This window comes from Bradyrhizobium sp. SZCCHNR3119 (assembly GCF_032487775.1).
GTDB lineage: Bacteria > Pseudomonadota > Alphaproteobacteria > Rhizobiales > Xanthobacteraceae > Bradyrhizobium.
In genome coordinates, this window is sequence record NZ_JAUEUV010000001.1 from 1,743,187 (window position 1) to 1,969,491 (window position 226,305).

The 226,305-nt window shown below is 63.5% G+C and carries 212 protein-coding genes and 1 pseudogene (1 of these 213 only partly in view); 86 read left to right on the top strand and 127 right to left on the bottom strand.

Annotated elements, in window-relative coordinates:
- The first annotated feature begins 275 nt into the window (after window positions 1–275).
- Genes QX034_RS08300 through QX034_RS08310 form a run of 3 tightly spaced genes read left to right on the top strand, consistent with a single transcriptional unit; the run spans window position 276 to window position 5,053 of the window.
- The gene (locus tag QX034_RS08300) at window positions 276–2,204 is read left to right on the top strand and encodes a toll/interleukin-1 receptor domain-containing protein (RefSeq protein ID WP_316195288.1); all 1,929 of its coding nucleotides are present in this window, start codon (window positions 276–278) and stop codon (window positions 2,202–2,204) included.
- Window positions 2,201–3,757 (top strand): hypothetical protein, encoded by a 1,557-nt coding sequence (locus QX034_RS08305; RefSeq protein WP_316195290.1) that lies wholly within the window; start codon window positions 2,201–2,203, stop codon window positions 3,755–3,757. Before QX034_RS08300 ends, QX034_RS08305 begins: the two co-directional genes overlap by 4 nt.
- A 57-nt stretch (window positions 3,758–3,814) precedes the next feature.
- Complete coding sequence (locus QX034_RS08310) at window positions 3,815–5,053, top strand: Shedu immune nuclease family protein (RefSeq protein WP_316195292.1); 1,239 nt, start codon at window positions 3,815–3,817, stop codon at window positions 5,051–5,053.
- A gap of 337 nt (window positions 5,054–5,390) precedes the next feature.
- Here the strand turns inward: QX034_RS08310 and QX034_RS08315 are convergent, their stop codons facing one another.
- Window positions 5,391–5,864, bottom strand: a complete 474-nt coding sequence (locus tag QX034_RS08315) for a hypothetical protein (RefSeq protein WP_316195293.1) — start codon at window positions 5,862–5,864, stop codon at window positions 5,391–5,393.
- 473 nt (window positions 5,865–6,337) lie between these two features.
- Between QX034_RS08315 and QX034_RS08320 the strand changes: the two genes are divergently transcribed.
- Window positions 6,338–7,102: a hypothetical protein gene (locus QX034_RS08320; protein WP_316195294.1), complete on the top strand. Its 765-nt coding sequence runs from the start codon at window positions 6,338–6,340 to the stop codon at window positions 7,100–7,102.
- Window positions 7,103–7,289: 187 nt separating this feature from the next.
- On the opposite strand, the gene QX034_RS08325 is transcribed toward QX034_RS08320, so the two are convergent.
- Entirely contained in the window at window positions 7,290–7,463 is a 174-nt protein-coding gene (locus QX034_RS08325) for a hypothetical protein (RefSeq protein ID WP_316195295.1), read from the bottom strand.
- Window positions 7,464–7,653: 190 nt separating this feature from the next.
- Here QX034_RS08325 and QX034_RS08330 point away from each other — a divergent pair, with 190 nt between their 5' ends.
- Entirely contained in the window at window positions 7,654–7,863 is a 210-nt protein-coding gene (locus tag QX034_RS08330; protein WP_316195296.1) for a hypothetical protein, read from the top strand.
- A 220-nt stretch (window positions 7,864–8,083) separates the two neighbouring features.
- Here the strand turns inward: QX034_RS08330 and QX034_RS08335 are convergent, their stop codons facing one another.
- Window positions 8,084–8,485 carry a hypothetical protein gene (locus QX034_RS08335; RefSeq protein WP_316195298.1) on the bottom strand — a complete coding sequence of 134 codons (402 nt, stop codon included), beginning with the start codon at window positions 8,483–8,485 and terminating at the stop codon, window positions 8,084–8,086.
- Between the two features lie 643 nt (window positions 8,486–9,128).
- On the bottom strand, window positions 9,129–10,058 hold the full coding sequence (locus QX034_RS08340; RefSeq protein WP_315703028.1) for a GlxA family transcriptional regulator: 930 nt from the start codon (window positions 10,056–10,058) through the stop codon (window positions 9,129–9,131).
- Window positions 10,059–10,219: 161 nt separating this feature from the next.
- Here QX034_RS08340 and QX034_RS08345 point away from each other — a divergent pair, with 161 nt between their 5' ends.
- On the top strand, window positions 10,220–11,056 hold the full coding sequence (locus QX034_RS08345; RefSeq protein WP_315703027.1) for a dienelactone hydrolase family protein: 837 nt from the start codon (window positions 10,220–10,222) through the stop codon (window positions 11,054–11,056).
- 308 nt (window positions 11,057–11,364) lie between these two features.
- Here the strand turns inward: QX034_RS08345 and QX034_RS08350 are convergent, their stop codons facing one another.
- The 3 genes from QX034_RS08350 to QX034_RS08360 all read right to left on the bottom strand — a co-directional run bounded on the left by QX034_RS08350 (window position 11,365) and on the right by QX034_RS08360 (window position 14,496).
- Window positions 11,365–12,459: an amidohydrolase family protein gene (locus QX034_RS08350; RefSeq protein WP_315703026.1), complete on the bottom strand. Its 1,095-nt coding sequence runs from the start codon at window positions 12,457–12,459 to the stop codon at window positions 11,365–11,367.
- Between the two features lie 219 nt (window positions 12,460–12,678).
- Window positions 12,679–13,455: a cyclase family protein gene (locus tag QX034_RS08355; RefSeq protein ID WP_315703025.1), complete on the bottom strand. Its 777-nt coding sequence runs from the start codon at window positions 13,453–13,455 to the stop codon at window positions 12,679–12,681.
- 51 nt (window positions 13,456–13,506) lie between these two features.
- A complete protein-coding gene (locus QX034_RS08360) occupies window positions 13,507–14,496 on the bottom strand; it encodes a fumarylacetoacetate hydrolase family protein (protein WP_315703024.1) in 990 nt (329 codons plus the stop codon).
- 118 nt (window positions 14,497–14,614) lie between these two features.
- Between QX034_RS08360 and QX034_RS08365 the strand changes: the two genes are divergently transcribed.
- Genes QX034_RS08365 through QX034_RS08385 form a run of 5 tightly spaced genes read left to right on the top strand, consistent with a single transcriptional unit; the run spans window position 14,615 to window position 18,591 of the window.
- On the top strand, window positions 14,615–15,547 hold the full coding sequence (locus QX034_RS08365; protein ID WP_315730244.1) for an ABC transporter substrate-binding protein: 933 nt from the start codon (window positions 14,615–14,617) through the stop codon (window positions 15,545–15,547).
- 11 nt (window positions 15,548–15,558) lie between these two features.
- Window positions 15,559–16,263: a GntR family transcriptional regulator gene (locus tag QX034_RS08370; protein ID WP_315703022.1), complete on the top strand. Its 705-nt coding sequence runs from the start codon at window positions 15,559–15,561 to the stop codon at window positions 16,261–16,263.
- Window positions 16,260–17,066 (top strand): ABC transporter ATP-binding protein, encoded by an 807-nt coding sequence (locus QX034_RS08375; protein ID WP_316195300.1) that lies wholly within the window; start codon window positions 16,260–16,262, stop codon window positions 17,064–17,066. Before QX034_RS08370 ends, QX034_RS08375 begins: the two co-directional genes overlap by 4 nt.
- Window positions 17,063–17,827, top strand: coding sequence for an ABC transporter permease (locus QX034_RS08380; protein WP_315768823.1), 765 nt, complete (start codon window positions 17,063–17,065; stop codon window positions 17,825–17,827). Before QX034_RS08375 ends, QX034_RS08380 begins: the two co-directional genes overlap by 4 nt.
- The gene (locus QX034_RS08385) at window positions 17,824–18,591 is read left to right on the top strand and encodes an ABC transporter permease (protein ID WP_315703019.1); all 768 of its coding nucleotides are present in this window, start codon (window positions 17,824–17,826) and stop codon (window positions 18,589–18,591) included. The genes QX034_RS08380 and QX034_RS08385 overlap by 4 nt, the downstream gene beginning before the upstream one ends.
- A gap of 12 nt (window positions 18,592–18,603) precedes the next feature.
- Here the strand turns inward: QX034_RS08385 and QX034_RS08390 are convergent, their stop codons facing one another.
- The 10 genes from QX034_RS08390 to QX034_RS08435 form a co-directional block, all read right to left on the bottom strand.
- Window positions 18,604–19,344, bottom strand: coding sequence for a metallophosphoesterase family protein (locus tag QX034_RS08390; protein ID WP_315743963.1), 741 nt, complete (start codon window positions 19,342–19,344; stop codon window positions 18,604–18,606).
- An 81-nt stretch (window positions 19,345–19,425) separates the two neighbouring features.
- On the bottom strand, window positions 19,426–19,998 hold the full coding sequence (locus QX034_RS08395; RefSeq protein ID WP_316168122.1) for an N-acetyltransferase family protein: 573 nt from the start codon (window positions 19,996–19,998) through the stop codon (window positions 19,426–19,428).
- A 181-nt stretch (window positions 19,999–20,179) separates the two neighbouring features.
- Complete coding sequence (locus tag QX034_RS08400; RefSeq protein WP_316196059.1) at window positions 20,180–20,914, bottom strand: extracellular solute-binding protein; 735 nt, start codon at window positions 20,912–20,914, stop codon at window positions 20,180–20,182.
- 31 nt (window positions 20,915–20,945) lie between these two features.
- A complete protein-coding gene (locus tag QX034_RS08405) occupies window positions 20,946–22,298 on the bottom strand; it encodes an IS1182 family transposase (RefSeq protein ID WP_315764670.1) in 1,353 nt (450 codons plus the stop codon).
- 18 nt (window positions 22,299–22,316) lie between these two features.
- Window positions 22,317–22,949: an ABC transporter substrate-binding protein gene (locus QX034_RS08410; protein WP_316195303.1), complete on the bottom strand. Its 633-nt coding sequence runs from the start codon at window positions 22,947–22,949 to the stop codon at window positions 22,317–22,319.
- Window positions 22,950–22,988: 39 nt separating this feature from the next.
- Complete coding sequence (locus QX034_RS08415) at window positions 22,989–23,819, bottom strand: carbohydrate ABC transporter permease (RefSeq protein ID WP_315743900.1); 831 nt, start codon at window positions 23,817–23,819, stop codon at window positions 22,989–22,991.
- The gene (locus QX034_RS08420; protein WP_315807291.1) at window positions 23,816–24,706 is read right to left on the bottom strand and encodes a sugar ABC transporter permease; all 891 of its coding nucleotides are present in this window, start codon (window positions 24,704–24,706) and stop codon (window positions 23,816–23,818) included. Before QX034_RS08420 ends, QX034_RS08415 begins: the two co-directional genes overlap by 4 nt.
- Window positions 24,693–25,847 carry an ABC transporter ATP-binding protein gene (locus tag QX034_RS08425; RefSeq protein WP_315703013.1) on the bottom strand — a complete coding sequence of 385 codons (1,155 nt, stop codon included), beginning with the start codon at window positions 25,845–25,847 and terminating at the stop codon, window positions 24,693–24,695. Before QX034_RS08425 ends, QX034_RS08420 begins: the two co-directional genes overlap by 14 nt.
- A gap of 69 nt (window positions 25,848–25,916) precedes the next feature.
- The gene (locus QX034_RS08430) at window positions 25,917–27,017 is read right to left on the bottom strand and encodes a TauD/TfdA family dioxygenase (protein WP_315703012.1); all 1,101 of its coding nucleotides are present in this window, start codon (window positions 27,015–27,017) and stop codon (window positions 25,917–25,919) included.
- Window positions 27,018–27,152: 135 nt separating this feature from the next.
- Window positions 27,153–28,076, bottom strand: coding sequence for a LysR family transcriptional regulator (locus QX034_RS08435; protein ID WP_315703011.1), 924 nt, complete (start codon window positions 28,074–28,076; stop codon window positions 27,153–27,155).
- A 256-nt stretch (window positions 28,077–28,332) separates the two neighbouring features.
- On the opposite strand from QX034_RS08435, the gene QX034_RS08440 reads away from it, so the two are divergent.
- Window positions 28,333–28,662, top strand: a complete 330-nt coding sequence (locus tag QX034_RS08440) for a hypothetical protein (protein WP_315730245.1) — start codon at window positions 28,333–28,335, stop codon at window positions 28,660–28,662.
- Window positions 28,663–28,681: 19 nt separating this feature from the next.
- Here the strand turns inward: QX034_RS08440 and QX034_RS08445 are convergent, their stop codons facing one another.
- On the bottom strand, window positions 28,682–28,948 hold the full coding sequence (locus tag QX034_RS08445) for a hypothetical protein (RefSeq protein WP_315743904.1): 267 nt from the start codon (window positions 28,946–28,948) through the stop codon (window positions 28,682–28,684).
- Complete coding sequence (locus tag QX034_RS08450) at window positions 28,945–29,529, bottom strand: sigma-70 family RNA polymerase sigma factor (protein ID WP_316195305.1); 585 nt, start codon at window positions 29,527–29,529, stop codon at window positions 28,945–28,947. Before QX034_RS08450 ends, QX034_RS08445 begins: the two co-directional genes overlap by 4 nt.
- A gap of 123 nt (window positions 29,530–29,652) precedes the next feature.
- On the opposite strand from QX034_RS08450, the gene QX034_RS08455 reads away from it, so the two are divergent.
- Window positions 29,653–30,516, top strand: coding sequence for a protein-L-isoaspartate O-methyltransferase family protein (locus tag QX034_RS08455; RefSeq protein WP_315703007.1), 864 nt, complete (start codon window positions 29,653–29,655; stop codon window positions 30,514–30,516).
- A gap of 8 nt (window positions 30,517–30,524) precedes the next feature.
- Here the strand turns inward: QX034_RS08455 and QX034_RS08460 are convergent, their stop codons facing one another.
- The 5 genes from QX034_RS08460 to QX034_RS08480 form a co-directional block, all read right to left on the bottom strand.
- Entirely contained in the window at window positions 30,525–31,751 is a 1,227-nt protein-coding gene (locus tag QX034_RS08460; RefSeq protein ID WP_315743908.1) for an MFS transporter, read from the bottom strand.
- An 87-nt stretch (window positions 31,752–31,838) separates the two neighbouring features.
- Window positions 31,839–32,465, bottom strand: a complete 627-nt coding sequence (locus QX034_RS08465; RefSeq protein WP_316195307.1) for a cell envelope biogenesis protein TolA — start codon at window positions 32,463–32,465, stop codon at window positions 31,839–31,841.
- Between the two features lie 215 nt (window positions 32,466–32,680).
- Window positions 32,681–32,902: a hypothetical protein gene (locus QX034_RS08470; protein ID WP_315703004.1), complete on the bottom strand. Its 222-nt coding sequence runs from the start codon at window positions 32,900–32,902 to the stop codon at window positions 32,681–32,683.
- A 255-nt stretch (window positions 32,903–33,157) separates the two neighbouring features.
- On the bottom strand, window positions 33,158–33,838 hold the full coding sequence (locus tag QX034_RS08475; protein WP_316195309.1) for a substrate-binding domain-containing protein: 681 nt from the start codon (window positions 33,836–33,838) through the stop codon (window positions 33,158–33,160).
- Window positions 33,839–33,874: 36 nt separating this feature from the next.
- Entirely contained in the window at window positions 33,875–35,929 is a 2,055-nt protein-coding gene (locus tag QX034_RS08480; protein WP_315703002.1) for an NAD(+) synthase, read from the bottom strand.
- A gap of 96 nt (window positions 35,930–36,025) precedes the next feature.
- Between QX034_RS08480 and QX034_RS08485 the strand changes: the two genes are divergently transcribed.
- Entirely contained in the window at window positions 36,026–36,880 is an 855-nt protein-coding gene (locus QX034_RS08485; RefSeq protein WP_316195310.1) for an NAD-dependent epimerase/dehydratase family protein, read from the top strand.
- Between the two features lie 21 nt (window positions 36,881–36,901).
- On the opposite strand, the gene QX034_RS08490 is transcribed toward QX034_RS08485, so the two are convergent.
- The gene (locus QX034_RS08490; protein WP_316190232.1) at window positions 36,902–37,582 is read right to left on the bottom strand and encodes a TetR/AcrR family transcriptional regulator; all 681 of its coding nucleotides are present in this window, start codon (window positions 37,580–37,582) and stop codon (window positions 36,902–36,904) included.
- 96 nt (window positions 37,583–37,678) lie between these two features.
- Here QX034_RS08490 and QX034_RS08495 point away from each other — a divergent pair, with 96 nt between their 5' ends.
- Window positions 37,679–38,608 (top strand): SDR family NAD(P)-dependent oxidoreductase, encoded by a 930-nt coding sequence (locus tag QX034_RS08495; protein ID WP_315702999.1) that lies wholly within the window; start codon window positions 37,679–37,681, stop codon window positions 38,606–38,608.
- An 87-nt stretch (window positions 38,609–38,695) separates the two neighbouring features.
- Here the strand turns inward: QX034_RS08495 and galU are convergent, their stop codons facing one another.
- The gene (galU, locus tag QX034_RS08500; RefSeq protein WP_315702998.1) at window positions 38,696–39,571 is read right to left on the bottom strand and encodes a UTP--glucose-1-phosphate uridylyltransferase GalU; all 876 of its coding nucleotides are present in this window, start codon (window positions 39,569–39,571) and stop codon (window positions 38,696–38,698) included.
- Window positions 39,572–39,789: 218 nt separating this feature from the next.
- Here galU and QX034_RS08505 point away from each other — a divergent pair, with 218 nt between their 5' ends.
- The 3 genes from QX034_RS08505 (at window position 39,790) to QX034_RS08515 (ending at window position 45,421) form a co-directional block, all read left to right on the top strand.
- Window positions 39,790–41,184, top strand: coding sequence for a lytic murein transglycosylase (locus QX034_RS08505; RefSeq protein ID WP_315702997.1), 1,395 nt, complete (start codon window positions 39,790–39,792; stop codon window positions 41,182–41,184).
- 158 nt (window positions 41,185–41,342) lie between these two features.
- Window positions 41,343–43,478 carry a copper-containing nitrite reductase gene (nirK, locus tag QX034_RS08510; protein WP_315763853.1) on the top strand — a complete coding sequence of 712 codons (2,136 nt, stop codon included), beginning with the start codon at window positions 41,343–41,345 and terminating at the stop codon, window positions 43,476–43,478.
- Window positions 43,479–43,705: 227 nt separating this feature from the next.
- Entirely contained in the window at window positions 43,706–45,421 is a 1,716-nt protein-coding gene (locus QX034_RS08515; protein WP_315702995.1) for a DUF459 domain-containing protein, read from the top strand.
- Window positions 45,422–45,518: 97 nt separating this feature from the next.
- On the opposite strand, the gene QX034_RS08520 is transcribed toward QX034_RS08515, so the two are convergent.
- Together QX034_RS08520 and QX034_RS08525 are read right to left on the bottom strand one after the other, a co-directional pair.
- Window positions 45,519–45,887 (bottom strand): CsbD family protein, encoded by a 369-nt coding sequence (locus QX034_RS08520; RefSeq protein WP_315702994.1) that lies wholly within the window; start codon window positions 45,885–45,887, stop codon window positions 45,519–45,521.
- A 185-nt stretch (window positions 45,888–46,072) separates the two neighbouring features.
- Entirely contained in the window at window positions 46,073–46,723 is a 651-nt protein-coding gene (locus QX034_RS08525; RefSeq protein WP_315702993.1) for a YqgE/AlgH family protein, read from the bottom strand.
- A 136-nt stretch (window positions 46,724–46,859) separates the two neighbouring features.
- Here QX034_RS08525 and QX034_RS08530 point away from each other — a divergent pair, with 136 nt between their 5' ends.
- Together QX034_RS08530 and QX034_RS08535 are read left to right on the top strand one after the other, a co-directional pair.
- Window positions 46,860–47,699 (top strand): protein-disulfide reductase DsbD domain-containing protein, encoded by an 840-nt coding sequence (locus QX034_RS08530; RefSeq protein WP_315702992.1) that lies wholly within the window; start codon window positions 46,860–46,862, stop codon window positions 47,697–47,699.
- Window positions 47,700–47,945: 246 nt separating this feature from the next.
- Window positions 47,946–49,322, top strand: a complete 1,377-nt coding sequence (locus tag QX034_RS08535; protein ID WP_315702991.1) for a lipopolysaccharide biosynthesis protein — start codon at window positions 47,946–47,948, stop codon at window positions 49,320–49,322.
- 9 nt (window positions 49,323–49,331) lie between these two features.
- Here the strand turns inward: QX034_RS08535 and QX034_RS08540 are convergent, their stop codons facing one another.
- The gene (locus QX034_RS08540; protein ID WP_315702990.1) at window positions 49,332–51,569 is read right to left on the bottom strand and encodes a lytic transglycosylase domain-containing protein; all 2,238 of its coding nucleotides are present in this window, start codon (window positions 51,567–51,569) and stop codon (window positions 49,332–49,334) included.
- Window positions 51,570–51,834: 265 nt separating this feature from the next.
- On the opposite strand from QX034_RS08540, the gene QX034_RS08545 reads away from it, so the two are divergent.
- Window positions 51,835–52,488, top strand: coding sequence for a L,D-transpeptidase (locus QX034_RS08545; protein ID WP_315702988.1), 654 nt, complete (start codon window positions 51,835–51,837; stop codon window positions 52,486–52,488).
- Between the two features lie 42 nt (window positions 52,489–52,530).
- On the opposite strand, the gene QX034_RS08550 is transcribed toward QX034_RS08545, so the two are convergent.
- From QX034_RS08550 to cysG, 13 genes are all read right to left on the bottom strand, one after another.
- Window positions 52,531–52,785 (bottom strand): SemiSWEET transporter, encoded by a 255-nt coding sequence (locus QX034_RS08550; protein ID WP_315702987.1) that lies wholly within the window; start codon window positions 52,783–52,785, stop codon window positions 52,531–52,533.
- Window positions 52,786–53,050: 265 nt separating this feature from the next.
- Entirely contained in the window at window positions 53,051–53,842 is a 792-nt protein-coding gene (locus QX034_RS08555) for a 3-hydroxybutyrate dehydrogenase (RefSeq protein ID WP_315702986.1), read from the bottom strand.
- Window positions 53,843–53,848: 6 nt separating this feature from the next.
- Complete coding sequence (locus tag QX034_RS08560) at window positions 53,849–55,027, bottom strand: patatin-like phospholipase family protein (RefSeq protein WP_315702985.1); 1,179 nt, start codon at window positions 55,025–55,027, stop codon at window positions 53,849–53,851.
- A 115-nt stretch (window positions 55,028–55,142) separates the two neighbouring features.
- Window positions 55,143–55,655, bottom strand: a complete 513-nt coding sequence (locus QX034_RS08565) for a CAP domain-containing protein (RefSeq protein WP_315702984.1) — start codon at window positions 55,653–55,655, stop codon at window positions 55,143–55,145.
- Window positions 55,656–56,049: 394 nt separating this feature from the next.
- On the bottom strand, window positions 56,050–57,084 hold the full coding sequence (locus tag QX034_RS08570) for a sulfate ABC transporter ATP-binding protein (RefSeq protein WP_315702983.1): 1,035 nt from the start codon (window positions 57,082–57,084) through the stop codon (window positions 56,050–56,052).
- On the bottom strand, window positions 57,074–57,982 hold the full coding sequence (gene cysW / locus QX034_RS08575) for a sulfate ABC transporter permease subunit CysW (RefSeq protein WP_315702982.1): 909 nt from the start codon (window positions 57,980–57,982) through the stop codon (window positions 57,074–57,076). Before cysW ends, QX034_RS08570 begins: the two co-directional genes overlap by 11 nt.
- A gap of 9 nt (window positions 57,983–57,991) precedes the next feature.
- A complete protein-coding gene (gene cysT / locus QX034_RS08580) occupies window positions 57,992–58,828 on the bottom strand; it encodes a sulfate ABC transporter permease subunit CysT (protein ID WP_315702981.1) in 837 nt (278 codons plus the stop codon).
- A gap of 34 nt (window positions 58,829–58,862) precedes the next feature.
- Window positions 58,863–59,852, bottom strand: coding sequence for a sulfate ABC transporter substrate-binding protein (locus QX034_RS08585; protein ID WP_316195312.1), 990 nt, complete (start codon window positions 59,850–59,852; stop codon window positions 58,863–58,865).
- 139 nt (window positions 59,853–59,991) lie between these two features.
- On the bottom strand, window positions 59,992–60,717 hold the full coding sequence (locus QX034_RS08590; RefSeq protein WP_315702979.1) for a phosphoadenylyl-sulfate reductase: 726 nt from the start codon (window positions 60,715–60,717) through the stop codon (window positions 59,992–59,994).
- Complete coding sequence (locus QX034_RS08595) at window positions 60,714–61,232, bottom strand: DUF934 domain-containing protein (protein WP_315702978.1); 519 nt, start codon at window positions 61,230–61,232, stop codon at window positions 60,714–60,716. The genes QX034_RS08590 and QX034_RS08595 overlap by 4 nt, the downstream gene beginning before the upstream one ends.
- Window positions 61,219–62,874 (bottom strand): nitrite/sulfite reductase, encoded by a 1,656-nt coding sequence (locus QX034_RS08600; protein ID WP_315702977.1) that lies wholly within the window; start codon window positions 62,872–62,874, stop codon window positions 61,219–61,221. Before QX034_RS08600 ends, QX034_RS08595 begins: the two co-directional genes overlap by 14 nt.
- A gap of 14 nt (window positions 62,875–62,888) precedes the next feature.
- Window positions 62,889–63,212, bottom strand: coding sequence for a DUF2849 domain-containing protein (locus QX034_RS08605; RefSeq protein ID WP_315702976.1), 324 nt, complete (start codon window positions 63,210–63,212; stop codon window positions 62,889–62,891).
- Window positions 63,213–64,643 (bottom strand): siroheme synthase CysG, encoded by a 1,431-nt coding sequence (gene cysG / locus QX034_RS08610; protein WP_315728248.1) that lies wholly within the window; start codon window positions 64,641–64,643, stop codon window positions 63,213–63,215.
- Window positions 64,644–64,857: 214 nt separating this feature from the next.
- On the opposite strand from cysG, the gene cysD reads away from it, so the two are divergent.
- Window positions 64,858–65,682: a sulfate adenylyltransferase subunit CysD gene (cysD, locus tag QX034_RS08615; protein WP_315728344.1), complete on the top strand. Its 825-nt coding sequence runs from the start codon at window positions 64,858–64,860 to the stop codon at window positions 65,680–65,682.
- Between the two features lie 15 nt (window positions 65,683–65,697).
- Entirely contained in the window at window positions 65,698–67,602 is a 1,905-nt protein-coding gene (cysC, locus tag QX034_RS08620) for an adenylyl-sulfate kinase (protein ID WP_315743916.1), read from the top strand.
- 165 nt (window positions 67,603–67,767) lie between these two features.
- On the opposite strand, the gene QX034_RS08625 is transcribed toward cysC, so the two are convergent.
- Complete coding sequence (locus QX034_RS08625) at window positions 67,768–69,051, bottom strand: cupin domain-containing protein (RefSeq protein WP_315730247.1); 1,284 nt, start codon at window positions 69,049–69,051, stop codon at window positions 67,768–67,770.
- A gap of 239 nt (window positions 69,052–69,290) precedes the next feature.
- Between QX034_RS08625 and QX034_RS08630 the strand changes: the two genes are divergently transcribed.
- Together QX034_RS08630 and QX034_RS08635 are read left to right on the top strand one after the other, a co-directional pair.
- Complete coding sequence (locus QX034_RS08630; RefSeq protein ID WP_315763672.1) at window positions 69,291–69,686, top strand: TfoX/Sxy family protein; 396 nt, start codon at window positions 69,291–69,293, stop codon at window positions 69,684–69,686.
- Window positions 69,687–69,900: 214 nt separating this feature from the next.
- Window positions 69,901–70,281: a nuclear transport factor 2 family protein gene (locus QX034_RS08635; protein WP_315763825.1), complete on the top strand. Its 381-nt coding sequence runs from the start codon at window positions 69,901–69,903 to the stop codon at window positions 70,279–70,281.
- Window positions 70,282–70,349: 68 nt separating this feature from the next.
- Here the strand turns inward: QX034_RS08635 and QX034_RS08640 are convergent, their stop codons facing one another.
- Window positions 70,350–70,748 carry a hypothetical protein gene (locus QX034_RS08640; RefSeq protein WP_315702970.1) on the bottom strand — a complete coding sequence of 133 codons (399 nt, stop codon included), beginning with the start codon at window positions 70,746–70,748 and terminating at the stop codon, window positions 70,350–70,352.
- Window positions 70,749–70,941: 193 nt separating this feature from the next.
- Here QX034_RS08640 and QX034_RS08645 point away from each other — a divergent pair, with 193 nt between their 5' ends.
- Window positions 70,942–71,406: a hypothetical protein gene (locus QX034_RS08645; protein ID WP_315702969.1), complete on the top strand. Its 465-nt coding sequence runs from the start codon at window positions 70,942–70,944 to the stop codon at window positions 71,404–71,406.
- Between the two features lie 781 nt (window positions 71,407–72,187).
- Here QX034_RS08645 and QX034_RS08650 read toward each other — a convergent pair.
- Window positions 72,188–73,288, bottom strand: a complete 1,101-nt coding sequence (locus tag QX034_RS08650) for an IS4 family transposase (RefSeq protein WP_315701243.1) — start codon at window positions 73,286–73,288, stop codon at window positions 72,188–72,190.
- A 770-nt stretch (window positions 73,289–74,058) separates the two neighbouring features.
- On the opposite strand from QX034_RS08650, the gene QX034_RS08655 reads away from it, so the two are divergent.
- Window positions 74,059–76,221, top strand: coding sequence for a malate synthase G (locus QX034_RS08655; RefSeq protein WP_315703195.1), 2,163 nt, complete (start codon window positions 74,059–74,061; stop codon window positions 76,219–76,221).
- A gap of 61 nt (window positions 76,222–76,282) precedes the next feature.
- Here the strand turns inward: QX034_RS08655 and QX034_RS08660 are convergent, their stop codons facing one another.
- The 3 genes from QX034_RS08660 to QX034_RS08670 form a co-directional block, all read right to left on the bottom strand.
- Window positions 76,283–76,438, bottom strand: coding sequence for a Thivi_2564 family membrane protein (locus QX034_RS08660; RefSeq protein WP_315702968.1), 156 nt, complete (start codon window positions 76,436–76,438; stop codon window positions 76,283–76,285).
- Window positions 76,439–76,663: 225 nt separating this feature from the next.
- Window positions 76,664–77,317 (bottom strand): DUF2865 domain-containing protein, encoded by a 654-nt coding sequence (locus QX034_RS08665; RefSeq protein ID WP_315702967.1) that lies wholly within the window; start codon window positions 77,315–77,317, stop codon window positions 76,664–76,666.
- A gap of 14 nt (window positions 77,318–77,331) precedes the next feature.
- A complete protein-coding gene (locus QX034_RS08670) occupies window positions 77,332–78,102 on the bottom strand; it encodes a L,D-transpeptidase (protein ID WP_315730248.1) in 771 nt (256 codons plus the stop codon).
- Between the two features lie 249 nt (window positions 78,103–78,351).
- Between QX034_RS08670 and QX034_RS08675 the strand changes: the two genes are divergently transcribed.
- Together QX034_RS08675 and QX034_RS08680 are read left to right on the top strand one after the other, a co-directional pair.
- On the top strand, window positions 78,352–79,470 hold the full coding sequence (locus tag QX034_RS08675) for an AI-2E family transporter (protein WP_315703194.1): 1,119 nt from the start codon (window positions 78,352–78,354) through the stop codon (window positions 79,468–79,470).
- An 82-nt stretch (window positions 79,471–79,552) separates the two neighbouring features.
- Entirely contained in the window at window positions 79,553–79,924 is a 372-nt protein-coding gene (locus QX034_RS08680; RefSeq protein WP_315702965.1) for a YqjD family protein, read from the top strand.
- A 168-nt stretch (window positions 79,925–80,092) separates the two neighbouring features.
- On the opposite strand, the gene QX034_RS08685 is transcribed toward QX034_RS08680, so the two are convergent.
- Together QX034_RS08685 and QX034_RS08690 are read right to left on the bottom strand one after the other, a co-directional pair.
- Window positions 80,093–80,467 (bottom strand): hypothetical protein, encoded by a 375-nt coding sequence (locus tag QX034_RS08685; protein WP_315729475.1) that lies wholly within the window; start codon window positions 80,465–80,467, stop codon window positions 80,093–80,095.
- A 565-nt stretch (window positions 80,468–81,032) separates the two neighbouring features.
- A complete protein-coding gene (locus QX034_RS08690) occupies window positions 81,033–81,836 on the bottom strand; it encodes a response regulator (RefSeq protein WP_315702963.1) in 804 nt (267 codons plus the stop codon).
- Window positions 81,837–82,045: 209 nt separating this feature from the next.
- Here QX034_RS08690 and QX034_RS08695 point away from each other — a divergent pair, with 209 nt between their 5' ends.
- Window positions 82,046–82,282, top strand: a complete 237-nt coding sequence (locus tag QX034_RS08695; RefSeq protein ID WP_315702962.1) for a NepR family anti-sigma factor — start codon at window positions 82,046–82,048, stop codon at window positions 82,280–82,282.
- Window positions 82,282–82,830 (top strand): sigma-70 family RNA polymerase sigma factor, encoded by a 549-nt coding sequence (locus QX034_RS08700; protein WP_315702961.1) that lies wholly within the window; start codon window positions 82,282–82,284, stop codon window positions 82,828–82,830. The genes QX034_RS08695 and QX034_RS08700 overlap by 1 nt, the downstream gene beginning before the upstream one ends.
- 164 nt (window positions 82,831–82,994) lie before the next feature.
- Here the strand turns inward: QX034_RS08700 and QX034_RS08705 are convergent, their stop codons facing one another.
- From QX034_RS08705 to urtA, 15 genes and pseudogenes are all read right to left on the bottom strand, one after another.
- Window positions 82,995–84,653, bottom strand: a complete 1,659-nt coding sequence (locus QX034_RS08705; RefSeq protein ID WP_315730249.1) for an HWE histidine kinase domain-containing protein — start codon at window positions 84,651–84,653, stop codon at window positions 82,995–82,997.
- 274 nt (window positions 84,654–84,927) lie between these two features.
- Window positions 84,928–85,569, bottom strand: a complete 642-nt coding sequence (gene ureG, locus QX034_RS08710; RefSeq protein WP_315730250.1) for an urease accessory protein UreG — start codon at window positions 85,567–85,569, stop codon at window positions 84,928–84,930.
- 159 nt (window positions 85,570–85,728) lie between these two features.
- Window positions 85,729–86,451 carry an urease accessory protein UreF gene (locus tag QX034_RS08715; protein WP_315703193.1) on the bottom strand — a complete coding sequence of 241 codons (723 nt, stop codon included), beginning with the start codon at window positions 86,449–86,451 and terminating at the stop codon, window positions 85,729–85,731.
- Window positions 86,438–87,070 carry an urease accessory protein UreE gene (locus QX034_RS08720; protein ID WP_315702958.1) on the bottom strand — a complete coding sequence of 211 codons (633 nt, stop codon included), beginning with the start codon at window positions 87,068–87,070 and terminating at the stop codon, window positions 86,438–86,440. Before QX034_RS08720 ends, QX034_RS08715 begins: the two co-directional genes overlap by 14 nt.
- A gap of 29 nt (window positions 87,071–87,099) precedes the next feature.
- A complete protein-coding gene (locus tag QX034_RS08725) occupies window positions 87,100–87,399 on the bottom strand; it encodes a putative quinol monooxygenase (protein WP_315702957.1) in 300 nt (99 codons plus the stop codon).
- Between the two features lie 44 nt (window positions 87,400–87,443).
- Window positions 87,444–89,159, bottom strand: coding sequence for an urease subunit alpha (gene ureC / locus QX034_RS08730; protein ID WP_315702956.1), 1,716 nt, complete (start codon window positions 89,157–89,159; stop codon window positions 87,444–87,446).
- 178 nt (window positions 89,160–89,337) lie between these two features.
- Window positions 89,338–89,481 (bottom strand): annotated as a pseudogene (locus QX034_RS08735) (phosphohydrolase); the annotation flags it as partial.
- Between the two features lie 4 nt (window positions 89,482–89,485).
- Entirely contained in the window at window positions 89,486–89,791 is a 306-nt protein-coding gene (locus tag QX034_RS08740; RefSeq protein WP_315743930.1) for an urease subunit beta, read from the bottom strand.
- 130 nt (window positions 89,792–89,921) lie between these two features.
- Complete coding sequence (locus tag QX034_RS08745; RefSeq protein WP_315702953.1) at window positions 89,922–90,224, bottom strand: urease subunit gamma; 303 nt, start codon at window positions 90,222–90,224, stop codon at window positions 89,922–89,924.
- Between the two features lie 20 nt (window positions 90,225–90,244).
- Window positions 90,245–91,078: an urease accessory protein UreD gene (locus QX034_RS08750; RefSeq protein ID WP_316196061.1), complete on the bottom strand. Its 834-nt coding sequence runs from the start codon at window positions 91,076–91,078 to the stop codon at window positions 90,245–90,247.
- 37 nt (window positions 91,079–91,115) lie between these two features.
- Window positions 91,116–91,811, bottom strand: a complete 696-nt coding sequence (urtE, locus tag QX034_RS08755) for an urea ABC transporter ATP-binding subunit UrtE (RefSeq protein ID WP_315702952.1) — start codon at window positions 91,809–91,811, stop codon at window positions 91,116–91,118.
- 101 nt (window positions 91,812–91,912) lie between these two features.
- Window positions 91,913–92,674, bottom strand: coding sequence for an urea ABC transporter ATP-binding protein UrtD (gene urtD / locus QX034_RS08760; protein WP_316195315.1), 762 nt, complete (start codon window positions 92,672–92,674; stop codon window positions 91,913–91,915).
- A 5-nt stretch (window positions 92,675–92,679) separates the two neighbouring features.
- Complete coding sequence (gene urtC / locus QX034_RS08765; protein WP_316195317.1) at window positions 92,680–93,849, bottom strand: urea ABC transporter permease subunit UrtC; 1,170 nt, start codon at window positions 93,847–93,849, stop codon at window positions 92,680–92,682.
- The gene (gene urtB, locus QX034_RS08770; RefSeq protein ID WP_315702949.1) at window positions 93,846–95,459 is read right to left on the bottom strand and encodes an urea ABC transporter permease subunit UrtB; all 1,614 of its coding nucleotides are present in this window, start codon (window positions 95,457–95,459) and stop codon (window positions 93,846–93,848) included. The genes urtC and urtB overlap by 4 nt, the downstream gene beginning before the upstream one ends.
- 127 nt (window positions 95,460–95,586) lie before the next feature.
- Window positions 95,587–96,909 carry an urea ABC transporter substrate-binding protein gene (urtA, locus tag QX034_RS08775; RefSeq protein ID WP_315702948.1) on the bottom strand — a complete coding sequence of 441 codons (1,323 nt, stop codon included), beginning with the start codon at window positions 96,907–96,909 and terminating at the stop codon, window positions 95,587–95,589.
- Between the two features lie 510 nt (window positions 96,910–97,419).
- Here urtA and QX034_RS08780 point away from each other — a divergent pair.
- The 3 genes from QX034_RS08780 to QX034_RS08790 all read left to right on the top strand — a co-directional run bounded on the left by QX034_RS08780 (window position 97,420) and on the right by QX034_RS08790 (window position 99,648).
- Window positions 97,420–98,829, top strand: coding sequence for a DEAD/DEAH box helicase (locus QX034_RS08780; RefSeq protein ID WP_315703191.1), 1,410 nt, complete (start codon window positions 97,420–97,422; stop codon window positions 98,827–98,829).
- A 24-nt stretch (window positions 98,830–98,853) separates the two neighbouring features.
- Window positions 98,854–99,144 carry a translation initiation factor IF-1 gene (gene infA, locus QX034_RS08785; RefSeq protein ID WP_315702947.1) on the top strand — a complete coding sequence of 97 codons (291 nt, stop codon included), beginning with the start codon at window positions 98,854–98,856 and terminating at the stop codon, window positions 99,142–99,144.
- Between the two features lie 291 nt (window positions 99,145–99,435).
- Entirely contained in the window at window positions 99,436–99,648 is a 213-nt protein-coding gene (locus QX034_RS08790; protein ID WP_006612155.1) for a cold-shock protein, read from the top strand.
- Between the two features lie 137 nt (window positions 99,649–99,785).
- Here the strand turns inward: QX034_RS08790 and QX034_RS08795 are convergent, their stop codons facing one another.
- The 4 genes from QX034_RS08795 to QX034_RS08810 form a co-directional block, all read right to left on the bottom strand.
- Window positions 99,786–100,385 (bottom strand): TadE/TadG family type IV pilus assembly protein, encoded by a 600-nt coding sequence (locus QX034_RS08795; RefSeq protein WP_315702946.1) that lies wholly within the window; start codon window positions 100,383–100,385, stop codon window positions 99,786–99,788.
- Between the two features lie 23 nt (window positions 100,386–100,408).
- Window positions 100,409–100,957, bottom strand: coding sequence for a TadE/TadG family type IV pilus assembly protein (locus tag QX034_RS08800; protein ID WP_315702945.1), 549 nt, complete (start codon window positions 100,955–100,957; stop codon window positions 100,409–100,411).
- A 170-nt stretch (window positions 100,958–101,127) separates the two neighbouring features.
- Window positions 101,128–101,637, bottom strand: coding sequence for a pilus assembly protein N-terminal domain-containing protein (locus QX034_RS08805; protein WP_315702944.1), 510 nt, complete (start codon window positions 101,635–101,637; stop codon window positions 101,128–101,130).
- Window positions 101,638–101,781: 144 nt separating this feature from the next.
- Entirely contained in the window at window positions 101,782–102,609 is an 828-nt protein-coding gene (locus QX034_RS08810; protein WP_315702943.1) for a sterol desaturase family protein, read from the bottom strand.
- A 344-nt stretch (window positions 102,610–102,953) separates the two neighbouring features.
- Between QX034_RS08810 and QX034_RS08815 the strand changes: the two genes are divergently transcribed.
- The 9 genes from QX034_RS08815 (at window position 102,954) to QX034_RS08855 (ending at window position 112,040) form a co-directional block, all read left to right on the top strand.
- Window positions 102,954–103,118 (top strand): Flp family type IVb pilin, encoded by a 165-nt coding sequence (locus QX034_RS08815; protein ID WP_315702942.1) that lies wholly within the window; start codon window positions 102,954–102,956, stop codon window positions 103,116–103,118.
- A 324-nt stretch (window positions 103,119–103,442) separates the two neighbouring features.
- Complete coding sequence (locus QX034_RS08820; RefSeq protein ID WP_315702941.1) at window positions 103,443–103,967, top strand: prepilin peptidase; 525 nt, start codon at window positions 103,443–103,445, stop codon at window positions 103,965–103,967.
- Between the two features lie 283 nt (window positions 103,968–104,250).
- The gene (gene cpaB, locus QX034_RS08825; protein WP_315702940.1) at window positions 104,251–105,048 is read left to right on the top strand and encodes a Flp pilus assembly protein CpaB; all 798 of its coding nucleotides are present in this window, start codon (window positions 104,251–104,253) and stop codon (window positions 105,046–105,048) included.
- A gap of 17 nt (window positions 105,049–105,065) precedes the next feature.
- The gene (locus QX034_RS08830) at window positions 105,066–106,541 is read left to right on the top strand and encodes a type II and III secretion system protein family protein (protein ID WP_315702939.1); all 1,476 of its coding nucleotides are present in this window, start codon (window positions 105,066–105,068) and stop codon (window positions 106,539–106,541) included.
- A 22-nt stretch (window positions 106,542–106,563) separates the two neighbouring features.
- Window positions 106,564–107,304 (top strand): CpaD family pilus assembly protein, encoded by a 741-nt coding sequence (locus tag QX034_RS08835; RefSeq protein WP_315702938.1) that lies wholly within the window; start codon window positions 106,564–106,566, stop codon window positions 107,302–107,304.
- Window positions 107,301–108,569 carry a CpaE family protein gene (locus tag QX034_RS08840; RefSeq protein WP_315702937.1) on the top strand — a complete coding sequence of 423 codons (1,269 nt, stop codon included), beginning with the start codon at window positions 107,301–107,303 and terminating at the stop codon, window positions 108,567–108,569. The genes QX034_RS08835 and QX034_RS08840 overlap by 4 nt, the downstream gene beginning before the upstream one ends.
- A 25-nt stretch (window positions 108,570–108,594) precedes the next feature.
- Entirely contained in the window at window positions 108,595–110,070 is a 1,476-nt protein-coding gene (locus QX034_RS08845; protein ID WP_315702936.1) for a CpaF family protein, read from the top strand.
- A gap of 11 nt (window positions 110,071–110,081) precedes the next feature.
- Window positions 110,082–111,056, top strand: a complete 975-nt coding sequence (locus tag QX034_RS08850; protein WP_315702935.1) for a type II secretion system F family protein — start codon at window positions 110,082–110,084, stop codon at window positions 111,054–111,056.
- 9 nt (window positions 111,057–111,065) lie between these two features.
- Window positions 111,066–112,040, top strand: coding sequence for a type II secretion system F family protein (locus QX034_RS08855; RefSeq protein WP_315702934.1), 975 nt, complete (start codon window positions 111,066–111,068; stop codon window positions 112,038–112,040).
- 81 nt (window positions 112,041–112,121) lie between these two features.
- Here the strand turns inward: QX034_RS08855 and QX034_RS08860 are convergent, their stop codons facing one another.
- Together QX034_RS08860 and QX034_RS08865 are read right to left on the bottom strand one after the other, a co-directional pair.
- Window positions 112,122–112,922, bottom strand: coding sequence for a tetratricopeptide repeat protein (locus tag QX034_RS08860; RefSeq protein ID WP_316195319.1), 801 nt, complete (start codon window positions 112,920–112,922; stop codon window positions 112,122–112,124).
- A 126-nt stretch (window positions 112,923–113,048) separates the two neighbouring features.
- Window positions 113,049–113,420, bottom strand: coding sequence for a VOC family protein (locus QX034_RS08865; protein WP_316195320.1), 372 nt, complete (start codon window positions 113,418–113,420; stop codon window positions 113,049–113,051).
- A gap of 129 nt (window positions 113,421–113,549) precedes the next feature.
- Between QX034_RS08865 and QX034_RS08870 the strand changes: the two genes are divergently transcribed.
- The gene (locus QX034_RS08870; protein ID WP_316195322.1) at window positions 113,550–114,932 is read left to right on the top strand and encodes a leucyl aminopeptidase family protein; all 1,383 of its coding nucleotides are present in this window, start codon (window positions 113,550–113,552) and stop codon (window positions 114,930–114,932) included.
- Window positions 114,925–115,767, top strand: a complete 843-nt coding sequence (locus QX034_RS08875; RefSeq protein ID WP_315728235.1) for a C40 family peptidase — start codon at window positions 114,925–114,927, stop codon at window positions 115,765–115,767. The genes QX034_RS08870 and QX034_RS08875 overlap by 8 nt, the downstream gene beginning before the upstream one ends.
- A 126-nt stretch (window positions 115,768–115,893) precedes the next feature.
- Here QX034_RS08875 and QX034_RS08880 read toward each other — a convergent pair whose 3' ends face one another.
- Together QX034_RS08880 and QX034_RS08885 are read right to left on the bottom strand one after the other, a co-directional pair.
- The gene (locus QX034_RS08880; protein WP_315730785.1) at window positions 115,894–116,859 is read right to left on the bottom strand and encodes a hypothetical protein; all 966 of its coding nucleotides are present in this window, start codon (window positions 116,857–116,859) and stop codon (window positions 115,894–115,896) included.
- Window positions 116,860–117,026: 167 nt separating this feature from the next.
- Window positions 117,027–117,356, bottom strand: a complete 330-nt coding sequence (locus QX034_RS08885; protein WP_315702928.1) for a helix-turn-helix transcriptional regulator — start codon at window positions 117,354–117,356, stop codon at window positions 117,027–117,029.
- 683 nt (window positions 117,357–118,039) lie between these two features.
- Here QX034_RS08885 and QX034_RS08890 point away from each other — a divergent pair.
- Window positions 118,040–119,140, top strand: coding sequence for an IS4 family transposase (locus QX034_RS08890; protein ID WP_315701243.1), 1,101 nt, complete (start codon window positions 118,040–118,042; stop codon window positions 119,138–119,140).
- A 648-nt stretch (window positions 119,141–119,788) separates the two neighbouring features.
- On the opposite strand, the gene QX034_RS08895 is transcribed toward QX034_RS08890, so the two are convergent.
- From QX034_RS08895 to QX034_RS08940, 10 genes are all read right to left on the bottom strand, one after another.
- Window positions 119,789–120,238, bottom strand: a complete 450-nt coding sequence (locus QX034_RS08895) for a cytochrome c (protein WP_315702927.1) — start codon at window positions 120,236–120,238, stop codon at window positions 119,789–119,791.
- Between the two features lie 94 nt (window positions 120,239–120,332).
- Window positions 120,333–121,616 carry a serine hydrolase domain-containing protein gene (locus tag QX034_RS08900; protein ID WP_315728233.1) on the bottom strand — a complete coding sequence of 428 codons (1,284 nt, stop codon included), beginning with the start codon at window positions 121,614–121,616 and terminating at the stop codon, window positions 120,333–120,335.
- 308 nt (window positions 121,617–121,924) lie between these two features.
- The gene (locus QX034_RS08905) at window positions 121,925–122,173 is read right to left on the bottom strand and encodes a hypothetical protein (protein WP_315702925.1); all 249 of its coding nucleotides are present in this window, start codon (window positions 122,171–122,173) and stop codon (window positions 121,925–121,927) included.
- Window positions 122,174–122,208: 35 nt separating this feature from the next.
- On the bottom strand, window positions 122,209–123,048 hold the full coding sequence (locus tag QX034_RS08910) for a hypothetical protein (protein ID WP_315702924.1): 840 nt from the start codon (window positions 123,046–123,048) through the stop codon (window positions 122,209–122,211).
- Between the two features lie 162 nt (window positions 123,049–123,210).
- The gene (locus QX034_RS08915; protein ID WP_315728231.1) at window positions 123,211–124,848 is read right to left on the bottom strand and encodes an ABC transporter ATP-binding protein; all 1,638 of its coding nucleotides are present in this window, start codon (window positions 124,846–124,848) and stop codon (window positions 123,211–123,213) included.
- Window positions 124,849–124,852: 4 nt separating this feature from the next.
- Window positions 124,853–126,031, bottom strand: coding sequence for an ABC transporter permease (locus QX034_RS08920; protein ID WP_315763633.1), 1,179 nt, complete (start codon window positions 126,029–126,031; stop codon window positions 124,853–124,855).
- Window positions 126,031–127,143, bottom strand: a complete 1,113-nt coding sequence (locus QX034_RS08925) for a microcin C ABC transporter permease YejB (RefSeq protein WP_315702921.1) — start codon at window positions 127,141–127,143, stop codon at window positions 126,031–126,033. The genes QX034_RS08920 and QX034_RS08925 overlap by 1 nt, the downstream gene beginning before the upstream one ends.
- A gap of 3 nt (window positions 127,144–127,146) precedes the next feature.
- On the bottom strand, window positions 127,147–129,033 hold the full coding sequence (locus QX034_RS08930; protein ID WP_315702920.1) for an extracellular solute-binding protein: 1,887 nt from the start codon (window positions 129,031–129,033) through the stop codon (window positions 127,147–127,149).
- Window positions 129,030–130,940 carry an extracellular solute-binding protein gene (locus tag QX034_RS08935; RefSeq protein ID WP_315750822.1) on the bottom strand — a complete coding sequence of 637 codons (1,911 nt, stop codon included), beginning with the start codon at window positions 130,938–130,940 and terminating at the stop codon, window positions 129,030–129,032. Before QX034_RS08935 ends, QX034_RS08930 begins: the two co-directional genes overlap by 4 nt.
- A 325-nt stretch (window positions 130,941–131,265) precedes the next feature.
- Entirely contained in the window at window positions 131,266–131,817 is a 552-nt protein-coding gene (locus QX034_RS08940; RefSeq protein ID WP_315768784.1) for a c-type cytochrome, read from the bottom strand.
- 212 nt (window positions 131,818–132,029) lie between these two features.
- Here QX034_RS08940 and QX034_RS08945 point away from each other — a divergent pair, with 212 nt between their 5' ends.
- Entirely contained in the window at window positions 132,030–132,770 is a 741-nt protein-coding gene (locus tag QX034_RS08945) for a 3-deoxy-manno-octulosonate cytidylyltransferase (RefSeq protein WP_315703190.1), read from the top strand.
- A gap of 17 nt (window positions 132,771–132,787) precedes the next feature.
- Window positions 132,788–133,648, top strand: a complete 861-nt coding sequence (locus tag QX034_RS08950) for a prephenate dehydratase (RefSeq protein ID WP_315743958.1) — start codon at window positions 132,788–132,790, stop codon at window positions 133,646–133,648.
- 152 nt (window positions 133,649–133,800) lie between these two features.
- On the opposite strand, the gene QX034_RS08955 is transcribed toward QX034_RS08950, so the two are convergent.
- Window positions 133,801–134,817 (bottom strand): LLM class flavin-dependent oxidoreductase, encoded by a 1,017-nt coding sequence (locus QX034_RS08955; RefSeq protein WP_315745411.1) that lies wholly within the window; start codon window positions 134,815–134,817, stop codon window positions 133,801–133,803.
- Window positions 134,818–135,240: 423 nt separating this feature from the next.
- On the opposite strand from QX034_RS08955, the gene metF reads away from it, so the two are divergent.
- The 3 genes from metF to maiA all read left to right on the top strand — a co-directional run bounded on the left by metF (window position 135,241) and on the right by maiA (window position 140,949).
- Window positions 135,241–136,158 (top strand): methylenetetrahydrofolate reductase [NAD(P)H], encoded by a 918-nt coding sequence (gene metF, locus QX034_RS08960; protein ID WP_315702915.1) that lies wholly within the window; start codon window positions 135,241–135,243, stop codon window positions 136,156–136,158.
- Window positions 136,158–140,060, top strand: coding sequence for a methionine synthase (gene metH / locus QX034_RS08965; protein ID WP_316195325.1), 3,903 nt, complete (start codon window positions 136,158–136,160; stop codon window positions 140,058–140,060). The genes metF and metH overlap by 1 nt, the downstream gene beginning before the upstream one ends.
- Before the next feature lie 226 nt (window positions 140,061–140,286).
- On the top strand, window positions 140,287–140,949 hold the full coding sequence (maiA, locus tag QX034_RS08970) for a maleylacetoacetate isomerase (protein ID WP_316168423.1): 663 nt from the start codon (window positions 140,287–140,289) through the stop codon (window positions 140,947–140,949).
- 89 nt (window positions 140,950–141,038) lie between these two features.
- Here the strand turns inward: maiA and QX034_RS08975 are convergent, their stop codons facing one another.
- Complete coding sequence (locus tag QX034_RS08975) at window positions 141,039–141,671, bottom strand: glutathione S-transferase family protein (protein WP_315745415.1); 633 nt, start codon at window positions 141,669–141,671, stop codon at window positions 141,039–141,041.
- 404 nt (window positions 141,672–142,075) lie between these two features.
- On the opposite strand from QX034_RS08975, the gene QX034_RS08980 reads away from it, so the two are divergent.
- From QX034_RS08980 to QX034_RS08990, 3 genes are read left to right on the top strand one after another with little or no spacing between them, the layout of a single operon-like run.
- On the top strand, window positions 142,076–143,209 hold the full coding sequence (locus QX034_RS08980) for an ABC transporter permease (protein ID WP_316168420.1): 1,134 nt from the start codon (window positions 142,076–142,078) through the stop codon (window positions 143,207–143,209).
- The gene (locus QX034_RS08985; RefSeq protein ID WP_315763607.1) at window positions 143,206–143,922 is read left to right on the top strand and encodes an ABC transporter ATP-binding protein; all 717 of its coding nucleotides are present in this window, start codon (window positions 143,206–143,208) and stop codon (window positions 143,920–143,922) included. Before QX034_RS08980 ends, QX034_RS08985 begins: the two co-directional genes overlap by 4 nt.
- Entirely contained in the window at window positions 143,919–144,974 is a 1,056-nt protein-coding gene (locus QX034_RS08990) for an HlyD family secretion protein (RefSeq protein ID WP_315702909.1), read from the top strand. The genes QX034_RS08985 and QX034_RS08990 overlap by 4 nt, the downstream gene beginning before the upstream one ends.
- Before the next feature lie 42 nt (window positions 144,975–145,016).
- On the opposite strand, the gene glpK is transcribed toward QX034_RS08990, so the two are convergent.
- From glpK to QX034_RS09025, 7 genes are all read right to left on the bottom strand, one after another.
- Window positions 145,017–146,519, bottom strand: a complete 1,503-nt coding sequence (glpK, locus tag QX034_RS08995) for a glycerol kinase GlpK (protein WP_315702908.1) — start codon at window positions 146,517–146,519, stop codon at window positions 145,017–145,019.
- Between the two features lie 394 nt (window positions 146,520–146,913).
- Window positions 146,914–147,687 carry an SDR family oxidoreductase gene (locus tag QX034_RS09000; protein WP_316195327.1) on the bottom strand — a complete coding sequence of 258 codons (774 nt, stop codon included), beginning with the start codon at window positions 147,685–147,687 and terminating at the stop codon, window positions 146,914–146,916.
- 106 nt (window positions 147,688–147,793) lie between these two features.
- A complete protein-coding gene (gene pimD / locus QX034_RS09005; protein WP_315702906.1) occupies window positions 147,794–148,936 on the bottom strand; it encodes a pimeloyl-CoA dehydrogenase small subunit in 1,143 nt (380 codons plus the stop codon).
- Window positions 148,937–149,080: 144 nt separating this feature from the next.
- Complete coding sequence (gene pimC, locus QX034_RS09010) at window positions 149,081–150,271, bottom strand: pimeloyl-CoA dehydrogenase large subunit (RefSeq protein WP_315728224.1); 1,191 nt, start codon at window positions 150,269–150,271, stop codon at window positions 149,081–149,083.
- Between the two features lie 204 nt (window positions 150,272–150,475).
- Window positions 150,476–151,663, bottom strand: a complete 1,188-nt coding sequence (locus QX034_RS09015; protein WP_315702904.1) for an acetyl-CoA C-acyltransferase — start codon at window positions 151,661–151,663, stop codon at window positions 150,476–150,478.
- A gap of 12 nt (window positions 151,664–151,675) precedes the next feature.
- Window positions 151,676–153,352 (bottom strand): dicarboxylate--CoA ligase PimA, encoded by a 1,677-nt coding sequence (pimA, locus tag QX034_RS09020; protein WP_315745418.1) that lies wholly within the window; start codon window positions 153,350–153,352, stop codon window positions 151,676–151,678.
- A 92-nt stretch (window positions 153,353–153,444) separates the two neighbouring features.
- Window positions 153,445–155,541 (bottom strand): 3-hydroxyacyl-CoA dehydrogenase NAD-binding domain-containing protein, encoded by a 2,097-nt coding sequence (locus QX034_RS09025; protein ID WP_315763598.1) that lies wholly within the window; start codon window positions 155,539–155,541, stop codon window positions 153,445–153,447.
- 196 nt (window positions 155,542–155,737) lie between these two features.
- On the opposite strand from QX034_RS09025, the gene QX034_RS09030 reads away from it, so the two are divergent.
- The 9 genes from QX034_RS09030 (at window position 155,738) to QX034_RS09070 (ending at window position 165,640) form a co-directional block, all read left to right on the top strand.
- Window positions 155,738–156,610 carry an IclR family transcriptional regulator gene (locus QX034_RS09030; protein ID WP_315702901.1) on the top strand — a complete coding sequence of 291 codons (873 nt, stop codon included), beginning with the start codon at window positions 155,738–155,740 and terminating at the stop codon, window positions 156,608–156,610.
- 63 nt (window positions 156,611–156,673) lie between these two features.
- A complete protein-coding gene (locus QX034_RS09035) occupies window positions 156,674–157,471 on the top strand; it encodes an ABC transporter ATP-binding protein (protein WP_315702900.1) in 798 nt (265 codons plus the stop codon).
- Window positions 157,468–158,181: an ABC transporter ATP-binding protein gene (locus tag QX034_RS09040; protein WP_315702899.1), complete on the top strand. Its 714-nt coding sequence runs from the start codon at window positions 157,468–157,470 to the stop codon at window positions 158,179–158,181. The genes QX034_RS09035 and QX034_RS09040 overlap by 4 nt, the downstream gene beginning before the upstream one ends.
- 11 nt (window positions 158,182–158,192) lie before the next feature.
- On the top strand, window positions 158,193–159,071 hold the full coding sequence (locus QX034_RS09045; protein WP_315702898.1) for a branched-chain amino acid ABC transporter permease: 879 nt from the start codon (window positions 158,193–158,195) through the stop codon (window positions 159,069–159,071).
- Window positions 159,072–159,074: 3 nt separating this feature from the next.
- On the top strand, window positions 159,075–160,091 hold the full coding sequence (locus tag QX034_RS09050; RefSeq protein WP_315702897.1) for a branched-chain amino acid ABC transporter permease: 1,017 nt from the start codon (window positions 159,075–159,077) through the stop codon (window positions 160,089–160,091).
- A 42-nt stretch (window positions 160,092–160,133) separates the two neighbouring features.
- The gene (locus QX034_RS09055) at window positions 160,134–161,360 is read left to right on the top strand and encodes an ABC transporter substrate-binding protein (RefSeq protein ID WP_315702896.1); all 1,227 of its coding nucleotides are present in this window, start codon (window positions 160,134–160,136) and stop codon (window positions 161,358–161,360) included.
- Window positions 161,361–161,651: 291 nt separating this feature from the next.
- Window positions 161,652–162,875, top strand: a complete 1,224-nt coding sequence (locus QX034_RS09060) for an ABC transporter substrate-binding protein (protein ID WP_315763594.1) — start codon at window positions 161,652–161,654, stop codon at window positions 162,873–162,875.
- Window positions 162,876–163,104: 229 nt separating this feature from the next.
- Window positions 163,105–164,331: an ABC transporter substrate-binding protein gene (locus tag QX034_RS09065; RefSeq protein ID WP_316195329.1), complete on the top strand. Its 1,227-nt coding sequence runs from the start codon at window positions 163,105–163,107 to the stop codon at window positions 164,329–164,331.
- 28 nt (window positions 164,332–164,359) lie between these two features.
- Window positions 164,360–165,640: a glycerate kinase gene (locus QX034_RS09070; protein WP_316195332.1), complete on the top strand. Its 1,281-nt coding sequence runs from the start codon at window positions 164,360–164,362 to the stop codon at window positions 165,638–165,640.
- A gap of 75 nt (window positions 165,641–165,715) precedes the next feature.
- Here the strand turns inward: QX034_RS09070 and QX034_RS09075 are convergent, their stop codons facing one another.
- Entirely contained in the window at window positions 165,716–166,270 is a 555-nt protein-coding gene (locus tag QX034_RS09075; RefSeq protein WP_315763588.1) for a MarR family winged helix-turn-helix transcriptional regulator, read from the bottom strand.
- A 186-nt stretch (window positions 166,271–166,456) separates the two neighbouring features.
- On the opposite strand from QX034_RS09075, the gene QX034_RS09080 reads away from it, so the two are divergent.
- From QX034_RS09080 to QX034_RS09090, 3 genes are read left to right on the top strand one after another with little or no spacing between them, the layout of a single operon-like run.
- Window positions 166,457–167,497 (top strand): branched-chain amino acid ABC transporter permease, encoded by a 1,041-nt coding sequence (locus tag QX034_RS09080; RefSeq protein WP_315702891.1) that lies wholly within the window; start codon window positions 166,457–166,459, stop codon window positions 167,495–167,497.
- A 4-nt stretch (window positions 167,498–167,501) separates the two neighbouring features.
- On the top strand, window positions 167,502–169,271 hold the full coding sequence (locus QX034_RS09085; RefSeq protein ID WP_315702890.1) for a branched-chain amino acid ABC transporter ATP-binding protein/permease: 1,770 nt from the start codon (window positions 167,502–167,504) through the stop codon (window positions 169,269–169,271).
- Complete coding sequence (locus QX034_RS09090) at window positions 169,268–169,993, top strand: ABC transporter ATP-binding protein (RefSeq protein WP_315768776.1); 726 nt, start codon at window positions 169,268–169,270, stop codon at window positions 169,991–169,993. The genes QX034_RS09085 and QX034_RS09090 overlap by 4 nt, the downstream gene beginning before the upstream one ends.
- A gap of 84 nt (window positions 169,994–170,077) precedes the next feature.
- Here QX034_RS09090 and QX034_RS09095 read toward each other — a convergent pair whose 3' ends face one another.
- The 11 genes from QX034_RS09095 to QX034_RS09145 all read right to left on the bottom strand — a co-directional run bounded on the left by QX034_RS09095 (window position 170,078) and on the right by QX034_RS09145 (window position 183,692).
- Window positions 170,078–171,223 (bottom strand): ABC transporter substrate-binding protein, encoded by a 1,146-nt coding sequence (locus tag QX034_RS09095; RefSeq protein ID WP_316184422.1) that lies wholly within the window; start codon window positions 171,221–171,223, stop codon window positions 170,078–170,080.
- 86 nt (window positions 171,224–171,309) lie between these two features.
- On the bottom strand, window positions 171,310–171,729 hold the full coding sequence (locus QX034_RS09100; protein ID WP_315702887.1) for a thioesterase family protein: 420 nt from the start codon (window positions 171,727–171,729) through the stop codon (window positions 171,310–171,312).
- A 156-nt stretch (window positions 171,730–171,885) separates the two neighbouring features.
- On the bottom strand, window positions 171,886–172,647 hold the full coding sequence (locus QX034_RS09105; RefSeq protein ID WP_316184423.1) for an SDR family NAD(P)-dependent oxidoreductase: 762 nt from the start codon (window positions 172,645–172,647) through the stop codon (window positions 171,886–171,888).
- A 25-nt stretch (window positions 172,648–172,672) separates the two neighbouring features.
- On the bottom strand, window positions 172,673–174,541 hold the full coding sequence (locus QX034_RS09110; protein WP_315702885.1) for a feruloyl-CoA synthase: 1,869 nt from the start codon (window positions 174,539–174,541) through the stop codon (window positions 172,673–172,675).
- A 37-nt stretch (window positions 174,542–174,578) separates the two neighbouring features.
- On the bottom strand, window positions 174,579–175,379 hold the full coding sequence (locus QX034_RS09115; RefSeq protein WP_315702884.1) for a crotonase/enoyl-CoA hydratase family protein: 801 nt from the start codon (window positions 175,377–175,379) through the stop codon (window positions 174,579–174,581).
- Window positions 175,380–176,272: 893 nt separating this feature from the next.
- On the bottom strand, window positions 176,273–178,030 hold the full coding sequence (gene arsA, locus QX034_RS09120) for an arsenical pump-driving ATPase (protein WP_316195333.1): 1,758 nt from the start codon (window positions 178,028–178,030) through the stop codon (window positions 176,273–176,275).
- 1,108 nt (window positions 178,031–179,138) lie between these two features.
- Window positions 179,139–179,891, bottom strand: coding sequence for a hypothetical protein (locus QX034_RS09125; protein ID WP_315745296.1), 753 nt, complete (start codon window positions 179,889–179,891; stop codon window positions 179,139–179,141).
- Between the two features lie 185 nt (window positions 179,892–180,076).
- Window positions 180,077–180,553 carry a DUF3237 domain-containing protein gene (locus tag QX034_RS09130; protein ID WP_315745298.1) on the bottom strand — a complete coding sequence of 159 codons (477 nt, stop codon included), beginning with the start codon at window positions 180,551–180,553 and terminating at the stop codon, window positions 180,077–180,079.
- Window positions 180,553–181,872 carry a TRAP transporter permease gene (locus QX034_RS09135; protein WP_315768774.1) on the bottom strand — a complete coding sequence of 440 codons (1,320 nt, stop codon included), beginning with the start codon at window positions 181,870–181,872 and terminating at the stop codon, window positions 180,553–180,555. The genes QX034_RS09130 and QX034_RS09135 overlap by 1 nt, the downstream gene beginning before the upstream one ends.
- A gap of 6 nt (window positions 181,873–181,878) precedes the next feature.
- Window positions 181,879–182,388: a TRAP transporter small permease gene (locus tag QX034_RS09140; protein WP_315702879.1), complete on the bottom strand. Its 510-nt coding sequence runs from the start codon at window positions 182,386–182,388 to the stop codon at window positions 181,879–181,881.
- 287 nt (window positions 182,389–182,675) lie between these two features.
- Window positions 182,676–183,692, bottom strand: a complete 1,017-nt coding sequence (locus QX034_RS09145) for a TRAP transporter substrate-binding protein (RefSeq protein WP_315768772.1) — start codon at window positions 183,690–183,692, stop codon at window positions 182,676–182,678.
- Window positions 183,693–184,006: 314 nt separating this feature from the next.
- Between QX034_RS09145 and QX034_RS09150 the strand changes: the two genes are divergently transcribed.
- Window positions 184,007–184,426 (top strand): PaaI family thioesterase, encoded by a 420-nt coding sequence (locus tag QX034_RS09150; protein WP_315702877.1) that lies wholly within the window; start codon window positions 184,007–184,009, stop codon window positions 184,424–184,426.
- A 5-nt stretch (window positions 184,427–184,431) separates the two neighbouring features.
- Here the strand turns inward: QX034_RS09150 and QX034_RS09155 are convergent, their stop codons facing one another.
- Window positions 184,432–185,316 carry a LysR family transcriptional regulator gene (locus QX034_RS09155; protein ID WP_315702876.1) on the bottom strand — a complete coding sequence of 295 codons (885 nt, stop codon included), beginning with the start codon at window positions 185,314–185,316 and terminating at the stop codon, window positions 184,432–184,434.
- A gap of 123 nt (window positions 185,317–185,439) precedes the next feature.
- Between QX034_RS09155 and QX034_RS09160 the strand changes: the two genes are divergently transcribed.
- Window positions 185,440–186,069: a pyridoxamine 5'-phosphate oxidase family protein gene (locus QX034_RS09160; RefSeq protein ID WP_315702875.1), complete on the top strand. Its 630-nt coding sequence runs from the start codon at window positions 185,440–185,442 to the stop codon at window positions 186,067–186,069.
- On the opposite strand, the gene QX034_RS09165 is transcribed toward QX034_RS09160, so the two are convergent.
- A complete protein-coding gene (locus QX034_RS09165) occupies window positions 186,070–186,798 on the bottom strand; it encodes a glutathione S-transferase family protein (protein ID WP_315702874.1) in 729 nt (242 codons plus the stop codon).
- 210 nt (window positions 186,799–187,008) lie between these two features.
- On the opposite strand from QX034_RS09165, the gene QX034_RS09170 reads away from it, so the two are divergent.
- The gene (locus QX034_RS09170; RefSeq protein WP_315702873.1) at window positions 187,009–187,707 is read left to right on the top strand and encodes a YafY family protein; all 699 of its coding nucleotides are present in this window, start codon (window positions 187,009–187,011) and stop codon (window positions 187,705–187,707) included.
- On the top strand, window positions 187,700–188,011 hold the full coding sequence (locus tag QX034_RS09175; RefSeq protein WP_315702872.1) for a YkgJ family cysteine cluster protein: 312 nt from the start codon (window positions 187,700–187,702) through the stop codon (window positions 188,009–188,011). Before QX034_RS09170 ends, QX034_RS09175 begins: the two co-directional genes overlap by 8 nt.
- Window positions 188,012–188,089: 78 nt before the next feature.
- Here QX034_RS09175 and QX034_RS09180 read toward each other — a convergent pair whose 3' ends face one another.
- The 4 genes from QX034_RS09180 to QX034_RS09195 form a co-directional block, all read right to left on the bottom strand.
- Window positions 188,090–188,482 (bottom strand): hypothetical protein, encoded by a 393-nt coding sequence (locus tag QX034_RS09180; protein ID WP_315702871.1) that lies wholly within the window; start codon window positions 188,480–188,482, stop codon window positions 188,090–188,092.
- 128 nt (window positions 188,483–188,610) lie between these two features.
- The gene (locus QX034_RS09185; RefSeq protein ID WP_315703189.1) at window positions 188,611–188,961 is read right to left on the bottom strand and encodes a DUF3307 domain-containing protein; all 351 of its coding nucleotides are present in this window, start codon (window positions 188,959–188,961) and stop codon (window positions 188,611–188,613) included.
- A 366-nt stretch (window positions 188,962–189,327) separates the two neighbouring features.
- Window positions 189,328–190,212 (bottom strand): DUF6537 domain-containing protein, encoded by an 885-nt coding sequence (locus tag QX034_RS09190; RefSeq protein ID WP_315702870.1) that lies wholly within the window; start codon window positions 190,210–190,212, stop codon window positions 189,328–189,330.
- A 19-nt stretch (window positions 190,213–190,231) separates the two neighbouring features.
- Entirely contained in the window at window positions 190,232–190,900 is a 669-nt protein-coding gene (locus QX034_RS09195; RefSeq protein WP_315702869.1) for a cyclic nucleotide-binding domain-containing protein, read from the bottom strand.
- 277 nt (window positions 190,901–191,177) lie between these two features.
- On the opposite strand from QX034_RS09195, the gene QX034_RS09200 reads away from it, so the two are divergent.
- From QX034_RS09200 to QX034_RS09215, 4 genes are all read left to right on the top strand, one after another.
- The gene (locus QX034_RS09200; protein WP_315702868.1) at window positions 191,178–192,293 is read left to right on the top strand and encodes a cyclic nucleotide-gated ion channel; all 1,116 of its coding nucleotides are present in this window, start codon (window positions 191,178–191,180) and stop codon (window positions 192,291–192,293) included.
- Window positions 192,290–193,090, top strand: coding sequence for an enoyl-CoA hydratase/isomerase family protein (locus tag QX034_RS09205; RefSeq protein ID WP_315702867.1), 801 nt, complete (start codon window positions 192,290–192,292; stop codon window positions 193,088–193,090). Before QX034_RS09200 ends, QX034_RS09205 begins: the two co-directional genes overlap by 4 nt.
- A 179-nt stretch (window positions 193,091–193,269) precedes the next feature.
- A complete protein-coding gene (locus QX034_RS09210; protein WP_315702866.1) occupies window positions 193,270–194,004 on the top strand; it encodes a LuxR family transcriptional regulator in 735 nt (244 codons plus the stop codon).
- A 101-nt stretch (window positions 194,005–194,105) separates the two neighbouring features.
- Window positions 194,106–194,789: an acyl-homoserine-lactone synthase gene (locus tag QX034_RS09215; protein ID WP_315702865.1), complete on the top strand. Its 684-nt coding sequence runs from the start codon at window positions 194,106–194,108 to the stop codon at window positions 194,787–194,789.
- Here the strand turns inward: QX034_RS09215 and QX034_RS09220 are convergent.
- The 8 genes from QX034_RS09220 to QX034_RS09255 form a co-directional block, all read right to left on the bottom strand.
- Window positions 194,725–194,964 carry a hypothetical protein gene (locus QX034_RS09220; protein WP_315702864.1) on the bottom strand — a complete coding sequence of 80 codons (240 nt, stop codon included), beginning with the start codon at window positions 194,962–194,964 and terminating at the stop codon, window positions 194,725–194,727. The genes QX034_RS09215 and QX034_RS09220 overlap by 65 nt on opposite strands.
- A gap of 379 nt (window positions 194,965–195,343) precedes the next feature.
- Window positions 195,344–195,991 (bottom strand): nitroreductase, encoded by a 648-nt coding sequence (locus QX034_RS09225; protein WP_315703188.1) that lies wholly within the window; start codon window positions 195,989–195,991, stop codon window positions 195,344–195,346.
- Window positions 195,992–196,158: 167 nt separating this feature from the next.
- Window positions 196,159–197,406 (bottom strand): acyl-CoA dehydrogenase, encoded by a 1,248-nt coding sequence (locus QX034_RS09230; protein WP_315702863.1) that lies wholly within the window; start codon window positions 197,404–197,406, stop codon window positions 196,159–196,161.
- Between the two features lie 120 nt (window positions 197,407–197,526).
- Window positions 197,527–198,771, bottom strand: coding sequence for an acyl-CoA dehydrogenase (locus QX034_RS09235; protein ID WP_315702862.1), 1,245 nt, complete (start codon window positions 198,769–198,771; stop codon window positions 197,527–197,529).
- 123 nt (window positions 198,772–198,894) lie between these two features.
- Window positions 198,895–200,022, bottom strand: coding sequence for an acyl-CoA dehydrogenase family protein (locus QX034_RS09240; RefSeq protein ID WP_315745313.1), 1,128 nt, complete (start codon window positions 200,020–200,022; stop codon window positions 198,895–198,897).
- 131 nt (window positions 200,023–200,153) lie between these two features.
- A complete protein-coding gene (locus tag QX034_RS09245) occupies window positions 200,154–202,028 on the bottom strand; it encodes an AMP-binding protein (protein WP_315702860.1) in 1,875 nt (624 codons plus the stop codon).
- Window positions 202,029–202,246: 218 nt separating this feature from the next.
- Complete coding sequence (locus QX034_RS09250; protein WP_315702859.1) at window positions 202,247–203,005, bottom strand: SDR family NAD(P)-dependent oxidoreductase; 759 nt, start codon at window positions 203,003–203,005, stop codon at window positions 202,247–202,249.
- A gap of 94 nt (window positions 203,006–203,099) precedes the next feature.
- On the bottom strand, window positions 203,100–203,759 hold the full coding sequence (locus tag QX034_RS09255; protein WP_315702858.1) for a TetR family transcriptional regulator: 660 nt from the start codon (window positions 203,757–203,759) through the stop codon (window positions 203,100–203,102).
- 138 nt (window positions 203,760–203,897) lie between these two features.
- Between QX034_RS09255 and QX034_RS09260 the strand changes: the two genes are divergently transcribed.
- The 4 genes from QX034_RS09260 (at window position 203,898) to QX034_RS09275 (ending at window position 208,573) form a co-directional block, all read left to right on the top strand.
- Entirely contained in the window at window positions 203,898–205,070 is a 1,173-nt protein-coding gene (locus QX034_RS09260; protein WP_315702857.1) for an acetyl-CoA C-acetyltransferase, read from the top strand.
- Window positions 205,071–205,241: 171 nt separating this feature from the next.
- Entirely contained in the window at window positions 205,242–206,783 is a 1,542-nt protein-coding gene (locus tag QX034_RS09265; RefSeq protein ID WP_315702856.1) for an acyl-CoA synthetase, read from the top strand.
- Between the two features lie 216 nt (window positions 206,784–206,999).
- The gene (locus QX034_RS09270; protein ID WP_315703187.1) at window positions 207,000–208,073 is read left to right on the top strand and encodes an alpha/beta hydrolase; all 1,074 of its coding nucleotides are present in this window, start codon (window positions 207,000–207,002) and stop codon (window positions 208,071–208,073) included.
- Between the two features lie 113 nt (window positions 208,074–208,186).
- Window positions 208,187–208,573 carry a hypothetical protein gene (locus tag QX034_RS09275; RefSeq protein ID WP_315702855.1) on the top strand — a complete coding sequence of 129 codons (387 nt, stop codon included), beginning with the start codon at window positions 208,187–208,189 and terminating at the stop codon, window positions 208,571–208,573.
- Window positions 208,574–208,647: 74 nt separating this feature from the next.
- Here the strand turns inward: QX034_RS09275 and QX034_RS09280 are convergent, their stop codons facing one another.
- Window positions 208,648–209,370, bottom strand: a complete 723-nt coding sequence (locus QX034_RS09280; RefSeq protein ID WP_315702854.1) for a hypothetical protein — start codon at window positions 209,368–209,370, stop codon at window positions 208,648–208,650.
- Window positions 209,371–209,571: 201 nt separating this feature from the next.
- Here QX034_RS09280 and mbfA point away from each other — a divergent pair, with 201 nt between their 5' ends.
- The 4 genes from mbfA (at window position 209,572) to QX034_RS09300 (ending at window position 213,551) form a co-directional block, all read left to right on the top strand.
- Window positions 209,572–210,543 carry an iron exporter MbfA gene (gene mbfA, locus QX034_RS09285; protein ID WP_315702853.1) on the top strand — a complete coding sequence of 324 codons (972 nt, stop codon included), beginning with the start codon at window positions 209,572–209,574 and terminating at the stop codon, window positions 210,541–210,543.
- A 12-nt stretch (window positions 210,544–210,555) separates the two neighbouring features.
- Entirely contained in the window at window positions 210,556–211,428 is an 873-nt protein-coding gene (locus QX034_RS09290) for a hypothetical protein (protein WP_315702852.1), read from the top strand.
- A gap of 30 nt (window positions 211,429–211,458) precedes the next feature.
- Window positions 211,459–212,001, top strand: coding sequence for a cytochrome b (locus tag QX034_RS09295; RefSeq protein WP_315702851.1), 543 nt, complete (start codon window positions 211,459–211,461; stop codon window positions 211,999–212,001).
- 80 nt (window positions 212,002–212,081) lie between these two features.
- The gene (locus QX034_RS09300) at window positions 212,082–213,551 is read left to right on the top strand and encodes an amidase (protein WP_315702850.1); all 1,470 of its coding nucleotides are present in this window, start codon (window positions 212,082–212,084) and stop codon (window positions 213,549–213,551) included.
- Window positions 213,552–214,616: 1,065 nt separating this feature from the next.
- On the opposite strand, the gene QX034_RS09305 is transcribed toward QX034_RS09300, so the two are convergent.
- Window positions 214,617–216,401 carry an acyl-CoA dehydrogenase family protein gene (locus QX034_RS09305; protein WP_315702849.1) on the bottom strand — a complete coding sequence of 595 codons (1,785 nt, stop codon included), beginning with the start codon at window positions 216,399–216,401 and terminating at the stop codon, window positions 214,617–214,619.
- 236 nt (window positions 216,402–216,637) lie between these two features.
- On the opposite strand from QX034_RS09305, the gene QX034_RS09310 reads away from it, so the two are divergent.
- Window positions 216,638–217,339, top strand: a complete 702-nt coding sequence (locus QX034_RS09310; RefSeq protein ID WP_315702848.1) for an SDR family NAD(P)-dependent oxidoreductase — start codon at window positions 216,638–216,640, stop codon at window positions 217,337–217,339.
- Window positions 217,340–217,438: 99 nt separating this feature from the next.
- Here the strand turns inward: QX034_RS09310 and QX034_RS09315 are convergent, their stop codons facing one another.
- Both QX034_RS09315 and QX034_RS09320 read right to left on the bottom strand, forming a co-directional pair.
- On the bottom strand, window positions 217,439–218,062 hold the full coding sequence (locus QX034_RS09315; protein WP_315702847.1) for a GNAT family N-acetyltransferase: 624 nt from the start codon (window positions 218,060–218,062) through the stop codon (window positions 217,439–217,441).
- A 25-nt stretch (window positions 218,063–218,087) separates the two neighbouring features.
- Window positions 218,088–218,267 carry a DUF1127 domain-containing protein gene (locus QX034_RS09320; RefSeq protein WP_409977457.1) on the bottom strand — a complete coding sequence of 60 codons (180 nt, stop codon included), beginning with the start codon at window positions 218,265–218,267 and terminating at the stop codon, window positions 218,088–218,090.
- A 117-nt stretch (window positions 218,268–218,384) separates the two neighbouring features.
- Between QX034_RS09320 and QX034_RS09325 the strand changes: the two genes are divergently transcribed.
- The 3 genes from QX034_RS09325 to QX034_RS09335 all read left to right on the top strand — a co-directional run bounded on the left by QX034_RS09325 (window position 218,385) and on the right by QX034_RS09335 (window position 221,310).
- A complete protein-coding gene (locus tag QX034_RS09325; RefSeq protein WP_315702845.1) occupies window positions 218,385–219,296 on the top strand; it encodes a transcriptional regulator GcvA in 912 nt (303 codons plus the stop codon).
- 147 nt (window positions 219,297–219,443) lie between these two features.
- Window positions 219,444–220,757 carry an MFS transporter gene (locus tag QX034_RS09330; RefSeq protein WP_315702844.1) on the top strand — a complete coding sequence of 438 codons (1,314 nt, stop codon included), beginning with the start codon at window positions 219,444–219,446 and terminating at the stop codon, window positions 220,755–220,757.
- Window positions 220,758–220,827: 70 nt separating this feature from the next.
- Entirely contained in the window at window positions 220,828–221,310 is a 483-nt protein-coding gene (locus QX034_RS09335; RefSeq protein WP_315703186.1) for a CinA family protein, read from the top strand.
- A gap of 19 nt (window positions 221,311–221,329) precedes the next feature.
- On the opposite strand, the gene QX034_RS09340 is transcribed toward QX034_RS09335, so the two are convergent.
- The 5 genes from QX034_RS09340 to QX034_RS09360 form a co-directional block, all read right to left on the bottom strand.
- Complete coding sequence (locus QX034_RS09340; RefSeq protein WP_315703185.1) at window positions 221,330–222,667, bottom strand: HlyD family type I secretion periplasmic adaptor subunit; 1,338 nt, start codon at window positions 222,665–222,667, stop codon at window positions 221,330–221,332.
- Between the two features lie 22 nt (window positions 222,668–222,689).
- Complete coding sequence (locus QX034_RS09345) at window positions 222,690–224,420, bottom strand: type I secretion system permease/ATPase (RefSeq protein WP_315702843.1); 1,731 nt, start codon at window positions 224,418–224,420, stop codon at window positions 222,690–222,692.
- 180 nt (window positions 224,421–224,600) lie between these two features.
- Window positions 224,601–224,870 carry a GlsB/YeaQ/YmgE family stress response membrane protein gene (locus tag QX034_RS09350; protein ID WP_315702842.1) on the bottom strand — a complete coding sequence of 90 codons (270 nt, stop codon included), beginning with the start codon at window positions 224,868–224,870 and terminating at the stop codon, window positions 224,601–224,603.
- A 119-nt stretch (window positions 224,871–224,989) separates the two neighbouring features.
- Window positions 224,990–225,973, bottom strand: coding sequence for an ABC transporter ATP-binding protein (locus QX034_RS09355; RefSeq protein WP_315747589.1), 984 nt, complete (start codon window positions 225,971–225,973; stop codon window positions 224,990–224,992).
- A gap of 253 nt (window positions 225,974–226,226) precedes the next feature.
- Window positions 226,227–226,305 carry the 3' end of an amidase gene (locus QX034_RS09360; RefSeq protein WP_315702840.1) on the bottom strand. 1,334 nt of this gene lie beyond the right edge of the window, so only the last 79 of its 1,413 coding nucleotides appear in the window; the start codon falls outside the window, past its right edge — the gene reads right to left on this strand; it ends in the stop codon at window positions 226,227–226,229.

The window sequence follows — 226,305 nt, forward strand, 5'->3', positions numbered from 1 at the left end:
GATGAGGTCCAACCCGCTGCTCAGTTTCGGCAAACGCATCGTCCTTGGCGACACCGCCCTCGCGCAGCGAAGCGGTGGGAAGCTGTCCTCGGATATGAGCGGTTGTTGCATCGCGGAGATTCGCGGGCTTAACGTTCCGAGACCGAAGGCCAGTTCTTGCTGCCTGGGCACATTCGCAAAAGGCGGTTTATCTTGTTGTTGGTAAGACTTAGGGACCAAGCAATACCGCGACCCCTCGCTTGACTGCCTTGGAAACGAGCACTCATTCTGGACGCATGAATTATGATTTTTCAAGTCTGTCCCACAGCGAATTTGAAGATCTGGCCCGCGACCTCATCGGGCGCGAGATAGAGCTGCGCTTCGAGGCCTTTCCCGAGGGCCCGGACGACGGGATGGACGGCCGCCACGCCCGAGCCGACGGATCAATCGTGATGCAAGCGAAGCATTACCACGGGTCCGGCTTTGCAGCGCTGAAGTCAAAGATGGCGAAGGAGCGGCAGTCGATCGATCGGCTGGCGGCGACGCGCTACATCCTCGTGACATCCGCGCCGCTCACCCCGAAAAACAAGAACACGTTGGCGCAGATCATCGGTCCGTCGCTGCAAACACCGGGCGACATTTTTGGACCGGGCGATCTCAACGCCCTGCTTCGCAAATATCCAGACATCGAGAAAGCTCATCAAAAGCTTTGGGCGCAGAGCACGTCGGTTTTGGAAACGGTTGTTACGGAAGCGGTCGGAAGGGCTTTGTCAAAGCCTGGAGCGATTCCCACGGTTCTTGCCAATCTCCTGCCGCCTGCGGAAGTGGGCGGGAGCGCAGCGGCTGTCAAGGAAGCAGCGCGAGACACCATATTTCTGATCAAGGCGTCGCCGATCGACGACGAATTTGCACTTTGGCTGGCGCCCAAGCTTGAGGCCGAAGGGTACCGCGTTTTCGCCGACATTCTGACACTTCAGCCCGGTGACCGATGGCGCCGGCATATCAATCAAGCGCTGCAATACCGCGCGGTGAAGGTTCTGCTCATCTGCCGCGATGCTACGCTCTCCGATCCACATGTCCAGGATGACCTCGACATCGCGCTGGAGGTCGCCAAGGAGTTGAACGATAGCCGGTTCATCATTCCCCTGCGCCTTGAAGCAGGCAAGAAGGTCAAGGGCGTCGGGGATACGGTGACCGTCGATTTTGTGCGCGGTTGGGGAGAAGGCGTCAGCCTTCTGCTTGATGCCCTGCGGCGCCAGAAGGTGCCACGCCAAGCCGGCCAGGCCGCGATCGATCCGAATTGGGAGTTATTCCGGCGGCGCGGCGCGATCCCGCTTGTCGAGGAAGCCGAGCGATTGACCTCGAACTGGCTGCGCGCCGCCGAAGCGCCCGACGTCATTCGATACTTCGAGAGCACCGGCGCGACCGAAGACCGATTGCTCGATCGCGCGCTCGAGGATTTCTCCTATCCGTGCGCGAAACAGGGCTCCGGGATCATCACTTTTGCGGAGCAATCCGAAGTCGACAGCGCGTTCGCATCTGCCGGGCGGTTCAAGCTGAAGCACGAAATCCCGTTGCTGGAATTTGTCGACAACGGCTTTTCTGCGCTCGGGATCGAGCGTCAGATCGCGTCCAACCTGGTTATTGCGATGATCAAGAAAGCATGGCTGTCGTTCTGCAGGGAGAAGGGCTTCGTCGAGTATCAATATTCCAATGCTGTGGGCTTCCACGCTTCGGCCGCTCAGGCACCAACCGGACATCGCATCCCCTGGGGCAAGCAAGGCGACCGGCGATCATCGATGCTTCGTAATGTCGCGAGGGGACACATCTGGCAGTTTGGCGTTACCGCGATGCCCTATTTCTGGCCGTTCTGGCATCTGAAACTCAAGTCGAGAGTATTATTCTCGGTCGACAACAACACGGCCGAGGGACTCGGTATCAATGATGTAAGGAAGCTGCACCGGTTGCGCCGAAGCATTTGCAAGGGTTGGCGCAACAAGCAGTGGCATGGCCGCATGCTTGCATTCCTCGAGCTGCTTTCGGGTGAATCGGCCTATATCAGGCTCGCGCTGGCGGCGAACACCGGACTCCTGATCGAAGCCGCGCCGATGTTGTTCACTTCGCCGGTGAGCACGACGCTTCCCAACGTTCTCGATGCCGACGAGGAAGAGACCGATAGCAGCACGCTTGGTCGGCCGGACAATGATGACGAGGTCGAGGAATGAGGTTTCCGGAGAAGTCTCTTCAGGTCGAACATTTCGACGAACCGCCGCTGGAGTTTGCATTCTCGCAGCGCAGTCCACACCCCAAGGACGGGTTGTTCCTTTATGGACCGCATGCGAAAGCGAAGAAAAGCCGCGAGATTCGGGTCGGGGTCGTCGGCACCACCGATGGGATCGGTCACTTTCGGGCATGGGGCCGAAAGCTCAAATCGGTCGTGCGGGTCCCGCCGCCCGGAAAGGGCGAAAAGGCCGACCGGCTGCACCTGGCGAACTTCCCTGGCCTGGACGAGGCGTTCGGGATTTCATTCGAGCCGGATGAATGCAGTGCCCTGTCGATTCCGTGGAAGGACATCGATCGTGCAACGCGCCTCATCAATCTTAACGAGGCTGTCGACAAGGTCGCGCGCCTTTACATCGATCGCGTCAAGCAGCACTTGCGCAACGACGAGCGATCTGTCGACGTCTGGATCCTGGTCCTTCCGGAAATCGTCTACGAACGATGCAGGCCTCAGTCCAAGCGAACGGGCCTGCCGATGGAAAAGGGGGAGTTCACCAAGCGGCAGAAGGCGAAGGAGAGCCTCCCGCTGCTCGCCGCGATGGGCGCGGTCGATCAGACCGAAGAGGCGATTTTCGAGGACGTTCCGGATTTCCATCGCAGGATCAAGGCCGAATTCCTGGCCATCGCGCCGACGCAGCTGGTTCGTGAGACGACAATCGCGCCCGACGCTTTCCTCAACAAGGCCGGTTACCCGTCGCGCAAGACGCAGGACGCCGCGACGGTCGCGTGGAATCTCGCGACCGGGCTCTACTACAAGACGCAACCCAAGCCGCCGTGGCGGTTAGCTGCCGTTCGACCCGGGGTATGTTATATTGGCATGGTCTACAAGAGCCTGCCGAACGACCCCGACGGGCATGCCTGCTGCGCAGCGCAGATGTTTCTCAATGAGGGGGACGGTGTCGTATTCCGCGGGGCCAATGGACCATGGAAGACCGGCGATTACGAGTTTCATCTCAAGGCACCCGCGGCGAAGACTCTGCTTGGTCTGGTGCTGAATACCTACGCCGAGACGCACGGCGGCCCTCCCAAGGAGCTGTTTATCCATGGGCAGACCTATTTCAACGACGAAGAGTGGAACGCCTTTGTCGAAGCGGCGCCGAAGGAGACCAACGTCATTGGCGTGCGGATTCGATCGACGGGCGGCGAGACCAAGCTTTTCCGCGATGGTGACTATCCCGTGCTGCGCGGGACCGCGCTCCTGCTCGATGATCAGACGGCCTATCTTTGGACGACGGGTTATGTGCCACAGCTCGACACTTACATTGGGCCAGAGACCCCTAATCCGTTGCACATCACCGTGATGAAAAGCAAGAACGCAAAGCCCGACATCCGCACGGTGCTCGCAGACATCATGGGTCTCACCAAGATCAACTACAATTCCTGCAACTTCAATGATGGCCTGCCCGTCACTGTCCGGTTTGCGCGGATGGTCGGAGACGTCCTCACCATGGGGTCGGCGAAAGGAGAGGAACGTCAGCCATTCAAGTTCTATGTTTGAGCGCGCGTCAGCTTCCTTGCGACCAGCGACATGGGCAGAGTGCATCGGTAGTCCGGCATGATCAGCTTTGAAGAAGACGACCGAGGGTTGGTCCTGTTATACGAAGTCGAGAACAACGATCCGGACTGGGCCTCCGAACGGCTGAAGGATGATGGCCGGGTCACCGTAAGCAATGGCTTCACCTTTGAACCCGGCGACCTGCTGAAGGCCCCTAAGCGCGGCGGCCAGGATGCGGCTTACGAATTCCGCTTCGCGGAGAAGCAAGCCGACTATTATCGGATTGCGGGCCGGGTTCTGGGATGCGACCACGATGTGCTGATTGCGGTCAAAGGCATCCGCCTCGAGCGCAAGACCTTCGTCGCGGAACGGAACATCCGGATCTTCCCGCGCATCGAGAAGGTGATGTCATCCCCCGGCGAGGTCGTTGTGGGAGGTTCGCGACAGGACAGGATACCGGTCGAGATTTTTCGCAAGCTTCTGGCGAAGTTCCCGAACTCGACCGAACTCGATCGCTATGCCAGCGCGCGCGTTGAGGCGATTGTTAACGAGGTTCTCGACGACAACTCGGCCGCGCGAGAGAAATACGAAGCCTATCTCAACCGGCGAGGCTCCACCGTATCGTCCGCCCCCTTGGACCAGCCGGAGCTGATCCAGGCCGAAATCGACAAGTATGTGCTATTGCGCGACACCATCTCGGCCTGGCTCGTCAGCGCAACCGCTTACACCGAAAATGACTGGCAACGGCTGATCATCAAGGTAATCCTCCTGCTGTTTCCTAAGTACATTGCCGTGCTCGAAGGCGTCGCAGTCGCTGATTTTTGTTCCAAGCCCGGAACCAGAAAGAACAGGTTCATCGACATCTGCCTCATTGACGCTGGAGGAAGTATCGATGTCATCGAGATCAAAAAGCCCTTCGATGACGTGCTGTTGAGCCGGGGTCTTTATCGGGGCAACAACGTGCCGACCAAAGAGCTATCCGGAACGATCATGCAGGCCGAGAAATATCTCTTTCACCTTTCGAAATGGGGCGTCGAAGGCGAGCGGCAGCTCACCAAGAAATATGCCAACCTGCTTCCGAATGGCATGCAGATCCGAGTGACCAGTCCAAAGGCCATGATCTTGTTGGGACGCGACAAACGAGCTGACGGAACATCCGCGCTTGCTGACGATCAATTGTTCGATCTTGAGGTGATCAAACGCAAGTATTCCAACATGATGGACATCCTTACCTATGATGATCTACTGCGCCGGCTCGATAACGTCATAGCGGCCTTGTCCCAACGCCGAGTCGCGTAATCGTGGGGTGTCCAACGTCGGATGTCACGATCCGTCAGCACCGTTGTTCGCCCGGCCGAGTCTGCTGAGGTACACTGAACAGCTAGCGTAACGGATTGTCACCCAAAGGACCGAGACTTCGGCTCGGTGACACCCCGAACGGGTGGAGTAAAACCCGGTCCGCGAAAGCGGGCGCACTATTGGTAGAGCTTCGTAGAGAGATACCCATCCTGCCGCGATGGATACGAACGAAATGAAATCGCTCGATCTTGCAGCTTCTCAAACTGCCTCAACTTACTAGCTGCAGACTACCCTCGCCTCGGTGGTTTTCATCTTTCGGTCCATCTCCGGCAGGCAGCTACGCGGCCAGAATGCGGAGGACCACATTTGGGAAGTGGCGGATCACCGTGGGGCTAGCCTCGGGGATTTGAAGATAACCCCATTTCGCCATCATTTCACTAGCGGCGATGATTTCATTTGCCCGAATTATGGGGAGATTGTCCTTGGCTTCTTCGTAAGTTTTGCCGTCGAGGAAATTCCAATCTAGTTTTTCCTGAATAGCGACGAGGTCGGCTCGCGACCCCGGTAAAATCCGCAACGCCAATCCGAGCATGATGTCGCGCTCGATCTTGGTCAGGCGCGCTTCCCTGAATCGAGCCTCCGCATCGGAATGTAGAGCATCGAACAGCGCTTCGCCGAGGTTCACTTGTGCCAGGTACACCACGCGGTCAAAAGCCTTTCGTATGGCAGCCGGTGCAATCGGAATAACGGCGGAACACTGCTCGAAGCGGTCATCCGCCTTTAGCGCCGCCGCGAGCTCTTCGAGATACATGCGTACTCGGATTGATAGGACGATTGTCCGGGCCTCATGCTCCTCCGGACAGCGCGGCTTTGGAACCTCCATGCGGCGCTTGTCCAGCGAAACCTGCTCTCATTTTACAGCGCATAACTCCTCGATCCGCAATCCCGTCTCGGCCATAAGAAAGATAACGAGCAGGATATAGCGATCGAGACCGGTCAATTGACTGCAAGCCTTGTCAAGTTTCTCGAACAGGTCCTCGTCGAGATGGCGACCTCGCCTTGGCAGTGTCCAGATGAATGGCTCCCTCGGTACGCGCCTGTTATCGCGGGAGCTAGGCCAAACCACGGGCGTGAACCGCCCGCAATAGATTGCGCCGTTCTCCAACTGGCGATTCGAGATATCGTAGTCGAGCGATACTCCTGTCACGAGGAATCCCTCGGTTGGGCGCCAACGAGACCTAGCAAGTCAGTCAGAACTAGTCATGGCCGAGACGGGTTCAAGGTTTGGCGCTGTACGAATCGCATATCGGCCCGGTTCTGGGCAAGCGTGAGGCATTATCCCCCGAAGGGGCCAAGACTAAGGCTCGGCAGCGCAGCAAATTAAGCCTGGCCCATAGAGCCGGCGCATCAACGCGGGCATTACTTGGTGATCTGCCGCTCGATTGTCTTCCAATCCGGAAAGTTCTCCAACGGAAAGGACTTCAACTCTGGAATCTTCGGCAAGAAATCGATTTTGTGCAGAAGCCGCAGGCCCATGAATACGGGTACGAAGGCCGCGTTGAATACACACTCGTTGGTCTCCTTCCAACGAGTCAGGAATTTCTCGATCAGCACGCGCGACTCGGTTTCCGTCCGCCGCCAAACGACCTCATCTTGATGATGGCCGTGGATCGCGCGGGCAGCCGGACGAAGAATGCGTTTGCGGCACTGCTCGCCTTCAAGGGAAGCCTAGAATTCAAGATGATGGCCCGCATCCGCAACAATCTCACCTTCCATTATGACCCCAGCACGATCGAGCTTGCCCTCGCCTCGCTCGTCGCAAAGTATCCGGACGCAACGGGGGCGGCTTCGCTCGGGGATGAGCCGCATAACTGGTTTTTCGAGCCGGGCGAGATGGTCGGAAACCGCGCGGCCGTGCGGGAGATTTTCAAAGTGCCGGAAGGTGCCGACGTTGGCGCGGAAACCGACAAGATCGTCATGCGCCTTCATGATATTGTGCAAATGTTCGGCGGCGTCACGGCAAGCCTGATCTGGCAGAACTCGCGCTAAAGCTATCGAAGGCGGCGCTTGAAAAGGTTCGGAGGCGGCAATTTGACGACCGCATCGATGATGCTGGCAAGCGTAACATCACCGGCGCCCAGTGACCCGTGCTGGCCGATAAAATCACTCAGGAAGGTGCTCACTTTGGCGTCGACGTCACGGTCAATCGATTTCTGCTCAAGGATGACCGAGCGTCTTAGGCAAGGTAGTCGGCCTTCCTGCGGCCCGGAATATTGTCGTTCACCGTGAGGGCATCGATGCTCTCGGCGAAATCGGCAGACGACATGAAGCGCTCGAAGCGCTCCTTCAAAGACAACGGGCCGCTCGTGTTTCGCGCCGCTTGGCCAAGCGTGGTCGGTTTGTCTGCCATGCGACAGCTTGCAGGTGGCGCGCCTCCAGCACAGTCCAAGTCAACCCAGCTCCGGTCCGTCCCATTTGCACTCTACGGCGCGCTGGGGCTAGCGGAGGCGTCAGAGGGCCTTTTGTTCAAGCTTTAGGCGATATAGACCAACGCATCCCAGGCCATTGGGTAACGCGCAGATGAAGCACATGCAGGAACCATGGTTGACAATGATAACCACAACCGGCGCCGGCTCGTCGAGTTCAAGGACGGTTGCCGCTATGGCAAATTCGGAAAGACTAAAGCTTATGAGCTGATCGCCCACGAGAGGATCAGGGCCTACAAGATGGGAGGCAAGACCCTCATCGACCTCGACAGCGTTGATGAATATCACGCTTCGCTGCCGAGGGTCGAAGCGAGAGCAAGTTAAACCCCCAATCTGCGCGGCGAGACGGCCCGCGCACCGTTGAGGCGAAGTTCTTCGAATGGTTGGCGTCTGGGGGCCCCAAGCGCGCGTCCGGTAGGCCCCTCACGGCTATGATTTGCTGAATGCGCCTTCCTCTCGATGGCGCGATCGAAGAGGCATTTGAGCAGTCACACTATCAATCGGCGGCCACGGCTTCTCGTGAGGATCGTTGCAAGCTGTCCGATCACAGAAGCAGCTTTTTCCTCGCGGCCAAAAGCATTTCCGGCGGAATCTTGTGGACGTTGACGATGCGTGCTTTCTCACACTGTAAAGCGGTCCCTGGCGCGTCAGGATCATCTTCGACCACGCACTTGACTTCAACTTCATAAATGCGCGGATATTCGTGGTGAGCTGCCCAAATTGCAGCTTGGTCAAATAGCTTCACCATGTAGATGCGATCGTTCCGACGGATATCTGGCGAAACATCGCCATTTTGCGGTACGTCGGTCACCGACGGCGGCAAAATATATTCGCCTATCTGTAGGCCGAAGTTGCCGCCATGGAAGTAGCGTGGTGGCTGCTTACAAGGAAGCAATCCCTTGGCGGCGAGACGCCTGCGTTTCCTTTTCCCCATTCTTTCGTTCATGGCCCCGCCGACCGGCTTTCTTCTTCCTCGGTTCGAAACACACAGCACTGGCGAGAACGCCGACTACGGCACGTTGCTGACCGTGGTACGAAAATCAGCGTCGCGCGATCGGCGCTTTCGGCGTCGGTCCCGCACCGAGCGGCAATCGAGTCGTCCCAAGGTCGTCCAGTACGAATTTGGTCTCTCCTTCGGCATCGTGAAGGACAATGGATGGGGCACGCATGACAAGAGCCTACCCTTAACCTCGCGGTAGATCTCTCCGGGATTTCGGGTCAGAGCCGGGTTCGATTCCGATCAGGGCGATTGTGGAGTCCGGAATGGAATAGGCGTGCCCGCTGCGGGAAGCCCGCCGTTTTATTTTTGTCGGCGAATACCGCGCGTCATCCTGCTGGTATTTGTGCTGGTATCGACAGCAATCGACGATAAAAGTGTGTTCAAATTCAAATGGTTATGGCTCTAGGCAATTATCGGCCAGGGGCACCATCATCGCTAAAGCCCCTCATTCGTTGGGAATGACTTGATAGCTCAATAGCCTGGTCCCGCTGTGGTAGTATCGCTGCATGGGATAAACCATGCGGGCGATGACGGGTCCGCTGCGCCGCTGATGCCTCCTGGACAAGGCGTCGCGAGCGATGGGAGACACTCAGGCTGCGGGACGGAAATGTCCGGGCGAATGTTTCGTATCACGCCGGATCAGCCGCCGAAGTGTCGAGGGCTCCGCATATCCTATCTGCTGCGCGATCTGTTCGACCGACAGGCGCGTGGTCTCAAGCAGTAGTCGCGCGGTCTCAAGCCTGATGCGCTGCACGAACTGAATCGGTGAAACGCCGCAGATCGCCGCAATTCGCCGGGCAAATGTCCGTGGCGCCAGCGCGACGGCTTCGGCGAGCTCCTCGATTGCAAAGTCACGTGCGATGTTGTCGCGCACCCATTTCTCGGCCTTGGCGATCCTTGGGTCCTGGCCCGCGAGATAGGTGATCGCCATGAACGGCGCCTGGGAGCGCCGCTCATCCAGCAGGAGATAGTTGGCGCAGGCTTTCGCCAGGCTTGGTCCGGCGAACCGACCGACGATCGCAAGCATCAGGTCCATCTGCGCCATGGCCGCGCCACCGGTTGCGATCGGCCAATCGGCGACGACCATCTGCTCCGTCAGTAGTTCGACTCCCGGATAGCGCTGCCGGAATACCGGCGCGAGCCACCATGTCGTGGTGGCCCGCCGGCCGTCGAGCAAGCCAGCTTCCGCCAGCAGGAACGTGCTCGCGCAGGACGCGGCGAGCACGGCTCCGATCCCGAACGCTCGGGTAAGCATGTCGCTCGCGCGCCGGCACGTCGGGCTCTTCAACTTTCTGTCCAGTTCGTCGGCCGACGCAGCTCCAAGACCGGGGACGATGACGAGTTCGATGCCGCGCAGATCGACGTCGCTTTTGCGGGATGCGCAACGCACCGTCGTAACCTCGAATGGCAGAGCGCGCTTCGCAGCGCTGATCCGGTTGGCGGTCGCCATGACGTCGTGGGTGATGGCCGCGCTCGAGGCCATGCACCCCTCGATCTCGACAACCGCGACTTTGGTCATGTCAAAAAAACCTCGATAAATGTCATTTTTGACACTAGCGCGCTGGCCGCGCAATCGCAACGATATCGGTGAAAACGCCGCCCCCTTGCGGCGGCTTGTCTGCAGACATCTTCGGTCCCCGGCTTCTGTCTGGTATCCATCGATCGACAAGGAATTGCGCCATGCCCAAACGGTCCATGAAGCGGGACGATCCTCTCGAGGATTTCACGCGCCGCGCCATCACGCTCGACGGCGCCACCAAGGTCGTTTACGTGGTCGGCGTAGGGCCTGCCGTCATCGTGATGACCGAGATGCCGGGCATCAGCCCCTATGTCGCGCGGTTTGCGCGCTGGGTCCGCGACGCAGGCTTCACCGTCTACATGCCGTCGTTGTTCGGCCGCGATGGCGTCGTTCCAGGCGCGGAGGAGGGCGCCGCGATCTTTCAGCGCGCCTGTGTGAGCGCCGAGTTTCGCGCCTTGGCCTCAAACGAATCCAGTCCCGCGACAAAGTGGCTCCGGTCGCTGGCGCGATTTGCGCATGGCGAGTGCGGCGGTCCCGGCGTCGGTGCCATCGGGATGTGCTTCACCGGAAACTTCGCGCTGACCATGATGCTTGAACCGTCGATGCTGGCGCCGGTGCTCTCGCAGCCGTCGCTGCCGCTGAACAATCCGGCCGGCATTGAAATCGCACCGGACGAAGTCAAAGCGATCCGCGAGCGGCTCGAGCGGGAAGATTTGACGGTGATCGCCTATCGCTTCGAGGGCGATAAGTTCTGCACGGCTCAACGTTTTTCGGCCTATGCTGAGGCGCTTGGCGATCGGTTCATCGGGCGGGTGCTTCCGGACAGCGCGGCGAATACCGATCTTGCGCCGTTCTTCGAGCGTCACGTTACGACCCCGCATAGCGTTGTCACCGCGCACCTGATCGACGCGGCAGGCCAGCCGACGATCGCGGCACGCGACGAGATCCTGGCGTTCTTCAGGTACAGGCTGGCATCTCCTCGAAGCGATCTCACTTGAGATTATATTGCTATCTCAATCACATAAGAGTTCGCAGTTTTGCTCGGAGTGGCGCACCATTCGAGCATTCGCCCTCATCCGCCGGCATCCGTTTCCTCTCAAACGCGCCGACAACGTTAAAGCAACGTTGCGCTATCGCACAATTGCCAGGCGCCTGCGTCCGACCGATGTCGTGACGAGATGGCCAGATCCTATCAACTGGTAGGGTTTTCTAGCTGCCCAGCAGGCTGGGCATAGGATCGATCCAGGCGGCTCCCCGATACTTCGTATCGCGAGCGCTGCCGTAGTTGCTAGAGCGCCATCGAGCCCTAGGCACGCAACCGCGGAATGAGACGCGTCGCATTCTCATGGCCGATGGCATCGAGGTCCTTTGCCGACAGACCGCGCTTCTGCAGTTCGGCGAACTGACCAAAGCCGAAATACGGATAGTCGGAGCCATAAGTGACCTGGGAGACCGGCACGAGCTTGAGCAGCGCCGCGATGGACGGCGCGAAGGTCGCGTTCGCGGTGTCGTAATGAAGCCGGCGCAGTTCGCCTTCGATGCCTTCCGGCGCGAATTCCTTGAGGTCGGGGCGCGCCCCATAGAACGCATTGATACGGCCGGCCATCATCGGGATCGTACCGCCGGCGTGCGAAAACAACCATTTGATGTCGCGATGGCGGGCAAACGAGCCGCTGAGCAGCAGGCTCGTCACCGTGCGCGTGGTGTCGTGCGGGACTTCGATCAGCGCAGGGAACGTACCGACGCTCAGCGCACTGCAGCAGCTCGCGACCAGCGGATGCACATAGACGACCGCCTTGCGACGGTTCAACTCCTCAAGCACGGGCTTGTAGGCCGGATTGCCCAGCCATTTGTCGCCGTAGTTGCTTTGCAGGCCGATCCCGTCAGCCTTCAGCGTGTCGAACGCATATTCGATCTCCTTGAGCGTGGCATCGATGTCCAGCATCGACAGGGTCGCGAACAGGCCGAAACGACCCGGATGGTCGCGCATCATGTCCGCCGCATATTCGTTGCAGACGCGCGCGAGCCGGCCCGCTTCCGCCGGCCCGAGGTCGAACCACACGCCAGGAGTGGAGGAGATCGACAGGACGCCTGCGCGGATGCCGTTGCGGTCCATGTCCTCGACCAGCTTCTCGCGGGTCCAGGCAACCTGACCGGGAAAGTGCGGCTGCTTGTGCGTGTCTTCGTAACCGAGCCACAGCTTCTGATATTCAGGAGGATAGAAATGAACATGGGTATCGATCAGCACCGGGCTGGTCTGTCCCTGCGTCGGAGCCGTCGGGATGGTCGAGGCGAGGCCGAGTGCTCCCAGTCCTGCGAGAAAGCCCCGTCTCGACCAGGACGGGCCGGAACAGGCCGGGCAGGAGTGAAGCCCGCGCAATGTCAGATCGCTCGTGTTCATCTTGCGTTTCTCCCGTGCTGAATTGGCAAAGGGCCGGCCGGGGCACTTGCAGAGATCATCGGTTCGATCAGCTGCAGCCCTCTAGTCAGCTCCAAGGCGGATTGTGATGGCGGAGGCCATAATGCCCTCGTCTTCTTACGGCTGGGCGACGTCGGCCGGCCCCTCACCGAGTCGTTGCAAGCGGATCGGCGCCGGAGTCCCGCGACAAGGAAAGGACTGTCAGCCTTCCATGATCGCGACAGCGCGAGTCCAACCCGCCGAAGCCCGTTCGATCTTCACCGGGAAGCACGACACCGTGAAGCCGGTCGACGGCAGCAGCTCCAGATTGTGCAGCTTCTCGAGATGGCAATAGCCGATATGGCGGCCGGCCTTGTGACCTTCCCAAATCAGGCTGGCGTCCCTGGTCTCGGCGTATTTCTTTGCGGTGTAGACAAAGGGCGCGTCCCAGCTCCAGCCGTCGGTGCCGGTCAGCCGCACGCCGCGCTCGAGCAGATACATGGTCGCCTCATAGCCCATGCCGCAGCCCGAGGTGACGTAATCCTGCCGTCCGTATTTCGCGCCGGCACTGGTATTGACGACGACAATCTCCAGCGGCTTCAGCTCATGGCCGATGCGCTTGAGTTCGGCCTCGACATCCTGCGCCGTGGCGACATAGCCGTCCGGAAAGTGACGGAAGTCGAGCTTCACGCCAGGCTGCAGACACCAGTCCAGCGGGACCTCGTCGATGGTCCAGGCGCGCTCGCCACGGTTCATCGTGGGGTGGAAGTGCCAGGGCGCATCGAGATGCGTGCCGTTGTGGGTCGAGAGGCTCACCTGTTCGACCGCCCAACCCTGCCCGTCCGGCAGATCCTGCGCCTTCAGACCATCGAAGAACTGCAACATGCGAGGCAGGCCCTGCTGATGATCGATGTAGTGAATGGTCGGGTGGCCACCGGGGGGATCGGCCGGCACGTCGTTTTGCAGGGGGACGGAGATATCGATCAGTTTGCGCGCCATGGCATTTCCTCATGTTGTCTTATTATTAGTATTTGTTCGTATTGGGCAGATCTAGACGTCCTGCCGCTCGACCCTGTTCTTCAGGATGCCGATCTTCTCGACCTCGAGCTCGATCGTATCGCCGTGTTCGAGATACCATCCGAGCTCGAGCCCGCAGCCATTGCCGACGGTGCCGGAGCCGATGAACTCGCCCGGCATCAGCGTCTCGTCCTCCGTGACGTGGGCAATGATCTCCTCGAATGAGAACAGCATGCCATCGGTCACGCCTTTGGAGCGGATCTCGCCGTTGACCCGGGCTTCCATCTTGAGCCTGTAAGGATCGCCGATCTCGTCGGGCGTCACGATCCACGGTCCGATCACGTTGCCACCATCGAAGCTCTTGCCCTTGGCCGGGCCGAGCCTTCCCTCCATCTCGATCCGCTGCGCGTCGCGCGCGGAGAAATCGTTGAAGATGGTGTAGCCGAAGATGTGGTCCTTGGCCTTCGCCGCGGAAATGTTCGCCCCCTTGTTCTTGGTAACGATCCCGAACTCGAGCTCGTAGTCCATCACCTTGCTGTAGCGCGGCCATTTCACCGTCGTGTTGGTCCCACGCACGCTGAAGCGGTTCGTGATGTAGAAGATCGGCTGTTTGCGATAGATCTCAGGCAATTCGCCGAGCGGCTCCGCATCAATACGGGCCAGTTCGGTCATGTCTCCCCTCGCGCGCGCCGCCAGCTTGCGCTGCCCACGTGGCGCCTGGAGGATGTGCAGCGGAAATGACATGCCATCGCGCATCTGCCGCGGCTCCGGCAACGGCGCGAGAATATCCACTGCACCAACCGCCACCGAGAGCGTCGCGTCCGCGCCGTGCTTTTCAAACAGCGCCGCGGCCTGGTCAAGCGCGTGCGGACCAGCGTCGATCAACGCCAGCATCGAGGCGAAAGCGGGATCGCCCGGACCTTCCCTAAGGGCGGCTTCGGCGAGATCGAACACCTGACTGTCACGCGCATGGACGAGACCGACCTTGTCCTGGCCGGCCGATCGGTACGTTGCGAGCTTCACCCTCGGCACCCCTTGTTCTCTACGCAAATATATGATCAAAGAAAATATCGATAAACAAGACTTAAAAATATGAAATCGGGAGAGCGCGGTGAGGCGGATGCTGTTGAGGCAGACTTTGATGAGGGTCGCGCTCGGTCACGGCGTTTTTATTGCGGCTTTTGGTGCCTTGACCGGGGCAGCCCTGGCTCAGGCAAAGATTCAAATCGGCTGTACGGCCACGTCTGATTGCGCGTCCGCCATGGTTGCCGTCGACGAGGGCATTTTCAAAAAGCACGGGCTGGACGTCGAGATGACACCGATTGCGATCAACTCGAACATTCCGGCGGCGATCCTGTCCGACTCGATCCAGGTCGGCGGGCCGACCTCCACCGTCTTCCTGCAGGCTGTCGATGGCGGCCTCGACCTCATCGCAATCGCGGGCGCCTCGGTCATGAGTCCGACATCGAACGCCGCCATCACCGCCTTCGTCCGTAACGGCATCACCATCAATGAGCCGAAGGATTTCGTCGGCAAGAAGGTTGGGGCGCCCGGCCTCAACGCCTTCCTGCACGTCCTGTTCGTGAAATGGCTCGTGGAGAAAGGCGTTGATCCGAAGAGCGTCAACTTCGTCGAGGTGACCTTTCCGACCATGGCCGACATCATCAAGTCCGGCGGCGTCGACGCGGTGCTCACGGCCGAGCCTTTCGTCACCCGCATGACCAACGCCGGACTCGGCTCGATCGGCGCGCGCTATGCGGTCGATCTCGCCCGCGCCGATCCGATCATCTTCTATGCGGCATCGCGCGAATGGGCCGAGAAGAATGCGGCAACGGTTGCTAAGTTCCGCGAAGCGATTGCGGAAGCCGCGGCGATCGTCAACGGCGACCGTGAGAAGGCCTCCGCCTCGATCGCCAAATTTACCAAACAACCGCTCGATCTCGTCAGGGCGACACCGCCGAACCACTCCGAGCCGAAACTGAAGCCGGAAGATCTCGCCTGGTGGATCGAAGTCATGGCGTCGCAAAAGATGCTGCAATCCAAACTTGATGTCAGAAAGCTGGTGCTGAACTGAAGGCTCCCTCGATGCCGGTTTCCGAACGCGCGCTCAACCGTCCTGTGGCCGAAGGCGGCACGCTGAGCGAGCGCGCAGCCTCTCTCATCGAACAGGACATCCTCGCGGGACATCTCCCGCCAGGGTCGCGCCTCGGCATCGTCGAGCTGGTGCAGCGCTACGAGATCGGCGCCACGCCGCTGCGCGAAGGCCTCTCGCGGCTGATGTCACGCGGGTTGATCGTCGGCATCGGCCAGCGTGGGTTTCGCGTCGCCGAGATCAGCCGCGAAGATCTCGCCGACATCACCTGCATGCGTACGGCGATCGAGATCGCCGCGGTTCGGCTTGCCATCAAGCGCGGCGACGACGCCTGGGAGGCCGGCATCCTGAGTGCGCTGCATCAGATGCGCCGCCATATCGAGCGAACCGGAAACGAATTCCGCGAAGGCGCCGCCGACTTCGACCGGCTGCACAAGGGCTTTCACACCTCCCTGCTGGCGGCCTGCGGCTCGCAGCGGATGCTCGCCGCCCATTCCGACCTCTACGACCAAGCCTACCGCTACCGCCGCGTGATGATGCGCGCGATCGCGAGCGGCGAAGATTTCATCCATAGTCACCAGATGCTCGCCGATCGCGTGCTCGCGCGCGACGTTGCCGCCGCGCAAATGATGCTGGAGGCGCATCTGCGCTCGACCATCGACTTCGTGTATCCGTCAAGCGACGAGGGGCAATCATGAGCGTCCTTGCAAGCCTGGACGAGGCGCGCGCGTGGCGGCGCCAGAAGCCCCTGATCGCGTTCGATGGCGCGACGCTCCGGCTCGGCGGCAAGACCATTATCGAGAAGCTGCACCTTGAGGTCCGCCCAGGCGAATTCCTGTGCATCGTCGGGGCCTCCGGCTGCGGGAAGACCACGGCCCTGCGGCTCGCCGCAGGCCTCTACCGGCCGAGCGAAGGCGCCGTGATCTTCGAGGGTGAGCCGATAACCGAGCCGCGCCGCGAGGTCGCAATCGTCTTCCAGGATTACGGCAAGGCGCTACTGCCATGGCGAACGGCTTCAGGCAATGTTTCGCTAGCGCTGGAAGCAGGCCGCGTGCCCGCCCGCGAGCGCGCCGCGCGTGTCGAAGCGCTGCTGCGCAAGGTCGGCCTGCCTGACCAAGGCTCCAAATATCCGTCCGAGATGTCGGGCGGCATGCAACAGCGGCTTCAGATCGCCCGCTGCCTCGCGCAGGAGCCAATGACGCTGTTGATGGACGAGCCGTTCGGCGCGTTGGACGCCATGACGCGCCAAGCCCTGCAGGACGAGGTCCTCTCGCTGACGCAGGCGAGCAAGACCACCGTGATCTTCGTGACCCACGATCTCGACGAAGCGATCTATCTCGGCGACCGCGTCATCGGTCTGCTGCCGCATTCGGGACGGATCGGCATAGAACTCGACGTCACCCTGCCCCGCCCGCGCGACCAGCTCGCCACCCGCGAGCATCCGGAATTCCTGCGGCTGCGGCGGCAATTGTTCGACTTCATCAAGGCGACCGAGGCATGAGTTTTGCGCGTGCCAAGCCTTTGCTGTTGCCGCTGGCGATACTACTGGCGCTCGAAGTTTGGGCACGCTTCACCCACCTGCAGAGCGACAGCCTCGCACCGCCGAGCGCTGTCGTCGTGGCGTTAGCCGGGGCGCTTGCCGATCTCTCGATCCCGGCCGCGACACGCGACACGCTGTTCGCGACCTTCGCGGGGCTTGCAATCGGGAGCACCATCGGGCTCGCGCTCGGCATTGCCTTCGGCATGTCACGGCCGCTCGACCGGCTGATGGAGGTAACTATCGAGGCAATCCGACCGATCCCTTCGGTCGCCCTGCTGCCGATTGCGCTGATCGCGCTCGGCTTCGGCTACCGGATGGAGATCGTGATCGTGGCTTTCGCGTGCGTCTGGCCGATGCTGATCCTGACGCGGAGCGCGGTTCGCGGCGTCGAGCCACGCCTGGTCGAGGTGTCGCGCGCCCTGCGGCTGACGGCGCTCCAGCGGATCACCAAGATCGTCATCCCGTCCGCGTTACCGCAGATCTTCGTCGCTTTCCGACTCTCGGCCGGCATCGCGCTGATCGTCGCCGTCACGGTCGAGATCGCGATCAATCCGATCGGGCTTGGTGCCGGCATCATGCTGGCCCAACAGGCGCTGCGAGCGGATCTGATGCTCGCCTATCTCGTCTGGATCGGGGTGATCGGCTACGGGCTCAACGCATTGTTGGTCACGGCCCAACTTCGTCTGTTCGGCCGTGCCGCGCTCGCCGGAGCAAACCAATGACCCCCGTCTCGATCCTCTGGCGCATCGCGAGTATTGGCGTCGCTGCTGGCTTCGTCGCGCTGTGGCAGCTCGCCGCCGATCTAAGGCTGGTCTCGCCGGTGTTCCTCCCCGGCCCCGACCGCGCCTGGGCCGCTCTGGTACGCGGCTTCACGAACGGGGATCTCGCGGGCAAGCTGGCCGGAACGCTCGAGCACATGGCCTATGGCTGGCTTGCCGCCTCGGTCGCCGGCGTTGCACTGGGCGCGCTGATCGGATCCTCGCGGTTGATGCGCACCTACGTCGCGCCGTCCCTGGAATTCTTGCGCCCCCTGCCGGTCTCGGCAGTCATTCCGATCGCGATCGCTTTGCTGGGCCTGACGCAAGGCATGGCCCTGTTTGTGATCGCCTTCGGAGCAATCTGGCCAATCATGCTCGCGACCATCCACGGTTTCGCAGCGGTCGAACCTCGCCTGTACGAGGTCGCCAGCGCGCTGCAGATGTCGCGTAGTGCGATCATTTGCAAGATCGCGCTGCCTTCGGCGCTTCCCGACATCGTTGCGGGCATGCGACTGAGCCTCACCGTCGCGCTGATCCTCTCGGTCGTGTGCGAGATCCTCGCTGGTCTCGACGGGCTGGGCCATTGGGTGCTGCTGTCAGCCCGCGCATTCCGATCCCCCGACCTATTCGCCGGCGTAATCCTGCTCGGCGCCACCGGGTATTTCACCTCGATTGCGATGTCGCTGCTCGAGCAACGCCTGCTCGTGTGGCAGGTTGCGGCGCGATGATCCTCCGCGGCTTCATCCAACGCATCCCGACGACAGCGCCTGCGCCCATTCGGGACGACCATTGGCGAGGGCGCGCGTAGATGCGGACGCCCAGTCGTAGTCCAAGGCAAGCAGTTCAACTTGCCACCTCTTGTCCCTCTTGGTGAGGAGGGCATAGCGGGCGTGCGGCGACCGATATTCGAGGTTCGCGGCAAAAGGAATGTCGGCAAATACCGGGCACCCCACGCTGCCGGGATTTAGAATAAGGCATTCGCCCGGTCCGTGAACGACGGCTTGCCGGTGGCTGTGACCGCACAAGACGACGCGCGCCGACGCCGCACCTCCCAAACGCGTTCGTACAACTTCACGACGTGCCGGCACGAGCCGGCCGTCGTCGAGCGCCTCCTCCAACAGAAACGTGCAATCGTCATCGGGCGTGCCATGGCAGGCCAGGATCCCGTCACCCAGATCGAGACGAGATGGCAGATTGTATAGCGCCTGTCGCTGCTCGGCACTCAACGCGCTCCGCGCAAACCTTCCTGTCCGCGAAAGTTTGTCCTCGGGATATTCCTCGATCCAGCGGTCATGGTTTCCGCGCACGGTGGGCAAAGCGAGCGCTTCGAGGGCTTCAAAGGTCTCCTTCGGCCAGAGAGGGCTGGTGACGCAATCGCCGAGATTGACCGTCACATCGACCGCACGTTGCTTGATGTCGGCGAGCACGGCCTCCAAAGCGGCAAGGTTTCCGTGGATGTCCGAAATGACTGCCAGGCGCATCGCTTCTGCTCCGTCGATCACGATAGCCTTAGTTTAGCATCCCCGGGCTTTGCTGCCGGCGATGGATCGAGAACGCGGCAACTATGTCGCCGCGTGCGAGCTGCCCCCGGGGAGCGAGGCTGATCCAGGTCCGAGCGCTCTTTGCATCAGCACGGTGTCGACCCAGCGTCCGAGCTTGAAGCCGACGGCCGACAACGTCCCGACCGGCTGGAAGTCCAGCTTCGTATGCAGGGCGATCGACCCTGCATTGCCGCTGTTGCCGATCACGGCGATCATCTGCCGCCAAGGCCCCGCCTCGCAGCGTGCGATGAGCGCCGTCAGGAGGGCCGTTCCGACGCCGCGCCCGTGCAGGCCATCGGCGACATAGACCGAGTTCTCGACCGTATGACGATAGGCAGGACGCGGCCGGTACGAGGTCGCGTAGCTGTATCCCGCGATTCGCCCGTCGGCCTCCGCAACGAGATAAGGCAGGCCGGCCGCCAGCACCGATGCGCGGCGCGATATCATCTCTTCGGCGCTCGGCTCGACCTCTTCGAACGTGGCGAGGCCGTTGAGGACATAGTGGGAATAGATCGCCTGGACCTGCGCCATATCCCTTTCCTCGGCATCTCGAACAGCAACGATGTTCGCGCGCGGCGGGTCGACGATGGTCATGACAGCTCCGGGATTTTTCATTTCGTCTGGTGTTGCGGTCATGTTCGATCCCGGCGGAAGCGCCCCGCCGAGATGTCATCGAATCATGCAGCAACACGCCATCGAATAGAACGCGATTGTTCTAATGCCGCTCATAAGCCGGACTTGAACAGCCGGATTTGGACGCGACAGGCTCACCGCACTATTTCGGAAGCAACGCTTGGATCTGCGTCGCCGAACGATCGAGTGCTTCCTTGGGCGCGACGCGTCCGGCGACCACGCTCTCCATGCCGTCGTAAATCACCTGAATTGCCTTCAGGCTGTTCGAACCGGGAAAGCCGAGCCAGCGCGTCGCGCGCGGCAGCTGCGTGATCGCGGTGCGCATGTTGGGATTGTCCCGGTAGAAATTCCCGAGCATCTCGGGCGTATCGATCGCGATCCGGTTCGAGGGCATATAGCCGATGTGGCGGACCATGATGGTCTGACCGACCGGCCCGGCCGCGAACTTGATGAACTCCCAGGCCGCCGCCTGCTTCTCCGCATCCTTGGCGAAGATCATCATCGTCGCGCCGCCGGACACGACCTTGGAGTCCGGCGTCGGACTCGGGAACGGCGCCGTGCGCAACTCGAACCGGTTGCCGATCTGCTTGGTGAAGTTGTTGACGCGGGCGGACGAGCAGAAGAACAGTCCGATCCGCCCAGCGATGAAGGCCTGCGTCGCCTGCTCGTCCGTCAGGTTCTCCATGCCGCCTTGCGTGACGAGGTCGTGCAGAACCTCGAAGGTCTTCAGGCCCGCCGGCGTATCGAAGCCGACCGACTTGCCGTCGGATGACAACATCTCGCCGCCATGGGTGAACAGCAGTTCCTGCCAAAGATAATTTCCGGTCGTGGTCGATTCCGTTGAAAAAGTCGGCAGTAGTTTCGTCGTGAACGCCAGCTGTTTCGAGGACGAATTGGCGCGGTGTGGTTCACGCGGGCGTCGGTGTGGACATCGGGATCAGCTTGGCCATCTTACGAAGATTTTGAGCGGCTGCAGCCAGGGTGAACTCGTCGCGTGCGCCGTTCGGCCCTCTTAGTCGCAGCCGATCCAGCTTGAGGATGCGCTTGAGATGCGCGAACAGCATCTCAATCTTCTTGCGGAGCCGGCGTGAAGTGCGGCCTTCCCATGAGCTTGCGATCTCGCGTGCCATGTCGCGAGCGCCCTCGTAGATCGAGCGCGGCACTTTTCGGGCCGGGGTGTTGGGGCAACACCTGCTTCTTAGAGAGCATGCTTGACAATCGTGCTTGCTCGCACGGTAGAGGACCGTCGTATCGTTGTTCACCAGCGTCCCTGTAGTGGTGAGGGGTTTGCCAGCGGGGCAGCGATAGACGTCCCTGGTATGGTCGTAGGTGAAGGCCTCACGCGAGAAGGTCCCGTCGGTGCGGGCCGACTTGTCGAAGACGGTCACGTGCGGCTCGATCCCCTGCTCGTAGACTAGCCAGCCAAGCATCTCAGCTGAGCCATAGGCGCTGTCGCCGAGAAGCCGGCTTGGATAAAGATCGAACCTTTCGATTGAACGCTCAATCATGCGCTTGGCGGCCAATACTTCTGCCTGGCGGATCGCCGTGGTCGCTTCGACATCGACGATGATCGCATTCTCGACGTCGACCAGATAGTTCGTCGAGTAGGCGAAGAAGGCTTGGCCGCCGTGCGCTCCCGTCCAGCGCGCCGCCGGGTCGGAGGGCGACACAAACTTGGGCGTGACCTCCGTCGCGGCACCGAACGCGGCATCATCAAGAACGGCAAGGTACTCGTCGATCGCTCGACCCGCAGCCTCCGGCGGAAGCCCCTTATCGCCTTCGATTCCCTTCTGCCGATTGGCATCCGCCTTGATCAGGCTCGCGTCGACTGCGAACCCTTCGCCGCCGACCAGGCGCTCCCGGATGCAGCGGCGCAAGACGGTCTCGAACACGCGACGGAAGAGATCGCTCTCACGGAAGCGGCCGTGCCTGTTCTTCGAGAACGTCGAGTGATCGGGGACAGTTCCATCCAGACCCAACCGGCAAAACCAGCGGTATGCCAGATTGAGGTGGACTTCATCACAGAGGCGCCGTTCCGATCGTATGCCGAAGCAATAGCCGATCAGGAGCATCCTGATCATCAGCTCCGGATCGATCGAGGGCCGCCCGATGTTGCTGTAGAACGGCGCCAGCTCCCGCCGTAAGTCCTCAAGGTCGACGAACCTATCGATCGACCGCAGGAGGTGGTCGGCGGGGATGTGCCTTTCCAGCGAGAACTCATAGAACAACGCAGCCTGTTCGACTTGCCGATGCCCCATCATGACCTTCAGTCCTGCCCACTAGACAGACTGAATCACCGATATCTCTGCGTCGCAACCGCTGACTTTTTCAACGAAATCGGTCCACAGCAGATAGCTGCCGTCGGTACCGGCTTCCTTGTTGGTGATCTTCTGCGCCAGATCCAGGACCGCGGGCCAGGTCTGAGGCAAGGCATCCGGACTGCCGCCGGCACGTTTGAGCAGATCGACATTGACATACATGATCGGGGTCGAGAGCGCGAAGGGAAGGCCATAGAGCTGGCCGTTGACGACGCCCGTCGAGACCATACCGGGGACATAGCCCTGCTTGTTCCATTCCTTCTCCGCCCCGACGAAACCATCGAGGCTGACCGCCAGCTTGCGGTCGACGAACAGGTGCATCAGGTTCGTGCCATTGAAGACGACATCGGGCATCCCGCCGGCGATCGCGCTGCGCAGCACCGCGCTCGCCGCTTCCTCGTAGTTCTTGGTCGGCGCCAGCAGCTTGATCTGGATATCGGGCCGCTTCTCGGCGAACTTCTTGACGATCTCCTCGATCGGCGCCTGGTAGAGATAAGGCTGCGGATACAATACCGAGATCTCGACCGCGGCAGCCGCCTTGACCGTCGCGACGATCGACGTCAGGGCCAGCAGGATGGACCGCATTCGTTTCATATCAAGCTCCTGTTCGGGGGTGTCGTTCGCCGGCCATGTTCATTTCGAATCGGTCCAGGTGAGACCGTCGAGAACGGTGCGCTGCGTGAGAAGAAAGGCCAGAAGCAGCGGCGCTGCGATCAGGATCGCGCCAGCCATCAGTGGACCGTTATCCGAGCCGAGCTCCTGGACCTGAAACAGCATCACGCCGAACGGCGGCGTGGCCTTGGCGCCCGACGTGATCGCGATCGACGGCCAAAGCAGGTCGTTCCAATGCGCGACGAGCGAGAGCATCACCAGCGCGCCGATCGCGGGCGCGATCATGGGAACGAGCACACGCAACAGGATCTCGAACTCGGCGAGGCCGTCGAGCCGCGCGGCTTCGATCACCTCGTCCGGAACCTGCCGGAAAGCCTGTCGAAGCAGGAAAATGCCGAGCGCCGAGATCGTCCATGGCAGCACGAGGCTCGTATACGTATCGACAAGGCCGGTTTCCGCCGCCATCACGAACAGCGGCAGCACCAGCGCCGCCGGTGGGACGACGAGCCCGACAATGACCATTCCGAAGATCAGGCCGCGGCCGCGGAAGTCGAACTTCGCCAGCGCATAGGCACAGGGGATCGCGACCGCAAGCTGGCAGATGACGATCGCAGCGCAGACGATCGCACCGTTCTCGAGGTAGTGCAGCAGCGGCGTGGCCGAGAGCGCCCGCCGATAGTTCTCGAAACCGATCCAACGGCTGGGCAGCAGATGAAAGTCTCGGGAGAACAGCTCCCCAGCCGGGAAGAACGAGATCCGTATGGCCCAGAGCATCGGCACGAGCGTCAACGCCGATGCGATGAGCAGGATACAATGGCACAGGACGGCCAGGATGCGGCGAGAGCCGATCATCGCTTGCCCCCGGCGGTCCGGCCAAGCAGCTGCACAGCGCTAAGCAGGATAACGGCGACAACGAACAGCACCGAGGCGCCGGCCGCCAGATTGGTCCGGAACAGCTGAAAGCCCTGCTGATAGATGTAGTAGAGGATCACCAGCGTCGACTTCTCCGGTCCGCCACGGGTGATGATCGCGACCGTGTCGAAGACGCGCAGCGCGCGCAACGCCGTGAACGCCAGCACGAACACCGAGATCGGAGCAAGATGCGGCAGGACCACGTGAAACAGCCGCTCGGCCATGCCGCCATTATCTAGCGCCATCGCCTCGTGCAGTTCGCGCGGAACGGATTTCAACCCCGCGAGGAAGAACAGCATCGCAAAGCCGGCTTCGCTCCAGACCCCGATCAGCGCCAGAATCGGCAGCGCCGTCGTCCGGTCCTGCAGCCAATTGCCCGGCACATAGCCCAGCGCGCGCACGAGCTGCGGGATGCCGCCGACGGCCGGGCTGAACAGCATTTGCCAGGCGACCGCCATCGCCGCCAAGGTCGCGACCGAAGGCACGAACAGGATGAGGCGGTATACGGCCGCGCCGCGGCCGCAGGATGAGATCAACAAGGCTGCGAGCAACCCGAGCGCTGTGGTCGTCGGCACCGCCATCAGGCCGTACTGAACCGTATTGGCAACCGCTTCGCGGAAGTCCGGATCGGCCAGCAACTCCCTGTAGGTGTCGAGGCCGGCGAAGTTCGGCCAGCCCGCGCCGATCTGCCAATCGGTCAAGGAAGTACCTGCCACCAGCAACAGCGGAAACAGGATCATCACGACGAGCAGCACGACGGCTGGGCCGACCAGCATGTAAGGCACGAGGTCGAGGCGTGACCGCGTCACGACATCAGGCGCGCGCATAATGCGACACCCCGAAAGGCTCGGCATCGAGACGTTCACCGGCTTCCGAAAAGAGATGAATGTCGCGCTCGGACACCGAGACCGTCACATGATCGCCGATGCCGATACGGACCGGCGCGGAGATTCGGCCGATCAGCGTCGTGCTGTCGTCCACGCTGCGGAGATGAACCAGCCCCTCGTGACCGTAGTCCTCCGTGCGGGCGATCTGATAGCCGGGCAACGCCGCCTGCGCACCCGACTTGATCTGCACATGCTCGGGCCGGAACGCCACCGTCAATCGGGTGCCCGCCGCAAGCGGACGAGGCGCGGTGAAGGTGTGAAGCCCCGCCCGCACCAGCCCATGTCCGTCGGCGACGCCCTCGATGCAATTGATGGCGGGCGAGCCGACGAACCGGGCGACATCGAGGGTCGCGGGACTGCGATAGATCGCGGCGGGTGGCGCAAACTGGGTGATGCGCCCGTTCAGCATCACGGCAACGCGATCGGAAATGGCCAGTGCTTCACCTTGGTCGTGCGTGACGAAGATGCAGGTCAGGCCGAAATTGCGCCGCAGCTCGAGAATTTCCTCGCGCGCCTGAACGCGAAGCTTCGCATCCAGGCTCGACAGCGGTTCATCCAACAGCAGCAGGCGACTCTCGCGGATGATCGCCCGGCCGATCGCCACCCGCTGCCGCTGCCCGCCGGACAGTCGCGCCGGGATCTTATCCAACTGGGTGTCGATGGCCAGCTTCTCGGCGAGGTTCGCGACCTGCCGATCGATCTCACGCTCGATCGCGCGAACGTGCCGCGACAGCCGCAGCGGACTCAACAGCCGCTGCAGCCGGGACAGGCGCCTGATCCGCAACGGAAGCGCGATGTTCTGCCGTGCCGTCAGATGCGGATAAAGCGCGAGATTCTGAAATACCATCGCGATGCCGCGCGGCCCCGGTGCGGTCGTCGTGACATCGCGTCCGTCGAGCTGGATCACGCCGCGATCCGGCTGCTCCAGCCCGGCGATGATGCGCAGCAGCGTGGACTTGCCGGACCCCGACGGCCCGAGCAGGCTGATGATCTCGCCATCCTTTACGTCGAGTGCAATATCGGAAAGGATCGTTGCGCGGCCGAACGACTTCGATACGTCGCGCACGCTCAATAGATTCATCGCACTCCTCACGGCAGCCTTCGTCCTCCGGGAGAAGCCGCGAGACGCTTGTCCCGCGGCTTCCGATCGTTACGCAAATGCCGGCGTCATCGGCTCCATGGGAATCGAGAGCGCCTTCCGGTTGGGGATGTTGACGCCGCCGCGCACGGTGCCGCGGGCGATGTTGACCCAGCGCTCCGCAATGGCCGGATGAAGCTCACGGCCGTCCGGGAAAGAGAGCCAAATGCGCATCAGATGGCGTTTCTCGGCCTGATCGGGCCAGTCCTCGAACGAGGTGCGCGAATGCAGGACGACATGGTTCTGCACGAACTGGAAATCGCCGGGCTCGAACGGGACCTTGATCGAGAAGGTCGGATCGTTGCAGATCGAGAAGAACAGCTTCGTCGCTTCCCATTGCTGGTCCGTCATCTTCGGCGCATCCTCGAATCGGCGAGCCGAATTGAGATATTCTTCCAGCGGCGCGTAGGCATTGAGTTGTCCGCCCTGCCACATGAATACGGGAATGCGCATCCAGGGCTGCTTGCCTTCAGGCACCTCGCCGCGGCGATCCACCGTCACTGGCTGATAGAGCGCCCGGCAGAGTTCCGGCGCCTGGCGCATCATCTCGTCATGGACGGCGATCGCACTGACCAGCGCGCTTTCGCCGCCACGCATTGCGGTATGGATGCACACGAGGCCGACGACGTCGCAGGAATCGGAATGGAACGACAGGCCGGCCGACGTCTGCGTCAGACGCTTGTTGTAATCGTCGACCTTGGTGCCGATATCGATGACGTGACCGATCATGTGGCCGTTGCGGTTCTGCGGCACGATGTCGCCGAGATGCAAAGACAAGCCCCAGTAGATGCGCATCAGCATGTCGCGATCGTATTTGGCGACCGGCAGCCCGCGCATGTAACCGAAGCCAAAACGATTCAGAATGTCGTTGCGCAGCAAGGCGAGCTTGGGGGCAACGTGGGACAGCGGGAAATCCTCCTTGCGGATGTCGAGGATGTCGATTCCTCGTTCCTTGGTCCCCGCGGCCGCCTGTTCCAGCTCGGCGATCTCGTTCTCGTCCAGACGGTGAATCCAGCTCTGGTTGTTTTCGAGATCGACGGTGCGCCAAGCGAGCTCACCGCCGACCGGTCCGGGCGCCGTCTCGAAATCGACATTCACTTTTGGCAGGTTCAAGGCTCGTCTCCCTCCAGCTCGATTGCTTCACTTACGTGACCGCAGCTCGGCCGGACCTTAGGGAGGACGAAACACAAGAATGTAACAATCGCAAAACGCTGCCTAATGGGAAGCAATGCTTCTGCTTATGAGTACCTAACTCATATGCGCCGCTGCCGAGCGCAGCTGAGCAAGCGTGGTCCGCAGTCCTGCATCGAGCACCTTGTCGATGCGCAATGCGAGACAAAGCCGCCGTTGGATCGGCCCTGTGATCGGCCGGCTGACGATGTCGGGGCCGAGACAATTGGTCGCAAGACGGGGAATCAGCGATGCGCCGAGACCGGCACCAACGAGCGTCTTGATGGCCTCGATGCTGCCGAGCTCCATCGCGGCGATCGGCTTGACACCATCGCGCTGGAACCACGCGTCGATGATATCGCGAGTGCGTCCCGCCGGGTCGAACAGGATCAGCGGCAGGCCTGCGAGGTCGCGCGGACGCAAGGTCTCAGGAAGTCGGCACGCGTTCGCTTTCGGCACGATCGCGACGAGATCTTCAACCAGGATCTCTTCGACGTGGATCGTGGGATTCGGGCGAGCCGGATCGCCCGTGATCAAGCCGACATCGATCGAGCCGTTCTCGACGCCCTTGACGATCTCGTCGGTGTTCCCCGTGACGACGAGGACCTGCAGCTTCGGTAATTGAGCACGGATTTGCGCCAGCGGTTTCGGAAGAAAATGGATGCAGGCCGTCGCACCGGTCCCAAGACGGACCGTTCCCGTGCCATCGTTGCGGAATTCGGCAATCGCGGGCTCCATCCGCTCGACCGCAGCGAGCGCCTGCCGCACCGGTGCCATCAATGCGCGCCCCGCCTGCGTGGGCAATATCCGGACACCGACACGTTCGAGCAGTTTCACCTGCAGCAGCTTCTCCATTTCCTGAAGCTGCTGGCTCACGGCCGACTGCGAGACGCCGAGCAGGCGTGCGGCAGCCGACGCGCTGGATCTTTCAACCGTCAACAGAAATGCGCGCATCTGTCGCAGCGTGATCGCATGGTGCAGCGGTCTGGCCGATCGCTCCACCGCGCATCTCCTTTCGTCGTCACGCGACGGACGTGCCTTGATATTGGCCATAAGCGCCGTTCAAGCATGGTCAGAAGTAGATCTTATGACAAGAGCAGCTTGCCGACGAGCGACTGTCATCAGCAAGAGACATTTCAAGAGCTTTATCCGCGTCCCGACCTTGGATTGATTGCGGCTCTACGTGAATTACCCTGCACTCGTTCGGAAATGGCTGGCGAAACGGCTCACGCTGCCGTCCGGCCGTCATGCGATTGTCATGCGGATGATCGCACGGGACATCACGGCGTGGCAATCGGAGCGGCTACATCTGCGAGCGGAGGCGGATGCGACCGGGTGGTTGATCGCTCGTCTCGCGCGTAGTCCGAACAACACGCCGCTCGCTGCGCTATCGGACACGGACCGCCTGGCACTCGTCGCCGGCATTCGAGACATGCATCGCTCGGTCTACGGCGTGCCAATGTTCGTCGAGCACGCGCGAACCGGTGCACCGGCAGACGATTGCATTGCAGAGTTCATCGATCGCTACGCGGCGGCGCGCGAGCGCTTTGCGGAGGCCATCGTCTTGGCGGAGCGAACGATCGCCTGACAAAGCGCGCGGCACCGGCTCAATGCCGCTGATGCAGCGATAGGCGCGCAGACCCGTCCGATTGCGGAGCAACTCCCGGCTCGACCGGGCCCGTCCCAAGACCTTTGGTGGCACATCCCTCGGCTTCCGCGCATGCGGCCTTGACGAGCACATCGACTTCACCGGCTGTCATCGCGAGCTGCCCTCCGTGCATTTGCCGCACGTCCTCGTCCGTCGCGGTGAGGATTTCCTCGCTCAGCGCATCGAGCAGGCGGACCAGTTCATGAGGTGGTTGCCAACGGGTCACGGCACGCTCCAGGTTCGTTGATGGCGCATGAGAGTGCGGCGCATGCATCGCCGCGCGGTGTCGTAGTCGAGATCGGAAATGTCGTAGGTCCGGCAGATGTCCTTTGCTGTCAGGCCGCACGCCATCCCTGCTATGATCTTCAACACCACCGGATCGGCCGAGAAGAGCCGATAGATATCAGCCAGCGCGTTGACCGAACTGACGATCCGCTCGGAATCCGGAGCATCGTCAGCGGGCTCGTCGCGGCCCTGGTCCGGATCGTCGCAGCTCACCAGAAGCCGCTGCTCATACCGTGCACGCCGCCACTGATCGTCGCAGATGCTGCGCATGACTCCGGCCAGAAACGGCAGAATGGCGACGCCAAATGGCCAGGGACGCGATCCGTCGAGAACGCGGACGATCGCTTCGTGGAGGATGTCGGTCCAGCCAAGCCCTCCCGGCAACCCCCGGCTCCAGAGATGCGCCAGCGCCCGGAGCCGCACGAGATCGGCTTCGGATAGCGCCTGGATCGCGCCCCAAACATCGGCCGCAGACCGGGCCACCGCGACGCTGCTCACCGAGGAAAGTGTCGTTCGTTCCATGACGATCACTATGCGATCAGACTCGCCGGATGCGGACAGGCCATCCAAATTTTTTTTGAGCCTGTCCGCGCGAGCGGGTCGTGATCGCATCGTATCTGTCCAACCGCGACAGGAGAAAGCCTCATGGACACATGCCTGGCGGCAGCGCGTCGCTGGTACGCTGAAGACTTGCGCTACAAGACCCCGGTGCTGGCCAATCCGGAACTGATCCGGGCATTTGCCGTGGTCCCCCGCGAGCAATTCGTCGGTCCCGGCCCTTGGCGCATCATCCCGTCTCCCTACGACGAGCCGTTTCTGACGCCCGACAATGACCCGCGCTGGCTTTATCATGACATCCTTGTCTCGATCGACGCCAGCCGCAATCTCAACAACGGAATGCCGAGCTTCTGGGCACGCAATCTGGACCGGCTCGACCTGAGGCCGGGGGAGCGCGTTCTCCAGATCGGCGCCGGCACCGGCTACTATTCGGCCGTGATAGCAGAGATCATCGGCCCCGATGGTTTGGTCACTGCCGTCGAAATCGACACTGAGCTGGCATCACAGGCTCGCTCGAACCTTGCGGGCTGGCCGCAGATCGATGTGATCTCAAATGATGGCCACATCGAAGCCGGCGAGTTTGATGCGATCATCGTGTTCGCCGGATGCACGCATCCGTCGCGAGGATGGCTCGAGCGCTTGGCCGAGGGCGGCAGGCTTCTGCTGCCACTGACCACCGAATCTTGGCGGGGCTTCCTGCTGCGTGCCACCCGGCGCGGCAACGCTTTTGCGGTATCATCGATCGGCGGAGTCAGCATCTTTCCTTGCGTTGGGCAGCGTGATGCCGAAGCCAGCCAACGCTTGGAAAGTGCGATGAAGGGCTTGGCGCCCTTGAAGATCCCAATTTGCGCGCTCCATCTCGGCGCCCCTGCGCATGCCGAGATGGAGCAGGTCTGGTACCAAGCCCCTGGCTTTTGGCTGGAACGCGAGCCCATCGCGACCACCGGCTAAGCCTCGACCTACGCCGACACCTGCGCCGGCGCGGGCTCCGGCTCCAACTTCGGGAACGGCCTGAACGTCATGGCGATCAGGAAGGCGCCGAGGCCCATCAGCCAAGAGCCGATGTAGAGCCAAGCATAGCTGGAAAAGGCGTCGTAGATCAGGCCGCCGGCGAGCGGACCGGTCGCCATGCCGAGGCTGCCGGCCATGGCGGTGCCGCCGATGACGGTGCCCATCATCCGCAGCGGAAAATTCTCCCGCGCGATCGCGGCGTAGAGCGGCATGGTGCCGGCATAGATGAAGCCGAACAGCGCGGCGACGGAATAGAACGCGGCGAGCTCGCGCACGAAGACATAGGCCAGTGCACCGAAGGCCTGCGCCAGCAGGCCGAGCACCAGTACGCGCTTGGCGCCGAAGCGGTCGCCAAGCAGACCGAATGCGATCCGGCCGCCCATCCCGGCGAGGCCCTCGACGCTGTAGATCGTCACCGCCGCGATCAGCGGAATGCCGCAGGAGACCGCATAGCTCACGGTATGGATGATCGGGCCCGAATGCGTGGCGCAGCAGAAGAAGTTGGTGGCGAGCAGGATCATGAACTGCGGCGAGCGCACCGCCTGCGACAGCGTCATCTCGGACGGCGCGGTATCCTGCCCGGGCGCGGCGGCTTCGCGGCGCTCGGGTGCGGGCGCACGCCGCACCAGCAGCGACACCGGGATCATGATCGCAGCGACGACGACGGCGATGAGCCGCATCGAGGTCCGCCAATCGTGGCTCGAAACCAGCCAGGCCGCGAGCGGCGACATGGTCATCGGCGCCATGCCCATGCCGGCCGAGACCAGCGACACCGCGAGGCTGCGATGAGTCTCGAACCAGCCGGTGACGGTCGCCATCATCGGCGCGAAGATCGCGGCCGTCGCGCCGCCGACCATGAGGCCGAACATCAGCTGAAACGTGATCAGCGAGGAGGCGAAGCTGGCCAGCGCCAGGCTCGCCGCCAGCAGGATCGAGCCGGTCAGCACCACCGGAAGCGGCCCGACCCGATCGGAGAGCGTGCCCCAGCCCATGCTGGTGAAGGCCATGGCCAGGAAGCCGATCGTCATCGCGCTGGACACGCCGGCCACCGACCAGCCGGTGTCGGCCGCGATCGGCTTGAGGAAGACCGGCAGCGAAAACATTCCTCCGATCGCGACGCAGCCCAGAAGACCGCCGGCCGCGACGATGACCCACCGATAGCGCGATGTGCTCATGCCTTGCTCTCCATGCATCCCATACGGTTCAAAGACGAACGGGACATGGCCGGGTCGACACAGCCTACTCTGTTTTTTTTGCAGTGCTTATCCTTGTTCCCGGGCCCGGCGCAGCGCGGCTTCCAGCTTCTCCTTCTCCCGCTGCCATCGTTCAGCCTCGGCCTGCATCCGCTCATCGAGCGCTGCGCGCTCGGTTTCGATGGCATCAGCTCTTGCCTCATGCGCGCGCCGGGCCTTCTCGAGCGCCGCTTGCGCCTTCGCCGCCGCCGTGTCGCGCCGGGCGCGCGCCTTCACCAGCGCGGCCTCTTCCTTCTGCCGCTCGGCCGCGCGCTGCTTCTGCGCCCGCGCGAATGCCAGCGCCGCCGTGCGCTCTGCCGCCTTATCGGTCGTCCGCGACGATGGGCGCGCTGGTGTACGAGGAGATTTCCGTGGCCTGTCGCGCTCGGGACCTGCCAGCCTCGTCGGCAGGCCGGCATGCTCGGTGAAGGGCTGGTTGGTGCCGACCGGGCGCTTGAGCACGATGCCGGGCTTCGCCAGCGTGGCGGCGACGATCGCGCGATCGTCGGTTTCCCTGGCGGCACCCTGATGGAAGAGATTGCTGCGCGCGCCCCACGCCTCCAACGCCGCCTTCATGGACGGCGCCGCAATCGCCAGGTCGAAAAAGCCGAGCGAAGTTTGAAAGGTCTTGAGCTTTCGTGTGAGCTTATTCGCCATCCCGCCCGCGCCCGATCGGTGAGGCTACACCTTATACCAAACCGGCAGGTTCGACCGGCGTCTAACAGCAGCGCGTAGCCCGCCGGCGACGCGGCCCAGTCTGCTCAGGCTTGCAGGGACACGCTCCCCCATGCGTCAAGAAAGCCCCGGAGGTCCGGGGCTTTCTTACGCTGAACGAAGCTTACTTTGTGGTCGCTGAGTGGAAGCTCACTCGCTTACTTCGACATGCTGCCGGCTTGATTCGTTCCCGGACCGACATTGCCCTGGCTCGACGGATTGGCGCTGGTGCCGGAGCGCATGTTCGAGCCCGTCGTGGTCTGCGACGAGGTCGCGGAGTGATGATGCCTGGTCTTGTGCGATTTCGCCTGAGCGGCAAAAGGAGCGGCCGCCAGGGTCGAGGCAACAAGCACGGCGATAGCGAGCTGAGTCGTCTTCATGAATGAATCTCCGTTGGTTGAACTCACGCACGCCCAACCCCCGCGCGACATAGGAGTTCCATCCTGCGGATTACGCCTTTTTAACCTTGGGTTGTCACCGGCTCCACCAACGCGGTCAAACAATTGATAACAGGCGCTTTTCCCGTCGACCTTCGCGTTCATCATTGCTGCCTTGCGGGGCGGCGGCGAAGCGTCGTTGCTCATCGCCCTCGGAGCGCCACCTTGGCAAAATCGCAGAAGCGGCAGCCTGCGGCCTCACGCGGGCGTCATGCCGTGACGCCGCTTGGTCTCCGCGGTTTCGTCGGAGGCGAGAAAAGCGATGAAGGCGCGGGCGGCATCCGGCTGCGTCGCAGCCTTGCAAAGGCCGGCGGCGAATACCGTGCCCGGCTGCAGTGAGGCCGGCAACAGACCGACGACATCGATGCCGGGGGCGCCCATCATCTCGCTGAGCTGCTGGAAGCCAAGTTCGACCTCGCCATCGGCCAGCAGCTTCGCAACGGGAATGCCGGGCTTCGCCTGCACGATACGATCCTTGACCACGTCCTCCAGGCCCCAGTCGCGGGCGAGCTTCAGCACATGCGTGCCGCTCGGGCCGGTGGAGATGCCGATCGAACGCGCGTTCGCCATCGCCGCGCGCACGCCGGCTTCGCTCAGCTTCGGCCGCGGGCTGCCTGCACGCACCGCCAGCGCCATCGGCGATTCCGCCATGTTGACGATGCTGCCGGGCACGAGACAACCATCGGCCTCCAGCTTCGCCAGCGCGTCCGAGGCAAGCACCGCGATGTCGAACGGCTCGCCAGCGCGGACGCGCTTGGCGGCATCGACGCCGCCGACGGATTCGATCGTGACCGCCTCGCCGGTCGCCTCCTCATACGCCGCCGCGAGCTCGGCCAGAATCTGCCGCGTCGCCATCGAGGAAATGCCGGTGATGCTCATCATATGCTCCGTTGAAAATCGCTTGGCCGCGCCAGGTCAAGCCTTGACGTCGCTCGGCACGTTGCGCGCGAGCTCCTCGAGCCACGCCGCGGCGTTGCCGTCCGACGGCGCGCGCCAGTCGCCGCGTGGCGATAGCGAGCCGCCGGCCACCACTTTCGGCCCGTTCGGCATCGCCGAGCGCTTGAACTGGCTGAAGGCGAAGAAGCGCCGCAGGAACACCTCCAGCCAATGCTTGATGTCGGCGAGCGCATAGGCGCGCCGCTTGGCGGCCGGAAAGCCCGGCGGCCACGCGCCGGCATCGGCATCTTTCCATGCGTGATGCGCCATGAACGCGATCTTCGACGGACGGAAGCCATAGCGCAGCGTGTAGAACAAATTGAAGTCCTGCAGCTCATAGGGGCCGATCGCGGCCTCCGTACTCTGCGGCGTCTCGCCCTCCGCGACCGGCACCAGCTCCGGCGAGATCTCCGCCGCCAGAACCTGCTCCAGCGTCTTGCCGACCTCATCAGAGAATTGCCGGGTCGCGACCACCCAGCGGATCAGGTGCTGGATCAGCGTCTTCGGCACGCCGGAATTGACGTTGTAATGCGACATCTGATCGCCGACGCCATAGGTGCACCAGCCGAGCGCAAGCTCGGACAGATCGCCGGTGCCGAGCACGATGCCGCCGCGGTCATTGGCGAGGCGGAACAGATAGTCGGTGCGCAGGCCCGCCTGCACGTTCTCGAAGGTGATGTCGTAGACCGCTTCGCCGCGTCCGAACGGATGGCCGATATCCTTCAGCATCTGCGTCGCCGCCGGGCGGATGTCGAGCTCGGTGGCGCTGACTTGGAGCGCGCGCATCAAGGCGTGCGCGTAGGCCTTGCTGGCGCTGCCGGTGGCAAAGCCCGGGAGGTTATAGGCGAGGATGTTCGTGCGCGGCAGGCCGAGCAGGTCCATCGCCTTCGCGGCGACGATCAGCGCATGCGTCGAGTCGAGGCCGCCTGAGACGCCGATCACGATGCGCTTGGTGCCGGTGGCGCGCAGCCGCTGCGTGAGCCCGGCGACCTGGATGTTGTAGGCCTCGTAGCAGTCCTGGTCGAGCCGCGCCGGATCGCTCGGCACGAAAGGGAAGCGCTCGAGCTTGCGGACGAAGCCGATGTCATCGGCGGGCGGCGCGAGCGCAAAGCCGATGCGGCGATAGCTCACGCTGTCCTTGGCGCGCACGCGGGCATTGTCGTCGAAGGTGCCCATCAGGGCACGTTCCTGGCGCAACAGATCGAGATCGATATCGGCGAAGATGGTCTGGCCGGTCTGAAGGAAGCGCTCGCTTTCGGCAAGCAGCACGCCATTCTCGAAGATCGAGGTCTGGCCGTCCCAGGCAAGGTCGGTGGTGGATTCGCCGACACCGGCAGCTGCGTAGATATAGGCAGCGAGACAGCGCGCCGATGTCGACTGGCACAGCAGCGAACGCGAACTCGCGCGCCCGACCGTGATCGGGCTGCCGGAGAGATTGACGAGCACGGTGGCGCCGGCGAGCGCCAGCTCCGAGGCCGGAGTGACCGGAATCCACATGTCCTCGCAGATCTCGACGCCGACGACGAGGCCCGCGACGTCATCGGCGGCAAACAGCAGGTCGGTACCAAACGGCGCGGTCGCGCCGGCGACCTCGATCTGCTGGCCGACGATGCCGGCGCCGGACGCGAAATGGCGGCCCTCGTAGAACTCGCGATAGGTCGGCAAATAGATCTTCGGCACCACGCCGAGGATCCGGCCGCGATGAATGAGGACGGCGCAGTTGTAGATGCGATGGCCGAACCGCAGCGGCGCGCCGACGATCAGCACCGACATCAGCTCACGCGATCCGTCCACGATGTCGGCAAGGGCGCGCTGGACGGCATCCAGCAGCGGGTCTTGGTTAACGAGATCCTCGATTGCATAGCCGGAGACGCAGAGCTCCGGGAACACGGCCACCGCGGCGGACCTCGCATGGCAGGCTCGCGCCGTCTCCAGGATCGCGGCCGCATTTGCGGCGGGATCGGCGACGTGCGACGTCGTCACACAGGCCGCAACCCGGGCAAAGCCGTGCCGGTAGATCGATTGGAAGCTCATCGCGCGCCGTCTCCTTTCGGTCCTTATATGACATCGGCTATTGAAAGTGCCAGCGCAAGCGCGGATGGCGATCGCCATCCAGGATAAGGCGGACCCATGAAGCTCTTCGTCATCGGCCTCGGCTACACCGCAGGGCGTTTCGTCCAGCACTACGGCGATCGCTTCGCCCACACCTCCGGAACGGTCCGCACCGAAGAAAAGCGCGCGCGGCTTGCGCCGCTCGAGCTCGATCTGTTCGACGGCACCACAGCCGCTGCCGAGACGATCGCCAAAGCCGCCCGCGCCGACGTGATCCTGATTTCCGTGCCGCCGGGCCCAGCCGACGATCCCGTGCTCGGCGCCTTCGGCCGCGCGATCGCCGATGGCAATGCGCGGCGCGTGATCTATCTTTCGACCATCGGCGTCTATGGTGACCATCAGGGAGACTGGATCGACGAGGACACGCCGCTCGCGCCGGAGCACGATCGCGTCAAGGCAAGAGTGCAGGCCGAAGAGCAATGGCGCGCGCGGCTCGGCGACCGGCTCGCGGTGCTCAGGCTTGGCGGCATCTATGGACCCGGTCGCAATGCGCTGGTCGAACTCCGCGCCGGTCGGGCGCGACGCATCGTCAAGCCGGGCCAGGTGTTCAACCGCATCCATGTCGACGATGCGGCCGCGGCGATCATGGGCGCGATCGCACCGAAGGCCGGCGGCACCTGGAATATCTGCGACGACGAGCCGGCGCCGCCGCAGGACGTGATCGCCTATGCGGCATCGCTGATGGGCGTGGCGGCGCCGCCGGAACAGCCGTTCGAGACCGCGGAGCTGTCGCCGATGGCGCGGAGTTTCTATGCCAGCAACCGGCGGGTCCGGAATATAAGGGCCAAGCGGTACCTCGCGCTTCGCTTGCGCTATCCGAATTACCGCGCCGGCCTCGATGCGCTATGGGCAGCCGGCGAAGGGCAGCCATAAGCTGCCAGCCAGCGGCTGCTTTCACGAGGATCGCTCGACCTCGCCCCCCGCACCGGCCAACGTATACCTCAGCCCGCGCGCGAACAATCGCAGTGCCCCCTCTTCCGGAGGAATGGCGCCAGGCGCGTTGCGTCGTCCCAATGAACCATCGATGCGCAGCATGGCGAGCCCGTGGGCGAGGCCCCAGGCAGCGACCGCCGCATGATCGAGCGCCAGCATAGAGCTTGTCAGCGCCGAGCTTTCGGCAAGCGCAGCCCGGATTGGCACGAAGCTCGCCTGCTTGGCTTCGGAGACCTGCGGATAGGCATGCCAATCGGGAACGCCGACGCCGAACATCAGGCGATAGAGCTGCGGATGAGCCGCAGCAAAACCAATATAATCCAGGCCGAGCGCGATCATGCGCTGCTCTCCCGCCGCCACGCGCGCGGCGGTTTCGGCCTGCGAAGATGCGAGCGCGCGAAAACCGGCTTCGGCAACCGTCGCCAGCAGATCCTCCTTACCGGAGAAATGATTGTAGGGCGCCGATTGTGACACGCCGGCGGTGCGCGCGACCGCGCGAAACGACAGCGCCTCGGCGCCTTCCCGCTCCAAAAGCTCGGTCGCGGCCACGATCAGCGCGCGCCTGAGATCACCATGGTGATAGGGGCGCGGCTCCTTAACGGCGCGCTTTCGGACAGGCTTTGTGCGGCTCGGCTTGGTCATCCAACTCACATGTTGACAGTGATCATATTTTACATAGAATGATGTTATCAGCGTTCACATTACGGCACAAACGCAAGAAGCAGGGAGTGCACAACCATGGACGAACGACCGACCACTCCAGCCCCCTCGCGCCGCAAGGCGCTCACCCTCGCCGGCGTCGCCGGCGGGATCGCGCTCGGCGCTGTTGGCGGCGTGGCGCTGGCGCAGGCGAGCCGTTCGCCCGCCCCCACTATCGTCGAGGCGCCCAAGCGCTTTGCAGGAAAGGTCGTACTGATCACGGGGGCGACGTCCGGCATCGGCCGCGCCGCCGCCTTGGCGTTCGCGCGCCAGGGCGCGGCGGTGGCCTTCTGCGGCCGCCGCGAGGGGTTGGGTCGCGAGGTCGAAGAGCAGATCCGGGCTGCGGGTGGTCGCGCGCGCTACATCCGCGCCGATGTGCGCGAGGAGGCCCAGGTCGAAGACTTCGTCCGACAGGCGGTCGATACATTCGACGGGCTCGACATTGCGCTGAACAATGCCGGCATCACGCTGGAAAAGCCGCTGCATGAATTCGCCGCGGCGGAATGGAACGACATCGTCGCTACCAATCTGCGCGGCGTATTCTTCGCGATGAAGTATCAGATCCCGGAAATGCTCAAGCGCGGGGGCGGCACCATTCTCGTCACCTCGTCGTCGAACGAGCATCGCACCAGCGCCCGACGCAGCGTCTATACCGCCACCAAGTCCGGCCTGATCGGCCTGGTCCGGTCGGCGGCGCTGGACTATGCTGAGAAGGGCATCCGCATCAATGCGATCGTACCGGGCACCACCGACACCGCGCTGGTCCGGCGCGTCGGCGGCACCGAGGCGATGCCCGACGCGATGTGGGAGATCGGTGCCGCTCAGTGGGCGCGCGTCAATCTGCCGGGGATCAAGCGGATGGCTAAGCCGGAAGAAATCGCGGAATTCGCGGTTGCGATGGCCGCTCCGGAGCTGACCTACATGACCGGCTCGGCGCTCATCGCGGACGGCGGCTCGGGCTCCGGCTAGAGCTTGCCATCACCGCGAGGTCGCGCTCTCAGACCGACAAGGGCCGCGGGATGCGCGGCCCTGCGAGCGTTCAAACGACACCTTGGCTCAGCCCTCGAGATATTTCCTCATGTCCTCGCGCAAGCTTTCGCGCAGGTCAGGGCGCGCCATGCCGAAGGCGATGTTGGCGCGCAGGAAGCCCGACTTCGAACCGCAATCGTGCCGTTCGCCCTCGAACTCCACGCCATAGAACTTTTGCGTCTTGGACAGGCCGATCATCGCATCGGTGAGCTGGATCTCGCCGCCGGCGCCGCGCTCCTGCGTTGCCAGGATCTTGAAGATCTCCGGCTGCAGGATATAGCGGCCGGTGATCGAGAAGTTCGATGGCGCCGTGCCCTTCGCCGGCTTCTCGACCATGCCGTCGACCTCGAACATCTTGCCGTCGCGCTTGCCGACGCCGCAGATGCCGTATTGATGGGTCTGGTCGGCCGGCACCTCCTGCACGGCCAGCACATTGGACTTCTCCGGCAGCTTGCCCGCGGCGGCGATCATCTGGGCGAGGCAGCCCGGCTTGTTCAAGACCAGTTCGTCCGGCAGCACCACCGCGAACGGCTCGTCACCGATGATGTCGCGGGCACACCACACCGCATGCCCAAGCCCGAGCGGCGATTGCTGCCGGGTGAAGCTGACTGCGCCGGCTTCCGGCTGGTCGCGCGCAAGGATCTCCATCTCGGTCTTCTTGCCGCGCGCGGCCAAAGTCGCATCGAGCTCGTACATCCGGTCGAAATGGTCTTCGATCGCGGTCTTGTTGCGCCCGGTCACGAACGCGAAATGCTCGATCCCCGCTTCCTTGGCCTCATCGAACACATATTGGATCAGCGGCCTGTCGACGATGGTCAGCATCTCCTTCGGCATCGCTTTGGTGGCGGGAAGGACACGGGTGCCGAGGCCGGCGACCGGAAAAACAGCTTTGCGGATTTTCATGGGGCGAAACTGGACCTTGCAAAGATATGAATGCGAAATGGATCGCATCCTGGTAGCTGGTTTGCAGCCGAGAACAAAGGCGGATGTTGGCCAACAGTTCCAGACAGCCAGGGTGCGCTGCAGAAAATTTGCCTGCGGATGAAACCGGAGGTTCGTTAATCTTCTGGAAACCGAGACAAGGCCTCCTGGACGCCTGATTTGTGAGGCAGCGAGTGAACATGGGACGACGAACGGAACCATCCGCGATTCTGCTGGCCGGCGCCGTGGCACTCGCCGCTGCCGTCACCTGCGCAACCCCGGTCCGCGCCCAGTCCGGCAACAATCCCTTGAACTTTCTTGACAATCTCTTCACCGGCTCTTTCGCCAAGGGCAATGCGAGCAATGCGCAGTCAACGCCCCCGGCGCCGGGGGGCGGCCCGCTGCCCTGGAGCGGGGAGGACGGCGCCTCCGGCCATCCGCTGATGACGGCGGCTGCGATTCGCGAGGCGGCGGCGAATTTTGATAACTGCATCGCCGGGATGTGGCCCGATGCCGCACGGCGCGGCATCTCGCAGGAGAGTTTTCAGCGGTTCACGGCAGGGCTGTCCCCCGACCTGCGGATCATGGACCTGCTCGATGCGCAGCCGGAGTTCACCAAGTCGATCTGGGAGTATCTGGATATCCTGGTGAACGACAACCGGCTGGCCAAGGGCCGCGAGGTGCTCGCCACCTACAAGGCGCAGTTCGATGCGACCGAGCGGGCCTACGGGGTCGACCGCTACATCATCGCGGCGATCTGGGGCATCGAGTCGAACTATTCCACCCAGATCGGCGATCGCAGCGTGCTGCAGTCCACCGCGACCCTCGCCTGCATCGGCCGCCGCCAGGCCTATTTCAAGGAAGAGTTCCTGTCGGCGCTGGAGATCCTCCATCACGGTGACCTGAGGCCCGAACAGATGCGCGGCTCCTGGGCCGGCGCCTTCGGCCCGACCCAGTTCATGCCGACCGCGTTCAAGCGCTACGCGGTCGATGCCGACGGCGACGGCCGCCGCGACGTGGTCGACAATGCCGCCGACCTGATCGCCTCCACGGCCAATAACCTCAAGAAGGACGGCTGGCAGACCGGCCAGAGCTGGGGCTACGAGGTCGTGGTGCCGCAGGGCTTCAACTACATGCTGGCGGACCGCGCCAAGGTCATGACCCTGGCGCAATGGGAGCAGATGGGCCTGAAGCGCCCCAACGGGCAGGCATTTCCGCGCTCGGCCGACAAGGCCTATCTGCTGGCCCCGGCAGGCGCGCAAGGGCCCGGCTTTCTGATGATGCAGAATTTCCGCGTCATCATGAAATACAATCCGGCCGAGGCTTACGCGCTCGCGATCGGCCATTTCGCCGACCGGCTGCGCGGCGGCCAGCCGTTCGTCCAGGCTTGGCCGCGCGAGGAGCGCACGCTGTCGCGCGCGGAGCGGCTGGAGCTGCAGCAGCTGCTCGCCGAGCGCGGCTTCTACCGCGGCACGCCGGACGGCCAGTTCGGCGGCCAGACCCGCGAGGCGCTGCGGAACTTCCAGGCCTCGATCGGCGCACCGGCGGATGGCTTCGCCTCCGCCGAGGTGCTGGAGCGGCTGCGCGGGCGCTGATCTGTGCCCCCCGCCATCACTGGTGATGGGCACGCGACGCGGCGGTTCATCGCTACTCCGCCTCGACACGTTTGCGGGAGGTGCCTGCCCTCAAACATATGTTGGTTGACGGACGCGCGTGATGCACCGAGATTCCGCAAAACGCTTGCGGAAGCAGCATGGATCGAATGTGGCCCACGCTCGTCGGGGCGGCTCGCCGATGGTCGATACTCCTGCTCGGAGTGGTGCTGATCGTTGGTGGTTTCTCGCTGGCCACGATCTTGTACCCGCCAGGCAGCACGATGCCGGCGTCCAGCCAGACGGACACAGAGCCGGGAAAATCGCAGGCTGAAACCGCTCTCACCCCCACCGCGCAGAACGCGTCGATACCCGAGCCCGCAGCGTCACAAGAGTCGAAACGACAGCCCGCATCGGCTGCGCCGGCCGTCCAACAAGCTCCGGCAACACAGCAATCCTCGCCCCGACAGCCGCCCGCGACGAACCACCAGCCGCACGCGGCGCAAGCTGCGCCGGAGTCGCAAACCAGCGGCCAAGGGCGGGCTGCCTCGCCAAGCCCAAGCCCTTATCCAAGCCCAAGCCCGGCAGCGGCAGTAACGACAACCGCCGGCGATCCAGCGGCCGGCCGCCTGGTCTTCCGCAAGTGCCAGGCCTGCCATTCGATTGAAGCGGGCAAGAACATGCTCGGCCCTTCGCTCGCCGGTGTCATCGGGCGCAAAGCGGGGACCGAGCCGAACTACAACTACTCGCCGGCGATGAAAGGAGCCGACATCGTCTGGAACGCGCAGACGCTCGATCGCTATCTCAAAGATCCCGCGAGCGTCGTCCCCGGCAATAAGATGCCCTTCCCCGGACTGAAGACCGATCACGACCGTGCCGATGTGATCGCCTTTCTAGCCGCATCGTCGGGCGCGGCCACAGCACCCACAACGCAGCAGGCTCCCTCGCCGGCGCCCACGCCCCCACCTCCGGTCTCGCAAGCCCCGCAGACGGTAACGGGAGCCGATATCGGCTACGTCGCCGACGCGAAGTACACGTTGAGATCCGGCATCGCTGAAGGGCGCATGGTCTATATCGGAGTCGGCGGCGCCATCGACGGCAAGGTCAATCCGGTCCTGACTGCGGTCGAAGGGCAAGTGGTTCAGCTCACGCTGATCAACGGCGAAGGCGCCGAGCACGACGTCGTATTCCCGGATCAGGATGCGAAGTCGCCGAGGGTGACAGGCAAGGGCGCCAGCACGACGATCGCATTCCGCGCGGCGAGGTCGGGCGACTTCGTCTATTATTGCAGCGTGCCCGGGCACAGGCTCGCCGGCATGGAAGGCCAGTTCATCGTGACGCCGCGGGCCGCACCACAGACCGTGGTCGAGGCCGACATCTCCCGTGAACCTGGCGATCTGCCGCCACCGATCGGCAAACGCGACCCGCAGACGGTCCGCGTCGATCTTCTCAGCGTCGAGGTGGAAGGCCGGCTCGCGGAAGGCACGACGTTCGGTTACTGGACGTTCAACGGCAAGGTGCCCGGTCCTTTCATCCGCGTCCGCGTCGGCGACACGGTCGAGATTCACCTCAAGAACTCGGCCGACAGCGCCATGATCCATTCCGTCGACTTCCATGCGGCAACCGGTCCTGGCGGCGGCGCCGCATCGTTGCAGGTCGATCCAGGCGGTGAGAAGTCGATGACATGGAAGGCGCTGGTGCCGGGTCTGTTCGTCTATCACTGCGCCACGCCGATGGTCGCCGAGCACATCGCGAACGGGATGTACGGAATGATCCTGGTCGAGCCGGAAGGCGGGCTGCCGCCGGTGGATCACGAATTCTATGTCATGCAGGGCGAAATCTATTCCGACATCCCGTACGGCCAGCACGGCAGCGCCGAGTTCAGCGTCGAGAAGCTGCTGGACGAACGGCCTGAATATTTCGTGTTCAACGGCTCGGTCGGCGCGTTGAGCAAATTGCACCCGCTGCATGCGAAGGTCGGCGACACCGTGCGGATCTTCTTCGGCGTCGGCGGGCCGAACTACACCTCCTCCTTTCATGTGATCGGCGAGATCTTCGACAAGGTCTATCTGCTTGGCGGGATAACCACGCCGCCGCTCCGGGGAATTCAGACCGTGACCGTCCCGCCGGGAGGCGCTGCGATCACCGAGTTCAAAGTCCAGGTGCCCGGCAACTACACATTGGTCGATCACGCGCTTGCTCGCGCTGAGCGTGGCCTGCTCGGAATTCTCAATGTCGAAGGCCCGCAGAACCCGGACATCTATAACGGCGAGTTGATGCCGGGCATGGGGCACTGAGATGGGCGGTCGCGTGCCGCCTGATGCGGGTGGCCTTGGGCCGGTCCCAGATACCTTTTTATCCATTTCACGGAGGATCAGCGGCCGCCCCGCGACTGAAAGGAACTTTCCGCCGCTGTTGCGAACCTTCGCAGAGGGATTCGCAACCACCCCGTGAATGCCCGTTTGCGGCCGGATTTGGCTGCTACTATATGAAGACACATGATTTCGCCGCGTGATCGGGCCGCATGTCCAAGCTGAAGTCCCTCATCAAGCTCCTGAACGAGCCCGGCCTGTTGGTCGTGCTGGCGGTGGCGATTGCGATGCTGGTCGGCATCGCTGGCCCGGCTTCTGCCCAGTTCTTCAATTTCAATCCGTTCAGTTCGCCACCTCCTACCCGCCAAGCGCCGCGCGGCGGCGGCTGGTTCGGCGGCGACTTCTTCTCGCCGTTCCGCGAGCCGCAGCAGCCCAGGAAGGTCTACCAGGACTTCTCCAAGGCCCCACCTCCCGAGAAGCGCGACAACGCACCCGAACGCTATGTGCTGGTACTCGGTGACGGCATGGCAGACTGGCTCGGCTACGGGCTGGAGGACGCCTATGCGGAACAGCCCGACATGGGCGTCACCCGCAAGATCAAGACCATCTCGGGGCTGATCAAGTATCAGCCGAAGGGCGAGCCCGCCGACTGGGCGACCGCCGCCAAGGGCATTCTCGCCGGCGAACGGGCAGACGCCATCGTCATCATGCTCGGCCTCAACGACCGCATTTCGATCCGCGAGCCGGTGGTCGAAAAAACGGACAAGCCCGACGACAAGAAGGCGGACGATAAGAAGCCTGGCGACAAGACCAAGAAGGACGCCAAGGCGAAGGGAAGCGACGGCAAGCCGGAGCAAAAGACCGACACGGCCGCGGCGAAGCCGGATGACAAGCCGGTTGACAGCGAACTGCCGCAGGACGACGCCGAGAGCGGCGACACGCCCGCGGCGGCCCCGGGAAAGGCCGCACGTTCGCCGAACGGCATCTACGATTTCCGCGATGACCGCTGGGTCGAGCTTTACGTCAAGAAGATCGAGGAGATGATCGCGGTCGCCAAATCAAAGGGCGTTCCGGTGATCTGGGTCGGGTTGCCGGCGATCCGCGGCACCAAGGGCACGGCCGACATGCTGTTCCTGGATTCGCTCTATCGCGACGTCGCCGGCAAAACCGGCATCACCTATGTCGACGTGTGGGACGGCTTTGTCGACGAGGCCGGCCGCTTCCTGCAGAAGGGCCCGGACTTCGAAGGCCAAATTCGCCAGCTGCGCACCTATGACGGCGTCTATTTCACCAAGCCCGGCGCCCGGAAGCTGGCGCATTATGTCGAGCGCGAAATCACGCGCGTACTGGCAGGGCGCTCGGCGCCGATCGAGCTGCCGAGCGAGCCGGCGACGCCCGATGCCAATGCGGTGCCGGGCCAGCCGGCGCCACGGCCAATCGCGGGACCGATCGTTCCGCTGGTCGCCTCATCGGTCGGCACCGACCAGTTGCTCGGCGGTGCGGGCAGCCGGCCCGCTCCCGTGGATGCATTGGCGGCGCGGACCTTGGTGAAGGGTGAGCCACTGAGCCCGCCAGCCGGACGGGCCGATGATTTCGCCTGGCCGCGACGCGAGGTCGGCCGCGAGCAATCCAAGGAGCCGCCGAAAGAGCAGACCCAGCCGGAAGCGCCGATGGCCGCCGCCACGCCGGGCGAGCCGGCCGCAACGACAGCCCAGCCGACCCCGCAAAAGCCGAAGCGGGCTGCGCCACAGAACGCGACACCTCCGGCGCAGGCGCAGCAGCCGGGCCAAGCGTTCCGCGAGTTCTTTGGCGGCGGCGCCCCGCAACAGCCGAAGCCGCCCGCGGCACGCAGCCCGAATCCAGGACCGCCGCGGCCGCCCGCTAATGTCGGCCATTCAGCGGCGGTGCAGGACGCGCCGGCCCGTTAGACTCTCTCGATTGCAGCTGAAACAAATCGGCCGATGCCGTCTCCCCTGGGAGACGAACACCGGCCGATCGCAATTGAACGCGCGGAAAGCGCGCGGCTCAGTGGCGCCAGCGCTGCGGAGGCCGGCTGGGACGGCTCATCAGAAGCGCCAGCGCAAAGCCGATGCCGCCGGCCACCAGAAGCGCACCGATCGGATTATCCTGCACGCGCTTGGCGAGCGCCTGCGTGCCGTCGCGCAGATTGTCGACGCGATCGCCACCGATCGTATCCTTGGCGAAATTCATCGCGGCGTCGCCGGCATCGCGCGCCGCATCCTTGGCCTGGCCGTAAAGATTCTGCACGACGCCCGAGGCTTCGCGCGCGCGGCCCGAGGCCTGGGTCTGCTTGTCACCGGTCATCTCGCCGACGCCGCTCTCGACCTTGCCTGCCATATCCTTCGCCGTTCCTATGATCCGATCCGTGTCCATCGCGCCTCTCCTCGTGCTCGCTTGGGGGACTTGCCGCCCAGCTAACCGGCAACAGCGGTGGCAGTTCCCAGGACGCAGCAAGAAGACGCAGGAGGAAGCGACGAAAAGCGGCGGCCGATGAAGCACGAGGGACCCGACGCTTTCGGGCGAGGCCCGCCCAGTTGCGCGAGAACCAGGAGCGCGCCTCAGGCGTGTCCGGCTGCGTTCGACAGCATGCCGGGATCGATCCCGATCTTGCGCAGCGCGAGATCGTATTTGTCCTCGACATTGTCGCCGAAGATCAGCTCCGGATCGGCATCGCAATGCAGCCAGCCGTTCTCCTGGATCTCTTCTTCGAGCTGGCCGGCCCGCCACCCGGCATAACCGAGCGCGAGAATGGCATGCTTCGGTCCCGTGCCATTGGCGATCGCCTTGAGAATATCGATCGTCGTGGTCAGGCAGACGCCGTCGTTGATCTTCAACGTGGCGTTGGCGATGAAGTAATCGCTCGAATGCAGCACGAAGCCGCGGCCGGTATCGACCGGGCCGCCGCTCAACACCTTCATCGTCTCGGCGCTGCCGGGCAGCTCGATCTGGTCGGCCTTGTTGATGATGTTGAGTTGCATCAAGAGCTGTGGGAAATCGATGCTGCCGGCGGGCCGGTTCACCATGATGCCCATGGCTCCTTCCGCGGAATGCGCGCAGAGATAGATGACCGAGCGCTCGAAGCGCGAATCGCCCATCACCGGCATCGCGACCAGCAACTGGCCATCGAGATAGCCGCCGTGAGAGACATCATCGCTGATGCCCGTCACTCTCCGGCGAAGATCGCCTTGCCGCTTTGCCTCAGGATTCATCGGCGCAAACTCTCATGCTTCAGATCATCCTGATATTGGGATGGGGTTCTGTCAATCAAGGCCGGCGTTCACACTGGCTTTTTCGCTCACAACCAATTCAATGGTTTAGGCCTGCACTCAGCATTAGAGACGTCTCATGACCGCGTTCGTTCCAGTTCATGCCCGCCGCGGATTCGCCGCGGCGCTGCTCACCTCTTGCCTGGCTGTCGGCGCCTCGGCGCAAGACGCCTCACCGTGGCAGCGCGAGGGCCATTCCGCGGTGCGACTGCTCGCAGGCTCGCGCAGCGGCAACGTGCTGCTGGGCGGTATCGCCTTCCAGCTGCAACCGGGCTGGAAAACCTATTGGCGGACGCCAGGCGATTCCGGCGTGCCCCCGCGGTTCGATTTCTCGGCGTCGGAGAATGTCGAGGCGGTGACGGTTCTGTGGCCGGCGCCAACCAAGTTCGACGATGGTGCCGGCGGCCATTCACTCGGCTACCACGACCAGATCGTGCTGCCGCTACGCATCGTCGCCAAGAGCACGGACAAGCCCGTGACGCTGCGTGCGGACATCAGCTACGCGGTGTGCGAGCGGATCTGCATTCCGGTCGACGCCAAGGTCGATCTCGCCTTCACCAGCGTTGCGAGTACCGAGGACGGCGCGCTCTCCGCGGCGCTCGACGCCGTGCCGAAGCCGGCCAATGTCGGCGATCCCAACCCGCTGACGATCCGCGACGTCAAGCGCGACGGCCCGTCCAATGTCATTGTCGACGTGGTGACGCCCGACCCGAAGAACGTCAATCTGTTCGTGGAGGGACCGACGCCGGAATGGTCGCTGCCCGTCCCTGCTCCCGCCGAGCACAGTCCGCCGGGCGTGAAACGTTTCACATTCGCGCTGGACGGCGTGCCGCCGGGCACCAAGCCCGACGGCGCGGCGCTGAAGTTCACTCTGGTCGGCGCGGACAAGGCTTACGAGTTCAACGTCAACCTGCCGTGACCGTGAATCGGACGACCGCTGCACCACCCTCAGCTGTCGTCCCGGCGAACGCCGGGACCCATACGCCGCGGCCGCCAAGACGAAATCGACTGGTCGACTTCATCCTTAAACAATAACATTCCGTGGTTATGAGACCCTGCTTTCGCAGGGGCGACAACATGGCGCCATCCAACCGAATCTTAACGGCCGGTTGATACAGACGCGGATCGCCGCCCTCTCGCGCGGACATGACAGTGGACCGCAGCCGTGGCCGTGATGGACACCGAACACCAACCCGCAGAAGCTGGCCTGATCGCGCGGCTCAAGGCGAGGCTTCGCTTAGCCGGTGACGGTAGCGACGCCTCGCTGACCCGCCGTTTGGCGGGACTGATCTTCCTCATTCGCGTCGTCAGCGCGGGCCTCGCCTATCTGTCGCAGATCCTGCTGGCGCGCTGGATGGGCGGCGCGGACTACGGCATCTACGTCTATGTCTGGACCTGGGTGCTGCTGCTCGGCAGCATGCTCGATTTCGGCCTCGCTTCCTCGGCGCAGAAGCTGATCCCCGATTATCGCGCCCGCGGCGCGCAGGCGCATTTGCGCGGCTTTCTCTCCGGCAGCCGCTGGCTGACCTTTGCGACGTCCTCATTCGCGGCACTGCTGCTCGCCGGCGTCGTCCATCTGCTCTCGCCCTGGATCGATGCGAACGAGGTCATGCCGCTCTATATCGGCTGCGCCACCCTGCCGGCCTTCGTGGTCGCCAACACGCAGGACGGCATCGCCCGCTCGCATGACTGGATGACGCTCGGGCTGATGCCGCAATTCATCATCCGGCAAAGCCTGATCATCGGCTTTACCGCAGGCATGGTTGTGCTCGGCCTGCAGCTCGGCGCCACCGCCGCGATGCTCGCCAGCGCAGCTGCCGTGTGGCTCGCGATGATCGGACAGATGATCGCGCTCAATCGCAGGCTCGGTGGCCACATCGAAGCGGGCGCGAAGGCCTACGATGTCGGCGGCTGGCTTGCGGTCTCGCTGCCGATCCTGCTGGTCGAGGGCTTCTATCTGCTGCTGTCCTACACGGACGTGCTGGTGCTGCAGCAATTCCGTCCCTCCGAGGAGGTCGGCGTCTATTTCGCGGTGGTGAAGACCTTGGCGCTGGTGTCGTTCATCCACTACGCGATGTCGGCGACCACGGCACATCGCTTTGCCGAATATCACGCGCAAGGCGACACCGCGCGGCTGTCGGCCTATGTCGCGCACGCCATCAGCTGGACGTTCTGGCCCTCGCTCGCCGCGACGCTGACCCTGCTCGCGCTCGGCGAGCCGCTGCTCTGGCTTTTCGGGCCACAGTTCACGGCCGGCTACGACATCATGTTCATCGCCGCCATCGGGCTCGTGGTGCGTTCGGCGATCGGCCCGGTCGAGCGCCTGCTCAACATGCTCGGCCATCAGCACGTCTGCGCACTCGCTTATGCGTCCGCCTTCGTCATGAACCTGGTGCTGTGCATCGTGCTGGTGCCACGCTTCGGCGGCCATGGCGCCGCGGCCGCGACGTCGTTGTCGCTGACGTTCGAGACCGCGCTCCTGTTCTGGATCGTCAAGCGCCGGCTCGGCCTGCACGTGCTGGCGTTCGGCGGCCGCCGCTAACTACGCCGCTTACGGCGGCGGCAGCGCCTGCGCCGAGGAGACCATTCCCGAGCCAGCCGCGCGCGCCACCGTGCTCTGCTCCTGGTCGCGCTTTGCGACCTCGATGGCCTCGAACCGCGCGCGGTAGACCTGCACATTCTCGATCACGCGCTGGACGTAGTTGCGGGTTTCGGCAAACGGAATCCGCTCCACCCAGTCGACCGGATCGACGGCGGGATCGCGTGGATCGCCATGCTGCTTGACCCAGTCCTGCACGCGGCCGCGGCCGGCATTGTAGGCGGCGAAGGTCATGATGTGAGAGCCCTTGTATTCGCGGAGCAGCGCGCTCAGCTCGGCCGCCCCCATCTGGGTGTTGTAGACGGGATCCGACACCAGCCGGTCCCAGTCATAGCCGACGCCGAACCGCTTGGCCGTGTCGCGTCCGGCTTCCGGCGTCACCTGCATCAAGCCGACCGCGTTGGCCGACGAGCGGTCGCGCTGGTCGAATGCGCTCTCCGTGCGCGCCACCGAATAGATGACGCTGCTGTCGATGGCGAGGCCGATCGGCTTGTGCTCGGGGATCCCGATCGTCGGGAACGCGAAATGGTCCATCGCAAGTCCGCGCGCCAGGGCCGTCTTGCCGATCTGCAGCATCGCGCGCGCATCGTTGTGGCGGCCGGCCAGCGCGCCGAGCGCGACCAGCGCCGGGACATCCGTGCTCTGCTCCGCCAGATCGGTCACGAAGCTCAGCACGACGTTCTGCTCATTGAGCCTGTAGAGCATCTCGGCCGCGCGCACCCGCTCGTCCGCAGGCGCAGCATCGTCGTCCGGCCCGGCTTGCGGAGCGCGGAGCTCGACGCCGTCGAGCCCGAGCTTGGCCCGTGCGAGCTGGCCGTAATAGGCGGTGCTGTAGCGTGCCGCGGCTTGATAGGCCGCGGGCATGGCCTCGGCGTCGCCGATCGCTTCCGCCGCACGGCCCCGCCAGTAATTGGCGCGCGCCAGCACGATGGGATTGACCGATCCCTCGTCGACATGGGCGAAATGCGCGCGCGCCGTCTCGGGCTCGTTGAGGTAGCGCAGAGCGATCCAGCCGGCCAGGAAATGCCATTCGGCGCGGTAATACTCGTTCTGCGGAGGCGCGGCCTGGCGCGCGACCTGATAGGCCTCCTTGAACTGTCCGAGGTCGAGCAGCTTGCGCGCCAGCACACGGCGTGAGCGCCACCATTCATCCGTGTCCTGCAGCGCCATCGTCGCGCGCGGCGCCGTCAGCATCAGCTGCGTCGCATCGGCGATGCGGTCGTGGCGCATCAGCCACTGGATGCGACACAGCACATAACCGAGATCGCTACGCGCAGCCGCCGGCACGTCGTCGAGCAGGCCAGGCGCCTTCTTCTCGTCGCCCTTGACGGCAAGGCACGCCTTGACGATGGAGACCTCGTCGCCGCCAAGCCGATGGGCCGCGCGCATCGCTCCTGAAAAATCCTTTGCGCCGAGCCGCCGATCCATCCGCGCCCGGTGATCCTCGCTCGCGAGCAGCGCGCCGAAGCCCTCGATCACATCCGCTTCGGTGCGCTCGGAGAGATCCTCCGACTGCCAGACCTTGCGGACCCATCGTGCGGCCGCATCGGCATCGCCTTCGGCGAGAAGAACCCGCGCCAGCGCCAGGCGTCCCTTTGCGCTGGCCGGTCGATCGCCGATGAAATCGCGCACCGTCGCCGCGTCGCTCTTCTGCTGCCAAAGGCAGGCTTCGGCGCGCCGCCGCATCAGGCTGACATTCGGCCAGGCTGGATTGTCGCGGATGAAAGCCGCGTAGCGGCTGAAGTTCGCCATGGACTCCGAGTGCCGCAACATGAACCATTCGACGAGCTTGCGTGCAGCAGGATCCTCGATCGTCTTCGCGACGGCGCTCGCATCGCTCGTCTTGCCCTTGCGCGTCAGCTCGAAGACCGACTTGACCGCAGCGAGGTCTCCCGACAGCGGCGGGCTCGCAGGCGCTTCGGCAGCGGCGCTGACCGGCGCAGCCACGGCGGAACGGCTGGCTTCGCTGGGCTTGCGTTTGCGCTCCTGCTTAAGGGCAAGCTCGGGTCGATGTCGCGCGGCCGCTTTCGTGGCAGCCTTCTTCGCATGCGGCCTTTGCACGGAAGCGGGATGCTGTTGGGCTCCGTGCTGCCGCGGCCGAGCGAGCGCTTCGCTCGACAGCTCCGCGACCATGGCCAAGGCCGCGACAAAGCTCAGGACACAGGCCAGCAACCAACGCAATGGGTTCATGCTCTGATCCCCCGCGAACCGGCCGGCAGGCTCGCGGGAGTGACGCCCCCGCCGGCAGGGTTTGCACGAACGCTATCATGCCGGCGGCCCGCGACTGTCGCATGGCCGCAACACTTGGCTGCGAAAGCGCGAAGTTCCACGATCACGCAACCGTGGATATATTAGTCTTGATTTAGGCACGATTGAGACAGCAAATGGTCGGGTCGCAAGAGTGCCGCCGATGCTGCGTGGACTTCGGAAAGTAGGCACGAGGGGAGAACGGGCGATGTCGAGATCGGGGCTGGCATTTGCGCTGGCAGGGTTGTTGCTGCTTGGCGGCTGCATGCAGGCGACGCTGTCGCCGTCCTCGGAAGCCAATTTCACGCCGCGCGACCGCCAGCTTCTGGCAAATCCGCCCTATGCGGAAGCCAAGATCCCCGAGCAGTTCCAGCGCCACATCGTCGACTCTGACCGCAAGGAGCCCCCGGGCACGATCCTGGTCGATACCGACGCGCGCTATCTCTATTACTTCCTGCCCGACGGTAAGGCGATCCGCTACGGCGTGGCGGTCGGCGAGGAAGCGATGGCCTTTTCCGGCACGGCGACGGTGGGCAAGATGGCGGAATGGCCGGATTGGGTTCCCACGGCCGATATCCAGGCCCGGCTCGGGCCGTATCCGAAACGGGTTCCCGGCGGCCCCGCCAACCCGCTCGGCGCGCGCGCCATCTATCTGTATCAGGGCAACAAGGACACGCTGTACCGGATCCACGGCACCAATCAGCCGGAATATATCGGCCAGGCGATCTCCTCCGGCTGCATCCGCATGACCAATACCGACGTGGCCGACCTCTACAACCGGGTGAAGGAGGGCTCCACCGTGGTGGTGCTGCCGCCCGGGGCCAGCACCACCAGCAGCCTGTTCGGCGGCCACCGCATCTGATCGGTGGCGCCCTCGCGGGTTCAAGCTTGAAGACCCGTCGCGTCAGCCATAGCGCAGCTTCAGCGCCAGGATGGTCGCGACCAGGCCCAGCGTGATCAGGTTGGCGACCACCAGCGGCAGGTCGCCGATCAGCGCGCCATAGAGCAGCCACATCGAATTGCCGGTGGTCTGCAGGATGAACATCCCGACCGAGATGTCATGGGTCGAGCGCGTGCGCCACGCCTTCACCACCTGCGGCAGGAATGAGCTCGTGGTGCAGATCGCTGCCAGAAGGCCGATGAGGGTGACGATGAGCAAGGCCGAATCCTGTTCGCGTTTCTTCCGACGCTTGTAGGACGGGTGGAGCGAAAGCGAAACCTATCATCGAGAGGATCGGTTGGTTTCGCCTCCACCTTTCACTGAGATGCTTCCGCCGACAAATCGCTCCCCCTCTTCCGTCATTGCGAGGAGCGAAGCGACGAAGCAATCCTGATTCTTACGTCAAGCCTGGATTGCTTCGCTTCGCTCGCAATGACGTGACGGCTGAGGTCGCCCCCGAAGGATGGCCGAACGTTTGCTCGCCCTACTCCGCGGTCCAGCCGCCGTCGATCGAGAGGTTGCTGCCGGTGATCTGCGCGGCATCGTCGCTGCACAGGAACAGCGCCAGCGCCGCGACCTGCTCGACCGTGACGAACTGCTTGGTCGGCTGGGCGTCGAGCAGCACATCGTTGATGACCTGCTCGCGGGTGAGATTGCGCGCCTTCATCGTATCGGGAATCTGCTTCTCGACCAGCGGCGTCCAGACATACCCTGGCGAGATGCAGTTGCAGGTGATCTTGTGGGTGGCGAGCTCCAGCGCCACGGTCTTGGTGAGGCCGGCGATGCCGTGCTTGGCCGAGACATAAGCCGATTTGAACGGCGAGGCGACCAGCGAGTGCGCTGACGCGGTGTTGATGATGCGGCCCCAGCCCCGCTTCTTCATGAGCGGTACCGCGGCGCGGATGCCGTAGAACGCGGAGGAGAGATTGATCGCGATGATCGTCTCCCACTTCTCCGGCGGAAACTCTTCGACCGGCGAGACGAACTGGATGCCGGCATTGTTGACGAGGATGTCGACCGAGCCGAAGCTCCTCTCACCGAGCGCAACCATCTCGGCGATCTCGGCCGGCTTGGTCATGTCGGCCGGCGAATGAACCGCCTTGACCTTGAACTCGCTCTCGATCGCGCTGCGTTCCTTCTCGATATCGGCGGGCGCGCCGAAGCCGTTCAGCACGACATTGGCGCCGGCGCTGGCAAAGGCCCGCGCATAGGCCAGCCCGATGCCGCTGGTCGAGCCGGTCACCACGGCCGTCTTGCCCGCGAGATTCGTCGTCATGTCGCTTCACTCCTTTTTGCTGGCAGCTAGATCGCCGTCATGCGTGAGATCGTAAGTGACCATGGTCTCGCCGGATTGCGGCCGCTCCAGCCACTCCTTGTGGCGCATCGACTGATGGACGTCGCGCACGCCGGCCTCCCAATGCTCGAGCATGGCGACATGGGAGAAATCGTAATCCTTCGACGAGGTCTCGTAGTTCTTGCTGCGGTAGATCAGGTGCACGACGGTGACGGTGTTCTCCTTCGCCGCCTGGCAGAGCAGCTCGAACGAGGGATCGTTCTTCAGATAATCCGGCAGCTTGGCATAGAGATCGCGCAGCGCTCTGCGCGTGTTGTGGATCATCCGGTTCTTATCGGTGTTCATCCGGGTGCGGCTGGAATAGCGGATATCCTTTTCGCGCTCGGCCGCATCCAAGAGCGTCTTCGGCAGGTCGCCGCGCGCGCTGAACAGATCGGCCTGGAAGATCAGAAGATCGCGATCGGTCTCGGCGTCCAGCACGTAGTCGAGCGGCGTATTGGAGGCGATGCCGCCATCCCAATAATATTCGCCCTCGATCTCGATCGCCGGAAAGCCCGGCGGCAGCGCGCCGGAGGCCATGATGTGCTCCGGCCCGATCAGCTTGCCGCGCTTCCTGAATTCGAAATTGTCGAAATAGACGAAATTGCCCGTGGTGATGCCGACCGCACCGACCGACAGCCTCGTCTTCAGATCGTTGATGCGATCGAAATCGACCAGCCGCTCCAGCGTCTTCTTCAGCGGCGCGGTGTCGTAATAGCTGATCTGCTCCGGGCGATTGGCCGGCCAGAGCTGCACCGGCGGGATGCGCGGGGTGAAGAAGCCCGGCACGCCGAAAGTCGCGATCAGTGCCGCGCTGGCTTCGTTGAACACCGAACGGTGGCGGTCGCCGTTGAGCAGCGGCTTCCACGGCACCGGCGCGGAGACCAGCTGCCAGAACTCCTTCAGCCGCTCGATGCGCTTGTCGCGCTCGTTGCCGGCGATGATCGCCGCATTCACCGCGCCGATCGAGATGCCGGCGATCCATTCCGGCTCGAAATCGAAGTGGCACAGCGCCTGATAGGCGCCGGCCTGGTAGGAACCCAGCGCGCCGCCGCCCTGGAGCACCAGGACACGTTGCGCTTCGGAGGGGGTGGCCGGCGGCGCCGGGAGACAATGATCGGTCGTCATTATCGTCCAAATATCAAAATGCACCGCAGCGTGGCGTCACTTCACAGTGACGTCAATCCCGCCCGCTCGGCAGACCGGGTTCGCCGATGCCGTCACGGAGCGGCCTACACGTCCTTTACGACGGCTGTTTGGTGTCGGGCGCGGCCAGGATCATGGTCCAGAACACCTTGTATTTGGTATTCGGCGCATAGCTCGCGGCAATGCCTATTTTTGTGACACCGCTCTTCAGCATATTGGCCCGATGCGGCGGCGAGTCGCGCCAGCCGGAAAAGGCCTCCGCCAGCGTATGGTAGCCGGCCGAGACGTTCTCGACCGCGACGGTCGCCTGGTAGCCGGCGCCGGTCAGACGCTTCGCCAATGGCGCGCGGACGTCATGATCGAGCTTGTTCTTCTCGGCCATGACCTGGGACTGGGATTCGGCGAGCCGCATCAGTTCCGGATCGACCTCGACCGCGGAAAGCCCGTTGTTCTGGCGATATTGCGAGATCATGGTCGCGGCAGCCGCAGCGTCCAGCCGGGCGCCGGCGGCGGCCATGTCGAGATACATCGACGGCGTCTGCACGACCGGGGTCTCGGCCGCGCAGCCTGCAAGCAGGAGCGCAATGAAGAATGCAGCAGCCAAACGCATCAATGAACCAATCCCTATCCCGACACGAGAGGCGGGTTGTTGCACATCAACCGTGGCTGAAAGGTGAATCGGCGGTAAGTTCCATCAGGACAATTAGAACCATTTCCAGAGCCATTTCGGCCGGCAACGCTTCGTCAACCATACGGCTGGCGCGGTCAAGCGTGTTGGGATGAAGTCGATCTGAAGAATTCGGTGTCGTCCCGGCCTTGCACTGGGACCCATACTCCGCGGCGACAACGGGCTCTCGGGAGTATGGGCCCCGGATCGGCGCCCAACAACGCTGCGCGTTGCCGGGCTTGTCCGGGGCGACACCCGTCTTGTTGGGAGCAGTCTCCAATCGCGCGCTACGCGATGAGAGCTCGAGCTCTACGTGCATCGGCGGGTGCACACACCGTCACGCCGCAAAGATCCGATACCGCCGCGGCTTCAGCCCGACCAACTCGCCGACCTTCAGCTCGCGGTCGCGCGGCGCATCGATCTCGATCGTCGCGCCCTCGTTCAGCGCGATCTCGGCACGCTGGACCGGGCCGAAGCTGCGCACATGGGTGACGGCGCCATGCAAGGCGCCGCTGCCGGCTGGCCCGATCTGCATATCGTGGCGGCGGACGAACAGGGTCGAGGCGCCCTGCGCCGCCCCATCGGCGGCGATGTCCAGCGGTCGGCCGTTGAGATTGACGTGGCCCCCGCTGATGTCCACCGGCAGCGCGATGGATTCGCCGATAAAGCCATGCACGAACGCGGTGGCAGGACTGTCGTAGACGTCCGTGGGGGAACCGACCTGCTCGATCCGCCCCTTGTCCATCACCACCACGCGATGCGCGACCTCCAGCGCCTCCTCCTGGTCGTGGGTGACGAAGATCGAGGTGACGTTGATCTCATGATGCAGCGAGCGCAGCCACTTCCGCAGCTCCTTGCGCACCTTGGCATCGAGAGCGCCGAAGGGTTCGTCGAGCAGGAGAATGCGCGGCTCGATCGCGAGTGCGCGCGCCAGCGCGATCCGCTGACGCTGGCCGCCCGACAGCTGGTTCGGATAGCGGTCCGCCAACCAGTCCAGCTGGACGAGGTCCAGCAATTCCTTGACCCGGCGGCGGATCTCGACCTCGCTCTTGCGAATCCTGCGCGGCTGCACCCGCAGGCCGAACGCCACGTTCTCGAACACCGTCATGTGCCGGAACAGCGCGTAGTGCTGAAACACGAAGCCGACATGGCGTTCGCCGGCACCGCGCTCCAGCGCATTCTCGCCATCGAACAGGATCTCGCCGGAGTCGGGCCATTCGAGACCGGCGATGATCCGCAGCAGCGTCGTCTTGCCGGAGCCGGACGGGCCGAGCAAGGCGAGCAGCTCGCCATCGGCGACCTTCAGATCGACGCCATCGAGCGCCCTGAACGTGCCGAACGTCTTGACGACGCCTCTCGCTTCAATGGTCACGCGGCGCCTCCCCGTCCAGTTGACGTTCAAGAATGGTCTTGGCGACCAGCGTGATCAGCGCGAGCATCGCCAGCAGCGAAGCGATCGCGAACGAGGCCACCATTTGATATTCGTTGTAAAGGATCTCGACCAGCAGCGGCATCGTATTGGTCTCGCCGCGAATATGGCCCGAGACGACCGATACGGCGCCGAACTCGCCCATCGCGCGCGCGTTGCAGAGCAGCACGCCATACAGCACGCCCCATTTGATGTTCGGCAAGGTGACGCGGAAGAAGGTCTGCAGGCCCGAGGCGCCGAGCGAGATCGCGGCCTCCTCTTCCTGGGTGCCCTGCTCCTGCATCAGCGGGATCAGCGCTCGCGCGACGAACGGAAAGGTGACGAAGACCGTGGCGAGCGCAATGCCGGGAAAGGCGAACAGGATCTGCAGATGATGCGCCTGCAGCCACGGGCCGAAGAAGCCTTGGGCGCCGAACAGGAGCACGAAGACGAGGCCCGAGATCACCGGACTGACCGAGAACGGCAGGTCGATCAGCGTAATCAGAACTGTCTTGCCGGGAAATTCGAACTTGGCGATCGCCCAGGCCGCCGCGAGGCCGCAGACCAGATTGGTTCCGACCGAGACCAGCGCCACCAGCAGGGTCAGCCGGATCGCGGACCAGGCCTCGGGGTCCGCGAGGGCAGCGATATAGGCGCGCATGCCCTTGGCGAACGCCTCCGCGAATACCACCACCAGCGGCAGCACCACGAAAATCGAGAGGAAGGCGATGGCGAGCGTCGTGATGACAATGCGGATCGCCCGCGGCTCGGTGCACGGGTCGCGGCGGGCGGCGTGCAATGCACGCACGCCTTGCGCTGGGGATGTCAGGCCCGTCTGTTGCAAGCTGATCTCGATGCTCATGGCGCGCCCCTAATTTACCGGTGCCCGGCTCTGCGTCCAGCGCTGCAGCCGGTTCACCGCAAGGATGATCAGGAAGGCGACCACGAGCATGACCACGGCGATGGCCGTGGCATCGGCATAACGGAATTCAGACAGCCGGATCACGATCAGGAGCGGCGCGATCTCGGACACGTTCGGCAGGTTGCCGGCGATGAAGATCACCGAGCCATATTCCCCGACGGCGCGGGCAAAGGCCAGCGCAAAGCCGGTCAACAGCGCCGGCGTCAGGCTGGGCAGGATCACCTTGGTGACGATGTGCCAACGGCTGGCGCCGAGGCTCGCCGCAGCCTCTTCGATCTCGGGATCGAGATCGATCAGCACCGGCTGCACCGTGCGCACGACGAAGGGGATGCCGATGAAGATCATGGCAACGAAGATGCCGAGCGGCGTGAACGCGACCTTGATGCCGAGCGCTGCCAGCGGCGCGCCGAGCCAGCCCTTCTGCGCAAACAACGAGGTCAGCGCCACGCCCGCCACCGCGGTGGGCAAGGCGAACGGCACGTCGACGATGGCGTCGAACAGCCGGCGGCCCGGAAAGCGATAACGCACCAACGCCCAGACGACGATCGTCCCCATGACCAGATTGACGCAAGCCGCGGCGAAAGCGAGCCCGAAGGAGACGCGCAGCGCGCTCAAGGTGCGGCGGCTGGTCACGATGCCCCAGAACTGTTCCAGGCTGAGGTCGGTCGAACGAATGAACAAACCAGCGAGCGGGATCAGGACGATGAGCGACAGCCAGGTCAGCGTCAGTCCCATGGTGAGACCGAAGCCCGGCAAGGTGCTGCGTCGTGGTGAAAGCGCGTTCAAGAAGCCACCAGGCTAAAGTTCCCTCGTCTCCCGATCAGTTCTTATAGATCTGATCGAACATGCCACCTTCCGCGAAGTGGTCTTTCTGCGCCTTGGTCCAGCCGCCGAACAATTCGTCGATGGTGAACAGCTCGACCTTGGCGAACTCATTCTCGTGCTGCTTGGCCACCTCCGGATCGCGCGGACGATAGGAATTGCGTGCGGCGATTTCCTGGCCTTCCTTCGTATACCAGTATTTCAGATAGGCTTCAGCGACTCCACGGGTGCCTTTCTTGTCGGCCACCTTGTCGACCACGGCAACCGGCGGCTCCGCCAGGACCGAGACCGAAGGGGCCACGATCTCGAACTTGTCCTTGCCGAACTCCTTGAGCGCCAGATAGGCCTCGTTCTCCCAGGCAAGCAGCACGTCACCGACCCCGCGCTCAACGAAGGTCACGGTGGCGCCGCGCGCGCCGGTGTCGAGCACCGGCACATGCTGGTACAGGTCGGCGACGAACTGCTTGGCCTTGTCGGCCGAGCCGTATTTCTTCAGCGCATAGCCCCAGGCCGCCAAGTAGTTCCAGCGCGCTCCACCCGAGGTCTTCGGATTGGGCGTGATGATTTCGACGCCCTTTTTCAGGAGGTCGTCCCAATCCTTGATCCCTTTCGGATTGCCCTTGCGAACCAGGAACACGATGGTCGAGGTGTAGGGCGACGAATTCTGCGGCAAGCGCTTCTGCCAGTCAGGCGCGATCAGGCCTTTGCCGGCAATCGCATCGATGTCGTAGGCGAGCGCGAGCGTGACGACATCGGCCTGGAGCCCATCGATGACGCTGCGCGCCTGCGCGCCCGAGCCGCCGTGCGACTGCTTGATCTCGACGCTCTTGCCGGTCTCTTTCTGATAGGCCGCAGCGAACGCCTTGTTGAACTCGACATAGAGCTCGCGGGTCGGATCGTAGGAGACATTGAGGAGCGTGATGTCGGCCGCGGAGGCCGAGCCCGCCCAGACCAAAGCCGCAACAACAGCGAGAAGATACCGCATCATCCAAGCTCTCCATTCCTACTACGATGGCCCAACTGGGCCGGCTACGCCACGTGCGAGCGCGTGGCGCAAGAGGCCGGATGTCGCGGCGCATGTCAACGAAACCGGATTTCCTTGTTGCCGTTCCGGCAGCGCGGTTGTGCTACGAACTAGTGACGGTGTGGATGCCGCATTCGGTCTTGGGTCGGCCGCGCCAACGCCCGGCCCGCGCATCCTCATCCGCCGACGTGCGGCTGGTGCATGGCATGCAGCCGACCGAACGGAATCCGGAGGCGACCAGCGGATGCGGCGGCAGCCTGGCCTCGGCATAGATCGAAGCGACCTCGTCCTGCGAGATATTGGCGAACGGATTGAACTTCAGCCGGCCGCCATCCTGTTCAACGACGGACATCGTCGCACGCACCCCACCCTGGAAGCGCTTGCGGCCATTGATCCAGGCATCGAAAGGCTTGAGCGCCCGTGCCAGCGGCTCGACCTTGCGGATGCGGCAACAGGCGTCGGGATCGGAGAACCACAGATCGTTGTCGGCATCCTGGCGCGCCAGGGCCTCGGCATCGGGCTTGATCGAGCGCACGTCGCGGAGGCCAAGACGCTCGATCAGCGTATCGCGATAGGCGAGCGTTTCCGCGAACAGATGTCCGGTGTCGAGGAAGACGACGGGGATCGCCGGATCGACGTCCGCCACGACCTTCAATAGCGCCGCCGACTCCGTGCCGAACGACGAGACCACCGCAAGCCGCTCGCGCCCCACCAGGTCGAGCGCGGCCGCGATCACCTCGCGCGGCGCAGCCGTGCGAAGCGCGGCGTCGAGCTTGCTTGCCGACGGCGCATCATCGGCGATCCGGTCAGGCGCGACATGGGCGTTCATAGGCCGGCGCTCTCCGAATGGCGCAGCTGCATGCGCTGATGCAGCGCGGACAGGCGGCCGTCGCCGGTCGGCTGATAGAACACCGAATAGCGCTTCACCGTCTCGGTGAAGGCCTCGGCATCCGCCTGCTTCTTGACTTCGAACGCATCGAAGCCGGCGCGCAGCATGAACACGAACTGATCGCGCAGCACCTGCCCCGTCGCGCGCAGCTCGCCGCGATAGGCATAACGCTCGCGCAGCAGCCGCGCCTGGCTGTAAGCGCGTCCGTCGCGGAAGGTCGGAAACACGAGCGCGATCACCGCTAGGCGGCCGAGATAGGGCACGAGATCGTCGACGTCGCGGTTGTTCGGCCAGAGCACGCCGAGCTTGCCGGCTGCGCGGGTCAGCAGGCCCTCGGGATCGCTGAGAAAACGCTTCGCCGTCACCAGCAGCGCGCCCTGCTCCGGCAGAGCCGCGTCGTCGGCCACATGGGCGAACGCATCACTGACGATTTTTCCGCCCTTAACGAGTGGCATAGACCCGCTCCCTGAATGGTTCGACGCCGAGCCGCTTCACCGTGTCGACGAACAGTTCGTCCGGATGTGCGCGCAGCGCCAGATAAGCTTCCACGATATCCTCGATCACATCGGCCACCTCGCCATAAGGCACGGCGGGTCCGATCAAGGTGCCGAGCACGGCCCCCTCGTCGGCACGGCCGCCGATCGTGATCTGATAGAACTCCTCGCCGTTCTTATCGACGCCGAGAATGCCGATATGGCCGACATGGTGATGGCCGCAGGCATTGATGCAGCCGGAGATGTTGATGTGCAGCCGGCCGATCAGGTTGGCGGTCTCATGATTGGCGAAGCGCCGGGTCAGTTCCTGCGCGATCGGGATCGAGCGCGCATTGGCGAGCGAGCAGTAGTCCAGCCCCGGGCAGGCGATGATGTCGGAGACCAGGTTGACGTTGGGGATCGCGAGCCCGACCTTGTCGAGCGCCTTCCACAGCGCCGGCAGATCGCGTTTCCGGACATGCGGCAGCGCCAGGTTCTGCTCATGGCCGACGCGGATCTCGCCGAACGAATATGTGTCGGCTATCTCGGCCAGCGCATCCATCTGCTCGGCGGTGGCGTCGCCCGGAGGGCCGCCGACCGGCTTCAGCGAGATGGTGACGATGGCATAGCCCTGCACCTTGTGCGGAAACACCGAGTTCTTGCGCCAGGCCTCGAATTTCTGGTCATGCGCGGCCTGCTTCAGCTCGTCCGGCATGTGCGGCAGGCTCTCATAGGCCGGGTAGAAGAAGCGGGAGCGGATGTCCTCGATGATGTCGTCGTCGAGTTTCAGCACGCCGTCGCGGATCTGCTGCCACTCCTCCTCGACCTCGGCTGCGAATTTCTCGACGCCGAGCTCATGCACCAGGATCTTGATGCGCGCCTTGTAGATGTTGTCGCGGCGGCCGTACTGGTTGTAGACGCGCAGGATCGCCTCGAGATAGCTCAGGATGTCGTGGCCATGGACGAATGGCTTGACGGTCTTGGCGATGAAGGGCGAGCGGCCGAGGCCGCCGCCGACCATCACCTCGAAGCCGGTCTCGCCTTGCGCATTCTTGATCAGCTTCAAGCCGACGTCGTGGATCTTGATCGCGGCACGATCATGCTCGGAGGCCGTGATCGCGATCTTGAACTTGCGCGGCAGGAACGAGAATTCCGGATGCAGCGTGGTGAACTGGCGCAAGAGCTCGGCCCAGACGCGGGGGTCCTCGACCTCGCCGGGCGCCACGCCCGCCCACTGGTCGGCGGTGACGTTGCGCAGATTGTTGCCCGAGGTCTGCATCGACTGGATGCCGACTTCGGCGAGATCGGCCATCGCATCCGGCAGCTCGGCGAGCTTGATCCAGTTGAACTGGATGTTCTGACGCGTCGTGAAATGGCCATAGCCGCGGTCGTAGCGCCGCGCCACATAAGCGAGCCGCCGCAGCTGGTTCGACGCCAGCGTGCCGTAGGGAATGGCGATGCGGTACATATAGGCGTGCAGCTGCAGATAGACGCCGTTCTGCAGCCGCAGCATCTTGAACTCGTCCTCGGTGAGCTCGCCCGAGAGGCGGCGCCTCACCTGATCGCGGAATTCCGCGACGCGCTCATTGACCAGCGTGCGGTCGATTTCGTCGTAAGCATACATGCGAAAGAAACCTCTTAGACCTGGGCGGCCTGCGCCGGGAGCGTGATGGTGGCGCCCTTCAGGCGGATATGTTCGCGCAGATTGCCGGGTTTGATCGCGCCGTCGTCCTCGATCTCGACCGGGGCGATATAGGGACCGACCGCGCCAACGTCATCGGCGACGGCTTCGACGAGCAGCGCGCGCGCATCATTGACGGTGCGGACGATCGCAGCCTTGGCAAGATCGGTCGACCACTCCTTCGACGCGGTCCGCCAGATCACGGCGCCGTCAGAGGTCCGGTTCGCGGTGACCACCGACGGGCCGGCGATCTTGATCTTCTGTTCGAGCGGAGATGTCATTCAGGCAGGTTCCAGGATGTGCGCGATGACGCGGCTGAGGTTTTGCTGACGCCATGGCGCGGAATGCGCGACCACGTCGCCGATGATGAGGATGGCGGGGCCGCCATCGATCTTGCGAATGAGATCCGGCAATTGCCCGAGCGTGCCGACAGCAGCCTGGGCATCGGGCCGCGTCACCTTGGCGAACACGCCGACCGGCGTCTCCGGCGAGCGCCCCGCCGCAAGCAGCCCGGCGCACACCGAGGGCGCCGCGGTCATGCCCATATAGACCACGACGGTCATTTCGGTGTCGGTCAGCGCCGACCAATCGACGGCTTCGGCGTCGCGGGTCTTGTGCGCGGTGAGGAAGGTGATGCGGCGCGCCTTCTCGCGGAAGGTCAGCGGCACCTCGAAATGCGCGGCAGCCCCTAGCCCTGCGGTGATGCCGGGCACGATCGTGTAGGACACGCCGGCGGCGCGCAGCGCATCGACCTCTTCGCCGCCGCGGCCGAACACATAGGCATCGCCGCCCTTCAAGCGGACCGCGCGCTTGCCCGCGCGCGCCGCCTCGATCAATAGCTTGTTGACGGCGGCCTGGCCGATGCCGGGCTTGCCGATGCGGCGGCCGACCGGCACGCGCGCGGCGTCGCGGCGGATGCGGTCCAGGATTTCCGGCGTGACCAGTTCGTCATAGTAGACGACATCGGCGTCCTGCAGCGCGCGGAGCGCCTTGATGGTGAGAAGGTCGGGATCGCCCGGCCCCGCACCGACCAGCGTGACATGACCTTGGCCGCGGCCGGCCTCATCGGCGCCGGCGTAAGCTGCGGGATCGCCGATGCCATGCAGCGCGGCTTCAGCCTCCGCCTTGCGGCCGCTCAGCACCAACGCGCCGATCGGGCCATCGACGACGCGCTCCCAGAACCGACGGCGCAGCGGCATCTCGCCGATGCGCGCATTGATCGTCCTTCTGAACTCACCGATGAAGGTGGCGAGATCGCCGATCCGCGCCGGCAGCACCGCCTCGATGGTCTCGCGCATCCGCCGCGCCACCACCGGCGAGGCGCCGCCGGTGCCGATCGCCACCACCACATCGCCGCGATCGACGATCGCCGGAAAGATGAAGGTCGATTGCGCGAGGTCATCCATCACGTTGACGGGCAAGCCAAGCGTCTTCGCACGCAGCGCCATCGCCACGCCGACATCGCCGGCGCCGGCGCAGAACACGGCGATGGCGCCCGCAAGCTCCGCCTCGAGCGGATCGCCGCTGGCGAATTCGATCTGCTTGTCAGGATCGCGCAGGCCGCCGAGATCATGCGCACCGTCGGTCGAGAACCAGCTGATCCGCGCGCCGGCCGCCAGCAGCACCCGCAGCTTGGCATGCGCCAGCTCCCCCGCGCCGACGAGCAGCACGGGGCCGGTCTTCAGATCGAGAAACACCGGCAGATATTGCATTGCGTCCTAGCGTTTCGACTCTTCGGGGTTGACTGGAATTTTTTCCTATATAAGTGTCCGGCACCGGCGGTAAAGAGAAAAATATTTTTCACTCCTTTCCGCGTCGGCCATAGAATTTTCGTCTCGGTAGGCCAGGACTCGCAGCATGCACGTTCTCGACAACGATTTCGCAAAAGACAAGCTGGCCGCCTCAGAGGTCATTCAAGCATCTTCCATGCCGCGCATTCTCGAAACGGCGCCGAGCATGGACCATCTCGACGCGCTCGAAGCGCAGAGCATCTACATTCTCCGCGAGGCGTTTGCACGGCTGAAAAAGCTGGCGCTGCTGTGGTCGCTCGGCAAGGACTCCAACGTGATGATCTGGCTGGCGCGCAAGGCCTTCTTCGGCCGGGTGCCGTTCCCCTGCCTGCACGTCGATACGGGCAAGAAATTCCCGGAGATGTACGCGTTCCGCGACACTTACGCCAAGGAATGGGGGCTCGATCTCAAACTGGAGCCTTGCCCCCCGATCGAGGCGGTCGATCCGACGCTGCCGCCGGCGGCACGTTCTGCCGCACGCAAGACCGAAGGCCTGAAACTCGCGCTGGCCAAATACGGCTTCGACGGGCTGATCGCCGGCATCCGCCGCGACGAGGAGGCAACGCGCGCCAAGGAGCGCGTGTTCTCGCCGCGCGGGGCCGAGGGCCATTGGGACGTGCGCGACCAGCCGCCGGAGTTCTGGGACCATTTCAACGCCTCGCCGCCGCCGGGCGCGCATTTGCGCATCCATCCGATCCTGCATTGGACCGAGGCCGACATCTGGGCCTACACGGCGCGGGAGAACATCCCGATCATCCCGCTCTATCTGGCCAAAAACGGCAAGCGCTATCGCTCGCTCGGTGATCAGGACATCACGTTTCCGGTCGCCTCCACCGCCACGAGCATTCCGGAGATCCTGGTCGAACTGGAAAACACCAAGGTGCCGGAGCGTGCCGGCCGCGCGCTCGACCACGAGACCGAAGACGCCTTCGAGCGGCTGCGCGTCGCCGGCTATCTGTGATCGGGGGCTGAAATCATGAACATGATGGTCTCCGCCACGCCGAACGGCACCACGCGCCCGCAAGTGCGCATCGTCATCGTCGGCCATGTCGATCACGGCAAGTCCACCCTGGTCGGCCGGCTCTTGCATGAGACCGGCAGCCTGCCCGAAGGCAAGCTGGAGATGCTGAAGGCCGTCAGCGCCCGGCGCGGCATGCCGTTCGAGTGGTCGTTCCTGCTCGATGCGCTGCAGACCGAGCGCGACCAGGGCATCACCATCGACACCACGCAGATCCGCTTCCGCACCAATGCGCGCGATGTCGTGCTGATCGACGCGCCCGGCCATGCCGAGTTCCTGCGCAACATGATCACCGGCGCCTCGCAGGCCGACGGCGCGGTGCTGATCATCGATGCGCTGGAAGGCGTGCGCGACCAGACCCGCCGCCACGGCTATCTGTTGCACCTGCTCGGCGTCCGCCAGGTCGCCGTGGTCGTCAACAAGATGGACCGCGTGGATTTCTCGGCCGCTCGCTTCAACGAGATCAAGGACGAGATCTCGGCGCATCTGTCCGGCCTCGGCGTCAAGCCCGCGGCGGTGATTCCGATCTCCGCGCGCGACGGCGACGGCGTCGCAGTGAGGACCTCGCGCATCGGCTGGTACAAGGGCCCGACCGTGGTCGAGGCGCTCGATGCGCTGGAGCCGGCGCGGCCGCTGGAAAGCCTGGCCCTGCGCCTGCCGGTGCAGGCGATCTACAAATTCGACGACCGCCGCATCGTCGCCGGGCGCATTGAGTCCGGCCAGCTGCAGGCCGGCGACGAGATCGTGATCATGCCGGCCGGCAAGATCGCCAAGATCCGCACCGTCGAAGGCTGGCCGGCGACGCCGCTGACCGGGCCGCAGGGTGCCGGACGTTCGGTCGGTGTCACGCTCGACCGCGAGCTGTTCATCGAACGCGGCGACGTCATCGCTCATGTCGGCAAGGAGCCGCAGGCGACGCGGCGGCTGCACGCACGAATCTTCTGGCTGCACGATGCGCCCCTCAAGAAGGGCGATGGCATCGTGGTGCGGCTCGGCACCCGGGAGACGCGCGCGAGCGTGGTCGCGATCGAGAAGGCGATCGATCCCGGCGCGCTGGCGAGCGAGGAGACCGCCGCGATCGCGCGCAACCATGTCGGCGAGATCGAGATCGCGCTGGCGCAGCCGGTCGCGGCCGATCCCACCGCCGAGAATCCGCGCACCGGACGATTGGTGATCGAGGTCAATGGCCGCATCGCCGGCGGTGGTCTCGTGCTGTCGGCCGATGCTGCCAGGCGCGCGGCCCCCGTCGACATCGTGCCGGTGGAATCGGCGCTGCAACCGCAGGAGCGCGCCGAGCGTCACCGCCACAAGGGCGCGGTGGTCTGGCTCACGGGCCTGCCCGGTGCCGGCAAATCGACCCTGGCGCGCGCGCTGGAGCGGCGCCTGTTCACCCGCGGCGGCGCGCCGATCCTGCTCGACGGCGACACGCTGCGCGCCGGCCTCAACAAGGATCTCGGCTTCACGCCGGAGGATCGCGCGGAGAACATCCGCCGCCTCGCCGAGGTCGCGACCCACCTGGCGCGCAACGGCCACATCGCGATCGTGGCTGCGGTGTCGCCCGCGCGCGAGGACCGCTCCGCGGCCCGCCGCGTCGCCGGCGATCTGTTCCGCGAGGTCTATGTCGCCACGCCTGCCGAGGTGTGCGAAAGCCGCGACCCCAAGGGCCATTACGCCAAGGCGCGCGCCGGCGCGCTCAAGGGCTTCACCGGCATCGGCAACGACTACGAGCCGCCGACGGACGCCGAACTCGTGCTCGACACCTCGACCCGCTCTGTGGTCGAGGCCACTGACGCCATCGAACGGCTGCTGGCGGCGACCAGCGTGCTGTTCGACGACATCGCGGATCTCGCCGCGAATATTTGATGTGTGATTTCAATCGCCCGTAACGCCCTCCGCCGTCATCGCCCGCGAAAGCGGGCGATCCAGTATTCCAGAGGCGCTCATGCTCGACCGAGAAGCCGCGGCGCACTGGATGCCCCGCCTTCGCGGGGCATGACGCCGCCAGCTTAGCGATCGCAAAATCGAACGTCATCCCGGAACGATTGCCGTATTGGCTTTCGGGATCGCCTGCAGCGTCTGCTGCGAGATGCCGAGATGCTGCGTGACCAGCTCGGGCGGAATGTGCGTGAGCCACTGGTTGAGCGAGATGTCCTGATAGTGCGAGGTCTTGAACATCTCGAGAAACACCAGATCGGTGTCGCCGGTGTTTTCGATGTAATGCCCGAGCGTCTGCGGGATGTAGCCGACGTCACCGGGATTGAAGTCGGCGGTGCGGGCCTCGGCGCGATTGAAGAACACCGTCATGCGGCCTTTGCCCGCGATGTAGTACTGCCATTCGTTGGCGTTCGGATGCCAATGAAGCTCGCGCATGCCGCCCGGCTTCACGGTGACATGCGCCATCGCGATGTTCTGTGACGCCGCGAAGTTCGTGGAATCGACGATCCGCACCTCGCCGCTGCGGTCGGACTTCTGCGGCTGCATCCGCATCATCCGGAAATCGAAGGTCTGCGTGCTGCGCTGCCCGGAATTGATCGCGGCGCTGCGGTCCTGCTCCAAGCCGCCGGGAACGGCGGCCTGGAAGATGTAGCGGCCTTCCTGGGGAATGGTCTTGAACGAGGCCAGCGCGCTCTCGGGCACGCTCCAATTCTTCGCGACGACATCGGGCGGCGTATGGATCATCCAGTCCGACAGCAGCGTGGTGTTGTCCTCGGAGAACTTGCCGTCATCGAACACCAGCAGAAATTCGCAGCCGTCGGGACCAAGCCCCTGCAGCGAGTGCGGCACCCCGGTCGGGAAGTACCAGAGATCGCCCGCGCTCACGTCATCCACGAAGGTGCCGCCGTCGACATCGACCGCCGTGATGCGGCAATTGCCATACAGCATGATCGCCCATTCATCGGCCTCGTGCCAGTGCAGCTCGCGGATGCCGCCGGCAGTCAGGCGCATGTTGACGCCGGCAATGTCCTTGGAGATCGGGAAATCATTGACGTTCACCTGTCGCGACCAGCCGCCGTCCTGGATGCGCCGGTGCATCATCGAGAACGAGCTCCAGAAGGTCGGCGGCAGCGCGTGATCGGTCGGGGGCGGCGAAACGCTGTTCGGGAAGAGCTGCTGCAGGGTGCGGTTCTGCGGCCCCGGATCGCTGGCGCTGCGCTGCTGCTCCGAGCCTTGCGCATTGACCTGCGCCACGGCGCGCTCACTGGCCAGCGCGCCGGCCACCGCGGCGGTCGAAGCGCCGAGGAAGTTACGCCGCGAGAACAGATGCTTGAGCGCCGAGCGGGCGCTCAAGACAGAAAAGGGCTGAGAGGACATGGGAACGTCTCCACTTCCGGCCCTGCTTGAACAGCGCGAGCGGGGGAACGTTCCTGCAATGTCTTGCCAAGCGTCTTCAAATCTTCGGGGATTTGCGGCGTGCGTCGGACGAAACACGCTTGAGCGGGCGCTCTGGCGACAATCGGACGGCCCATCGTGCGGCCGATCTGAGCTGGCTATTCTCAATTGATCGAATTCACGAAAAGGAGAAAGATCGAGCAGCATGAGATGGTCCCGCCATGAGAGAGACCGTGATGGTCGCAAGCGCCAGCTTTTCGGAGTTCCTGCGCGAACAATTCGCTACCCTCGGGCCGCTCACGTTTCGCCGCATGTTCGGCAAGACAGGCGTCTTCTGCGACGGCGTCATGCTGGCTATGGTGACCGAAGATACCCTCTACTTCCGGGTGGACGAGAGCAACAAGCCGATCTTCGAGGAGGCAGCGGCGTTCCCGCCGCTCAACTATAGCAAGGGCGGACGCAGCATCGACCTGGCCTTTTGGCGCGCACCGGAACGGCTGTTCGATGAGCCTGACGAATTCGTGGTGTGGGCGCGCGCGGCGCTCGCGGCAGCGCATCGTGTCGCGGCGCGAGCCGGACGCGACAGCGAAAGACGTTCGCCAAGGCCGCAGGCGTAAGAGCGACAAGCGGCAACGGATCAAGCCCCGGCGGGTCAACACGCGCGGTTCGTAGGGTGGGCAAAGGCACGAAGCGCCGTGCCCACCGTACCGAGTTCGACAACAAGCATGGTGGGCACGCTTCGCTTTACCCACCCTACGTGCTTACGGGACAAGCGGCTGTGGGCCGATAGCCGTTGTTTCAGAGAAGCTCGAAACAGAGCGGGAGCTTGAGATGGATGATCGAACCATGCGAGCAGCGCTCGCGCGTCATTGGGACGCTTCGGACGCGAGCGATTTCGAGACCGAACATGAAATTTACCACGACGATGCCGTGCTGGATTATCCGCAATCGGGCGAGCGCATCCGTGGCCGGCGTAATATCCAGGAGAGCCGAACCGTCCAGCCGAACAAGAAGCGCTTCCAGGTCCGACGCATGATCGGCGACGGCAATCTCTGGGTCACCGAGTTTGTCCTCACCTATGACGGCAGGCCGTCCTACACGGTCAGCATCATGGAATTCCGCGACGGACTGGTGACTCACGAAACGCAATATTTCGCCGACCCGTTCGAGCCCGCGACCTCGCGCGCGCATCTCGTTGAGCGGCAGACATAGGTTCGTAGGGTGAGCAAAGGCGCGGAACGCCGTGGCACGCTTCGCTTTGCCCACCCTACGAGACTGGTTCAAATCGAACCATTCAGCCCGACGGACAGATAGCCCTCGATATCAGGCCCGGCCGGGTTTGCCAGCACGTGATCAAGCCACGCCTGCCGCTCGAACGCCTGGACCGCCAGCTCCCAGACGCAGGGACCGTAATGCTCTGCGCTGACATCGGTGAAACGGGTCGGATCGGCAAGCGGCGCTCGGAAGTGATGGTGGCGCAGGATGTCACAATCTTCCCAGCGGTCGATCAGCAGCCACACGCCGGCTTGACCGACATGGATGATAAGGAAGCCAATATTCGTGTCCACGTCGGTTTCGGGCAACTCCCGAAGGACCGACGCGCTCGTGTCCCAGGCGGCTTCATTAATATCCGCAAAAGGTGATGCGGCATCGCTGGCTCTGATCACGTTGATCTTCACGCGCCATCTTCCGCAGGTCCGCGCTCCCAGAAACCAGCATGAGCGCGATCGATACTGGTAATCCGCCAGGCGTTGAAGATGCGGCATTACGCTTACTCCATCCTACGTACCCGAGGCATCCAAGACCACTTCCACGCGCGTTTATGGCCGGTATATTAACATGCATTGGCGGGATCGGATGCGGACATAGCCGATGTGGAAGGCGCTTTGGAAGAAGTGGACCATCGATAAGCCTGCCCTCTTTGGGGACTGGCTATGGGATGTTTTCGTCGTACAGCTCGCCGCCTTCTTGGATCGGCTGACGCTAAGGCGGATCGTCGCTTTCATCCCGGTCCTCATTCTGATTTTGGCTTACTATCACAGGATCCCGATTCCGCCCGAACTGATGCTGGTCGGCGATATCCTGGCCTATATCGACGTCTTTTCGGTCCTGCTCCTGCTCGGCATCCTGAGCCGTGTCACCACGATCTTGTTCGTCATCAGGCAGGCGACCGCACGGATCGCGAGATTGACGCAGAGTTTAACCGCAACCGTCGGACGGCTGGATATCCGGCATCGGCGCGAGCACGGCACGAGATCTCGGCAACGTTTGCCTGATCGCGCCAGCAATGACAGCGATGACGGACCAATCATGACGGATGGTCTCGCTTGGGCCTAGTTCGTAGGGTGGACAAAGGCGCGCAGCGCCGTACCCACGCCTTCAACCTGGACGAAGACGCTGGGCACGCTTCCTGCGTTACAAGCGCGAGACATGGCCTGCTTCACCGTCACCCGAAGCGATGCGCCGGCATCGAACCCGGAATGACGGCGATTTTGACGCAGTAAGACTAATTTCGGCTGCAACATCAACGCATCATTGGTTCCAGCCCCTTACGCAAGATATTTCTATTTCTTTTTTTCAGAAATTGTGCTTATACTCCGCCATCCCGCCTCGATGAGAGGGGCGCCTCGCGATCGTCACGAGCGTTGGGTGCGGGATGCGGTGGGCGCGTCGGGCTGCAGCGTGATCATTCACGCAGACGGACGATCCGATGCGCACGGCGAAGTCGTGTGGTCCTGGCATCCCGGTGCTGATGTCCGCGCAACGCGTCAGCGTTGTCGCGAAAACGGGGGCAATCAAGCCGGTCCCCGGGGAGATCACGTATAAGCCGTAAAGCCATCGCGCAGGGAAGGCCGGTTGTCCGGCTCGTACCTGTGGTGACTGCCGCCTGCATTCTTTTCTGCAGGCGGGCCATGGGTGCGGTCAGCACCCGGCCTTCCCCATAGGCGTTAAGGTAGCGCGAGCATCGATTGATACTTGCGTTTTCGAGGAGGCTCGCGAAGGTGGCGCCCCAACGCGCGTTTTCTGCGGCGCAAGCAACGGATGGTTGGTTGTGGAATGATTGCTTGCAGCAAGGATGCAACGAGCTGCTGCAGGACCCGCCAAGCGCCAGGCGTCGTTAAGCGGCCTGCGTCCAGTGGGGAGAGTCCTCGAAGTCGCTGGCAAGCGGCTCGAGCAACAGGATGATCAGGAGGTGGGCCAGCAGGTAGGGCTTGGCAGAGCGCGGATCGGTTCCTGGCGGCGTCTTGAGGCCAATCAGACTCTTCAGTCGCTTGAACCCAAGCTCGATCCGCCATCGCAATCGATAGAGCGCAAGCACATCTTTGGTGGAGAACTCGTCCCGCGCGAGCGACGTGATCAGAATGACCCAATCCGCAGCCTCCAAAGTTTCTTTGGAGATGATGCGGTTTTCATCTTTTGCGTCTTGCCGGGCTTTACGCCGAGAAGCAGCAGCCGCACCGGTGGGCTTCTTGATTGCGACCAGACGCATAGCCAGAGGCGCGCCGCCCTTGCGCTTGATCCAAATCTCCCGATCGACCAGTCCGCGCGCCTTCGCGGCACGCAATTGGGCCATCAGATCGAACGGAAGGCCTTTGGCGTCAAGCCAACGTGCGTTCTTCCAGCCCGCTCGGATCAAAACGTCGGCCCCGGCTTCGCGGACGGCCGCAATGCGGTCAGGTTGCAGATAAGCGCGGTCAGCAATGCGGATCTCGTTCTTGACCACTGGTATCCGGTCAAACGTTTCGCCCTCTTGCTGATCTGTCAGCTCGAAGTGACCAAAGCGCTCATAGGGCAGATCAAATGCGCTATGAACGCGCCAAAGCTCACTGTTCTTGCGCGCAGCCGGTCCCGCCTGAGGCACTGTCGTCGCATCGATGATGCGGATCAGGCGGCCTTGGCTCGCCTTCGGAGCTGCCGCAGCGAGCAAGCCCTCCACCAGCACCGCAAACCAATCACCACATTGACGCAGCCGATAGAACAACGCCACGCTGGTGAGGTCGGCAAGGCCAACAGAAGCCGCCCATGCGGCTGTCGATCTCAGCCCTCTTTCACCCAAACAATAGGCCAGCATCAGCCGAAGTAACGTCACCGCATCTGGAATCTGCCGCCGACGCGCGAAGGCCTTCGTCTGGCGCGCAGTTTTCTCGAGCTGCGCAGCCCCGCCCAGCTGCGCAACCACTCTCGTCCAGTCCTCGTTCAGGAGCGATTCGTCTGCCATCCCCTGTTCGAATCACGGCGGATTCCAACACTCAAGCATAAACTTAACGCCTATGCGGCCTTCCCTGCGCCCTCGCTTCCGAAGAGGGCGATTGTTCGCAAAGCTCGGACGCGAAGCGCGCCGCGAGAACGCGGACGCTCATCCCGATAAGCTGTTTGAGACGTTGAGTAGAAAGATGCCAAGCGCGCACTGCCCCCCTCCCCTGGAGGGGGAGGGGGGCCTCGCAACGAGCGAAGCGAGATGTGAGGCGGGGTGGGGTGATCTCTCCACGTCCGCAGCGATTTGTGAGTTCACCCCACCCCGTCGCGCCTCGCTGCGCGGCGCGCGCCGATCCTCCCTCTCCAGGGGAGGGCGGAAGCTGGCCATCCGCGCTGTGCCGGGGCCACTAAGACGTGGATGGCCGGCCACACACTCGACCGGCGATCCAGTATTGCAGAGACAATTGTGACCCTGCCGAGAAGCCGCGGCTTGCTGGATCCCCGCATTCGCGGGGATGACACCGTTTATGACGCTTCTTCTGACGCTTCCGAAAATGGCAAGCATGACGATGCCCGGACCCGACCGAGCGTGCGGCCAACGGTAAAAGGCGCGGCCGGCCTGAAGGCGAGACCCGGAGCAGGTCATGGCCGCCGCGGCATATGGCCCCTTCGCCCTGCCCCCCTTCCGCTTGCCCGGCTTTGACGCTAAATGGCGTCCCGAGCCGCATTTTCGGCAGTAATTGCCCCAATCGGCGCGCAACGCCGCGCCTCTCAGAGAGAAACGTTCGGATGATGAACCGCATCGACGCCCACGGACTGAAGATCGCCCCCGTCCTTTACGATTTCATCGCCAAGGAGGCTGCGCCCAAGACCGGGATCGACGCCGACGCGTTCTGGGCCGGCCTCGCCGCCATCATCCGCGACCTCGCCCCGAAGAACCGCGAGCTGCTCGCCTTCCGCGATGCCTTGCAGGCCAAGATCGACGCCTGGCATCTCGCCGACAAGGGCAAGGCGTTCGACCTCAACGCCTACACCGCCTTCCTGAAGGAGATCGGCTATCTCCAGCCGGAGCCGGCCACGCACAAGGTCGAGACCGCAAATGTGGACGAGGAGATCGGCAAGATCTGCGGGCCGCAGCTGGTCGTGCCGCTGACCAATGCGCGCTATGCGCTGAATGCCGCGAATGCGCGCTGGGGCTCGCTCTACGACGCCTTCTACGGCACCGATGCGATCCCGCACGATCCGAGCGCGACGGGCAAGGGCTATAACAAGGCGCGCGGCGACAAGGTGATCGCCAAGGCCAAGGCCTTCCTTGATGCCGCAGTGCCGCTCGCCACCGGCAGCCACACCGACGTGACGTCCTACAGCGTGATCGCCGGCCAGCTCTCGGCCAAGCTGAAGAGCGGCAACGCCACGGCGCTGAAGACCCCGGCGCAGTTCGCCGGCTATCAGGGCGATGCCGCCGCGCCCTCCGCGATCCTGCTCGTCAACAACGGCCTGCATATTGACGTGCAGATCAACCGCAACAATCCGATCGGGAAGGACGATCCGGCCGGGGTCGCCGACATGATCATGGAGGCCGCGGTCTCCACCATCCTCGACATGGAGGACTCGGTCGCCGCCGTCGATGCCGAGGACAAGGTGCTGGTCTATCGCAACACGCTCGGCCTGATGAACGGGACGCTGGCGGCCGATTTCGAGAAGGGCGGCAAGACGCTGACGCGCTCGCTGCACACCGACCGCAGCTACACCACGCCCGACGGCAAGACGCTGACCCTGCACGGCCGCAGCCTGCTGCTGATCCGCAATTGCGGGCATCACATGTTCACCGACGCCGTGCTGGACGCCAAGGGCGAGGAGGTGCCCGAGGGCATTCTCGATGCCGCCGTCACCGGGCTTCTTGCACTCCATGACCTCAAGGGTCTTTCGAAGCTCAAGAACAGCCGCACCGGCTCGATCTACATCGTCAAGCCGAAGATGCACGGCCCCGACGAGGTCGCCTTCGCCGTCGCGCTGTTCGGCCGGGTCGAGAAGCTGCTCGGCCTGCCGGAGGACACGATGAAGATCGGCATCATGGACGAGGAGCGCCGCACCACGGTCAACCTCAAGGCCTGCATTCAGCAGGCCTCCAAGCGCATCATGTTCATCAATACCGGCTTCCTCGACCGCACCGGCGACGAGATCCACACCTCGATGGAAGCGGGCCCGATGATCCGCAAGAACGAGATGAAGGCGCAGCCCTGGATCAAGGCCTATGAGGACTGGAACGTCGACATGGGCCTGATCGATGGCCTGCCGGGACACGCCCAGATCGGCAAGGGCATGTGGGCCGCGCCCGACAAGATGGCCGACATGCTGGCGCAGAAGATCGGCCACCCGCAGGCCGGCGCCACCACGGCCTGGGTGCCGTCGCCGACCGCGGCGACGCTGCACGCTTTGCACTACCACCAGGTCAACGTGCAGGCGCGGCAGCAGGAGCTCGCGAAGGGCGGCCCGCGTGGGAAGCTCTCCGACATCCTCACCATTCCGGTGTCGCAGTCGAACTGGGCGCCCGACGACGTGCGCCAGGAGATCGACAACAACTGCCAGGGTATTCTCGGCTACGTCGTGCGCTGGATCGACCAGGGCGTCGGTTGCTCCAAGGTGCCCGACATCCACGATGTCGGCCTGATGGAAGACCGCGCCACCTTGCGCATCTCCAGCCAGCATCTCGCCAACTGGCTGCACCACGGCGTCGTCACCGAGGCGCAGGTGATGGAATCGCTGAAGCGGATGGCGGAAGTGGTCGACAAGCAGAATGCCGGCGATCCGCTCTACCAGCCGATGGCGCCCGCCTTCGACGGCGTCGCCTTCAAGGCCGCCTGCGACCTCGTCTTCAAGGGGCGCACGCAGCCGAACGGCTACACCGAATACATCCTGACCGCGCGGCGCCGCGAGGCCAAGGCGTCAGCATAAGCAGCGAAAGCCCCGGCGCTCACCGGGGCTTTTTCTTCGGTCGAATCGCAACCTTAAGGTGTTAAATTACAGCGATATATCTCAAGAGCGAGATCACGCCGAGAATGATCACGATCACCCGGCAGATCTGCTTCGCTCGCCCGTCGATCGGCAGCAGATTGATCAGATAGAGCACGAGGATGACGACGAGGAAGGTGACGAGAGCACTGATGAGCATGGATCGGCCCCTGAGATGATGCGCTGCCGATCCAACGTTCCCGGGCCGCTCCGGTTCCCAAACCGGAACCGAAATATGACCCGCACGCTCGCGCGCGACGTTGCGGCGGCCGCTGAAAACGGCGGGCGCGCGGCGAGGAGAGCCGGAGGCTGCATCTCGGCGATCAGGTCAACGAATTCCTCGGCAGGGTTCGCGCGACCTGATGGTCACGCGGTCAGGGACGGCCTACTCCGACGCGACCACCGGCGCACGGCGGAAGCGAGCCCGGATCGATTCCGGCGCTGGCGAGAAGTTGGTCTCGGCATGTTTGCCGGCCGCACGATTGGCGACCATCAGCCCGTCCGCACCGGCGACGATATCGCCCTTGCGCAAGGTCGGATCGTTCTCGATCGGGACCTTGGCCAACCCGAATTGATCCTTGCCGTTGCAGGTGCAGCCGTCGACGATCTGGGTGCGATAACGGAACGCGTTCGGCAATTCGGAATAGGGCTTGCCCTCATCGGTTTCCGCCTGATCGATCGAGCTGCCATAGACGATCTCGGTCTTCGATGCCGGGCAGAAGCTGTTGCAGGCCGCCTCCTTGCCCTGGTCGCCGGTCGCGCCGAGCGGGAAATAGCGACCGTCGCAGGTGCGCACGCACCAGGCCTGACCGCCGCCCGAGGCGGCTTCTTCCCGCGGCGCCGGCCGCCGCTGGGATGGCGCATCGTCGGCAAAGGGAAAGCGGACGTAGGGCTGCGGCGCCGACTGCCGGGGCGACCCGAAGCCACCGAACAAGGCGGAGAAGAAATCCTCCGCCTGGGCTGCTGCCGGCAATGCCACCGCACCGGCGAGACCGGCGGTGCCCAGCGCCAGCACGGCGGCAACCAATCGAGCCTTCATCACGGTCTCCTCGCTCAGTTGACGGACGAGACCGGGATCGACATCGCCTGGCGCCCCGATGTCGTCAGGAGCGGACGGGGCGGCGCGAGCGGCGTGCTGCGCGCCTGCAGCGGCGCGCGCTTCGACAGTCCGGGCGATCCCTTGGGCAGCACCACGACCTTGGTGCCGACTTGAACGCGATTGAACAGATCGGTGACGTCCTCATTGGTGAGGCGAATGCAGCCGGACGAGACGAACTTGCCGATCGTCGTGGGATCGTTGGTGCCGTGGATCCGGTATTCGCTGGAGCCGAGATACATCGCCCGCGCACCGAGCGGATTGCCGGGGCCACCGGCCATGAAGCGCGGCAGATAGGGCTGGCGTGCGATCATCTGCGCCGGTGGATGCCAATCCGGCCATTCCGCCTTGTGGCTGACGGTCTGGACGCCCGACCACGTAAACCCTTCACGTCCAACACCGACACCATAGCGGATCGCGCGACCACCCCCGAGCACGTAATAGAGGTAGGTATTTCCGGTATCGATGATGATCGTGCCCGGCGCCTCGCGCGTGTCGAGGTTGACGATGGTGCGGCGGAAACGATCCGGCAGCGCGCTGTCCTCGTCCTGAACAGCGGTATCGGGCGCCGCTTCTTGCGGCGGAAAGACCTCACGGGTCGAGGGCGCGTAGCCGAGCGCCTGGGCCCGGGCGGCGGTGGCCAACCACGGCGCCAGTGCAACAAGGCCGGCGAAGATCAGCATGGAGCGGCGCAGCGACCAGCTCCGGGCGAAAACGGACTCTGTCATGGGTTGCCCCCTCGAGATCGGGCATCGCGGCCGGCGATGCGCTTCCTGGGTCCAAACGCAAACGGTCTCGCCGGAGTTCCGCCCCGGCTGTGTCCCTCACACATCTGTCAAGCCACGCGAGCCGCATGTTCGGCATTCGAGCCTCACATTCGCGCGACGGAACTTGGGGCTGGATCGACGGTTAACGCCAAAGTTGACACTCCCCGGCGCAGACCAGCGTCGGACACCTCCGGCCGCGAGAGAAACATGGTGCGCGTACTTCCCACCGAGCGCCTCCTGCCGGACGGGAATGAAGGCTCACCACTTGTCGAGCATCGAAGCGAAGTGCCGCCGATGATCCGGCGCACCGAGGTGGTCGCCATCGCGCTCGTGATCCTGACGGTGATCTGCGTCACCGGCGTTCTCTACTTCGCGAAGGCGTTCTTTCTTCCGGTCGTGATGGCGTTCGTGGTCGGGACCATGCTGTCGCCCGCGGCCAATCGCCTGGAGCGCTTTCGGATTCCACGGGCGATCGCCGCGCTGCTGATCGTGGCAGCGGTTGCCACGGCGGTGGCCTTCATTGTCGGACTGATCTCTGCACCCCTGCTCGACTGGAGCAACCGGCTGCCGGAGCTTGCGACGCGGCTGAAGGACAAGCTGAATGTATTCGATCGGCCGATCGCACTCTGGCATGAGATGCAGGCCGCGACCGGCGGCGGCAGTCCCGAGAGCGCCACCAACCTGCAACTTCCGAAATTCGATTGGGTGCAACCCACCATCGAATTCCTGTCGCCGACCTTCACCGAATTCCTGCTGTTCTTCGCCACGCTGGTGCTGTTCATCGCCAGCTGGCGCGATCTGCGACGCGCGTTGATCATGAATTTCGGTGATCATGAGGCGCGTCTGCGCACCTTACGCATCCTCAATGAGATCGAGCTGCATCTCGGCAATTATCTATTGACCGTCACGCTCATCAACACCGGGCTCGGCGTTGCCACCGGGCTTGCCTGCGCGTTGTCCGGGATGCCCAATCCAGCCGGCCTCGGCGCGCTCGCCGCGACGTTGAACTTCATTCCCATCATCGGTTCGATCGCGATGTTCGCGATCCTGACGGTGGTCGGTATCATCACGTTTCCGACGCTCGGCGGCGGGCTCGTTGCGCCCCTTGCCTTCGCCGGAATCGCATTCGTCGAGGGCCACTTCATCACGCCGACCATCATCGGCCGCCGGCTGGCGCTGAACGCGCTGGCCGTCTTCATTGCACTCGCCTTCTGGACCTGGCTCTGGGGTCCGATGGGCGCCTTCCTGGCCTCGCCGCTGCTGATCGTCGGCCTGATCATGAAAGAGCATCTGTTGCCGGACGATTCGCCGCAACTTCCGCCGGACTAATTGGGGTTTCGTTCCAGGAACTTCCCCAATGACGCCGCGTTTGTCGGACTGACGCAGTTGACCACTTGCCCGGGAGTTTTCGATGTCGATGACCGATGGCGAGACCGCGACGAAGAACCTCGCCGACAAAGCGAACTACGAACGCCTGCAGAAGGATGTCACCGCCGTGAAAAACGATATCGCCGCCCTGACCGACCAGATCACCGACGCGCTCAACGCCTTCGCCGGGAAAGCCGGCAACCAGGCCCGCAGCGGCTATCGCGAAGCACGAGAGAGAATGGATCAGACCTTCGATGACATGTCCGAGCGCGGCAACGCGATGATGGGTGCGGCGCAGGATGCTGCAAGTTCGCTCGAGGAACGCTTCGAGGACGTCATCACGCAGCGCCCGCTGGCGACCGTCGGCCTGGCACTCGGACTTGGCTTCCTGATCGGCGTGACCTGGCGGCGCTGATCGACTGAACGCGGGTCGTTCAGACTTGGTCGTTTAGCCTTGGTCGTCCAGCCTTGGAGGACAAAAAAACCTCGGCGCCAACACGCGCGGCGCCGAGGCGGGAGTGGCGGAGCAACCGGTGCAATTCACACAAGGCAAAATCGCTGGCTGCTGAATGATGGCTGTTCGTCAGGTAATGCAGCGGCCGGGCTGCAGCTGCTTCGCGATTTCGGTCAGGACCGAAACGGGGGGCTCGCAGGCGACCGGCCGCTTCGCGACTTCCTTCTTGCCGCTGTCAATCCCGATCGGCCGCGAAGGCGGCTGTCTCGTCCCACCCTCGCCGGCGAGGCTCGGGCCGTTGCCGGCGGTCAGCGGCAGGCGAAGCAGAAAGGTCGTGTCGGAAAATTGCGACAGGTGCAGTGCGACAGTTCTCGTCGGTCCGGCAGCCTGCGGCATCGCACCGCGATCTGCCTTGGCGGCGCGGTTGACGTTGTTCGCCGAACCGCCGCGGAAGGCGCTCGTCAGATCGTGGCCCGATGCGAGCTGAACCGCTCCGAGCGTCAAGGAAGCTGCTAAAGTCCCAAAAACAAAGATTTTCGCTGAATACGCCATGGCCCTGTTCCCTCGCCCGCTGGCGATCGCCATTCCAACGTTGGTCGCGGGAACGGGGTTCTTGGATGGGCCGATCACTTAACCGTGTCTTAAAATCCGTCGCGGTGAGGTAAAAAAATAGTCGGCGACCAAAGGAACGACTTTTGGCGTCGTGAGTCATCACTGCAGCCGGTCGTTCCCCCTGCCCCATTGACCGGCAACGCGGGGCACGGCCGTGGTGATGCCGGCCGTGCCCCGCATTCGTTTGTTCATTCCTAAATCTTGCTCCTGATCGGTCGGTGCAAGGTCATGGCACGAGGGCAAGCCCGTCTACCATCTCGGGAACGCCGGCAAAGACATCCTTCGACGAGCTGATGAAGGCGAGCGGCCTTACAGCGCACGACCGCGTTGTCACGTCGAAGATCGACGGCATCTGTCGCGGGCGCACCTGCAGAATAAAACGATCGGCGCGCCTCGATCGTGAAGCGCGCCGATTGAACACATCTATGTCGCGGACCAAGCGAACAGGGATCGGCTTTTATGCCGCCGGCTTGGGCATCCGGTTACGGGAGTTGCGCTGGAAGAACAGCGCCTGGCTGGCCACGGCAGAGACCATTGCCGGCTGGAACGGCTTCGAGATCAGGAAAGCCGGCTCCGGCCGCTCGCCGGTCAGGAAGCGCTCGGGATAAGCGGTGATGAACACCACCGGGACTTCGAAGGTGCGCAGCAACTCGTTGACGGCGTCCAGGCCGGACGAGCCATCGGCGAGCTGGATATCGGCCAAGATCAGGCCCGGCTTCCTATTCTTGGCAAGCGCCACCGCATCGGCATGGGTGCGGGCGACGCCAATCACGTTGTGGCCGAGATTCCGCACCAGGCTCTCAAGGTCCATGGCGATGAAGGTCTCGTCCTCGATGATCAACACGTCGGTGGCGATCTCTGCAGCCAGCTCGCGACCGGCGGCATCGGCCAAGCGCCGGGTTTCCGCGACATCGATGTCGAGGATAAAAGCGACCTCCTCCTCGGCGAAACCTTCCAGCGAGAGGAGCAGGAACGCTTGGCGGGGCAACGGCGTAAGGTTGGAGAGCCGCCGCTCCGGCGGCATCGGCAAGGTCGTGACCTCGGTGTCGTCGTTCAGTGCCACCGAGTTCCAGATTTGGGTGAACAGCCGGAACAGGCCGGCGCGCGGTCCGTAGCGTTCATCCAGCAGGGAGGGATCCTGGATCAAGGCTTCCAACATGGCGCCCACATAGGCGTCGCCGGAGCCCTGGCTGCCGGTCAGGGCGCGGGCATAGCGGCGCAGCAACGGCAAATGTTCAGCAACAAGCTGTGATCGGGACATCCCCACTCCATTCGCTATTTTGGGCCAAACATCCTCGGGGGCGGCCCGGGTTCCCCTGGTGGGCAGACTACTCCCGAGCCGCAGAAAAGTTCCCAAATCAATGGGAACTTTTGTCGTCGGTTCGCATTAGTTCCCGACACACCTCTCAACGACGAGAATAATTCTTGAAGCTTCAGGGACTTAACTCTCGGGGAAACGTGGAAAAGGTCATGAAGGATGTAAAGTCTCAAGCCAGCAAGATTGCGGCACCGCGCAAGCCCGGCGGGCTCAATGCGGAGATTCAGTCCAGAATTGGACACCAGCTCCGCGCCATGTACGACGATGTCGTCCGCCAGGGTGTCCCCGACCGGTTTGCGGATTTGATCCGGAAGCTTGATGTCTCGGGGGATCCACCCCACGTGGACAACAGCGGGGGATCCAACGACCAAAATAACGGGAGGGACTAATGCCTCTCACTGACTCCCTGCGGGACGACATTCTGGCTTCCGTTCCGAGCCTGCGAGCCTTTGCCATCTCGCTCAGCGGTAACAGTGACCGCGCCGACGATCTGGTGCAGGAAACGCTGCTGCGTGCCCTCGCCAATATCGATTCCTTCCAACCCGGCTCCAATCTGCCGGCATGGCTGTTCACGATCCTGCGCAACTTGTTTCGCTCCGACTATCGCAAGCGGCGGCGAGAGGTGGAGGATGCCGAAGGCAATTATGCCAAAACCCTGAAGACGCATCCTGCACAGGGCGCGCATTTGGAGTTTGAGGAGTTTCGCGCGGCGCTCGATAAGCTGCCCCAGGACCAGCGGGAAGCGTTGATCCTGGTTGGAGCGTCCGGCTTCTCCTACGAGGATGCCGCTGCGATCTGCGGCTGCGCGGTCGGCACGATCAAGAGCCGCGTCAATCGTGCGCGATCGAAGCTGGCGGCCCTGCTCTATGTCGAAGGTGCCGAGGATTTCGGTCCCGATGAGACGGTACGGGCCGTGATCGGCGGCAGCGGCGGCTGATCCGCTCGCCGACCGACAACTGACAAATATAAAAGGCGGCCTCGATGGCCGCCTTTTCGTTCGTGCCGCCTGCCGGCTTGTCGGCGCGTCAATGCAGGCGCCGCATTGCTCACGCGCCCGCCCCGATCTACGAATGGACGCTGGAGGGCTGCAGCGGATGAGGATCAGCGAGCAGGACGTACCGGAGCTGAGAACTTTTCGGTGCGGTCGCGCTCGGTCATGTCAACAACGGTCACCATCGGCGCGGTGAGTTCGTAGACATAGCTTGCTTCGGTGAAGTAGCGCTTGGACGTACCACCAAGCGCTTCCGGAGCGACGCGATCGAGCAGGATCAGGCCGAAATCGCTGTCCGGCCTTCGTGTGGCCTCGCTGGTGTTGAACTCCTCCCAGCGGAAGTGAAACACCATCTCCGATTCATCGCCCGTCACCTCCCATTTCGCAGTAATATGCGGGTGCTTGCCGACCAACGACAAGCCCTCGTCGGAATGCGAGGCGAGCTCGAAAAACAGCAATGACAGACTTTGCGCGGCACGTGCGCTCACCGTGATGTCGGGACCGCTGATGGCGATACGCTCGGCATGCGGAATGGCTCGCGCCTCGAACAGACCGCGCAGGTGGACGCCCTGCCATTGGCTTTCGCTGAGCAACGTGACGACATTCGACATGGCGTGAATGCGTCCGATCAGAAGTTCGCGCGCGCTGTCGATGTCGCTGCCGTGACGCAGGGTACGGGTGACGATCGATTGGATCACGGCCAGGATGTTCTTGACCCGGTGGTTCAGCTCGTCGATCACGGCGGTCAGCCGCCGCTCGAAGCCGATCCGCACCTGGATTTCCCGGCTGAGCCGCAGATTATTGTAGGCCACGTAACCGAACAGACCACAGACGATGCCCGTCAGCGCAAGCCCGATGACACCGACGATCGCCGCCGTCTGCTGGGCACGCCGCATCGAATTGCTCTTGGCATAATAGACGAGCGACCAGTCGCGATTGCCGAAGGTGACCGTGCGCGTGGCCGATGGCGGAGCCGCTTCCGGTTCGCGCGTCCGGATGGTCACCACGCCTTGATCGTTGGCGATCAGCTCGCTGGTCGCGCTACGCGGATCCTTGAGCGCGACCGAAAACAGCGACAGGTCGTCGTTGGTGAGCATCAAGGGACCGAGCTCGTAGGAGAAGGCGACGAACCCCACCGCCGAACTCGCATCGTCCGGAACGACCGGCGCTGCGAGCATCAGGCCGACCGGACCATTTGTCCCCAATAGCGAGGACGGATCGGAGGCGATCGGCTTGCCCTCGGCCAGGGCGCGGGCCAGCGTCGGACCGAAGACCGGATGTCCGTCCAGCACCACCCCTGGAAGCGATGCGGTCTCGGCGCTGCGCGGCTCAAGATCCATCAACACGTCGATCGGGTGATCGAGTCCCTGTTGATCAAGCGGCTTGCCGTCGACATTGTGAATGGTGGGATTGGCGAAGCCGGACCGCTGAAGTTCGTTGCGCGCAGCAGGCAGTTCGTCAGGCTTGAGCCGCGCGACCCAGGCCGCGACCACGAAGTCGGTCTTGAACGCGTAGATCGCGGCGCGGAGCGGCTGGAGCATATTGGCGCGGATAACCGTCGGCGCACGAAACAGCCGCGACGCCACACGCGCCAGCAACTCGCGTTCGGTCAGACGGTCCTGCACGAGGCTGGCGTGAACATCGATAGCCCGGGCCAGAGCGATGCGATCGAGGGCCAGCTCCTGGTCGTGCACACGATAGGCGGCGAGGCCGGAGAGCACCGTCCCGATCAGCGCGATCGCACCGATGATGACACCGAGCCGAAGCACTCGTTTACTCTGCGATCGAGGGTTGGGGTAAACGAGTCATCAAAAGCCTGGACCGCTTACTCATGAACGCAAAAACACAGCCGACCAAACATATCATGATTGAGCCAACGGGACGCAATTCTCGAACCCTCCGATTATCCCGGAGGGGGCACACCGTCAGGCCGGAATCCGGACCTTTTGTAAACGCCGAAAGCAAACTTTGTTCCGGCCGCCGTGCGGCTTTTTTGCGTCAGAACCGGCAGCGTCGCCGGTCGGCCACGAGGGGTGCGGCAGATCAGCACGCCCCAGCGCGAAGCTTCGACGGGCTCAGGCCGCCCTTGGTCTCGATGAAGCCAATGATCCGATCGAGCCCCTGGTTCTTCTTGAGATTGGTCATTACGAAAGGACGTTCGCCGCGCATCCGCGTGGCATCGCGCTCCATCTTCTCGAGCGATGCCCCGACATGAGGTGCCAAATCGATCTTATTGATCACCAGAAGATCGGAGCGCGTGATGCCCGGGCCGCCCTTCGAGGGAATCTTGTCACCGGCTGCGACGTCGATGACGTAGATCGTGAGATCGGCGAGCTCCGGCGAGAAGGTCGCGGCCAGATTGTCTCCGCCGGATTCGATCAGCACGAGATCGAGATCCGGGAATTTCGCGCACATGTCGGCGACGGCGGCGAGGTTCATCGAGGCATCCTCCCGGATCGCGGTATGAGGGCACCCGCCAGTCTCAACGCCGGCGATGCGATCCGGCGTCAGCGAGCCTGAGCGCACCAGAAACTCGGCGTCCCATTTGGTGTAGATGTCGTTCGTGATCGCCGCGATGTCGTAGCGCTCGCGCATCGATTTACATAACAGGTCCATCAGGGCCGTCTTGCCTGATCCGACCGGGCCACCGATACCGACGCGCAACGGGCCGTGAGAAGATGACATTTTAGACAACCCTCGCATTGCTGTCGTCCTGGCGCACGCCGGGACCGATAACGCGTGATATATCGGCAGAGCAGAATGGCTGACGCCTCACGCAATAATAATTGCCGGTGGCTGTGGGTCCCCGCGTTCGCCGGGACGACTGGAGAGCATTGAACTGCATCACGACCGAAACAGCCTCGTATATTGCGTCTCATGGCGAAGGCTGGCGAGATCGGCGCGGAAAGTGGCGCTGCCGAGATCGTCCAGCGTGGCTGCCAGCGCGCGGATGGCCGTGGCCGTCACCACCGGTTCGAGCGCCGCGAGCACGCGCTGGCTGTCGGTCTGACCGAGCGGGATCAGCCGGCTGCCGGCCGAGATCCAGTTCGAAGTCAACGCATGGAGAAAGGCGTGCAGCGTGGGCGGAAGTGGGATGTCATGCGCCGATGCCAGGATGCCGACGGCAACCGGGTAGACGACAGTCTCGCATTGAGAGATCGCGTCATCCAGCCCACCGCAAGTCCAGGCGGCGCGTGCGATCTCGACGAATGCCCGCCCCTGCGCCGTTGTTTCAAGCTGCCGCTCACGCGACGGCACAAAGGCGGCCGCGAGCTCGGCCACCTCGCGCAACGCACCCCGATCATCCGTTTCCATCGCGCGATGCGCCTGCGCCAGAAACACGCCGTCGCAGAAGCCCGCGCCGTCGGTCAGCATCGCCGATAACCAGTCATGCAAACTCGCCGCATCCGTGACGTCACCGGCCTCCACGGCCCATTCGATGCCGCTCGAATAGGAGAAGCCGCCGACAGGGAAGGACGGCGACAGCCAAGTCAGCAGCCGGTACAGCGCAGCAGCCTCGACCCCGGTCATCACCTCACGATCGCGTTCGACCTCATGTGCGGTCATGAGCATGGGAATGGCCGTGGTGATGCGCGTGTCCACAATGGTCATCGTGCTCATGGTGATGTTCACCATCATGATCATGATGCTCGTGGCCGTGATCATGAGCGTGACCGCAGCCATGGCCGTGATGCGCATGATCGTGTGCGCCGTGCTTGTGCGCATGATCGTGCGCGTCGTCGTGACCATGCGCCGGCTCAGCATAGGCGCCGCCTTCCGGATCGAACGGCGCTTCGATCTCGATCACGCGTGCGCCGAGCCCCTTCACCATCCCCTCGATGACATGGTCGCGACGGATGCGCAGAGCCTTGGCCATAATCTGCGTCGGCAGATGGCGATTGCCGAGATGCCAGGCGAGCCGCACCAGATGCTGCGGATCGGTGGCACGAATCTCCAGCAGCGGCTCCGCTGCTGCGACGACCTCGACCAAGCGACCGTCTTCGAGCACCAGTGCATCGCCGCCGCGCAAGGCGACGGCGCGCTCCAGATCCAGCAGGAACTGGAGCCCGCGGGTGCCGGTCATTGCCGTCCGCCGCCGGTGACGGTCGTCGAAATCGAGCACGACAGTATCGGCAGCGGCTTCGCGCCAGTGGTGCTGGCCCAGAACGCGTGTGGCTCGGATCATGCTGAGAACCTCATTCGTCCATATTCCGCTTAACGAACATCAACCTTCTCGGGCGTGATGACCTCGATCCGCGGCGGCGCCGTCATGCACTTCACGGCGACACGACCGAACGTCTTCATGTGTTCGGCCGAACGATGCGGCACCAGAGCCTCCGCATTTTCCCATTGTTCGACGAACACCATCTTGCTGGGATCGGTGACGCTCTCATGCAAGTCATAGGCGATGTTACCGGCCTCCTTGCGGGTCTCCGCGATGCAGGCCGTGGCGGCGGCAATGAATTCGGCGCGTGTTTCGGGTTTGACGGTCAAGGTCGCAACGACATAGATCACGAAAGATTCCTCCCGGTATGGTTCTGCTTATACCGGGAGAGACCTTAGAACATGAAATAGCGCTGCGCCATGGGCAGCACCTCGGCCGGCTCGCAGGTCAGGAGCTCGCCGTCTGCACGTACCTCATAGGTTTCCGGGTCGACCTCGATCTTGGGCAGCGCGTCATTATGGATCATGCTCTTCTTCGAGATTCGCCCGCGGGTGTTCTGCACCGCGTAGAGCTTCTTCGAGATCCCGAGCTGGCGGGCGAGCCCACCGGTGGCGGCCGCCTTCGAGGTGAACACCACGGACGAGGCCGTCAGCGCCTTGCCGAACGCTGCGAACATCGGCTGGTAATGCACCGGCTGCGGGGTCGGGATCGAGGCGTTCGGATCGCCCATTGGAGCCGCCACGATCGAACCACCCTTGATGACGCAATCCGGCTTGACGCCGAAGAAGGCCGGCGACCACAGCACGAGATCGGCGAGCTTGCCTTTCTCGACCGATCCAATCAGCTTCGAGACGCCATGCGCGATTGCCGGGTTGATCGTGTACTTGGCAATGTAACGCTTGACGCGGAAGTTGTCGTTGTCATTGCCCTTGTCCTGCGGCAGTGCGCCACGCTGCTTCTTCATCTTGTCCGCAGTCTGCCAGGTACGGATGATGACTTCGCCGAGCCGACCCATGGCTTGGGAATCCGACGACAGCATCGAAAGTGCGCCGAGATCGTGCAGGATGTCTTCGGCAGCGATCGTTTCCTTGCGGATGCGGCTTTCGGCGAAGGCGAGATCCTCTGCGATCGAAGGATCGAGATGGTGGCACACCATCAGCATGTCGAGATGCTCGTCGATGGTGTTGCGCGTGAAGGGCCGGGTCGGATTGGTCGAGGACGGCAGTACGTTCTTCAGCCCGGCCACCTTGATGATATCCGGCGCATGACCGCCGCCCGCACCCTCGGTGTGGAAGGCGTGGATGGTGCGGCCCTTGAACGCCTTGATCGTATCTTCGACGAAGCCGGATTCGTTGAGCGTGTCGGAGTGCAGCATCACCTGAATGTCGTGATCGTCGGCGACCGAAAGGCAGTTGTCGATCGCGGCCGGCGTGGTGCCCCAATCCTCATGCAACTTGAGCGCACAGGCGCCAGCCTTGATCATCTCGACCAGCGCGGCGGGGCGCGCCGCATTGCCCTTGCCGGAAATGCCCAGATTGACCGGGAAGGCGTCGAACGACTGGATCATCCGCGCGATATGCCATGGGCCGGGCGTACAGGTGGTGGCGAAGGTACCGTGCGAAGGACCGGTGCCGCCACCCAGCATCGAGGTGACGCCCGACATCAGCGCGTGCTCGATCTGCTGCGGGCAGATGAAATGGATATGGCTGTCGAAGCCGCCGGCCGTGAGGATCTTGCCCTCACCCGCGATCACGTCGGTGCCCGGACCGATGACGATCGTGACACCCGGCTGGATATCGGGATTGCCGGCCTTGCCGATCGCGTTGATCATGCCGTCTTTGATCGCGACGTCGGCTTTGACGATGCCCCAATGGTCGACGATGAGCGCGTTGGTGATGACGGTGTCGGCCGCGCCCTGCTTGTTGGTCACTTGCGACTGGCCCATGCCGTCGCGGATCACCTTGCCGCCGCCGAACTTCACCTCCTCGCCATAGGTGGTGAAATCCTTCTCGACCTCGATGATCAAGTCGGTATCGGCGAGCCGCACCTTGTCGCCGGTGGTCGGCCCGAACATGTCGGCATAGACGGAACGCTTGATTTTGACGGACATCCCCTGCTCCAATTCTCAAACTGCACGCGGCTCAATCGCGCTATTTGTCCGGCATACGGCATAGACCCTGAAATTCAGCGACGACGTCCAGGCCGACATCGAATTTGTATGTCAGTTCGGCTTGTCCGACTTTGAAATCGAAAGTCCCGGTGCGCTTCAACTCCTCGAACGGCGTTTCGCCGTCGGTAACCATCAACAGGTTCGCGACCTCGGCGAGGCGGTTGATCGAGGGCTCTTCTCCGCGGCCTTTGCGCTGCCAGCCCGAATCGCGACGGGCCGCGAGTTCGGCGGCTTCGGAGACGAGGCGGATGCCGCTCGGCATGATCCTACAGCTTGCCCATGATGTCGCCGCGGAAGCCGTAAACGGTGCGCTTGCCGGCGAGCGCGACCAGCTGCACCTCGCGGGTCTGGCCGGGCTCGAAACGCACCGCGGTGCCGGCCGCGATGTCGAGCCGCATGCCGCGCGCCTTCCTGCGATCGAACTTCAGCGCCGGATTGGTCTCGAAGAAATGGTAGTGCGAGCCGACCTGGATCGGGCGATCGCCAGTATTGGCGACGGTGAGCGTCACCGTCTTGCGGCCGGCATTGAGCTCGATCTCGCCGTCCTGGATGAAGAGTTCGCCGGGGATCATGTTTACCTCATGTGTTTCCACAGCGTCATGGCCGGACTTGTCCCGGTCATCCACGTCTTACCATTCGGATCAAAGAACGTGGATGCCCGGGTCGAGCCCGGGCATGACGACAGAGATTGATGGACTCGCCTCACCGGATCGGCTCGTGCACAGTGACGAGCTTGGTGCCATCGGGGAACGTCGCTTCGACCTGGATGTCGTGGATCATCTCGGGGATACCGGGCATCACCTGCTCGCGTGTCAAGACCTGGGCTCCCGCCTGCATCAGGTCGGCAACGGTGCGGCCGTCGCGCGCGCCTTCCAGAATGAAATCGGAAATGATCGCCACCGCCTCAGGGTGATTGAGCTTGACGCCGCGTTCGAGCCTGCGGCGGGCCACGATGGCCGCCATCGAGATCAAGAGCTTGTCCTTTTCGCGAGGAGACAGATTCATGCCAACTCTCTAATAATCACCTAGTTGAGCCACAGCCGCGGCAGCGGCACATCGGATGCACAGCCAAGCACTGCCATCATATCGGCGCGCAGGCGCGCGGTATCTTGGGCGCAGAACCGCGCGATTGCAAATCCATTCCAGGCGGAAAGTCCGACCTCACCTCCGAACGATGAGGCGCTCTCTCTGATGCGCTCGACGAGCGCGGTATCGCCCGGCACGATCAGCGCCGTGCCGATCGCAGCGCCGCCTTTCGCGACTGCGGCCTGCGCCAATTTGCCACCGATTGCGCCCTCGAGCCGAACGGTCTCCGCGAAGACGAGTTTGCCGCCACGGCGCAACCGCCAGCGGTCGACGAACGCACCTTCGCGCATTTGCTCGCCCATCGCGGTGCGCCCGAACACGACGATCTCGCACAGCAGGAGCGAAGCTGTCTCGTCCAGATCGATGTCGATCCGGCGCGTCATGCGCGCGCGGTCGAACAGAATGGTCTCCTGCGGCAGCCAGGAGAGATGGGCGCGAGCGTCAACCTTGAGCGAGATATCGAGCTCGGCAGGCCGTCCCGGCGCGCGATAGACCTTCTCGGCTGCGGCCGTTGTCAGGGTCAGGCGCGCCCCCTTGCCCGCCGCGATCTCGATCGCGAACCGATCGCCCCCGGCGATGCCGCCGGCCGTGTTGACGAACATGGCCGAAAGGCCGTTGTCCTCGGGCGAGGGAAAGCGGACGCGGAGCGAACCAGATTCATGCAGGCGGCCGCGGCGGGTCACCCCGTCCTGCAGACGCACGTCGAAGCGGACGGCACCGCGGGCGCGGTTGGCCTCGAATATATCTAGCGCGTTGACCGGCTCGGCCGTCATCCGTTCCCCCTCGACGCGAAGACGCGTCACGCCCGCATTACAGCGCCATTTGGCGACTGATCTCGGCCGGATCGAGTTCGGCGCGCGTGCAGGTATATTTCACCGCGCCGCGATCCATCACAGCAAAATTGTCGCCGAGCTCACAGGCGAAGTCGAGATATTGCTCGACCAGAACGATCGCGATGTTGCCGAGATTGCGCAGATAGGAGATCGCCCGGCCGATGTCCTTGATGATCGAGGGTTGGATACCTTCGGTCGGCTCGTCCAGCAACAGAAGCTTCGGCCGCATCACCATGGCGCGCCCGATCGCGAGCTGCTGCTGCTGGCCGCCGGAAAGATCGCCGCCGCGCCGACCGAGCATCGATTGCAGAACCGGAAACAGCGAGAACACATCGTCGGGGATCGTCCGCTCGCTGCGCTTCAAGGGCGCAAAGCCCGTCTTCAGATTCTCTTCCACCGTCAGCAGCGGAAAGATCTCACGCCCCTGCGGCACAAGGCCGATCCCGCGCCGCGCCCGCTCATAGGGCTTCAGATGGGTGATATCGGCGCCATCGAAACTGATCCCGCCTGAGGCCAGAGGATATTGTCCGACCAGCGCGCGCAGCAGCGACGTCTTGCCGACGCCATTGCGGCCGAGCACGCAGGTGACCTTGCCGGGCTCGGCCGAAAGCGAGACGCCGCGCAAGGCCTGGGCAGCGCCGTAGTAAAGATTGATGTTGTCGACCTTGAGCATCAGCGCGCCCCTCTGCGCGAATTGCGAATGGCGAACAGCGAGTATAGGAGCGGTCGCTGCCGCCCTATTCGCTGCTCGCTACTCCCTATTCGCTCCGTTCCTCATCGACCCAAATACACTTCGATCACCCGCTCGTTGGACGAGACCTGATCGATGGTGCCCTCGGCCAGCACTGTGCCCTCGTGCAGGCAGGTGACCTTGACCCCGAGTTCGCGGACGAAAGTCATGTCGTGCTCGACGACCATGACGGTGTGATCCTTGTTGATCTGTTTCAACAGCTCCGCCGTCTGGTGCGTCTCGACATCGGTCATTCCGGCAACCGGCTCGTCGACCAGCAGAAGCTTCGGATCCTGCGCCAGGAGCATGCCGATCTCCAGCCACTGCTTCTGGCCATGCGACAGGCTGCCGGCGAGCTTGCGGCGGAGGTCCTTCAGCCGCACGGTCTCCAGCACCCTGTCGATCTGCTCAGCCTCGTTCCTCGACCCCCGCCAGAACAGGGTGCCCTTGACGCTGTGGTCGACATTGAGCGCCAGCAGGAGGTTGTCCTCGACCGATTGGCTCTCGAACACGGTCGGCTTCTGGAACTTGCGGCCGATGCCGAGCTCGGCGATGCGGGTCTCGTCGAGCCGGGTCAGGTCGGTGGTGCCGTCGAACAGCACGGTGCCTTCATCCGGCCTGGTCTTGCCGGTGACGATGTCCATCATCGTGGTCTTGCCGGCCCCGTTTGGGCCGATGATCGCGCGCATCTCACCGGGCTCGAGGGTCAGCGAGAGATTATTGATGGCGTGGAAACCGTCGAAGGAAACGTGCACACCGTCGAGATAGAGCAGCGCGGAAGTGGATCTTGTGTCCATGACATTCATGCCGATCACTCCGCCAGCTTGGGTTCGCTGATGCCGTCCTCGCGGGCGGCGCTCTCGGCATTGCCCTCAGTGCGCTTGGTCTTGAACGGCTCCCACCAGAAATTGAAGGTGCCCACGATCCCCTTGGGCAGCAGCAGGGTCACCAGCACGAACAGCGCGCCCAGCATGAACAGCCAATAAGGCGCGAGTGCACCGGAGGTAAAGAAGGTCTTGGCGTAGTTGACGACGATGGCGCCGAGCGCGGCGCCGATCAAGGTGCCGCGGCCGCCGACCGCGACCCAGATCACGGCCTCAATGGAGTTGCCGGGTGCGAACTCGCTCGGGTTGATGATGCCGACCTGCGGCACATAAAGCGCTCCGGCTACGCCGGCCATGCAAGCCGACAGGGTGAACACGAACAGCTTGTAGGACTCGACCCGATAGCCGAGGAAGCGCGTACGCGATTCCGCGTCGCGAATTGCGATCAGCACCTTGCCGAGTTTCGAGGATACGACGCCGCGGCAGATCGCGAATGCAACGATGAGGGCCAGGCAGCTCAGCGCGAACAACGCAGCGCGAGTGCCCTCGGCCTGGACGTTGAAACCGAGAATATCCTTGAAATCGGTCAGGCCGTTATTGCCACCGAAACCGAAGTCGTTGCGGAAGAAGGCCAGCAGCAGCGCATAGGTCATCGCCTGCGTGATGATCGACAGATAGACGCCGGTGACGCGGGAGCGGAAGGCGAGCCAGCCGAAGCAGAACGCCAGCAGGCCCGGCACGACCACCACCATGAGCGCCGCAAACCAGAACATGTCGAATCCGTACCAATACCAGGGCAGCTTCGGCCAATTCAGGAACACCATGAAGTCCGGCAGGATCGGATTGCCGTAGACACCGCGGCTGCCGATTTGGCGCATCAGATACATGCCCATGGCGTAGCCGCCGAGTGCGAAGAAGGCGCCGTGACCGAGCGAGAGAATGCCGCAATAGCCCCAGATCAGGTCGATCGAGAGCGCGAGGATCGCGTAGCAGACATATTTGCCCCACAGCGCGACCAGATAGGTCGGGACCTGCAGAGCGGAGCCCGCCGGCAGGAGCAGGTTGGACAATGGGATGAGGATGCCGCAGGCCGCGACGACCAGGATGAAGCTGGTCGCGGCGCGGTCCAGCGAGCGGGTGAGCATATGCGGCATCATGCTTCCACCGCCCGGCCCTTGAGCGCGAACAGGCCACGCGGGCGCTTTTGGATGAAGAGGATGATCAGGACCAGGATCGCGATCTTGCCGAGCACGGCGCCGGCGACCGGCTCGAGGAACTTGTTGGCGATGCCGAGCGTGAAGGCGCCGACCAGAGTGCCCCAGAGATTACCGACACCGCCGAACACCACGACCATGAAGGAGTCGATGATGTAGCTTTGGCCGAGGTTCGGACTGACATTGTCGATCTGCGAGAGCGCCACGCCGGCGATGCCCGCAATGCCCGAGCCGAGCCCGAAGGTCAGCGCGTCGACCCGCGAAGTGGCGATGCCCATCGAAGCCGCCATGCGCCGGTTCTGAGTGACCGCGCGCATTTCCAGGCCAAGCGCCGTGTAGCGCAGCATAGCAAGGAGAATCGCGAACACCGCCATGGTGAAGCAGAGGATCCAGAGCCGGTTGTAGGTGATCGTGATCTGGCCGAGTTCGAAAGCGCCGCTCATCCAGGACGGATTGCCGACCTCGCGGTTGGTCGGGCCGAACGCGGTACGCACCGCCTGCTGCAGGATCAGCGACAAGCCCCAGGTCGCGAGCAAGGTTTCCAATGGCCGGCCATAGAGGAAGCGGATGATCGTCCGTTCGATCAGGACGCCGATCGCGCCCGCGACAACAAAGGCCAGCGGCACGGCGATCAGCAGCGAATAGTCGAAAAGGGCGGGATAACGGGTCCGGATCACCTCCTGCACCACGAACGTGGTATAGGCTCCCAACATCACCATCTCGCCATGCGCCATGTTGATCACGCCCATCACGCCGAAGGTGATGGCTAGCCCGATCGCGGCGAGCAGCAGGACCGAGCCGAGCGACAGTCCGTACCAGGCATTCTGCACGCCCGACCAGATCGTCAGCGAGCTCTGGATCGAGGTGATCGCGCCCGTCGCCGCCTTGGTGACGCTGGCCGGCTGATCGCCGCCGCTGATCTCGGTCAGGAGCGCCAGCGCGTCCTGGTCGCCGCGCGATCTGACGGTGGCGACGGCCGCGAGCTTGTCGGCTTCACTGGCATCGGACTTGAACAGGAGAATCGCCGCTCGCGCTTCGCTCAGGGCCTGCTTGGCCGAGCGATTGGTTTCCTTGGCGAGCGCGGTTTCGACGGTCGGCAGCAGAGCCTCGTCGTGCGACTTGAAGACGGCTTGTGCCGCTGACAGGCGCGCCGATAGGTCAGGCGACATCAAGGTGAGCCCGCCGAGCGCCGCATCGATCGCGCGCCGGAGACGGTTGTTGAGATTGACAGCGGACGCGCTGTCGGGAATTGCGTCTACCGCCGCGCCAGTCGCGGCGTCGATCGCCTTGCCGTCGGTCTGCTTGATGTAGACCTTCTTGGTATCGGCATCGAACATCAGCCGCTCATCCTGCAGCGCGCTGATGATCGGAAACGCCAGCGCATTGCCGGAACTTGCGACCTCGCCGATCGCCTCCTCGGTATCGGAGAAATCGTCAGTGGCGAATTTGCCGACCGACTCCTCGAACGAGGCGGCAAGGGCCGGAACCGCGAGTGCGATCAATGCAATCGACAGACACAGCGTACGGAGAAAAGCGAAAATATTGGCAGGCACTGGACAACCCCGGCAGGAGTCAGTGGCACAAAAGACCATGAGCACGCAGCATGGTCGCGAATGTCGGATCCGCTCCACTCGAGAGAAGGCGGCGACACCGCCGCCTTCTCAGGTCGAACAAATCAGCTCAGGAGGCCGATCCCAGGCACTTGTTGGTCTTGACGTTGAAGTTGCCGCACTTCTTGCCGACCCAGTCACCGATCAGGTCCTTGGAGCCTTCCAGCTCCTTCGACCAGGCGTCGCCCGGCACCAGGTCCTTGGTCTTGTAGACCACGCTGAACTGGCCGTCGCCCTTGATCTCGCCGATGAACACCGGCTTGGTGATGTGGTGGTTCGGCAGCATCTTCGAGACGCCACCAGTCAGATTCGGCGCTTCGATGCCGGGCAGCGCATCGATCACCTTGTCCGCATCGGTGGACTTGGCCTTCTCGACCGCCTTCACCCACATGTTGAAGCCGATATAGTGCGCCTCCATCGGATCGTTGGTCACGCGCTTCGGATTCTTGGTGTAGGCCTGCCACTCCTTGATGAACTTCTCGTTCGCCGGAGTCTTGATCGACTCGAAGTAGTTCCAGGCGGCAAGATGACCGACCAGTGGCTTGGTGTCGATGCCGGCGAGCTCCTCCTCACCCACCGAGAACGCGACGACCGGAATATCCTTGGCCTTGATGCCCTGGTTGCCGAGTTCCTTGTAGAACGGCACGTTGGCGTCGCCGTTGACGGTCGAGACCACTGCGGTCTTCTTGCCGGCGGAGCCGAACGCCTTGATCTTCGAGACTTCGGTCTGCCAATCGGAGAAGCCGAACGGCGTGTAGTTGATCATGATGTCATCGGCGGCGACCCCCTTCGACTTCAGATAGGCCTCGAGGATCTTGTTGGTGGTGCGCGGATAGACATAGTCGGTGCCTTCCAGCACCCAGCGCTTCACCTTCTCTTCCTTCATCAGGTAATCGACCGCCGGGATCGCCTGCTGGTTCGGCGCCGCGCCGGTGTAGAACACGTTGCGCTCGCTCTCCTCGCCCTCGTACTGGACGGGGTAGAACAGGATGCTGTTGAGCTCCTTGAACACCGGCAGCACCGACTTGCGCGACACCGAAGTCCAGCAGCCGAACACGACCGCCACCTTGTCCTTGGTGATCAGCTCGCGCGCCTTTTCGGCGAACAGCGGCCAGTTCGACGCGGGATCGACGACGACGGCCTCGAGCTTCTTGCCGAGCACGCCGCCCTTCTTGTTCTGCTCGTCGATCAGAAACAGGATCGTGTCCTTCAGCGTGGTTTCGCTGATGGCCATCGTGCCCGAAAGCGAATGAAGAACGCCGATCTTGATGGTGTCGTCCGCAGCCTTGGCCGAGCTGAAGCCGGCGAGGCCGAACGCCAGGCCAGCAGCAGCGGCCAGCCAGCGGCGGCGACTGAACGGCGCCGATAATTCCTGAGTGAATTGAGTAAGCATGAGGTCTGATCTCCCTGACGCAGCGTGCTTTGCGGCCGAAACGACCACGGCCGTCTGCGCGCCAAGGGATCGCAAGAAGTGTGCCACGCTCCACACGACCGACAAGCATTTGAATCGTAATGAGAAATTCGACTAAACGCGCCAGAACGTCGCACCGCGGTGCCCGCAGCTTAAGCAATTGAACTGTTTAATTTGCCAGCATTTTGCTGTCATCTTATGCACTGCACTCCAAATGACTAAATTTGGGGCAGCAGAGTACCGCAATTGTACCAAGCGCGCCCCAAGCTCCCCTTGAAACTGGCGCAGGACTGTTCCATATGTCTGAAAGACGAGGCGAATCGGCCCGTCGTTGCAAGCTGCGTGTTCTTAAGCTCGCTCAGAGCTTCTGGCTTGCCCCATTTCAGCAAACCACAACAGGCGCTCCCAACACGCGGGTGTCTTCCTCGCTCACTCACCCGCGTCGGACCTTGCGTCGGCACGGGCGTATCCTCTTATGGAAAGACTCCCCTTTTGACATCCTTTCAGGATTTTGGCCTTGCCGACGCGATCATGCGCGCGCTCAAGGACGAGAACTACCACACCCCCACTCCGATCCAGGCCCAGACCATTCCGCTCGCCTTGGAAGGCCGCGACGTCATCGGCATTGCCCAGACCGGAACCGGTAAGACCGCATCCTTTGCGCTACCGATCCTGCATCGGCTGCTGCAGAACCGCATCAAGCCGCAGCCCAAGAGCTGCCGCGTGCTGGTGCTGAGCCCGACCCGCGAGCTTTCCGGGCAGATCCTCGACAGCTTCAACGTCTATGGCCGCCATCTCCGATTGAGCGCGAGCCTCGCGATCGGCGGCGTTCCCATGGGCCGCCAGGTCCGGGCTGTCATGCCCGGCCTCGAGGTGCTGGTCGCAACCCCCGGGCGGCTGCTCGACCTCGTGCAGAGCAATGGGCTCAAGCTGAACCAGGTCGAGTTCCTGGTGCTCGACGAAGCCGATCGCATGCTCGACATGGGCTTCATCAACGACATCCGGAAGATCGTCGCCAAGCTGCCGGCCAAGCGCCAGACGCTGTTCTTCTCCGCGACGATGCCCAAGGACATTGCCGAGCTGGCCGACGCGATGCTGCGCGACCCGGCCCGGGTGGCGGTGACCCCGGTCTCCTCCACCGCCGAACGCATTGCCCAGCGCGCGATCCAGATCGATCATTCCGCCAAGGGAACCCTGCTGGCCCAGCTCCTCAAGGAGGAGAAGGTCAACCGCGCCCTGGTCTTCACCCGCACCAAGCACGGCGCCGACAAAGTGGTGAAAGGCCTCGAGAAGGCAGGCATTCCTGCCCAGGCGATCCACGGCAACAAGTCGCAGAACCATCGTGAGCGCACCCTGGCCGCATTCCGCTCCGGCGAGATCCGCACCCTGGTCGCCACCGACATTGCCGCGCGCGGCATCGATGTCGACGGCGTCAGCCATGTGGTGAATTACGACCTGCCCAACGTTCCCGAAACCTACGTGCATCGCATCGGCCGTACTGCGCGGGCAGGCGCCGAGGGCGTTGCGATCTCCCTGGTTGCCGGCGCCGAGGAACTCTCCTACCTCCGCGACATTGAGCGGCTCATCAAGCTTTCACTGCCGCGCGAAGACCGTCGCACGCCGGGGCAGCACGAAGCCGCGCCGGCACCTCAGCGCAGCGGCCGCCCCGGAATGCAGGGTGCGCGGGCTAACGAAGGGGCTAAATCCGCAAAAGGCCCTCGCCGCCGCAGGCGTTCCAATGCTATGATGAGTTCTCTGCCCAGCAATCGCCAAGAGTCCCAGCGACCGCCGCAAGGCGGCGGCAAGGCCGGGGCGATTCAAGGCGTTGCGTTTTTGCAACGCGCGAGCAGACCTGAACACCGACGGAATACAAACCCGAACCGCAACCAACGGCCAAACTAGACGTCTATCGATCTGGAGAGACACATGGCTAAGGAAGAGCTGATCCAGTTCGAAGGGCTGGTCACCGAAATCCTTCCCGACGCGCGATATCGCGTGCAACTTGATACCGGGCACGAGATCGTTGCCTACACTGCCGGCAAAATGAAAAAAAATCGCATCAAGACGCTCGCCGGCGATCGCGTGACGGTCGAGATGTCGCCCTACGACCTTGAAAAGGGACGTCTGATTTTCCGTCACAAGGACGAGCGCCCGAGCACGGCAGGCGGCCCCCCGCGCGGGGCGGCCCAGCGGGGCGGCCAGTTCCGCCGTCGTTAGACTTTGGGCGCACATTGCGCCCTTCGGTGTTGATCGAGGTGGCCTGACGCCACCGGTTCGCAGAGCGCGCCGGCCCCGGCCGGCGCGTCAAAAAAACGTGCGCGCTGGCGCAGCTCAGGATTGTTTTGAAGCCTTTTTTCCCATAATATAGGTCGCAATCGATTTTCGGCCGGACGACATTAGCTATTACCGGTACAGCCGGTTCAGACGCTGACGACCCTTCCAAAAATTCGATCTAACCAGCCCAGGTACCTGGGTTACGCATTTGATATCCGAGAAGGGACTACCCCCGTGAGCATGGGAACCGTGAAGTGGTTTAACGCAACCAAGGGCTACGGCTTCATTCAGCCGGATGATGGCGGCAACGACGTGTTCGTGCACATCAGCGCCGTCGAGCGCGCTGGCCTCGGCACGCTGCGCGAAGGCCAGAAGATCTCCTACGAGATCGTAGCTGACCGCCGTTCGGGCAAGTCGTCAGCCGACAATCTTCGCGCTGCCAACTGAGCGTCCGTCCGGTCCGATCCGTGGCCGGTTGAACCGAATGCCGATAAGACAAAGGGCCGCCTCTCCGCGGCCCTTTTTGTTGCGTTGCTCTTCGTTGCACTGCGCACCGTCCGGAACTGGTGTTCCAGGCCCGTCCCTCATCTGCTCGGACAAGTCGTCGTCGTCCCATCGACGGGAGTGTAGAACACGCAGCTCGATTGCCGTGGCCGCGTATAGGAGACGTCGCCCAAGGTCACGCCGGTCTGGGCCATCACATAGCCGACGGTCGGAACGTATTTATAGTTGACCTCACTGAAGATCAGATAGGTGCCGGCAACCAGGAGCGCGGCGGGGATCCCGACCGTGCTGCTCTGAGCATGCGGAGCCGACCCCACGCTCCATTGCACACGGGCCTGCATCGTTTTGGGATCGACATAGAGTTCGGTGATCGTCGAGTTCAAGGGTGAGGTCGGGTAGGGATACATGATCCCGTTCGAGGCGGCGAAGGTGTTGGTGAAATCGTTGACCGATGTCGATTGCGAGGTCAGGTCGGACAAGGTCCGCGCCATCAAGGTGACCTTGCGCTGAACCGCGATCCCCGAACAGAACTCCACGGTGCCGAAGAACATCACCAGCATCAGCGGGACGATGAAGGCGAACTCGGTCGCGGCGATGCCGCGGCAGTCCGTTGCAAGATCGCCCACCAGACGCTGCAGACGGACGCCGATCAGCGAGCCGGGTCGCGTGACAGAGATCATTGCACCACCCTTTGCGGAGCTCGTCAGTACGGCTCGTTCTTGAAAGCTGCGGTCGCAACCAACAGCCGCTTGCTTCCCGACAGGTTGGCGATGTTGTAGCCAAGCCCGGTCACGTAGATGGGCCACTGATAAAACAGCCGGACAACCACGATATCCCCTGCGCCGCCGGGATTGTACTGCATGTTGTTGATGAAGTTGCCGCTGCTGTCGATCTGGTTGTTGATCGTGACGTTCGAGAACGACGGATAACTCTGCACGTCGATAGAGATCTTGTTGCAGTCGAACAGCACCGAAACCTGGGTCTGCGTACAGACATAGTTCGCGAATTGCTGCTGGGTGTAGGAGCCCTGCTGGGCCTGTCCGGTCAGAATCATGCGAGCAGAATCCTGCGTCGCCGTCTCCAGCAGCTGGCCCGCGAAGAACACCAGCGCCGTCTCGATGATCGCGAACAGAAGTGCAAAGAAGATCGGGGCGACCAGCGCAAACTCGATTGCGGCCGCACCCCGGCGGTTACGCCGGAACCGGCGCAATACCTTATGGAACGACGCGATCGAGGACGTAGGGAAGACCATCGGCTCATCCGGCTGGAGCAATCAACCTGAGCGAAGGAAATAGCGGAAACTTCTTGGTGAAGCGTTTCCCACGACCGGAACTAAATGATGGGTTCTGTTAGGTCGGCATTAACCATGCCGCATGCCGGCACGACCGCATGCGGATGCAAGCCCGGCCGGCCCCATATTGATCAGTTCGTCTTTGCGGCTCCGGCGGCGACGCTGCCGCTCGCCTGACTGGACAGCGAGCCTGCCTGGTCCATGACCGACCTGAAATAGGTGTCGCCGTCCCCCAGCGTAACGCGCCGCTGGCAGAGCGGCATGCAGCTGTAGGTCTCGCGGTCGACACCCCGATAGATCGTCACGAGCTGGTCGGTCGGACCAGCCACCTGGATCTGCCGGTCGACCAGGATCTGGCCGCTGCGGTCCATCGCGATGAAGTTGGTGGCACCATAGCCCTTGCCCGTCACGATAAGGACCCCGCCATTCTGAAGGGTCACATCGGCGATCATCGGATTGCCGACCACGATCGTCGCAACCCGATCCGGCAGCTTCACCAGCTTTGCCTGATCGACGTTGACCGAGATTGCATTCGGCGCGGGATCGGCTAGCGCAGCGGCCGGCCAAAGCGCAACCACAATCGCAAGCGAGGGCAGTCCGAAAGACAAAGACGCAAGGCGACGCAACAGACTGAACGACATACTCAACCCCGGGGCATCAACATGCCGTCTCAAGCGATACGCAGCGGTGACGGCGCCCGATGTCGCAATCTGCCTTGAATTGGTGAACGATCCGCAAACGCGGCCCGCATTTGCACGCCGCCGTCGGCGGAGCTTTCAACCACCTCAATGCCGGAACGGAAATGCGAGCTGGCCGACGATCTCGCCTGGCATGTCCGCTTCGTCCTTGCCGTAGACGAGCGGCAGCTGCCCCTCCGGCATGCGGAAGGTGCCGAACAGGAGATCCCAGATCGGAAAGGTTCCGGCGAAGTTGGTGTTGCCGCCTTCTTCCATCGGCGTGTGATGCCAGCGATGAAAGACCGGGGTGGCCAGAACATATCTGAACGGCCCGAGTGTCCAATTGAGGTTTGCATGCACGAAGGCCGAGTGAAAGGTCGTGAACGGACCGACCCAGATCATCACGTTGGGCGAGATGCCCGCCATCAGCAGAATGACATCGGCCGCAATGGTTCCGAGAATAAGATTCACCGGATGAAAGCGGGCTGCCGAGATCCACTCGAGATCCTCGGAAGAATGATGCACGGCGTGATACTTCCAGAACTCGCCGCCATGAAACACCCGGTGCGACCAGTACAGCAGGAAATCCGAGAGCACCAGGAACAGCAGCGCCTGCAGCCACAACGGCAACTGCGCCAGCGGACCGTGGCCATTGTCATAGAATGCGATCAGCTCATCGGCGTCGTGAATCTTGAAGATGACTCCTGCACCCAGCACGAGGAGACCGATCCGCAACACGCGCGCGAAGACCGGAACGAAGAACCAGTACACCAAATCGGTAACGAGCTCGCGTTTGTGCCACCACGGCTTGCCGGGATTACATGCCCAGAACCGGCTCAGCACCGCGAAAACGACAGCAAGCACAATCGTGGTCGGCACGACCTTCTCGATGGTCTCGCCGAGCATCGTAACGACTTCCATAGGCAGATTGGACATGAGCGCCTCGCATCAAAACCCTGCCAAGGCGTACTCTCTCGCGCTTAAGGAGCCGTAACCGTTCTTCGCCGCCGCCGATGGCGGCGAGGAGCTCGTCTCTATTCCGGGTACGAGATCGCACCGACCGAACAGACGATCCGCATCATATTCATCGCCTCAAATTTTCGATGCCCCCTTCATCGGAAATTTACTCTGCGCAACAACAGCCACTTGTAACCGTGTTTACGCGATCGAATTAACGACGCCGAAATCGTCGGCTCCTAGGGTGCCCACATGGTCACGGTGCTGAGAACGCCGAACGACCAGCTATAGTTCGACCAGCCACGTGTACATGGAGCTACGATATGAAGAATCTTCTTGCTCGTTTCGTGAAGGATGAGTCCGGCGCCACCGCGATCGAATACGGCCTGATCGCCGCCGGCATCTCGCTCGCGATCATCGCGGCAGTGAACGGCCTCGGCACCAGCCTGGGCAGCAAGTTCACCTCGATCAACGCGTCGCTGAAGTAAGCGGCCGTCACGACCAGAGCAAAGGCCCCGGCATCCCGGGGCCTTTATCATTTCCCCTCCTGTCGACGGCGTCCGCATGCGTAAGCCAATTGTGCCTGTAGCAACGACGAACAAATCGCTCGATGGGTCCGATGGACCGCTGCAATGGGTATGCCTTGCGCTCGGGCTATCCATCGTCGTGCTCGCGCTGCGGATCGCCGCCACGTGGTGAGGCTTGCGGGCTCGAACCGGCCCCTGGCGACCGGCCGTTTTCCGATCGTTCATTTCTCGGCGTTAGAACTTGACTTGGCGCCGCTCGCGCCGGCCGAACCAACGTGCTGAGCCATGGTCCTCGATATCGCCCGCCTTCTGCTGTTCCCGGCACTCATGGCGTTCGCTGCGGCGAGCGACCTGTTTACCATGACGATCTCGAACCGGGTCTCGTTGGCACTCGCAGCAGGATTTGTCGTGCTCGCGCTATTGGGGGGGATGGGTCCCTATGACATGCTGCTGCATCTCGCGGCGGGTGCGGCACTTCTCATCGTCGCATTCGGCTGCTTTGCCTGCGGCTGGATCGGCGGCGGCGATGCCAAGATCGCATCAGCCGCGGCGCTGTGGTTCGGCTTCGGCCACCTGTTGAACTACCTCCTCTACGCTTCGCTGTTCGGAGGCGTGCTGACGCTCCTCTTGCTGCAATTTCGCCAATGGCCGCTGCCTTACATGTTGGCCGGCCACCCCTGGCTCGCAAGGCTGCATGCCAAGGAGAGCGGCATTCCCTACGGCATCGCGCTCGCGCTTGGCGCGCTGATGATCTATCCGGACACCAGCTGGGTGAAGGCCATCGACCTCGCCCGCTTCGCCGGATACTGAAACGCCACAGCAACGCGGTGTTAAGGCGATTTAGATACGCCTCATTAACCATGCTTTGACGAATAACTGCTCAACTCCCATCACGGCGACGCCGGTGTCTCGGCGCTGACATTCCCCTCCTCTTCGGGAGGCGCTCTTGCGAATGCCGGCGCTCACGGGACACCAGCAGATTGATGCCAGTGAGACCTTGGATTGCTGTTCGCATGGCCGCCATGGGCAGGCAGGGAGCGAACCTCGAGCCGGCTTCACGGGTATCCCAGCGTAATGTGGAAAGTGAAGCGTAATGAATACCGCACGCATTGTCGTCCTGACCATCGCTGTCGGCGCCGGCGGCGTGGCCGCTTATCTTGCGAGCGGATCCGACGACAAGCCGGCACCGGCGGCACCGGTCGTCCAGCTTCAGACGATCGACGTCCTGGTCGCCAAGTCCGATATCGGCCTCGGTCAATCGATCAAGCCTGACGATCTGCAATGGCAGACCTGGCCAGCCGCGGCCGCAAGCAGCACATTCATCCGCCGCAGCGACCGCCCGGACGCGACCAATCAGGTGGTCGGCAACATCGCCCGGGCGCCGTTCATCGCCGGTGAGCCGATCCGCGAGCAGAAGCTGGTCAAGGCCGACGGGTCCGGCTTCATGGCCGCGATCCTGCCAACCGGCATGCGCGCGGTCTCGACGGAAATTTCACCCGAGACCGGCGCCGGCGGCTTTATTCTGCCGAACGACCGGGTGGACGTCATTCTGTCCAAGCGCGAGCACAATCCGGATCATCCGAATGCCGGAGACATGGTCAATTCCGAGATCATTCTGTCGAACATCCGTGTGCTGGCAATCGACCAGGCCCCCAAGGAGAAGGACGGCCAAACCACCGTCGTCGGCAAGACCGTCACCCTGGAGCTGAAGCCGGAGCAGGCCGAACTGCTCGCACGCGCGCGTCAGACCGGCACCTTGTCGCTGGCGCTGCGCAGCATTGCCGACCTCAACGTCGCCGAGAACCGCACCGAGGACCAGAGCCGCAGGCGCAGCGATAGCGTCGCCGTGGTTCGTTACGGCGTTCCCAGCACGATGACGACACAGAAGTGATCAAGAGGACTCCCGTTATGACATGCAACGAAAATCAGCGGATGAAGCCGACTTGGGCGGTTCGTGCGCTGTCGTTGTCTGCCGCCGCCGCGCTCAGCCTCAGCCCGGCATTGGCGCCGGCGATTGCTGCCGATTACCGTCCGGCGACGCCGGTCGCTGCGGACGGCCAGATGAATGCACGCTTCCTCGCGCTTGGTGTCGGCAAGTCGATCGTGATCGACCTGCCGCGCGACATCAAAGACGTACTGGTCGCCGACCCCAAGATCGCCAACGCCGTGGTGCGCTCCGCTCAGCGCGCCTATATCATCGGCGCGGCTGTCGGTCAGACCAACATCGTGTTCTTCGATGCTTCGGGCCAACAGATCGCGGCCTATGACATCGCCGTCAAACGCGACCTGAACGGGATGCGCGCCGCGCTCAAGCAGCTGCTGCCCAACGCGGACATCCAGGTCGAAGGCCTCGGCGAGGGCATCGTGCTGAGCGGCACGGCTGCGAGCCAGGTCGAGGCCCAGCAGGCCGGTGACCTTGCCGCGCGGCTTGCCGGCGGCGCCGACAAAGTGGTCAACTCGATCGTGGCGCGCGGCCGCGACCAGGTCATGCTCAAGGTGACGGTCGCCGAAGTATCGCGCTCGATCGTCAAGCAACTCGGTATCGACCTGTCCGGGCAGCTGAACTACGGCACCTCCGTGGTTCAGTTCAACAATTCCAACCCGTTCACGGCGAACGGGACCAGCCTCGTCTCCAGCAACGCCATCACCGCTGGCTTCGGCTCAACCCCCTCGGTGCAGGCCACGCTGCGGGCCATGGAGAGCGCAGGCGTGGTCCGGACCCTTGCCGAACCAAATCTGACCGCGATCTCCGGCGAATCCGCCACCTTCATCGCCGGCGGCGAATTCCCTATCCCGGCCGGTTATGCGTGCGACCCCACGACCCATGTCTGTACCACCCAGATCAGCTTCAAGAAGTTCGGTATTTCACTCAATTTCACCCCAGTCGTGCTGAGCGAGGGACGTATCTCGCTCCGGGTGATGACCGAGGTCTCCGAGCTCACGAACGACAATTCGATCACGCTGTCGCAGGCGGTCAGTTCCACCGTCACCAACTCGCTGACCGTTCCATCCATCAGGACCCGCCGTGCCGAAACCAGCCTGGAAATTCCCTCTGGCGGCGCCATGGCCATGGCCGGCCTGATCCAGCAGCAGACCAAGTCGGCGATCAACGGCATGCCCGGCTTGATGCAGCTGCCCGTTTTGGGCGCGCTGTTCCGCAGCCGGGATTACGTCAATAACCAGACGGAGCTGGTGGTGATCGTCACGCCCTACGTCGTTCGCGCTGTGGCGCCGAAGGACCTGTCGCGACCGGATGACGGCTTCGCCGCGGCCTCCGATCCGCAAGCCGACCTGCTCGGAAACATCAACCGCATCTACGGCGTACCCGGACGGGGCGAGCCCGGACGGAGCTATCGCGGCACCTACGGCTTCATTACCGACTGAGCTTGGAACGAGGATTTCACTGATGACCGCAACAGCCCCCCTCGTTCGCAACCGGCGCCTGCGCGTGGCAGCCGTTCTAGGTGGCGCGGCCCTGATATTGGGGGCCTGCAACCATACGAACGATGCTGTGACCACAGCGAGCATTCCCGAGGATTACCGCCTGCGACACCCGATCGCCGTTCAGGAAGCCAACGAATCCATGGTCGTGTTCGTCGGCCAAGGGCGCGGCGGCTTGACGGCCGAGCAGCGCGCCGACGTCATGGGCCTTGCGCAAAGCTGGCGTCATGAGGGTACCGGCGCGATCAGCGCCGACGTGCCGGTGCAGACCCCGAATGCGCGCGCCGCCGCCGATTCGATCCGGGAAATTCAATCGCTGCTTGTCGCCGCGGGGGTCCCGCCACACGCGGTGGTCGTACGAAACTATCGTCCCAAGGATTCGCGCCTGCTTGCAGCCATCCGCCTCAGCTATCCGAGACTCTCGGCGACGGCAGGCCCTTGCGGGCTCTGGCCGGAGGATCTCGGCCCGTCGATCAAGAACAAGGGCTATTTCGATAATCGCTCCTACTACAACTATGGCTGCGCCAATCAGCGCAATCTGGCTGCCATGATCGACAATCCGGCCGACCTGGTGCAGCCACGGTCCGAAACACCGCCCTATACCGCAAGGCGTACCGCGTTATTCGAGAAATACCGTAAGGGAACGCCAACCGCGATCACTTATCCTGAAGCCGACAAGGCCAAACTGAGCGATACAGGCAAATGATCAGCTACGCCCGACAGAGCCCCGAGGGACAGCCGGAGGTCGTGCCACCACCGGCCGACGATCACATCGCGCCTGCGCCCCGCGTTTCGGTGCAGGCCTTCTGCGAGACCGTGGAGACAGCCGCCACCGTCCAGGCAGCAGGCGAAGATCGTCGCCTCGGCAAGGCCCATATCAAGGTCCAGATGGGCGGCATGGCCGCCGCCATCGAGGCCTATCGCTCGGCGCCGACGCCGAATGTGATCGTGCTGGAGACGGACACACGGTCGGACATTCTTGCTGGCCTCGATCAACTCGCGACTGTCTGTGACCCGGGCACCCGCGTCGTCGTGATCGGCCGCATCAACGACGTTGCGCTGTACCGGGAGCTGGTCCGGCGCGGCGTCAGCGACTACGTACTGGCTCCGGTCGCCCCGCTCGACGTCGTCCGTTCGATCTGCAACTTGTTCTCGGCGCCCGAAGCCAAGTCGGTCGGCCGCATCGTTGCCGTCGTCGGTGCCAAGGGTGGCGTCGGAGCCTCGACGATCGCGCACAATGTCGCTTGGGCGATTGCCCGCGACCTCGCGATGGATTCCGTCGTTGCCGATCTCGACCTTGCCTTCGGCACCGCGGGTCTCGACTACAATCAGGACCCGCCGCAGGGGATTGCGGACGCTGTGTTCTCTCCCGATCGCATCGATATCGCTTTCATCGACCGCCTGCTGTCGAAATGCACCGACCATCTGAGCCTGCTCGCGGCCCCGGCGACGCTCGATCGGGTCTACGATTTCGGTGTCGAGGCGTTCGACGCCATCTTCGACACTCTGCGCGCAACCATGCCCTGCATCGTGCTCGACGTGCCTCATCAGTGGTCGGGCTGGACCAAGCGCGCACTGGTCGGCGCCGACGACATTCTGATCGTTGCGGCGCCCGACCTTGCGTCCTTGCGCAATACCAAGAACATCTTCGACCTGTTGAAGGCGGCCCGCCCGAACGACCGGGTGCCGCTCTACTGCCTGAACCAGGTCGGGGTGCCGAAGCGGCCTGAAATCAATGCCGGCGAATTCGCCAAGGCGATCGAAAGCCAGCCGGTCGTCTCCATCCCGTTCGAGCCGCAGATCTTCGGAGCCGCCGCCAATAACGGCCAGATGATCGCGGAAATCGCCGCCAATCACCGAACGTCCGAGATGTTTCTGCAGATCGCACAGCGGCTCACCGGCCGCAGCGAAACCAAGAAGTCCAAGGGCTTCTTCCTGACACCCTTGATCGAAAAGTTGAGGGCGAAGTAAAGCGCCTCGTCTGGAGTTGTGAGTCGTGTTTGGTAAGCGTAGCGGATTAGACAGCGACAACCGGGTCATGCGGCCCGCGGCGCCTGCGCCGGAACCTGTTCCCGCCGCGGGCAATCCCGCGCCGCGCACTCTGGCAACGCCTGCGGTGTCATCGCCGCCGCTCGCGCCGATCCGACAGCCGCCACCTCCGCCGCCCGTTGTCGAGACGCGGCGTTCCGACAATTATTATCAGGTCAAGGCAACCATCTTCGGCGCGTTGATCGAGGCCATCGACCTCGCGCAGCTCGCCAAGCTCGACGGCGAATCCGCGCGCGAGGAAATCCGCGACATCGTCAACGAGATCATCGCGATCAAGAACATCGTGATGTCGATCGCGGAGCAGGAGGAGCTGCTCGACGACATCTGCAACGACGTGCTCGGCTACGGTCCGCTGGAGCCTCTGCTGTCGCGCGATGACATCGCCGATATCATGGTCAACGGCGCCGGCACGGTCTTTATCGAGGTCGGCGGCAAGATCCAACGGACCGGTATCCGTTTCCGCGACAATCAGCAGCTTCTCAACATCTGCCAGCGCATCGTGAGCCAGGTCGGCCGCCGCGTCGACGAATCCTCCCCGATCTGCGACGCGCGCCTCGCCGACGGCTCGCGCGTCAACGCGATCGTACCGCCGCTGGCGATCGATGGGCCCGCACTCACGATTCGTAAATTCAAGAAGGACAAGCTGACCCTCGATCAGCTCGTCAAGTTCGGGGCGATCACGCCGGAGGGCGCGGAGATCCTGCAGATCATCGGCCGCTGCCGCTGCAACGTGCTCATCTCCGGGGGCACCGGTTCCGGCAAGACCACACTGTTGAACTGCCTCACCAACTATATCGATCACGACGAGCGCATCATCACCTGCGAGGACGCGGCCGAACTCCAGCTGCAGCAGCCGCACGTGGTACGCCTCGAAACCCGCCCGCCCAATATCGAGGGCGAGGGGCAGATCACGATGCGTGAACTGGTCCGCAACTGTCTGCGTATGCGCCCCGAACGCATCATCGTCGGCGAGGTCCGCGGCCCCGAGGCTTTCGACCTGTTGCAGGCCATGAACACCGGCCATGACGGCTCGATGGGCACGCTGCACGCCAACAACCCGCGCGAAGCGCTGTCGCGCTGCGAATCCATGATCACCATGGGCGGCTTTTCGCTTCCCTCCCGCACCATCCGCGAGATGATCTGCGCCTCGATCGATGTCATCATCCAGGCCGCGCGCCTGCGCGACGGTTCTCGTCGGATCACGCACATTACCGAGGTGATGGGCATGGAAGGCGACACCATCATCACCCAGGACATCTTCGTCTACGATCTCGTCGGCGAAGACGCCAACGGCAAGATCATCGGCCAGCACCGCTCGACCGGCATCGGGCGTCCGCGGTTCTGGGAACGCGCCCGCTATTATGGCGAAGAAAAGCGTCTCGCTGCGGCCCTTGACGCTGCAGAAGTCGCCGGCAAGAGCTGAGAGACGCCACGATGAAGCTGCAGGTCCTCGCCCTCGCCTTTCTTGCCGCCACCGCGATCGGCGGCATTGCCTGGGTCTTCCTCTATCCGATCCTCTCGGGTGAGCGGAAAGCCGAAGCACGTCGGAGTTCGGTCGCCAAGCAGGAGCCGGTGGTCCGCCAAGCCGAGCGAACCCAGCGTTCGCGCCGCGAACAGGTCGAATCATCACTCAAGGACCTCGAGGCGCGCGCGCAGCAGCGGACCAAGGTACCGCTCAGCATGCGCATCTCGCAGGCCGGGCTCGACCTGACCGAGCAGAAATTCTGGATCATTTCGGGCGTTCTCGGCATCGCCACCTGCGCGATCGCGTTCTTCGCCGGCGGCGGCCTGCTCGGCGCGCTTGGCCTCGGCTTTGCCGCCGGGTTCGGCCTGCCGCGCTGGGCGCTGAGCTTCCTGAAGAAGCGGCGCGAGAAGCAATTCCTGGCTGCGCTGCCCGACGCCGTCGACGTGATCGTTCGAGGTATCAAGGCCGGCCTGCCGCTGTTCGAATCGATCAAGGTGGTCGCTGCGGACTCGCCGGAGCCGCTGCGCAGCGAATTCCTGGCCATCATCGAAACCCAGGCGATCGGCATGCCGCTCGGCGAAGCCTGCGCCCGGCTCTATGATCGGATGCCGCTGCCCGAGGCAAACTTCTTCGGCATCGTCATCGCGATCCAACAGAAGTCGGGCGGCAATCTGTCCGAAGCGCTTGGTAACCTCTCGAAGGTGCTGCGCGACCGCAAGAAAATGGCCGAGAAGATCCAGGCGATGTCCATGGAAGCCAAGGCTTCCGCCGGCATCATCGGCTCGCTGCCGCCGATCGTGATGTTGCTGGTCTACCTGTCCACGCCCGGCTACATCTCGCTGTTGTGGACCCATCCGACCGGCCAACTCATGCTGGTCGGTTGCGTGATCTGGATGTCGATGGGCATCATGGTCATGAAGAAAATGATCAACTTCGATTTCTGAGGGCGCATCATGGTCGATTTCCTCGTCAGCAAGCTTCATGATCCGCACTTCATGACCATGCTGTTCGCCGCGATCGCGGCGAGCGCGACGGTCTACACGCTGATCACCCCGCTATTCGCTGGCGAAAACCTCAACAAGCGCATGAAGGCCGTCGCCAGCGAACGTGAGCGGCTCCGGCAGCGCGAGCGCGAGCGGCTCGCCAGCGGCGAGAGGGTCTCGCTCCGACAAACGCCGAAGCAGATCGTCGCCAAGGTGGTCGACGACTTCAACCTCACCAAATGGCTCGCCCAGGAAGCGGCGCGCGAGAAGCTCGTGATGGCCGGCTATCGCGGCCAGGCCCCCTACATCACTTTCCTGTTTGCGCGCGCCGTGACGCCGATCGTGCTGTTTGTGGGCTCGGTGCTCTACGTCTTCGTCATCGCCCATATGGAGAAAACGCTGCCGGTCAAGGTCGGCATCTGCGTCGGCATGGCCTATCTGGGGCTGCAGGCGCCGATGCTGTTCCTGAAGAACGCGATCACCAAGCGCCAGCTCTCGATCAAACGAGCCTTTCCTGACGCGCTGGACCTGCTCCTGATCTGCATCGAATCCGGCATGTCGATCGAGGCGGCGTTCCGCAGGGTGTCCACGGAAATCACCGGCCAGTCGATCGCTTTGTCCGAGGAATTCACGCTGACCACGGCCGAACTCTCCTATCTGCAGGACCGCAAGGTGGCCTACGAAAACCTCGCCCGGCGCACTGGACTCGATGGCGTGAAGTCGGTCTGCCTTGCCCTTCAACAGTCGGAGCGTTACGGCACGCCGCTCAGCCAATCCCTGCGGGTGATGGCGCAGGAAAACCGCGACATGCGCATGAACGAGGCCGAGAAGAAAGCCGCCGCGCTGCCGCCGAAACTGACGGTGCCGATGATCGTCTTCTTCCTGCCGGTCTTGTTTGTCGTGATTCTCGGGCCGACCGGCATCAAGATTGCGGCCATGCAATAAAAGATCGGCTGGCAATTCGTCAGCCCATCCTTCGGTCCCGGCACAGCGATTTCGCGCCGGAGGGGTGATCGAAAACGGGGATCAGTCCCGCCGATCGAGCGAGGCCACCGGAGCGCCACGACCGTTCTGCGGCTTGCCTTTGCCCTGCAGCATCTGCTTGAGATAAGCCACGTTGGCCGCCGCCTCCTCGGGCGGGAGATCAGCCCTGGCGATTTGTTCGGCCTCGCCGAAGCGGCCTTGCAGTCCGACCACCAGCGCCAGATTCTGCCTGACGCGCGCATCCGCGCGCTGCGACCCGTAGGCTTGCCGTAAGACCTCTTCGGCCTTGGGCAGATCCTTCGCCAGCATGTAGGACAGGCCGAGATTGGACAACACCGAAGGCTCGCCCGGCACGATCTTCAGCGCGCTCTCGTAGTAGCGCCGTGCCTCGTCATGGCGTCCCATCTGGTCGAGCACCGTGCCCTGTACGGACAAGAGCTTCCAATCCGGGTTGTCAGGCGAATGGGCGCGCGACAGCACGTCGAAGGCCAGCTTGAAATTGCCGTTGTCGGCCAGCGCCCGTCCGTAAGCCGCAAGGACCGCCTTGTTGCCGGGATTGGCAAGTGTCGCCTGTTCGAGGACGGCGACCGCCTGCTCGCGCTGACCGTTGGTGCGCAGCGCCTGGCCATAGGCAATCGCCGTGTTGGCGTCCTTGGGGTTGGCGCGGTAGCGATCGCCATAGACCTCGATCGCCTGTTGCGGGCTGGCGGGCGGCTGCTCGGTCCTCGTCCGTAAGGAGCCCGTGACGTCGGACATGGTCTGGCAGCCGCCGAGCCCGGCAGCGAGGAGCGCGGTCAGGGCCGCGGAGGCAAGGAGCCGGACGGTAGAAGGCTGCTGACGCATGTCACATGGACTCGGGAGACGATCGGACCAGACGCGCCAGCAATAAACTGTTAACGCTAATAGGCGGTTAACGCTGCCATTTTTGCCGGGCCGATCCTCCCCGCGTTTGCGCGCGTCGCCTCCATATCAGGCATTGTGGGCGACGTACTCCACAACCATCCCGTCGGCGTGGCGATATCGCATCTTATGTCCGACCGGAGTGGCCTGGATGGGGTCGAGTTCGACAGCCCCATTCTGGCGCAGAACGGCCGCGTAGTGTGCGAGGTCGGAAACCTTGATGGTCAGGCTCGTCGCTTCGAACGGTTTGCGCTTTTCCTGCTCGCCCGCGATCACCAGCACCGACAGGTGCGGCGACGACACCGCAGCAAGCTCCAGGCCCGCTTCCGGATAGGCGAAGCGCAAGGTCTCTCGGCCGCCGAGCAGGTCCTTGTAGAAGGCCAGCGTCCGCGCGAGTGCATCGGGATCGACGAAGCATCTGACATAGGTCTCGAGGATCATCCGTTGTTCCTTCCGACGACCGGAGCAAAAGCGGCAACCGGGCGTCTCATCATGGCGATTGCAGGCCCCATCGAACTCTGCGAAGTCTACCTGCCATCTGCGCCGGTCGGTTCTGAGGATTTGTAAGACATGCCATCCGTATTCGACACTGCCGCCACCGCGACGGCTCGCCCCATCACTTTCGTCACCAAATCGACCTGGCCGACGATCCGGGACGGGCTTGGGCCGCAAGCGCGGCAGTTTGCCGATGCCAACGGCTTTGCCGCGAAGCCCGGCACCTGCCTGATCCTGCCTGCGCCTGACGGCCAGATCGCGCAGGTGCTGTTCGGGCTCGAGGATGATGCGGCCAAACACCGGGATTTGTTCCGGCCGGGCGCATTGGCCGGCCTGCTGCCGGCGGGCACGTATCGCTTCGCCAACCCGCCGCATGATGCGCGTCTGGCGACGCTCGCCTTCGCACTCGGCAGTTACCGCTTCAGCCGCTATCGCAAGGCGGATGGGTCCGAGGTCCGGCTCGCACTGCCTGACGGGACCGATGCCGCCGAACTGACGCGCATCGCCGAGGCCGCCGCGCTTGCCCGCGATCTCGTCAACACGCCCTCCAATGACATGGGGCCGGCCGAATTGGCGCTGGCCGCGCAGCAGCTGGCCGAACGTCATGGTGCGAGCTTCAGCTGCATTGTCGGCGACGAACTCGTGCAGCAGAACTTTCCCTTGATCCACGCCGTCGGCATGGCCTCGACCCGAGCACCACGCCTGATCGAGCTCGTCTGGGGCGATCCGGCCCATCCCAAGGTCACCCTGGTCGGCAAGGGCGTCTGTTTCGATTCCGGCGGCCTGGATCTCAAGACCTCGAGCGGCATGCTGCTGATGAAAAAGGACATGGGCGGTGCCGCCAATGTGCTGGCGCTGGCCCAGATGGTGATGGGCGCGAAGTTGAAGGTGCGGCTGCGCGTGCTGATCCCCGCGGTCGAGAACGCGGTGTCCGGCAGCGCTTTCCGTCCGCTCGATGTGTTCCCCTCGCGCAAGGGCGTCACGGTCGAGATCGGCAACACCGATGCGGAAGGCCGCCTGGTCCTCGCCGACGCGCTCGCTTTTGCCGACGAGGAAAAGCCCGATCTCTTGATCGACATGGGCACCTTGACGGGCGCCGCGCGCGTTGCGCTCGGCCCCGAGCTGCCGCCGTTCTACACGCAGGATGACGCGCTCGCAGCCGAGGTCGCGCGCTGCGCGGCGGCCGAGAACGATCCGCTATGGCGGATGCCGCTATGGGCGCCTTACGACTCCTGGCTGGATTCGAAAGTCGCAACGATCAACAACGCGCCGTCCAACGGCTTTGCCGGCTCGATCACCTGCGCGCTGTTCCTGCAGCGCTTCGTCGAGCATGCCAAGAGCTGGCTGCATCTCGACATCTATGCCTGGACGCCATCGGCCAAGCCGGGGCGGCCCGAAGGCGGCGAATGCCAGGGCGCGCGGGCACTCTACAAGCTCTTGAGCGAGCGCTATGGCTGATCCGCGTCTCACACCCGCGCGCGGCGACATCGCGGCCAAGCATCTCCAAGGCCAAGTCAGCGCCGCGCGCTTCGTCGAGGGCGAGAGCTTCGAAGTGGCCGCTGCGCTCGCCGACATGCGCGAGCACCCGTTTTCGAACGCCGCCCTGTTGACCCAGGCGCTGCGCGGCGAGCGGGTCACGATCTACGACCGCAACGCCGAAGGCTGGGCCTGGGGGCAGCTTGACAGCGACGGCTATGTCGGTTGGCTGCCCGATGCCGCGCTCGCTAAGCCGGCTGCAGCGCCGACGCACAAGATTGCGGCACTCCGCACGTTCGCTTTCCCCGGTCCTTCGATCAAGCTGCCGCCGAGCGAGACCCTGGTGCTGGGATCGCGGATCGCTGTGACGCGAGAGGATGCTGCATTTGCGATCACGCACGACGGCTTGCATCTGCCGAAGCAGCATATCGCCGTGCTTGATGCGATCGAGCCCGACTACGTCGCAGTGGCCGAGCGCTTCGTCGGCACGCCTTATCTGTGGGGCGGCAAGAGCAGCCTCGGCATCGATTGCTCGGGCCTCGTTCAGCTCTCGCTGAATGCGGCAGGCTTGGCCTGCCCGCGCGACAGCGACATGCAGCAGGCCGCGCTCGGGCGGCCGCTCGATGGCTCCGAAGCGATGACCCTGCAGCGCGGCGACCTCATCTTCTGGAAGGGGCATGTCGCGATCGTGCGCGATCCGGAGAGCATCGTGCATGCCAACGCCTATCACATGGCGACCGCGATCGAGACCACGCAGGATGCCATCGCACGCATCAAGGCCGGCGGCAGCGAGGTCCTGGCGATCAAGCGGCTGTAGAGCCGCCGCCCGCATGAAAGCGACGCAACGTCGTCTCTGAGGGCTGGCTCACTCTGCAGACCCGACGTTTAACCCCGCTGGCGAAGGCCAGCGGGGAGTATTTCTTGCAGTTGTGAACCCGGCCCTTCAGGCTGCACTCAGCATGCGAAGCCGCTGCTCCACCTGATCGAGCGGCGCACGCAAGGCCTTGCCGCCCTGCAGGCCGAACACGAATTCGCTCCCGTCGATATAGGCTTCGTAGGTCAATTGCGTCACGCCGCCCGGAAACACGACCTGCAGCGGCCCGTGGACCTGATTGCCTGAAATCACCTCACCTTGCACGACGTCCTTGTACAGGGCGACCCAGTAAACCGGCGCGACCTCGAACTGCGCGCCATTTCCGGAGTAAACGTTGGACTGCACCAGTGCCAGATCCCCGTCCATCCCGATGCCGAGATTCGCGAGCTCACCCGACTTGTTCTGGATCAGAACTTGCCCCGGATTGGCGCCGCCGTCCTCGAACAGTTGCTGAGCGCCGGATTCGAAACGACAGGCCCATTTCTGCCCCAGTTGAGTACCGAGCTTCTGCGAGGCCTTGTAGACGCCTTTCCCCCCGCTCTGCTTGTAGTTTGCGACGCCGACGAGATAGTTGATGTTCCACTGGACACCAGATTCACCGCTTTTCGGCACCGTCGTCTGCTTCCAAGACAGGCTCTTGAGCCCGGGCGAAGCGGGCAGCGTCTGATAGACGCTCAAGGTCCAGGTGTCTGGTGTGTTGTTCTGAAAATCGATTGTATACGTCGTGCTCGCAGCAATAGCTTGATCCATGACGACCGCCTCCTGTCCTGCCGAAACTGCCGCGCTGTATTTGAATTCGCCTTTCTGTCCCTCGTCCGTGATGGACTCGCAAACATACAGGCCGTAAGGGGCGTCTTGAAGGTTCGTGATTCGATAGGTGTGGTTCGACTTGAGCTTGAGCCCCTCCGTACGCGTGAGTTCCACCGGCGGATCCTCCTTCTTCTTCGGAAGCGCATCGCCCGTGCACTTTGTCTGGTAAGTCCAGACATCGCTCACCTTCAACCAAAGCTTATAGTAGGTCATGTTCATCTCCATTGGGCAAATCGGGTAAGAGCGATTGTTCACGTCCGTCGCCATTGCCCGATGAACTCAACTTTAGATGGTAATTTTTGAACGTCGATTGATTCCAATTTTGCGGGTCGCAAGCTCTTGCGCCTGGCACAACCAGCAGCCGCCCCCCATCAATTCAAATGTTCCCCAGGTCAGCTCTGCCCTGCCGCGACCAACCTGATGAATTTCATGAGCGCGGCAGCCGCGCCCGGAGATAAGAGCGCAAGCAGCTCCGTATGGGCGGGGGCCACTTCGCTACGCTCTTTATGCTGATCCATATGACCGATGCCGAGTAATAGCCAATCTGCCGAGATATCCAGTTCACGACAGAGGGCAATCGCATTGTCCAGCGTCATTGTGCCGTCCTCCTTCCATCGTGTAATCGCACTCTCGTGAACCCCCAATGCCCGGGCCAATGCATGCTGCTTGCGGACTGCCCTCGCCTCCAGTGCCTGTTTGATCCTTGCGCCTCGAGAATTCATGCCCGCCCCGTTGGACGCTCGCTTTCGCTGCAGCCGGTCTAGGCGCGCACCTCAACATTGGCGGCCGGCCAAGCCGATCGTCGCACAACCATTACTAGAATTTGATAAACTGACCTATAGGTGAGCGCATTGCCGAGACAATGGCTGCGACGACGCGTCTCCTTGTCCTTCGGTCGAACTTGCTCCAGCGGGCGTGACGCTGCTTCGTTCTGCCGAGGGCACACGCAGATTCGTCGGCTGGGCCGAGCGAAGCGTGTCCACCATTCGATGCCGGCCTCCGCGAGGCAATGTGGGCATGCGCCCCTTCACCTCCAGCTACACCGAATTGGCTTATCCGCCTGCGCTTTGGCTCCGTCATCGCGAGCCACGAAACAACGAAGCAACGAAGCAATTCAAGCCTCCTGCTTTCGCCTTGAATTGCTTCGCGGAAGCCTGTCATCCGGCCGTGCATCGCGCCGACCGGGCGGCTCGCAATACGGACACCGGCATCGGTGCCGCGCATCGCGAACCATGTCATCCCTATGTACCTATCAAACAGCAAGACAGACATCTGCGATCTCGCGACGTGATCCGCCCGAGCTTTGCGAAACGACGGCCCTCGAAATGGCGGAGGGCGCAGGGAAGGCCGCATAGGCGTTAAGTTTATGCTTGAGTGTTGGAATCCGCCGTGATTCGAACAGGGGATGGCAGACGAATCGCTCCTGAACGAGGACTGGACGAGAGTGGTTGCGCAGCTGGGCGGGGCTGCGCAGCTCGAGAAAACTGCGCGCCAGACGAAGGCCTTCGCGCGTCGGCGGCAGATTCCAGATGCGGTGACGTTACTTCGGCTGATGCTGGCCTATTGTTTGGGTGAAAGAGGGCTGAGATCGACAGCCGCATGGGCGGCTTCTGTTGGCCTTGCCGACCTCACCAGCGTGGCGTTGTTCTATCGGCTGCGTCAATGTGGTGATTGGTTTGCGGTGCTGGTGGAGGGCTTGCTCGCTGCGGCAGCTCCGAAGGCGAGCCAAGGCCGCCTGATCCGCATCATCGATGCGACGACAGTGCCTCAGGCGGGACCGGCTGCGCGCAAGAACAGTGAGCTTTGGCGCGTTCATAGCGCATTTGATCTGCCCTATGAGCGCTTTGGTCACTTCGAGCTGACAGATCAGCAAGAGGGCGAAACGTTTGACCGGATACCAGTGGTCAAGAACGAGATCCGCATTGCTGACCGCGCTTATCTGCAACCTGACCGCATTGCGGCCGTCCGCGAAGCCGGGGCCGACGTTTTGATCCGAGCGGGCTGGAAGAACGCACGTTGGCTTGACGCCAAAGGCCTTCCGTTCGATCTGATGGCCCAATTGCGTGCCGCGAAGGCGCGCGGACTGGTCGATCGGGAGATTTGGATCAAGCGCAAGGGCGGCGCGCCTCTGGCTATGCGTCTGGTCGCAATCAAGAAGCCCACCGGTGCGGCTGCTGCTTCTCGGCGTAAAGCCCGGCAAGACGCAAAAGATGAAAACCGCATCATCTCCAAAGAAACTTTGGAGGCTGCGGATTGGGTCATTCTGATCACGTCGCTCGCGCGGGACGAGTTCTCCACCAAAGATGTGCTTGCGCTCTATCGATTGCGATGGCGGATCGAGCTTGGGTTCAAGCGACTGAAGAGTCTGATTGGCCTCAAGACGCCGCCAGGAACCGATCCGCGCTCTGCCAAGCCCTACCTGCTGGCCCACCTCCTGATCATCCTGTTGCTCGAGCCGCTTGCCAGCGACTTCGAGGACTCTCCCCACTGGACGCAGGCCGCTTAACGACGCCTGGCGCTTGGCGGGTCCTGCAGCAGCTCGTTGCATCCTTGCTGCAAGCAATCATTCCACAACCAACCATCCGTTGCTTGCGCCGCAGAAAACGCGCGTTGGGGCGCCACCTTCGCGAGCCTCCTCGAAAACGCAAGTATCAATCGATGCTCGCGCTACCTTAACGCCTATGGGGAAGGCCGGGTGCTGACCGCACCCATGGCTCGCGTGCAGAGAAAGCACGCGGCAGAACCACAGGTACGGGCCGAACAACCGGCCTTCCCTGCGCGATGGCTTTACGGCTTATACGCGATCTCCCCAGGGACCGGCTTTCTTGCCCCTGTCGTCAGTGCGATGCGCAAGCATCGTCGCCAACTTAGCGCCAGCACCGGGGCGCCAGGACCACGCGACTTCGTCGTGCGCGTCGGGATTGTTCGTCGGCGCGAATGAACCGCGCTGCAACCCGACACGCCCATCGCATCCCGCTTCCCACGTCCGTGACGGTCGCGAAACGCCCCTCCTGAAGGAGGCGGGACAGCGACGATTAATGCCGGTGATTTGCCCGACGAGGCAAGCTGATTCTTTTTTCCCGAAGGGATGGACAGGTTTCGGCAAGGCATGCCCGTCGGGCAAACCACCTGCAGCTCTCGGGCTGGCTGGCGATTACTTTTGCTGAATGCGGTTGAGATAATCGATGACGGCGAGAATGCGCGTTCGCACGACGACTTCCGGGCTTTGCTGCGGCCCCGCCAGCTTCCAATAATACGGATCGACATCGTGAGGCAAATTGACGATGGGGTTGAACCGTTGTCCCCAGATCGGCATTTCACGCGAGCCATGAGCGGCGATCGCTTTCGATCCGTAGATCGTTTCATAAACCGCGTTGGTGGGAAACACCCCGTTGTTCTTCTTGGCCAGTAGCGTCAGATCGGGGGGCGCGACCTTGAGCTGGGCGCTGACCGGCCCTCCGCCCTTCCCATCCGCACCATGACAACTCGCACACGAAGACTGAAATTCCGACTTGCCGATGTCGACGTCTTCGGCCTGAGCTGCAGCGGCGAAGCCAGTGGCAAGACCGGCAACGATCAACCATTCTGCAACAGCTTTTATCATGTCACCTCCGACGCGGGTTGGGACGCCTTACTACTAGAAGCTCTGGTCACCGAGAGATTGACGCACATCAAGACGGCCTTGCCGTGTGGTGCCGTCAATTCTCCATCGCCTCATAGATCAGCTGCTTCACCGTCTTCTGGATCCGCTGGCGCTCCGAGGGAGTCTGCTCGAGCAAAACGAAGAACATGTCCTGCTTGCGATCGATCACGAAATAGCAGCCGCTGGCGCCGTCCCATTTCAATTCGCCAAGATCGCCTGGTGCCGGCGGCGTGGCGTTGCCCGCATCGGTGCGCACGGCGAGGCCGAGCCCAAAGCCGAAGCCGTCGCCGGGGAAGTAGAAGAAATCGCGATCGACGCCCGAATCCGGTCCGACCTGATCAGTCGTCAGCAGCTTGAACGCTCGCGGGCTAAGAATGGTCTTGCCCTCGAATTTGCCGCCGTCCAGCAGCATCTGCGCGAAGCGCGCGTAGTCCGCCATGGTCGAGACCATGCCGCCGCTGGCATACATGATCTTCTTTGGGACGGTCGGGTTGTTTTCACGACCTACCCGGAAATCGCTGTCATTGGGCATCGGCTGGGCGAGCAGCTTTTGCTTTTCCGGATCGGTGACGAAGAACCCGGTGTCCTTCATGCCGAGCGGATCGAGCAGCTCTTCCCGCTCGACATCGATCAGGGACTTCCCGGACACGATCTCCATGATCCGCGCCAGGATGTCGGTGGAATGACCATACTGCCAAAGCGCGCCGGGTTGATTGTGCAGCGGCAGTTTGGCGATCCGTTCGGCGAACTCGGCAAGATCGAAATCACCGGCATAGATATTGGCGCCCCTGTAGGCCTTGCGAACCAGGCTATCACCATAAAAGCCGTAGGTGATGCCGGAAGTCTGGCGCATCAAGTCCAGCACGGTCGGCGGCCGGTCCGGCGGCACCAGTTCGAGCGTCTTGGTCCCGTCGCTGGCTTCCTTCTCGACGCCGACCTTCACATTTGCAAAGGACGGAATGTATTTGGCGACCGGATCGTCGAGCGAGAACTTGCCCTCGTCCAGCATCTTCACCGCGACCACGCTGGTGATAGCCTTGGTCATCGAGAACAGGCGGAAGATGGTGTGGTCGGTGATCGGCGCCTTCGAGACCACGTCCTGCACGCCAAAGGCTTCGTGATACACCGGCTTGCCGTGCTGCTGGATCAGCAGGATCGCTCCGGGAATTTTGCCGGTCGCCACTTCGTTCCGGAAGAACTCGCTGAGCCTCGCCAGCTTGTCCTTGTTGAAATGGGCCCCTGCGGGGATTTCAAAAGTTCCCTCGGCCCAAGCCGAGGGTGCAGCCGCGATCAGCAGCGCGCTACAGGCAAGCAACAGCAACGCCCGAAAGGGTCTCATCAAGCTCTCCTGGTTTTGCCCAAGTTTAGCCGTCCGTGCGCGATCGGCACAAGAGAAACCGAGCGTCGCTTGCGGTGGCAAAGGCACTGGGTAACCAGCCACCAATACTGCTGGTGCGGCGCAAAATGGGAAGCTGGTGTTTGAGCCTGGATTCCAAAATTCGCGAGCGAGTGCCGCTCAATTCTCAACTTCCTGCAAGTCGCAGGTATTAGCAAGTCCCCACGTCAAAACGACCCTGGCGTCGCTCCAGAGCGGTCGTTTGCGCGCCTTCGGACTCAGCGAGCGCGAGACTCAGGAAACGAGCGTCATTAGTTCCCACAGGGCGCAACATAGCAATTTGCGCAGTTGCCGTTACCGTCGCAATAACAAACGGTCAGCGTGTTATCCGGACGACAATTGGTCATCAGACACCAATCGCCCTTCTGCACCGCGCCGCCGCACGGCCTCCGATGCGCAAAATGCGGCAAAGCCTTTTCTTCAGTCGAGAGATCTATTCGCTGGTATCCTCGACGAACGGCTTCGACTTCGGTTTGGGCAATATCATTGTTATCAGCCATGGTGCGCACTCCTCTCGTCTACGAGGTGGGACAGATTATCGAGGCAGGCTCTGGATTGCGGTGGTGATACCCTGAATTTGAGCACCGAGATGGGCCGCATCGATCGCTTGCGTCGAAACAAGCGGCCTTCCGCCTGGAGCGATTGACGTCATGGGCCCCATTGTAATGAGGAGATCGTCCGTTCTTGCCCGGGTGGCGCCTAAGAATGTGCCGGACGGGTTGACGGTTACGGATACGAGCTTCCAAATCGGCGTGATACCGCCTGTCAAAGTCACGACGAACTGGACCTCGTGCGAGGTGGTGTCGAGAGGCCCACCTGATTTGAACGGATCGGATACCGTCTTCGGCGTTGACGCGAGCAGCCCCACGGTTTCGACCCACTCCTTGAGCTTCAGGTCGCTTTCGATCAGGATATCGCTGTAATGCTCGCATAGTTTCGGCTCTCGAGCGGGCAACCTATGAGTTTTCGGATCGAGCAAGTCCGCAAAGACAAAGTAGAAATTGACCGTCTCCGTACGGGTGGCATCGGCGGATAAAGAGCCGTTTGCGTTCAGCGAGAAGGTTCCTGGAGGCGTTACGAGCACGCTGGGACTGAGATTGCTTTGCTCTTCAACGATGATCTTGAGGGTCGCCTTCGCGCCCCATGTTGCAAGCCATCCGACGGGATTGGCGTCTTTCTCCTGATACTCCATGATGACGTCGTAGACGGCTTTGCCGAGCTCGCATTTCACCTGGTTTGCGATGCGATTGACAAAGATTCCCGTGTCGTAAGGCGACCGCGCCAGCGGATCGAACGCCGGTGTGACCCAACCACATGCGCTCAGGCCAACGGCGAAAAGCGTTAGAGCGATCATCGTCGCGACTCGGGTAAACATGGCATCCCCCACACCACCGCGCGCGCCGCAGAGCGCCGACCTGACGCTACCTTAGGATGAGGTATAGCTGAGGTAAAGCTCCAGCTGTCCGTTCGCTATTTCGCGAACGGAGATCGGGCGGACCTGAGCAAGGACCCGACGATCGTTACAGGGCCCAAGTTCCTAAGTCGCGACCGCGCCGCCGCTGGCGGCCTCGTTGCGGAAGGCGGCCGCGAACAGCGCGCGCGTGTAGTCCGACTTCGGATTCTTGAACAGTTCGACAGCCGCCCCCTCCTCGACCACCTTGCCGTCACGCATCACGATGAGATGGCTGGCCAGCGCTGCGACCACGCGCAGATCGTGCGAGATGAACATGTAGGTCAGGTCGTGCTTGCGCTGCAGCTCGCGCAACAGATCGACCATCTGCGACTGGAACAGCATGTCGAGCGCAGAGGTCGGCTCGTCCAGCACCACGAAGCTCGGCTCCAGCACCACGGCGCGCGCAATCGAGATGCGCTGGCGCTGGCCGCCGGAGAATTCATGCGGATAGCGGAAGCGTGTCTCAGGATCGAGCCCGACGTCCTTGAGCGCCTTGATCACGCGCGCCTCACGCTCCTCGTCCGACAGGTTCGGCTGGTGGACGCTCAAGCCCTCGGCGATGATGTCGCCGACCGACATGCGCGGGCTGAGTGAGCCGAAGGGATCCTGGAACACAACCTGCATGTCGCGGCGGAACGGACGGACGTCCTTGAACTTGAGGCCCTGAATGTTTCGGCCGAGAAACACGATCGGTCCATCCGACGAGATCAGCCGCAACAGCGCCAGCCCCAGCGTGGTCTTGCCGGAACCGGATTCGCCGACGACGCCGAGCGTCTCGCCCTTGCGCACCGCGATGCTGACGCCATCGACCGCCTTGATATGCCCCACGGTCGAGCGGAACAGGCCACGCTTGATCGGAAACCAGACCTTGAGATCCTTGGCCGACATCACTTCCGGCGCATTGGGTCGCGGCGGCGCCGGATCCGGCTTGGGCTCGGCCGCGAGCAGCGCCTTGGTGTAAGGATGTTTCGGCGTCGAAAAGACCTGCTCGACCGGGCCCTGCTCGACGATCTTGCCGCCATTCATGACGCAGACGCGATCGGCGATGCGGCGGACGATGCCGAGATCATGGGTGATGAACAGCAGGCTCATGCCGAGCCGGGCGCGGATGTCCGCGAGCAGCGTCAGGATCTGCGCCTGCACGGTGACGTCGAGCGCGGTGGTCGGCTCGTCGGCGATCAAGAGATCCGGCTCATTGGCGAGCGCCATCGCGATCATCACGCGCTGGCGCTGGCCGCCGGAGAGCTGGTGCGGATAGGAACCGAGCCGCGTCTCAGGCTCAGGGATGCCGACCTGTGTCAACAGTTCCAGCGTCCGCGCCCGTGCAGCGCTGTTCGACATCGGCCGGTGGAGGTGAATGATCTCGGTAATCTGCCGCTCGATCGTATGCAGCGGATTGAGCGAGGTCATGGGCTCCTGGAAGATGATGGAAATATCACTGCCGCGGATCTCCCGGATCTCCCGGTCGGACAGCGTGAGCAGGTCGCGCCCGTTGAAGCGGATGGTGCCTGACGGATGCGACGCCACCGGATAGGGCAGCAGCCTCAGGATCGACAGCGCGCTGACCGATTTGCCGGAGCCGGATTCGCCGACCAGCGCCACGCATTCCCCGCGCTTGATATCGAACGAGACGTGATCGACGGCGAGTGACGTCCGACCCTGCTGGTGGAACGTCACCGAGAGGTCCTCGACCGATAAGAGCAACGGGTTGATCGCGTCCATGCGTTTACCTGAAGGTCTTGCGCGGATCGAAGGCGTCGCGCACGGCTTCACCGATGAAGATCAGCAGCGACAGCATGACCGCCACCGAGAAGAAGCCGGTGAGCCCGAGCCACGGCGCCTGCACGTTGGCCTTGGCCTGGGACAGCAATTCGCCCAGCGAGGGAGAACCGGGCGGCAGACCAAAGCCGAGGAAATCGAGCGCGGTCAGCGTCATCACCGAGCTCGAGACGATGAAGGGCAGGAACGTCATGGTCGCGACCATCGCGTTCGGCAACAGATGGCGGACCATGATGACGGCGTTGGAGACGCCGAGCGCGCGCGCCGCCAGGATGTATTCAAAATTGCGGCCGCGCAAAAATTCCGCGCGCACCAATCCCACCAGCGACACCCAGGAAAACAACAGCATGATGCCGAGCAAGGTGAAGAAGCCGGGCACCAGCACCGCGGACAGGATCAGCAGCAGATAGAGGTAGGGAATCGCGTTCCAGATCTCGATGAAGCGCTGGAACAACAGATCGACCCAGCCGCCGAAATAGCCCTGCACGCCGCCGGCGGCGACCCCGATGATCGAGGAAAACAGCGTGAGCGTCAGGCCGAACAGCACCGAGATCCGGAAACCATAGATCAGGCGCGCCACGACGTCGCGGCCCTGGTCGTCGGTGCCGAGCCAGTTATATTCGAGATCGCGGCAGCTCTTCAGCCCCTTCTTCTCGACCACCGGCTTGCACTGCGCTTCCGTCAGCATCCAGGTCGGCGGCGATGGCGCCGGGGTCGGCAGATCGAGGTTGTGGGTGTCGTAGGAGTAACGGATCAGCGGCCAGAGGATGGTGCCGCCCTTCGCCGCGATCAGCTTCTGCAGGTAAGGATCGCGATAATCGGCCTCGGTCTCGAAGTCACCGCCGAACGCCGTCTCCGGATAGGACACGAAGGCCGGCCAATACAGATGACCGTCGAACTTGATCAGGAACGGACGGTCATTCGCGATCAATTCGGCGAACAGGGAGACGAAAAACAGAACCAGGAAGATCCAGAACGACCAGTAGCCGCGCTTGTTCGCCTTGAAGTTCTGCCAGCGCCGCTGATTCAAAGGTGAGGGACGGAAGCGCTGCCGCGTCGGCGGCACGGCTTCGCCGAGCGGCTCCCGCGTCGTGGTCTCGACCGGTGGCGGAGCGACCAGCGTCATCAGACCTCCCGCGCCTCGAAATCGATCCGGGGATCGATCCACATGTAAGTGAGATCGGAAAGGAGATTCACGACGAGGCCGACCAGTGAGAAGATATAGAGCGTGCCGAACACGACCGGATAGTCCCGGTTCAATACGCTCTCGAACGACAGCAGCCCGAGCCCGTCGAGCGAAAAGATGGTCTCGATCAGCAGCGAACCGGAGAAGAAGGCGCTGATGAACGCCCCCGGAAAGCCCGCGATCACGATCAGCATGGCGTTGCGGAAGACGTGATTATACAGCACCTGCCGCTCGCTGCAGCCTTTTGCCCGCGCCGTCATCACATATTGCTTGCGGATCTCGTCCAGGAACGAGTTCTTGGTCAGCAGGGTCATGGTGGCGAAGGCGCCGAGCGCCATGGAGACCAGCGGCAGCGTGAGGTGCCAGAAATAATCAGTGATCTTCCAGTACCAGGGCAAGGTCGCCCAGTAATCCGAGGTGAGCCCGCGCAGCGGGAAGATGTTCAGGAACGATCCGCCGGCAAGCAGGATGATCAGGAGGATCGCGAACAGAAAGCCGGGAATCGCAAAGCCGACGATGATGACGGCCGAGGTCCAAGTATCGAAGCGACTGCCGTCCTGCACCGCCTTGCGGATGCCGAGCGGAATCGAAATCAGATAGGTCAGCAGCGTCATCCAGATGCCGAGCGACATCGACACCGGCAGCTTCTCCTTGATCAGCTGGATCACGCTGACGTCGCGGAAATAGCTCTTGCCGAAATCGAAGCGCGCGAAATTCCACACCATCAGCGCGAAGCGTTCCGGCGCCGGCTTGTCGAAGCCGAACTGCTTTTCGAGGTTCTTGATGAAGGCGGGATCGAGCCCCTGCGCGCCGCGATATTTGGAATTGACCGCATCGGCGGCGGCGCCGATCTGGCCTTGGCCACGGGCGCCGAAATCACCGCCTCCGCCGGAGATGCGCGAGGTGCCGCCGGTGTCGGCGCCGGTGAGTTGCGCGATGACGCGCTCGACCGGGCCGCCGGGCGCAAACTGCACGACGACGAAGGAGACGAACAGGATCCCGAACAAGGTCGGGATCATCAGGAGAATGCGGCGGGCGATGTAAGCGGCCATGGATTATTTCGTCTGCTCGAGCTTGGCCGCCTTGGCGGCGTCAAACCACCACATGTCCGGCACGCCGGCTGCCTGCGCGTATTTCGGCAGCCTGGCCGGATGGTCGAACTCGTCCCAATAGGCGATCGGATGGGTCGAGCGGTACCATTGCGGGACCCAATAACGCCCGGCCCGGAAGACACGATCGATCGCGCGGCAGGCCGCCGTCAGCTCGGCACGGTTTTCGGCCGCGATCGCCTTCTCGACCAGCGCGTCCATCGCAGGACTGACGATGCCCGCAAGGTTGTAGGAGCCCTTGGTCGAAGCCTCCTTCGAGCCGAAATACGGACGCAGGCTGTCGCCAGGGGTCGCCGACATCGAGAGCCGCTCCATGGCGATGTCGAAATCGAAGTCCTCGACGCGGGCACGAAATTGCACGGCATCGACGATGCGCAAACTGGCATCGATGCCGAGCTGCTGAAGGTTCTTGATGAAAGGCCCGTGGTGCGGCTGGAGCCCCACCTCATCGACCAGGAATTCGACGCTGAAGCGCTCGCCGTTGGGCAAGTAGCGCTTGCCGTCCTTGACCGTCAGCCCGGCTTCATTCAGCAGCTGCTGCGCCTTGCGCAGCAGGGTGCGGTCCTGGCCCGAGCCGTCTGAGACCGGCGGCACGAACGGCGATCCGAACACCTCGTCCGGCACCTGGCCGCGGAACGGCTCCAGCAGCTTCAGCTCTTCCGGCGAGGGCGGGCCCTCGGCGACCATGTCCGTATTCTGGAACGGCGAGACCAGGCGCGTATAGGCGCCGTACATGATGGTCTTGTTGGTCCATTCGAAATCGAAGGCGTAATTGAAGGCCTCGCGCACGCGCGGATCCTTGAACTTGTCGCGGCGGGTGTTCATGAACCAGCCCTGCCCTCCGGACGGCATCTCGTCCGGCAAGGTCTCGCGCTTGACGCGGCCGTCCTTCACGGCGGCGAAATCATAGCGCGTCGCCCAGATCCGGGCGGTGAACTCCTCGCGATAGAGATAGTTCTTGCCGGAAAAGCCTTCATAAGCGACGTCGCGATCGCGATAGAATTCGTAGCGGACCACGTCGAAATTGTAGCTGCCGCGGCAGACCGGCAGATCGGCTGCCCACCAGTCCTTGACCCGCTCATATTCGACGAAGCGGTTGATCTCGTATTTGCCGACTTTGTACGGCCCGCTGCCGAGCGGCACCTCGATCGTGGATTCCTCGAACGGATGCGCGGCATAATAGGTCTTGGAGAAGATCGGCAGGCTCGCGACATAGAGCGGCACGTCGCGGGCGCGATCCTTGGCGAAGGTCACGACCACGGTCGCGGCGTCCAGCGCCTCGGCCTTCTCCATGAAGCGCAGCTGCGTGACGATCAGCGCGTGGCCTTTTTCCTTGAGCGTGGTCAGCGACCACGCGACGTCCTGCGCCGTGATCTTCGAGCCGTCGTGGAAGCGCGCCTCGGGCCGCAGCGTGAAGCGATAGGACAGCTTGTCCGGCGAGATCGCCACCGACTTGGCCGCATAACCATACATCGCGTCCGGCTCGTCGGACGCCGACGCCATCAGCGACACGAAGGTCATGTTCATGCCCTGCGCGCCTTCGCCCTTCATGATGTAGGCGTTGAAGGAGTTGAAGGTGAAATAGGACTGGTTGTTGGACCTGGTCGTCGGGATGAACGAGAACAGGCCGCCTTTCGGCGCATCCGGATTGACGTAGTCGAAGTGATGAAAGTCGGCCGGATATTTCAGGTCGCCGAACGCCGACATGCCGTGGGATTCGGTCTCACCCTCGCTTGCAATGACGGGTCGCAGGACGCCAGCGCTCAGTGCGCCCAGACCAACGCCGAGCACACGCCGGCGCGACAATGGGAGCCGATGAAGCAGCCGGCTCAAGAGCGACCACCCGTCTTCGCGGCCTTCTCGGCATCCCACCACCAGATATCCGGAAAACCGGACAAGCCATACTTGGGAAGCTTCTCGGGATGGCCGAACCTATCCCATCGCGCGGTCCGCACCTTCGGGTAGTTCCATTGCGGAACCACGTAGTGGTTCCACAACAGCACGCGATCGAGCGCGCGCGTCGATGCGATCAGGTCATCGCGGCTCTTGGCGTAGATCACCTGGTCGATCAGCTTGTCGACGGCCGGATTCTTGATGCCGATGTAATTCTCCGAACCGTTGGAGTCGGCCGCCTGCGACCCCCAATATTCGCGCTGCTCGTTGCCGGGCGACAGCGACTCGCCCCAGGAGTGGATGGCCAGCACGTCGAAATCACGATTGCGCAGGCGATTTTCGTACTGGATCGCGTCGACGGCGCGGACAGAAACCGAACAGCCGAGCCGCTCGAGCGAGGGTTTGTAGAACAGCGCGACCCGCTCATAGGCCGGACTTTCGGTCAGAGTGAGCAGCTCGATACTCAGGGGCTGACCGGTCTTGGCGCTGATGAGCTTGCGCTCCCGTATCTCATAGCCCGCCTCCTTCAAGAGGCGCTGGGCCTCCAGCAGGTTGCGCCTGACAGCCTCGGGGCTACCGCCCACGGGATTGCTGTATTCGGTCGTAAACACCTCTGCCGGCACCTCGGCGCGGACCGTTTCCAGAATTTCCAGCTCACGCCCTTGCGGAAGCCCCGAAGATGCAAGCTCCGTCCCGTCGAAGTAGCTCGATATCCGCTTATAAGCGCCGTAGAAGAGCTGCTTGTTCATCTCCTCGAAATCGAACGCGAAATTGAGCGCCCGACGGACACGCGGATCCTTGAACTGATCGCGACGGATGTTCGGCACGAATGCCTGCATCACGCCGGAGCTGCGGTTTGGAAACTCCTCCAGCACTACGCGCTTGTCCTTGGCTGCCGGGAAGTCGTAGGCCGTCGCCCAATCCTTCGCAGAGCTCTCAGTTCGCCAATCGCATTGGTCGCCCTTGAATGCCACCAGTGCCACCCCACTGTCCCGCACGTAGTCGTAGCGATAGGTCTCGAAGTTGAACCGCCCGACATTGACGTTCAGATCGCGTCCCCAATAATTCTCGACCCGCTGGAGCACGATGGAACGTCCGGCATCGAATTCCTTGACGCGATACGGACCGGATCCGAGCGGCGGCTCCAGCGTAGTCGCGGAGATGTCGCGCTTCCGACCGTTGCTGTCAGTGCCTTCCCACCAATGTTTCGGCAGGACCGTCAGCTCACCGACGATCTGGGGCAGTTCGCGATTGCCCGGAGCATCGAAGGTGAACTTCACGTCGCGCTCGCCGATGGCCTCGGCGCCGACGACATGCTTGTAGTAGGCGCTGTAGCGCGGGTGGAAGGTCTTGAAGGACTGCAGCGAGAAGATCACGTCGGCCGGCGTGACGGGCTTTCCGTCGTTCCATTTGGCGTCGGCGCGCAGCCGGTAGATGACCCAGGAGAAGTCGTCGGGATGCTGCGCCGCTTCGGCCAGCAATCCGTACTCGGTGGCCGGCTCGTCGAGAGATCGTGCCGTCAAACTCTCGTAGATGTAGCCTGTGCCGACAGCGATCGAGCCCTTCACGCCGGCGATGACCGGATTGAAATTGTCGAACGTTCCGACCGGCGCCAGCCGCACCACGCCGCCTTTCGGCGCGTCCGGATTGACATAGTCGAACCGCTTGAAGTCGGGCGGATATTTGACGTCACCGAACAGGGACAGCGCGTGACGCCAGGCTGGCTCGCTGGCCGATTGGGCCTGAGCCGCGGTGGTGAAGGCCGGAAGGCTCGCGGTGGCCCCGAGCGCCGGGGTCATCGCGGCCAAGGCGCTGCTCTTGAGAAGCTGTCGTCGGGTAATCGCCAAATGAGGGGTCCTTTGCAGAGAGCCTTATGCAGAGAGCCTTGGCCGACACGCGAGGGGATCGCGGTCAACCGGCATTGCGCTCCAGTGTAGTGAGCTTCGTCAGTCCGGAAAACACAGTCCGATGATCCGGTCCGGGTTCCATTCAGAGCGCAATATACGGCAAGGATTCGGCAAATAACGTTGCTTTTTCCTCATGATATCAGGTTGTGAACGGGGCCGCTGCGGCGAAAGGTCCCAAACCGCCCCGAAGCCTCTCCGATACGAAAACGGCCAGGCAAGGCCTGGCCGTCAACGTCACTGGATGCGGGAAGGTCCACGCGAGGGATTACTTGGCCGCGGTGGGCAGCGGCGCCGGGTTGTCCGACAGCGAGTTGAGATAGGCGAGCACGTCGGCCCGCTCGCTGTCCTTCTGGACGCCGGCAAACCCCATCACGGTGCCCGGGACGAAGCCCTTGGGGTTGGCGATGAACTGGTTGAGGTCGTCGATGGTCCAGGTGCCGCCCTTGGCCTTCATGGCCGCCGAGAAGTTGAAGCCGTTGCGGCCTTCACCCTTGTGATCGCCGACGATACCGTAAAGGTTCGGACCGACGCGATTGGGGCCGTTCTTCTCGAAAGTGTGACAGGCCGCGCACTTCTTGGCCGCCGCTTCACCCTTCTGGACCGAAGCGGTCTGCAGCAGCTTCTCGATCGGCTCGGCCGCAGCGGGAGCCGCGGCTTCCTTAGCCCCGCCTGCGGTCTCCTTGACGGCAATCTCGAAGCCCGGCTTTTCCGGCAGTTTGGGCGCAAACAGCGCATTGGCGGTGAAGCTCGTCACGAGCAGAACGAGACAGGTGGCCAGCACGGCCCCGAGAATCTTATTGAGTTCGAAGGAGTCCATTGTGGCGTCAGGCTCCGCGGGCAAATTTCATCGTTGGGCCGCAGTCGCGGCCAATGGTCGCCGACAAGGAATCGAGCCTTCGCGCCGCCCCCTTCGGCAGAAGTGAGATATCGGTTTGCCCGTGCTCTGGCAACCCGTATAAGCGGCCCGTCGTTCGGCCCTCCACCAAGCCGGACCGCATGTTGCGACCCTTTCCGACCTGCCGTTTCAGAATGACCGATTCCCGCACCTTGGTGCTGATCCCCGCTCGCATGGCCTCGACCCGTCTGCCGGGCAAGCCGCTGATGGATATCGGCGGGCTGCCGATGATCGTGCACGTGCTCCGGCGTGCCCAAGAGGCTGCCATCGGCCGCGTGGCGGTGGCGACCGACACGCCTGAGATCGCGGCAGCCGTGACGGCCGAAGGCGGCGAGGTGGTGATGACCAGGCCCGATCATCCCTCGGGCTCGGACCGGGTCTACGAGGCGCTGTGCAAGCTCGACCCCGAGCGCCGGGCCGAGATCGTGGTGAACCTGCAAGGCGATTTCCCCACCATCGACCCGCAGAACATCCGCGATGTGCTGCCACCGTTGGCCGACCCTGCCGTCGACATCGCAACGCTGGCGGCGCAGATCCATACCGAGGAAGAGAGCCTCAACCCCAACGTCGTGAAAGCGGTCGGCTCGCCGCTGGGCGGCCGCCGGCTGCGCGCGCTCTATTTCACCCGGGCCACCGCGCCCCATGGCGAGGGACCCCGCTACCATCATATCGGCCTCTACTCCTATCGCCGCGCGGCGCTGGAGCGCTTCGTCAGCCTGCCGCCTTCCGCGCTCGAACTGCAGGAAAAGCTGGAGCAGCTCCGGGCGCTCGAAGCCGGCATGCGGATCGACATTACCCTCGTCGATTCGGTGCCGCGGGGCGTCGATACCCCGGCCGATCTCGAAACCGCGCGACGGCTGCTGTCCAAGATCTGATCTGTTAGAAGGCCCTCATGAGCAAGATCCTGAAAATCGCGTTCCAGGGCGAGCCGGGAGCCAATTCCCACATCGCCATTTCCGAAGCCTATCCGAGCGCCGAAGCGGTCCCCTGCGCCACCTTCGAGGACGCGCTGTCCGCGATCTCCTCCGGCGAGGCCGATCTCGGCATGATCCCGATCGAGAATTCGGTCGCGGGCCGGGTCGCCGACATCCATCATTTGCTGCCCGCCTCTGGCCTCTACATCATCGGCGAATGGTTTCTGCCGATCCGCCATCAGCTGATGGGCATCAAGGGCGCCAAGCTCGCCGACATCAAGACGGTCGAAAGCCACGTCCATGCCCTCGGCCAGTGCCGCCGCATCATTCGCCAGCTCGGCATCCGTTCGATCGTGGCCGGCGACACTGCCGGAAGCGCCCGCATCATCGCCCAGCGCGGCGACAAGAGCGCCGCCGCGATCGCCTCACGGCTCGCCGCCGAGATCTATGGCCTCGACATCCTCGCCGAGGACGTCGAGGACGAGGCCCACAACACCACCCGTTTCGTGGTGCTGGCGCGCGAGCCGCAATGGGCCGAGCAGAACTCCGGTCCGCTGGTCACCACTTTTGTTTTCCGCGTCCGCAACCTTCCGGCAGCGCTGTACAAGGCGCTCGGCGGCTTCGCCACCAACGGCGTCAACATGACCAAGCTCGAAAGCTACATGGTCGACGGCAATTTCTTCGCCACGCAATTCTACGCCGACGTCGACGGCCACCCCGAGGACAAGGGCCTCGCCTTTGCGCTGGAAGAGCTGAAATTCTTCTCGCGCGAATTCCGCATCATCGGCGTCTACCCTGCGCATCCGTTCCGGGCGACCTTCAGCGAGAAGCAGGAGTAATGCTCAGCTGATAGACACCAGCCCGTCATTCCGGGGCGCGCATGCAATGCGCGAGCCCGGAATCTCGAGCTTGGCTTGCATTCTTTTGCAACAGATCTGGATTCCGGGTTCGAGGCCTACGGCCTCGCCCGGAATGACTGTGAGTTCGGCCATCACGCCGCGGCCTTCTCCAATCCGAACGCCTCCGCCAGCAGGCTGTAGGAGCGCTTGCGCGCCTCGTGGTCGAACACGGCGGTGATCACCATCAGCTCGTCCGCCTGGCTCGTCGCGATCATCGGATCGAGTTTGGCCCGCACCGTCGCCGGCGAGCCGACGAACAGCCGCGAGCGGTTACGCGCGATCGAGGCGCGCTCGGCCTCCGTATACGGATAGGCCGCGGCCTCCTCCGGGCTCGGCAGCGGCAGGTATTCGCCGCGGTCGCGCCTGAGACGATTCAGATCCATGGATGACGCCAGCCGCTCCGCCTCCGCGTCGGTGTCCGCGGTCACGACGGCCACGGCCAGGATCGCATGCGGCTCGCTGCGCCAGCGCGACGGCTGAAAATGGGCGCGATAATTCGTCATCGACGTGATCGCGTCATGGCTGGCGAAATGATGCGCGAAGGCAAAACCCATCCCGACCTGTGCGGCGAGCTCGCTCGAATAGTCGCTGGAGCCGAGCAGCCAGATCGGCGGCAGCGGGGTGTCGTCCGGCATCGCGATCACCTTGTGATAGGGATGGCCGGCGGGAAATTCGCGCGTCTCCCACAAGGTCAATTCGTGCAGCCGCTCCAGGAAGTCGTCGCCCTCGCGGCGGTCGAGCCGGCTGCGCAGCGCGTAAGCCGTCGTGCCGTCGGTGCCGGGCGCGCGGCCGAGGCCCAAATCGATACGACCGGGAAACAGCGCCTCCAGCATCTTGAAGCGCTCGGCCACGACCAGCGGCGCGTGGTTGGGCAGCATCACCCCGCCGGAGCCCACCCGGATGCGCTTCGTGACCGCCGCGATCTGCCCGATCATCACGTCCGGCGCCGGGCTCGCGACCGACGCCAGGCTGTGGTGCTCGGCGAGCCAATAGCGGACGTAACCGAGCTCATCGACATACCGCGCCAGATCGATGCTGTTGCGGAGCGCCGCGGCCGGCTTGGTCGCGGTGGTGGTAACGGAGAGGTCGAGGACTGAAAGCGGGATCATGGCTCAAAAACTCGCGCGCGTGAGCCGATAAGGTAGTGGGCAGCGGGCGCCCGACAAAGAGGGCCGTCCCACGGGTCAGGGCTGTGGCGCTAGGATAGCTCGGCAGGACGCATAGGCAGGACGCATAGTGGGACATTTCTTCTTGTATACATAAACCATGTAATTCTACCCAACGATAAAGTTAGCCGCAATCTGCTAGATTCGGCGAAATTCAGCCAATCTCTCTCAAAAATACTCATTTTTTTGCCCAACAAGCTAAGCTATAGATCTTCAATTTACGCCAAAATAAAAGAATATCGTGGGCAATTTCCCACGTACGGTGGGCTATTTGCTGCAATGCATTTCGCTTATCTTACCTCCCCAGCGAGCCGGTGGGGCTCTTGATCTGACATTTACTACGCGGAATCCGGAGTCTGCGCTGCCATGACCGAGCTTTCGACGCCGATCTCGAACGGACATGCCGGGCTGCCACGGCCAAGGATCTCGTTCGAGTTCTTCCCGCCGAAGACCGGGGAGATGGAAAAGACGCTGTGGGCTTCGATCGAGCGGCTGGCGCCGCTCGAGCCGAACTTCGTGTCGGTGACCTATGGCGCGGGCGGCTCGACCCGTGAGCGCACGCACGCCACCATCGCCCGCATCCTCAAGGAAACCAGCCTGCTGCCTGCCGCGCATCTCACCTGCGTCGGCGCATCCCGCGGCGAGATCGATGAAATCGTCGACCGCTATTACGAAGTGGGCGTCCGCCACATCGTGGCGTTGCGCGGCGATCCACCCGGCGGCATCGGTACGCCCTATTACACCCATGCCGACGGCTATCAGACCTCGCCGGAACTGATCGCCGGCATCAAGCGGCGCCATCCCGACATCGAGATCTCGGTCTCGGCCTATCCAGAGAAGCACCCGGAGAGCCCGACCTTCGATGCCGATATCGACATGCTGAAAGCAAAGGTCGATGCCGGCGCGACGCGCGCGATCACCCAGGTGTTCTTCGACAACGACCTCTATCTCCGCTACCTCGACCGCGTCCGCGCCCGCGGCATCGATATCCCGATCGTGCCGGGCATCATGCCGATGCACAATTTCAAGCAGGCGCGCGGCTTCGTCACCCGGGCCGGCACCACCGTGCCGGACTGGCTTGCGGAAAAGTTCGACGGCCTCGATGACGATCCTGAAACGCGCAAGCTGGTCGCGGCGACCGTCGCGGCCGGCCAGGTGCAAAAGCTCGCCAAGCAGGGCGTCGACACCTTCCATTTCTACACCATGAACCGCGCCGACCTCGTGTTCGCGATCAGCCATCTGCTCGGCATCCGCCCGAAGCTCGCCAAGAAAGTCGCCGCCTGATGTCCGTTCCGACCTCTCCCAAGGAATCCGCAAAGCGCACCGCCTTTCTTGCCGCCGCCCGCGAGCGCATTCTGATCCTCGACGGCGCCATGGGCACGATGATCCAGGCGCTGCAGTTCGACGAGGCCGCCTTCCGCGGCGAACGCTTCAAGGACTTCCATCGCGACCTCCGTGGCAACAACGACCTGTTGATCCTGACGCAGCCTGACGCGATCGAGGACATCCACGCCGCCTACTTGCGTGCCGGCGCCGACATCGTCGCCACCAACACCTTCTCTGCCACGTCGATCGCGCAAGCCGATTACGACCTCAGCGACATCATCTATGAGCTGAACCGCGAGGGCGCGCGTCTGGCGCGCAACGCCGCGCAACGCGTATCGGCCGAGGACGGCAAGCCGCGTTTCGTCGCCGGCGCCATGGGCCCGACCAACCGTACCGCCTCGATCTCGCCCGATGTCGCCAATCCCGGCTACCGCGCCGTGACCTTCGACGATTTGCGGCTGGCCTATGGCGAACAGGCACGCGGGCTGCTGGACGGCGGCGCCGACCTCCTGCTGGTCGAGACCATCTTCGACACGCTCAATGCCAAGGCCGCGCTCTATGCCATCGCCGAGCTCTGCGATGAACGCGGCATCGATGTGCCGGTTATGATCTCCGGCACCATCACCGACAAGTCCGGCCGCCTGCTGTCGGGCCAGTTGCCGGAGGCGTTCTGGAATTCGGTGCGGCATGCCAAGCCGGTCACGATCGGCTTCAACTGCGCGCTCGGCGCCGAGGATCTGCGCGCCCATATCGCCGATATCGGCCGCGTCGCCGGCACGCTGGTCTGCGCCTATCCGAACGCCGGCCTGCCCAACGAGTTCGGCCAGTACGACGAGACGCCGGACTACATGGCGCGGCTGATCGGCGAGTTCGCCCGCGACGGCCTCGTCAACATCGTTGGCGGCTGCTGCGGCACCACGCCGGACCATATTGCAGCCATCGCCGCCGCGGTCGCTCCGCACAAGCCGCGCGTGGTGCCCGAGATCCCACCGCGGCTGCGGCTGTCCGGCCTCGAGCCGTTCGAGCTGACGCCCGCCATCCCGTTCGTCAATGTCGGCGAGCGTACCAACGTCACCGGCTCGGCGAAATTCCGCAAGCTGATCACCGCCGGCGACTACACCGCGGCGCTTCAGGTCGCCCGCGACCAGGTCAATAACGGCGCTCAGGTCATCGACGTCAACATGGACGAGGGCCTGTTGGATTCGGAAGCCGCGATGCGGACTTTCCTCAATCTCGTCGCGGCCGAGCCGGACATCGCCCGCGTGCCCGTCATGGTCGATTCCTCGAAATTCCACGTGATCGAGGCCGGGCTGAAATGCGTCCAAGGCAAGCCGGTGGTGAACTCGATCTCGCTGAAAGAGGGCGAGGAGAAGTTCATTCATGAGGCCAAGATCGCTCGCCGCCACGGCGCCGCCGTCGTCGTGATGGCGTTCGACGAGACAGGTCAGGCCGACACCTATCAGCGCAAGACCGAGATCTGCGCCCGAGCTTACAAGATTCTGACCGAGACCATCGGCTTCCCGCCGGAAGATATCATCTTCGATCCCAACATCTTCGCGATCGCCACCGGCATCGAGGAGCACAATAATTACGGTGTCGACTTCATCGAAGCCACGCGCTGGATCAGGCAGAACCTGCCGCATGCGCATGTCTCGGGCGGCGTCTCCAACCTGTCCTTCTCGTTCCGCGGCAATGAGCCGGTGCGCGAAGCGATGCATTCGGTGTTCCTGTATCATACCATCAAGGCCGGCATGGACATGGGCATCGTCAATGCCGGGCAGATGATCGTCTATGACGACATCGATCCCGAGCTGCGCCAGGTTTGCGAGGACGTCGTGCTCAACCGCGACCCCGGCGCCGCCGAGCGCTTGCTGGCGCTGGCCGAGAAATTCCGCGGGCAAGGCAAGCAGACCAAGGAGGCCGATCTCGCCTGGCGCGAGTGGCCGGTCGACAAGCGCCTCAGCCACGCGCTGGTGCACGGCATCACCGAGTTCATCGAACAGGACACCGAAGAGGCGCGCGCGGCAGCAACCCGTCCGCTCGACGTGATCGAAGGCCCGCTGATGGCCGGCATGAACGTGGTCGGCGACCTCTTCGGCGACGGCAAGATGTTCCTGCCGCAGGTCGTCAAATCTGCCCGCGTCATGAAGCAGGCTGTGGCCTATCTGATGCCATTCATGGAGGCCGAGAAGGCTGCCAACAAGGGCGTTGCCGCCGAACGCTCCAACGCCGGCAAGATCGTGCTCGCGACCGTGAAGGGCGACGTGCACGACATCGGCAAGAACATCGTCGGCATCGTGCTCCAGTGCAACAATTTCGAGGTGATCGATCTCGGCGTGATGGTGCCGGCGGCGAAAATCATCGAGACCGCCAAGGCCGAGAAGGCCGACATCGTCGGGCTGTCGGGCCTGATCACGCCCTCGCTGGACGAGATGGCTTATCTCGCCTCGGAGATGGAGCGGCAGAACCTGAACGTACCGCTGCTGATCGGCGGCGCGACGACCAGCCGCGTGCACACGGCTGTGAAGATCGACCCGAATTATCGCAATGGTCCGGTCGTCCATGTGAATGACGCCAGCCGCGCGGTCGGCGTCGCCTCCTCGCTTTTGTCGCCCGAGCGGAAGGTCGCCTATGCGGCCGATGTCCGCAGCGAGTATGAGAAGATCGCGGCCGCGCATCTGCGCGGCCAGGCCGACAAGAGGCGGCTGTCGCTCGCTCATGCCCGCGCCAACGCGCCGAAGATCGACTTTGTCAAGGCGCGGCCGGTGAAGCCGACCTTCCTGGGCGTGAAGAGCTTTGCCGATTACGACATCGCCGAGCTCGTGCCCTATATCGACTGGACGCCGTTCTTCCAGACCTGGGAGCTCGCCGGCCGCTTCCCCGCCATTCTCGATGACGCCAAGGTCGGCGAGGCCGCAGGCGCGCTCTATGACGATGCGCGAAAAATGCTGGACCGCATCGTCAAGGAGAAGTGGTTCACCGCGCGCGCCACGATCGGCTTCTGGCCGGCGAACGCTGTCGGTGACGACGTCGTGCTTTATGCCGACGAGAGCCGTGCCAAGCCGATCGCGACGCTGCACACGCTGCGCCAGCAGCTCGAGAAGCGCGAAGGACGCTTCAACACTGCGCTGTCCGACTTCATCGCGCCGGCCGCCTCCGGCGTGCCCGATTATATCGGCGGCTTCGTCGTCACTGCGGGGATCGGCGAAGACGTGGTTGCCGACCGCTTCAAGAACGCCAATGACGACTACTCCTCGATCCTGGTCAAGGCGCTGGCCGACCGGCTCGCCGAAGCCTTTGCCGAGCGCATGCACGCGCGCGTCAGGCGCGAGTTCTGGGCCTATGCGCCGGACGAAGCTCTCTCGAATGACGAACTGATATTGGAGAAGTATCAGGGCATCCGCCCCGCGCCGGGCTATCCCGCGCAGCCCGATCACACCGAGAAGGCGACGCTGTTCGAGCTGCTGGACGCGGAGAGGAATGCCGGGGTCAAGCTGACCGAGAGCTTCGCGATGTGGCCGGGTTCGTCGGTGTCGGGACTTTATTTTTCGCATCCCGAAAGCTTCTATTTCGGCGTCGGCAAGATCGAGCACGACCAAGTCGAGGATTACGCCGCGCGCAAGGGCATGAGCGTGGCCGAGATCGAGCGCTGGCTGGCGCCGATCCTCAACTACATCCCATCGCAGGTCGCAGGTTCGAACAGCGCCGCCGCAGCTGCCGCCCCATCCGGAGCCGCCGCGCCCGTTGCCGCCAACGACGAAGCCGCAGCAAGCGCCGCGAACGGCCTCGCCTCGCATCCGCAAGGGTGCACCTGTGCCGTGCATCTCGCCTGGCGCAAGAAAGCGGTCGGCGCGAAGTAATTAGTTCTTCGCATCATCCGCCAGACCCCAAGGCCGCAGCTCCGCCCTGTGCTGTCATGCCCCGCTTCAAGCGAGGCATCCAGCACGCGCAGCCTCTCGACCGATCACCACCGTCTCGGAATACTGGATCGCCGGCCGTCGCGGGCGATGACAGTCTTATTACTATCGCGAGCCGTAACAACTCGCATAGTCTCTCCTGCCTGGCTCGATCGGACGAGGCACATCCATGAAATTCTATTCCTTCTGGCGATCGCTGGCGAGTTTTCGGGTGCGCATTGCGCTCAATATCAAGAACGTGGCGCACGACGTCGTGTTCGTCGACATCGACAAGCAGGAGCATCGCGGCAACGACTACGCCGGTGTCAATCCGCAGATGGCGCTGCCTTCGCTGGTGCTCGACGACGGCACCGTGCTGTTCCAGTCGCTCGCGATCCTCGAATATCTCGAAGAGACCTATCCCGCGCCGGCACGGCTGCCCGCTGACGCCGCCGGTCGCGCCCGCGTGCGCGGGCTTGCTGCGATGGTCGCCTGCGATGCCCATCCGCTGACCGTGCCGCGCGTCCAGCGTTATCTGACCGAGACGCTCAAGATCAGCAACGAGCAGAAGGCGGCATGGCTGCGGCACTGGGCGGCCGAGACGTTAAGCGCCTTGGAGGCGCAGCTCGCCGATCATCCCGCGACCGGGTCTTACGCGCATGGCGAGGGGCCGACGATCGCCGACATCTGCCTGGTCGGCCACGTCACCTTCGCGATGAACCAGAGCATCGATATGGCGCCCTATCCGACCGTGACGCGCATCTTCGAAACCGCGATGGCGCTGCCGGCCTTCGCGGCTGCACATCCGCTGGCGCAACCGGATACGCCGGAGGCGATGCGGCGGAAGATGTAGGCCGCTTGCCTGCCTGCTCGCAAAGGCAGGCGCGGTGTCCCTCCGGCCAAGGAAGGATCAGATCGAGCTTGCAGCAGCCTCCGGAGTCGTCAATCCCCGCTCGGCGGCACGAGCGGCTGCACGATCTCGCAAAACGCCGGCAGGGCCTCGCAGCGGGCTGCGTGCGCCGCCAGCGCCGGATAGCGGCTGCCATCGAACAGATGCGGATGCGCCTCAGTGGTGAAGCGCAGCACACAGGCCACCGCGATATCGGCGTGACCGATGCGTTCGCCATACCACCACGGCGTCGTGACCGATGCGCGCTCCGTCTCCAACGCCGCGAGCACACCTGCGATCTGCGCCTCGCAACGCTCGACCCATAGCTTCAGCTGGTCCTTGCGCAGCACGCGCTCATAGACCAGGCTGACCGCCTTGTCGCCGAGACCCGTCGCCAGCGCGACCGTGCGCAGCTGCCTCCGCCGATCGGCGCCGCGGCTCGCCAGCATCGCCCTCTCCGGCCCGACGGTTTCGTCGAGATGGTCGAGGATCGCAGCGGAATCGATCAGCGCTTCGCCGCTGTCGAGTACCAGCACCGGTACCCGCAGCAACGGATTGTATTGTGCGATCTTGTCGGCGTCCCCGAAGGTGGACCACGGCCGATGCTCGAACGGGAGGCCGTAAAGCTTCAGCGCGATCGCGCTGCGGCGGACGAAGGGCGAGTCGTATTGGCCGATCAAGAACATGAATGTCACCTCCTCATGCCATTGAAACGAGTTTCACCGACGATATCATCTGTTATCGGAGCGATGGACTATGACAGGGAGCTTGGCTGGAATGCGAAGCAATCCGTTCATGAGTGCCGGAAACGCGATCGCATCTCACTTCCGTGTTTGGAAGACCGTCGCCCCAGCGGTGCGATCCCGCTCCGGCGATTATGCTGAGGCCTATCAGCGCAGCCGTTCCAAAATTGGTCTGCCCTGCCATGGAAACGGCCAATCGATGGCGTTGATCGACTCTGGCTGCGCCCCAGCCGCCCTCCCACCGCGCCATCCCCGATGGTGCCGGTGACTTCCACAGTGCAACGCTTCGACGTGGACTTCATTTCCCGAAACGGATGAAATGGATCAAAATCGATGGTTCGCAGTCCATGTCGCTGAGATTCAGGCTCGCTTCCCGAAACCTGTTTCATGACCGGCTGAGATTCGTGGCGACGATCGTCGGCATCGTCTTTTCCATCGTGCTCGTGACGCTGCAAATGGGCCTCTATGTCGGCTTCCGGCGCACGGTCACTACCATGATCGATCATTCGGCAGCCAATCTTTGGATCGTGCCGGCCGGCACCAAATGTTTCGAGGATCCGTCGCTGCTGGACGAACGTCAGCGATTTCGAGCGCTGGCGATCGACGGCGTGGTCGAAGCCGCTCCCCTTGTGATCGGTTACGCCCAGTGGCGGCTGCCCAATGGCACCACGACACCTGTCTTCGTGGTCGGTTCCGAACTGCAAGGGCTGGGATTGCATCCGTGGAACGTGGTCGCCGGCCGCACCGACGACCTCGCAATTCCCGGCGCCGTGGCCATCGACCAATCCTATTTCGATCGGCTCGGCGTCAGGGGACCGGGCGAAAACGCCGAAATTCGCGATCAGGCCGTGCAGGTGGCGGCGGTGACCAGGGGCATCCGCTCGTTCACGACGACGCCCTATGTCTTCACCGATGTCAATCGCGCACGCGCCTACACTGGAACATCGCAGCAAAAGGCGTCTTATCTCCTGGTGCGGCTGTCTCCCGAGGCCGACATCAACCGGGTCAGACAGGATTTGCGCGCAAGCCTTTCCGACGTGGAGGTCCTGACCTCGGGCGAATTTCGCAACCGCAGCAGGTCGTTCTGGCTATTCGGAACCGGCGCCGGCGCCGCGCTGTTCGCAGGCGCCCTGCTGGGCTTCATCGTCGGCACCGTGATCGTTGCCCAGACGCTGTATTCAAGCACCAAGGATCACCTGAACGAGTTCGCAACCTTGCGCGCCATCGGATCGTCCAGCAGCTACATCTACACGGTGATCATCTGGCAGGCGCTGCTCAGCGCCATCATCGGATTTTGCGGCGCAGCGGGCGTCAGTGCGGTCGTGGTCAGGATGACCGCCGAATCGGCGCTGCCCATCGTCATGACGCCGACATTGACGCTGGGTCTTCTGCTCCTGACCGTCGTCATGTGCGTCGGATCCGGCGTGGCCGCGATCGTCCAGGTCATGCGCATCGACCCCACCCTGGTGTTCACGCGATGACCGAGCCGCTCCTCGAGGCTGATAACATCGTGCAGTTCCTCGGACAGGGGGCCGGTCGCGTGCAGGCGCTGAAGGGTGTGAGCCTGTCGTTAGACGGCGGCGAGCTGGTGCTGCTGATGGGCCCTTCGGGCAGCGGCAAGACGACGCTGCTCTCGATCCTCGGGTGCCTGATGACGCCGGCGAGCGGGAGCGTCCGGATCGGCGGCCAATCGGTCAGCGGCGCCGATGCGGAGGCGCTGGCCAAGCTGCGGCGCGATCACATCGGCTTCGTCTTCCAATCCTACCATCTGTTTCCGACGCTGACCGCCGAGGAGAACATCCGCCTCGCCCTCGATGTCCGCGGGCAATCCTCGCGAACCGCGGTGAAGGCGGCACGGGACGCGCTGGCCATGGTCGGCCTTGCCCACAAGCGGAAATCCTTCCCGCTTCAACTCAGCGGCGGCGAGCAGCAACGGGTCGCAATCGCGCGGGCGATCGTCGGAAACACACGGGCGATCCTGGCGGACGAGCCGACCGGCGCGCTCGATGCCGAGAACGGCCAGGCCATCATGACCTTGCTCGCCGACATCGCCAAGGACCGCTCGCGCGCGGTGCTCGTCGTCACCCACGATCCACGCATCCTGCCGTTCGCCAACCGCATCATTCATATCGAAGACGGCCGGATCATCGAAGGCGAGCCCACAAGCCCAGCCAAGAGAGTATCGAACTCATGATCGCGTCCAACGGCAGCAAGACCAACACCACAAGCAAGGCTGCTCTTCTTGCCGTGCTCTATGCGGTTATCGTGACGGTGCCGCTGGCCTGCATCGGCCCGGGCGCGCCGGCGCAAGCCGCAGGCAACGAACCGGCCGACAAGAATTGGCTGGCGGTGGCCCCAGGACGGGTCGAGCCGGTGTCGGGCACCGTCAAGCTCGCCGCCCCCGTGATCGGCGTGATCGACAAGGTGCTGGTCAAGGCGGGCGACACGGTCGCGGCAGACGAGCCGCTGATCCGATTGAACGACAGCGAGGCGCGGGCGCAACTGGCCTCCGCCGAAGCCCAGGTCGACATGCGCAAGCGCGTGCGCAACAAGGAGGCGCCGTCATCATCCGCCACGCGGCGCCGCGCCGAAGATGCTGTCGCCGACGCCGAGACCGCGGTCTACGAGGCGAGAGCCCTGTTCGACAAGACGAGTGCCGACAAGCGCGCCGGCCAGACCAACGCGGATGTCGACGCCGCCCGTACGGGACTGACCCGCGCCGAGGCGAGGCTTTCGCAGCAAAATGACGAGCTGCGCCGCGCCACCGACGAGGCGCCGTTACCGACGGTGTCGGAAGGCGAATACAGCGTGTCGCTCGCCAATCTGCAGGCGGCCCGGGCCGGATTGCAAAAGCTGACCATCCGCGCGCCGACCGCCGGCACCGTCCTGCAGGTCAATGCCCGGCGCGGAGAATTGGCGTCGCCATCGGCCACGCCGCCGCTAGCGCTGCTGGGCGATGTCTCCGCCTTGCGGGTACGCGCCGAGGCGGACGAGCGCGACATCGACAAGATCAAGGCCGGGCAAACCGTGGTGGTGCGCTCCGCCGCCTTCCGCGGCCGCGACATGGCCGGCAAGGTCGCCTCGGTCGCGCCCTTGGTCGAGCAGGGACGCAACGCCACGCTCAGCCAGCGCAACCTGACCGACGTGGACGTGGTGGAAGTGCTGATCGACCTGAACGAGCCTGGCCCGCTGGTGACAGGCATGAAGGTCGACGTGTATTTCCAGAAGGAGACTGCGTCGCAGTGAGGTTTCAGCACGCAGCCTGAGGCGAGCCTCTCGCCTCAGGCTTTATTCCCCCTCGTCGCTCGCCAGCACGCCCTTCACCGCACGCGCCCAGCCGGCGAGCTTGCGCGCGCGGGTGGCGGCGCTCATCACCGGCCTGAAGCGATGTTCGAGCCGCCAATTGTCGGCGAACTTTTCCGGCTCCGGATAGACGCCCGCCTTGAGGCCGGCGAGATAGGCGGCGCCCAGCGCCGTGGTCTCCTGGATCATCGGACGATCGACGGGCGCATCGAGCAGATCGGCCAGGCGCTGCATGGTCCAGTCCGAGGCCGTCATGCCGCCGTCGACGCGCAGCACGATGGTCGCGGCGTCAGCATCCGGCCAGTCGGCGCGCATCGCCGCCCACAGATCGTAGGTCTGGTAGCAGACGCTCTCGAGCACGGCATGCGCCAGCTCCGCCGGACCGGTGTTGCGGGTCAGCCCGAACAGCGCACCACGCACGCGCGGATTCCAGTACGGCGCGCCCATGCCGACGAAGGCGGGCACGAGATAGACGCTCTGCAGCGAATCCGACTGGTCGGCGAGCGGGCCGGTCTCGGCGGCGTGCTTGATGATCCCGAGGCCATCGCGCAGCCATTGCACGGCCGAGCCCGCCACAAAGATCGAGCCTTCCAGCGCGTAAGTGCGTTCACCATTGAGCTGATAGGCGATGGTGGTGAGCAGCTTGTTCTTGGAGACGACCGGCGTGCTGCCGGTGTTGAGCAGCGCGAAGCAGCCGGTGCCGTAGGTCGATTTCATCATACCCGGCGTGAAGCAGGCCTGGCCGATCGTGGCAGCCTGCTGATCGCCGGCGATGCCGGAAATCGCGATCGATCCGCCGAACAGTTCCGGCACCGTCTCGCCGAAATGCGCCGACGAATCCTTCACCTCCGGGAGCATCGAGCGCGGCACGCGCAGGATGGAGAGCAGCTCATCGTCCCATTCGCCGCTGTGGATATTGAACAGCAGCGTGCGTGAGGCATTGGTGGCGTCGGTCGCGTGGACCTTGCCGCCGGTGAGCCGCCACAACAAATAGCAGTCAACCGTGCCGAACATGAGCTCACCGCGTTCGGCGCGCTCGCGCGCACCGGGCACGTGGTCGAGAATCCAGGCCACCTTGGTGCCCGAGAAATAGGGATCGATGATCAGGCCCGTTTTCTGCGAGATGATCGGCTCGAGGCCTTCGGCCTTCAGCCTCGCGCAGATGTCGGCGGTACGGCGATCCTGCCAGACGATGGCCCGATGCACCGCCTGCCCCGTGGCGCGATCCCAAACCACGGTGGTCTCGCGCTGGTTGGTGATGCCGATCGCGGCGATGTCCTTCGCCGCAAGACCGGCGCGCTCCAGCGCGTCGCGACAGGTCATGACGGTCGAGGTCCAGATGTCCTCCGGCTCGTGCTCGACCCAGCCGGAGGCCGGAAAATGCTGCGGGAATTCCTGCTGCGCGACAGCGGCAATCGAGATGTCGGAGCGGAACACCATCGCGCGCGAGGACGTGGTGCCCTGATCGATGGCCAGCACGAAAGACATGGGGGTTTCTTCCCGACAGAATGGTTGACGACGTTGGGCCGACAAGCAAGCGGATCAGGAGCGCGAGGTCAAGGTGGAGCCCGCATGTGCGACGCCCCCTCCCCAAGAGGGGCAGGGCGATCGCATATGGGGAAAAACTCGGCCGACGATCTCTCCCGCGGCCGTCCTTCGAGACGCTCGCCTCCGGCGAGCTCCTCAGGACGAGCGCTTGTTTTTGAGCAAAATGGCAGACCCTCATGGTGAGGAGCGCCGCATGCGGCGCGTCTCCGGACGATGCTACGCATCGCCGGGAGAACCATGAGGCCCCGGTCCAGTTTGCGCCATATGCGATCGTCTTGCCGAGAGGCGGAGGGTAAAGACCGTGCGCCGCGCTGCCGCTCGGCGACGAGAGTGCCTAGACCGCAGCGGTGGTCACGCCACCGTCGACCACGATGGTCTGGCCGGTCATGAAGGTCGAGGCATCCGAGGCGAGATAGGCGACCGCGCCGGCAATCTCGTGCGGCTCGCCGATGCGGCGCAGCGGCGTGGTGGCGCAGCGCTGCTTGAGCCGCTCTTCGTCCTCCCACAGCGCGCGGGCAAAGTCGGTCTTGATCAGGCCGGGCGCGACGCAATTGATCCGCACGCCCTGCGGTCCCCATTCGCCGGCAAGGCTGCGGCAGAGCGCGAAATCCGCGGCTTTCGAGATGCCGTAGGCGCCGATCACGGTCGAGCCGCGCAAGCCGCCGATCGAGGAGACGATGATGACGGAGCCTTTGCGGCGCGCGGCCATCGGCGGGATCGCCTTGGCGCAGAGCCACAGATTGCTCTTGACGTTCGAGGCCATGATCTTGTCGAAGGCCTCGTCGCTGATGTCGAGCAGCGGGCCATAATAGGGATTCACCGCCGCGTTGCAGACGAGGATGTCGACCTGGCCGTAATGCTTGACCGCGCCGTCGATCAGCGCATCGACCTCGGGCCGGCGCGCGATGTTGCAGGCGATGACATGGGCATCGCCGCCGCGCGAGCGAATGCCGGCCGCGACCTCTTCACAGGCATCCGCCTTGCGGCTGGAGATCACGACTTTTGCGCCGAGTTGCGCCAGCAATTCGGCAGAGGCACGGCCGATGCCGCGGCTCGAGCCGGTGATGACGGCGACCTGTCCTGTGAGATCGAAGGGGATGTTCTTCATGACAGTGCTCTCTCCTTCGTCATTGCGAGCGAAGCGACGCAATCCAGAGCCGACGTCAAGGCTCTGGATTGCTTCGTCGCTTCGCTCCTCGCAATAACGCTCCGGCCTAGATCAGCCCGCCCGCTTCAGCCACGCGCCGCTGGTGATAGTCGGTATCACCCAAGGTGGTCTCGATCATCGACAGCCGCTTGAAGTAATGGCCGATCTTGGCCTCCATCGTCATGCCGATGCCGCCATGGAGCTGGATCGACTGCTGGCCGACGAACTTGGCCGATTTGCCGACCTGCACCTTTGCCGCCGCGATCGCGGTTGCGCGCTCCTTGGCGTCCTCGAAATCGCTTGCCATGGTCGCGAACATCGACATCGACCGCGCCTGCTCCAGCGCAACGAACATGTCGGCGGCACGGTGTTGCAACGCCTGGAACGAGCCGATGGCGACGCCGAACTGCTTGCGGGTCTTGATGTACTCGACCGTGGTCTTGAGCGATTCATCCATCAAGCCGACCGCCTCCGCGCAGAGCGCAACGCGCGCCTCATCCGCGACGCGCTCGATCAGCGGCAGCGCGTTCTCGGGGTCGCCGATCGCTGCGTCTGCGCCGACCTCGACGCCGGTGAAAGTGATGTCGGCGGCATGCAGGCCATCCTGGGTCGGATAACCCTTCCTGGTAACGCCCTTCGCATCGGCCGGCACGATGAAGACGCCGACGCCGCTCTTGTCGCGCTGCGCGCCTGCCGTGCGCGCGGTGACGACCAAGGTGTCCGCATTCTCGCCGTTGAGCACGACGAATTTTTCGCCGTCGATGATCCAGCCGTCGCCCTTCCTCTTGGCCGACGTCGTCACATCGAACAGATCATAGCGCGACTGCTTCTCGAGCTGCGCGAAGGCAAAGGTCTTGCTGCCGTCGATGATCCCCGGCAGATGCGCTTCCTTCTGCGCGGCCGAACCGCCATGACGGAGGAAGCCGCCGGCGATGACAACCGTGGCAAGATAAGGCTCGAGCACGAGCGAGCGGCCCATCGCCTCCATCACGATCATGGTCTCGACGCCGCCGGCCCCGAAGCCGCCATCGTTTTCAGAGAACGGCAGGCCGAGCAACCCCTGCTCGGCGAGCTTGGACCAGATCGCCCGGCTCCAGCCGCCTTTCTCCTTCATGTAGGTCTTGCGCTTGTCGAATTCGTAGGCATCCGCCAGCAGGCCGTCGATGCTTTCTTTCAGGAGCCGCTGCTCCTCGGACAGATCAAAATCCATGTTGTGTATCCTTGTACCCGGAATTCATCGTCGGCGTCATTCCGGGACGCGCCGCAAGGCGCGGGCCCGGAATCCATACTCACGATGGTGGTTATGGATTCCGGGCTCGCCGCTCACGCGGCGCCCCGGAATGACAGGAGAGCATCACAGCCCCAGCACCGCCTTCGAGATGATGTTGCGTTGGATCTCGTTCGAGCCGCCATAGATCGAAACCTTGCGGTTGTTGAAGTAGCTCGGCGCGATCTGCGCGGTCCAATCCATGGTCTCGTTGGAATCCTCGTCGCCATGGACGTCGTAAGGCGCCGCGAACGGGCCGATCACTTCCATCAGAAGCTCGGTGGTGGTCTGCTGGATCTCCGAACCCTTGATCTTCAGCACCGAGGAGGCCGGGTTCGGCTTGCCCTTGCCGTGCTTGCCTTCATCGGCCACGACGCGGAGCTGAGTGAGTTCAAGCGCCTTCAGCTCGATCTCGCAGGCGGTGAGCTTCTCCCGGAAGGCGGGATCTTCGAGGATCGGCCGGCCGCCGGCCTCGACCTTGGCGGCGAGTTCCTTGATGCGGCGAATGCGCTCCTTGGAAACGCCGACGCGGGCGATCCCGGTGCGCTCATTGCCGAGCAGGAACTTGGCGTAGTCCCAGCCCTTGTTCTCCTCGCCGATCAGGTTCTCGTATGGCACCTCGACGTCGTCGAAGAACACCTCGTTGACCTCATGGCCGCCATCGATGGTCTGGATCGGACGGACGGTGACGCCCTTCGACTTCATGCTGAACACGATGAAGGAGATGCCCATCTGCTTCTTCGCGCTCGGATCGGTGCGGCAGAGACAGAAGATCATGTCGGCATATTGCGCGAGAGTGGTCCAGGTCTTCTGGCCGTTGATGATCCACTTGTCGCCTTTGCGCTCGGCCTTGGTCTTGAGCGAAGCGAGGTCGGATCCCGAGCCCGGCTCGGAGAAGCCCTGGCACCACCAGTCATCGACATTGGCGATGCGCGGCAGATACTTCTTCTTCTGCTCCTCGTTGCCGAAGGTGTAGATGACAGGACCGACCATCGACACGCCGAAGGCGAGTGGCTGCGGCGCCGGATAGGCCTGCAGCTCCTCGTTGAAGATGTAGTGCTGCACCGAGGTCCAGCCGGTGCCGCCATATTCCTCCGGCCAGTGCGAGACGCCCCAGCCCTTCTTGTTGAGGATGCGCCACCAGGTCACCATCTCGTCCTTCGACAGATGGCGGCCCTCGATCATCTTGCGCCGGGTCTCCGGTGGCACGTTGTCCTTGAAGAACTGCCGGACTTCCTCGCGGAACGCCTGCTCTTCCTTCGTGAATGCGAGATCCATTGGATCCTCCCTAAGTATCCATCTAGCTCGTCTTGCTCTTCTGTCGTCCCCGCGAAAGCGGGGACCCCATAACCACCGGCCTCAGTCGCGACCAAAGGCGTCAGCCAGAACTGCCTCGAGCACCGCTGCGGCGTATGGGTCCCGGGACTGCGCTCCGGACAGCGCTTCGCGCTGCCGGGGCTCGCCCGGGACGACAGCTGTTCTTTACTGCAGCACCTCGAACAGGCCGGCCGCGCCCATGCCGCCGCCGACACACATGGTGACGACCGCATACTTTGCCTTGCGGCGGCGGCCTTCGATCAGCGCATGGCCCGTGAGCCGCGCGCCCGACATTCCATAAGGATGGCCGACCGCGATGGCGCCGCCATTGACGTTGATCTTCTCGGGATCGATGCCGAGCCTGTCGCGGCAATAGATCACCTGCACCGCGAAAGCCTCGTTCAATTCCCAGAGACCGATGTCGTCGACGGTGAGGCCATGGCGCTTCAGAAGCCGCGGCACCGCGAACACCGGCCCGATGCCCATCTCGTCGGGCTCGCAGCCATGCGCGACGAAGCCGCGGAAAATGCCGAGCGGCTGCAGGCCACGCTTGGCCGCTTCCGCATCGCTCATGATGACGCAGGCCGATGCACCGTCGGAGAGCTGGCTGGCATTGCCGGCGGTGACGCTGAAGCCGTCGCCGCGCACGGCCTTCAGGCCGGCGAGGCCTTCGGCTGTGGTTTCGGGGCGCGGACCTTCATCCTGCGACAACGTGACGTCCTTGAAGGAGACGTTGCCGGTCGCTTTGTCAGTCACCGCCATCTTGGTCGTGATCGGCGCCACCTCGTCGCTGAACTTGCCGCCCTGCTGCGCGGCGGCGGTGCGACGCTGGCTTTCCAGGGCATATTCATCCTGCCGCTCGCGCGAAATGCCGTAGCGCTTGGCGACGATCTCCGCGGTGTCGATCATCGGCATGTAGACATCGCCCTTGATCTCGAGCAGCGCGGGATCGGTGGCCTGGAAGGCGTTCATCTTGTCGTTCTGCACCAGCGAGATCGACTCGCCGCCACCACCGACCGCGATCTCGACACCGTCGAAGATCACCGAGCGCGCCGCGAGCGCGATCGCCTGCAGGCCGGAGGCGCATTGCCGATCGATCGTGGTGCCGCCGACCGAGACCGGCAGGCCGGCGCGGAGCAGCGCCTTGCGCGCGATGTTGCCGCCGGTGGAGCCCTGCTGCAGGGCGGCGCCCATCACGACGTCCTCGACCTCGGCCGGATCGATCTTGGCCCGCTTGACGGCTTCGCCGATGGCATGGCCGAGCAGCGTAGCGCCCCCGGTGGCATTGAGCGCGCCGCGATAGGCCTTGCCGATCGGGGTGCGGGCGGTGGAAACGATGACGGCATCGGTCATGGACGACCTCTCCTATTGTTGTTGCTGATGTTGTTGGGTTTGGATGGTTGAAGGTTGCTGCTGACGCAGTTCGTGGCGCGACAGCTTGCCGACCGGCGTCCGCGGCAGTTCGTCGACGAACGCAACCGCCGCCGGCAGCTCGTGCTTGCCGAGCTTGCCGGTCAGGAAGCTGCGGAGATCATCGATCGAGAACGGCTCGGCCCCGTCGCGCAGCTTGATGAAGGCCTTGGCGGCCTCGCCACGATAGGCATCGGGAATGCCGATCACGATCACCTCCTGCACCGCCGGGTGGGTGTAGATCGCCTGCTCAATCATCTGCGGATAGACGTTGAAGCCGCCGGAGATGATCATGTCCTTCTTGCGGTCGACCAGGAAGAAATAGCCGTCGGCGTCGATATAGCCGATGTCGCCGGTCAGGAAGCGATCCCCGACGAAGGCTTCCGCCGTCTCCTGCGGCCTGTTCCAATACCCGTTGGTGACGTTCGGTCCCTTGATCCGGATTTCTCCGACCTCGCCGACACCGAGCACCCTGGTGGGATCGTCGAGCGACACCACGTCCATCTCGATCCCCGGCAGCATCAGCCCGATCGAGCCGGGCTTGTCCGGCCCGTCCTTGGGATGACCGGTGCCCGGCGAGCAGGTCTCGGTCATGCCCCAGCCGCTCCGCAACTTCATGCCGACCTTGCGCTCGAAGATGCGGGCGACCTCGACCGGCAGCGGCGCGCCGCCGGAGCCTGCCGACGTAAGCGACGACAGGTCGCGCTTGTCGAGATCGGGCAGGTTCGCGATCGCGATCCACATCGTCGGCACGCCGGGAAAATAGGTCGCGCGCTTGACCTCGATGTCGCGCATCACGGCCTCGACGTCGAACCGCTGATGCAGCGAGATCAGATTGCCGAGGCGCAGCGACGACAGCAGCACCACGGTCAGCGCGTAGATATGAAACAGCGGCAGCACGCAGATGACGCGTTCGCGCGCATTGCGCTCGGCGCGCGCCGGCTGGCCCCAGACCTCGTAGATCGACACCGCGGCCGTGAGATTGCCGTGGGTCAACATTGCGCCTTTCGGCAGGCCGGTGGTGCCGCCGGTATATTGCAGAAGCGCGATATCGTCCGGCGCGACAGCGGGCCATTGCGCCGGCGGGCTCGCGTCAGCGACGAACGCCCGATGCGTGATCACGGCCGCATGGCCGGGTAGCGGCGCTTGCGGCGTCCCGACCTTGCCCCAATGATCGTCCTCGCAGACGATCAGCCGGTCGAGCAGGCCCTTCTCGAGAAATTTCAATGCGGTCGGCAGCAGCGCGGCGAGATTCGAGGTGATCAGCACCCGCGCGCCGGAATCCTTCAGCTTGTGCGACAGCGCGATCTCGCCGTCGAGCGGAGACAGATGCACGACGCGCGCGCCGGCCTTGAGCGCGCCGAAGAAGTTGATCGGATGATCCGGCGTATTGCCGAGGAACAGCGCGACGGAGCTGCCCTTGCCGTAACCGGCACGCAGGAAAGCGGAAGCCGCCTGCTCGACCAGCGCCTGGAGCTGCCGGAAACTGATCGGGCGGTCGCGGAATTCGATCGCAACCTGATCATCATAATCGCGCACGGCCTGCGCGAGCAGATCAGGCAGGGTACCCCGCGCGATCGGCTCGTCCCAACGGACGCCTGCGGGATAGAATTGTTCACCGGGGTGAGTCATGAAATGCCGAGCCAGAAATCAAGAATGAGGTCGTCATTCCGGGGCGCGCGGAGCACGAGCCCGGAATGACGAGCGGAGAGGACTGACCTCCATCAAGCCGCCTTCGACTCGGCCGCGAGCGAGGCGAAGCTTCGGCCTTCGTCGGCCAGCTTCTTCAGAAGCGGCGCCGGCTTGAGCGAGGGATCATTCGTCTCCTTGGCGTAGACGGCGAGGCGATCGGCGATATGCTTCAGGCCCACCGCGTCGGCCCAGTACATCGGGCCGCCGCGGTAGATCGGCCAGCCATAGCCATAGAGCCAGACCACGTCGATGTCCGAGGGGCGCGCCGCGATGCCTTCGGCGAGGATCTTCGCTCCCTCATTGATCATCGGATACATCATGCGCTCGAGGATCTCCTCGTCACTGACGGCGCGCTTCTTGCGGCCGAGCCGCGCCAGCGTCTCGTCGATCAGCTTCTCGACCTCGGGGTCGGGCAGTGGCGCACGCGAGCCCGCTTCATATTTGTAGTAGCCCTTGCCGGTCTTCTGGCCGAAGCGCCCGGCTTCGCACAGCGCATCCGCGATCTCGCTCTTGATGCCGCGGTCCTTGCGCGAGCGCCAACCGATATCGAGGCCGGCGAGATCGCCCATCGCGAACGGACCCATCGGCATGCCGAATTTTGTGACGACGGCGTCGACCTGCTGCGGCAATGCGCCCTCGAACAGCAGCTTCTCGGCCTGCTTGCCGCGCTGCGCCAGCATGCGGTTGCCGACGAAGCCGTCGCAGACGCCGACCACGACCGGCACCTTGGCGATCTTGCGCGCAATCGACACCGCCGTGACCAGCGCGTCCGACGCGGTCTTCTCGGCGCGCACGATCTCGCACAGCTTCATCACGTTGGCAGGCGAGAAGAAGTGCATGCCGAGCACGTCCTGCGGCCGGCTGGTCTGCTTGGCGATCTCATCGATGTTGAGATAAGAGGTGTTGGTGGCGAGCACGGCGCCCGGCTTGGCAAACTGATCGAGCTTGCCGAACACCTCCTTCTTGACCGCCATGGTCTCGAACACCGCCTCGATGACGAGGTCGGCGTCCTTCACGTTCTCGAGGCCGACCACGCCAGTGATCAGCGCCATGCGCTTGGCGGGCGCATCCGCCGGGATGCCGCCGCGCGCGGCCGTCGCCTCCCAGTTCTTCTGCATGATGCCGAGGCCACGCTTGAGCTGCTCCTCGCCGGTCTCGACCAGGGTGACGGGAACTCCGGCATTGGCAAAAGACATCGCAATGCCGCCGCCCATGGTGCCGGCGCCGATGATCGCGACCTGCGCCACCGGGCGCGACTTCGTCCCCTCGGGCACGCCGGCGATCTTCGCCGCCTCGCGCTCGGCGAAGAAGGCATGACGCTGCGCCTTGGACTGATCGCTGGTGAGCAGGCGGAGGAAATCCTGGCGCTCCTTGCGCAAACCTTCGTCGAACGGCAGATCGATCGCATAGCCGACCGCGTCCGCGGCGGCGAACGGCGCCTCCAGCCCGCGCGCCTTCTTGGTGAGCGCTGCCACCGCGTTGGTGAAGATCGAACGATCGGCCTTGGCAGCCGCGAGCTTGGAGTCATCGTCGCGCAGCTTGCGCAACGGCCGCCCCTCCGCCACCAGCTTGCGCGCGAAGGCCTCGCCGCCGGCGGCCGGGCCCTCGACGATCTCCTCGATCAGGCCGGCCTTGTGCGCTTCTGCCGCACCGATCGGATCGCCGCCGACGATCATCTTGACCGCAAGCTCGGGACCCACGGCGCGCGGCAGCCGCTGGGTTCCGCCCGCGCCCGGCAACAGGCCAAGCTTCACTTCGGGCAGGCCGAGCTTGGCCTCCTTGGTCGCCACCCGATAATGACAAGCAAGCGCCACTTCGAGCCCGCCGCCGAGCGCGGTGCCGTGGATCGCGGCAATCACCGGCTTCGGGCTGTTCTCGATTGTGCTCAAGACATCGTTCAGCGCCGGCGGCTTCGGCGGCTTGCCGAACTCGGTGATGTCGGCGCCGGCGATGAAGGTGCGACCAGCACAGGTCAGCACGATGGCCTTGATCTTGGGATCGGCAACGGCGGCCTTGACGCATTCCAGAATGCCGCCGCGGACCGCGGCACTCAGCGCATTGACGGGCGGACTGTCGACGGTGACGATACCGACGATGTCATGGGACTCGAGCTTGACCACTTCGCTCACGCTGCGCTCCTTGGAATATCGTTTTCTTGTTAGCCGGTTAATTCGTGGCTCTTAGTTTGCGTCGAGTAGCTGCATTGTTTGCGTTTACCCGCTGCAGACACTTAATTCCGCACTGCGAAATTGTATTCCGCATCTTGACACGCACGGTTATTTTGAAGCACGACCGTTGTCAACGAAGCAATCGACCGCCGGTGAGATGAAACGTCCAGGGAAGAAAGCCGCGACCGATCGCAGCTTCGTCGTCGCGCTGTCCCGCGGGCTCGAGGTGCTGCGTGCATTCCGTCCGAATGACGGACTGCTCGGCAATCAGGAGATCGCCGCGCGCACCAACCTGCCCAAACCGACCGTCTCGCGTCTGACCTATACGTTGACCAAGCTCGGCTATCTGACGCCGGTGCCGCGCTTCGAGAAATATCAGTTGGCGCCCGCCGCGATGGCGCTCGGCTATGCCGCGCTTGCCAATCTCGGCGTGCGGCAGCTCTCCGAGCCGTTTCGCGAACAATTGATGCGGGAGACCGGCGGCGCGGTGGCGATCGGGGCGCGCGACCGGCTCAGCATGATCTATTTCGGGCAGAGCCGGAATGGTGTCGTCAATGTTCAACTTGACGTAGGCTCACGCATCCCGATCGCAACTACAGCGATGGGCCGTGCCTTCATCTGGGCGCTTCCGGACGACGAACGCGTTGCTCTCTTGCGCGAACTGCGCGAACATTACGGCAGCCGCTGGCCGAAGATGCGCGACGGAATCGAGCGTTCCGCGGAGACCGTCGCCAAGTACGGCTTTGCGATCTCCGCGGGAGAGTGGCAGGACGATGTGCATGCGGTCGGCGTCGCATTGAAACTCAACGACGGTACGGGACCGTACGCATTCAACTGCGGCGCGCCGGCCTTTCGCTTCACCGAAGAGCGCTTGCGCAACGACATTGGACCTCGCCTGGTGGCGATGGTAAGAAATATCGAAGCGGCGCTCGGAGGAATGGCGCTGCCAACAAATCAATCCAACAAAGATAACAACAAGAAGCCGAAGCCAGGAGGGAAAGTTGCCCGTGTTGCCGAGGGGATCAGATAGTCTTTATCAGTGTGATCAGGCGCCGCATCGATCCGCCCCGCTGCATGGCAGGGGCGAGGCGACATGACGCAGCCTCAGTTCGCGCAAGCTGCGGATCCGCTGCTTGCCGTGCGCGATGTCAGCGTCGTGTTCGGCGGCATCGTTGCGCTCAACGGCGTGTCCTTCGACATGCATTACGGCCAGATCCTCGGCCTGATCGGACCGAACGGCGCCGGCAAGACCACGCTGTTCAACTGTCTCTCCCGGCTATATCAGCCGAGCGCCGGCGACATCCTGATGGAGGGTCGCAGCATCCTGAAGCGGCCGCCGCATCGGATCGCCGAGATCGGCATCGGCCGCACCTTCCAGAATGTCGCACTGTTCCCCAATCTGTCCGTGCTCGACAATGTGCGCGTCGGCACCCACGCCCGCACATCGAGCGACATCATCTCGGATTCGCTCAAGCTCGTCTGGGTCCGCCGCAGCGAGGCCTCGGTCAACACCAAGGTCCATGAGATTCTGTCCTATCTCGACCTCGAAAGCGTCGCGCACAAGACGGTGTCGGGCCTGCCGTTCGGCACCCAGAAGCGGGTCGAACTGGCGCGCGCACTCGCCGCCGATCCCAAGATCCTGCTGCTAGACGAGCCGGCCGGCGGCCTCAACCATGAAGAAGTCCATGTGCTCGGCGACCTGATCCGCCGCATCCGCGACGAGCGCAAGGTCACCGTGCTCCTCGTCGAGCATCACATGGGCCTCGTGATGTCGATCGCCGACCACGTCGTCGCGCTGAATTTCGGCAAGAAGCTCGCGGAGGGCACGCCGGCCCAGGTGCAGGCCAATCCCGACGTCATCAAGGCCTATCTCGGGAGCAAGGACCAATGACCGTGCTCCTGAATGTAAAGGATCTTCGCGCCTATTACGGCCAGGTTCAGGCGCTGCATGGCCTCTCCTTCTCGCTCAACGAGGGTTCGCTCACGACGCTGCTCGGCGCCAATGGCGCCGGCAAGACCACCACCTTGCGGGCGATCTGCAACATGGTGCGGACGACCGGCGCGATCGAATTCGATGGCCGGCCACTCGCCAGCCGCTCGACCGAGAACATCGTCCGCCTCGGCATCGCCCACGTGCCGCAGGGCCGCGGCACTTTCACCAACATGACGGTGGAGGAGAACCTGCAGCTCGGCGCGATCACGCGCGGCGACAAGGCCAACATCGTCTCCGATATCGAGCGCATGTATGCCTATTTCCCGAAGTTGAAGGAGCGGCATACGCAGCAGGCCGGCACGCTGTCCGGCGGCGAGCAGCAGATGCTGGCGGTCGCCCGCGCGCTGATGCTGCGGCCCAGACTGATGCTGCTGGACGAGCCCTCGTTCGGGCTCGCGCCATTGATCGTGCGCGACCTGTTCAGGATCCTCGGCCAGATCAATCGCGAAGAGAAGGTCTCGCTCCTCGTGGTCGAGCAGAATGCGCAGCTCGCGCTCGAGCTCGCCGATCAGGCCTATGTGATCGAGACCGGCCGCATCGTAATGGCGGGGGCGGCCAAGGATATCTCGAACGACGAGAACGTCCGTAAATCCTATCTCGGTTATTGAAGGGAGCGGCCATGGAGCTTTTCACCAACCAGGTGCTGGCCGGCATCGCGACCGGGGCGATCTACGCCTGCATGGCGCTCGCCGTCGTGATGATCTACCAGGCGATCGACCATCTCAACTTCGCGCAGGGCGAGATGGCGATGTTCTCGACCTTCGTGTCCTGGCAGCTGATGCAATGGGGCCTGCCTTATTGGGCAGCCTTCCTGCTCACGCTGATCTTCTCCTTCATCGGAGGCATTGCGATCGAGCGCATTCTGTTCAAGCCGCTGGCCAAGGCGCCGATCCTGACCCAGGTCGCCGGCTTCATCGCGCTGTTCTCGATCATCAACTCCAGCGCAGGCCTGATCTGGGACTTCACCATCAAGCAGTATCCGACGCCGTTCGGCTCCTCGCCCTTCCTCGGCAGCCAGCTGATCTCGACCCACCAGGCCGGCATGATCGGCATCACCGTGCTGCTCCTGATCGGGCTCTATGTCTTCTTCCAATATACGCGCGTCGGCCTTGCGATGCGGGCGGCCGCTTCGGTGCCCGAATCGGCGCGGCTGGTCGGCATCAACACCTCCTGGATGATCGCGCTCGGCTGGGGCATGGCCGCGGCGATCGGCTCGATCGCCGGCATGCTGATTGCCCCGGTCGTGTTCCTGGAGCCCAACATGATGGGCGGCGTCCTGATTTATGGCTTCGCTGCCGCGGTGCTCGGAGGCCTCACGAGCCCGTTCGGCGCCGTCGTCGGCGGCTTCCTGGTCGGCATCTTCGAGAACCTGGCAGGCACCTATATCCCGGGCGTCGGCAACGAATTGAAGCTGCCGATCGCACTGGCGCTGATCATCACCGTCCTGGTCATCAAACCCGCAGGCCTGTTCGGCCGGCATATCGTCAAGCGAGTCTGATCCATGAGCGCAGTCGAGGAACTCGCAAGCCACGCACCCGCAGTCGAGGCCGTGCCGAAGCGGGCCATGACCTTGAGCTCCGGTACCGCCTTCGTGGTGGTGCTGCTGCTCCTGATTGTCCCGCTGTTCACCAAGAACTTCGTCATCTTCCAGATGACCATGCTCCTGATCTACGGACTGGCCGTGCTGGCGCTCAATATCCTGACCGGCGGCAGCGGCCAGTTCTCGCTCGGCCAGAGCGCGTTCTACGCCATCGGCGCCTACACCTCGGCGATCCTGATGGAGCAGTATGGCGTCAATTACGCGCTGACCTTGCCCGTGGCAGGCGTGGTCTGCTTCGGCGCGGGATTCTTGTTCGGCCAGCCGGCGCTACGGCTGTCCGGCGTCTACCTGGCGCTCGCGACCTTCGCGCTGGCGACCGCGATGCCGCAGCTGCTGAAGCTCGGATTCTTCGAGCCATGGACCGGCGGCGTGCAGGGGCTGGTGGTGACCAAGCCGGACGCGCCGTTCGGCCTGCCGATGTCGCAGGACATGTGGCTGTACTACTTCACGCTCGCGGTCACGATCGCGATCTATATCTTCTCGGTGAACCTGTTACGCTCTCGTTCCGGCCGCGCCTTCATGGCGATCCGCGACAACGAGATCGCAGCCTCCGCGATGGGGATCGACGTCGCCACCTACAAGACGCTGGCTTTCGGCGTCAGCGCCGGCATTACCGGCGTGGCCGGCGGTCTCGGCGCCATCGCCGTGCAATTCGTGGCACCTGACAGCTACACGATCACGCTGGCGATCTCGCTGTTCCTCGGCATGGTGGTCGGCGGCGTCGGCTGGCTGCCGGGCTCGTTCGTCGGCGCTGCCTTCATCATCTTCGTGCCGAACATGGCCGAGGGAATCTCCAAGGGCCTCTCCGGAGCGGTCTTCGGCGTGCTCTTGTTCCTGGTCATCTTCCTGGTGCCACACGGCGCTAGGCAGGTCGCCATGGTCGCCCAGCAGCTCATCGAGAAAGCGCGCAACCGCTGAGACCGTCTTCAAAGCAGTGCGATGCCGACCAGGAAGATAAATTTGCACGTCAGCCGAACGATCCGGATCGCGGCGCTCGCGACGGCAGTGGTCGCGCTCACCTCGGGCGCAGCACTTGCCCGGAAGAAATATGACCCCGGCGCGTCCGACAACGAGATCAAGATCGGCAACATCATGCCCTATAGCGGTCCGGCCTCCGCCTACGGGGTGATCGGCAAGACCGAACAGGCCTACTTCAACCAGATCAATGCAGAAGGCGGCATCAATGGCCGCAAGATCACGTTCGTCAGCTATGACGACGCCTATTCGCCACCGAAAGCAATCGAACAGATCCGCAAGCTGGTGGAGAGCGACGAAGTGCTCGCGGTTTTCAATCCGCTGGGCACGCCGTCGAACTCGGCAATTCAGACATATCTCAACTCAAAAAAAGTGCCGCAGCTCTTCGTCGCGAGCGGCGCCACAAAATGGAACGATCCAAAGAACTTTCCGTGGACCATGGGCTGGCAGCCGAGCTATCAGAACGAGGCGCACATCTATGCCAAGTACCTGTTGAAGGAAAAGCCCGGCGCCAAGATCGGCGTTCTGTTTCAGAACGACGATTTCGGCAAGGACTACTTGAAAGGCCTGCGAGACGGGCTCGGCGAGAAGGCCGGCTCGATGATCGTCGCGGAGGAGAGCTACGAGACCTCAGAACCCTCGATCGACGGCCACATCGTCAAGCTGAAGGCCTCCGGCGCCAACGTCTTCTTCAGCGTGGCCACGCCGAAATTCGCCGCCCAAGCGATCAAGAAACTCGCCGAGATCGACTGGCATCCGACGCACCTCCTGGTTAGCATCTCGGCCTCGGTGGGCAGCGTCATCCAGCCGGCGGGCTATGAGAACGCGCAAGACATCCTGTCGGCTGCCTATGCGAAGGACGCCGCCGATCCGCAGTGGGACAATGATCCCGGAATGAAGAAGTTTGCCGAATTTCTCCAACGGTACTATCCGGAGGGCAACAAGCTCGACAGCGCGACCGTCTATGGTTATGGCGCGGCGCAGACGCTGGTAAAGGTACTGCAGATGTGCGGCGACGATCTCACCCGCGCCAACGTCATGGAGCAGGCAGCGAGCCTGAAAGACTTTCAGCCGGACACGCTGCTGCCGGGAATCAAGATCAACACCGCGCCCGACGATTTTGCCCCGATCAAACAGCTCAAGATGATGCGCTTCAAGGGCCAGCAATGGGAATTGTTCGGTGATATCATGAGCGGTGAATTGGAGAAGTAAGCCGCGCCGCGGCAAGCCGATCCCGCAACGAATACCATCTCCAACGAGCCCCGGCGATGCGGGGCTTTTCTTTGCAATCGCGCCACTGGCCCGGATTCGTCTCTTCCCCTTGAAGAGGGCGCGCGCCGCGCACGACGTCTGCCGCACTGCACCGTGACGCGTGCAGCGTGTCGGCGTGGGCATTCGCCATCGATCTCTGCTATGATCCCGCATTCAAGAAGAGCCTTCAAAAAAAGGGCCGACGACACGTCATCTAAAATCGTGCGTAAGAAAAATCAGAGGGAGAAACACATGACCATCATCTGCAGGGCAGCCGCTGTGACGGCGGCCTTTCTCGTCGTTGCCGCGAGCGGCGCATCGGCCGCCGAAAAGAAATACGATCCCGGCGCCAGCGATACCGAGATCAAGATCGGCAACATCATGCCCTATAGCGGTCCGGCCTCCGCCTACGGCATCATCGGCAAGACCGAAGCCGCCTATTTCAAGAAGATCAACGACGAAGGCGGCATCAACGGCCGTAAGATCAACTTCGTCTCCTATGACGACGCCTATTCGCCGCCAAAAGCGGTCGAGCAGGCGCGCAAGCTGGTCGAGAGCGATGAGGTCCTGCTGATCTTCAACTCGCTCGGAACGCCGTCGAACTCGGCGATCCAGAAATACATGAACGCGAAGAAAGTCCCGCAGTTGTTCGTCGCGACCGGCGCCACCAAGTGGAACGACCCGAAAGACTTCCCTTGGACCATGGGCTGGCAACCGAGCTACCAGGCCGAGTCGCGGATCTATGCCAAATATCTCCTCAAGGAAAAGCCCGACGCCAAGATCGCCGTGCTCTATCAGAACGACGATTACGGCAAGGACTATCTGAAGGGCTTGAAGGACGGACTCGGCGCCAAGGCCGCGACCATGATCATCGCCGAAGAGAGCTACGAGACCACCGAGCCGACCATCGACAGTCACATCGTCAAGCTCAAATCATCGGGCGCCGATGTCTTCGTTGACATCGCGACGCCGAAGTTCGCCGCGCAAGCGATCAAGAAGGTCGGTGAAGTCGAGTGGAAGGTGCTGCACATCCTCAACAATGTCTCGGCCTCGGTCGGCAGCGTGATCAAGCCCGCCGGCTTTGCCAATGCCCAAGGCATCGTCTCGGCGCAGTACGTGAAAGACACGACCGATTCGCAATGGGTCAATGATCCCGGCATGAAGGCCTATCTGGAGTTCATGACCAAGGATTTTCCGGAGGGCGACAAATTGGACAATGGCACAGTGGTCGGTTACGGCGTGGCGCAGACCTTGGTGCAGGTCCTGAAACAGTGCGGCGACAATCTGACCCGAGAGAATGTGATGAAGCAGGCCGCCAGCTTGCGCGACTTCCGAACCGAGGTGCTGCTGCCTGGCATTACGATCAATACCTCAGCAACCGACTTTGCTCCGATCAGCCAGCTGCAGCTCATGCGTTTCACCGGCGAACGATGGCAGCTGTTCGGCGACGTCATCTCAGCTGACGTCGGCGGCTAGACGCAACACATCCGATCCAGGCCTCAGCCTCCTGCGACGTCACGTCGCGGGAGGCTTTTCTTTGCAAGGATTTCGTTAAACCACTCATCAGCCAATCGGTGCGTCCACCGCTTTCGCATTTACGCCAGTCACGTTCATGAGCTAGGTAGAACTCTGTTGAGGAACGCAAACGAGCTGCCGGACCTTCCGAGAAGGCAGCTCCAAGAACAAATCTAAAAAGGAGTTGGAGATGTTTATCCCCGCGACCCGTCGCGCCGTATCGGCGCTGCTCGGCTTGGCCCTGGTCGGCGCCGCCGGCGGCCCCGCATTCGCCGAGTCGAAATACGACAACGGCGCCAGCGACACCGAGATCAAGATCGGCAACATCGTCCCGTATAGCGGCCCGGCCTCGGCCTACGGCTCCGTCGGGAAGGCGATGGCCGCGGTGTTCAAGAAGGTCAACGACGACGGCGGCATCAACGGCCGCAAGATCACCTTCATCTCCTATGACGACGCTTATTCGCCGCCGAAGACGGTTGAACAGGCGCGCAAGCTGGTCGAGAGCGACGAGGTGCTGTTCCTGGGCGGCGTGCTCGGCACCGCGCCCAACACCGCGATCCAGAAATATCTCAACTCCAAGAAGATCCCGCAGCTGTTCGTGGCCACCGGCGCCACCAAGTGGAACGAGCCGAAAACCTTTCCGTGGACCATGGGCTGGCTGCCAAGCTACCAGTCGGAGGCCCGGATCTACGCGAAATATCTTCTGAAGGAGAAGCCCGGTGCCAAGATCGCCGTGCTCTACCAGAACGATGACATGGGCAAGGATTACCTGAAGGGTTTGAAGGATGGCCTTGGCGATCCCAGCCGGCTCGTACTGGAGGAGAGCTATGAAGTCTCCGAACCGACCGTCGAGTCCCACATCGTCAAGATCAAGGCCGCCAATCCCGACGTGATCGTGCTGTTCACGACGCCGAAATCGGGCGCCCAGGCGATCAAGAAGCTCGGCGAAATGAATTGGAGGCCGTTGACCATCATCGCCAATGTGAGCGCCTCGACGGCGGCGGTGATGCGCCCTGCCGGCGTCGAGAACTCGCAAGGGGTGATCTCGGCAGCCTATGCCAAGGACGCCTCAGATCCGCAATGGGCCAACGATCCCGGCCTGGGCGCCTTCAAGGAACTGCTCGCCAAATACCTGCCGGAGACCAATCCCATAGATTCGTCGGCGCTGACCGGCTACAACATCGCGACCACCATGGTCGAGGTGCTGAAACGATGCGGCGACGATCTGACCCGCGCCAATGTGATGAAGCAGGCGGCAAGCTTGAAGCAATTTCCGCAAGGCGGCCTGCTGCCCGGCGTCACCGTGACCACAGCGGCCGACGACTTTCAGCCGATCGAGCAGTTGCAGCTGATGCAGTTCAAGGGCGAACGCTGGCAGCTGTTCGGCGAGGTCATGAGCGGAGAGCTGGGCAAATAATCGCTCTTCCCACCAAGGACGGCGTCGCGTGAGCAGTCGCCGTCCACTGCTCCGCACGATCTTCGACGCCGCAGTCGCCGCGGCACATCCGGATATCGTGCTTGCCTCCCACCTGCCGGCGGTGCCGAAGGGCCGCATCATCTGCCTCGCCGCCGGCAAGGGGGCCGCGGCGATGGCTGCGGCCGCGGAGCGGCACTATCTCGATGTGCTCGCGCTCGATCCCGCACGGCTGACCGGCATCGCCACCACCCGCCACGGCCACGGCGTGCCGACGCGGCGGATCAAGGTGATCGAAGCCGGCCATCCGATGCCCGACGAAGCCGGACTGAAAGCGGCGGATGAGACCCTGCAACTGGCGGCAACGGCCGGCGCCGACGACCTCATGCTGGTGCTGCTCTCCGGCGGCGGCTCGGCGAACTGGATTGCGCCCGCGGACGGAGTGACGTTCGCGCAGAAACAGCAACTGACGCGAGCGCTGCTGCGCTCCGGCGCGCCGATCGGCGAGATCAACACGGTGCGCAAACATCTGTCGCGGATCAAGGGCGGCCGGCTGGCGCGCGCCGGGCAGAAGGCCGCGATCGTAACGCTTGCGATCTCGGACGTACCGCATGACGATCCGTCCGCGATCGCATCGGGGCCGACGGTCCCCGATCCCACGACGCTTGCTGACGCATGTGCGATCATCGCGAAGTACAATCTCGCGATCGAGCCGGCGATTGCGCGCGCGCTCGAGAACCCCGACAACGAAAGCTGCAAGCCGGACGATCCCGCGTTTGCACGTGCCAGATTCGAACTGATCGCGCGCCCGCGGGCCTCGCTGGACGCGGCGATCGTGAAGACCAGAGAGGCCGGTTACGAGGTGATCGATCTCGGCGCCGATCTCGAAGGCGAGGCGCGCGAGGTCGCTGCCGAGCATGTGAGGCTGGCGCTTGATGCCCGCGCGCAAGGACGGCGCGTCGCGATCCTCTCCGGCGGCGAGCTCACCGTCACCGTCACCGGGAATGGCCGCGGCGGCCCGAACCAGGAATACGCGTTGGCGCTCGCCGACCTGCTCAAGGACACGCCGGACATCGCCGCGCTCGCTGGCGACACCGACGGCGCCGATGGCGGCGCCGGCAGCGCCTCCGATCCTGCCGGGGCGATCGTCGACGGCACGACCTTCGCGGCGATGCGCGAAAGGGCCCTCGATCCGAAGGCCTATCTCGCCAACAATGACGCGACCGCGTTCTTTGCTGCGACCGGCGATCTGCTGCTGACCGGGCCGACGCTGACCAACGTGAACGACGTCAGGGTGATCTTGGTGGATTGAGGCGTCACTCTCTCCACGTCACTGTGGTTATAGGACCTGCGCCCGGAAGGACGGCTCGGGGAGGACGGCTCGGCGTCAAAACTCCCGCGCGATCTTGGTCAGCATTGCGAGCAGCGTGTCGCGCCCGTCCGGGCCCAGCAGCTCGTTCAGCCTTGCCTCGTGTTTGGAGACGACCAGCTTTTTCGCCCGCGCCAGCACGCCGCGCCCCTTCTCGGTGAGCACCAGGATGTGCGAGCGGCGGTCATGGGGCGAGCGGACCCGGGTGCAGAAGCCGCGACTTTCCAGGCTGTCGAGCAGCGACACGAAGTTCGGACGGAGGATGCCGAGGGTGTTGGCGATCTCGGTCTGGTTGCGACCGGGATTATTGTCAAGCAACAGCAGCACCGAGAACTGCGCCGGGGTCAGCTGCAGCGGCGCGACGCAATGCAGAAAGTCCTCGAACACCTTGAGCTGGGCGCGTTTGAGCACGTAGCCGAGCAGGTCGGACAGCTCGCCAAGCCGCACAGCTTGCGTCTCGTCAGCCGGTCCGGCAGGCTCCTTCGAGCCCTGGCTGGTCTTGACTTGGCCAGTCTTGACTTGGCTGCTCTTGGCTTGGCTGCTTGCGGCTTGATTTTTGACGCTATCTGCCATTGCAGTCCATGAAAGTCATGGCGTCGGCTTCCCCCTCCCAAAAGACCGCAGCGAAACAGCGGCCTTGAGATTATACTTGATAATTGTTATCCCTCATACCAAACACCGGCAGCCGATTTCAACTGCTGCGACACAACGGCGACGAATGCCGGCCGCGATCGGTCATCAAAGGGGGAGCGTCCAGCCTTGAACACAACGATCATGCTGTTCCTGCTGCAGGACGGCATTACCAACGGCGCGATCTATGCGCTGCTCGGGCTGGCGCTCGTGCTGGTGTTCGCGGTGACGCGCGTGATCCTGATCCCCCAGGGCGAATTCGTCACCTATGGCGCGCTGACCTACGCCTCGCTGGCAGCCGGCCAGATGCCTGGTACCGCCAAGCTGGCGCTGGCCATGGGCGTCGTCGCCTTCGCCTTCGATCTTTACGCAGCGCGCAAATCGCTGCATTTGCCGCGCATTGCGCGCGCTTTCGCCGTCAACGTCGTCTTCCCAGGCCTGGTGCTGGCCGCGACGATCTGGGCCGCCGGCCAACGGCCGCCTGTCGGTATCAACCTCGTCCTCTCGCTGTTGATCGTAGCGGCGATCGGGGTCTCGCTCTATCGCATCGTGTTCCAGCCTTTGGCGCACACGTCGGTGCTGGTGCTCCTGATCGCCTCGGTCGGCTGCCATCTGGCGCTGCAGGGCCTCGGACTGCTGTTCTTCGGCGCCGAGGGCCAGCGCGGCCCTGCCCTGCTCACCGCCTCAGCCGTGCTGGGTCCCTTGCGCTTCACCGGCCAAGGCATGGCGGTGTACGGCCTTACCGTCTCCTTCATTGTCGCGCTCTGGCTGTTCTTCGGGCTGACGCTTTACGGCAAGGCGCTGCGCGCAACCGCCGTGAATCGGCTGGGCGCGCGGCTGGTCGGCATCCGCACCACGCTGTCGGGCCAGATCGCATTCCTGCTGGCGTCCACGATCGGTGCACTCTCCGGCATCCTGATCGTGCCGATCACGACGCTCTATTACGACACCGGATTTCTGATCGGCTTGAAAGGCTTCATCGCGGCGATCATCGGCGGGCTCGTCAGCTATCCGCTCACTGCAGTCGCGGCGATTGTCGTCGGCATCGTGGAGGCATTCTCCTCCTTCTATGCCTCGAACTTCAAGGAAGTGATCGTCTTCACGCTGCTGATCCCCGTGCTGGTGCTGCGGTCGCTGGCCGCGCCCGCCGTGGAAGAAGAAAAGGACTAGCGCGATGCGCGAGCGTTGGCCCCTCCTCATCTTTACCGCCATCATGGCGGCGATCCCGTTCATCCCGGGCGTACCGCCGTTCTGGATCGTGCTGCTCGACAATATCGGCCTGTCCGCGCTGGTCGCTATGGGGCTCGTGCTGCTCACCGGCGTGGGTGGGCTCACTTCGTTCGGCCAGGCCGCCTTTGTCGGCTTCGGCGCCTACACCACGGCCGTGCTGTCCGCGAATTATGGCGTATCGCCCTGGCTGACCCTGCCATTGTCGCTCCTGGTCTCCGGCGCAGCGGCGGTGCTGCTCGGACTCGTCACCGTGCGCCTGTCAGGCCACTATCTGCCGCTCGGCACCCTCGCCTGGGGGCTTGGGCTGTTCTACCTCTTCAGCAAGCTCGCATTTCTCGGCCGTAATGACGGCGTTTCCGGCATTCCGCCGCTTGCGATCGGCTCGCTGAAGATGCTCGATGCCGGCACGATCTATTACGCCATCTGGATCGGGGTGCTGCTCGCGGCGCTGCTGACGATGAACCTGTTGGATTCTCGCACCGGCCGCGCGATCCGCGCACTGCGGAGGGGCCACATCGCGGCCGAGGCCTTCGGCGTCTATGCGCCCAGCGCCAAGCTCCTGGTCTTCATCTACGCCGCCGTGCTGGCCGGCCTCTCCGGCTGGCTTTATGCCCATTTCACCCGCGCGGTGAACCCGACTCCTTTCGGCGCCCAGGCCGGCATCGAATATCTGTTCGTCGCGGTGGTCGGCGGCGCCGGCTATGTATGGGGCGGCGTGCTGGGCGCCGCGATCGTCGTGATCCTGAAGGAAGTGCTGCAGAGCTATCTGCCGCTGCTGCTGCATGGCGAAGGCCAACTCGAGACGATCGTGTTCGGCATTCTGCTGGTGGGGCTGTTGCAGCTGGCACCGACCGGCCTGTGGCCGTGGCTGACGGCATGGCTGCCGCTCAAACCGCTCGGGAAAAAGCCCGCGACCTCGCTCACGCTGCCCGCGCGCGAGCGCCAAGCCGCCCCGCACGAGGTGCTGCTCCAGGTCGACAACGCCAGGAAGCAGTTCGGCGGCGTGGTCGCAGTCAACAACGTCTCCTTCGAGGTGCAGGCGCGCGAGATCGTGGCGCTGATCGGCCCGAACGGCGCCGGCAAGAGCACCACCTTCAACCTGATCACCGGCGTGCTGCCGGCGACCTCCGGGAATGTCTCGATGCTGGGCAAACCGATCGGCAAGGCGCCACCGCAGGAGGTGGTCAAGCTCGGCATCGCCAGAACCTTCCAGCACGTCAAGCTGGTGCCCGACATGACCGTGCTGGAGAATGTCGCGATCGGCGCGCATCTGCGCGGGCACGCCGGGCCACTGTCCAGCATGCTGCGGCTCGACCGCGGGGACGAGGCGAAGCTGCTCGCGGAAGCCGCGCGGCAGATCGCACGCGTCGGTCTCGCCGACCAGATGGATCAGCTCGCGGGCTCGCTGTCGCTCGGGCAACAGCGCATCGTCGAGATCGCGCGAGCCCTCTGTGTCGATCCGATGCTGCTCCTGCTCGACGAGCCTGCCGCGGGCCTGCGCCACATGGAGAAGCAGCGGCTCGCCGCGCTATTACGTGAACTGCGCGCCGGCGGCATGTCGGTGCTCCTGGTCGAGCACGACATGGGATTTGTGATGGACCTCGCCGATCGCATCGTGGTGCTCGATTTCGGCACCAAGATCGCGGAAGGAACGCCAGCCGCGATCAAGACCAATCCAGAGGTGATCAAGGCCTATCTCGGAGCCACCGCATGAGCGTGCTGCTGTCGGTTACGGACGCTCATGTGTCCTATGGCAAGGTCGAAGCGGTGCGCTCGGTCTCGCTCGAGGTCGGTGACAACGAAATCGTCACCATCATCGGCGCCAACGGGGCCGGCAAGACCACCCTGCTCAGCGCCGTCATGGGCGTGCTGCCGCTGAAGGGACGCGTCACGTTTGCCGGCGAGAACCTGGCCCGGCTCGAGATCGAGGACCGCGTTGCGCTGGGTCTTTGTCTCGTGCCCGAACATCGCGAGCTGTTCGCCAGCATGAACGTCGAGGACAATCTGCAGCTCGGCGCGTTCCGCATGAACAAGGCGCGCACCGCTGCCGGGTTCGAGCACGTCTACACGCTGTTTCCGCGGCTGAAGGAGCGGCGCAAGCAGCTTGCCGGCACCCTGTCCGGCGGCGAGCAGCAGATGCTGGCGATGGGCCGCGCACTGATGGGCGCACCCAAGCTGCTGATGCTGGACGAGCCGAGCCTCGGCCTTGCCCCGATCATCGTCGCCGGCATCTTCGAGATCATCGCCAAGCTGCGGCAGGATGGCGTCTCGGTGCTGCTGGTCGAGCAGAACGCCAAGGCCGCGTTGCAGGTAGCGGACCGCGCCTATGTGATGGAGCTCGGCGAGTTCGTGCTGAACGGCAAGGCGGACGAGATCGCGACCGACCAGCGCGTGGCCGCCAGCTATCTCGGCTTTGCCGAGACGGCAGCGGGCTAGACGACAGAGAGCAGACCGAGACGCTGAAGGCCGGCTCGACGAGCCGGCCTTTCGTTTGCGTGGATCGAATGAAGCGATCTTCGCCTATTCCGCCGGGACGTACTTCCCGTCCTTCACGGTCAGGATGATGCGGGCGCGGTCGTCGAGGCCGGAGCGATCCGTTTCGGTGAAGTTGTAGACACCCTGGCTGGCGGCCAGGTCCTTCTCGGTCAACAGCGCCTGACGGATCGCCTCGCGGAACTCCGGCGTGCCGGGCTTGGCAGTCTTCAGTGCCACCGGAATGACGCGCTTCAGGATCTCGAAGGCGTCATAGGAATGGCCGGCGAACTGGCTGCGGCTGTTCGGGCCATACTTGGCCTCATAGTCCTTGTTGAGCTCCAGACCGGGCTTCTTGGTCAGCGCGCTATCGGCTTGGGTTTCCGGCGACATCACCGGGCCGGAGGCCATGATCACGCCCTCGGCTGCCTTGCCCGCGATGCGGATGAAGTCCATGCTGGCAGCGCCGTGGGTCTGATAGATGAGACCCGTATAGCCGCGCTCGCGCAGCTCGGTCTGCGGCAGCGCCGCGGCGGTGCCGGAGGCGCCGACCAGGATCGCATCCGGATTGGCGGCGACCAGCTTGAGCACCTGGCCGGTGACCGACGTGTCGGGACGCGCGAAACGCTCCTCATCGGCGATGGCGATGCCCATCGGCACGGCCTGGTTCTTCAGGTCGTTGAACCAAAGATCGCCGTAGGAATCGGAGTAGCCGATATAGCCGACGGTCTTGATGTTGTGCGCCTTCATGTGCTCGTACAGCACCTTGCCCATGATCGGCACCGGCTGCGGCATCACCACCGACCATTTGGCGCGCTCGGGCGTCACCGGAAACGGCGCCAGCGCGAAATGCGGAACGCCAGCCTCATTGGCGACATTCGATACCGCGATGGTGGGCGGCGTCACCGCCGACCCCATGATGATGTCGGCTTTGGACTCCGTGACAAAGCGCCGCGCGTTGGTGGTCGCGGTGGTCGGATCGCCGCCGTCGTCGAGCACGATCACCTTCAGCGGCACGCCGCCGATCTCCTTCGGCACGAATTCCAGCGCGTTACGTTCGGGGATGCCGAGCGCCGCTCCAGGGCCGGTGGTCGTGGTGGTGATGCCGATCACGATCTCGTTCGTCTCGGCCGACGCTGACGCGATACCGAGCACGGTCGCGACTGCAGCCGCCGCCCAATAGGCCTTCTTCATCGATTGTCCTCCCTAATTGTTTTGCAGTTCAGAGCGCAATATTCCGCTGAAGTCGAGCCCCTCTTTAGGCGACAATGCCGCAGGAGTCAGCCCTGCATGAATTTAACCTTTATTTCCTCAGGGATCGGCGCCGATTTCAGCTTGTCGGGGTTGTCGGGATCGCGCCCGACCAGGACGCGGGTCTCGAAGCCTTCGATCGCCAAAGCCTCGCCCTTGTAGACCTTGTGAATGACCTCGAATGACGACCGCTTGAAACTCTCGATCCGGCTCTCGATCGTGATCCAGTCGCCATAGGTTGAGGGGATGTAGAACTTCGCGCGGGTGTCGACCATGGGAATGCCGACCAGGCCGTAGCGGCGGACGATGTCCTGCTTGGAGAAGCCGGCCGCCTCGAACATGACCGAGGTGGAATCGTCGAACATCGCAAAATAGCGCGGGTAGTAGACGATGTTGGCAGGGTCGCAATCACCCCACTGGATCTGCACGTCGCGGCGGTGGATGAACATTTCAGCTGCCGATCTCTTTCCGCTGTCATTCCGGGGTGGCTCGAAGAGCCGAGCCCGGAATCCATTTCACCACCGGCGCCGACGCCAAATGGATTCCGGGCCCGACGCTGCGCGTCGTCCCGGAATGACGGTCCATTGTCAGTTGGTGCCGCGACTTCACCGCGGGGCCATGCGCAGCGCGGCATCGAGCCGCACCACCTCGCCGTTGAGATAGGGGTTCTCGACCATGTGCAGCGCGAGGGCGGCGAACTCGTCGGCGTTGCCGAGCCGGCGCGGGAACGGGATCGCGGCGGCGAGCGAGTCCTGTGCCTCCTGCGGCAGGTTGGCGAGCAGCGGCGTGAGGAACAGGCCGGGCGCGATGGTCATCACGCGGATGCCGAACTGCGCGAGCTCGCGTGCGATCGGCAGGGTCATCGCGACGATGCCGCCCTTCGACGCCGAATACGCCGCTTGGCCGATCTGGCCGTCATAGGCCGCAACCGAGGCCGTATTGACGACGACGCCGCGTTCGCCGGTGGCCTGCGGCTCGAGCTTCGACATCTCAGCGGTTGCAAGCCGCAGCATGTTGAACGAGCCGATCAAATTGACCTTGATCACCTTGTCGAAATCGGAAAGCGGCATCGGGCCGTCGCGGCCGATCACGCGCTTGGCAACGCCGATACCGGCGCAGTTCACCAGCACCCGCGCCGGGCCGTGCACCTTGGCCGCCTGCGCGATGCCGGCTTCCGCCGCTGCGGCATCGGAGACGTCGCAAACGACGGCCGTGCCCTTGATTTCCGCGGCGACCTCTTCGGCCAGCTTGGCGTTGAGGTCGAACACGGCGACCTTGGCGCCCTGTGCGGCAAGCTTGCGGGCGGTCGCAGCGCCAAGTCCGGAGGCGCCCCCCGTGACGATCGCAGCCTGATCCTTCAACAACATGATTGGTCTCCCTTTGATGCGCTGCTCAGCCGGCGACGATGATGTCGTCGGACGGCGTGGCCGCGTAGATATGCTCGATCAGCTCTTTCCGATTCTCCAGCACGGCGCGCTGGTTGATCGAGCCCTTGTCGGTGACTTCGCCCTTGTCGATCAGGAGCGGCGTTCCAAGCAGCACCGCGCGGGTGATCCGGTTGGACGAGCCGGTCGCCGTCGCCAGGAATTTCGTGAAGCGCTCGCGGAACGCCGCGCGGATCAGCGGATCGGCGGCCGTTGCGGCGAGATCGTCGAGCGGCAAGGTCGCGTTGATCAGCCGGCAGCCGTCGAGATCGAGCACGACGATGGCTGCGATCTCATCGCGGTTGATGCCGGCGATGATGACGTCGCGCGCCAGCGGCGCACAGGCCGCGATGAAGCGGGCGCGCAGCGGACCGACCGAGACCCAGGTGCCGCTGGCGAGCTTGAAATCTTCGGCGATGCGGCCGTCGAAATCGAAGCCGGCGTCGAGATCTTCCGGGTTGGCGGGCTTGAGCGCATCGCCCATCTTGTAGAAGCCTTCCTCGTCGAAGGCTGCCGCTGAGACGTCCGGCTGGCGCCAGTAACCCGGCGTCACATTCGGCCCCTTGGCGCGCACCTCGAGCTTGCCGTTGTTGGGCACGAGCTTGGCCTCGTTGCCCGACACCGGCAGGCCGACATGGCCGGAGCGGCTGGTGCGCGGATTGACCGACATGAAGAACGGCGCGGTCTCGGTCGAGCCGAGGCCGGTCAGCATCGGCACCCGCGTGCCGGTCTCGGCGACCGAGAGTTCGTCGAGCTCGTTCCAGACATGCGGCGCCATCGCCGCACCCGAGAAGAACATCGCGTGCAAGCGGCCGAAGAATTTCTTCCGCAAAGCTGCGTCGTCGCGCAGATAGGGCAGCAGCGACTCATAGCCCTTGGGGACGTTGAAATAGACCGTCGGGGAGATCTCGCGCAGATTCCGCACCGTCTCCTCGATGCCTCCAGGCACGGGCTTGCCCTGGTCGAGATACATCGAGCCCCCGTTGTACAGCGTCAGCCCGATATTGTGATTGCCACCGAAGGTGTGATTCCAGGGCAGCCAGTCGACGATGACCGGCGGCTCGTCCTTCAGGAACGCCAGGGTCTCGCGGATCATCACCTGGTTGGCGCAGATCATCCGCTGCGTATTGATGACCGCCTTGGGATTGCCGGTCGAGCCGGAGGTCAGCAGGAATTTTGCGATCGTGTCCGGGCCGATGCTGTCGTGGGCGGCAGCGAGCCCCGAATGAAGCGGCGTCGCGATCAGATCCGCCAGCATCGTCACCGCGCGGCCCGGGACCGCGCCGAACGAGGCCGCGATCTCGGTGCCGTCAGGCACGTTGGCGATGAGCGCATCGGCGAATTTGCCGGCGTCATCGGCGAAGACGAGACCGGGCGTCAGCAGCTTCATCAGGTAGGCAAGCTTGCCGTAGTCACGCGATACCAGTGAATAGGCCGGCGACACCGGGCAGAATGGAACGCCGGCATAAAGCGCCCCGAACGCGACCAGCACATGGTCGATCGAGTTGCCGGACAGGATCATGACGGGACGATCCGGCGACAGACCGCGTGCCAGCAGTGCCGAGGCAATGTGCCGGCTCGCGGTCAGCAGCGTGGCGTAGGTCAGCTCGCGCCAGCCCGTAGGCCCAACGCGCTCGGCCATGAACACGCGGTCCGGCGCGGTCTCGGCGAAATGATGCAGCCGATCGGTGATGCGCCGCGGATAGTCCGCAAGCGCCCGCTTGGGCCGGAGATAGAGGGTGCCGTCGGCGCGGCGCTCGATATTCACCGCGGGGTCGTTGAACGAGATCGCGCGCAAGGGATGGGCATCCGGCTTATGCGCCGGCGTCTCGTTCATTCCTCCCTGTGTGCTTGTTATGATTGGCGCGTTCATGTCACGTCGGTTTCACCTTTGCGGTCTTGTGATCGAGAAAGGCGCGGATGCGGCGCTTGGCCTCCTTGTCGCTTTGCGCGACGGTGGCCATCAGCGACTCCATCAACAGGCCGGTCTGCGGATTTGTTTCCGCGATCAGGGGCAAGGCCTGCAGCACGGCGAAATTGGTCAGCGGCGCGTTGCTCGCGATCTTCTCGGCGAGCTCCATCGCCTTGGCAAGGCCGGTGCCGGCGTCGACCAGATATTGCGCGAAACCATAGGCCGAGCCTTCGGTCGCGGAATAGACCCGGCCGGTCAGCATCATGTCCATCATGCGCGCGACCCCGATCAGCCGCGGCAATCGCACCGAGCCGCCGCCGCCGACGAAGATGCCGCGCTGGCCTTCCGGCAGCGCGAAATAGGCCGACGGCTCCGCGACGCGGATATGCGCGGCACAGGCGAGCTCGAGGCCGCCGCCGATGACAGCGCCCTTCAGCGCCGCGATGACCGGCACGCGGCAATACTGGATGCGGTCGAAGACGCGGTGCCAGGTCTGCGAATGCACGAGGCCTTCGGTGGCGTCGCGCTCGCGCAGCTCGGAGAGATCGAGGCCGGAGGAGAAGTTGTCGCCGATGCCATGGATGACGACGGCTCTGACATCATCCGGCAGGCCGGCAAAGCAGTCGCCGATGTCCTGGATGATGGCGTCGTTGAGCGCGTTGCGCTTGGACGGCCGGTTGAGGCCGACGGTGAGGACGGCGCCCCGCTGTTCGATCTGGAGCAGCGCGGAGTCCTGCGCTGATGCGGTGTCGGCGTTTCCCATCGGCTCTATTGTGTCCTATTCAGAATAGTTATGTTTTATAACGATTTTGCCGGGAGTCAACACGCGCATCGCGCCATGATGTTGTGCGCTGCGGCAAAGATATGACGCCGCGTTCCCGCGGCGGATCGCGCCCGGGTCTTGCGAAACGACATGCCCCTTCGAGAATCGAGAGGGCGCAGGGAAGGCCGGGCGCCGGCTGGCGCCCGCGGCCCGCCTGCAGAAAAAAATGCAGGCGGCAGGTACCACAGGCTCAGCCGAGACAACCCGGCCTTCCCTGCGCGATGGTCTTCACGCTTATACGTAGTCTCCCTGGTGCGCCGGGCTTTCTGGCCACCATTCGCGACAACGCGCTGACGCGCGTTGCGCGGGACACCAGCGTCGGGGTGTCAGGACGCTACGACTTCACGTCCGCAAGCTGCCGTTCGTCGGCGCGCCAAACACGCGCTGCGGCATCATCGCGGCCATCGCTCCCCGCCCCGCGTGTCGTGACGATCGCGCGCAACGCCCCTCTCGTCGAGGCGGGATGAAAGGCATGATGCACGATTTCTGGAAAAACGAAAGTTGAAAATTACGTCGATTGGACGGCGCGCATCGCCATGCGTTGAGAGCGCTTACAAAATGAGCTTTTCCGCGCAGGCAATTTCTCGCTTCTCAACGGCGTCGCCGGCAATGACTTCCCACAAAATTGGCGAGGTGATTCGCCCGACAGGCGGGAGCCAGGTCCCGTCATTGCGAGCGAAGCGAAGCAATCCAGGCCACGGTACGGGCCCATTGGCGCGCAGCCTCGCCCCTTCAGTCGCAGGGCAACCGCATATGGCGCCTTGCCCATTCGCGCCGGAGCTTCCTCATCGCCATCGCGAGCTTGTGCCGGCCATTGAGGGAATCGGAGTCGATCATGACAACGCCTCAAGCTCCTTCACACCGATAGGAGGCTTGCTTCGCCAGCCGATCATGAATGCTCGTTTTGCCAGTCCATTCTGAACACGAGCAATCTGTATCCTCTCTCTCGCGAGCCGCATCCGCAGCAAGGGATCGTGAGTTCCCGAACCTACGAGGCATTTGTTGATGACCCAACCGAACGGCTCGACGCCGGCGCGCCGCAAGTCCTCCTGAAGAGCAGCGGCCTCTGAAACTGGAGTTGTCTCGGGCAAGGTCACCAGGACCACCCGGGTGAGGGCAGGATCTTGCAGCCTCATCAGCGGCGTAACGATACGCCCCGGTCCGCTTGGGTCCAGTTGGCTTGTCATCTGGCGATGATAAGCACCGGTCGCATCGAGCAAGAGCAGGGTGTGGCCTGTCGGAGCCGTATCGAGCACCACAAACGCGCTTCGTGCCTCCGCGACAATGTGGGAGAAGGCATGGAACACTGCGACTTCCTCAGTGCATGGCGAAGCCAGGTCCTCAAGAAGCAGCGCCCTGCCCTGTTCGTCTAGGCCGCGGCCACGGCTCGCCAATATTTTCGCGACATAGCGTTCCGTCTCAACGCGAGGATCAATCCGATCCACGGTGAGGCCCGGCATCACTCCCTCGACGACGAAAGTGACGTGGGCTGCAGGATCGGTCGTGCTGAGGTGGACGGCATGCCCGCGCTTGGCGAGCCCCACGGCGATGGCAGCGGCAATCGTCGTCTTTCCGACGCCTCCCTTGCCCATGACCATGATGAGGCCATGCTTGCCCCGGGAGATCTCATCGACCAACCGGTCGAGACCTGGCAGGTCAACCGGCTCGGCATCCGGCGCGCTGGCCGTCATCGGAGGCAATGCACTGGATGCCGACAACACCGCCCTAAGGGCCGTCAGACCCACGATATCAAAGCCAAACAATGGGATTTCGTCGCGCGGTAGTTTCGTCAGCGACGCTGGCATCGCGGCGAGAGCCTCGTCCTGATCCCGCTCAAGGGCAACTGCCACGGCATCGGTTCGGTCCGTGGCACGAAAGCGCCCGTTGACGGCGAGTGTCTGGTTCGAGAGATTGAGCGCATCGAGCTCGCCCGAAGTTCTGGCCGCCTCGCGTATCGCCCCGCGATCGGCCCGGGTGACGAGGACGATGGTCGTCCGCTTGGGATCGCCCAGTGCCTGAAGTGCCTGGCGAAAGCGATCCTCCTGCATCTTCAACCCTGAATGTGGGCCGAGGCAGGATGCCCCTCGATCATTGTCTTTCAGAAAGCCGGTCCATGCCTTTGGCAGGCTAAGAAGCCGCAACGTGTGTCCGGTCGGGGCCGTATCGAAAACGATATGGTCGAAGCCCGTCATATCGCCATCCAGCAGTCCTACGAACTCATCGAAGGCGGCGATCTCAGTGGTGCAAGCGCCGGAAAGTTGCTCGCGAACAGTCGATTTCTCCTCAAGAGTAGCCGCTGGCCCGAGTTGCTCGAGCACGCGGGTTCGATAGCTCTCGGCTGCTGCCTCCGGGTCAATGTTCATCGCGAAGAGCCCAGCCACGTGCGGCACCGACAGCGGGCTATCGGTTAGGCTGATCTCCAGCATCTCGTCCAGGTTCGATGCAGGATCGGTGCTGACCAGGAGGATACGCAAACCACGATCGGCGAGACCGATGGCAGTAGCACACGCCAGCGAGGTCTTGCCGACACCGCCCTTGCCGGTGAAAAAGAGAAACGGTGTCGGAGCGTCGAGCGTGCGCAAGCGGAGCATCAAAATCCATCCTAAGGCTGGCGCGCTGATGTGAGGGGGGCGTGCATCGCCTCGCGATGGAGATTAGTTAGTAAGCCTCTGACCAACCCCTGTTGCGATGGATCAATAACCAGACGGCCCCCAAGCGCAATGAGACACAGGGCGGTCATGGTCCGCTCATGGCTCAATAGCGAATGAGCGACAACCCTCGTGAGATCTGCTGAGTCGGGCATTGCGGACGAAGTTTCCGCCGCGTGAGGGCGTCCCGGGGTGACGGGAGCGTGCCTGCGCCCTTGCGTCTACAACACCACATGCACATCGACCACCACGCAGTTGGCGACTGCAATTTCGTCTTCTCCTGCGGAGGCCAAAGAGCATATCTTCGGGAACGGCTCGACCCTTCCCGCGATCACGGTTAGCTCCCCTCCCCGTTGTGGGCAGGGCTATCGCATATGGCTGGAAATAGTCCGTAGGGTGGGCAAAGGCGCGAACGCGCCGTGCCCACCACCGATCGAGCGCGCTGCGTGGCGGTGGGCACGCTTCGCTTTGCCCACCCTACGGACTACATCTACCAAAGCTCAATTTGTCTTCCCGATAGGTTGATCCCGAACGCCGATCAGGAGCACCGCCGTCTTTACTTCTTCGTTTGGCTGGAACCGGTCGGGGCCGTTGTGCCGGCGTTGGAGCTCTTCTTTCCGCTTTTCGTGTCCGTCTTAGTGGCCGGGGCCGCCTGACTGAACGCAGATGATACATTCGCGGCCATGAACGCGATTGCAGCCAATATCGCTAGGGCTTGTTTCACGTCGTATCTCCTTCCCATGGTGCTCCCAGTGGATTGCAAATATCGTGATATTTGGCGGCCAGAACGTTGATGGAGATCAATCGACGTTCTAGCGGCCAAGAGAATTGAGTCGATTACTTCCGGCTATGGCACCTGGCTGACCTCTAGGCACGGCTCTGCCGACGTTCGTTTGTGGCCTTTAGCGAAGTAGCGACAGCTCTCATGAGGTAAGCTTGGTCGGACGCAGCGGAGAGATTCAGCGCGTGAGCGCGTCCCGCGATGACGGCGGCGTAGCCGCGGCCTTGCGCCTACAGCACCACATGCATCCCGGATTGCCTCGTGCCGCGGCTAGTTCGCCTTGACGATTTGCGCGATGGCTAGAAGATTATGAGGACGCACGCGAATGACGCCGCCGCTTGGGCTGTCGATATCTGCGATGAGGAACAGCGAAACGGAGACCACGACCGGCAAGACAAACAGGAGGAGCTCCCCTTGTCGGCGTTCGCCGTAGCCCACCAGCAAGTTGCAGCAGATTGCCATGAGCGCCATCATTGCCCATGCCCCGACGGGTATTCGATTCCACCAGGCCGCCTGCGTATATCCCTGCGCGTTGAGGACGTCGTTCATGCCGGAAATCGCCAGCGCCGTCGTCGGTGTCGGCTGGCTCGCTGCTGCCAGCGCGACCAGAGCCCAAAGTTGGTCCTGCACCTGCACGGTCTGCTGGTCGATGCCGGCTTCATCGCTCTGCTCGTAGAAGGCAATGCGCAGCTCGAGATATCTTCTCAACATGGTGCGCGCGCGCACACGGCCGTCCGGGGGCAACAGATCGGCGCGCAGATATTCGGTGCCGATGGCATTTGCTTCCGCCTCCTCCAACGCCTTGCGCTGATCGTACCTGTTGACCGCCATCGAGAACGTAAATCCAATGATGAGAGCCAGCAGCGTCAGCGTAGCAGCCTGCACGGTGTTGAAATCGTGACGCTCGCCTTGCTTGAAGGAAACGGCGCGCTTGCGAAGGAAGTCGCCGGCGTAGGCGGCGACGGCTTGTGCAATCAGCGCAATCGCGAAGACGACGAAGGGGCTATCGAAATGAGCGGACATTGATGGCCATGAGGAGGCATGGCGCTATTGTGGGCACCGTCCGCGATGGACCGTTGATTTAGGTCAAGGTTCGGTTGTTCACTACGAGCGAATTGGCGACAGCTCTCCTGGGTCCGCTTGGTCGGGCCTAGCGGATGAGATTTCGGCGCGTGACCGCGTCGCAATGACGGAGGCAGGCTTCGCCTTCATAACACCACGTGCACATCGACCACCACGCGGTCGGCGTGGCGGGCGGCCGAGGCGACGAAGAGGTGCTGCATCAGCCAGCGATATTTCTCGTGGCCGGTCTCGAAGCGTGGCGTGGTGCGGAAATAGATCAGCGCGGGATCGACCGGCTCGCCGCGCTTGAGCTTCTGCAGCAGCTCGACCGACCCGAAGCGGATGCCGCGGTTCTCGACGTAGACGATCGCACCCTCCTCGGTCTCGAAGGCGTATTTCGCCTCGAGCTCGATCAGCTCGTTGGGGCGGATGATCTGGAAGTCGGCGCCGAAGGCGCAGACGTTGCCCCAAATGCCTGCGCCATCCAGACCCGGGCCCTTCACCTCGCCGCCCGTGATCGGGATGATCCGCCTGACGCCAGTGCCGATCTCGCCGGCGGAGGTGACTTGGCCGATCCGCGCGGTGATGGTGAAGACGTATTTCGTCTGCAGCACGGGAGTCATCAGCGGGCCATCATCTGTTGCGGCAACCAGGTGGCGAGCAGCGGAAAGGCGATCAGGATCACCAGCCGGATCAGGTCGGTGACGACGAAAGGCAGCACACCCTTGAAGATCGTGGAGAACGACACGTCCTTCACCACGCTCTTGATCACGAACACGTTCATGCCGACCGGCGGATGGATCAGGCCGAGCTCGACCGTCATCACGATGATGACGCCGAACCAGATCGGATCGAAGCCGAGATGCTGGATCACCGGGAAGATGATCGGTACGGTCAGGATGATCATCGCCATCGCATCCATCAGGCAGCCGAGGACGAGATACATCACCATGATCAGTGCCAGCACGCCGTAAGGACCCAGGCCCAGACCGGTGAGGAACTCCGTCACCTTCTGCGGCGTCTGCGTCACCGTGAGGAAATAGCCGAAGATCAACGCGCCGATCAGCACCGTGAACACGGCGGCCGCGGTGCGGGTCGCCTGCAGCAGCGAGGCCAGGATCTTGTCCTTGTCGAGCCTCCCGGTGACGACGCCGATGATGAACGCGCCGGTGGCGCCGACGCCGCCGGCTTCGGTCGGCGTGAAGCGCGGCAGGAACGGCAGGCCATAGAGGCCGCCGATGACGAACAGGAACAACAGCACCGGCGCCCAGATGTCGCGCAAACCCTGGAAGCGCTTGCGCCAGGGCAGCGACTCGCCCTTGGGCAGAAAGTCGGGCATGACGCGACCGATCACCGCGATCGTGATCATATACATGCTCATCGCGAGCAGGCCCGGAATGATGCCGGCGATGAACAGCTTGCCGATGTCCTGCTCGGTAATGATGCCGTAGACCGCCAGCACCGTCGACGGCGGCAGCATCGCGCCCAAGGTGCCGCCGGCCGCGATCACGCCGGTGGCGAAGGATTGCGGATAGCCGAAGCGGCGCATTTCCGGATAGGCGACCGCGGAGAAGGTGGCGGCGGTCGCGACCGACGAGCCGCAGATCGCGGCAAAGCCGCCGCAGGCGGCCACGGTGGCGATGCCGAGCCCGCCGCGCATGTGCCCGACGAAGCCGTTGGCGGCACGGAACAGCTCGCGGCTCATGCCGGAATTGGAGACGAAGGTCCCCATCAGCAGGAACATCGGGATCACACCGAAGGTGTAATCCGTCACCGTGCGCATCGAGGTCTGGCCGACCAGCTTGAGCGCGGCGGGACCTGAAACGAGATAACCGAAGCCGGAGACGCCGACGAGCCCCATCGCCATGCCCACCGGCACGCGCAACAGCATCAGCGCAAACAGCGATACGAAGCCGATGAGGGCGACCGCATCCGTGCTCATCAAGACTTACTCCGTCACCTTGACCTTGGGGTCATGGATGTCCTCGGGATGGAAGATCAGCCGATAGGTCCTGATCGCGATCAGCAGCACCGCCGAGACGTCGCCGATCCAGGCGATCGCGAAGAACGGCCAGGTCGGCATGTGCAGGTCGAAGGTCAGCACGTTGTCCTGATAGGTGCCGCGCACCTTGTCGAACAGCGTATAGGTCTGCACCGTCACCACGAACAGCAGCACGAGGGTCGCAAAGATGTCGATCCAGCGCTGATAGCGCGGCCCGACATTGCCCCAGACCAGATCCACCGTGATGTGCGTGCCGCGATACGAGGTCGCAGCAATGCCCCAGAAGATCAGGATGCCGAGCAGCATGCGCCCGATATCGAACGAGTCCGGGATCGAGTAGTTCAAGGTGTTGCGCAGCAGCACCGACAGGAAGATGTCGAGCGCGACGATGCCGACGAAGAACGCGGCGATCCACTCGATCCCGTCGATGATCCGGTCCATCACAGCGCGATTCATGACATCTCTATCCGTGCGTCAGGCATGCACCGTCCTTAGAAGTTCGTTCGCGAGCTGTTGCGTAGCAAGCGGATGGCCCCTGTCTTTCCGCTCCCGTCCGCCGCAGCTCGAAAGAGGAAAGGCGGATGCGGGAGGTTCGATCGTCTCGGGCCTCATGGTTCGAGACGCGCCGCGAGCGGCGTTCCTCACCATGAGGATCTTAGATTCGCCCGGAACTCGGCCCTCGTCCTGAGGAGCCCGCCGGAGGCGGGCGTCTCGAAGGACGGATGATCTGGGACCTGCGTGCTCTACTGCGCCAGCGCGTTGTACTTGGCGAGCGAGGCCTTCAGCTCGGCCATGGCGGCATCGGCATCGACGCCGGTCTTCTTGACGCCGTCGGCCCAGGTCTTGAACAGCGGCTCGGAGGCCTTCTTCCACAGCGCGGTCTGCTCGGGCGTCAGCTTGTAGACCTCCTGGCCGGACTCGGCCTTGATCTTGTCGACGCCGGCGTCCTCGAACTGTCCCCAGTGCTCGCCGACCTTGCCGGCCATCTCGGTGGTGCAGTTGTCGTCGATCGCCTTCTTCTGGCGGTCCGACATCTGGTTGTATTTGTCCTTGTTCATGACAAACACGAAGGTCGTGACGTACATCGGCGCGTCGATGTGATACTTGGTGACCTTGTCGACGCCGAACAGCACCAGCGAGCCTGCGGGGAAGAAGACGCCATCGGCGACGCCTCGCTCGATGATGTCGCGCACCTCGGGCGCCGAGGACTGCACATTGGTCCCGCCGAGCTGAGTGACGAAATTCGCGATCGTCGCGTCCGCCGGGCGGATCTTCATGCCCTTGATGTCCTCGGGCACCAAGACCTTCTTGGTCCTTGTGTGCAGCGACGACGGGGTATGGACGAAGGCGAGACAGTATTTGACGTCCTTCATCTCCTTCTCGGCATATTTGCGGTACCACGCATCCAGCCCTTCGGAGCCGCCCTTGGCGTCCGAGACCAGGAACGGCAGTTCGCCGGCGCCGACGATCGGGAAACGGCCAGGCTGATAGCCGGGATTGACGTAAGTGACGTCGGCGATGCCGTCGCGCGCCATGTCATAATGGTCGAAGGCCTTGCCGAGCTGCTGGGCCGGAAACACCTTGGACTTGATGGTGCCGCCGGAGGCCTTTTCGACCGCCGCAGCCCAGTCTTCCAGCGATTTCTGCAGCGGATGGGAGGCCGGAACCCAGTGCGAAATCTTCAGATCGAACGTCTTTTCCTGCCCGAACGCGGGCGTCACGGCGGCAGCAAGCCACAACGCCAAAAGCGCCTTCCTCATCGAGATCGTCTCCTCATGCCGGGCCTTCGAGGGCCCTTTGGTTCATTGTTATATGATATAAACATCAATGCAAGCGCCGCGGCATCGCGCGCGACTGCCCGGCGAGGCCAAGCTATAGCATCGCCAGATGCAGGGAATGCGAAGAAAGTTGCAGGCGCAACCGCGCGCTCTGAACGCACCGTTGGCGGCGGACAACCCAAAGTATCAAGCGGAAGACGGCGTGACGCAAAAGCCGTTTAAAACTTTGTAGGCGGTGCAAACCGCGCACAGCTGGCGTTCAATGCGGGCAACCGACAGAGCCGGGGAAGACGCATATGAGTTTCGAGGCGATCCCGCCGGGATTCGAACCGCATTTCCGCAAGAGCCCGTTCACCGATCCTTGGGAGCCGCTCTACGCGCGCAAGACGGAGAAGGCCGTCATCCTGGGACTCAGGCTTGCCACACCGCACACCAACGCGCGCGGCCTGATTCATGGCGGGCTGATCGCGTCGCTCGCCGATAATGCGATGGGCTATAGCTGCGCCCAGGCGCTCGGATGGGAGGTGTCGCTGGTGACGATCAATCTTGCGGTCGACTATGTCGGCAGCGCGCAGACCGGGCAATGGCTGGCGGTGGAGAGCGACGTGATCAAGACCGGCCAGACCATCTGCTTCGCGCAGAGCCTGATCAAGGCGGATGAGACCATAATCGCGCGTGCGAACGGCAGCTTCCGCGTGGTGCCGAAGAGGGTGTGAGAGGTTCAGCCGAAGCGCCAGTCGCAGGTTTCGGTGACGAGATCGATGAAGGCGCGCACTTTCGCCGACAACAGCCGCGAGGTCGGATAGACGATGTGGATCGGCAGCTTGGGCTGTTCGAACTTCGCCAGCACGATTCGAAGCCGGCCGCGCCGGATCGCATCTGCCGCCTGATAGGCCAGCACGCGCGTCAACCCACCGCCGGCTTCCGCATATTGGACCGCCACGTCGGCATTGTTGGTGACGAAGCGCGGCACGGTCGGCACGCGCAACTGGTGACCATCTTTCACGAAGCGCCAATCCGACGCAGGCCCGAACTGGATCGTCTGGTGTTCAGCCAGCGCCTCCGGCGACCGCGGCTCGCCGCGCGCTTTCAGATAGGCGGGCGAGCCGACGACGATCCGGCGCATCTCTCCCACGTGGCGGGCGACCAGCGAGGAATCCGGCAGCTGGCCGATGCGGACCGCAAGGTCGACGCCGTCCTCGACCAGGTTGACGACGCGATCCTCCAGCCGCAACTCACCCGCGACCTCGCGATAGCGCTTGAGATAAGCGCTCATCACCGGGCCGACGTGAAGCCGGCCGAAACCGACCGGGGCTGACACCACCAGCCGCCCGCTCGGCTTCTGGCGCTCGCCTTCGGCCGCAAGCTCCGCCTCTTCGATATCGGCAAGAATGCGCCGGGCGCGTTCCAGGTAGCGGCGGCCGGCATCGGTCAGCGCCACCGAGCGCGTGGTCCGCTGCATCAGCCGCGCGCCGAGATGCTTTTCGAGCGCTGCCACCAGCCGTGTCACCGCCGACGGCGAAAGCCGGAGTTTTCGCGCCGCCGGCGCAAAGCCCTGAAGCTCGGCCACGGTGACGAAGGCCTGCATGGCGTCGATCCGGTCCATGCGGATTATTGCATATCCGGCAACGATGAAGTGTCAAGCGGATGGATTGTTTCAGAGGACTGCGCCGACCATTTTCCGAAGGGAGGCGGGCCGGACGACCGGTCCGGTCAAGGAGCAACTCCAATGACGGATACCCTGATCTATCCGAGTGACGTGGCCTTCTCACCGGCGGTGAAGGCGATCCAGACGCGAAAGGGCTCGCGCGAGACCTATGCGCATGTCGAGCAGGGCCGCGGCTGGCGCACCGCGATCGATCCCGATCTGGCCGCGTTCCTCGCCGAAACCACGAGCTTCTATCTTTCGACCGCCTCGGCGGACGGCCAGCCCTCTATTCAGCATCGCGGCGGGCCGAAGGGCTTCCTCAAGGTGCTCGATGCGCGCACGCTCGGCTTTGCCGACTACAGCGGCAACCGGCAATACATCACGCAGGGCAACCTGTCGGAAAACCCCAAGGCGCACATCTTCATCATGGACTACGCGCACCGAAGGCGCGTGAAGATCTGGGGCGAGGCGCGCGCGATCGAGGACGATCCGGCGCTGGTCCGCAGCCTCATGCCACAGGGCTACAAGGCGCGGTCGGAACAGGCGATCCTGTTCACGATATCGGCATGGGACACCAATTGCCCGCAGCACATTCCACAAAAATTCGACGCGGCCGATGTCGCGGCAGCACTGGCCGCTCGCGACGCCCGTATCGCAGAGCTCGAGGCCGAGCTGACCCGATTGAAGGGCCAGCCGGCGACGACGTTTTGATCAGGCCGCTTCCGCCGCCGTGCGCCACGCAAACTCCGGATAGTACTGCGCCATCATCCGCTCGACATAGGCTGCGAGGTTGGCGAAGCCTTCGGTGCGCCGGCGCAGCTCCGATTCGAAGTACGGCGTCAGCAGGCCGGCCAGCATTGCAAATGCGGTTGCATCGGTGCCGCACGGCCTGTCGCCCAGCAGATAGGGCTTGTCGCCGAGTTGAACCGACAGCGCACGCACCGAGCGCGCGGCGAGCTCGACATCATCGCCGGGCGCATGGCGGCCGAGCCCCGAGATCAGGTAGTTCTCGGCAACCCGGAATTGCGCGTCCTCGCGCAGCCGCTCGCGCCTGTCGTCGGGCGCGCCGTCGAAGAAATGCGACGGCCCCTTGGCGAAGTTCACCGGATCGACCCAGCGCGCGCCGACCAGCCCGAAATAGATATGGTGCTCGAGCATGCGCTCGAACGCCCAGGCCTGCGCACGGGCCGCCGTATCGTAGCCGTCATCGAAGTCGATCGCGTATTTGCGCTCGAGATGGGCGCGGATGAAGGTCGAATCCGCGATCAGTTCGCCGTCGTCCTCGATGAACGGCAACTGTCCCTTCGGCGAGGACGGCGGCATCGCCCGCTGCTTGCGATAGGCGAGGCCCGCCATCTTCAACTGCACCTCCGTCTTGGTGACGAAGGGGCTGATCTCCGGCAGGCTGAAGCCTGCGCCCAAGCCAAACAGCGTGATCATCGAAGCGCTCCCGATTTCTTCAACAGCCGCCGAACGCTATCGAGACCCTGCTGCCACCATGGTGTCAGCAGCGGCTGTAGCGCCGTCCAAAGTCCCAGGCCATAAGCCATCATCATCGATATCACCCCTTCAATTGCAGCATGAGCTCGGTATAAAACCCAGCTGCTGCCAACATGCTGTCAGCATCAGGGAGCCTGCGCAGGACGAGCCATGAGACGCGCCGACCGGCTGTTTCAGATCATTCAAGTGCTGCGACGATCGCGAAACCCGCTGACCGCGGACGCGATCGCGGCCGAACTGGAGACATCGAAACGCACCATCTATCGCGACATCGCAACCCTGATCGGCCAGCGTGTGCCGATCCGCGGCGAAGCGGGGATGGGCTATATTCTTGAGAAGGGTTTCGACCTGCCGCCCTTGATGCTGACGCCGGACGAGATCGAGGCGGCCGTGCTCGGTGCACAATGGGTGATCGGACATGCCGACCCGGTGCTGGCGCGCGCCGCCGAGGACCTGATGGCCAAGATCGCGGACACCGTGCCGGAGCGGCTGCGGCCGTTCGTGCTGGAACCCGCAAGCCGCGCGCGGCCACCCTGGGCCCGCGAGCCCGACCGCATCGACATGGCGCGCACGCGCACCCAGATTCACGAGGGCAAGAAGATCGCGCTGCGCTATTGTGACGAGCAGGGCCGCCACAGCGAGCGCACGATCTGGCCGATCGCGATCGGCTATCACGAGGCGGTGCGCATTCTCGCCGCCTGGTGCGAGTTGCGGCGCGACTTCCGCAGCTTCCGGACCGACCGGGTGGTCGAGGCGGATTATCTCGACCAGAGATACCCTGAAAGACGCGAGGCGTTGCGCGCGAAATGGCGGCGCAGCCTGGTCTGGGAGGCACCAAAGGATGTCTGACCTGCAAGCTTCCACGGCGAGCCCGTGCCAGGCCTGCGGCGCCTGCTGCGCCTATTCGGAGAACTGGCCGCGCTTCACGATCGAGGAGGATGCTGCGCTGGATCTGATTCCGGCGGCGTTCGTCAACGCGCGGCTGTCGGGCATGCGCTGTGACGGCAATCGCTGCGCGGCGCTGCAGGGGACGATCGGCGAAGCCACCGCCTGCGGCATCTATGCGTTGCGGCCGGAGGTGTGCCGCACCTGCATGCCCGGCGATCCCGAATGCAACATGGCGCGCCGAAAATACGGCCTGTCGAAGCTCTGATCACGCACCGGCTCGCCCAGCCGGAACCGTTCACCGAGGTCTTGCGCAGGAAGGGCTCACGTGACGTGGGCTGGCCGATCAGCCTGCGGCCGGCGCCAGATCATCGTCGAGATCGTCATCCAGGGGAGCGAGGACCGAGAGAGGCTTGGTCGAGAGCGAGATCGGCTTGCGACCGCCCGAGGCGGCGCCCGCGCGCAAACCCTTGCTGTCGCGCGATTGGGCGTAGAGCACGCCGCCGACCCTTCCGCCACATTGCAGCAGGTCGCGCTCGCTGCAGCTTGCGGCGATCGCGAGGGCCAGCGAATGCAGATGGCTTCGCCGGTAGCAGAACAGCGCCAGCATCGCCCTTACGTCACCTGACACGCTGTCGACCAGTGCCGGCAGGCCGTTCTCATTGGCGCGATACATCTCGCCCAGCAGTTCCTCGCCGACCGGGCAGGACTCGTCAAACGCGTCGCGGTTTGGAAACATCGGTCGATCCCCTCATGCGCAGATTGCATGGGAATCGCTAACGAAGGATTAACCACGATGGCCAGTAGTTGTACGGAGACCATTGACACAGCGTCGATCGCTGCGCGGCGACCCGTTTATGAGCCGGATCAGCCGTTCGCAGCCATGAAAATCGACAGTCCGAACCCGGTCAGGTGATGCAACGCCTGATCGACCCCGATCAGGGTCCAAAACCAGGGATGCTCCAGCGTCATACCGAAATGGGACGAACAGATGCCCTTGGCGCGATCGATGGTGATGTGGATGACGAAGTCGACGAAGGCGACGAACCAGAATCTTGGCGCAACGATCAGGATGAGAGCCAGTGCGACGGCAAGGTGGATCAGGCAGTGCACCAGGAGCGGCAGAGCCCAGCCCTTTCTCTGATCCTTGCCGTGGGCCATCCAGGCGTTCTGCAGGACGAAATCGCCGATGATGTGCTTGAAGGTGAGCAGCAGCATCCAGCCGAGCAGCGCACCGAGCGGAACCGACGACGACAAAGAGGGAAAAGACAAAGCTGACGCTCTCGCTACGACTCACCTTGGACGCACCGGGAACGGGAGGCGTTCAGCGGCATCGGTTCGAAGGCCGGCCAGTTCGACGCGTGTGCTGCATTTATGACATCTCTGATGCAAATTTGCACGAAAAAGGGAACTCAGCAGCCGACCTCGCTGCACCGGCCCGTCCATAGGGTAAATTTGTGCATCGCACGGTCAGAAGACGGTCCGCGTGCTCGCTCTCTAGAAAATTGGTCTCGCCATCTGGAGGATTGCGAAATTGGATACTGCCGGAATACGCCAGCCCCGGACTGCGACCTCGTCGCAGCTTCATTCGGCGGCCTTAGCGCCGGGATGGTCTGCGAGAGTCCGCGCCCGGATCTGGGCGATGGTGCGCTTGAGCGAGGCCTGACGGGGATCGGGCATCGCCGCCGCCCGCGCTTCCGCGATCGCCTCGGCGAGATCGGCAAGCGGCAACCCGCCATCGAAGGTCGGCTTGGCCAGCCCTCCGACGATTGCGTGCCAATCGGCGAGGCCCTGCCAGTAGGCGTCGCCCTGCCCCTGGATCATGGTCGCAGTTTCAACGACCGCGGCGGCCGAGGCTGGCTGCTTATCCAAGCAGCGGGCAATCATGTGGAGCCAGCGCTCGACCCAAATCCGCTCCTCGGCGTATCGCACCGACTGCAGTCGCCACCGCTTGAGCCCGGCGAAAAGCTTCAACCGGCCGACTGCCCGTTTGGAGGCGGTCGAAAAGCGGACCGATACGCGCCTCCGGCGCAACCAGCCGATCTTCTCGAACGTGCTCATCAGCGAATCCGCGGCGAACTTCGGCAGCACGCCGACCAATTCGTCGAGTCGAAACCGCCGCACCTCTGCGGCGGCGTGAGCTCGGGCCGCATGGCCCGTTTCCATTGCCGTCAGCTTGAGCTGCGCGATCCGGATCAAATCCTCATAGGCCATCCGCAGCGCGAGCAGGCGCGCGATCTCGCACAGCAGAGCCGCATCGACATGCGGCCGACCGATGAAGCGCTTGACGCGATCGACATAGAGCTGGGCATAGCTCGGCCCCTGATAGTCGATCAGCAGATGAACGCCTTCCGCGACGATGGCCGCCGCAGCCTCGGGCAGATTCTCGGGCAGGAATGGTACGGGCGCATCGTCATCGCCGAGAACATCGGCAAGCAGGTAACGCAGTGAGGAGAGAATGCTCGTCACAGCCGCACCAGCCTCCCGATCAGGCCGACTTCACGGTCACAGCGGCCGCGGCGGTCTGCTGGGCCAAGCGTCGCTCCAGGGTTTCGATGTTCTGGAACAATCGCGCGCTCGCGAGCCGCAGGAAATAGAAGGCGAAGGCGGGGTTCTGCACGTAGAGCTGCTCGACCTGGTCATAGCTGACCGAGAGGATCAAGCCGTCCTCGTCGCATTCCAGCGTCTGTGTCCGCGTGTTGGAGGGCGAGATCATGCCGAACTCGCCGACGATGGCGCCAACCGGCAGCACGATGCCGGATTCGACCAGGCGAAAGCGGCCACTGACGATGTAATACATGCTGTCCGCCTTCTCGTCCTTGTAGAACAACACTTCGCCGGCGGTGCATTTCCGCTCGGTCATGAACGGCTTGAGCCATTCCATCGACAGATCGCTGTTGACCGACCGCTTCACGTCACGAACCAGCTGCAGCATCTGATGCAGGCGGTAGCTGTTCAACGGCAGCAGCACGCCGTGAAGCGCCAAGACCGCATAGTTGTGGGTCGGAATAGCGGTCGCGATCAAAACGACATTGGTCAGGATCGCAAAGACCCGTAGCGGGATCATCGTCCGCATCGAGAGCGTCGCAACCACGAAGATCGACGCAAACAGGCTGCCGGCGGCGCCTGCGTGCTGTACGAGGTGTGAGGTATCCATTCGGATCAACCAGACTTTCTGGATCCACGGCGGAGGCGGAGCCGTACCAGCGTTTCCGCCCCCATCTCAATATGTCAGCCAGGACTCGTGATATACGGCGAAAAAGCGACGTTTTAACCGGCTTCCGGCGGTTTGCGGTGAAATTCCGCTCCGCAGGGCGCCCGATAGCGGACATAGGGCGCGTCGTTGACGCGGCTTACCCTGACAGGCACCTTGGCCTGCCATTATCCGTAAACACCCCAGGCGGGATTTTCATCGCGACAGGCCCCCATTTTCGATGTCCAAACCGTTGCATTTTCCCGCTTTGGCGGCGTTCATGGCCGCCACGGCCGGTCGTCAGGCGACGAGGGCGAGCTATGCGGCGGTCGTCATCGGCGTTGCCGCCATGGTCCTGCTCACGGTGGATGCGGTATATGACGCCGCGCCGCGTTCCATCTGCGGCGTGCTCTGGGCTTGCCTCGCCTTCTTTGTCTTCGAATGGGGGGTGAGAGTTCACGCGGCGCTGCAGTCCCGCTACGCGCTCGCCTATCTCTGCTCCGAGCCTGGCGTGCTTGACAGCGCCTCGGCCTTGGCCGTGCCGGTCACGCTCCTGTTCGGCGTCGACCAGCGGTCCGCCTGGGTCTTGGCCATGGTTTGGATGATGAAGATCATCCCAGCTATTCCGGGATTGCAGCAGCTGAGCAGGGTGCTGGTAGTGGAAGCGAGACCCCTGCTGAGCGTCCTCGCCCTGTTCCTCCTGGTCCTGTTTCTGGGCTCCGTCGCCGAATACATGCTGGAGCACGAGGCACAGCCGGCCACCTTCGGCAGCGTGCCGCAAAGCTTGTGGTGGGCGGTGGCCACCCTCACCACCACGGGCTATGGCGACGTCGTACCGGTCACGCCGCTCGGACGGGTGATCGCAGCCATGGTGATGATCTCGGGTCTCGGCGTGTTCGGACTATGGACCGGTATTCTCGCCACCGGCTTTGCCGCCGAGACCAAGCGGGACAACTTCCTCAAGACCTGGGAATCCGTCGGCAAGGTTCCGTTCTTTGCGACGCTCGGCCCCTCCGCGATCGCTGACGTGACTCACATGTTACGCACGATCGACCTGCCGGCGCGGACCATGGTGATCCGCAAGGGTCAACCGGGCGACTGCATGTACTTCATCGCCACCGGCGAGGTGGAAGTCGACCTGCCCGGTAAAAAGGTACGGCTCGGTGAAGGCGCCTTTTTCGGCGAGATGGCGTTGCTCGGCAACAATCTGCGGTCGGCCAACATCTCGACGACCAAGCTGTCCAAGCTCCTGGTGCTCGACCTCGTCGATTTCCGGCTGCTGATGGCCCGCCATCCCGATCTTGTTCAGAGCATCGACGCCGAGGCCAAACGGCGCGCATTGGAGAATACGACATGACGAATGCACAGGCCGACCAGGCCGCCGCAGAGACGAGCACCCCGCCGCTGCTGTCCATCGAGGGCGCCCGCGCGACCATCCGCCTCAACCGGCCGCGGCACCTGAACCGGCTGCAACGCGAGGACCTCGAGGCGCTGCTTGCGCTATTCGATCGCATCGAAGCCGACGCGGCCATCAGGGTGCTGGTGCTGACCGGCACCGGCCGTGCGTTCAGCGCGGGCTATGACCTCGGCTCGATCGCCCAGCGTGCCGAGAGCACCGAGCAGGACAACCCCGGCGCCAATTTCGAGGTCGTGGTCAACCGGCTCGAAGACCTGGCGCTTCCCACCATCTGCCGACTCAATGGCGGCGTCTATGGCGGCTCGACCGATCTCGCCCTCGCCTGCGATTTCCGGATCGGGATCGATACGGCTGAAATGTTCATGCCGGCCGCGCGGCTCGGGCTGCACTACTATCCGAGCGGGATCAGGCGTTACGTCTCGCGGCTGGGAGCCGACAATGCGAAGCGTTTGTTCCTCACGGCGGAGAAGATCGATGCCCAGGAGATGCTGCGCATCGGCTATCTCACGACCATGGTGCCGGCCGAGACGCTCGATGCTGCAGTCGACCGGCTCGCCAGCCAGCTTGCCGGCAATGCACCGGTCGCGATGGCCGGCATGAAGCGCGCGATCAACGAATTCGCCCGTGGCTGCCTTGACCAGGAGGCCGCCGCACAGCGGCACCGCGATAGCATGTCTGGCGCGGAGATCCGGGAAGGGATCAAGGCCTTTGCAGAGAAACGCCCGCCGAGATTTTGAACAGGCATACAAGTTGAGCAGTATACAAAGACGAGCAGATTGGGCGGTCGGCGGCGCGCATTTTAGTTAGATACGCCGCATCCCGCACCGGTTGCTAACAGCATGTGTAGCTTAGCTGTAGTTTATCATTGACAGCCATCCGTCGGCGGCTAGCTTGACCGTGGGCGGAGATCTGCAGCATGGACGGGACTGATGCATATTGGGGACGCCGCGCGCTCGACTTTGTCGACGCCCTCGAGAAGTCGACGACGAGCGCAAGCGTCATCTCCCAGTTCGAAAGACTCATCGGCGAGATCGGGTTCTATGCCTACATCATCGCCGGCATACCGACCTCGAGCCAATCGCTCGATCAACTGACGCTGGCCAATGGTTGGCCGGAGGGATGGTTCGAGTTCTACACGCGCCAAAACCTCCATATCGCCGATCCGATCCCGCGCCACTGTCTGGCGACCCTGAACCCCTTCCTGTGGTCGGAAGCGCCGTATGATTGCGAGCGAGATCGTTCGGCACATGAGGTGATGATGCGGGCGCGGGACTTCGGCCTTCACCAGGGCTTCTGCATCCCGATTCATTACGACGATGCCGTCGGGGCGATCAGCCTGGCCGGCGAGCAACCGCATCTCGACGCCGAGAGCAAGAGTGCGGTGCATCTGATTAGCATCTTCACTTACGGCCGCTTGCGCGCGTTGGCGCGTCCATCGGTCGCCAAACCGGGCCGGCGACTGTCCGAGATCGAGGCCGAGGTCCTCCGCTGGGCGGCCCGAGGCAAGACTGCTTGGGAGACGGCACGAATACTCGGCCTCTCCGAACGCAACGTGCGCTGGCATCTCGAAGAGGCGCAGCGCAAGCTGATGACCAACAACAAGACCGCGACCGTCGCGACGGCGCTCGTTAACGGAGAGATCATCCTCTAATTGTGTCAATGAAGAGGTGATGTGCTGGCGTTTCTACCAGTAGAAGATCTCGATCACTTGGGCATGCTCAAGCTTGATAAACTATTCAAGCGGGAGCTGCGATGCCTGAGATCCACGTCGTTCGAAAGGATAACAGACACCTCTACGAGTCCTACTTCGACCCGTACTTCCGGCTGCGCCATGACATCTACGTCAAGCAGCGCAAATGGATGGCGTTGGACCGGCCGGATGGGCGAGAAATAGACCAGTTCGACACCGAGGATTCGGTCTACTTGTTCTGCCTCGATCAGGGACAACTGATCGGCGCGATGCGAGCGGTACCGACTTTGCTGCCGACCTTGATGAGCGAGATATTCCCGTATCTCAACATTCGCGGGCCCATCCACCGCCCCGACATCTACGAACTGTCGCGCATCTTCGTCATTCCGGAGCGGCGCGGCGAACATGCTGGACCACGGATCGACATGCTGCTGCTCACCGCGATCATGGAATACGGCATTTCGATCGGCCTGAGCGGTTTCTCCATCGTGCTGGAGAGCTGGTGGCTGCCGCGCTTCGAGCGCTGCGGCTGGAAGGCTCGCCCGCTGGGGCTACCGCGCATGATCGACGGGATGTCGGTGCTGGCGGTGCTTGTCGATTGCGATGAAGCAACTTGGAAATCGCTGTGCCAGCAGATCGGCCTCAACCGGCCGACGCTGACGTGGCAAGGTCTCGATGACCTCAGTCGTCAGGCTCTGCCGGATATTTTTCTTCCTCTTCCACCAGCCATTCAGCCATCGCGATGAGTTGCTTGCGATGCCGCTTCAGACGCAGCTTGTGGAACGATTTCAGGAGACGATGGCCGAGCACCGTCGTCTCGTCCAGTTCCAGAGCTGCGCGCTCAGGCGACATCTGCGTGGGATCCATCGCTGACTTTTTGAGGGTTTGAGCCGTGACCGAAGCTTCACTCGAGAAGATCATTGAGCGTCTGCAATTTTGCATCGTCGACGCCCGAGCCATGCAACTCAAGATGTTGGAACGGGTTTTGTCAATATCGCTGCTGGAGGCTCACGAACTCAAGGAGAGCTTGGGCAAGCACCGCAATGGAAGCCTTTGCCACTAACGGGCGAATTTGAACTTCCGATCAATTTTTCCGCGCACGCGTCATCGGAACTTCAAATTCAAGTCCCTCATGAGACGCCCTCATTAAAGGCAATGACTTGCAGGGAGTCGCAGGTGCAATGATCTGCCGGCGCGCTTCGGTTCCGAAATTCGCCGGCACGCCCCATGGGCCGACGCCGGATTGAGGGCGCGCCTGGCGCAATGCGGTAAACGAGGCCGTTGATCGTCGAAGACGTCGTTAGTCATCTAAGAAGCGAACAGCCTCGGAGATGGCGGCGCGGCTGGTGCGGTATGAATTCGCCTTGTGGTCGCGGTCGGGATAACCGAACGAAATGCCGCAAACCACTTTGCGGTCTTCGTCCAGGCCGAAATGCTCCCGGACCACGTCGGAATGAAAGGCGAGCGCCGCCTGCGGGACAGTCGCCACGCCGAGCGCCTGTGCCGCCAGCATGAAGCTCGTGACATAGCCGCCGCAGTCGACCGCACCATAGACCCCCAGCGCCTCGTCGGTGTGGATGATCGCAACATGCGGCGCGCCGAAGAAATTGTAGTTCTCCAGCGCCTGCTTCGCATAGCCGGCCTTGTCGCCGCGCGCGATGCCGACCGCATTATAGAGCTGAAAACCGCTCTCTCGCCGCCGCTCCAGATAGACCCCCCTGTATTCGCGCGGAAACTCGAAATCTCCGACTGTAGGCCTGCCGCTCGAGGCCGCAGCGTACATGGCCTGCCGGAACTTGTCGGTCGCCTTGCCCGAGGTGATTTCGACGCGCCAGGGCTGGCTGTTGCACCAGGAGGCGGTGGTTTGCGCGGCCGACAAAATGCGTTCGATGGTCGCGCGCGGCACCGCATCGCGCCGAAAGCTGCGGCACGAGAAGCGCGCACGCATCAAGGATTCGAGCGTGGTGATGGCGTCTTGTTCGGGTTTGGCGGCGATCGTCATGCAGAACCTTTCCTGACCGATGGCACGGCTGCTCGAAACTCAATATTATTCCGAGGCCGCGGCGTCGCCATGAAAATAGCGGCGCCATTTTGCACCGAACACCGGCACCGAATCTAGCGTCGCCCCTTCGTCGGCACCTTGTTGAACGGGACGTCCTTGTCGACCCGGATATCGCCCGGCAGTCCGAGCACGCGCTCGGCGATGATGTTGCGCAGGATCTCATCGGTGCCGCCCGCGATCCGCATCGATGGCGACGTGAGCAGCATCTGCTGGAACTGCCCATGCGTCGTCGCTTCGTCGGTGCCTGTGAGAACGCCGGCTGCGCCTTCGAGGTCCATTGCGTAGGCCGCGATGTCCTGCAGCATGGTGCCGGCCACCAGTTTGCCGATCGAATTCTCCGGCCCAGGCCGTTCGCCCTTCGAAAGCGCCGACATGGTGCGGTAGCTGGTGTATTTCAGTCCACTCGCCTTCACCGCCCATGAGGCAAGCTTGCTGCGCACTGCGCGGTCGTCGATCGCAAGTCCGGTCTCGGTCATCAGGTTGGCGCAGAACGCGAACATCTCCGGGAAGCCCGTCGCGAGCCGGGCGCCGATAGACATTCGCTCGTTCATCAACGTCGTGAGCGACACGTTCCAGCCGTCGCCGATGGCGCCAAGCCGCTGACTGTCCGGGATCACCACATCCGTGAAATAGACCTCATTGAATTCCTGCATGGCATTGGCCTGCCTGATCGGACGGACTTCGACGCCTTTGCTCTTCATGTCGAGGAAGAACATCGTCAGCCCCTTGTGCTTGGGCACGTTGGGATCGGTGCGCGTGATCAGGAGGCCGTAATCGGAATAATGCGCGCCGGAGGTCCAGATCTTCTGGCCGTTGATCACCCATTCGTCTCCGCGCCGCTCCGCACGGGTGCGAAGGCCCGCGACGTCGGAGCCGGCAGCGGGCTCGGAAAACAGCTGGCACCAGATCTCCTCGCCCGAGGCGAGCTTCGGCAGATAGCGGCGTTTATCGGCCTCGCTGCCATAGGCCATCACGGTCGGGCCGCACATCCCCTCGCCGATCTGGAACGGCTGCGTCAGCTTGCCGTAGACACCTTCTTCCTGCTGCCAGATCACACGCTCGATCGGCGAAGCGCCGCGGCCGCCATACTCCTTCGGCCAGTGCAGACAGGCCCAGCCCCCCTCGAACTTCTTCTTCTGCCAGTGCTTGCCGACCTCGACGATATCGGCGTGCTTGAGGCGGATGCGCCCAAGCGACGAACTGGCAAGCTCCGCCTCGAGCTCCTTCGGCGCGTTGGCCGCGATCCAGCTCCGCGCCTCGGCGCGGAACGCGGCTTCTTCTGGGGTGTCATCGAAGTTCATCATCCCATCCTTCCCGGCACCGTCATTCCGGGGCGCGTCGCAGACGCGAACCCGGAATCTCGATATAATAAGCTCTAGATTCCGGGTTCGGTCGCTGTGCGACCGCCCCGGAATGACCCGTTAGTTCCGTCCCTTGGTCGGGACCTGATTGAACGGCAGATCCTTGTCGACCCTGATGTCGCCGGGCAGACCGAGCACGCGCTCGGCGATGATGTTGCGCATGATCTCATCGGTGCCGCCCTCGACGCGGGTGCCCGGCGCACGCAAGAGCATCGCCTGGAATTTGCCGGCGAGCTCGGCTTCGGGTCCGCTCAGCACGCCCGCCGCCCCCTGCAGATCGAGCGCGAAGGTCGCAATGTCCTGAACCATGGAGGCGGCGACCAGCTTGCCGATCGAATTCTCCGGGCCTGGCCGCTCGCCCTTCGAGAGCGCCGAGATCGCGCGGAAGCTGGTGTATTTCAGGCCGCTCGCTTTGACGGCCCAAGTCGCGAGCTTGGATCGCACGTTGCGATCCTCGATCGCCAGCTGATCATCGAGCCTCAGATTGGAGCAGAACTCGAACAGTTCCGGAAAGCCGGTGGCAACGCCGGCGCCGATCGACATACGCTCGTTCATCAAAGTGGTCAGCGCGACGTTCCAGCCGTCATCGACCGCACCGAGCCGCTGCGAATCCGGGATCACCACGTCGGTGAAATAGACCTCGTTGAAATCCGAGTGCCCGCTTGCCTGCTTGATCGGGCGCACCTCCACGCCCTTGCTCTTCATGTCCAGGAAGAACATCGTCAGTCCCTTATGCTTCGGGACCGTGGGATCGGTACGGGTGAGCAGGATGCCGTAGTCGGAATAATGTGCGCCCGAGGTCCAGATCTTCTGGCCGTTGATGACCCACTCGTCGCCGCGCTTCTCCGCGCGCGTGCGCAGGCCCGCGACATCGGAGCCGCCGGCGGGCTCGGAAAACAGCTGGCACCAGATCTTCTCGCCCGACGCCAGCGGCGGCAGATAGTGTCGCTTATGGTCTTCGGAGGCGTAGGCCATCATGGTCGGACCGCACATGCCGTGACCGATGATGAACATCGCGGAGAGCTTGCCGAAGGGGCCCTCCTCCTGCTGCCAGATCACGCGCTCGATCGGCGAGGCGCCGCGGCCGCCATATTCCTTCGGCCAGTGCAGACACGCCCAGCCGGCATCGGCTTTCTTCTTCTGCCAGGCCTTGGCGACCTCGAGGATATCGGCATTCGTGAGCGCGGTACGGCCGAGCGAAGACGCGCGCAGCTCGGCTTCGTATTGCTTCGGCGCGTTGGCGGCGATCCAGGCGCGCGCTTCAGCGCGGAAGGCAGCCTCTTGCGGCGTATCGTCGAAGTTCATTTCGTTCCCCTTTCCGTCATTCCGGACGACACGCGAAGCACGTCGATCCGGAATCCAGAAGTTGTTCATCTCGGGATTCCGGGTTCGTCCGCGACGCGGACGCCCCGGAATGACAGCCATGGTTCAAGCGGCATTGCGCTTGCGCATGCGCTCGATCAACTGATCTTCCCAGTAGCTCAGGCTGCCGAGGCCCAAGGCCAGCGCATTGGCGCGGCGATAATACATGTGACAGTCGAACTCCCAGGTGAAGCCCATGCCGCCATGAACCTGGATGTTGTTCTTGGCGCAGTGCTGGAACGCCTGCGTCGCGCTGATGCGCGCCGAGGCTGCCGCTTCAGGCAATTCAGGCGCATTGGTCGAGAGCGCCCAGGCGCCGTAATAGCAGTTGGAGCGCGCAAGCGTGGCCGATACATACATGTCCGCCAGCATGTGCTTGACCGCCTGAAACGAGCCGATCGGCCGGCCGAAGGCGATGCGGTCGAGCGCATAGTCGCGGCCCATCTCCAGCGCACGGTCGGCTCCGCCGACCTGCTCGAAGGCAATCAGGACCGCAGCGCGGTCGAGCAGTTGCGTAACGAGGCTCCAGCCTTCGCCGGGCGTACCGAGCGGCTCGGCCTTGCAGCCGCTGAAGGTCAGCTCGGCCTGGCCGCGTGTCGGGTCGAGATTGGTAAGCGACTTGGCTTCGATGCCGCCGGCCTTCACGTCGACCAAAAACAGCGAAACATCGCTGTCGCGGCCGGTGGACGCGGTGCGCGCGGCGACAACGACAAAATCCGCGATCGCGCCATCGGCGACCGGCTTCTTGCTGCCGTTCAGCACACCATCCGATGCTTCCAGCTTGATCGCCTTCGACGACGGATTGCCGGCGCCTTCGAACAAAGCGAGCGTGCCGATCGCCTCGCCGGAGGCGATCTTGGGTAGCCATTTTCGCTTCTGCGCCTCGCTCCCCGCGAGCATCAGGGCCTCGGCCGCCAGATACACGGTCGAGGAGAACGGCACCGGCGCCAAGGCACGGCCCATCTCCTCGGCGATCACGCAGAGCTCGAGATGGCCCGCGCCGGCACCGCCGAATTCTTCGGGAATGGCGACACCGAGAAAGCCCATCTCGGCCAGCCCCTTCCATAGCTCACGATCGTAAGACTCTTTGCCATCGAGCACGACCCGCACCGCCTTGGGCGGGCACTTCTCGGCGAGGAATTTGCGGGCCTGATCGCGGAGCTGCTTCTGGTCGTCGGAGAAATCGAAATTCATCGCCCACCTTTTTTGGCTGTCATTCCGGGGCGCGCGTCAGCGTGAACCCGGAACTCGATATGAATAGGCTCTGGATTCCGGGTTCGAGGCTTCGCCTCGCCCCGGAATGACATCGTATTGCGAGACGTCGTTCACTGCAGCACGATCACGTCGTCGGCGGGAGGATCGGCATAGAGCTTATCGACCAGCGCCGCGCGGCGCTCGAGGCCCGCGCGCTGGTTGATGTAGCCCTTGTCGGTCAGCTCGTGCCCGTCGATCGAGGGCGGCTCCACCATCAGCATCGCGCGGGCGATGCGCCGGCTGGTCGCGCCCTCGCACTCTTCGTTGTGAGCTTCGAGCCCGCGCTTGAGGCAGGCGATCACCGCAGGGTGTCTGACGACATCGTCAAAGCCGGCATTGGGATCGCCGACCAATTGCCGGCACGCGTGCAGATTCGGCCAGGCCAGCAGGCCGACATGGTCACGGTCCTGTCCCGTGACGAGAGCGTCCTGGATCACGGGCGTGGCGGCCGCGATCGCATCGGTGCGAAGCGAGCCGACATGCACGAAGGTGCCGGTCGTCAGCTTGAAATCCTCGACGACGCGCCCCGCGAAGATGATTCCCTGGACCGGATCGTCGGGATCGACGAACACCCCGGCATCACCGATGCAATAGAAGCCTTCCTCATCGAAGGCCTTCGCGGTGAGCTCCGGCTGACCAAAATAGCCCGGCATCACGTTGGCCCCGCGCAGCCGCAGCTCGTATTTGGCGCCCGTCGGCACCATCTTCAATTCGACGCCGGGGAACGGCAGTCCGATCAGGCCGACGCGTTCGGTGTTCCAATAGGTGCCGGTGGAGGTCGGCCCGGTCTCGGTCGAGCCCCAGCCGGTGTAGAACACGATACGCTCGCCGGTCGTCTTCACCGCAAGCGCCTGCATCCGGTCATAGAGATCGTCCGGCAGGCGCGCGCCGCCATAGGCCATGATGCCGAGATCCCTGAAGAAGCTGCGGCACAAGGCGTCGTCCCGCTCCATCGCCGCAGCGAGTGCGGCATAGCCTGCCGGCACGTTGGCGTAGTAAGTCGGGGACACCTCGCGCAGGTTCCGGATCGTCTCCTCGAACTGGCCGGGCAGCGGCCGGCCGTCGTCGATATAGAGCGTGCCGCCTTCGATCAGCAGCGGATTGAACAGCGCGTTGCCGCCCATGGTGTGATTCCATGGCATCCAATCCAGCACGGTCGAGATCGGCGCATCAGATCCGCGCGGCCGCACCTGCATCATCATCGCGGCATTGGCGCACATCATCCGCTGGGTGTTGATGACGGCCTTGGGCATGCCGGTCGAGCCCGAGGTGAACAGCAGCTTGCCGATCGTGTCCGGCGTGATCCTCGCAATCGAGGCTTCGACCTCCGCGGTGGCGGGCGTGGCGGCCAGCTCGGCAAAGCCGATGCTCTCGATGCCGTCGCACGGACGCGCGACATGGATCACGGTAACGCCATCGAGCTCGAGTGCCTTCAGCGCTTTCTCGAAGGTTGGCCCATCCTGCACCATCACCGCGGCCGGCTTGATCAGGTCGAACAAATATCTGAGCTTGAGGTGATCATGGCTCATCAGCGAATAGGCCGGCGACACCGGCGCGGCCGGCAGTCGTGCCTGCATGGCGGCCTGCGTCAGCAGTGCGTGCCCGATCGAATTGCCCGAGAGGATCGCAATCGGCCGCCCCTCTTCGAGGCCAAGGTCGAGCAGGCCTTGCGTCAGGCTGTCGACCATGCGCTTGGCTTCACCATAGGAGATCTTGCGCCATTGCCGCTCCGGTCCCGTGCGCTGTGCCAGCCAGGTGCGCTCGGGTGCCAGCTTCGCCCATTTGGCGAGGGATGCCGGAATGTGCGGCTCGTAATCCTGCAGCGGGATCCGCGACTTCATGACGATGGCGCCATCGGGGCGCCGTTCCACCGCGATATCGCGCTTCAGCCAATCCACTTTGCGAAAGGCCGGTTTATCCAGCACAGCCGCAGCGTTTCCGTCCATCTTGCGTCTCCCGAATGCAATCGTCCTTTGCGGATCTGATGTTCGTTCGTCGGTGTTAGACGAGCTTGCTGTCCCCGTCGTCCCGGCCACGCGAAGCGCGAGCCGGGTCCCATAACCACGGGATGTCGTTATGGAGCACCATGTCGGCCGCCTGATTCCTATGGTAACGTCACGCGGTATGGGTCCTGCTTTCGCAGGGACGACAGCAGAGCGCGTAGTTAGCGCGGCGCCATGCGGATAGCGCCATCGAGACGAATGGTCTCGCCGTTGAGCATGGGATTCTCCACGATGTGGACCGCGAGATTGCCGTACTCCGACGCATCGCCGAGCCGCGCCGGATGCGGCACCTGCGCGCCCAGGCTCTTGCGCGCCTCTTCGTTCAGGCCCATCAGCAGCGGGGTCAGGAACAGACCCGGCGCGATCGTATTGACGCGGATCTTCTGGCTGGCGAGATCGCGCGCCGCAGGCAGCGTCAGGCCGACCACGCCGCCCTTGGATGCCGAATAGGCGATTTGACCGATCTGGCCTTCGTAGGCCGCGACGCTCGCCGTGTTGATCGCGACGCCACGCTCCTCACCGATGGGTTCAGCGGTGACGAGACGCTCGGCGAACAACCGCAGCACGTTGAACGTGCCGATCAGGTTGACATTGATGATGCGCGCGAATTTGGCGAGCGGGTAGACGCCGTCCTTGCCGACGATACGTTGCGAGCCGCCGATGCCAGCGCAGTTCACCAGCACGCGGGCGATGCCGTGGGCGGCCTCGGCCTTGGCAATGGCGGCTTTGACCTGCTCCTCATCGGTGACGTCGGCGTGGAGGGCGACACCCTTGATCTCGGCCGCAACCTTCTCCGCGTTCTCCTTGCTCTGGTCGAGCACGGCGACCTTGGCGCCCTTGGCCGCCATCGCCCGCGCGGTCGCGGCACCGAGCCCCGATCCGCCGCCGGTGACAAGAACGGGAATGTCTTTGAGCTGCATGGGTGTTTTTCTCCCTCAACGTTTCTTCGGATTGGCGAGTGGCGAATAGGGAGTAGCGAATAGGGAAAAGGAAGTTTTGCCCTGCTCGCTTTCGCTATTCGCCACTCGCCCTCTTGAGTATTCCGCCGCAGATCAGCGCCTCCATATGGGCAACGTATTGGCGGCAGACTTCATCGGTCACGGGCCCGACGCCGGTCGCGCGCGACATGGCGTGGCGGCCGAAGAACAGATGATCGCAGGCGCCGATCAGGCTGGTGTAGAACAGCACCGGATCGACCTCGCGGAACTCTCCGACTTCGATGCCCTCCGCGAGCAGGCGGCGGTGAAAGTCCAGGAGCGGCGCGACGAAGAATTTCGACACCTCATCGGCCGCCTCAGCACTGCTCTCGTGCAGCAGGTAATGGATCAGCCGGTTCATATAGGGAAAGCGGTAATAGGCGCGGATGATGCCGCCGATATGCAATTTCAGCTTTGCGGTCGGCGAGATCGGCTGGGCCAGCAGGTATTCGAGATTGGCCACTTCGGTGGCGGCGTCGCGCGCCAGCAGCACGAGCAACAATCCGTCCTTGTTGCCGAAATGGTATTTGACCAGCGCAGCATTCGCGCCGGACTTCTGGGCAATGTCGCTGAGCGAGACGTCGATCGAGGAGCGCTCGATCATCAGCTCGCTGGCCGCGACCAGGAGCTTCTCCGCCGTGGCATTCCGCCCCGCGGGAAGCTTATTCGGCGCGCTGCTCTGGAGCTGAGGTCCCATCTTCGCCTTCCAAAAGATCGAGCCAGATAAGCCGAAGGCGTCCCAGATCACAAGATTTAATTGATCGATTGACTAAGCCCTAATTGCTCGTTTAAATCGAGACCAATCACAGAAGACCAAGTCTAGGGAGGAAACGCCATGGCGGAAGCCTATATCGTCGCGGCTGCGCGCACTGCGGGCGGCCGCAAGGGAGGCCGCTTGGCTGGCTGGCATCCGGCCGATCTCGCCGCCAAGGTCTTGAACGAGCTGGTCGAGCGCTCCGGCGCCGCTCCCGACCAGATCGAAGACGTCATCATGGGATGCGTCATGCAGACCGGCGAGCAGTCCAACAACATCGCGCGCAACGCGGTGCTCGCGTCCAAGCTGCCCGAGAGCGTGCCGGGCACCTCGATCGACCGGCAGTGCGGCTCCTCGCAGCAGGCACTGCATTTTGCCGCGCAAGCCGTGATGTCGGGCGCGATGGATGTAGTGATCGCCGCCGGCGTCGAGTCGATGACGCGGGTGCCGATGGGCCTCGCCTCGACCTTGCCGGCCAAGAATGGTTTTGGGCATTATAAGAGCCCCGGCATCGAGAGCCGCTATCCGAACATCCAGTTCAGCCAGTTCACCGGCGCGGAAATGATGGCCGAGAAATACGGCCTGTCCAAAGACGAGCTCGACGAATTTGCCTACAACAGTCACCAGCGCGCGATCGCTGCGACGCAGGCAGGCTATTTCAAGGACGAGATCGTTCCGCTCGAGATCACTCGCGCCGACGGCTCGAGCGACACGCACCATATCGACGAAGGCATCCGTTTCGATGTCAGCCTCGATGGCATCAAGAGTGTGAAGCTGATCGCCGAGAACGGCAAGCTGACGGCGGCGACCGCAAGCCAGATCTGCGATGGCGCCTCCGGCGTCTTGGTTGTCAACGAGCGCGGGCTGAAGTCGCTCGGCGTCAAACCGCTCGCCCGTGTCCATCACATGACGATGACGGGCGGCGATCCCGTCATCATGCTGGATGCTCCGCTGCACGCGACCAAGCGGGCGCTCGAAAAGGCCGGCATGAGCATCGACGACATCGACCTGTTCGAGGTGAACGAAGCCTTCGCCTCGGTGCCGGCGGCGTGGCTGAAAACCACGGGGGCCGATCCTGACAGGCTGAACGTCAATGGCGGCGCGATCGCACTCGGACATCCGCTCGGCGGCTCCGGCACCAAGCTGATGACCACGCTCGTGCATGCGCTGAAGCAGCGCAACAAGCGCTATGGCCTGCAGACCATGTGCGAAGGCGGCGGAATGGCGAACGTGACGATCGTGGAGCGGTTGTAGGCGTCAGCCGCATCGATGGTGTCGTCCCCGCGAACGCGGGGACCCATAATCATCTGGTTCAATTTGGCGACGAGTTGGAGCCTCAGCTCGGTGTACCCACAGAGTTCTGTGGCTATGGGTCCCGGCGCAGGGCCGGGACGACACTTTATCAATTCTCTCCGTGGTGTGCCCGTGACCCATCCATCGATCCACGCCCGCAACTCACCCGACAAGATCGCCTACCAGATGGCCGGAAGCGGCAAGGCGATCACCTATCGCGAGCTCGACGAGCTCTCCAATCAAGGCGCCCATCTGTTTCGAGCCCTAGGCCTCAAGCCGGGCGATCACATCGCCTTCCTGATGGAGAACCGGCTGGCGTTCATGGAAATCGCCTGGGCGGCGCAGCGCTCGGGACTCTACTACACCGCGATCAGCCGGTACCTGACCAAGAACGAGATCGCCTACATCATCAAGGATTGCGGCGCGAAGGTCTTCATCACCTCGCCGAAATGCGCCGAGCAGGTCAGGGAGCTCGTGACCGGCGCAGCGGACGAGCCGCTCTTCTTCATGCTCGACGAGGCTGAGCCCGGCTTTCGCTCCTGGGACAAGGAAGCCGCGGCACAGCCGAGGGCGCCCATTGCCGACGAGGTTGCGGGTTACGACATGCTTTATTCGTCCGGCACCACAGGCCGGCCGAAGGGGATCAAGAAGGCGTTCGAGAACAGCCGCATCGATCAACCGAACCCGTTCCTGCGCGTGCTGTGCGCCGACATGTGCGGCATGAACGCCGACAGCATCTATTTGTCGCCTGCGCCGCTGTATCATGCCGCCCCGTTGCGCTTCAACATGATGGTGACGGTGCTCGGCGGCACATCGATCATCATGGAGCATTTCGACGCAGAAGAGTTCCTTCGGCTGGTCGAGACACACAAGGTGACGCAATCGCAGCTGGTGCCGACGATGTTCGTGCGCATGCTGAAGCTGCCGGACGAGGTGCGGACCCGCTACGATGTCTCGTCATTGAAGGGCGCGATCCACGCCGCCGCACCATGCCCGATCGACGTCAAAGCGAGAATGATCGACTGGTGGGGCCCGATCCTGATCGAGTATTACGCGGGATCGGAAGGCAACGGCGTCACCGTATGCACGTCGGAGCAATGGCTTGCCCATCGCGGCAGCGTGGGGCGAGCCGTGGTCGGCAAAGTCAAGATCCTCGGTGAGAACGGCGAGGAAATGCCGACCGGCGAAATCGGCTCGGTCTATTTCGCCGACGCACCGCAATTCACCTATCACAACGATCCCGAGAAGACGCAGCGCGCCTACAACGACAAGGGCTGGTCGACGCTCGGGGATGTCGGCTACCTCGATGCCGACGGCTTCCTCTATCTGACGGACCGCAAGTCCTACATGATCATCTCCGGCGGCGTGAACATCTATCCGCAGGAAACCGAAGACGTCCTGATCACCCATCCTGACGTCGCCGACGTCGCCGTGTTCGGCGTCCCGAACGAGGAGATGGGCGAAGAGGTCAAGGCGGTAGTGCAGCCGCATGACATGAGCCGTGCCGGCAAGGAGCTCGAGCAGCAGCTCATTCTGTTCTGTCGCGAGCATCTATCCGCTATCAAATGTCCGCGGTCGATCGACTTTGAGCCGGAGCTGCCACGCACGCCAACCGGAAAGCTCATCAAACGCCACCTGCGCGAGCGCTACTGGCCGAAGAAGGCCACGGCATAGCCCTCCTTCCGCAAATTCCGTCATGCCCGGCCTTGTGCCGGGCATCTACGTCTTGCGAAAGAAGACGTGGATGGCCGGGCTCTCCATAGAGGCTTCGGTCGCGCGGGCGGTCAAGCCCGGCCATAGCGGAGAAACACAACAATGACCTCCCTTCCACCGCCGCCACTCCCTCCTACGATTCGCTCCCGCCAAGTCGAAGCCATCAATGGCCTCTCGGTGCATGTGCTGGAAGCCGGCTTCGAGACCAAAGGTCGTCCTTGCATCCTGCTGCTGCACGGCTTTCCGGAGCTCGCTTTCAGCTGGCGCAAAATCATGCCGGCCCTCGCTGCGGCGGGCTATCACGTGATCGCGCCAGACCAGCGCGGCTATGGCCGGACGACAGGATGGAGCGCGGACTACGACGGCGATCTCGCGCCCTTCCGACTGACCAATCTGGTACGCGACGCGCTCGGTTTGGTCTATGCGTTCGGCTATCGCAAGGTCGATGCCGTGGTCGGGCATGATTTCGGCAGCGCCGTCGCGGCGTGGTGCGCCATGATTCGCCCCGACGTCTTCCGGTCGGTCGTGATGATGAGCGCGCCGTTCGCGGGGCCGCCGTCGCTGCCATTCGACACGGCCGAAAGGCCTGCCGCGCCTCCCGCAGAAGATCCCGTGCATGGCGCGCTCGCCGCGCTGCCGCGGCCGCGCAAGCACTATCAATGGTACTACACGACGCGACAGGCAAACGCCGACATGCATCGGGCGCCGCAAGGGCTGCATCAATTCCTGCGCGGCTATTATCACCACAAAAGCGCGGACTGGCCGGGCAACCAGCCCTATCCGCTTCGCGCGTGGTCGGCCGCGGAGCTTGCCAAGCTTCCTACCTACTATGTGATGGACCTCGACAAGACGATGGCGGAAACGGTTGCAGAAGCGATGCCGGACCAACGGACGATTGCCGCGAACAGATGGCTGCCGGATGTGGAACTCGGCTTCTACAGCACCGAATATGAACGCACCGGATTCCAGGGCGGACTGCAATGGTATCGCTGCGGGACATCCGGGGCTTTCGACGCGGAGCTGCAGATGTGGTCCGACCGCCGCATCGAGATTCCATCGGCGTTCATCTCAGGCAAGCAGGATTGGGGCACGTATCAGAAACCTGGTGCGTTCGAAGCGATGCAAACGCGCGTCTGCACCAACATGACGATGTGCGAGTTGATCGATGGTGCCGGACATTGGGTGCAGCAGGAGCAGCCGGAGTCTGTTAATCAGTTGCTGCTTCGCTTTATGAACGAATTGACAGCATGAATGAATTGACAGCCTGAATTTCGACGCCGTGCTGAACCAATAAGCGAATCGAGGAACGAACATGATGGGCTGGCGTTTCCGCATCCGGGCGATGCGCATCAAGAGGAGAATTTATGGATAAGAAGATCGCAGGCTTGTTGGGCGCGGTGGCCGCTATCGGCGCGCTCGGCACAGCACAGGCCTCGCCGGCACCGGCACCCGCCGATGTCTTGAAGGCCAATTCCTACGCCGATCTGCTCGAGCCGATTCCGAATGCAGCGAAGGTGCTGCAGGCGCTCGACGAGCAGGCGCCGGCAACGGAGCCGAAGGTCGAGTTGGCGCAGTGGTACCACCACCACCACCATCATCACCACCATCATCACCATCACGGCTATTGGGGCGGCGGTGCCTACTACGGGTACGGACCACGCGTCTATGTGGTCCCGCCGCGCCGCTGGTACCACCACCACCATCATCATCACCATCATCATCACCATCACTGGTATTACGACGGCTATTGATCGCAGGCCGAATGGTGTGACGATGAGGCGCCGGCCCCGACGGGACCGGCGCCTTCTTCTTAGGGCGGCAGGAGTCAGGACTTGCGAGCCTTGTCCTTCGCGGCGCGGTGCAGATGACGGTAAGTGCCGTCGAACACCGTGTCGGTGGTGGACGTCCATTCCGTGCCCTGCGCCAAGTTCGGACGGCTCGCATGGATTCGGCGCGCCTGCAGCTCGCGCTCGGCCGCTTCATCCGGGCCCATCGGCTCGATCGCAAAATTCGCCTCCTCCGGGATCACGATCACCTGGGCGAACGGCTCGCCGGGCCGGAAGATATGCGTGCGTCCCTCCGCCGGCGCTTTGAACACGCAGAAGAACAGCATCGGCCACCAATTGCGGATCAGCGCGGGCACCGCAATCGGCACGGTATCGGTGCGATCGGTATAGAAGCGGGGATGCGGCTCGGTCCGGATCGCAAACCCCTTCGGCGCCTTGAGATCGAGCAGGATCTGATAGGTGTAGAAACTATCGCCGAAGTTGCGGAACGGCGGCCATTGCAAGGTAGGCGACGGAGGTTCGCCCCAATCGCCTGTGAGATTCAGCTTGCCGTCCCGCGTGGTGACGTGCAGTTCGAAATCATATGGATAGAACAGCTCGATGCCATATTGCGCGCCTTCTGAGAATGGCACGCAATGCCAGACCTGCTCATGCGACCCGTCTGCGCGCGGCTCACGCTCGCCGGCCCAGCCCGGGATGTCCATCTTGGTCCGCCGTGGCGCGAGCCGCGGATCGTTCATGCGAAATTTAACGGTCTCCATAACAACTCCCGGGCTTTGATCCGAAATGCGGAACTCGAACGGCGACCGCATCAACGGGTTCCGTGGCCGCGCGGCCACGCCTGCAAAAGTTTCGCGTAACCGGCGCGGCAGCAATTTGACCGGTTGGCGGCAAATCCCATATAGCTTTTAGAAACGTTCTAAAAGAGAAGGCGTTGAACTGGGCCATCCGGGGACTTTGGAATGAAGAATTTCGCCGATCTGACCGAGCGCGAGATCCTGGCGATCGCGATTTCGGCGGAAGAGGAAGACGGCCGCATCTACATGACCTTCGCCGAGGACCTGGCGGAAAGATACCCGGATTCGGCAAGACTTTTCGAGCAGATGGCCGAGGAAGAAAAGGGCCATCGTCACATGCTGCTGGAGCTGTATGAGCAGCGCTTCGGCCCCAATCTCCCCCCCATCCGCCGCGATGACGTCAAGGGATTTCTGCGCCGTCGCCCGATCTGGCTCACCAAGAACCTGTCGCTCGACACCATCCGCAAGGAAGTCGGCACGATGGAGTTCGAGGCCGAGCGCTTCTACGCCAAGGCCGCCGAGCAGGCCCAGGACGTCGGCGTGCGCCGATTGCTCGGCGATCTCGCCGAGGCCGAGAAGGGACATGAACAGGTCGCGGCGAAGCTGACCGACAAGATCCTGACCGAAGGCGTACGCGAGAAGGAGGACGAGACGCGGCGCCGCATCTTCGTCCTGCAATATGTCCAGCCTGGTCTCGCCGGATTGATGGATGGCTCGGTCTCGACGTTGGCGCCGCTGTTCGCGGCCGCCTTTGCCACCCATCAGAACTTCCAAACCTTCCTGGTCGGCCTCGCGGCCTCGATCGGCGCCGGCATCAGCATGGGGTTTGCCGAGGCACTCTCCGACGACGGCTCACTGACCGGCCGCGGCTCCCCCTGGCTTCGCGGCGCCGTCTGCGGCGCCATGACGGCGCTCGGTGGCCTCGGCCACTCACTGCCTTATCTCGTGCCGGACTCATGGTCGAACGCGTTCTGGATTGCGACCGCGATCGCCGGCATCGTCGTGTTCTTCGAATTGTGGGCAATCGCCTACATCCGCGCCCGCTACATGGATACGCCGTTCCTACAGGCGGTGTTCCAGATCGTGCTGGGCGGCATCATCGTGCTCGGCGTCGGCATTCTCATCGGCGCAGCCTAACTGGGGAAATTGATGGTACGCTTTTTCGGTTCGACGCCTGGTCGCGCCTCGATCTCGCTCGCCTTCGCAACATGGTGGTTGGCGCTGTCGCCGGCTGCTCACGCCACCGATGAAATCCAGGTCTACAATGCCGGAATCGCTGCCCCCGGGCAGTTCACGATCCAGCAGCACCTGAACTACATCCCGCTCGGCATCAAGGAGCCGCCGTTTCCGGGCGGCATCGTCTCCAATCACAGCCTGAACGGCACGCCGGAATTCGCCTATGGCGTCACCGACTGGTTCGAGCTCGGGCTTTATCTGCCGTTCTCGGTGCAGGACAACCGCTTCTACTCGGACTACTTCAAGATCCGCACCCTGTTCGTGACGCCGCATGCCGAGCAGAAGACCTTTTTCTACGGCCTCAATTTCGAGCTCTCCAACGACGCGCCGGGCTTCTCGCAGACGCGCTGGGCATTGGAAGTTCGTCCCATCATCGGCTGGCGCAACGCCGACTACGAGTTCATCGTCAACCCGATCGTCGATGTCGGCTTCGGCAAATATGGCGAGGCGGATTTTGCTCCCGCCGTCCGCCTGGTGCGCAAATTCGGCGAGGATCTGTTTGCCGGCTTCGAATATTACGCCGATTTCGGCAAGATCGGCTCCTTCTCGCCGCTCCAGGAGCAACAACACACGCTGTTCGCGGTTACCGACTTCAAGGTCGGCGTGTTCGATGTCAATTTCGGCGTCGGCTACGGCCTGACGTCGTCTTCCGATCGTTGGGTCGTGAAGAGCATCGTCGGCTATGCCTTCCCGGTGCCGGGTGGGGATCCATCGTCCAGCGAGCACACGCCGACCGGCGGCATCAATCCGATGGCGCATTCTTCAATGCGCAACTTCCAGCCGTAACGACGCCGCATCAGGAAAGGATAGCAGGCCATGACGCCTCAGCTGCATTACGGTACGCCCGCCAAAGTGTTCCATTGGCTGGTGGTCGCACTGCTCGCCATACAATATCCGATCGGCTGGCTGATGCCGGACCTCCATCGCGGCATGCAGCCGGGCGCACCGATGACGTTCCATGTCTCGTTCGGGCTCACCATCCTGATCGTGATCGTGCTGCGTCTCATCTGGCGGCTGACCCATCCGGTCGCGCCGGAGAGCACGCTGCCCACCTGGCAGCGGCTCAGCTCCGAAGTCGTGCACTGGATGCTCTACGTCGCGGTGCTCGCGACCACGCTGACCGGCTGGCTGTTCGCCTCGTTCCGCGGCTGGTCGGTATCATTCTTCTATCTGTTTCCGATACCGATGCTGGCCTCCGACAACGCAGCAGCCGGCCGCGCCATCGACGGGCTGCATCAGGCGGCGGAATGGCTACTGCTCACGCTGATCGTGATCCATGTCGGCGCGGCGCTGGTCCATATCTTCGTCTATCGCGACCGAATCATGGAACGCATGCTGCCGGGCAAGCCCGCCGCGTAGCAATTTGGTCCAGCAAAGGCCGCCCGCTTCGGCTAAAGAACTCTCCTGGCACATCCGATGCGCAAAACGGGGAGTTCGCCTTGGCCACATCGCAATGGAGTTTCGCAACCGCCGTCGAGGCTGCGCAAGCGCTCGCAGCAAGGCAAGTCTCGGCCGTCGAGCTGGCGCAGGATGCGATCGCGCGCATCGAGCGGCATGACGGCAAGATCAACGCCGTCTGCGTGCGCGACTTCGATCGGGCACTGGAGGCCGCCCGCGCTGCCGATGCCGCGCTGGCCCGCGGCGAGACCAAGCCGCTGCTCGGACTGCCGCTGACAGTCAAGGAATCGTTCAACGTCGCCGGCCTGCCGACCACCTGGGGCTTTCCGCAGCACAAGGATTTCAGGCCGACGGAAGACGCGCTGGCGATCACGCGGGTGAAGCAGGCGGGCGGCGTCATTCTCGGCAAGACCAACGTGCCGATCGCGCTCGGCGACTGGCAGAGCTACAACGAGATCTACGGCACCACCAACAACCCCTTCGATCTCGGCCGCACGCCCGGCGGCTCGTCGGGCGGCTCCTCGGCGGCGCTCGCGGCCGGATACGGTCCGCTGTCGCTCGGCTCGGACATCGGCGGCTCGCTGCGGGCGCCGGCCTTCCATTGCGGGGTCTATGCGCACAAGCCGACCCATGGCCTCGCGGCCACGCGCGGACATCTCCCGCCCGCCTTGCCCGCCGTGCCGGTCCAGCGCGATCTGAGCGTGATCGGCCCGATGGCGCGCTCCGCCGCAGATCTTGCGCTCCTGCTCGACGTCATGGCCGGGCCGGACCCGCTCGACGCCGGCAAGGCCTATCGGCTGGAGCTGCCGGCCCCCCGCCACACCTCGCTGAAAGATTTTCGGGTGCTGCTGATCGCAAGCGATCCGGTGATGCCGACCGACAGAGCGGTGCGCGGCGCGATCGAGACGCTCGCGGCCAATCTCGAGAAGGCCGGTGTGACGGTGATACGCGAAAGCCCGCTGCTGCCGGACTTCGCGGCCTCCAGCCGGCTCTACATGCGGCTGCTGCTGTCGGCGCTGAGCGCCGGCATGCCGCCGGACGCCTACGCCGGCGCGCAACAGGCCGCGGCCAACCTGCCCGCCGAGGATGTGAGCCTTGCCGCGGAGCGGCTGCGTGGTCTCGTGCTGAGCCAGCGCGACTGGCTGATCGCCGACGGCGCTCGTGCGCGACTGAAGGCGCAATGGGCCAAACTGTTCGAAAGCTTCGATGCCGTGATCTGTCCGATCATGCCAATCCCCGCCTTCCCGCATGACCACTCGGCGGACCAGGAGCAACGCCGCATCGAGATCGACGGCGTCGACCACGTCTATACCGATCAGCTCGCCTGGCCCGGCATCGCCACCCTGCCCGGCCTGCCCGCCACCGCGATTCCGCTCGGCTTGGCGGACGGGCTCCCGGTCGGCGTGCAGATCGTCGGGCCATGGCTGGAAGACCGCACCCCGCTCAAACTCGCCGAGTTGATCGAGCGCGAATTCGGCGGCTTCGTGCCACCACCGATGTTCGATGATTGAGAATATAGATCCGGCTGTCGTCCACGCCTATTCCTGTTTCACATCTCAAACAGCGGGAGGACACGATCTCGCGTTCTCGCGGCGAATACGCCCGAGCTTTGCATCGATCGGCCGCTCTCAGAAAATCGAGAGGGCGCAGGGAATGCCGGGTGAAGGCCTCACCCATGGCCCGCCTGCAGAAAAGAAAGCAGGCGGCAGTCACCACAGGATCAGCCGATCAACCGGCATTCCCTGCGCGATGGGCTTACGCCTTATACGTGATCTCCTCGGGGACCGGCTTTGTTGCCCCCGTGTCGCGACAACGCGCGAGGCGCGTTGCGCTCGGCGCCAGCACCGGGACGCCAGGACCACACGATTTCGTCGTCCGCGGCTGCGGCAGTCGTCCACTGTCGCGCCCACGGCCATCGCATCCCTGCCCCACGGATCGTGACGATCGGCCGAAACGCCCCTCTGCTCGGGACAGGATAGCGATAGACAACCATGATTTCTGAAAAAGAGAAACAGAGATATTTTTCGCGAAGAGACTGGACAGGCCAAATCAGCTTGAAGCGGCTGGCGAATTTCGCCGATTGGCGCTGGCAATTCACCAGCATTGGACGGCTCGCAAAGCTCGCTCGCAGTGCATTGACTGCCTGTCGGGCGACTCGCTCTCGTCGCAGTGACGCGCTTCAAGCGTCTACGGATCACGCTTTCTCCACCATGCGATTGCGTGCTCAGCGGATCGGTTTTTGAAAAACGCAGCAAGCTTCACAGCCTTGTTGCCGAAAGCGATGACGTGCTTGGCGCCAGCGCCTCACCAGGAGCTTGCGCCGATGACTACGCCCTCTCCCCTTGCGGGAGAGGGCTACACCAACGCCTGCGTCACATTCTCTTGGGTGAGGGGTTCGTCCCCACAAGCGCATCGTCGCTGCGGAGACAGACCCCTCACCCGGCATGATCGAGCTTCGCTCGATCATGCCACCCTCTCCCACAAGGGGAGAGGGTGCACCGACTCGGAGCGACCGCTTCGAAACAACATCATGTATCGCCAATATCGCGCCTCGTCGTTGCGGCATGCTTGCGAGGCTATTTCGGTCCAAGCAGTTCGCCAACCTCAGCCATGCCGGCGACGCGGTCGCCGAGTAGCAGCGTCGCGATCGCGTCATCGGTCTTTCGATCCTCAAGCCGGAACGGATCGGCCGGCGTCAGCCGATGCTCCACGACGAGCTTCGACAACAGCAACCGGCGCGCGTCGCCACGCATCTCGTCGATGTGCCCGGCCTCCCAGGCGAGGCTCACAGCGCTGGCGACGTGATAGAGCAGGCTGGTGGCGCGACGCGCTTCGGCTTCGTTGTTGGGATCGGCGGCAACAGTCCTCGCAAAGCCGATGGCGCGATCGACCAGCCCGCGCAGCTGATCGCGCCACGCCGTCGGCACCCGGCCGCTCTCATCCAATCGCGCGTGCAGATCGGCCGCCAGCGCCGCTTCCGCACCATGGCGGCCGACCGCGCGCTTCAGTGCATCGAGCGCGACGATGTTGCCGGTGCCCTCCCAGATCGAGCCGAGATGCGCATCGCGCAACAGGCGGGCAGTGGCGAACTCCTCGACATAGCCGATGCCGCCGCGCATCTCCAAGGCGTCGCCGCAGACCTTGCGGGCGTCGCGGGTGGCGCGGAATTTCAAGGTCGGCGTCAGGATGCGGAGCAGCGCCGCGGCATCCTGGCTGCCGGCCTCGGCACGGTCGAGCGCATCTGCCGTGAGGAAGCTCATCGACAGCGCCTGCTCGGTCGCGAGCATGATCTTCAGCAGCTGACGGCGTCCGAGCGGCAGGTCGACAATGCGGCTGCCGAACACCACGCGGTTGGTCGCAACAGTCATCGCATCATGATAGGCGCGGCGCATCAAGGCGGTGGATTTGACGCCGTTCGAGAGCCGGGAGGAATTGACCATCTCCGCCATCTGCACGAAGCCACGATCGAGCCGTCCGACTGCATAGGCGATCGCGCCCTCCAGCTTGATCTCGCCGGAGGCCATCGAGCGGGTGCCAAGCTTGTCCTTCAGCCTGACGATGCGATAGTGGTTGGGCGAGCCGTCGTCGAGGAAGCGCGGCATCAGGAACAGACCGACGCCGCGCGTGCCGGTTTCAGCGCCTTGCGGTCGCGCCAACAGCATCACCACCTTGGCGTCGGCGTTCGAGCAGAACCATTTCTCGCCATGCAGGCGCCAATGGTCACCCTCCGGCACCGCAACCGTGGTCAGCGTGCCGACGTCAGAGCCCCCTTCCTTCTCGGTCATGAACTGGCCGCCCTGGGTCAGCTTAGCCATGTCGGTCTGGGTCAGGCCGCCCAGATATTTGTCCTTGAGCGCCTGGCTGCCGAAGCTCGCCAGCAACTTGGCGCAGCCGTCGGTCACGTTGATCGGGCAGCCGAGCCCGAACTCGGCCTGGTTGAACAGGAAGGTGAAAGCGTGCTTGGCGACCACGGGGTATTTGTCGGGCCAGCCCAGAATGCCTTTGCGGAGCGACATCGCGTGAATGCCGAACTCGCCGAAGGCGGCGCGCTCGAGCTCGCGGTAGGCGGGATGATATTCGAGCCACTGCACGTCGCGCCCGAAGCGGTCGCGTTGATGCAAGACGGGCGGATGGCGGTCGGCCAGTCGCGCGCACTCGTCGAGATAACCACCGGCCAGTTCGCCCAGCCGGTGGAGGTGCGGCTGGAGGTGGCGAAACAGAGCATCGGGCAGATGGATGCGCAGCAGATCCGGCAATGACGGATCGGCGCGATAGAAGTTCAGGCCGGTGGTGTCAGGTGCTAGCAGGCCGGGCCGGCTGCCGCCCGTCATCACGTCATCGCGCCGCAGATATTGATGCATCCGGCAACGTCCTCGTTCGTTTCCACCTATGGATTTTTGCGGGACTTTTCGACAGTCCTTTCGCCGAAATAGACCATGTTCGACGCCGCGACGCCAGAACGGCTGGTGGAAGCGGCGTTCGAACTTTCGTCAACGCCGGCTCCGCCGCACGGAAATATTTCGCCGAAGCGCCATAGGCAGCCGGCCGCGGGTGCATTAGCTTTCAGCCTCTGCCGCTTTCGAGAAGGACGAGCCCGATGGACATCCCGACCTACAAGATCGCCCTGATCGTCGGCGCCGGTGAAGGCCTGAGCGCCTCGTTGGCGCGGCTGTTTGCCCGCGAGAAGATTCGCGTCGCGCTGGCGGCCCGCAAGACCGAAAAGCTCGGCGCACTGTGCAACGAGACCGGCGCGCGCGCCTTCGCCTGCGACGCCGCCAATGCGGAAGAGGTCGAGCGGCTGTTCGGGCTGGTCGAGCGCGAGCTTGGGACGCCCGACCTCGTGGTCTACAATGCGAGCGCCCGCGCGCGCGGCCCGCTGGTCGATCTCGTCCCCGCCGACGTGCAGCAGTCGATTGCGGTCAGCGCGTTCGGCGGCTTCCTGGTGGCACAACAGGCGGCACAACGGATGCTGCCGAACAAGCATGGCGCCATCCTCTTCACCGGCGCCTCGGCCAGCGTGAAAGGCTACGCGCAGTCAGCCCCGTTCGCGATGGGCAAGTTCGCGCTGCGCGGATTGGCCCAGAGCATGGCGCGCGAGCTGGCGCCGCAGGGTATCCATGTGGCGCATTTCGTGATCGACGGCGGCATCAGGAGTGCTGCGAGGCAAGAGGCCCAGGACCGCCCCGACTCCATGCTCGATCCGGACGCGATCGCGGCGAGCTATTGGAGCGTGCTGCAGCAGCCGCGCAGCGCCTGGACCTGGGAAATGGAACTGCGGCCCTGGGTGGAGAATTTCTGAGTCGTCATTGCGCACCATCCGGTCCACGCAAGGCGAGCCGGATGGCAGCCTTCGCAAGGCAGCCCGGCATTGATCGACAATTCTGGATTGCGTCGTCGCTTACGCTCCTCGCAATGACGCCTCTACCCCACGGGTTGGGCTCGCAACGAGGCGCAGACTGGTGCAGCCCGCGGCCGGATCAAGCGCCACCGGCTTCTCGAACCGCACCAGGGTCCAGTCCTGCGGATGCTGATGCAGGACGAAACCAGCCGCCTTCGCCACCGCGATCATGACCTCGTTGGTACGCAGCGTATCGCCGAACAGGCTGACGGCGCCGAGCGCCGCGGCACGGCTTTCCAGGTTCTTGAGCAGCGCCGGGCCAATGCCGTGGCCCTGCCAGCGATCGTGGACCGAGAGCCCGAACTCGAGACCGCGAGTCTCGGCATGCAACGCATAGCGCGCCTCGCCGACGATCCCCTCGCCGCCAACGCCATCCATCGTCGCGATCAAGGTGAAGCGGTCATCCCTCCCGGTATCGACGAAATCGTCGAGCACGGCCTTCGGCAACTCGCTCATCGCGCCGAGAAAGCGATTGTTGCGCGAGCGTGAGCTCAGCGAGCGCACATAGGCCTGCAGATCGTCGGCATCGGCAGGCGCGACAAAGCGCAACGCGACTCTCTCACCACGGCGCGTATGGATGACGTCGGGATGCCCGGTGGCTTCGGCGAGCTTCGGCTGAAACATGACGCTCTCCGGCGCGGCGGCTTGATCACGCCCGCCAGAACGGCTTGTCGATCTCGGCGGCGATATCGCTGCGCGACAGACCGAGATCATGCAATTCGCGTTCGGACCAACCGGCCAGCTCGTGCCGGGTCCGGGAGCGATCGCGCCAGAGCTGAAGCAGGGCGGCAAATCCGGCCAGTGCCCCGAGCGCATGATGATTTGTCATTGTGTGAGGGACGCAAGTAGACATGAGAGCCTCCTGCAATTAACTTCCCGTGCAATATCTGCCGCGCTTCCGTCGGCTACAAACGACACTTTGTACCGGTTCGGATGAAATAAATTCATGCAAAAGCTGACGCAAAGGCTCGCCCGCCTGCCCTCGCTCAATGGCCTGCGCGCGTTCGAGGCCGCGGCGCGCCACCTGAGCTTCACCCGCGCCGCCTCCGAGCTGAACGTGACCCAGACCGCGGTCAGCCATCAGATCAAGCGATTGGAGGATGAGCTCGGGGTCCGCTTGTTCGTGCGGCAGAACCGCAGCCTGGCGTTGACCCCCGAAGCGCGCGACTACCTGCCGCTGGTGCGGGCCGCATTCGATGACCTCCGCCTCGCGACCGAGCGGCTGGTGCGCAGAGACGGTGGCAAGGTGCTGACCGTCTCCACCATGGCCTCACTCGCGGCAAAATGGTTGCTGCCCCGACTCTCAACTTTCCAGGAGATCCATCCCGAGATCGACGTGCGCATCACCACCTCCAGCAGCCTGGTCGATTTCGCAACCGAGGATGTCGACGCCGCTATCCGTTACGGCAGGGGGCACTGGCCGGGTGTGCGCTCCGAATGGCTGATGGGGGATGAGCTGTTTCCGGTCTGCAGCCCGGCGCTCCTGAACGGCAGCAAACCGCTGCGCTCTCCTGAGGACCTTGCCCATCACACTCTGCTGCACAGCAGCTATGATGATGACTGGCGGCTGTGGCTGACCGCTGCCGGACTGCCCGCATCGATCTCGAAGCAGCGAGGCGTCAGCTTCGACCTGATCTTCATGACGATCCAGGCCGCGATCGACGGACTCGGCGTTGCAATCGGCCGCACATCCTATGTCCAGGACGACATCACCAAAGGCCGCCTCGTCGTGCCGTTCAAGATCGCGTTGCCGGTGGACGCCGGCTATTATCTCGTCGCGCCGGAAGGCCGGACCGATCCGCCGAAGCTGCGGGCGTTCCGTGCCTGGCTGAAAGCGGCGGCTCAAAACAAGGCCTGAGCATCGCACTGCTTTGCCTATGCTGCGCCGCCGCATTGTTTTCCGGTTGGCCCAGCCACGAGGGCGTGGCAAATAGCCTCAGGTCATCATCACGGCTGGCGAAGATCTTCTTCCGCACGGGCCATTCGACGGGAGGAGCGAGTCCAGATGTCGCAGACCACGACAACTCAGCCGGCTACGATCAAATCACGTATCGGCGCGATCATGCGCGCGACCAGCGGCAATTTCCTCGAGCAGTTCGACTTCTTCCTGTTCGGCTTCTATGCGAGCGCAATCGGCAAGGCATTCTTCCCTTCTCACGATGAGACCGCCTCGCTTCTCAATACGTTCGGCGTGTTCTGGCTGGGCGCCTTGATGCGGCCCGTGGGGGCGATCGTGCTCGGCGCCTATATCGACCGTATCGGCCGTCGCCAGGGCCTGATCGTGACGCTGTCGATCATGGCGATCGGCACCGTCGTGATCGCCTTCTGCCCGAGCTATGCCAGCATCGGCGTCGCCGCGCCGATCATCGTCCTGCTCGGTCGCCTGCTGCAGGGCTTTTCCGCGGGCGTCGAGCTCGGCGGTGTGTCGGTCTATCTGTCGGAAATCGCCACGCCCGGCCATCGCGGCTTCTACACGTCCTTCCAGTCGTCGAGCCAGCAGGTTGCGATCTTCGTCGCTGCGATCCTCGGCTATCTGCTCAGCGAATCCATGCCGGCAGCGACCGTGGCAGCCTGGGGCTGGCGCATCCCGTTCTTCATCGGCTGTCTGATCATCCCGCTGATCTTCTTCCTGCGGCGGACGCTGGAGGAAACTCCGGCGTTCCTCGCGATGAAGAAGCACCCGACGGCACACGAAGTGTTCGCCTCTGCGCTCGCCAACTGGCGCATCGTGCTGCTCGGCATGATGATCGCGATCCTGACCACGACGACGTTCTATTTCGTCACCGTCTACACGCCGACCTTCGGCAAGAACGTGCTGAAGCTGTCGACGGGTGACGCGCTGCTGGTCACGCTTCTGGTCGCGGTCACGAATTTCATCTGGAATCCGGTCGGCGGCGCCCTGTCCGACCGTTACGGCCGCAAGCCTGTGCTGCTCGCGATCGCAACCCTGTCGCTGCTGACAGCCTATCCGGCGCTGCACTGGCTGGTATCGGCGCCCACCTTCGGCAAGATGCTGGCAGTCGAGATGATGTTCTCATTCTATTTCGGCACCTATAGCGGCACCATGCTCGGAGCCCTGGTCGAGATCGTTCCGGCCCATGTGCGCACCACCTGCTTTTCGCTGGCCTTCGCGCTTGCGGCTGCGCTGTTTGGCACCTTCACGCCGTTCGCCTCGACCTGGCTGATCGAAAAGACCGGCGACAAGGCCTCGCCCGGCTTCTGGCTGATGTTTGCGGCCGTGCTCGGCATCATCGCCGCATTGACGGTCTATCGCAGCGGCGGCCGGACTGTGGAAGTCCGCGATGCGGTGACTGCATGAGCCTTCGCGGACGGAGCCGCCGTGCTCCGTCCGCGGACACGTCGAGGCAATCGTGATGCATGATGTCGTGATGCATGATCTCGTCACCGTTGCAGAAGAGGTTGCGCGCCGGCTTGTCGCGCGCAAGCAGACGATAGCGGTCGCGGAATCCTCGACCGGCGGGCTGATCTCAGCAGCGCTGCTCGCCGTCCCCGGCGCGTCCGCATATTTTCTCGGTTCCGCGGTCGTCTACACGCGCGAGGCAAGGCGCATCCTGATGGACATTCCGGACGACGCGATGCGCGGCATCCGCTCGGCCTCGGAGATCTACGCGAAGCTCTTGGCCGAGCGCATCCGCGAGCGGTTCTCTGCCGATTGGGGTCTGTCCGAGACCGGCGCAGCCGGACCGACCGGCAACCGCTATAGCGACGCCGCCGGACATAGCTGTTTTGCGGTGGCGGGCAACGAGACCACTGCGGTCACGCTGGAGACCGCGAGCAGCGATCGGCAGGCCAACATGCAGGCGTTTGCGAAGAGCGCCCTCGAGCTGCTGTTGAAGCGGCTGGATCAGTAGCTCGCCGTCGTGCGGCTGACTACTTCTCCCGGAACGCGCGCATGAGCTGATCGCTGAGCGGCTTCATCAGGTAGGACAGCACGGTGCGGTCGCCGGTCTGGACGAAGGCCTCGACCGGCATGCCCGGAATCAGCTTGACGTCGCCGAGCCGCGCGACCTCTTCCGGCGGCATCGAGACGCGGATCGTGTAGTAGCTCTGGCCGGTGCGCTGTTCGGTTGTCACGTCGGGCGACACCCGGCTGACGATGCCGTTCAATTCCGGCGTGGTGCGCTGGTTGAACGCCGACAGCCGCAGCAGCGTCTTCTGCCCGACCTGCAGCTTGTCGATGTCCTGCGGGTTGACCTTGGCCTCGACCTGCAGATCGTCGCTCTGCGGCACGATCAGCATGATGGCGTCGCCTGCGGTGACGACGCCGCCCACCGTATGCACGGTCGACTGCAGCACCATGCCATCCTGCGGTGCGCGGATGTCGACGCGGCGGAGCTGGTCCTCGGCCGTGACCTTGCGCTCGACGAACTCGCCGATCTTGTCGTTGGTCTCGCGCAGGTCCTTGGAGACCTCGCTCACCATGTCCTTGTCGACCTGAATGATCTGCAGTTCGGTCTCGGTGATCTTGCCCTTGGTTTGGGCACGCGATGCGATGTATTGCGCGCGCTCGCCGTTCAGCCGCGCGGCATCGCGCTCCAAGGCGGTCAGGCGCGAGATCTGCACCAAATGCTGATCATAGAGCTGGCGGACGCCTTCCAGCTCCTTCATGACCAGCGAGATCTCCTGGTCCTTCGACTGCACCTGCGCGGTGAGACCTTCGACCTCCTCGTTGAGCTGGGTGACGCGCTCGCGCAGTTGCGCCTTCTGACCGGTGCGGCCGGTGACCCGCACCTCGAACAGCTTGCTCTCGCTCGCCATCAGGCTTTTGACGTCGGGATCGCCAGCGCGCATGAGAAGCTGCGGCGGGAAGGTGATCCGGTCGAGACCGCGCTGCTCGGCTTCCAGCCGGGCGGCACGGGCCCACAGCGCATCCAGATTCTTGGTAACGATAGCAAGGCTCGCCTTGGTCACGGTGTCGTCCAGCCGGACCAGGATGTCGCCGGCCTTGACCACGTCGCCGTCGCGCGCGCGCAGTTCGCCGACCACACCGCCGGTCGGGTGCTGCACCTTCTTCACATTGGACTCGACGACGATCTGGCCCGGCGCGATCAGCGCGCCGGAGATCTGCTGCGTCGCAGCCCAACCGCCGAGGCCGCCGGCCAGCACGACGACGACGGCGAGCCCCACAATCAGGTGCAGCCGGATCGAATGGCGGACGCTGTACGCCTGAGTGCCGATGGCGGGCCCGGTGACGAATTGGCTGTTCAGGATTTGGCTGCTCACGACGTCGCTACCCGGCCTCGGAGACGATCTTGATCGGCGCCGTGGGCCGTGGCTGCAGCACCTGCGCCAGCACCGTCTCCTTCGGCCCGAACGCCTGCATGCGGCCGTCCTTCATGACCAGGATCTGATCGACCGCTTCGATCCCGATCGGACGGTGCGCCACCACCACCACGATCGCACCGCGTCCCCGCGCTGCGCGGACCGCGCGCGTCAAAGCCTCGTCGCCCTCGGTATCGAGATTGGAATTGGGCTCGTCGAGCACGATCAGGAACGGATTGCCGTAGAGCGCACGCGCCAGCGCGACCCGCTGCGCCTGACCGGCGGAAAGCGCGGCGCCCTGCTCGCCGACCTGCGTATCGTAGCCGTCGCGCATCTTGATGATCATGTCATGGACGCCGGCATCCTTGGCTGCGGCAATAATGCTGTCTGCCGAGGCCTGCGGATCGAAGCGGCAGATGTTTTGCGCGACCGTGCCGGCAAACAGCTCCACATCCTGCGGCAGATACCCGATGTGGCGGCCGAGCTCGTCGGAGCTCCATTGATCGAGCGCGGCGCCATCGAGCCGGACATGGCCGCGCCCCGGCCGCCAGACCCCGACCAGCGCCCGCACCAGCGAGGATTTGCCGGACGCGCTTGGCCCGATGATGCCGAGCCCTTGGCCGGCCGACAGCGCGAAGGTGACGTCCTGTACCACGACCTTCTGGTCCCCGGGCGCCGCGATCGAGATGCCCTCGACCGACAACCGGCTCGCGGGCGGCTGCAGCAGGGTCGGCGCCGGCCGGGCCGGCATCGCCTGCAGAAGCTGGTTGAGCCGCCGCCAGCTCTGCCGCGCCGTGACAAAGCTCTTCCAATGCGCAATCGCGAGGTCCACCGGCGCCAGCGCCCGCCCGCTGAGAATCGAGCTCGCGATGATGATGCCGGCGGTCGCTTCCTGATGGATGACGAGATAGGCGCCGACGGCCAGCACCGATGATTGCAGCATCATGCGGAGCACCTTCGCGATCGCGCCAAGCCCGCCGGCGACGTCGCTGGCGCGCTGATTGCCGGCGAGATATTTCTCGTTGGTCTCGCTCCAGCGCTGCAGCAGCCGGCCGGCCATGCCCATCGCGACCAGGACCTCGGCGTTGCGGCGGCTCGCAGTGGCGAGATCGTTGCGCTGGGCCGCCAGCCCCATCGCCTGCTTGGCCGGCTCTCGGGTCAGATATTCGGTGACCAGCGTGAGGATCACCAGGACGATCGCCCCGGCCAGAGCGGTGACGCCGATCAGCACGTGGAAGGCGAAGCAGATCGCCAGATAGAGCGGCAGCCATGGCAGATCGAAAAACGCGCTCGGGCCCTGGCTGCCGAGAAACGCCCTGACATTGTCGAGATCGCGAAGCGGCTGCAGTCCCTCATTGCGCCGGCCGACCGTGAGCGGCAGCCGGACGATGGTGTCGAACACGCGCCCGTTCAAGCTCTCGTCCAGCGCGGTTCCGATCCGGCCGAGAACCCGGCCGCGGATCAGATCGAGCACGCCTTGCGCCAGATAGAGGCCTGCGGCGAGCAGTACGAGACCGATCAAGGTCGGCACGCTGCGGCTCGGCAGCACGCGGTCATAGACCTCGAGCATGAAGATCGAGCCGGTGAGGTAGAGAAGATTGATGATGCAGCTCATCACGCCGACGCCGAGGAAGGCGCTACGGCAGCTGCGCAATGCGTCGCTGAGTTCGGAATGCCTCACACCAGGTGCGGCCGCCATCAATCCCATCTCTTCAACTGGGCAGCAGCACCGCCGGCGAACGAGCTCAGCGGTACGCTCCGCGATTCATACTGATTTCCGTCACAGGCGTCCAACGCCGCGGCGATTAACGTAAACGTGCGTTAGCACTCTGTCGCGCGATCGGATGAAATGTTCAGCACCATGCAAAGATACGCATAATTAGAGCCGGCCGCCGGTCCGGACCAGGCGAACGACCAGCAGCAGGATGACGGCGCCAAGCGCCGAATAGACGATTTCCGAGACCAGACCGACCCCGAGACGAATGCCAAGGCGGGGGAACAGGAGGCTCGCGATCAGCGCGCCGCAAATACCGACGACGATGTCACCGATAATACCGAAGCCGGTCCCGCGCACGATCTTGCCGGCCAGCCAGCCTGCCACCAGGCCGACGAACAGAATGACCAAAATACCTTCATTGGACACGTACATGGCACGTCCTCACATCGCATCGCAGACTGCTCGGCTGCGCGACCATAAACTGGCGCGGGCCAACCGACGACTCCGGTGAATGCTTGTAACGTGTTACAGCACGGCTTTGTTGCCGACCGTTACGTCGCAGCAACAGTCGGCGCCTGCGCCGCCAGAACGCAGCGCGCCAGATGATCCGATGCGATCGGAACGTTCGGCGGCAGCGCCTCGGTGCAGCGCGCCTCGGCCAGGCTGCAGCGCGGGGCGAAGGAACAGCTGCGCGGCGCCTGGTCCAGCGAGGGCGGTGTGCCCGGAATGGTCTGCAGCCGCTCCCCGCGCTTCGCACCGTGGATCGTGGAGGCGAGCAGCCCACGCGCGTAAGGATGCACGGGCGTACGGACGATGTCGCGCAGGCCGCCCTGTTCCACGATCTGGCCGGCATACATGACCGCGACGCGATCGCAGATCTCGATCGCCACCCCGATATCGTGGGTGACGAAGATGACGGACATGCCGAACTCGCGCTGCAGTTCCCGCAACAGGAGCAGGATCTGGATCTGGACGGTGGCATCGAGCGCCGTGGTCGGCTCGTCCGCCAGCAGCACCTTCGGGCGGCACGCCAGCGCCAGCGCGATCATCGCCCGCTGGCGCATGCCGCCGGACATCTCGTGCGGATAGGAATCGAGCCGTCGCTTGGCGGAGGGAATGCGGACCACATCGAGCATTTCCAGCGCACGGGCGCGCCCGTCCGCATAGCTCTTGCCCTCATGGCGCATCACGGTCTCGGCGATCTGCCGGCCGATCGGATAGACCGGATCGAGCGCGAGTCCCGGCTCCTGGAAGATCATCGAGACCGTACGGCCACGGAACTGCGACAGCTCCTCGTCGTCGAGCGCGAGCACGTCGCGTCCCATGACGTTGACGCTGCCCGTGATCTGGGTGCGCTTCTTCGGCAAGAGCCGCATCAGCGCCCGCAAGGTCACGCTCTTGCCGGAACCGGATTCGCCGAGCAGCCCAAGCACCTCGCCATCCCCGAGCGTGAGGCTGACATCGTTCACGGCGTGAACCGTGCGCTCGCCGGTGAAGCGGATGCTGAGGTTCTTGATCTCGACGAGAGGGGTCATGAGAGGGCTATGTCAACTGGTGATCGGAGCGGCTTGGCAACGTTGCTCAGGCGAACTGCCACCCTCCCCCTGGAGGGGGAGGGTCGGCTCGCATGAAGCGCAGCGGAATGCGAGACGGGGTGGGGTGAGGCCCCCATTGACTTGCGAGCTAGAGGAGAGGCCGTCACCCCACCCCGATTGCTCATTACATTCGCAATCGACCCTCCCCCTCCAGGGGAGGGTGAAGCGACGCGGCAGCATATACCAGTCCTACTCATGGCAGGCTCGGCACCCTGGCGTGGAAGTCGGTGGCGCGTTGGAACGCGGCGCCGATCGTGAGCAACGTCGCTTCG

What these genes read in the sequence shown, in the direction of transcription:
- QX034_RS08300 (WP_316195288.1), top strand. Translation starts at nt 276, where the DNA reads ATGAATTATGATTTTTCAAGTCTGTCCCACAGCGAATTTGAAGATCTG.
- ureG (WP_315730250.1), bottom strand. Translation starts at nt 85,569, where the DNA reads ATGTCATCTTCTCACGGCCCGTTGCGCGTCGGTATCGGTGGCCCGGTC.
- QX034_RS08605 (WP_315702976.1), bottom strand. Translation starts at nt 63,212, where the DNA reads ATGACATCTCCGCTCGAACAGAAGATCAAGATCGCCGGCCCGTCGGTG.
- QX034_RS08585 (WP_316195312.1), bottom strand. Translation starts at nt 59,852, where the DNA reads ATGATGCGGTATCTTCTCGCTGTTGTTGCGGCTTTGGTCTGGGCGGGC.
- QX034_RS09085 (WP_315702890.1), top strand. Translation starts at nt 167,502, where the DNA reads ATGCGCGAGCGTTGGCCCCTCCTCATCTTTACCGCCATCATGGCGGCG.
- QX034_RS08835 (WP_315702938.1), top strand. Translation starts at nt 106,564, where the DNA reads ATGACCGCAACAGCCCCCCTCGTTCGCAACCGGCGCCTGCGCGTGGCA.
- QX034_RS08520 (WP_315702994.1), bottom strand. Translation starts at nt 45,887, where the DNA reads ATGGACACGGATCGGATCATAGGAACGGCGAAGGATATGGCAGGCAAG.
- QX034_RS08415 (WP_315743900.1), bottom strand. Translation starts at nt 23,819, where the DNA reads ATGATCGGCTCTCGCCGCATCCTGGCCGTCCTGTGCCATTGTATCCTG.
- QX034_RS09150 (WP_315702877.1), top strand. Translation starts at nt 184,007, where the DNA reads ATGAGTTTCGAGGCGATCCCGCCGGGATTCGAACCGCATTTCCGCAAG.
- QX034_RS08980 (WP_316168420.1), top strand. Translation starts at nt 142,076, where the DNA reads ATGTCGCTGAGATTCAGGCTCGCTTCCCGAAACCTGTTTCATGACCGG.
- galU (WP_315702998.1), bottom strand. Translation starts at nt 39,571, where the DNA reads ATGAAAATCCGCAAAGCTGTTTTTCCGGTCGCCGGCCTCGGCACCCGT.
- QX034_RS08410 (WP_316195303.1), bottom strand. Translation starts at nt 22,949, where the DNA reads ATGAAACGAATGCGGTCCATCCTGCTGGCCCTGACGTCGATCGTCGCG.
- QX034_RS08530 (WP_315702992.1), top strand. Translation starts at nt 46,860, where the DNA reads ATGACCGCGTTCGTTCCAGTTCATGCCCGCCGCGGATTCGCCGCGGCG.
- QX034_RS08475 (WP_316195309.1), bottom strand. Translation starts at nt 33,838, where the DNA reads ATGAGCATCACCGGCATTTCCTCGATGGCGACGCGGCAGATTCTGGCC.
- QX034_RS08870 (WP_316195322.1), top strand. Translation starts at nt 113,550, where the DNA reads ATGCCATCCGTATTCGACACTGCCGCCACCGCGACGGCTCGCCCCATC.
- QX034_RS09140 (WP_315702879.1), bottom strand. Translation starts at nt 182,388, where the DNA reads ATGAATCGCGCTGTGATGGACCGGATCATCGACGGGATCGAGTGGATC.
- QX034_RS09295 (WP_315702851.1), top strand. Translation starts at nt 211,459, where the DNA reads ATGACGCCTCAGCTGCATTACGGTACGCCCGCCAAAGTGTTCCATTGG.
- QX034_RS09100 (WP_315702887.1), bottom strand. Translation starts at nt 171,729, where the DNA reads ATGTTCATCCACCGCCGCGACGTGCAGATCCAGTGGGGTGATTGCGAC.
- QX034_RS08630 (WP_315763672.1), top strand. Translation starts at nt 69,291, where the DNA reads ATGAGAGAGACCGTGATGGTCGCAAGCGCCAGCTTTTCGGAGTTCCTG.
- QX034_RS09155 (WP_315702876.1), bottom strand. Translation starts at nt 185,316, where the DNA reads ATGGACCGGATCGACGCCATGCAGGCCTTCGTCACCGTGGCCGAGCTT.
- QX034_RS08840 (WP_315702937.1), top strand. Translation starts at nt 107,301, where the DNA reads ATGATCAGCTACGCCCGACAGAGCCCCGAGGGACAGCCGGAGGTCGTG.
- QX034_RS08745 (WP_315702953.1), bottom strand. Translation starts at nt 90,224, where the DNA reads ATGAATCTGTCTCCTCGCGAAAAGGACAAGCTCTTGATCTCGATGGCG.
- QX034_RS08380 (WP_315768823.1), top strand. Translation starts at nt 17,063, where the DNA reads ATGAGTTTTGCGCGTGCCAAGCCTTTGCTGTTGCCGCTGGCGATACTA.
- QX034_RS09135 (WP_315768774.1), bottom strand. Translation starts at nt 181,872, where the DNA reads ATGAGCACGGATGCGGTCGCCCTCATCGGCTTCGTATCGCTGTTTGCG.
- QX034_RS08885 (WP_315702928.1), bottom strand. Translation starts at nt 117,356, where the DNA reads ATGAATTCTCGAGGCGCAAGGATCAAACAGGCACTGGAGGCGAGGGCA.
- QX034_RS09000 (WP_316195327.1), bottom strand. Translation starts at nt 147,687, where the DNA reads ATGAAGAACATCCCCTTCGATCTCACAGGACAGGTCGCCGTCATCACC.
- arsA (WP_316195333.1), bottom strand. Translation starts at nt 178,030, where the DNA reads ATGCTCCGCTTGCGCACGCTCGACGCTCCGACACCGTTTCTCTTTTTC.
- glpK (WP_315702908.1), bottom strand. Translation starts at nt 146,519, where the DNA reads ATGTCTTTCGTGCTGGCCATCGATCAGGGCACCACGTCCTCGCGCGCG.
- QX034_RS08555 (WP_315702986.1), bottom strand. Translation starts at nt 53,842, where the DNA reads ATGACGACGAATCTCGCGGGCAAGACGGCCGTGGTGACCGGCTCGACC.
- QX034_RS08470 (WP_315703004.1), bottom strand. Translation starts at nt 32,902, where the DNA reads ATGAAGACGACTCAGCTCGCTATCGCCGTGCTTGTTGCCTCGACCCTG.
- urtE (WP_315702952.1), bottom strand. Translation starts at nt 91,811, where the DNA reads ATGCTCAAGGTCGACAACATCAATCTTTACTACGGCGCTGCCCAGGCC.
- QX034_RS09250 (WP_315702859.1), bottom strand. Translation starts at nt 203,005, where the DNA reads ATGCAGCTCAAAGACATTCCCGTTCTTGTCACCGGCGGCGGATCGGGG.
- cpaB (WP_315702940.1), top strand. Translation starts at nt 104,251, where the DNA reads ATGAATACCGCACGCATTGTCGTCCTGACCATCGCTGTCGGCGCCGGC.
- QX034_RS08390 (WP_315743963.1), bottom strand. Translation starts at nt 19,344, where the DNA reads ATGCGCCTGGCAGTCATTTCGGACATCCACGGAAACCTTGCCGCTTTG.
- QX034_RS09045 (WP_315702898.1), top strand. Translation starts at nt 158,193, where the DNA reads ATGGAGCTTTTCACCAACCAGGTGCTGGCCGGCATCGCGACCGGGGCG.
- QX034_RS08480 (WP_315703002.1), bottom strand. Translation starts at nt 35,929, where the DNA reads ATGAGCTTCCAATCGATCTACCGGCACGGCTTTGCCCGGGTTGCGGCC.
- QX034_RS08590 (WP_315702979.1), bottom strand. Translation starts at nt 60,717, where the DNA reads ATGAACGCCCATGTCGCGCCTGACCGGATCGCCGATGATGCGCCGTCG.
- cysC (WP_315743916.1), top strand. Translation starts at nt 65,698, where the DNA reads ATGAACATGATGGTCTCCGCCACGCCGAACGGCACCACGCGCCCGCAA.
- QX034_RS08905 (WP_315702925.1), bottom strand. Translation starts at nt 122,173, where the DNA reads ATGGCTGATAACAATGATATTGCCCAAACCGAAGTCGAAGCCGTTCGT.
- QX034_RS08450 (WP_316195305.1), bottom strand. Translation starts at nt 29,529, where the DNA reads ATGGAACGAACGACACTTTCCTCGGTGAGCAGCGTCGCGGTGGCCCGG.
- QX034_RS09220 (WP_315702864.1), bottom strand. Translation starts at nt 194,964, where the DNA reads ATGATCTTCTCGAGTGAAGCTTCGGTCACGGCTCAAACCCTCAAAAAG.
- QX034_RS08440 (WP_315730245.1), top strand. Translation starts at nt 28,333, where the DNA reads ATGCGGATGATCGCACGGGACATCACGGCGTGGCAATCGGAGCGGCTA.
- QX034_RS08740 (WP_315743930.1), bottom strand. Translation starts at nt 89,791, where the DNA reads ATGATCCCCGGCGAACTCTTCATCCAGGACGGCGAGATCGAGCTCAAT.
- QX034_RS08420 (WP_315807291.1), bottom strand. Translation starts at nt 24,706, where the DNA reads ATGCGCGCGCCTGATGTCGTGACGCGGTCACGCCTCGACCTCGTGCCT.
- QX034_RS09225 (WP_315703188.1), bottom strand. Translation starts at nt 195,991, where the DNA reads ATGCGTGCGCGCTTCTCGTGCCGCAGCTTTCGGCGCGATGCGGTGCCG.
- QX034_RS09060 (WP_315763594.1), top strand. Translation starts at nt 161,652, where the DNA reads ATGACCATCATCTGCAGGGCAGCCGCTGTGACGGCGGCCTTTCTCGTC.
- QX034_RS08690 (WP_315702963.1), bottom strand. Translation starts at nt 81,836, where the DNA reads ATGTCCCGATCACAGCTTGTTGCTGAACATTTGCCGTTGCTGCGCCGC.
- QX034_RS09210 (WP_315702866.1), top strand. Translation starts at nt 193,270, where the DNA reads ATGGACGGGACTGATGCATATTGGGGACGCCGCGCGCTCGACTTTGTC.
- QX034_RS09035 (WP_315702900.1), top strand. Translation starts at nt 156,674, where the DNA reads ATGACGCAGCCTCAGTTCGCGCAAGCTGCGGATCCGCTGCTTGCCGTG.
- QX034_RS08945 (WP_315703190.1), top strand. Translation starts at nt 132,030, where the DNA reads ATGACCGATTCCCGCACCTTGGTGCTGATCCCCGCTCGCATGGCCTCG.
- QX034_RS09015 (WP_315702904.1), bottom strand. Translation starts at nt 151,663, where the DNA reads ATGACCGATGCCGTCATCGTTTCCACCGCCCGCACCCCGATCGGCAAG.
- QX034_RS08860 (WP_316195319.1), bottom strand. Translation starts at nt 112,922, where the DNA reads ATGCGTCAGCAGCCTTCTACCGTCCGGCTCCTTGCCTCCGCGGCCCTG.
- QX034_RS09335 (WP_315703186.1), top strand. Translation starts at nt 220,828, where the DNA reads ATGCATGATCTCGTCACCGTTGCAGAAGAGGTTGCGCGCCGGCTTGTC.
- mbfA (WP_315702853.1), top strand. Translation starts at nt 209,572, where the DNA reads ATGAAGAATTTCGCCGATCTGACCGAGCGCGAGATCCTGGCGATCGCG.
- QX034_RS08545 (WP_315702988.1), top strand. Translation starts at nt 51,835, where the DNA reads ATGTCGAGATCGGGGCTGGCATTTGCGCTGGCAGGGTTGTTGCTGCTT.
- QX034_RS08305 (WP_316195290.1), top strand. Translation starts at nt 2,201, where the DNA reads ATGAGGTTTCCGGAGAAGTCTCTTCAGGTCGAACATTTCGACGAACCG.
- QX034_RS08325 (WP_316195295.1), bottom strand. Translation starts at nt 7,463, where the DNA reads ATGGCAGACAAACCGACCACGCTTGGCCAAGCGGCGCGAAACACGAGC.
- QX034_RS09065 (WP_316195329.1), top strand. Translation starts at nt 163,105, where the DNA reads ATGTTTATCCCCGCGACCCGTCGCGCCGTATCGGCGCTGCTCGGCTTG.
- QX034_RS08895 (WP_315702927.1), bottom strand. Translation starts at nt 120,238, where the DNA reads ATGATAAAAGCTGTTGCAGAATGGTTGATCGTTGCCGGTCTTGCCACT.
- QX034_RS09290 (WP_315702852.1), top strand. Translation starts at nt 210,556, where the DNA reads ATGGTACGCTTTTTCGGTTCGACGCCTGGTCGCGCCTCGATCTCGCTC.
- pimC (WP_315728224.1), bottom strand. Translation starts at nt 150,271, where the DNA reads ATGGATCTCGCATTCACGAAGGAAGAGCAGGCGTTCCGCGAGGAAGTC.
- QX034_RS09075 (WP_315763588.1), bottom strand. Translation starts at nt 166,270, where the DNA reads ATGGCAGATAGCGTCAAAAATCAAGCCGCAAGCAGCCAAGCCAAGAGC.
- QX034_RS08855 (WP_315702934.1), top strand. Translation starts at nt 111,066, where the DNA reads ATGGTCGATTTCCTCGTCAGCAAGCTTCATGATCCGCACTTCATGACC.
- QX034_RS08385 (WP_315703019.1), top strand. Translation starts at nt 17,824, where the DNA reads ATGACCCCCGTCTCGATCCTCTGGCGCATCGCGAGTATTGGCGTCGCT.
- QX034_RS08515 (WP_315702995.1), top strand. Translation starts at nt 43,706, where the DNA reads ATGTCCAAGCTGAAGTCCCTCATCAAGCTCCTGAACGAGCCCGGCCTG.
- QX034_RS08985 (WP_315763607.1), top strand. Translation starts at nt 143,206, where the DNA reads ATGACCGAGCCGCTCCTCGAGGCTGATAACATCGTGCAGTTCCTCGGA.
- QX034_RS08700 (WP_315702961.1), top strand. Translation starts at nt 82,282, where the DNA reads ATGCCTCTCACTGACTCCCTGCGGGACGACATTCTGGCTTCCGTTCCG.
- QX034_RS08370 (WP_315703022.1), top strand. Translation starts at nt 15,559, where the DNA reads ATGCCGGTTTCCGAACGCGCGCTCAACCGTCCTGTGGCCGAAGGCGGC.
- metH (WP_316195325.1), top strand. Translation starts at nt 136,158, where the DNA reads ATGTCCGTTCCGACCTCTCCCAAGGAATCCGCAAAGCGCACCGCCTTT.
- QX034_RS09230 (WP_315702863.1), bottom strand. Translation starts at nt 197,406, where the DNA reads ATGAACTTCGATGACACCCCAGAAGAAGCCGCGTTCCGCGCCGAGGCG.
- ureC (WP_315702956.1), bottom strand. Translation starts at nt 89,159, where the DNA reads ATGTCCGTCAAAATCAAGCGTTCCGTCTATGCCGACATGTTCGGGCCG.
- QX034_RS08375 (WP_316195300.1), top strand. Translation starts at nt 16,260, where the DNA reads ATGAGCGTCCTTGCAAGCCTGGACGAGGCGCGCGCGTGGCGGCGCCAG.
- QX034_RS08525 (WP_315702993.1), bottom strand. Translation starts at nt 46,723, where the DNA reads ATGAATCCTGAGGCAAAGCGGCAAGGCGATCTTCGCCGGAGAGTGACG.
- QX034_RS09350 (WP_315702842.1), bottom strand. Translation starts at nt 224,870, where the DNA reads ATGTACGTGTCCAATGAAGGTATTTTGGTCATTCTGTTCGTCGGCCTG.
- QX034_RS08330 (WP_316195296.1), top strand. Translation starts at nt 7,654, where the DNA reads ATGGTTGACAATGATAACCACAACCGGCGCCGGCTCGTCGAGTTCAAG.
- cysG (WP_315728248.1), bottom strand. Translation starts at nt 64,643, where the DNA reads ATGCAATATCTGCCGGTGTTTCTCGATCTGAAGACCGGCCCCGTGCTG.
- QX034_RS08920 (WP_315763633.1), bottom strand. Translation starts at nt 126,031, where the DNA reads ATGACGCTGGTCGCTCCGCCACCGGTCGAGACCACGACGCGGGAGCCG.
- QX034_RS09030 (WP_315702901.1), top strand. Translation starts at nt 155,738, where the DNA reads ATGAAACGTCCAGGGAAGAAAGCCGCGACCGATCGCAGCTTCGTCGTC.
- QX034_RS09260 (WP_315702857.1), top strand. Translation starts at nt 203,898, where the DNA reads ATGGCGGAAGCCTATATCGTCGCGGCTGCGCGCACTGCGGGCGGCCGC.
- QX034_RS08750 (WP_316196061.1), bottom strand. Translation starts at nt 91,078, where the DNA reads ATGACGGCCGAGCCGGTCAACGCGCTAGATATATTCGAGGCCAACCGC.
- QX034_RS09110 (WP_315702885.1), bottom strand. Translation starts at nt 174,541, where the DNA reads ATGAACGAGACGCCGGCGCATAAGCCGGATGCCCATCCCTTGCGCGCG.
- cysW (WP_315702982.1), bottom strand. Translation starts at nt 57,982, where the DNA reads ATGAGCATCGAGATCAGCTTGCAACAGACGGGCCTGACATCCCCAGCG.
- QX034_RS08800 (WP_315702945.1), bottom strand. Translation starts at nt 100,957, where the DNA reads ATGGTCTTCCCTACGTCCTCGATCGCGTCGTTCCATAAGGTATTGCGC.
- QX034_RS08365 (WP_315730244.1), top strand. Translation starts at nt 14,615, where the DNA reads ATGAGGGTCGCGCTCGGTCACGGCGTTTTTATTGCGGCTTTTGGTGCC.
- QX034_RS08635 (WP_315763825.1), top strand. Translation starts at nt 69,901, where the DNA reads ATGGATGATCGAACCATGCGAGCAGCGCTCGCGCGTCATTGGGACGCT.
- QX034_RS09185 (WP_315703189.1), bottom strand. Translation starts at nt 188,961, where the DNA reads ATGCTGCTGCTCACCTTCAAGCACATCATCGGCGATTTCGTCCTGCAG.
- QX034_RS08715 (WP_315703193.1), bottom strand. Translation starts at nt 86,451, where the DNA reads ATGACCGCACATGAGGTCGAACGCGATCGTGAGGTGATGACCGGGGTC.
- QX034_RS09205 (WP_315702867.1), top strand. Translation starts at nt 192,290, where the DNA reads ATGACGAATGCACAGGCCGACCAGGCCGCCGCAGAGACGAGCACCCCG.
- metF (WP_315702915.1), top strand. Translation starts at nt 135,241, where the DNA reads ATGACCGAGCTTTCGACGCCGATCTCGAACGGACATGCCGGGCTGCCA.
- QX034_RS08595 (WP_315702978.1), bottom strand. Translation starts at nt 61,232, where the DNA reads ATGCCACTCGTTAAGGGCGGAAAAATCGTCAGTGATGCGTTCGCCCAT.
- QX034_RS09345 (WP_315702843.1), bottom strand. Translation starts at nt 224,420, where the DNA reads ATGGCGGCCGCACCTGGTGTGAGGCATTCCGAACTCAGCGACGCATTG.
- QX034_RS09180 (WP_315702871.1), bottom strand. Translation starts at nt 188,482, where the DNA reads ATGTTTCCAAACCGCGACGCGTTTGACGAGTCCTGCCCGGTCGGCGAG.
- QX034_RS08455 (WP_315703007.1), top strand. Translation starts at nt 29,653, where the DNA reads ATGGACACATGCCTGGCGGCAGCGCGTCGCTGGTACGCTGAAGACTTG.
- QX034_RS08350 (WP_315703026.1), bottom strand. Translation starts at nt 12,459, where the DNA reads ATGAACACGAGCGATCTGACATTGCGCGGGCTTCACTCCTGCCCGGCC.
- QX034_RS09125 (WP_315745296.1), bottom strand. Translation starts at nt 179,891, where the DNA reads ATGTCCGCTCATTTCGATAGCCCCTTCGTCGTCTTCGCGATTGCGCTG.
- QX034_RS08720 (WP_315702958.1), bottom strand. Translation starts at nt 87,070, where the DNA reads ATGATCCGAGCCACACGCGTTCTGGGCCAGCACCACTGGCGCGAAGCC.
- QX034_RS08490 (WP_316190232.1), bottom strand. Translation starts at nt 37,582, where the DNA reads ATGACCAAGCCGAGCCGCACAAAGCCTGTCCGAAAGCGCGCCGTTAAG.
- QX034_RS08915 (WP_315728231.1), bottom strand. Translation starts at nt 124,848, where the DNA reads ATGGACGCGATCAACCCGTTGCTCTTATCGGTCGAGGACCTCTCGGTG.
- QX034_RS08345 (WP_315703027.1), top strand. Translation starts at nt 10,220, where the DNA reads ATGCCCAAACGGTCCATGAAGCGGGACGATCCTCTCGAGGATTTCACG.
- QX034_RS08990 (WP_315702909.1), top strand. Translation starts at nt 143,919, where the DNA reads ATGATCGCGTCCAACGGCAGCAAGACCAACACCACAAGCAAGGCTGCT.
- urtA (WP_315702948.1), bottom strand. Translation starts at nt 96,909, where the DNA reads ATGCTTACTCAATTCACTCAGGAATTATCGGCGCCGTTCAGTCGCCGC.
- QX034_RS09090 (WP_315768776.1), top strand. Translation starts at nt 169,268, where the DNA reads ATGAGCGTGCTGCTGTCGGTTACGGACGCTCATGTGTCCTATGGCAAG.
- QX034_RS08465 (WP_316195307.1), bottom strand. Translation starts at nt 32,465, where the DNA reads ATGGCGAATAAGCTCACACGAAAGCTCAAGACCTTTCAAACTTCGCTC.
- QX034_RS09160 (WP_315702875.1), top strand. Translation starts at nt 185,440, where the DNA reads ATGACGGATACCCTGATCTATCCGAGTGACGTGGCCTTCTCACCGGCG.
- QX034_RS08820 (WP_315702941.1), top strand. Translation starts at nt 103,443, where the DNA reads ATGGTCCTCGATATCGCCCGCCTTCTGCTGTTCCCGGCACTCATGGCG.
- cysD (WP_315728344.1), top strand. Translation starts at nt 64,858, where the DNA reads ATGCCGCGCATTCTCGAAACGGCGCCGAGCATGGACCATCTCGACGCG.
- QX034_RS08485 (WP_316195310.1), top strand. Translation starts at nt 36,026, where the DNA reads ATGAAGCTCTTCGTCATCGGCCTCGGCTACACCGCAGGGCGTTTCGTC.
- QX034_RS09095 (WP_316184422.1), bottom strand. Translation starts at nt 171,223, where the DNA reads ATGAAGAAGGCCTATTGGGCGGCGGCTGCAGTCGCGACCGTGCTCGGT.
- QX034_RS09320 (WP_409977457.1), bottom strand. Translation starts at nt 218,267, where the DNA reads ATGACAAATCATCATGCGCTCGGGGCACTGGCCGGATTTGCCGCCCTG.
- QX034_RS08665 (WP_315702967.1), bottom strand. Translation starts at nt 77,317, where the DNA reads ATGAAGGCTCGATTGGTTGCCGCCGTGCTGGCGCTGGGCACCGCCGGT.
- QX034_RS09170 (WP_315702873.1), top strand. Translation starts at nt 187,009, where the DNA reads ATGAGACGCGCCGACCGGCTGTTTCAGATCATTCAAGTGCTGCGACGA.
- QX034_RS08650 (WP_315701243.1), bottom strand. Translation starts at nt 73,288, where the DNA reads ATGGCAGACGAATCGCTCCTGAACGAGGACTGGACGAGAGTGGTTGCG.
- QX034_RS08940 (WP_315768784.1), bottom strand. Translation starts at nt 131,817, where the DNA reads ATGGACTCCTTCGAACTCAATAAGATTCTCGGGGCCGTGCTGGCCACC.
- QX034_RS08335 (WP_316195298.1), bottom strand. Translation starts at nt 8,485, where the DNA reads ATGAACGAAAGAATGGGGAAAAGGAAACGCAGGCGTCTCGCCGCCAAG.
- QX034_RS08425 (WP_315703013.1), bottom strand. Translation starts at nt 25,847, where the DNA reads ATGAATCTATTGAGCGTGCGCGACGTATCGAAGTCGTTCGGCCGCGCA.
- QX034_RS08600 (WP_315702977.1), bottom strand. Translation starts at nt 62,874, where the DNA reads ATGTATGCTTACGACGAAATCGACCGCACGCTGGTCAATGAGCGCGTC.
- QX034_RS08830 (WP_315702939.1), top strand. Translation starts at nt 105,066, where the DNA reads ATGACATGCAACGAAAATCAGCGGATGAAGCCGACTTGGGCGGTTCGT.
- QX034_RS08560 (WP_315702985.1), bottom strand. Translation starts at nt 55,027, where the DNA reads ATGACGACCGATCATTGTCTCCCGGCGCCGCCGGCCACCCCCTCCGAA.
- QX034_RS09105 (WP_316184423.1), bottom strand. Translation starts at nt 172,647, where the DNA reads ATGTTGTTGAAGGATCAGGCTGCGATCGTCACGGGGGGCGCCTCCGGA.
- QX034_RS08655 (WP_315703195.1), top strand. Translation starts at nt 74,059, where the DNA reads ATGAACCGCATCGACGCCCACGGACTGAAGATCGCCCCCGTCCTTTAC.
- QX034_RS08795 (WP_315702946.1), bottom strand. Translation starts at nt 100,385, where the DNA reads ATGATCTCTGTCACGCGACCCGGCTCGCTGATCGGCGTCCGTCTGCAG.
- QX034_RS09275 (WP_315702855.1), top strand. Translation starts at nt 208,187, where the DNA reads ATGGATAAGAAGATCGCAGGCTTGTTGGGCGCGGTGGCCGCTATCGGC.
- QX034_RS08680 (WP_315702965.1), top strand. Translation starts at nt 79,553, where the DNA reads ATGTCGATGACCGATGGCGAGACCGCGACGAAGAACCTCGCCGACAAA.
- QX034_RS09145 (WP_315768772.1), bottom strand. Translation starts at nt 183,692, where the DNA reads ATGAGGAAGGCGCTTTTGGCGTTGTGGCTTGCTGCCGCCGTGACGCCC.
- QX034_RS08850 (WP_315702935.1), top strand. Translation starts at nt 110,082, where the DNA reads ATGAAGCTGCAGGTCCTCGCCCTCGCCTTTCTTGCCGCCACCGCGATC.
- QX034_RS08950 (WP_315743958.1), top strand. Translation starts at nt 132,788, where the DNA reads ATGAGCAAGATCCTGAAAATCGCGTTCCAGGGCGAGCCGGGAGCCAAT.
- QX034_RS08875 (WP_315728235.1), top strand. Translation starts at nt 114,925, where the DNA reads ATGGCTGATCCGCGTCTCACACCCGCGCGCGGCGACATCGCGGCCAAG.
- QX034_RS08395 (WP_316168122.1), bottom strand. Translation starts at nt 19,998, where the DNA reads ATGACCATCGTCGACCCGCCGCGCGCGAACATCGTTGCTGTTCGAGAT.
- QX034_RS09325 (WP_315702845.1), top strand. Translation starts at nt 218,385, where the DNA reads ATGCAAAAGCTGACGCAAAGGCTCGCCCGCCTGCCCTCGCTCAATGGC.
- infA (WP_315702947.1), top strand. Translation starts at nt 98,854, where the DNA reads ATGGCTAAGGAAGAGCTGATCCAGTTCGAAGGGCTGGTCACCGAAATC.
- QX034_RS08865 (WP_316195320.1), bottom strand. Translation starts at nt 113,420, where the DNA reads ATGATCCTCGAGACCTATGTCAGATGCTTCGTCGATCCCGATGCACTC.
- QX034_RS08405 (WP_315764670.1), bottom strand. Translation starts at nt 22,298, where the DNA reads ATGATGGGGCATCGGCAAGTCGAACAGGCTGCGTTGTTCTATGAGTTC.
- QX034_RS08955 (WP_315745411.1), bottom strand. Translation starts at nt 134,817, where the DNA reads ATGATCCCGCTTTCAGTCCTCGACCTCTCCGTTACCACCACCGCGACC.
- QX034_RS09195 (WP_315702869.1), bottom strand. Translation starts at nt 190,900, where the DNA reads ATGGATACCTCACACCTCGTACAGCACGCAGGCGCCGCCGGCAGCCTG.
- QX034_RS08670 (WP_315730248.1), bottom strand. Translation starts at nt 78,102, where the DNA reads ATGACAGAGTCCGTTTTCGCCCGGAGCTGGTCGCTGCGCCGCTCCATG.
- QX034_RS08460 (WP_315743908.1), bottom strand. Translation starts at nt 31,751, where the DNA reads ATGAGCACATCGCGCTATCGGTGGGTCATCGTCGCGGCCGGCGGTCTT.
- QX034_RS08340 (WP_315703028.1), bottom strand. Translation starts at nt 10,058, where the DNA reads ATGACCAAAGTCGCGGTTGTCGAGATCGAGGGGTGCATGGCCTCGAGC.
- QX034_RS09235 (WP_315702862.1), bottom strand. Translation starts at nt 198,771, where the DNA reads ATGAACTTCGACGATACGCCGCAAGAGGCTGCCTTCCGCGCTGAAGCG.
- QX034_RS09215 (WP_315702865.1), top strand. Translation starts at nt 194,106, where the DNA reads ATGCCTGAGATCCACGTCGTTCGAAAGGATAACAGACACCTCTACGAG.
- QX034_RS09040 (WP_315702899.1), top strand. Translation starts at nt 157,468, where the DNA reads ATGACCGTGCTCCTGAATGTAAAGGATCTTCGCGCCTATTACGGCCAG.
- urtC (WP_316195317.1), bottom strand. Translation starts at nt 93,849, where the DNA reads ATGATGCCGCATATGCTCACCCGCTCGCTGGACCGCGCCGCGACCAGC.
- QX034_RS09200 (WP_315702868.1), top strand. Translation starts at nt 191,178, where the DNA reads ATGTCCAAACCGTTGCATTTTCCCGCTTTGGCGGCGTTCATGGCCGCC.
- QX034_RS09355 (WP_315747589.1), bottom strand. Translation starts at nt 225,973, where the DNA reads ATGACCCCTCTCGTCGAGATCAAGAACCTCAGCATCCGCTTCACCGGC.
- QX034_RS08540 (WP_315702990.1), bottom strand. Translation starts at nt 51,569, where the DNA reads ATGAACCCATTGCGTTGGTTGCTGGCCTGTGTCCTGAGCTTTGTCGCG.
- QX034_RS09165 (WP_315702874.1), bottom strand. Translation starts at nt 186,798, where the DNA reads ATGATCACGCTGTTTGGCTTGGGCGCAGGCTTCAGCCTGCCGGAGATC.
- QX034_RS09305 (WP_315702849.1), bottom strand. Translation starts at nt 216,401, where the DNA reads ATGCATCAATATCTGCGGCGCGATGACGTGATGACGGGCGGCAGCCGG.
- QX034_RS08815 (WP_315702942.1), top strand. Translation starts at nt 102,954, where the DNA reads ATGAAGAATCTTCTTGCTCGTTTCGTGAAGGATGAGTCCGGCGCCACC.
- QX034_RS08565 (WP_315702984.1), bottom strand. Translation starts at nt 55,655, where the DNA reads ATGCGTTTGGCTGCTGCATTCTTCATTGCGCTCCTGCTTGCAGGCTGC.
- QX034_RS09115 (WP_315702884.1), bottom strand. Translation starts at nt 175,379, where the DNA reads ATGGGAAACGCCGACACCGCATCAGCGCAGGACTCCGCGCTGCTCCAG.
- QX034_RS09315 (WP_315702847.1), bottom strand. Translation starts at nt 218,062, where the DNA reads ATGTTTCAGCCGAAGCTCGCCGAAGCCACCGGGCATCCCGACGTCATC.
- QX034_RS09130 (WP_315745298.1), bottom strand. Translation starts at nt 180,553, where the DNA reads ATGACTCCCGTGCTGCAGACGAAATACGTCTTCACCATCACCGCGCGG.
- QX034_RS08645 (WP_315702969.1), top strand. Translation starts at nt 70,942, where the DNA reads ATGTGGAAGGCGCTTTGGAAGAAGTGGACCATCGATAAGCCTGCCCTC.
- QX034_RS08315 (WP_316195293.1), bottom strand. Translation starts at nt 5,864, where the DNA reads ATGTATCTCGAAGAGCTCGCGGCGGCGCTAAAGGCGGATGACCGCTTC.
- nirK (WP_315763853.1), top strand. Translation starts at nt 41,343, where the DNA reads ATGGATCGAATGTGGCCCACGCTCGTCGGGGCGGCTCGCCGATGGTCG.
- QX034_RS08310 (WP_316195292.1), top strand. Translation starts at nt 3,815, where the DNA reads ATGATCAGCTTTGAAGAAGACGACCGAGGGTTGGTCCTGTTATACGAA.
- QX034_RS09330 (WP_315702844.1), top strand. Translation starts at nt 219,444, where the DNA reads ATGTCGCAGACCACGACAACTCAGCCGGCTACGATCAAATCACGTATC.
- QX034_RS08495 (WP_315702999.1), top strand. Translation starts at nt 37,679, where the DNA reads ATGGACGAACGACCGACCACTCCAGCCCCCTCGCGCCGCAAGGCGCTC.
- QX034_RS09050 (WP_315702897.1), top strand. Translation starts at nt 159,075, where the DNA reads ATGAGCGCAGTCGAGGAACTCGCAAGCCACGCACCCGCAGTCGAGGCC.
- pimD (WP_315702906.1), bottom strand. Translation starts at nt 148,936, where the DNA reads ATGGATTTTGATCTGTCCGAGGAGCAGCGGCTCCTGAAAGAAAGCATC.
- QX034_RS08355 (WP_315703025.1), bottom strand. Translation starts at nt 13,455, where the DNA reads ATGGCGCGCAAACTGATCGATATCTCCGTCCCCCTGCAAAACGACGTG.
- QX034_RS08880 (WP_315730785.1), bottom strand. Translation starts at nt 116,859, where the DNA reads ATGGAGATGAACATGACCTACTATAAGCTTTGGTTGAAGGTGAGCGAT.
- QX034_RS08975 (WP_315745415.1), bottom strand. Translation starts at nt 141,671, where the DNA reads ATGTTCTTGATCGGCCAATACGACTCGCCCTTCGTCCGCCGCAGCGCG.
- QX034_RS08890 (WP_315701243.1), top strand. Translation starts at nt 118,040, where the DNA reads ATGGCAGACGAATCGCTCCTGAACGAGGACTGGACGAGAGTGGTTGCG.
- QX034_RS08900 (WP_315728233.1), bottom strand. Translation starts at nt 121,616, where the DNA reads ATGAGACCCTTTCGGGCGTTGCTGTTGCTTGCCTGTAGCGCGCTGCTG.
- QX034_RS08695 (WP_315702962.1), top strand. Translation starts at nt 82,046, where the DNA reads ATGAAGGATGTAAAGTCTCAAGCCAGCAAGATTGCGGCACCGCGCAAG.
- QX034_RS08660 (WP_315702968.1), bottom strand. Translation starts at nt 76,438, where the DNA reads ATGCTCATCAGTGCTCTCGTCACCTTCCTCGTCGTCATCCTCGTGCTC.
- QX034_RS08910 (WP_315702924.1), bottom strand. Translation starts at nt 123,048, where the DNA reads ATGTTTACCCGAGTCGCGACGATGATCGCTCTAACGCTTTTCGCCGTT.
- QX034_RS09245 (WP_315702860.1), bottom strand. Translation starts at nt 202,028, where the DNA reads ATGGACGGAAACGCTGCGGCTGTGCTGGATAAACCGGCCTTTCGCAAA.
- pimA (WP_315745418.1), bottom strand. Translation starts at nt 153,352, where the DNA reads ATGACTCACCCCGGTGAACAATTCTATCCCGCAGGCGTCCGTTGGGAC.
- QX034_RS08925 (WP_315702921.1), bottom strand. Translation starts at nt 127,143, where the DNA reads ATGGCCGCTTACATCGCCCGCCGCATTCTCCTGATGATCCCGACCTTG.
- QX034_RS08505 (WP_315702997.1), top strand. Translation starts at nt 39,790, where the DNA reads ATGGGACGACGAACGGAACCATCCGCGATTCTGCTGGCCGGCGCCGTG.
- QX034_RS08625 (WP_315730247.1), bottom strand. Translation starts at nt 69,051, where the DNA reads ATGTCCTCTCAGCCCTTTTCTGTCTTGAGCGCCCGCTCGGCGCTCAAG.
- urtD (WP_316195315.1), bottom strand. Translation starts at nt 92,674, where the DNA reads ATGAATGTCATGGACACAAGATCCACTTCCGCGCTGCTCTATCTCGAC.
- QX034_RS09280 (WP_315702854.1), bottom strand. Translation starts at nt 209,370, where the DNA reads ATGGAGACCGTTAAATTTCGCATGAACGATCCGCGGCTCGCGCCACGG.
- maiA (WP_316168423.1), top strand. Translation starts at nt 140,287, where the DNA reads ATGAAATTCTATTCCTTCTGGCGATCGCTGGCGAGTTTTCGGGTGCGC.
- QX034_RS08810 (WP_315702943.1), bottom strand. Translation starts at nt 102,609, where the DNA reads ATGTCCAATCTGCCTATGGAAGTCGTTACGATGCTCGGCGAGACCATC.
- QX034_RS08805 (WP_315702944.1), bottom strand. Translation starts at nt 101,637, where the DNA reads ATGTCGTTCAGTCTGTTGCGTCGCCTTGCGTCTTTGTCTTTCGGACTG.
- QX034_RS09255 (WP_315702858.1), bottom strand. Translation starts at nt 203,759, where the DNA reads ATGGGACCTCAGCTCCAGAGCAGCGCGCCGAATAAGCTTCCCGCGGGG.
- QX034_RS09175 (WP_315702872.1), top strand. Translation starts at nt 187,700, where the DNA reads ATGTCTGACCTGCAAGCTTCCACGGCGAGCCCGTGCCAGGCCTGCGGC.
- QX034_RS09310 (WP_315702848.1), top strand. Translation starts at nt 216,638, where the DNA reads ATGGACATCCCGACCTACAAGATCGCCCTGATCGTCGGCGCCGGTGAA.
- QX034_RS09240 (WP_315745313.1), bottom strand. Translation starts at nt 200,022, where the DNA reads ATGAATTTCGATTTCTCCGACGACCAGAAGCAGCTCCGCGATCAGGCC.